The sequence below is a fragment of the Cellulosilyticum sp. I15G10I2 genome (assembly GCF_900095725.1).
Lineage (GTDB): Bacteria > Bacillota > Clostridia > Lachnospirales > Cellulosilyticaceae > FMMP01.
Genome location: NZ_FMMP01000007.1, coordinates 57,672 through 288,357 on the forward strand (window position 1 = coordinate 57,672; position 230,686 = coordinate 288,357).

Genomic DNA, 230,686 nt, shown 5'->3' on the forward strand with positions numbered 1-230,686 from the left:
AAGTAGCATATCAATGCAGCTGATATGATTATTAAAATCATGCAAGATTTTTCTTACTTCACTATTTGTGGCATCTTCATCTAGAGCTGTTTGCATCATCACTTCATTTTGATACTGCATAATGTGGTACTGATTCTCTTTTTCAAAGTAATCCGACATATACTGAAAGATTTGATAAAGTGTAATGGTTAAAACAAGTATCCCTATTGAAATATAAACTAAATCAAATCCCGCACTCCGATTTCCTTGAACAGCCGCTCCGATTCTCATAATGAACAACATTGAAAGTGTCGAAACGCAAAAAACAGCGATTATGATCTTATAAAACGGTCCCGGAATATTATTAAAGCTTCTACGGGTTGTTTTCCCTACTAATCTAATGTAAATATAAGTAACTAATTTTGAAAAAATACAAAAAACAATTCTATACCAGTTCAGAGAAAGCGCAAGCGTGATAACATCTATTTTTGTAATAGCCGAAGAAACATAGATAATCATACTTTCAATAACAACGATTCCAACGATGTACATCGTTGCCCAAAAAAGACGCACAAGAGCTCTTCCCTTAAAAAGGATAAACGCTATTAATATACAAAATAGATAAGAACCTATCATTTGAGCTGCTGAAAACTTAGCCACTCGGCTTAATGCAAAAATTGAAGTGGCCGAACTAAAAATGACAACATATGCCACACGCTCAGAAACTTTTAAGTTTCTATCAAGTATTCCTTTTAGGAATAAATATACAAATGTAAAATCAATTAAAAAAATACTGTATTCAAATATATGCCAAAGTAATCCATTTGCCATGGTGCGACCAACCCTCTTTCTTATAAAATTAAAAAGACTCACAGCGAACTCCAAATTTAATCTATTTCTATAATAACTTTACTTTAGCTATATTCCAATACTATTTTGTCTTTTTTCGACATATTTGTCCTTATTATTTCCTTTAGCTACGAAAATTCATTACTTTAGTCATAGGAATTATGACAAAAAAAATCCTCTGTTAAGAGAATTTTTAAAAATAGTTCATTATTATAGTCCTTTATGTATTGTTTCAAGCTCTATCAGCCGTATAACTTAAATCTTGAGAAGCAACTTGAATAGCCTCATCCATATTTTCAAAGAAACATTCTTCACCAATTAGCATCCCATATATTTCAGCTTTTTTTAGTAAATTGAGTGGTTGCTCATTGACACCGGCAATAAACACACAAATATTTCTTTTTAAACAGGTCTTCATCATGCGCTTAAAAACATGTAATGCCGTGCCATCCATAGCTGGAACGTTTTTCATATCAACTATTAGAATTTTAGTTTTATACCCCAATCCATTTAAAGCCTCAAGAAACTTATCTGTCGCCCCAAAAAAGAATGGTCCATTGATCTCATATACTTGTATGCCTTTTAATGCATTGTCTTTATTTGCTTTATTTTTACGCCTAAATCCATCTTCTTCTTCTGATTTTTCATTTTCCTCTGAAGCATCCAGATCTGAAATCTTAATATTTGAGACATCTGCCATACGTTTCATAAATAGAAATACTGCTAAAACCATGCTGATTTCTATTGCTATTACTAAATCAATCAATACCGTGACAAAAAAAGTAACAAGCAATACACTGATATCACTTTTAGGTGATTTAAACACTTCTAAAAACTCCCGCCACTCACTCATGTTATAGGCAACTACTATTAAGATGGCTGCAAGTGCTGTTAAAGGAATCATTTTAGCGAGAGGCATAAATACAACCATGATCAGTAACAATGTAATGGCATGAACCATACCTGCCACTGGCGTTCTGCCACCATTTTTAATATTAGCAATGGTTCTGGCTATGGCTCCGGTTGCAGGTATTCCCCCAAATAACCCAGAGGCTATATTGGCAATACCCTGAGCAACGAGTTCCATATTAGACCGATGCTTGCTCCCTATCATGCCATCTGCTACTACGGCTGAAAGCAATGATTCAATAGACCCCAAAATCGCTATTGTAAACGCCGGTGCAATAAGTAGTTTTATTTGTTCTATTGTAATCTCAGGTATGCTAATAGAAGGCAGGTCCGATGACAACTCACCAAATTGACTTCCGATAGTAGCTACATCCATATTCAACAATTTTACAAGTACTGACGTAATGATAAGCGCAACTAAAGCACCCGGAATTTTCCGCGTGACTTTTGGCCAGAAAATAATAATCCCAAGAGCTAATAGACCAATAAGGGTTGTTTGAATATTTATAGTAGAAAAAGTCTGTATATACCTCTCCCACTTATCTAGAAATTCTACAGGAACCTCCGCAATGTTTAATCCAAGAAAATCTTTAATCTGAGAAGTAAAAATAACCACAGCAATACCGCTGGTAAACCCGGTTGTTATTGGATACGGGATAAACTTAATAATACTGCCGAGTCTCAGTACGCCCATCAAAATCATGATGATGCCTGCTAATATTGTGGCAATAATAAGACCATTAAAGCCAAACTGAGTAACAATCCCATAAACAATAACCATAAAAGCCCCTGTGGGTCCCCCTATTTGCACCCGGCTTCCGCCCAAAAACGATATTAAAAAACCTGCTATGATTGCCGTGTGCAGTCCTTTTTCCGGTGATACGCCAGATGCGATCGCTAAAGCTATTGATAAAGGCAGTGCAATGATAGCGACAATAATCCCCGCCGTAATATCTTTAAAAAACTGTTCTTTTGAGTAACCCTTTAAGGTCGATAAGAATTTAGGTTTCAGTGTATGTAACATACTATTCGCTTCCTTTTAGTAATTTTTGTATTCTGTATACAATACACTTATTATACGCCTCTAAATTCTTATTATCAATTCTCTCTAAAAAATTATTATGGGTAAACAGCTTACGTATTTTTCCGTTTCAACTACTAGAAATCCGAACATTTTTGTTGACATAAAGAAAAACATTCGGTATATTATAATTGACATTTATCATTCATATACTATATTTCGTATAATTTTGACAATATGGGTCAAAAGTTTCTACCTGCAAACCGTAAAATTGCAGACTACGAGGTTTATAATAAATTTTTAATAAAACTCCTCGTACTTATAGTGTTTTGAAATTAGTATTTTGGAATTAGTATGTCAATCATATTACTTGAGGAGTGAACAAAAATGGAAAAAGGAAGTATTTATGAACTTGATGGAGGAGTACCATTAAAGCAAGCGATCCCTTTAGGATTACAACATGTGCTTGCTATGTTTGTAGGGAATGTATCACCATTAATTATTGTTGCCGGGCTACTCAATATGCCGTCAGAACAAAAGACAATGCTTATTCAAAATGCTATGTTTATAGCGGGCCTTATAACCCTGATTCAACTCTATCCAATTGGGAGAGTGGGATCTAGGCTACCAATAGTTATGGGAACAAGCTCTGGATTTGTACCAACGATAAGGGCCGCAGCTGGTATCTATGGCTATGGCGCAGTTTTAGGAGCTAGTTTAGTAGGTGGACTTTTTGAGAGTATATTAGGGTTCTTTATTAAACCGCTTAGAAAGATTTTTCCACCCATTGTAACAGGAACAGTGGTTATTTCAATTGGACTCTCACTTATACCTATAGGGATAACATATTTTGCTGGGGGCTTTGGAGCTTCTGATTTTGGTTCAGTAAGCAATTTATTCTTAGGCAGCGTTGTTATTGTGGTTATATTGTTTTGCATGCAATTTACAAAAGGTTTTTTTAAGGTTTCAGCTGTATTAACAGGCATCGTTGCAGGCTACATCCTTGCAATATTGATGGGTAAAGTAGACTTCACACCTATTGCCCAAGCTGACTGGTTTAGCTTGCCTAAGGCTTTTATGTATAAAATGGAATTTAAAATCGGCGCGATCATACCGATGTGCATTATGTACATAGCTACTACTGTTGAAACAATTGGAGATATTTCTGCAGTAACTGCAGGTGGATTAAATAGAGAAGCTACAGACCGAGAACTCGCAGGTGGTGTACTTGCAGATGGTGTTGGCAGTATGATTGCCGCATTCTTTGGTGTATTACCCAATACATCATTTAGTCAAAATGTAGGACTCATCGGTATGACCAAAGTAGTTAATAGATTTTCAATTATGACAGGTGCAGTTATCTTGATCTTAGCAGGATTTTTTCCTAAATTAGGGGGTATCATCTCTGCTGTACCTCAATCAGTACTTGGCGGCGCAACAATTATTATGTTTTCAATGATTGCAATAAGTGGTATGCAATTAATATTTAAGCAAAATATGTATGGAAGAAATGCTGTAATTGTTGCAGTCGCTTTAGGCTTAGGTTTAGGCCTTGGTTCTACCCCTGATGCGCTTCAACATTTACCTGAATGGACAAAACTTGTTTTTGCACAAAATGGTATTGTAGTAGCATTTATTGTAGCAGTTATCTTAAACCTCATATTACCGCAAGATAAAAAGGAAAAGGCTGAAGAAGGAATTGCCTTCCATTGAGTTTTAACTCACGGAAGGCAATTTCTTCTCATGCAAACTAAAAGGTAAGGAAGGAGCTTGAATGTGTTTTCATTAAAAGAATACATTACCGCAAAAAGTCTGCAAGAAGCTTATGAACTACTTAATAAAAATAAGAATAATGTTGTATTAGGTGGTCTTCTATGGCTCAAAATGGGAAACAAAAACTATAATATGGGTATAGACTTGTCTCAGCTAGGTCTTGATACTATTATAGAAAATGAATCTCAAATTGAGATTGGTTGTATGACAACCCTCAGACAAATTGAAACAAGCAGTGTACTGAATACGTACTTTGATGGGATAGTCGCTGGATCGGTTAAAGATATTGTTGGGGTGCAGTTTAGAAACTGTGCAACAATGGGCGGCAGCGTCTATTCAAGATTTGGGTTTTCTGATCTATTAACCGCACTGCTGGCGCTTGATACTTATGTTCATATGCACGCGGGAGGTACTATTCCTCTCGAAAAATTTATAAATATGCCTTATCAAAAAGATATTTTAGTAAAAATAGTAATTAAAAAAAATGGATGTCAAGCAAGTTATAACAGTCATAGAATGACTGCAACGGATTTTCCGATATTAGCTGTTGCTATTAGTAGATGTGCCACCAACTGGAAGATAGCTGTTGGTGCAAGGCCTAACAAGGCTGCTTTAGCTACCCGGGCCTCTACGTTACTGCCACAAAATCCAACAAAAGAGGACATAGAATCTGCATGTGAAGCAGTGACCCATGAACTTAATTTTGGAACAAACCTAAGAGGATCAGCTGCGTATAGAAAACAACTCGCAAAGGTCCTTGTTAAGAGAGGGGTAGAAGAGATTTGCAGATAAAATGTTATATCAACAATAGACTATTTAATGAAAATATTGAACCGGACATGCTTCTCATAGATTTTCTACGCCATGTAGGGTTTTTGAGTGTTAAACGTGGCTGTGATACGGCAAACTGTGGTTTATGTACGGTTTGGGTTAATGAAAAACCAGTCCTGTCCTGTTCCGTTTTGGCAGCAAGTGTGAGTGGGAAGCGCATCACCACGCTTGAAGGCGTAGAAGATGAAGCTATAGCGTTTGGTCAGTTTATAGCAAATGAAGGTGCAGAACAATGTGGTTATTGCAGCCCAGGGTTTATCATGAATGTACTTGCTATGAAAAGAGAGCTTAAAGAGCCAACAGAAGAAGCAATCAAACACTATCTTTCTGGTAATTTGTGCCGTTGTACAGGTTATATGGGCCAATTAAGAGCTATTAAGAAATTTTTACAACACGGAAGGGATGGTGCATAAATGAAAGTCGTGAATCAAAGTATTACGAAGTTAGATGCTATGGCCTTAGTTACAGGCAAACCAGTTTATACGAATGATATTGCACCCAAAAACTGTTTGATTGTAAAAGTACTTAGAAGTCCTCATGCCTACGCGAAAATACTCAATATAAAAACAGATACAGCCCTTAAAGTTCCCGGAATAGAATGTATTTTAACTTATAAAGATGTGCCAAATAAGCGCTTTACAATGGCAGGACAATCTTACCCAGAGCCCAGTCCCTATGACAGACTAATACTCGATCAATATGTAAGATATGTGGGTGACCCTGTAGCAATCGTTGCCGGCGACAATGAAAAAGCGGTCAAAAAGGCATTAAGGCTCATTAAAGTCGAATACGAGGTGTTTAAACCAGTATTAGATCCAGAAGAAGCTATAGATAATAGCACTGTCATTCATACAGAAGATGATTATCACGTTAATTATGATATGGGTAATGATGTTAAAAGAAATCTATGTTGTTCTGGTGGTTTTGAAAGCGGCAATGTAGACGCAGAGTTTGAAAAATGTGATGTGATTGTAGATGAAGTCTATCATACTAAGGCTAATAACCAAGCCATGATGGAGACCTTTGCTACCTATACCCATATGGATTATAACGGTAGATTAAATATTATAAGTTCTACTCAAATACCTTTCCATGTAAGAAGAATAGCTGCAAGAGCACTAGATATTCCAAAAACAAAAGTCCGGGTTATTAAGCCAAGAATAGGTGGAGGATTTGGTGCCAAACAGACCGTGGTAAGTGAACTTTTCCCAAGCCTCGTAACACTAAAAACAGGCAAGCCTGCTAAAATGATATTTGATAGGTATGAGACCTTTGCTGCATCAACAAGCCGACACGAAATGAAAATACGGGCTAAAGTGGGTGCAGATAGAGACGGAAATATTAAGGCTATCCATATAACTACTCTCTCAAATACAGGCGCCTACGGCGAACACGGCCCTACTACTGTTGGTCTATCGGGGCATAAAACAATGTCTTTATACAATAAAGCTGCCGCCTTTAAGTTTGAGTTTAATGTGGTTTATACCAATACGATGTCAGCAGGGGCATTTCGTGGTTATGGGGCAACTCAAGGTACATTTGCACTAGAGTCAGCCATTAATGAACTCGCAGCCAAATTAGATATGGATCCAATCGCTCTCCGGCAAAAAAACTTGCTTGAAGAGGGAGAAGTTCTAACGGCATATCACGGAGAAACCTTAAGAAGCTGCACGCTTAATCGTTGTATCAATAAGGGTAAGGAACTTATTAAATGGGATGAAAAATACCCCTATAAAAAAATAAGTGATCATAAAGTAAGGGCCGTTGGCACTGCAATAACTATGCAAGGCTCAGGTATAGCAGGTCTTGATATTGCATCGGTTCAAATAAGATTAAATGATGATGGCTTTTACACATTACTTATTGGTGCCACTGATATGGGTACAGGCTGTGATACAATACTTGGACAAATGGCCGCAGAGTGCCTGGAATGTGATATGGATAAAATCGTTGTAAATGGTGTTGATACCGATCAATCTCCCTACGATACAGGCTCCTATGCTTCAAGTACCACCTATGTAACAGGTATGTCTGTTATTAAGGCCTGCGAAAAGCTCAAGGAACAAATGCTTACTGAGGCCTCAAAGATCTTGAAAGTTGAAAAGGACACCTTAGAGTTTGATGGACAGAAAATATATAATGAAGAGAAAAGCATTACACTAGATAGGTTGGCCCAGGAACTCGTTGTTGGCGATGGTAATTATTTAATGGTAACCGCCTCCCACTCAAGCCCCTATTCACCGCCTCCATTTATGGCAGGTTTTGTTGAAATTGAATTAGACACAGAAACTGGCAAAATAGATATTATAGATTATTTCGGTATTGTAGATTGCGGCACTCCTATTAATCCAAAACTTGCTAGAATACAAGTGGAAGGTGGTATAGTACAAGGTATTGGCATGGCGTTATATGAGGATATTACTTATACTCCCTCAGGTAAAATGAAAAATAATTCATTTATGCAGTATAAAATACCATCAAGACGCGATGTAGGCAACATTCAAGTAGCATTTGAAAGCAGCTTCGAACCTACAGGACCTTTTGGCGCAAAATCTATCGGAGAGGTTGTTATTAATACACCCCCACCAGCAATCGCCCATGCAGTCTCTAATGCCGCCGGTGTAAATATACGAAGTCTGCCTATTACCTCTGAAAAGATATTAAAAGAGATAATGGCCAAATACTAAAAGAGGTACAATATTATGATTAACGCCATCATAATGGCATCGGGTTATTCAAGTCGCATGAAGCAAAATAAACTACTTTTAGAATACAGAGGAAAAACACTTATTCAGCAAACCGTTGATACGATTTTAAAGTGTAATTTTTCTCAGGTTATTTTGGTTGTCAGAAATAACGAACTTCTGCAACTTAAAACTAACAACAGCTTAAAAGTAATTGAAAATAAAAATGCCTATAGAGGCATTAGTGAATCTATTAAGCTCGGACTAAAATATGCTGATGATTGTGATGGCTATATGTTTTTTACTATAGACCAACCACTACTTGACCCCATTATAATTAACAAACTAGTACACTCCTTTGATGAAGATCAACATGCTATTGTAGTCCCCCGTTATAGGGGCAAAAGGGGTAGCCCTGTTATATTCCCTAAAAGATTCAAACAAGAGTTGATGGATTTAGAAGGAGATACAGGGGGAAAAATAATCATAAATAGATACTTAGAGCAAGTACGGTTTGTAGAAATTAATGATGAGAAAAGCTTATTTGATGTGGATACACAGGAAGATTATAAAAAGCTTTTACAATGGGACGATTCCCAATAAGATGCTTTACCGCTTCTTATCACCCGTAATATGTCTTAATATAAGCAGCCCTTGCATCATCTTAGGAAATCCACATGTTGGTGCCACGAGGAGTATAGCGTGTTCTATTTCCTCTTTTGTACAGCCGCTCTTTAGAGCTTTTAGAATATGTGTTCTTAGGGCATATTCATACTGAGAGCTTGTAGATAGAGCTATTTTAATAAGCCAACGTGTTTTTGCGTCTATGGGGCCACCTTTTTCATGAACTAATCCTCCAAATTTTTCATACGCCTCATAGATTTCACCATGATTTTCAGTTAAATATTTAAGATTTTTTTCAATAACATCCAGATTATCGAAATAGTCGTTCATTGTATCTCCACCTTATATTATAATAGTATAGCGTCTATTATAACCAAAAAGATTTCTTGTTAAACTGCGTATATTATAATCAATATTTTAGTATAAATTAAATAGAGGTTAATCATCTAAAGGTCCGCATGCAGGTTTCAGGATTCTCCAGTTGCTCACTTCCATATTTCTAAAAATCTAAGCACTTCTTGCAAATGAACGCCGCAAACTCGCATACGCTCAAACAGTGCGAGCTAACTGCCATTTGCAAAAACTGCTAAGATTTTCTTTACGAAATATTCCAGAGGCACCTTCCGAATCCTGAAACCTGCACGCTACCTATAGGAATACTTTAATACACATGAACTATTGTAGAAACTTCAGTCTGAATAGATTTAATATCTTCACAAGCACCGAATATAAATTATAAGAAATGAGAAAGGAAAACAAGTATGAAAAATAATGTTAAAGGTTTATTAATGAGTATATTGTTCTGGGGAGGGATTTGGGGTTTTGCTGAAGCAACTTTAGGCTACTTACTTAATTTAAGTCCCCTTGGACTTAGCGGGAGCATCATGTTTCCTATTGGATTTTATATTTTACAAAAAGCCTATAAAGAGAGCAATCATTTATCAGTCATCTTTTATTCTGGTTTAGTTGCAGGATCTATCAAACTAATTAACTTATTCTTACCTTTGTCACACCCGGTAAAAGTCATCAATCCGGCTTTTGCAATTGTTCTTGAAGGGTTGAGTGTAATGGCTCTTGTGGCGTGGTCAGTTAAGAAAAATAAAGAAATTAGCTTTACAGGTGCACTTTTAGCCGGATTCTCGTGGAGATTTATTTATTTTATTGATGCTGTTATTTTATATTTTATTGGTATTCCTTCTCGCATGATAGAAAAAGGACCTAATGAGTATTTATGGAACTTTTTAATTCTAAATAGTGTGGTTAACGCAGTTATTATTACAGCTATGGTTAAAGCCGAAAAAAGCGGTAAAACAATAAAGCTTCCAATGTTAAAAATCCAGCCTGTAACCGCGGTGTGTTCATTACTTATAGCGATAGGTACACAACTACTTTTCTCATTAATATAGGCTGAAATTTGGTACATATAGTAACAGGGGATAAGAACTCAGGAAAAACAACTAAAATAAAAAACCTCTATGCAGCTCATGGCGGGGATGGTTTTATATCCAATAAAATTATTCAGAACGGCATTTTTTATGGCTATCAATTAACTAGATTATCTTCTGGTGAAAGTATAGACTTTATTTATGAAAATAAATACGCGCCAGTCCACTGGGAAGACACCCTAAAGAATATCCGTTTTACATTTTATAGGCCTGCATTTGATACTGCATACCATTGGATGCATGCAATCATACGTAATGAAGATTCTCCTATATATATTGATGAAGTGGGTAAACTCGAATTAAATAAACAGGGATTTTATGAAATGATCAAAGATGTTGTAAATAGTAATAAAGAGATCTATATTGCTCTTAGGGAACTATACTTGGTTCAGTTTTTGGAGGCTTTCACTATAACTGAATATGCTATTATTAAGGTTTCTTGAAAACTGAATAGTGATAACCTAAGTCTGATTCTGGAAAAATGGAAACTGACGAAGATTGGAGAGTAGGCACAAGCCTTTCCCTATGTCTATGTTTGATTAAAGTGATGCTAGGCTCATACCAGTCCATCTCTTCTCTTTAATGTATTTTGAATAGCAACTTAATTTCAAATTAAGAAAAGAACGGTCATCTTTTGAGGATGCGCCGTTCTTTTCTTTTGTACTCACATCTACTTCCATGTTAATCAATCTATTTCTCAAGCCTATATTCGTAATAAGTATGACCAAAAAAGATAATTTCTATTTACGAATAACAGCTCCTGCTATTTTCTCATAATATTTAGCAATACCACTGTGATCATCCTGTCCGCAGCCATCTGCACGAAGTGTTTGAAGCATTTCCATAACTGATGCTGTTAATGGTAGTGGCGCACCTACTTGATGGCCTGTTTCAATAGCATTATTTAAGTCTTTGATATGTAAGTCGATTTTAAATCCTGGTTTGAAGTTGCCTTCTGTAATCATTGGAATTTTTGCATTCATAACAGTTGATCCAGCTAGCCCGCCTTTAATAGCATTAAACACCTTTATAGGGTCTACGCCTGCTTTTGTGCTGAGCATAAACGCTTCTGATACAGCTGCAATATTCAGTGCAACAATCACTTGATTAGCAAGCTTAGTCGTATTGCCTGCTCCTATTTCGCCGCAGTGCACTGCACTTGCACCCATTACCATTAAAATATCATATACTTGATCAAAGACTTCCTTATCTCCGCCAACCATGATCGATAAGCTGCCGTCAATAGCTTTAGGTTCTCCTCCGCTTACAGGTGCATCAATCATTTTAACACCTTTTTTGGCGCAGGCCTTATAGATTTCCTGGGAAGCCTGTGGTGCAATAGAGCTCATATCTACAATAATGGTATCAGGCTTTGCACCTTCTAGTATGCCCTTTTCCCCCATAACAACTGTTTTAACATGAGGACTGTTTGGCAGCATTGTAATCATTAAGCTGCATGCTTCGGCAACCGCTTTAGAGGATTCACAAGCTGTTGCACCATCTTTAACGACATCATCTATATTGGACTGAATGACATCAAATACCAGTACTTCATGTCCCGCTTTAATCAGATTTCTGACCATTGGCTTGCCCATAATACCTAATCCAATAAATCCAATTCTCATTTTAGTAACCTCCTAATTAACAACGCTTTTATAATGCTGCGATTTTCTCAGTTGCTTCCATAATGTGCTCTTTAGATAAACCGTGGTATGCGAGTACGTCGGCATAACAGTGTGCACTGCAGCCAAATGTATCATTGACACCCACAAATTCAATAGGCTTGCAAGCTTTGCAAAGCGCCTCTGCAACTGCCCCGCCAAGACCACCGATAATACTATGTTCTTCTGCTGTTACAACACCTTTGCAGCCTTCTGCTAATTTATTAATGGCTTCTGCATTAATAGGCTTGATTGTACTTACATTGACAACCTTAACAGATACTTTGCCTTCTAATTCTTGCGCCGCCTGCATTGCAAGCCCTACCATATAACCTGTTGCAAATACAACAACTTCCTGGCCTTCTTTGAGTACGCTTGGCATACCAATCTCAAACTTCTTGCCTTCTGGTGTTACATTGTCATAGTCGTTACGGTTTAACCTGATATAACAAGGTCCATCGTATTCTACCATGGCTTTGACAGCTTCTACTGTCTCATTGGCATCCGCTGGACAGATCACTGTCATATTAGGAATAGCTCTCATATATGCTATATCTTCTACGGATTGGTGTGTAGAGCCATCACCAAAGTCTGACATACCCGCAGAAGACCCTCCGATTTTCACATTTAACTTGCCAATACATATCGTCTGGCGGATTTGATCAAAGGCTCTCCCTGCTGAAAAAACTGCAAAAGAGTTCGTAAACGGAATTTTGCCTGTCTGAGCAAGACCTGCTGCAACCGACGTCATATTAGCTTCTGCAATACCCATTTCATAATGTCTGTCCGGATAAGCCTCCTCAAACAATTTACCCATTGTAGATGCACAAAGGTCCGCATCCAAAACAACGATATCTTTATTGGTTTTCCCTAACTCTACTAATGTGCTGCCGTAAGCAACTCTCTGATTGATGTAAGTCATATTAGAAACCTCCTGTCCTTTCTATTATTTAGATAATTCTTCTAATGCTTGCTTATATGTTTCCTCTGTCAGCATACCGTTATGATAGCCTACTACATTTTCTGCAAAGCTTACGCCCTTACCTTTGATCGTGTTGGCAATAATCACAGTTGGTTGATCTTTTACTGTATCTGCTCTATCTAAAGCCGTAAGTATCTCCCCCATGTTATGTCCATCAATTTCAATAACATTCCAGCCGAAGCTCTCCCATTTTCCCGGGAGTGGATTGCTATTTAATCTATTGACAACAGGTCCCATTGCCTGCAGTCTGTTCCTATCAATAATAGCGACTAAATTATCTGCTTTATAGGCACTTGCCGCCATGGCCGCTTCCCATATTTGACCTTCTGCAATTTCGCCGTCTCCGCAAAGCACATATACCTTACTGTTAATCTTATCAGCTTTTAGTCCAAGTGCCATACCCAGCCCAATAGAAAGCCCCTGTCCAAGCGAACCTGTGCCAGCTTCAATACCTGGTGTCTTAAGTACATCCGGATGTCCCTGCAGATACGAACCAATTTCTTTGGTAGTTTTCAAATCCTCTACCGGGAAGTATCCTGCTTCTGCCAGCGCTGCATACTGCAAAATGGCCACATGACCTTTACTTAATAAAAATCTATCTCTATCTTCCATCTTTGGATTTTTAGGGTCGTGTTTCATTTTATAGAAATATAATGCTGTTACAATATCTGCTGCCGAACAAGAACCTCCTACGTGTCCTGCAACACCTACACCAATACTAATAATCACGTCTTTTCTAAGCTGCTGTGCTTTTTTGCTCAAGTTTTCCAGTAACTCTTTACTGTATGTCATACTATCCCTTCCTTTCAATTCTTTAAAATATACTAGTCTACATAGCTATTTATAGTTGTTAGAATTCAGTATCATAGGGCCATGGCTGACCTCCTGAAATACAGCCCCCATCGACTCTGTATTCACAGCCAGTTATATAATCTGATGCATCTGATGCCAGCAAAATGCAGACTCCTACAATATCTGCAGGATATCCCGGTCTATTCATTGCAATCCTATCTAATAAATACTTTGATCTTTCAGGATGTTCCCATGTAACTGTTGTTAATGGTGTTTGAATATGGCCTGGACTGATACAGTTAGATTTTATATTATACTTTGCCCACTCCACAGATTGGGCCTTTGTAAAGGCATATAAGCCACTCTTTGTCGCTGCATAAATTGAACAACCACCGAGCACCCAACCGGTATTATGAGATCCTATGTTAATAATTGAACCTTTGTTTTGCTTTTTCATATATGGCGCAACTTCCTGAGTTACTATGAAAGCCCCTTTTAAGTTAATTGCCATAATTCGGTCATAGGTCTCTTCCTTAACATCCATAAACCCTTCTCGTTTATTGATGCCTGCACAGTTAACTAAAACATCTATATGACCATATCGATCGCCTACTTCTTTGACACAGCTTACAACACTGTCTTTATCCAGTACATTGATAACATGGGAAGATGCTTTCCCTTCTTCTTTCTCGATCTCAGCCTGAAGTTTTTCCAGTTGTTCCTTATTGACATCACAGAGTGCCACAGCTGCTCCTGCCCTAGCCAAACCTCTGCATAATTCGCTTCCGATGCCGCCAGCTGCCCCTGTAAACAATACGACCTTTCCTTCTAAAGAAAACATGTGCTTTAGATATTCTGCTATCGCCATTCTATCATCTCCTCCGTTATGCTGCTGAATTAAAAAGATGCTCCTGAGACACTTCTTTCTTAGGAGCATCTAATATGATTAGGTTATAAGTAAATTCGTATCTTTTATTTGAACTTATCCCCTACTGCCTGGAATTGTTTAACAAACTCTTCACCTATTTGAGGAACGAACTCCTTATAAACGGGTTGAACTGCATCAACAAATGCTTGTTTTTCCTCAGCTGTTAATTCAACAACAGTAGCCCCTTCATCTTTTAGATTTTGTATGTAATCCGTACACATCTGGCGGTTTTCACTTCTGTTAACAAGTGCTGATTGATGTGCTGCTTCCATAATAAAAGCTTGTTCTTCTGCCGATAAGTTCTGATAAAACTGCTCTGACATCAACACAATATGAGGGCCATAAACATGTCCGGTAAGTGTAACATGGGGATTTACCTCATAGAATTTGCTTAAATAAATCGTCGAAACTGGATTTTCCTGTCCGTCAATAGCACCTTGCTCTAAACTTGTAAATACCTCTGAGAAAGCCATAGGGGTAGGAACAGCACCTAATGCTTTAAAAGTTGCAAGATGAATGTCATTTTCCATCGTTCTAATTTTTAACCCCGACAAATCTCCAGGTGTTCTTACGTCACGCTTAGAATTAGTAATGTTCCTAAAACCATTTTCGTAATAGGTTAGTAAGCGAAGCCCGTTTGGTAATAAGTCATCTGCCAATTTTTTTCCGATCTCTCCGTCATAGATTGCATCTGCTGCCGCCTCATTAGGAACAATGAAAGGCAGGTCAAAGACTTTAAGAGCAGGACACATCCCTACAAGTGGCGATGCAGAGGTTACGACAAGCTCAAGATTCCCCATCGCAACATCTTGTGTTGCAGAAACATCGTCGCCTAATTGTGCATCTGTATACACCTGTACATCAAATCTATCCGGATATTTTTCTTCTACCAACTTCTCGAATTCATAAAGTCCAATTGCTGCTGGATGCGTTGCTGTCAGCCCAGTTGCTGCCTTAATAACAATTTTGTCGCCTGTTGGTTTGCTTGGAGCTGCCACCTGAGGTACTGTTTTTTGTTGTGTTTCTGTTGTTGTTACTTCGGAACCCATACATCCCGTAAGTATCGTTGAAGCTAGTGCTGCTGTCGTAAGTAGTGCTAAAATCCTCTTTTTCATTTTTACCCTCCTGAAATCAAAAATTATAATGAAATATTGATATCTTATTTATCCCAGTAAATTAGGGATATACATAATAAGCCCTGGGCAATAAGTGATAATAAATAAGACGATAACCATTACAGCAATATAAGGTAATGAAGGTTTTACAACTTCTGCGATAGACAATTTTGAAAGTCCGCATCCTACATAAAGCACAGTTCCCACCGGCGGCGTTATAATTCCGATGCAAAGATTACATACCATGACAACACCGAAATAAATCGGGCTAAGTCCTAAAGATGTAACAATCGGTATAAGAATAGGTGCTAAAATAAGCAGCGCAGGTGTTAAGTCCATTACACATCCTACCAGTAATAATAAAATATTAATAAGCAACATGATCACATATGGATTTGTGGAAATAGACAATAACGAGTGTGTGAGCTGAGCAGGAATTTGAGCTGTTGTTATGTAATACGCTGCCAGTGTTGCAGCCCCTACAACAAACATAACGCTTGCTGTACTTTTAGCTGTTTCTTGTAAAATTGGAATAATATGTTTGAGCTTCAGCTCTTTGTATCCGAAAAAACCTACCAGCACAGCATATACAACAGCTACGACACCAGCCTCTGTTGCTGTAAAAACACCGCTAAGAACGCCGCCAAGAATTACAAAAGGAAGTATGATGGCCCAAATAGCAGATTTTGTAGCTTGAATTCTTTCTTTCCATGTTGCTTTTTTACCTTTCCTATAAATATCTGCTCGCCTTCGTGTCCTTATGGTCCATACAATCATTAGACCAACGCCGACTAAAATGCCGGGGATTATGCCGCCCATAAATAGTTTTGCAACAGAAACGCTGGCAATAACACCGTAGATAATCATTGGCATACTGGGTGGAATAACCGGCCCTATAGTACCAGAGGCTATAATGAGTGCAGTCGCCTCATCTTTTTCATAACCTTCTTCTTCCATGATGGGAAGTAAGATAGATCCTATAGCTGTTGTATCTGCGATGGCAGATCCGGAGATCCCTGCAAACAACATACTGGCCACTGTTGTTACATAACCGAGTCCACCTTTGACGTGACCCAAAAAGGCTTTTGCAAATCTTACAATACGAACAGAGATTCCTCCAACATTCATTAATTCACCAGCTAAGCAGAAAAAAGGAATGGCCATAAGAGGAAAGCTATCCACGCCCCTTACCATATGCTGAGCTACCTGTGCCGGAATAATAGATCCTGTAGTCATCTGCATAAGCACCAGCCCGGCAACCAGCAGGCAAAACGCAACCGGAAGATATGTAAACAAACAAGCAAACAATACACCCAAGAAAATAGTTAACATGATCCTTCCCCCTTGCCTAAGAATTCTTTAACATGATGGTATAATTTTGTAATCGCATATAGTTCCATCATGACGCCGGATATAACAACAGATGCAAACTTCCATGAATAGGCGAGTCCTGAAGCCGGTGCCTTCCATCTGATCATGCTGGCCGTAAGTTCGTACCCCCCTGTCAGCATCAAATACAAACAATATATAACCGCCAAATCGACAATAACTGCTATTATTTGAGCTGTTTTTTTCGGCAGTGCCTTAACAACTATGTCTAGTCCCATATGGGCATCTTCTTTGTAAGCTAGTGCTGCACCTACAAACACGATCCACACCATTAGAAATCTTGAAATTTCTTCTGACCAGGCAATGGCAAAATGAAAAACGTACCTCGTTAATACGTTGGCAAATACCAAACCTGTCATAACCATCAACAACAGTGCCACAAAAACTTCCGTGGTCTTTTGGAGGATATTCATCCCTTTATCCAACATTGTCTGTTTCCCTCCTTCGCTCACATATACTGAAATTTTTATTTGTTTCCCATACATAAGTTACGTTACTTGCAAGTACTTAACTTTAATTACAAGTAAACTATAACAAAAAAAAGACCCCATCTCAATTTAAATAACCGAGGTCTTTTTATACAAAAACGTGCATTTATAATTTTTATTCACATTATTTTTATGGTTATTGCACAGAATATCTCCTTTGCAGCAAAGCATCTCCCTGAATAAATAAGGCTTCCGAGGCTTCTTTTGCTGTTATTTCACCATTATAAATCCGATCTTGCAGCTGATCAATAAGATCATACACTGCTTTTGCATTGGACGGTTTCTTGAATACTATTACAGATGACTCAGGCAATATTACCTTTTCAATATAATTATAAATCTGCCAGGAAACCTCAGAAGCATCTTGTTTAACTAGTTCTGCCATCTCCGCCGATATCGGTATTCCTCTTTCATCCAATAAGATCTGATTGCAGCTATCATCGTTAATAAAATAATTAATAACCTTAATCGCGTCCTCCTTATTTTCAGAATAGGCTGATATACTATAGAATTGTTCAGCCTGTACATAATTAGCTAGTTCCAGAGAATCCGCCGGCCAGGAAGCAATGCCGATTTGATAGCCTCTTCCCATGCTCTCCTTGGCTGCAATAAGCTGATTTGAATAATAGAACCCACACCAGGACATATTACTTGGTCCGGTCCCCATAATAAGGGGATCTTGTTCAACAACTCCGATGGTTCTCTGGGCAAAAATAGAGGGTTCGATGAGCCAGCCTTCTTTTGCACCTCTTTCATAAAGTTCAAAAAAAGGCTGAAAATCCTGTGACGAATACACCCCTAATTGCTCACCTTGAAACAAGCTGAGCCCTCGGCCACGTAGTACATAATTCAAAAAAGCATAGGAATCTCTGTAAGCTAAATTGGTCTTATACCTTGTCTTCTCATAAATCTGCTCGCAAAGATCCCCGAATGCTTTTAAGTCCATGCGATCTTCAACCACAATGTTATAACTATCCAACATCATTTTATTATATAATAAGGCCGGCGCATTAATCCCCGCGCATATACCATAAATCCGACCCTTAACACTTCCCCAATTTAAAACCGTAGGATCAATATCGCCTGTCTCCAGACTGCCATCTTCAATATAGGGTGTTAAATCTAATAATAAATCATTTTCTACAAACTTATCCAAAGAATAACCATCCGTTTGCATTAAGTCCGGTAATTGATGTCCGGCCGCTGCCAAACTCAACAAATTCCAGTAATCTTGCTTTTCCCCAATAGTCTTTTGAAAAGATATTTCTGGATTATTCTTTTCATACATGTCTAATACAGCCTGTGTTCTTTCATTGCGAATCTGACTCCCCCACCAAGCAATACTGATTTCAACTGCTTTATCGGTCTTTTTGGCAGGAATAATATCTCTTTGAATAAACCATAAATTATTAATAATAATGACTGTCGCACCTAATATAGCAATAACTAAAATCCACTCCGGTAATCGCTTTTTTATCACTGGTTATTCCCTCCATTATCCCTTTAACACACCTCTACTCTTGCCACAATGAAAAGTTTCAACTATAATTATACTATTCTACTATATATTTTATCAACAACCATCTTATATTAATGTGTTTTGTCTATATTTGGAGAAGCCTATGAAACATTTGAAGACTTTTTTACTAAACTTACCGCTAAAGCATAAGATCTTTTTAATCATTCTTGTCTTTAATTCATTTTTATTCATCTTAGTAACTTCTCTAACCTTATCTCATATCGTCGAAACGAATAGACAGCTTTTGTATCAGCAAACTGCTGATACCCTCTATTACTCCAGCGATAAGCTTAACAGCAAGTTAGAAGAAGTCATCAACTTTTCAAGTATTCTTTTGTCCAATGACACGATACAACGGGATATGACACTACTGAAAAACTCAACAAGTGCCGCAGCTAAAGCTCAGGCCTATGAATCTCTGTATCTCTCTTTACAGAATCTTTTGGCCCAATACCAAACGGATACCATTTCCTACGTAAGCCTTCACACAGCAGTAATTAGTCTCCATTCCTACGCACCCCCGCGTGGAACCATACCGTTAGATCTTCGTAAAAAAATTTTTCAAGAGGCTCTTTCGGAAGACGGTGCGCCGATTTTTGTAACCAGGTATTTCGATGAGTATGGTTTGATTTTAGCACGATCGATACGACAAACTAAAGATTTTACTTTAGAAAACCTAGGTGTCATGTTTATCGCCATAGATCTGGATAAAATTGTAAAGGAGTCAACCAATTTTGCAAACTCCTATACCAATTGCTCATATATTCTATTTGACGGTACCACACCTCTTTACAGCACTCAAAATATATCTAAAGAAGAGGCTCAGCTATTACAGTCTCAGCTGACTTCAGAGTATGATGTATTGAAACTTAAGGATTCTGAGTACTTTGTTGTGAAAGGGACCCTCTCAAAGTATGGATGGGATTACATATGCCTCATAGACTATCACCACATTTCAAAATCTATCCGTGCCTCTTATCTTTATGCCGCTGCACTCATTGCTCTGTTTATGATTATTTCTATTTTGAGTTCTAAAATATTTATACGTTCAACAACGATTCACGTAGATAATTTGGTCTATAAAATGCAGCATTTCAGAGGTAACGAAGCCTATACCTCTCAATTTGAATATGACTATACCGGCAGACATGATGAAATCGGCATACTGCATCGACAGTTTGATAGCATGGCATCTGAGATTAACGAACTGATTCAGGTACACTACACCAATAAAATACTCCGGCGCGATGCCCAAATAAAAGCTTTAGAGGCTCAAATCAATCCTCATTTCCTATATAATACCCTTGAGTCGATCAACTGGCGTGCTAAAGGTATAGGAGAACAAAAAATTTCTCAAATGGTAGAGTCCCTCGGTAAGGTCTTAAGAATGACTCTGGACAACAAACAGAAATACTATACTTTAGAACAGGAACTCCTTCTGGTTGAATCTTACTTGACCATTCAAAAACTACGTTATGAGGAACGATTCAATTACGAAATAAATATCAGTTCAGACCTGTATGCAATAATTATTCCTAGACTCGTTATACAACCCTTAGTTGAAAATGCAATTAATTATGCTGTTGAAGAGTCCATTGATACGTGCAGCATTATCATTGATTCTATGATACATACATCACATCTATCTATTTATATCAAAAATACAAACTCCCAATTCGAAGATCAATTGCTGGAGAAATTAAGTGAGGAGGAGATAGTATCTCGCGGATTCGGCATAGGTCTTACGAATATTGATAAACGCTTAAAGCTGACTTTGGGCGAAGAGTACGGTTTACTGCTTTACAACGAAGACGATTTTGCTGTTGCCGAAATCCGTATTCCAAAAGATACCTTTCAGTCTTAAATCAAAAGGAGAATAAAGATGCTCAAACTAATTATTGTGGATGATGAAAAAGTCATTCGTGAAACCATTAAAAACTTAATTGATTGGAAAAGCATAGGTATTCATGTTGTTGGAGTATGTAAAGACGGGCTAGAAGCCTATGATATGATTCAAGATGAGAACCCGGACATTGTGATGACCGATATAAAGATGCCGGGAATAATGGGACTCGAATTAATAGAAAAAGCTAAAGCTGTTAATTCGGATATTGAGTTTATCATACTATCTGGATATGGTGAATTTAACTTTGCAGCACAAGCTATGCGAAATGGTGTACAGCACTACTTATTAAAACCTTGTAATGAAAAAGATATTATTAGTGTTATAAGCGAGGTCAAGGACAAATGCTATCAAAAACGCGCCCTTAAGGAGCAGCAGGATTCACTTTTGTATAATTTCAAAAAAAATGTATTACGCAACACTGTAACAGAATGCTTAGCCACACCAGATATGTTAGATTCACTCATTACAGCTTATGAGAAGTTTTTGGATTTTTCCAATACACCATATCATTTATTCCATGTTTTTTACTTAGAAGAAAAAGATCTTTTGGACTTTTTGAAGGATTTGTATGCATTTGAAACGCGCTGCACACCCGGCATCTGCCTTTCCCCCGTTTATGTAAAAAACACACTATCGTTATTTTTTGAAGACTTTCAAAAAAACTATGATGAGTTAAATAACTTTATTTTGTCGTGGCAAAAAAACAATGTAACAGCACTGGTTGCTGAACAAATAACTTATCCTAATTTACGGGCGCTGCTTTCTGACTTACTTCCTAAAATAGCCAGATATGATACTATCTATACACTTAACCGCTTTCAAATGATTCCAACTTACAACTACAATGCCTTGCTTCATTCCGTTAATTCCATAGCCGAAAATCTTACCTCCGGAGATCTACATAAGCATCAGCTAGGCAGTCTTGAAACTGAAAAGCTGCTAAATCCTATTGAAGATATCGAATTCCTAAAAACCATGATTTCAAGCTTTCTGTTTCAAAGCCCTTTAGCTAGCGCCAGTCAGGTGACGGAATTTTTAGTCAAGATGAACAGCTGCACCATCCCATCTAAACTTAAAGATTATTTTTATCAAGAGTTAGATGCCTTTTTCCCAAAAGACATTGCAGTTCATCACTATAAAGATTTCATACAAAAAACTATTCAATGTGTGGAGGAAAACTTGTCCAATCCGGATTTATCCTTAAAATGGATTGTTGATAATTACCTGTTTATGAATGTTGATTATGTCAGCAAGCAATTCGTAAAGGAAACAGGTCTCAAATTTTCCAATTACTTAAATAAAATACGTATAGAACGCGCCAAACAACAATTACTTCAAAAGGGATCCAATAAAATGTACAGTATCGCAAATGAAATAGGCTGTGGAAATAATCCCCAGTACTTTAGCCAGTTTTTTAAGAAACATACCGGAATGACACCTACTGCATATGTAAAAAAAATGAACACTACTCTCCAGGTTTAATCTATAGGCCAATGACCCTTAGCGATTCATCTGCAACTTTTAAATTAGCTTCAATGGCATTATCTAGTGCATCGCCCATTAAAGCTCATAAATCAACTGGATTATATTGTAAAAGCTGCATAAATGATTGAAATCAGTCGTAAAAAGTGTTATGCTATGAGCGGTAAACCTAAAAAGAATAACGTACTAAATATATTAAAGAGCTTATTTTTATGTTGCTTAAAAAGTGACTATAGGCTCTTTTTTAAGTGATTACAGTCTCTTACGAAGAGGCATAAGAAAGGAATAATATGATAAAAGTTGATAACTTGTCCTACTCATTTCCGCAAAAAGATCTATATAATGAGATTTCATTTACATTAGAAGAGGGTCAACATTGTGCTTTTATAGGAACAAGCGGCAGTGGAAAAACTACACTCATAGATATCATTATGGATCCAGAAAGATATATGTTTAATGGTAATATAGAGATGGATCCAAATTGTAGAATTGGGTATGTAAGTCAATTCTCTGGGCTTGATAAAACAAAAGAGACTACCGTCTTTGAATATATAGCGGAAGCATTTATTAAACTGCAAAATGAAATAACTTCTATTTGTACTGAGATGGAAACATCACAAGACATGGAGCCTCTCCTCGCAAAGTACCAACAAGCTTTAGACGCCTTTGAAGCAATAGGCGGGGATGATTTTGAAAGCACTATTAATAAGAAACTGAGTCTAGCAAATCTAAGTAAGCATAAAGACCTCATGATATCAGAACTTAGTGGCGGAGAATTTAAACTCGTTCAAGTCATTAAAGAAATGCTTACTCGGCCAGATCTCTTGATCATGGATGAACCCGATGTATTTTTAGACTTTGAAAATCTTAATGCCCTTAAAGATCTCATTAATGCTCACAAAGAAATGCTGTTAGTTATTACACATAATAGATATCTCTTAAATCATTGTTTTAACAAAATTCTACACCTTGAAAATATGGAGCTCCAAGAGTTTGACGGAAGCTATATTGATTACAACTTTACATTACTTCAAACTAAAATCGAGCTGCAAGAACTCGCGGCTAAAGATACTGCCGAAATTGAGAGAAATGAAATCTTAATCAATAAACTAAGAGCCATTGCAACGAGTAATGCAGAAGCTGCTAATGGAAAATCTCTCAAAGCTAGAGTTAAAATTCAAGAAAGATTAGAAGCCCGTAGAATCAAAGCCCCGTTTGTGGCTATTAAACAACCCGATATCCATTTCACGACCGATAAGGAACTCGAAGAGACCACTATCTTAAAGGTAAATGATTACAGTGCTAAGTTTGATGAAATCCTTCTAGAAAATGTTAATTTTGAAATGAAATCTACCGACAAAGTAGCTCTTATTGGTGCAAACGGCACCGGAAAAACAACAATGCTTCGAGATATCTTTCAAAATGATTGTCCTGCGATTGCAATAAACCCCGATGCCAATGTCGCTTATTTATCTCAGCTCCAAGGCGAGGTTCTTAATGAGTCTCATACAATACTTGAAGAGTTTTTAGAGGCAGGCTTTAAAACTTCTGCGGAGACTAGCGCCTATCTTTTGGATTATGGTTTTGACGAAGAAGCCCTTCATCAAAAAATAGACTCTTTATCTGGCGGAGAAAAAAATATACTCCAACTGGCTAAAGTTGCTGCAAGTGGCGCAAATCTGCTGCTGCTAGATGAACCAACAAGTCATTTAGACACCTATTCACAAATAGCACTTGAAAAGGCCATAGCAACCTATAATGGTGCGATCCTCATGATTTCTCATGATTATTACTCTATCATAAACTGTATGGATTATGTTTTAATCATTGAAAATAAGACGGTTAGAAAAATGAGTATGCGCAAATTTAGAAAGATGACTTATGCCAGCCATTTTGATAAAGACTATTTAGAAGTTGAACAAAAGAAAAAAGCGATTGAAACAAAAATCGCCTTGGCTTTAAAAGATACTGATTTTGAGCTTGCAAAGAAATTAGCCGAAGAGTTAGAAGTGCTTATTAAGTCATAATCGTTAAAACGTTGGTATGAGTAATCACACCAACGTTTTTTTATAATCATATTAAATAAGACATTGTTTTAAATCTTCCTCAGAGGTACTAATAGGTCTAATATTAAACGTATCAACTAAAACTTGTAGTACATTTGGTATAATAATCCTATCTTACTTATAGTTGTTTTACAAATGCCCTGCCATAGTTAACACACTCCGCTAAGGCTTCTGCGTCAGGCACCCATAAAGCACGATGTCCTGAGTTTACCACTTCCAGTCCCGATTTTTGCAAGCCTTCTGTCAGCTGTTTTACAGCCTCACCACTCCAGCCATAACTGCCAAAGGCAGCTGCTTTTTTCTTTTTAAATTTCAATCCTTTTACCATTTCTAACAAACCGCCAAGAGAATGCAAATAACCATTATTAATAGTAGATGAGCCAATCAATATAGCCTTTGAACGGAATATCTCTGTGACCACGTCATTTTTATCTTCTTTAGAAAGATTATAAATTTTAACTGTAATATTTGGATCTTCCAGTCTTATGCCTTCTGCAATATGGTCTGCCATTTTTCTTGTCGCTTGCCACATCGTATCATAAATAATAGTAATTTGATTTTCCTGATAATCATCTGCCCATTTTAAATACTGCTCTACAATCTGGATAGGCTGCTCCTTCCAGATCACACCATGACTCGGACAAATCATATCCACCGGCAGATTCAGCTTAAGCACCTCATCTATCTTTCTTTTTACTAAGCCACTAAAAGGTGTGAGTATATTCGCATAGTATTTTAATGCTTCTTGATAAAGTTCTGCATGATCTACTGTATCATTGTAAAGAGATTCTGTCGCATAATGCTGACCAAAAGCATCATTGCTAAATAGAATATTTTCTCCCGTCATATAGGTAAACATACTGTCCGGCCAGTGCAGCATAGGGGCTTCAACAAAGATAAGTTTATTTTCTCCTATATCCAGTGTATCACCGGTTTTTACCGTTACAAAGTTCCAATCCTCGTGGTAATGCCCTTTTAATATCTGAGCACCTTTAGCTGTACAATAAATAGGCGTATCTGGAATTTCTCTTAATAGCTCGGGCAGTGCCCCACTGTGATCTATCTCTGCATGATTTGCAATAATATAATCAATTTTTTCAAGGTCAACCCCCTGTTTCAATCGTGCCACAAACTCTTTGTCAAAAGGCTGCCATACTGTATCAATAAGTACTGTCTTTTCATCATATATAAGGTAGGAATTATAAGATGAACCTTTAAATGTAGAATATTCATTCCCATGAAAGTTTTTTAATTCCCAATCCACCTTGCCAACCCATGTCACTTTATCCGTTAATTTTTTTGCCATATTAATACCCTCCTATCTTTCTATATATACTTTACCATTTCCCCTTTTTATAAACTATGATTTAAATCACAATTTTAAAAAAGCCTCAGTGCGCTAACACTAAGGCTTTCTTTAGTCTACTCTTTTCTGATCATTACTTGGTTTTTCTCACGCCGTTTCCATCGACCTCGTACTCATTGATTTTGGTGTTCTTGGCAAGGGTACCGTCAGCATTGAAGTAATACCATTTACCGTCAATCTGCAGCCACTTTCCGGCAGCCATGATGCCATCCTTGCTGAAATAATAAGTTTTGTTGTTGCCGGAGTAGAAGCGCCAATTTCCGTCATCCCCCTGAACCCAGCCGGTTTTTAGCGTACCATCGGTGTTAAAGAAATACGTCACACCGCCTATGGTCTGTATACCAGTGAGGCTCTTGCCATCCTTGTAGTAAAATTGCTGTCCGGCATCGCTTAGCACCCAGCCTTGGGCTGTGGCGGGATCCATGGTCATCTTGACATATCGCTCCAGCATGGAAGAAACTTCGGCGCGGGTGGCACTGGCTTTAGGGCTAAACGTATTATCGCTGCCGCCCATCATGATACCCGCCTGTTGCATGGCTCTTACCGCCGTTTTGTAAATGCTGCCGATGCTGGACGCATCTGCGTAAGTGGCAGCACTACGGGTAATCGGCAAGGTGTAGCCGGTGGCTTTGGCATAGTTTGTAAAGATGACCGCAATTTCTTCACGGGTGATAGACCGATCAGGCGCAAACTCCTGGTTTCCCATACCTTGTATGATGCCATTGCTGTACGCCCATTCAATGTAGGGCTGATAAGCACTGCCGATTTTCACATCGGTGAAGCTATTGGCAGTATAGACTTTCGCATCTACCCCAGCCAGTCTGCCAAGAGCCTCTACCAGCATTCCCCGGGTTGTAGCAGCGTTAGGTGAAAATGTGGTTTCCGTGGTGCCAAAAAGCAGCCCACGCCCTACCACATATTCGATGGATTCTCTGCCCCAATGAGAAGAAATATCTGCAAACTTCGCTGATAGTGGGGTGTAGCCGATGCCGTACAGTGAAAAATGTGTGGTAGTGAAAATAATGCTCTTGTTGTTCACATCATAAGCGGAACCAGCTATGCGGGAAGGGTTACCCTTTTCGTCCACATAAACCCCATACAGTCCCCCCACGGCTTCATTTTTGCCCAGGGTGTACGGAATGGAAACCGTAGCCGTACCACTACCGAAGCTGATACCCCTTTTGCCCGAATCATAGCCCACAGTTATGTCATACACCGGCCGTGTGCCGATCATCTTCTTAGCAGAATCGGATAGATTCGTGTTCGGGACAACGGTTATCTTGATATTCCCAGTACTCTGCTTCTGGATTTCCGCCAGCGCCCTTTTGTCAAAGGTAATGGTAATGAGAGAGCCGTTGATGCTAAAATAGGTTACCCCTGCGCTGACAAGGCTTTTCAGAGCATTTTGGCTCAGTATTACTGACAAGGAGGTTGCACCCTTGGGGAGGGTGATATTCAGCTCCACCGAAATACCATTGGCGATTTTGCCTTGCGCTTTTCCATCGGCCTGGGCTTTGGCAATGGCATCGGTAATGATTTGATCCGAAATTGCCGCACTTGCTGCGCCGCTTGTTTCGGCTGTTGCCGTAATAGAAGCCGATACCGTCACAGGCTGGCTCGGTTCCTTTTCAGGTGTTGCGGTGATTACAGCTGGGGCGGAAGGTGTGTATCCACCACTACCGCCACCACCATCATGCGAACTTGCAGTAACCGTTACCTTGCGGCTGACCCAAAGGTCTCCCGGCAAAGTCAGCCACGCCGGAGGAGCCGTATAACTGATGGTGCCTGTAAAGGTTTGTTCATTGCCTACTGCAGTTCTATCCAGCATTTGACCGCCATTCCAGTTGATGGTATAGGCAACGCTTTGCCCCTGAACGGTAACACTGCCGCTCTCGGGCAGGATGCTGCTTCCCAATTTGGCTGCTGTAGCGGAGTTGTCGCTATTTAAGACTGCCAGCGTATCTTCAAAGGTAGGGTTCACCGCCGTAACCGGGGTAACAGTTACGTTTACGCTCATGGTTATGTCGTTTGCATTAACATTGCCATTACCTGTGAGCCTGCCGGTCACTGCATATACAGTACCCTGGGCGTTATAGGCGGTGGCGGTTTCCCATGTGATGGGCAGGGTCGCTGCGCCACTTTCAGCGGTAACGCTCACACTTGACGGAAGATCCGCCGCATCCACAACAGCCTGTGGAACTGTAGCATTCCGCACCTCATAGGCAGTTTTGCTGACATTACTCACAGTGGTGGTAATGCCCTCCACCTTGGCCTGCTCAATGGTGTAGGTGAAGTTTTTGGTACCGGTAAAGCTGCCAATGCCAGTAAGGGTCAGCGTCACCTCTCCGGCATTTGTTCCAGCACTTGTACCAGCTGCATCGGTACTGGTGGTTGCAATGGTATAATCCCTATCCTTGACAAGGATTGTTCTATCAAAAGCGACCGTCAAGTCCGGCATTTGCTGACTGCCGTTATAGATAAAGCTTGCTGTGCTGGGCGTAACGGTGGCATTGGCAAGGTTGCGTTCAAACAGCAGGTGCAGCCCAGGATAGCCGGATTGCCCCGCCATTCCAACAAACAGTATGGGCAGCTTATCACCTACACACATCCAGACCATGCCGTCCCATGCAGCAGTATCCCAGTAAGTTGACATCGTCCAGAAGTTTGCACCAAACAGGGTTTGAGAGGTCACATCCGCACCGTCTATTGCATTTAGACCCTTATTGGCCCATGTACCAGGAATATGGCTAAAGGCGTAGTTGCTTATCAGTGTGCCCATATTATCTCCTGCCACGCGTCCGACCTCACTTGCGCTACAGACTGTAGGGTTCAGCGCCGCACAATTTTTTACAGCACCGTTCCAATCAACGCTTCCCGCTACACCGCCGATAGCACTTGTGCCACTGACATTTCCACTGCTGTAGCAGTTTTGTACTATACTCAAGGCACCTACATATCCCGCCACGCCGCCAATATTGCTTGTGCCGCTGATACTGCTGGTGCTGTAGCAGTTTTGTACCACACCGCTCAAGTCAGCAGTGCCCACCAGACCGCCGACATAGTTTGTGCCACTGATACTGCCGGTACTGTAGCAGCTTTCCACCTTTGTGCCGGTGCCACTCACATAACCCGCCACTGCCCCGATGTTGCTTTTTCCTTTGATATTGACATTTGCCACGCCAAGATTTTTTATGATACCACCTTCTGCAACATACCCAAAAATGCCCTGATAATCTGCATCTCGATTGATAAACAGCCCAGTGATTTGATAGCCACCGCCATCGAAAATACCCTGAAAAGGTCTGGATTCACTCCCGATGGACACCCAACCTCTGCCGCTGTCATAGCTGCTGCCGTAGGCGGAAAGATCAAGGTCGTTTTGCAGCTCGAAATACTTGCTGGAAAAGCTGTCCCCTGCATTTACCAGTTCCCCCAGCTTGGCGAGATCTGCGGCAGTTTTGATACGATAAGGGTCGCTCTCGCTTGTGCCCGCCCCCTCAAAAGGCATTATCCCCGCCACCAGCAGATGTGACGGCATGGAGGCGTCCTGCCCTGCAATGCCCTTAAGGATGGGCAGCTTGCCAGCTTCTATAGACCATACGGTGGTATCCCAATCTGCTGTAAAACCGGTGGCAGTCGTCCAAAAGCCCGTAGCATTAATTTCGGCTGCTGTTTTGAGTACACCGGCGTAGCCTCCAACGCCCTCTACCAGCATGCCGTCAAAGGCGATGCTTCCCAAAACACTGCCGTAATTATGCCCTACCATGCGACCCACAGAGATACCACCATTTACATCTGGGTTCAGCGCGGCACAGTTTTCCACCCTACTCATACTAAGCACGATACTCCCTACCAGACCACCGACACCGTTTGTGCCGCTGGTACTGCCAGTGCTGTAGCAGTTTTGCACCGTACCGTCAACATACCCCGCCAGGCCTCCGACATAGTCTCCTGTGCTGCTGACATTTCCGCTGCTGTAGTAGTTTTGCACCGTACCGTAGACAGTCCCTGCTAGACCTCCGACATAGTTGCCTGTGCTGCTGACATTTCCGCTGCTGTAGCAGTTTTGTACCGTACCGTAGACAATCCCCGCCAGACCTCCGACATAGTTGCCCGTACTGCTGATATTTCCGCTATTGTAGCAATTTTGCACCGTACCTTCGACAACCCCCACCAGACCTCCGACATGGTTGCCTGTGCCGCTGATATTTCCGCTGCTGTAACAGTTTTGCACCGTACCGCCCCAAACAACATACCCTACCACGCCGCCGACCAGGTTCCTGCCGACAATATGACCGTTCTCCACACCGAGGTTTTGCACCGTGCCACCGCTGATATAGCCAAACAGCCCCTGCAAATCCGAGCTGCTACGACTGATGGTCAGATTAGTTATCTTGTGGTTGCCGCCGTCAAAGTTTCCCCTAAACGTATAGGACAAGTTTCCGATAGGCGTCCAGCCATTGCCACTATCCGCACTGGCATAGCCTGCAAGGTCAAGGTTGTTCATTAGCTTGTAATGTGCGGTATTATAGCTTGTATTTCCCGCATTCACCAGTTCCGCCAGCTTGGCAAGGTCTGCGGCAGAAGATATCTGGTAAGGGTTGCCGCTTGTACCTGCCCCTCGGAAGTTCGGGTCGCTGCCGTCCACAATATGAGGGGGCAGAGCAACTGCCACGCCAAAGCCGGGCAGCTTGCCTTCTCCGTATGTCCACGCTGGGTCATTGCCAAATAACGCTTCAAAAAACCCGACAGTCTTAATTTGGGCAGCGGTTTTGGATGGGCCGTCCACCTTATCCTCCCCCATAATAAGTTCTTTTTCCCTGCCCTCCTCAGTTGTCGTCATGCCGCCAAAGGCGATGTTTCCCGAAAGAATGCCTCCAACACTAACACTCCCAGCCACTCGCCCGATATTATCTCTGCCGGTGACAGAGGCATTCAGTGCGGCGCAGTTTTCCACCGCACCCATATTCTCCACCTTGCCTGCCACGCCGCCGATATACGAGCCGCCGCTAACAGCACCGGTGCTGTAGCACTTTTTCACCGCGCCGTTTTCCTCAATAAGACCCACTATGCCGCCAATATAAATGTCTCCACTAGTAATACCGCCGATGCTGTAGCAGTTTTCCACTGCGCCCTCAACCACACCCGCCACGCTACCAACACTGCCTAATCCAGTAATGTTGGCATTCACAACGCCAAGATTCTTTACAATACCACCAGCACCGATACCGCCAAAGAATCCCTGCTTGTTTTTGTCCCGGTTGATATGCAGCCCCGTAATGCTATGGTTGTTGCCGTTAAACTCACCCATGAAGAAACGATCCTGAGACGCAGCTGAATCATACACGCCGATGGGTATCCAGCCTTCACCACTGGAATAGGCTGAAAGATCAATGTCATTCATCAGCTTTAGGCTGACCTTTGCGTCCTCATTGTTGAACAAAAACAGCTCAAGCCCTTTTACGCGCGCATTAACCAGTATGGCGATTTCGGCAAGCTGGGTCGCAGTGGTGATTTCCACCGGGCTGTCCGCTGTGCCCCCTCCCGCTATGAGCGCCATAAGAGTCATTTTTTTGCCGACTGACTGGGGAATATACACTGTCATGCGGGGACACTCCACGCCGTCCGCAACCCCGTAGCCCTCGCCCAAAACAGCGCTGAACACATACAAGCCCCGCTTCGGATATTCTGAATCATAATCGTGGTCGGCCTCCCATGTCACCGGGATTTGAACAACCTTCCCCTCCACGGTACCGCCTACCATTTTCGGAAACTCCGGTACGGTGGTGTTCTGCCAGCGGATAGCGTCAGGCAGCGCATCAAAGGCCGTCACCATACCTGTAATAAGCGCACCTACCCTCACCGTAATCTTGGGTATTTCTATCTTATCACCGAGGGTAAGTCCCTCTGGCAGTTTGGGTGTAAAAATATATGTACCCGCCGCTTCGCCGTCGTATTCAGGTGATGAAGCCCATGTCACAGGCAGAGGAACGGTCATTTCATCCGCGCTGTCCACGGTTCTCTCCGTTGGCTCAGCTTCTTCGGGAGTCTTGGCATCATCTATTTCATCGATGCCAATCACTGACCCAGTTACCGTATCAGCTTCTCCGTAATCAAGCGTCAGTTCTTCCTTTAAAGCTGCAAGCCGTATGGTCACCGTCAGGGCGTCCGGCAGCTCCAAATGCCTTTCGGATGTACCAAGGGGCACGCTCCGCATTGCAATGTCCGCCTCCAACGCCTCAAAAGCGGTAATCTCACCACTTGGGCCAATGGGGAATGTGCCTGTTTCAGCCATCGCCGAGGCAGGAAGCATACCCACAACCATGATGATAGACAGCACCATAGCCCCGAGCCTTTGCTTTGTTTTATTTTTTCTCATACTCGTCCCTCCATCTCATATCATAAAAACTCCTATTGAATCTACAAATTGCACACCATACTTTGTCAGACAGAATTCCAAGAAGTGTAACTCATTCAGCTTGACTACTTGAATTTGAAAGCGACAGGTGTTATACTCCAAATGAGTAATTAAGTTTAGCGAATAAGTTTAGTGAATCAGTTTACTAACTAAGTTTATTATATTTTATTTTTTCAAAAAGTTCAATATAGGAGCGGAAATATGAGAGAGAAAAAACTCGACAAGAGGAAAGCCCAAGGAGCTGAAACTAAAAAGAAGCTGTATGAAATTGCGGAAAGGTTATTTACAGAACGCAATTTCTCCGATGTTAACGTAGAGGACATCACCGATGAGGCCGGTATTACCAAGGGTGCTTTTTATGTACACTTCGAATCTAAGGATGCGCTGATCGCTACTTTGATTGCTGACTATGCATCTCGAGCCGATACGGATTATAAAACCTTTTTGGAAATGCTGCCTGATGATATTCACACTTCAGAGGTACTCCTTAGGCTAACTCAAAAAATAACTGAAACGCTTTTAAATACTATCGGCTATGAAAATATGAAAAAGGTTTACCAAATGCTGCTGGCGAGATCCGTAGATACCGAAGCGGTAAAAGGTTACGGCAGAGAGCTTTATACGTTGTTTCATGGCGTGTTGGAAAAAGGTATTCGGCGTGGAGAGCTTAAATCTTCATTGCCGTCAGAGGAGCTTGCCCGACATTTTGTAATGGCGATACGGGGTGTCAGCTATGAATGGTGTGTTCGCTATCCTGACTTTGATTTAAAAGAGCAGACAATGGCGCATATCCAGTTGCTGATCAAGGGGATTCAAACCTAATAACTTAAAAGAAATCCTCCATCAGGAGGATTTCTAAAAATAAATCATTATAAAATATATCGCGTTGCTTATTAAATGCTACCGATAGTCTGTAAACATGAAGTGCCGTATTGGTTCGTCTTCATCCACTTGCGGCAATCTTTCACCCGCTTCATAGAATCTATTATCTATAAAGTCATCATTGGTTGTCGATACTTCAAAGAGAATGACAGGACCAGTCCCTGGCACACCTTGCCACGAGTGGTATTGGCCTGGCTTTAAGGTAATACTCTCTCCCGGCTTTATAACAAGCGTCGTACCTGCTTTAACAACTACTTTTCTGCCATCCATACTCACCTCAACATCTGTATCTGCAAATTGACCGTCTTCTGCAGCATTATATAATGTAATCAAAAGGTCTCCGCCACCACGATGAATGATATCTTCCATTTTACTCCAGTGGAAATGATAAGGCAGTACCTGACCATCACTGACAAGAAGCAGCTTTTCTGCATAATTTTTGGGGTATTTTTCTTTATTGTGAGTATTTCCATTTCTGAATGTAAACACAGTTAATCCCGTTTTAGAAAAATCACCACTCCCAAAATCAGTAACATCCCAGCCTAACATATTATCCTTGATCTCTTGATACTCATCTCCCGCTTTTTCCCATTCATCCTGAGTCCAATAAGCAAATGGTGGCAAGGGGAATTGTTTTTCCTTCATTAAGGCTATCGCCTCATCTATGGCTTTATTAATTACTGAGCGTTTCATATATGCCTCCTAACCTTTAATAACATCCGCCTGCAACTGAGCCTTTACTGATAGCTCCGCCGCCAGAAGCGCTTGATGTTGCGTCATGGCATTTTCAGTACGGTTGATACAGTCTAGTATGAATTCTCCGAAGAAAGGATACCCTACTTTCCCTTCAACATTCATGTACTTCTCAGTCTCTTTGTTTGCGAGATAAACGTTATTGCCTCTTTGATCCCTCGCCAAATCCGTATATTTTCTAAGTTCAATATAGCCTTCTGTACCGAGAATAATGGTACGTCCGTCACCCCACGTAGACAGACCATCTGGTGTGAACCAGTCTACTCTAAAATACATGGTGCTTCCTTGATCTGATACCAATGTTGCATCGCCAAAATCATCCAGCTCTGGATACTGGGGATTATTGAAATTGCCGATTTGGCTCTTAACTACTTTTGCCTGGTTGACATCTGCAAAAATGAGAAACTGATAAATTTGATGGCTTCCAATATCACATAAAATCCCGCCATACTTTTCTTTTTCAAAAAACCACTGCGGACGACTTGGCGCACTAAGTCTGTGAGGTCCTAGGCCTAAAACTTGAACAACTTCTCCTATTGCCCCTTCTTCAATGAGTTGTTTGGCAAATACCGCACTCTCTACATGAAGATATTCACTATAGTATACCATGTATTTCATCTTGGTCTCTTCAATAAGTTTTTTTGCTGTTTCAATCTGCTCAAGCGTTGTAAAAGGGGCTTTATCTGTAAAATAATCTTTGCCATGCTTCATCACTTGAAAACCTACATCAGCACGTTCCGAAGTGATTGCTGCTGCGGCAACCAGTTTTGTATCCTGATCATTAAGAATTTCTTCAAAACTCACAGCCTGTTTAGCTTGGGGATATTGTTTTAAAAAGTGATCTACAAGCACTTGATCATCATCATAAACGTATTTCAACGTAGCTCCAGCTTCAAGAAGCCCATTAGTCATACCATAAATATGTCCATGTTTTAGAAACGCTGCCGAAAAAGTGAACTCCCCCTCAGCTACAACTGGCCTGGGTTTTCCTTTTGGGGCATAATTCATGCCATCTTTCTTATCCATAGTCTCTCCTTTCTGAGCGTCCATTTTATTTATCATAATTATACTTGGAATAATCATTGCCTGTGGTGATAAATTCCGGGTCGAAATTTTCTACCGAACCTGTTTTTTCATAAAACTTCTCTACATTTGCCTGAATGCCTTCAACAGTATAAAATGGATCATCTTTTTCTAAGGGAAGGCATACCTTTTGACTTGAAAAGCCTGATTTATAAACTGCTGTAATATATTCTAATGTACGACGGCCGTCTTCTGCCTGCACTAAGAAGTTTTTATGCCCATTTTCTATGGACCTTATCACATTGTCAATCTGCCCTGCATGCCCTTCATACTCTAAATCTTCTAATGTCCGATAGTAATCTTCAATTTCTTTTTGTTTTTCTGGGTAAGGTTCCCCAAATCCATTAGGTCTTGATTTAAATGCCGCAACACTCCACGGTGCACAGATTTTAGCCTGTTCACATTGGAAGATAAATTGCTGTTCTTCGCCATGATGTACCAAAGAACTCATCATTGTGGACATAGAGCCATCTTCGTACTTAGAAATAGCTACTGAAAAATCTTCTACCTCCGCATTATCATGATTTAAATTGTTAACGATGGCTGTAATCTCAACCGGCAGGCCTTTCATCCAATTAAGCATATCGATATGATGCACAGCATGATTTAAGGTGCATCCGCCGCCTTCTTTTTCCCAAGTTCCGCGCCACCATAAATCATAATAGGAATGCCCTCTCCACCACACTGAATCTACTTGTGCATGAAGTACCCTGCCGGCAACCTTTTGATCTAGTAAATTCTTTAATTTCATAATAGGGGATCGAAAGCGATTCTGCGAAATAATAGATAAACGCTGCCCCGTCTTATCTCTTGCATCAATCATAGCATCACATTCTGCTAAGGACGCTGCCATTGGTTTTTCACAAAGCACATCCAGTCCATGGTTCATACAATCTATAGAAATCTGCGCATGGGTATAGGGTGGTGTACATATGCTAATCAAATGGATATCATCCCGTTCAAATAGTTTTTCATGGCTGTCATATACATCTGCATCCAAATGATACTTTTCCTTAATAGCCTGTGCCTTCTCTGGATAGATATCAACCAGTGCTGCAATTTTGCATCGGTCTTTGAATGCAGCATACCCTTCGATATGTGATGGTGCAATATTACCGGTTCCGATAATCGCTACATTAATCATATTTCTTCCTCCTGGAATAGCTAAGAATTATTTTCTATTTTGCTGATTTGCTGAAATGCTCATAGCGTTCTTCAATAATTTTAGCAATATCATATTTTTCAAGCTCTGAAATGTATTGTTTATAAAGCGCATCAAATGCTTCTGGTTTTGCTGTTATTAACTTAACTTTGTAGTCTTCATTAACTTTATCAAGATTACCAGATTGTTCTATTTCTGTAGGAGACTTATAAGTTGTAGCTGTTAAACGTGTACCAGTAAGTGCAAGTGTATAAGAATCAGTTAAGTATTGTTCATATTCCGGTAAAGTTTTTGACACCGCTTTGATAAAATCTTCTTCTGTTTTAAAGTACCCTTGGTTTCCTACTAAAAAGGTGTCATGTTTAATCCAATCTAACTCTTGGGCATTTAGCTCTACATCTTTTGGCATTGGCACGCCATCTACAACTTCATAGTGTTTCCCTTCAAAGCCAAACCATAAGGTTTTTCCACCTTCTCCAGCTAAGAAATTCAAATATTTAATACATGCCTCGGGATTCTTTGCTGTTTTAGGTATGAATACAAATGCTCCTGTCGGCGGATACTCATCTACATATTGTTTGCCGTCATACATATTTGCAAGTGCTGGGATTGCTACAAAATCTGCATTGGGTTCAGTAGCTCTTAAGTTTTGAAGAAGTCCTCCACGCAGCGGGTCAACATTAGCACCTACATTTGTGTCCCAATAGCCAACTGTTCCAGCAACAACGCCTTCTTTTTCTTTTTGGTCAAATTGACTTGTAAAGAATTCCGGATCCATCAAACCATTATTGTAAGCCTTATTTAAGAACTCATAGTAGCCTCTAAAAGTCTCTGATGTGTACGCATGACCTGTTTCACTGCCTGATGGCAACGAAATGCTTCGTGATCTATAGGTTGCTTCATCTTCGTATTCAATAAAAGATGTATATAAATTACCTTTTGTATCACCTCTTGAATAAGCTAATGGATAGAGTCTGTCTTGACCAATGTTACTTGGATCTTTTTGTTTAAATGCCATAAGTACGTTAAAGAGTTCATCTATGTTCTTTGGAACACTTAAACCTAATTTGTCTAACCAGTCTTTTCGGATAAACCCACTGAAGGATGCTGTAATAGATCTGCGGGCTGGAATAGCATATTGCCCGCCGTCCGCTCCAATACCATAACTTAATACGTCTTGACCAACATATTCAACAATTTGCTGTCCATGCTCTGCTAATTCTTTCGAAATATCTTTAATACCACCTTCGTTATACCACTTTTCTACAATACTTGAGTTATAGGTCATCATAATGTCAGCTGCCGTACCCGATGCCATCATAACTGGTATTTTTGTATTTTCTTCACTTCTTGGAATAAGCACAAAGTTAACTTTAACCCCTTGCTTTGCCATTTCTTGATTAACATATTGGGTCCACTGGTTGTTATCTACTGTGCCTTGTCCTGCTGGTATATTGCCACGATCAAACAGCATTACAGAGATTTCTGTCAATTCCCCTGGTTTCTTTGCTGGGTCAGTACTTGAAGTTTTTCCGCTGTTAGTATTTGCTGTGTTATTATTCCCACATCCCACAAACATAGTAAGCGTTAATGTTGCAATAATTAACAAACTGATGATCCTCTTTGTTTTTACCATAATAATTCTCCTTTTATTAAGATATTTTTATTATACGATTATCCTTTGACTGAGCCAAGCATAACGCCTTTGACGAAATACTTTTGCAGCCAAGGATAAATCGTTATAATCGGTATGATTGCTATAACTACTGCTGCTGCTTTCATAGATTCAGGCATAACTTGCTGTCCAATACCTTCTGCTGTTGAGATTTGGTTGAGTGCTTCTGTAAATAGTAATTGTCTTAACATCAATTGCAGCGGATACCTCTCAGGACTGGTAATATACATTAAGCTGGAAAAATAATCATTCCAGTACATCACTGCATAAAAAAGTCCTATAGTCGCTATAATGGGTTTAGACAGCGGCAATGCCATCTTAATAAGGTAATAAATATCATTACATCCATCAATTTTGGCCGACTCTTCGATACTTGAAGGTAAGCTTTGAAAAAAAGCTTTCATAATGATGAAGTTAAATGCACTTACCATAACAGGCAGTACCAGTGATGCTAAACTGTCAACTAAGCCAAGTCCTTTAACAACCATAAAGGTGGGAATAATCCCTCCCCCGAAATACAAGGTAAACAAAATGAAAAATGTAAAAAATGCTCTTCCCTTTAAGTGCGGTTTTGATAAAGCATAGGCTGCCATTGTTGTGACAACCAGTGATAAAAGAGTTCCTGCTACTGTTATGAACACCGAATTCTTTAAAGAATTTAAAATCATACTCGTCTGCATGATTTTTTCATAGGCACTCGTCTGAAAGTTGATCGGATAAAAGGTTACCTTTCCAGATAAAATAGCCAAACTGTCACTTAACGAATAAGCAAGTACATTTAAAAACGGATAGAGACACAACAATACAACAAAGCCAATCGTAATATAAACATATACACTAAACAGCACTTCATCTAATTTGAATTTTTTTGATCGAGCTTTTTCTGACCTTCCTCTCATGTCATCCTCCTCCTAAATAACGCCATCTTCGCCTAATAATTTTGCAAATGCGTTGGCCATTAATAACAACGTAATGTTAATGACGGACTGGAATAATCCTACTGCTGTTGCAAAGCTGTATTGAACACGCTGCAGCCCCATTTTATAAACGTAGGTACTTAATACTTCTCCCACTTCAATGACTTTGCTGTTTTGAAGTAATAACGGTGCATCTAATCCAATATGCATCATCTGGCTGATTGAAAGAATAAACATAACTACCATAGTTGACTTGATACTTGGGAGTGCAATGTACCATATACATTTAATACGCCCAGCCCCATCTATTTTAGCGGCTTCATAAAGAGACTCATCGACACCTGATAAAGCTGCCATATAAATGATCGTCCCCCACCCTACGTCTTTCCACGTATTTGCAAAAACATAGACAGTAATCCACCAGCCATGTTCCAGTAAAAACTGAATGGGCTCCCCGCCTGCTCCTTTAATCATGTTATTGACGGCACCATTATTCATTGAAAAGAGATTCGTAACAATACCCGCAATAGTTACCCATGATACGAAATAAGGCAAATATAATATAGATTGTGCTGTCTTCTTAAAAGTCTTGCTTGTTACCTCATTGAGTAATAAGGATAAGAAGATTGATAATGGAAACTTCACAGCCAATACTATCAAATTCAAAAGTACAGTATTTTTAACTGCAAGCCAAAAGAAATCTTCTTGGAAAATCTTTTTAAATACCTCTAAGCCTACCCATTCGCTTCCCCAAATACCTTCAAACATATTATAATTTTTAAATGCAATTACAAGCCCGCCCATTGGCCCATATCTAAAGATCGTAAAATATATAAGAGCTGGAACCAATAGTAAATATAATAAGATGTCTCTTTTTATATAAAACCATATGCTTTTTTTCTTTCTTTCAACAGAACGTGTTGAACGTATGGAAAATATCGTATTTGTCATCCATTCACTCTCCCTTTCTTTTTTTTTGTGACTTTTTTCGTTTATTTCGTTTTTGTGATTTTAATTATGTATCAAATAGCACAATTATTAAAGAGTACAAATGTGTTATTTTATATCATTTTATAATCTCTGATTTTTAAGGCTTTATTCTAAGGACTTATTGACATCGCGCTTTCCCTTTCAAATGTTATGTTTGGCATCTATTGATACGCTGATTCCATCTATGAATAGGTATAAATATAACATAACATATCATTTTATATATATTTCCCTCTTTTTTATTGACTCCGAGCGCTTTTTTAGGTACATTTTAATAACAAAGGAAAAGCATTAAAGGAGGCGCCATGTCATTCTTAAAAAAAACTAAGAAAATGTTTATGCGAACTTATACAACATTGCTATTAACGCTTCTTATTCCAATGATTATTTTTATGACGTCTTTTTTTATCAATTATGCACAAAGCCGAAAAGCTAACTTAGATTCTTATCATCTGCTTAAATCAAAATCTCTTGGTATTTTTACTGCTCAGGTCATGAATAACTTAGAAAGCGATCTTTTGAAGCTAGATAGTTCGCGTATTTTCAAAATATATCCCACTGAAAATATACGACCTGATATAGACTCCGTACTTTTATTACTGGATGAACTTGTTTCTTTTAAATTAAAACATGACTATATTGATTCGATGTATTACTATCATTCAACGACAGATTTCCTGTTCATTGATAAAACGGGAACAAATGATATCCAGCTTTTTTATGATACCGAGTGGATTGAGCAATTAGATCCTTCATTAAAGCTCCAGCGTCTGCCGATTCGAAGGATTGAATCTGATCCAATGTTTAAAAAAGCTATGCCCTTATCGTTTACTCAAAACATCCTTACACTGGCGGTACAATTAGCTCCGAACAGATACATTCTAGCCAACATATCTGTCAACAAGTTGGCTTCTTATATCAATAAGTACACCATGCTTCCCGGTGAAGCTTATGCCATTTCTTCTCATAAAGAAGAAATGCTGTTTGCCATCCCTGCCCTGGATACTTTTATTGATGATCCCGAAAATACCGCTATCAATACCTATCAATATGCCCTTCCATACAACGGGTGGGTGGGTACTTTGTATGTATCTCATGATGCACTTCGTCAAGATATGGCTTATTTAATGTGGTTTATCATTATTAATATCTTTTTATTGCTGGTGATTAGTTTTATATTAGCTATCTTTGCTACCCGCTATATTTATAAACCCATCAAAAGTTTAAACGAAGAGATACAAGAGCATATTACAACCTCTAAAAAGGACTATTCCGATGAGATCGAGTTTTTTAGAGACATGTTTAACCGATTAGAGACCGAAAACCAACGTTTCCAGTCTCAGGCTTATGTTTATCAAGATTCACTTAATCAATATGCTTTCAAAGATTTTATCCATGGCACCCTAACGTTCCAGGCTTTTTCCGAACGTATGCTGTCTTCTCACCTGAATATCAGCGCACCCTATTACCAATTACTTTTAATCAGCAGCGAACTGCAAAATGCCGCCATGCCCATTAATGCAGATACAACCTTTAATATTCTCTCAGTTTTAAATGCTTATATCCAAAACTTAGGCACTGGACTCACTTTGCTGATGGATCAGTATTTTGTTATCTTAATCGGTGCCGAAGAAAAGGCAAACATCGCCTCAATAGCCCAAAGTGTTATCCGCATTTCTCAAGAATCATTTAATATCGGTAAGTATGTCGGGAAAAGTGATGTCTTTAGTCAGCTCACCCAAGTACCCGACACGTATAATAACACTTTAAGCTCTGTTCAATATTACAAATACATTGGTACACCAAAGGAATTTTTGTGTTCTTGCGATAAGGCACAAATATCGTTTCGCTATAGCTCCGCCAGCAAAATACAAGATAAGCTTGTTAATGCGGTGTCCTTAAATGATTTTAAAGAAATAGAACTACATACCCACCAATTTATTGAGCATCTAATGAAACTAGATTCATTAGATTTACTCTTTAAAGTGACCTTTATCCTCATCGCAACGCTTGAAACAAAGTTTACTTTAAACGAGATCTTAGATTTTAATGTTTATCACGCCTTAGAAAATACAGAAAATATCAACGAGCTCGAAAATATTATTATCAAAACCTGCACACAAATTGCTATGCATAACAAACTGGAAAAACTCAACGAAAATATCTATGTGAATCAAGCTAAGCAGTTTATTCATGACCATTACAAAGAAGGTATCAGCGTCTCCCAAGTGGCTGATTCATTAAATATTAGCTATCCTTATTTATCTAAGCTATTTAAAGAAATGGAATCTCAAAATATTGCTGATTATATTAATGAGATTCGCATCGAAGAGGGGAAAAAACTTCTCATTTCATCTAACTTGACCGTCAAAGAGATTGCCGTCGAAGTAGGCTATAGCAATCACCAAAGCTTTGAGCGCTATTTCAAAAAATACAACGACCTTGCCCCTGGTCAGTATCGCAAATTAAATGTACCTACTTAAAGATTCTATTTCTTTATCCCCGGCTTAATCGGACACACTGGTGCTACTGGCTCATGGCTCTTTTATTGTGCTGAACTAGAATTGATTTTCACAGGAACACTCAGCCAAGTAACTGCTGCTCCAGTCCCCTTTAAAGTCATACCTAAATTATTAAAAACATTTAAGTGACGGTAATAAATTTAAAAAAAGTCTTAGTGCGCTAACACTAAGACTCTGATATATTTTTCTTGATTCATTGTTCTCCCCTACAAAGTTCACTTATTTATTCTATATTTTGTGGCTCTGCTTAGTCCTTGTTTTTCAAGAATCTCCTCTTTAACCATATTCTTTAAAATGTCATTAGTTCTGGATTTAGATAATCCGAGCACCTGCATCGCTTGTGAAATACTAATTGTTTTATTTTCCTGTAAATAAGATAATACTTTTTGCACATACAAAGCCTCATTTGATTTTGCGTCCGATTTTGCGTCCGATTTTGCGTCCGATTTTGCGTCCGATTTTGCGTCCGATTTTCTATAGAGGATAAACTTCACAAACATACCTGATTCAATAATATCTGGTTTTTTTAATCCTTTATTTTCGCACAGCTGAATAATCCGCTGCACGCCTCTTCCCCACTGTTCTACTATCTTAGCCTCTCTAAAGATCCTTACAATAACCTTGTTTCTTATTTCTGATCGCCCACCAAGTACATCTTCAATTGTGATTCCTTTTGGCAGACCTCCCGGTGATGTTATTTCAATACGCGAATCAAAAACTGCTACCTTAATATCCGAACCTGTCATGCTATAATCTCTATGAATAATCGCATTTACTATAGCTTCACGAAGTGCTTCCGGTGGAATTTCGTATTCGTCAATACGTGTAACAAAGTCCTCGCCTACCTCTCCATGTAGGTTAATATTAGCCAATAAAAACTTCATAGTATTTTCTAGTTGCACAAAAAGATCTCCGTTAAATTCTTTGCGGTCAATAAAAACATCCATTGTCTCGCCTTTAAAACGCGCACACTTTATCTGAACCTGCTCATAAATACCTAGTAAAATAGGTACCGCATTGGTCAGTCGAACTGATTTCAACTCATTTTTCAATAACTTTAAATTAACTAAATCTTTTTCAGTTACTTCACGGCTTAAATGAACAGATAATATATTGATTATAGAACTAAGATCAAAGTCTTCTTGTTGCTGCATCCAAAAGTCTTCATCATAAGAGATATTTAGTTTTTGTCTTTCTAGTTCCTGAATGTATTCTATGTCTGCTTTTTTATTGGTTGCGCCCACTCTTATATAAGTGCCGTCTCTTTTACCTATGCTCTTTAAAAAATGAGGTTTAAGGGGACTTGGATACACTTCTACAACTAATACTGTTTTATCTTTAATCGCCTGAGCATAAATATCAGGAATGATAATAGGATATATAGAATCATGAAGTATATTAGATATGCGGTCCATTTGCTTTGTAATATCTAAGTCTTCAACGCCTATAACTGCTCCTGTATCCGCCACCCCAATAATCAGCTTTCCCCCAGCCATATTTGCAAAAGCAACTATTGTCTTTATAAGTTTCTCAGCAGAAGGAAATTTTTCTTTAAATTCGATAGTTTTACCTTCTCCTTTTTTTATTTGCTCAAATAGATCCATGTTGATCACCGTCTCCCGCTTATTAGGACTAGCCTTAATTTCCTTATTTTAACATATCTTTGCAAATAGATAAAGTCTTTAGCCTAGATGCCATTTCTTTTATATGCTATATCCCCTCCCCTATAATGCTTATAAACCTTATGATCATCTATGCTATAATGAATTTAGCTTTTAATCGTTTATTTTTATAGTTTGTGTTACAATCAATTTAAAGAAAGCCTTAGTGCGCTAACACTAAGACTCCCTGAATGTTTTATATTTGTGGGCTTTTGTACAATTGATAGGTCTTTCTCTGTTATGCGTTGTTTTTAAACCATGTGATGATGTCCTCAGACTCATAAAGAGGATTGCCATTAATAAATAAACATGGCACTTGTGACTTGCCACCCACCTTAATTAATGTATTATATGCCTCGTCGTCAGTATGAATATTTTTATAGGTGATATCAATAGACTTACCCTCTAAAAACTTTCTCACTTTATAGCAAAAAGGGCACCCATCAAAATAATATAATACTAATTCTTTCATACGAATTCCTCCTAATTAGTTAAGATAGTACTGCTAGTCCTATAAGCAAGCTTGATTGATCAAAAAATAAATACTAGAAGAAATAAGATCTGTCCTCTGTTAGTATAGGCATTAAAACATAAAATAATCATTTACAATTATCTATCTAACTAAAAATTGAGTGATAAAAAGGATTAAATAAAAACCTCAGGGTACATATTCATGCTTGTTTCCATAATGGCCTGAATTCGCCCTAGCCCCTGTTGATGATTTTTCATAAAACCTACTAAACTCTTCCTATCTATCCTCATTCCATTTCCGAGTACCTGCATCTGCTTTTTAAAGTTCTGGCTAAAAGGCTTTGCTTTTACTTGCCTTAACAAGATAGCATTACTTGTGTAAGTAGGATAAGCTGATGTATCTGATAGTAAAGATAGTCCATTATCAAAAATTGGACATATTCTAAATTCGCTCTCATCATTATAAATAACAGCCAGGTTATTTAAATGCCTGTCTTCATTCCAAATAATCTCCTGAAGGTTATTTATAGATCTCCTGATTTGGTAAAGTTCTTTGATAAGCACCCTTCCCAAACCCTATCTTCTTCAATAATAGAACACAAATCATACGTAATATACTCTTCTTGATCTAGGTTTGATAACTTCAGCGTCTCCGATACAAACCATTCCGCCAAATCCTCATAACCAAATGTATTAGCTTTTAACCAATAACCGTCTTTAAACCATTTAATTTGATTGCCTTTACTGGATGAACTGGTTTCGCGCCTATCTTGCTGATTAACCCTAATCTCTGATCTTGATATCATCATAACACAACCTTTCTCCTTTAAACCGTACCCAGTAATAATCTTTCAAACTGTAGACCATGGGTCTTTTTTACAATAGATAAAGGAGAATAGGTCCTAAGTCCTAGATCCTGAAGAAGTTGGTCTTTATTAAATCTTGTTTCTGGAAAACATCTGCTGTGCAGCCATTTTGCTATATCTTGCATCGTCTTTATTAAGTATTTCAAAATCTAAAACCTTATCCATAGTACTTACTTCCTTTCCTTCATTCAGTGTTTTATGCACTAGTCCGATGCTGCATTCATATTTTTCAGCTAGATCTCTTATAGTAGCTCCCGCCTCTTTATCTAATCTCATATAAGCCTTAGTTCTGGTGTTTAACTTCTCCTTACGTCCCCCGGATTTTAATTTCCTCTTCAATTCATGATTTTCTTCCTGTAATTTGTTTATTGTTTCTTCTAAGACTCTGATATATTTTTCTTGATTCATTGTTGTCACCCACAAAGTTCACTTATTCATTTATGAACACAATAACTTAAAAAAAATCCTCCGTCAAGAGGATTTCCAAAAATAGTTAATTTAAGATTTTAGATACTTTGCAAGCGCATATGTTCATCTTTCAGTGTTTTCACAAGCTCTACACTTTTCTATTTTTTTGTATTTATAGTAATGGTATTTTTAGCTGTATCCTGAGTTGTTTCTACATTAAATGCTTTCATTATATCGTCCAGATTAAAATAGGTGGCTCCAGCAATAATATAAGCTGTAAGCTTAACTTCTTTGCCATCTATATTGATTTTATAGGTACTGAGTGTGGCGGTTTTAGCTTTTCCATCACCCTTTGCCAAATCGCCTTTTACAGCTTTATAGGATTTATTACTTTGCATTGTGATTTCTTTTTTTGCACCGTCCAAAGTCACATTAAACTGTTTCTTTGAGCCTTTTAGCAAACAAGCCAGATCTCGGATTTTGAAATAGCTACCGCCGCTTATTGTATACGCCTCAAGGGTCTTTTGTACTCCGTCTACCGATACCTTTGAGGTAAGCGGCTTAGCGGTTATTGGCGTAGAAACTGTTTTGTAAGTAAGACCATTTTCCTTTGCGTATTTTTCTGCATAAGAGCCTGGTTCTACAGTGACCACTAATTTAGGCAATGGTTTTGAACTCATATCGCCAAGCGGGTTAACAGCTTGTTCTGCTGCAAAAGCATCCTCCCCAATGGATTTGACACTGCTTGGTATTTTTATTTCACGTAATGAGGTACAATTTTGGAAGGCAAAATCCCCTATAGAAGTAACACTGTTAGGAATATTGATACTCTTCAAGCCTATAGAATTTCTAAAGGCGGCCATTCCTATAGTTGTTACACTATTGCCGATAGTTACATTTTCAATTTTTGTTCTGTCTGATATTGAACCTTCACCAATTATTTTCACAGTATTTGGTATAACAATCTTACTTTCAGAGCCAAAATAGTTAATGAGTTCACCGTTCTCAATCAGGAAGTTACTTCCGTATAAAGCATCATCAATATTTTCTGGCAATTCTCCCATTTTATTAAAGTCCTCTGGAGAATAGGTCTTGCCATCAATTGTATAGATTGGGCCATTCTCGGTAAATTTAAAACTGGTATTTGCCAAAGCTGGCATTGTTATTGCACTAACTGCCAATAAGGTTACGTACAACATTCGTTTTTTCATCTTTGCATCCTCCTAAATCTCATTTATTTCAAACTTCGCAATACTACCTCTAATGAGTTTTCCTAAATAACAATTCATAAATCTTTCTAGTTCTACTTTTTCATCATAAAAAGAATTGCCCAGTAACAAATCCCCATTCCAAAAGCAGAGCCTTTCGCTGTGTGATCTACACACTTATTATAAATGAAAGATTTTATTATATTTCATCATCTGCATGAAACATCATTTTTACGTCATGAAATATAGCTCACCCTTTTTAAATAATGTATTTTTTTAAATGCTTACCACGCTAAATAGTTCTAAAACTGTTCGCAGCGGTACATAGCTTGTGCCATTTTCCTGATAGGCTGGAACGGGCAGGGTCACTTGATCGTTATTATGTAGTGCTTCTTTTGCATTAAGTGTAAATATGAGCGTCTGATCTGCCTTACTTATTGTCACTGTTTTGGCAATTGCATCATAGCTATAGCTTAAATCCATGATTTTGCTCACATCTCTTACAGGAACCACAGCACTTCCAAATAGTAATTCACCTCTAATACTTTGATCATCTATAGTGGTTTCCCACGGTCGCTTATTTAGCCTTATCACTTCAGCCGCTAGCTGTAATGGAATATTTTTATTTTTTTCCCATATTTCTTGATATTCGCCCCATTTGAGTGGCTTTTGGTTCACTGTCTTGCCAATTTCTAATGTAAAGCTAGCCCTATCAAATTCTTGTATAAACCAATCTGTAAACCCAAGGCCCCCTGTAGATTCGCTAGGCGGTACCAAAGCATAGCCGGTCATCTGAGATAGTATTCCTGCAAGCTCTGCTGATTTAGCATAAGCCTTTCCTGTCTGATGATACCACCAATAAATAACTTGCCCTGCACTATGATAGGCGATTGCCGCCTGAAAATCTTTCTCATAACATAAATCTCTAAGCGCTTGTGTTTCCGTCTCTGAAAAAGGCGCTGTCCCTGGATACCCTTTAGCACCGGGAGCTTTGCTTAGTTTTACAGTTGCATATAAAGTAGGATAGTTTCTATTGAGATCTACCCCTCTTCCATTCGCTTTCCAACTCGGTAATGTACTCATGGCGAGGTCCGCTCCATCTGGATTGAGTAAGGGTACAAACCATATTGAAACCGTATTTAAAAGAGCCCTTACGTTATAACCATTAATCGTCTCATTATTGGTATAAGCTTCTGCAAGATAATCTAGCTGGTCTAAAACTAAAATAGTTGTTAAAGCTTCCCTCCCATGATGCCCACCATTAATAAGTATATTTTTGTCCCCTTTTCCCAGTCTTATGGCTTTGATTTCTGTTCCTTCTTTAGCAGACTTTCCTATTGTAATTAATTCTGTAATATCACTATATGTAGTATTTATCTTTTCTATCGCGCGATTTGTTTTTTCACTTATGCCTGCCGTATAAATCGGTTTTGAATCCAAAACCTTTGCTTGCAATAACCCAGGCGGTACTACTATGGATAGCACTATCATTAATGCATAATATTTCTTTAAATCCATTCCTTGCCTCCCTATTGTTACAACTACTTTATAAATGATTTATTTAAATTCAATAGGATCTTTCTCAAAAAAGGTCCAAGGGTTTAAAAACGTACCATCTTTCCATATAGCAAAATGAAGATGCGGTCCTGTTGAGTAACCCGTTGATCCCATTTTGCCAATAATATCTCCTTTTTTAACGAAATCTTTTTCTTTCACTAAGATTTTACTTAGGTGAAAGTATGAGGTGAAAACACCCAATCCGTGATCAATGACTATGGTATTGCCAGTGATAATAAGTTTTTTGGCTAATACCACCTTGCCATTGTTAGAAGCCATTATTGGCGTTCCAGTATTATTTGCAATATCAATAGCAAGATGTCTGCTAGGCGTAGGATTGTCATTTGTGTAACGTGTTGCGCAATAATCAGTCGTAATTCTCCCCTTAGCAGGTTGAATAAATGCGCCGTTCCATAATTTTTCCTGAATAGGATTAGCTCTTGCAGCATCAAAATGCACTTGATCTTTTGCAGAATTATTAGTTGTGGCAATAGCTGCAGTAGATTTTGATACTTTAAGATATTGAACATCAAAAGTTTTGGGGAAGATTTTAACCTCTAAAGTGGTCAGCCGTTTTGTTCGTACGTCAGAAACCTGAATTTGATATTTGCCTGGGGTAGACCAAGCGTAAACTGGTATCAAACCAACAAATCCATCTTCGTACTTATAGAATTGAATGGGCTTATTGTAAAAGGGTGCACTCACAGAAAAGTTTTCAGCCAAATCCGTATTGGAAACAAAAACAGCAAAGCTATCCCCAGGATAAACACTTGTTTTATTGAGTCTAACATCCAATGCCTTTACAATGCCGCAATTTTCTTTATGATACTGCTCGGCATAATTAACAGCTAGCTCATTTAACTGCCCTTTGAATAGATAATCCTCTTCATTTGCTGTCCTATCCTTTATTACTGCCTGTTCTACTGATCCCACAGGCAAGTCTTTTTTGAACAATAGTCTGCATGCCTCAAAATAGGATATAGCCTCGTTATACGTTGCTTGATCTTTGTAATTAGTAATGTTTATATCTTCCTTAGTAACCCCCATCATTTTTGCATAGTTAACCCATGCTGCATTTGGATATTCCTCTTCTTTTTCAGAATACCCATCTAGATTATCCGTATTGAAAGTTACACTTAATGCGAGTTTTAATACTTCTGCTCTTGTTACAAGTTCATCAGATCTTGCGCTTTGATTATCATACATTTTATCAAAACCGTAAGTTCTCATTTTCTCTTCATACTTTACATATAGATTTTTTGTAATGACATTGTTCGATAAATCAGTATTCATAGCCTTGGCTATATCAACTTCCCTAATATCATAATAGCCAATTTCATTACCATAGGTGATACTAGATAAAGAAAACCCTAAAGTTAGAACAAGTAACACGTTTAACATTTTTTTCATTAAAATTTTAATTTTTGTTTTCACTTTAATCCACCCTACATAACTTTCTTAAGTTTATTAGTCAAACAGATACTTCCTCTGTGTGATCTATGCCCTTATGATAAATGAAAAGTTTTACTATATTTCATTGCCTGCATGAAGCATCATTTTTACGTCATGAAATATAGTTCACAGTTCTTATTGAATGTTTTATATTTTAAGCCTTTTTAAACATTAATCTCTTCTAAGAAAGCCCATAATCATCTTTATTTCCCATATAGCTATAATAGTATTAAAAATTGGTACAAAAAAAATAGTGACAGTCCATAGATAATGAACGGGCTCCCCATGCTTAGTTATTCTGACTTCCACTTCATCCTTTGTTAACCTAGGCATTAAAACATAAAAGAAAAATGAAAAGGCTATGCTCCATATATAAATCCAAATATAGGCCATTTATGTCACCCACTAAGTTCACTTATTCATTTATGAACACAATAACTTAAAAAAAAAATCCTCCGTCAAGAGAATTTCCAAAAATAGTTAATTATTATATCAGTCCGTCCTCAAGAATTACATCGGCAATACTTTCTGGCATGATTTCTCCATTTTAATTGGCTTTTATGCTATACTTTTTTTATCATCTATTGGATGTTTGACTAAATGTGCATTATATAGATTTCACATCTTTAAATTTTAGTTATTCACGATAATATTTGATGTGAAATCATTCTGGGAAACAACATTATAGTGATGAATAACTCAAGTTTATATGTTGTTTCTCTATACCTATAAGCATATTAAAGAGGAGGCTTTAATGATATGAAAAATACACTGTGTACACAACTACTACAGGATACTCTAGAACAATTGATTGCCCTAAAAGGCATTCGTCATGCTATTTTCTCAGTAGAAAGTCTGGACGGATCATTCAAATGGGCTGGTGCTAAAGGCATCGCACAATCTGATGGAACCCCTATGGACGTCGATACCCCATTTTGGATTGCAAGTATAACAAAGTTATTCATTGCTTCAACCATTCTAAAGCTCCACGAATCCCACAAACTCTCTATTGATGACTTCATTATAGCGCATCTGCCAGAGGATATGCTAAGAGGCGTGCATGTAGTTAAAGGTGTGGATTACTACGATCAGTTAACTATCCGGCACCTGCTTAGCCATTCCTCAGGCATTCCAGATTATTTAGAAATTAAGTCAGGCAACAAGAAAACAATTATAGATGAAATACTAGAAGGCGATGACAAGGCTTGGACTACTAACGATGTGCTTCAAATTGTCCGCAAAGCACAAAAACCTTTATTTGAACCCCAGCCGCTGACCAGCTCAAAATATCGCGTGCGTTATTCTGATACAAATTTTCAAATTTTAATCGCTATTATAGAAGCTGTAACGCATCAAAGTATAGAAGAAGCTTTTAAGGATTATTTATTTAAGCCTTTAAACTTAACTAGCACTTTTCATCCTGGAAGTACGCCTCTTTCTCAGTCAAAACCTGCCGCTGCTGTCTGGATCGGAGATATTGCCTTTGACAACAAACCCCTTGGCATCCGGTCTTTTGGTGATCTTAACAGCACTTTAGCGGACTTAACTGCGTTTATGAGAGCGCTTATAGCGGGCCAAGTATTTGAAAATAAGGAAACTTTAGACATGATGTGTGGCATGTGGCAGACCTTCGATTTTGGATTTAGTCTTTTGGCTCCTGGATGGCCCATACAGTATGGACTTGGCATGATGCGCTTTAAAATACCACGTTTTATGACGCCATTTAGCCCTATCCCTGATTTAATTGGACACACTGGCGCTACTGGCTCGTGGCTCTTTTATTGTGCTGAATTAGAATTGATTTTTGCAGGAACACTCAGCCAAGTAACAGCTGCACCAGTCCCCTTTAAAGTTATACCTAAATTATTAAAAGCATTTAAGTGACAGTAATACAATTATTTTATATTTACTATTCATCTACTCCTAGCTCCTGCACTAGTAAATTAAAATCTACAAATTCATGTTCTTCACTTTAAAGCCTTTTTAAACTTGCCTATTAGACAGATAAGTCTTTCTCCTATAAGATCCCTCTAGCTGCCAACCTAGTCAACCGATAGTGCCCATAAGTATAGCGAGGCAACTGAGCCATAAGGCGCATAACGCTTGCGGTAAACTTCGAATTTCTCTTTCGGAAGTTCTTTAAGGTTATATAACCTCATCATGCCTCTGCAAATGGCGAGGTCCTTATAACTTAATACATTGGGCCTTCCAAGTGAAAATATGAGCAGCATCTCTACAGTCCAAACACCCACTCCGTTTAACTTAGTAAGTAGTTTTATAATCTCTTCATCAGTCATTGTATGAAGTGTGGCAAAATCTACTTCCCCAGATAGCGCTGCATCAGCAATGCCTTTTATATAGCCAGCTTTCCTTACAGACATACCACAGCTCCCAATAGCCTCAAGCTCTGTACTTGCAATGCTTACTGGCGTAATCTCTCCAAGCAGCTTATACAGCCTGTTCCAAACTGTTTCAGCTGCTTTATTTGAAATTTGCTGGCTAACAATGCTTGATACAAGTGCTATAAATGGATCTGGTGTAATCTCACGTTCGATCTTTCCTATTCGCTCTATGGCTTTAGCGAGCTTTTTGTCTTTGCGTTTTAGATAATCTACTTCTTTATCTCCGTATTCAAATATTTGCATATATTTTTCTCCATTATATCATTTCTTTTTCAATTTACTTTCTGCCTTTTTAATGTTTTCTGCTGCTCTATATTTAACAATCTTACGTATTAAATCATAAGGCAGTGGTTTATCTATAGGAAATTGAACCGAGCCTTTTGCACCTTTATATCCTGACAGTTCCTGTTTAAATGCCTCAATCCCAGTAGGTGCGGGATAAAATCCTATATGCTTTTTAAAAGCAGCAAAATGCACCAAATTACCATGTAAGGAAAAGGTAGGCATTTGATAACTAATTTTCTCCTGGGCATCTGGTGCTGATTCTTTTATAGCTTTTCTTAATTCTTCAAGTATTATTTGAACTTGCTCCGGAAATTGTGCAATGTACTCATCAATTGATTGATAAGAAATTTTTCTTATATTGGTTGCAATGATATTCAGCCAAAATTCATCCACACGTTCTGGTCTTACATCCTTGGTTATCCACATTTCTTCTAATTTAATCCCCTCACTTGTAAATAACTCTATGGCTTTCTCTTCTGTTAGATCATGAAAGTAACGTCCATTTCTCTCTCCTTCAAAAGTTCCGTGCTTAAAAGTTGCAAATAGAATACCTCCTGGTTTTAAAGCCTTTGTCAACTTGCCGATTACACTTCTCAGTTCTGTACTTGGGACATGCAAGAGAGATGCACATGCCCATATGCCGTCAAAGCATTTTTCAAAGGTTATGTCCTGAAATCTTAGTTGTAATACCTCTTGTCCTATATAATCTTTTGCCATTTTGCAAAGCTCACTTGAAGCATCTATGGCTGTTACTTGGTATCCAAGCTTCTTAAAGTTTAAGCTGTCTCGTCCCGAGCCACATCCAGCATCCAATATGTGTGCGCCTTGCGGGAGTTTCCCCAGAAAAGCTGTGTAATGTTCACTCATATTAGCGTTAACTGTTCCATCAAAGAATTCTTTGGCATTATTGTTATAATAGTTAGCCATGTCACTTTCCCTCGCCATTATTTTTATTATTTTAAAGCATTAAATTAATATTTTTTACCTTAAGCCCGTCTCAATAATAAGTTAAAGTTCTAAAATCCATTACCTCCTTAAGAGTGTAGCTTAAAGCTTTATTCCTTTTTGATATTCTTTAAGTAACTTTCACTAGATTCTTCTGCTACAATATCCACTTCTTGTTCTGAATTTATATTATAGAAGCAGTTCTCACTATTGTTATTTTCGTATTCCTTATACTTCCATATGCCATATCCTTGATTATATGCAATTTGATAAAGTGGTAATATGGTATTAGTAAGAGCCTTTTTAAATTCTTCTTCATCAACATTTTGTAATCCTTTTTTATGAGCAAATTTCAGCGGAATATTAATATGTAAATAATCCTCTAGTAGTGGTTTCATTTGTGTATGACTTCTCATAAAGTTAAAAGCACCGTATTGTATTTGGCAAAAGTCATTAAAATAAGTATCCATATCAGGTAGTCTATTACTTTTCGAACTATTAATATTCTTAAAACTTGGGATTAGGTTCCACATTTCGTCATGCAGCACAAAACTCCATGGAATAAAATGATCAATGCTAAGTTGCCCATAGCGTTCTAGATTATATTCATCAAATCTTTTATTAATGTAAATATCTTTTAATAATACAAATCTATTAAAGGATCGCCACATCTTTTCAGCTTTACTTAAATCCCTTTTATATGGTGGCTTAACCTTTAGTGGAATAGCAGGTACATTAGGATTCTTCTTCTGCAAGAAATAGATGAGCTTGTAATTAATCCACCCATAAATAATATTTTGATTCTCTACTAAATACTTATACCAGTTTTCACCTATTACAATCATCTTTTGTTTAGGATAAATTTTATAGAATGCATTCTCATCCTTTAATGCATATTCTGTAATTTTCCTATTCTTCTCTTTTTCTGGAGTGCCTCTAAGTAACTCTCCATAAAAAGGCGATAGCATCCTGTATGGTACAAGCTTATAAAGTCCCTCTATATATTTGATAACCTCTTTATCTTGAAGTTCATAAAGTGTCTTAAAAAGTACATGTTCCTTTTCATCTGCAGGTATCTCGTGTTGATCTCTTATATACTCTACAATATCTCCAAGTTTATCTGATTGGCCAAAACTAAGCTTATATTGCACAATAGGATACCATGCACTACTTATCATATGACATACAATCTCTTTAAAACCTATCTCTCTTTTCCCATTTATAACTTCCTTAATAATGCCACTTAACCAAAAAGGCTTATAGCTTGCACTTAGTATCTTATACTCTAATAGCGTTCCAAATATCCTAATATCCACTTCACTATTTTTGGGTAAATCAATCAAATTTTCCACCTGCTTACTTATTAATAAAGTTCTTAATAACATCAATTATTCCTTGTCCATAATTTTAACATTATGCATCTCTAGACACTCTTCTTTATACAGATCCTTTTCCAAAATAATCATATCCTTTGAATCTTCTATTTCTAAACTGTACTGCCTTGCTTGAAATACTCTTAGAGAAATTTTATAACCTTGTCATTCTCATGTTGACAGGCCTATTATCTTTCCATGTGAAACCTTTCATTCTTTTCCAACTAGAGCTGAACGTTTACTTCAAAAGATTTTACTCTTATTGCAATTAATCCTTTCTTTAAACTTATCCAAAAACAAAATCTTACTCTTGCTGGTAATAGTGCTTGTATCCACGGTCACACTTCATATAGCAACACCAAAACCTGTAAATGTCGCAAAAATAGTATTTAAGATTTTAAATATGGCCGTAAGATTTTCAAATTGATGCTACTTGAAATTGGAAAATGATGAAAATCATTGTTTCTATGGCTATCCCCTAAAATTCCAAGCTGCTTCTATTAATACTCATTATACTCAAGTCTATTCACCTCAAGTTTGATCTCATTTACATTCCAAGATGCTTCTATTAATACTAACCTTTTAGAAGAGAATCAACATTTTTCACTTGTATTTACATTCCAGAATGCTTCTATTAATACCTGGCAAGGACTACCTCCTATGACTATCTCTGCATCATTTACATTCCAGGATGCTTCTATTAATACTACAATTATTGAACTTGCGAGCCTTATTAGAAATACATTTACATTCCAGGATGCTTCTATTAATACTCTGTCATATCGATGATTTCGCCTCTTGTTTTTCTTCATTTACATTCCAGGATGCTTCTATTAATACCTGAAATTTTAGGAATGGTTGCAGTTGCTTTACCGATATTTACATTCCAGGATGCTTCTATTAATACTAGAGGTTATAGCTGCACAATAGATAAGTTTCAAGAATTTACATTCCAGGATGCTTCTATTAATACTAAAATCTAATAGTTATAAGGAAGTCGAAAAAATGACATTTACATTCCAGGATGCTTCTATTAATACTTCCATTGTTCATAGGATGCACACATTGTACCATTATTTACATTCCAGGATGCTTCTATTAATACGAAGCTAATATGGTGACTACAAGTACTAACAGGGAAATTTACATTCCAGGATGCTTCTATTAATACATATCAACAGGGGCGACAACATTATATACTCTTCCTGATTTACATTCCAGGATGCTTCTATTAATACAGCAAAGAATGCAGAGAATGGGCAGGGTTTAGTCAATTTACATTCCAGGATGCTTCTATTAATACTCGCAATAGTAGCGGTCATTGTTGCAAGACTGATTTATTTACATTCCAGGATGCTTCTATTAATACTCTATAAATCGTGCATTCTCATGCGCTTCTGGATAATTTACATTCCAGGATGCTTCTATTAATACACGATATATGCTACATAGAACAGATCGTGAGGAGAATATTTACATTCCAGGATGCTTCTATTAATACGGTACTATGATACAAGTATGGTTAATAGATGAACAATTTACATTCCAGGATGCTTCTATTAATACTAAGGATGCAACAACTATCACAGCAACCACATCCAAATTTACATTCCAGGATGCTTCTATTAATACCTGATGCTTTCCCAGTTCATGGTCTACATCTTTTTTGATTTACATTCCAGGATGCTTCTATTAATACAAACCACCTACCGCAGCGCCTACTGCCGCGCCTATATTTACATTCCAGGATGCTTCTATTAATACCAAGAGAGATTATGAATATCTATTTAGGCGGTCTAAATTTACATTCCAGGATGCTTCTATTAATACCAGCTTTGGCTTCCGGCAATAAGTACATACTATTTAATTTACATTCCAGGATGCTTCTATTAATACTACCAGACTTCATACTAAGTTGTACATCATAGTAAGAATTTACATTCCAGGATGCTTCTATTAATACGATGTTTGGGTTGTGCTTATAGGTAACATTGTTTTTATTTACATTCCAGGATGCTTCTATTAATACGCAGATGCAGTTGGATTACTTGATAGTGATGTAGATATTTACATTCCAGGATGCTTCTATTAATACTTATCAATTCTGTGAGTATTACTTTTACTTCTAGCTGATTTACATTCCAGGATGCTTCTATTAATACCGCTCAAAATTCACTTGCAATAGACGATAGAAACTTATTTACATTCCAGGATGCTTCTATTAATACGTTCTTCTGCTGCTCTCTTTCTGCCCTTTTACGCTATTTACATTCCAGGATGCTTCTATTAATACAGCAGTAATAATATAACGGTTACAGACTTCAAAAATATTTACATTCCAGGATGCTTCTATTAATACAATCCATCTATTATTGCATTAACACCAACTATTCTAGATTTACATTCCAGGATGCTTCTATTAATACTAATGATGGCTATGTTATTTGCACAAAGAGTAATCTTATTTACATTCCAGGATGCTTCTATTAATACAGTATGTCCTTTAGAACAATAATAGTCCAAACCAAATTTACATTCCAGGATGCTTCTATTAATACGTTGCTCACTATGTTAGACAATATACAGATACAGGGATTTACATTCCAGGATGCTTCTATTAATACCCATAAAACCACTCACTCAAGCATATAGCTCCTATAAAATTTACATTCCAGGATGCTTCTATTAATACATAAAAGACCAATTTGTAATGATCTTATAAGCATAATTTACATTCCAGGATGCTTCTATTAATACTTGGATATACCCTACGAATAATTTCTTCTAAAAAGTATTTACATTCCAGGATGCTTCTATTAATACTTTAACTCTTTGTCCACGTTCTAGGTATACATCTTCATTTACATTCCAGGATGCTTCTATTAATACGCTGCTATAGTAAGCTACTCCGCCCCACTCTCCTAAATTTACATTCCAGGATGCTTCTATTAATACTAGGTGCCTTAGTGCGCTGTCTGCTAAGCTGCTTGATTTACATTCCAGGATGCTTCTATTAATACATGTCAACATCAGTATTGTTTATAGCCAAATTACTTAATTTACATTCCAGGATGCTTCTATTAATACATAACCTATTACTTTGCCGCGACTGCCTTGAAGTAGATTTACATTCCAGGATGATTCTATTAATACAATAATTAAGAGTTAAATGAATAACATTCTAACTATAATTTACATTCCAGGATGCTTCTATTAATACCCTTAAAGCCTTGAACCATATCGAAGTAGTCGATATAATTTACATTCCAGGATGCTTCTATTAATACTAGATACAGATAAGTATATTGGCAAGGTTATAGGACTATTTACATTCCAGGATGCTTCTATTAATACGCTTCATATTTTTACACTAGATGAATTACTTACAGTATTTACATTCCAGGATGCTTCTATTAATACTTTTTTAGAAGATCGCATTATTTCAAGTCCAGGTATCATTTACATTCCAGGATGCTTCTATTAATACTCCAAGAAGCTCTGAAGCTTATACTTAATACAACTTTATTTACATTCCAGGATGCTTCTATTAATACTTTTTAATAGCTCGTTGTGATCATAGAAAGATAGTAATTTACATTCCAGGATGCTTCTATTAATACTCATTTTAATTTCCCTCTATCTAAATTTATTTTTATATTTACATTCCAGGATGCTTCTATTAATACTATATTGCCTTTTTCATCTATGCTTACCCCTTCGATATTTACATTCCAGGATGCTTCTATTAATACTATAAATTAGTCTTAGAGTATAATCCTAATAAGGTATTTACATTCCAGGATGCTTCTATTAATACCAAGTGGCGTGGTTTATATTCATAAAGAGAAATTCAATTTACATTCCAGGATGCTTCTATTAATACTATTCCCGTTGTCCGATGGCAACCATAATCATATAGATTTACATTCCAGGATGCTTCTATTAATACATATAGCGGACTTTAGGCAAAATGATGCACTCATGAATTTACATTCCAGGATGCTTCTATTAATACTATTATCAAACTTCTATGTTTATGCAATAAAAAATAATTTACATTCCAGGATGCTTCTATTAATACCTTGTTGTATGGTTTTTATGGGTTCTTTTTTCTAAGATTTACATTCCAGGATGCTTCTATTAATACTATTATGAAGCAGCATTTACTAGTTATATGAACAAATTTACATTCCAGGATGCTTCTATTAATACTAGTCTTACCGTAAAGAGTAAAAGAAAATTTAGGCTTATTTACATTCCAGGATGCTTCTATTAATACCTGCTACCCATGTTGCAACTGGTTTTACGCTAGAAGTATTTACATTCCAGGATGCTTCTATTAATACCTCTAGACTATATCAACGATCCGCAAGCACGGAGCATATTTACATTCCAGGATGCTTCTATTAATACCCATATATCATGTATCTCTACATCACCTACATATAAATTTACATTCCAGGATGCTTCTATTAATACATGAATATATTATAAAGACTAATATATCTCCTTCTTTATTTACATTCCAGGATGCTTCTATTAATACTAAGATGCTGAAAAAATTAGAATTGGAAATCTAGTAATTTACATTCCAGGATGCTTCTATTAATACTATATACTCTCTATTCCGTATATCTCTTATTTTAAGATTTACATTCCAGGATGCTTCTATTAATACCTCTTTCTTTAGCTGAGACTTAACGGTGTCTTTGTAATTTACATTCCAGGATGCTTCTATTAATACAAGCCCTCACTTTACAGATGAAATGGCTGAAACAGAATTTACATTCCAGGATGCTTCTATTAATACTATGCCAATGGCACGTTTAGAGTTTTACTTAGAGCAATTTACATTCCAGGATGCTTCTATTAATACTTTAACCAAAAACGGTGTTGATATTTCTATAACTTCAATTTACATTCCAGGATGCTTCTATTAATACTAGGTCAAGCTATCACTAATATAGAACTATTACTGATATTTACATTCCAGGATGCTTCTATTAATACGAAAACAGGTTTTGGAGATAATCATTATAAGTTTAAATTTACATTCCAGGATGCTTCTATTAATACCGGATAAGGAGATTGCTAATTTACCTATAGTATTTGTATTTACATTCCAGGATGCTTCTATTAATACTTTGATACCTTGAAAGGGGGAATAGTATGTCTAAATAATTTACATTCCAGGATGCTTCTATTAATACCCTGAAATTGGTATTAATGAATTATTAAATACTGAATTTACATTCCAGGATGCTTCTATTAATACTGTTAGAGCAACTCAAAGTGATTGCGATTTACTTGATTTACATTCCAGGATGCTTCTATTAATACTTCTTCTGCCATTGGTGTAATGTCTGGATCAGGTTCATTTACATTCCAGGATGCTTCTATTAATACTATATAAATAAATATTTTATGACTATTATTAGTGAATTTACATTCCAGGATGCTTCTATTAATACCTGATTCATATGATACTACAGTTCGAGTTATTAGTATTTACATTCCAGGATGCTTCTATTAATACTCTATGGGTGAGTTTTTACATGGTACATCATCTATATTTACATTCCAGGATGCTTCTATTAATACTAGTAGATGTTGAAAGTGCTATGAGGTCTTTTTCTACATTTACATTCCAGGATGCTTCTATTAATACTTACTTCTGAACAGTTTGATTTATTGCTTCGTCATGATTTACATTCCAGGATGCTTCTATTAATACTTATACAAAGACTACTGGTTCAGGATTTATTTATTAATTTACATTCCAGGATGCTTCTATTAATACGAAGTAATTTTCATGTTGAGTTTGCTGATGGAAAGATATTTACATTCCAGGATGCTTCTATTAATACCCTGATATCATGTTCCTTGGTAATCATCAACTTGAATATTTACATTCCAGGATGCTTCTATTAATACTCAAACGCTTAATTCGATTCCTAGCAAAATAGTTAAATTTACATTCCAGGATGCTTCTATTAATACCCCAATCCATAAAAACGTTGATTCTTCAAAGCTTACAACTCCTGTTTCTGTCTACTTATTTTAGATTATGTACATCTTAATAGATAAAACATTTAAGCTTCTGTCCAAATCACCATTTCAATAGGTTTTAACGCTCTGTCGTGCCCCCTGCTTTTTTACATCACCAAAGATCGACAGCCTTTTATATCAATTATTATACACCAAATTTTCTGATAGTACATCTTAGAAAAAATTAGATGTTTTTTTATCTTCTTTACCCCAGAACTCTTTTTTCATCCATCTTTCTTCTCTGCTTTTAAAAATAATAATAGAATCTTTATCTTTTCTAATATATTTGTTTAACTCCAATTTCAATTGTTGTAGTAAAGCAGGTGTTATATCTCCTTCAAAAACAGATTTTTGAACATGTGTCAGATATTTTTTACACGTTTTGAATATATTTCGCGATGCCTTTGCTCCACTACCCTCAACCTCTACATCATAAATAAGAACAACATACATATTACCACCAAATTTTGAACCCTTCATATTTTTTATCACCCATTAGATGCTTAATTAATTTATAGCACTCTAATCGCATGAGATGCCGATAAGATACATCCCTATTAAGTTCTTTATGCTTAATTGTTCTACTAAGACACTCATCATATTCTTTCAATACTTTTTTCCTTCCGCCTTCCTTCAGATAATAATAATTTGAATCTTGTTCAAAATCTTTTTCTGTTATCATATTTTTATTTAGCATTGAAAAAATCAGTCGGTCAGCTACCAGAGGTTTAAATATCTCTGAAACATCTAAAGAAAGTGAGAACCTTCTTTCACCAGGACTATGTAAAAAGCTTATTGTAGGATTAAGCTGTGTTACATAAATTTCTGAAAGACAACTGGTATAGACTAACGAATTGACAAAGGAAATTAAAGTATTAACCATGTTATCTGGCGGTCTTTTTACACGCTTTTCAAAATCTACTTCTTGTTTTATAATACTCGTCCAACAACTATAATATATCTTTCTGATATTACCTTCCACACCCATTAAAGTATGGATATCTTTAGTTCGTTCTATTTCATTACGCAATACTTTTACTTGAGAAGTAGTATCTTCAAAATCTCGACCACGCTCATTATAATATCTTATATTCCTTAAAATATTATAACTGGCTGCTTCAATAAAAGCTTTTGCAATTTCAAGTTGCTGCTCTTTATTCGTATAATGCATAACCTGCTCTATTAGAAGCTTGCCCGAAACATTAGTTTCCTTGGGATAAAAACTGCCTGTATAGAATCCATAATAATTAAAAATATGTATAGGAATTGATAGCTGCCCTGCATAATTCAAGGTTTTGGTATTTAAAGATACTTCTCCAAAAAGATAGATATCCCTTGTTACATTGATTTTTATATCTTTAAAACTACCATCAGGAGCTGTCATCCTTAAAACGTTATCTTTACGCTTTAATTCCCCGTCAGAGAATAGATACATACTTTCAGACATCTTTTCGCCTCCCTTTATATATAGCAAAATTCATAATAGGCACAAGCCTTACATATCTTTGAATGAATGATAGGAGGACTTATTTCCTGACTCGCAATATGCTCAATATCTTTTAAAATATTAGTAATTTGTTCAGTGTCTCCTTTTTCTAAGTAAATTTCCTTTCTTTGTTTAAGCTTTGGATAGTCTAGTACGCCTTTTTCTACCTGAATATCACGTTGATTTAAAAAATACAGGTAATATTTCACCTGCCATATAGAGGCTTCCTCAATACTTTTACTTTTTTTAATTTCATGGAGTACTTTCCAATCTCTAATAAAGTCAATATTAACTGTTTCATCTATTAAAATTTGTTTATCTTCTCTACCATAACTGCTTTCATCTAGTAGTTTACCAAGGAGCACATTGTCATTTTCTTTTTCCAAGGTGATGTTATTTATAAAGTACCAAAGCTTTCGCTTACAAACAAAGTAATAATAGAACATAGTCCCTGTAATTCGCAATATTGCACCTCCCAAAGATTAAAACATTCTATTTTCCACATCTTGATACTCTTTATTTTTTGTTTTTTCAAAGCTTATTCCTTCTTCAGTGCTATACCCTGCATCAACTACAATGATCTCGATGCCTTTTCCCACCATCTTCTCAAAAATGGTATTTATCGCCAAGCTACTATGTACTGGCACCATCAAATCTCTAATAGCTTCTCTTGCTTTATTTCTCTCTTTTTTTGAAATATGGAATGTATCTTTAAGTATTTCTAGATTTTTATTAATATCTGCTTGATGTTCAAGATATACAGGTAGTGGGATGACTGCTGTTTGCTTGATATCGCGAAATCTTGTATTAATATCCCGCTTTGTATACTCATACTCTGTTATGCTTTTTACATACCGAAGAGTCGTTTCTATCTTTGTATAATATGAAGTATCTTTAAGCTTTTTAATCGAGTAGACTTCATCTATCATTTTCACCTTTCTGTCTTCACTTATTTCTCCATTAAATTTAAGCGCTTCTTTTGATAATTCATGTATTTCTGGTTCAATCACTGAATTAGCTCCTATACCACTACACTTCTCACTGCCTCCAGTAAATATAAAGCAGTTATAATCTACATCTAATGTTCTGTGGCGATAGCATCTTCCCATTCTCTGAAACAAACCATTAAGGTCAGATAACTCAGTAAAAAGACAGTCGAAATCGATATCCAGCGAAGCTTCAACAATTTGAGTACTTACCCATATTTCATGTTTTTTACTACCCTTTTTACCAGTTTCCATAATCCTATTTTCTTTTTCGCTTCTATCAGTCCTTATAAAACCACTATGTAATAAATAAATACTTGACTTACCATATTCCTCTAATGCCTTCTTTAACTTTTCATAGACTAACTTAGCTCTTTTAATAGTATTACAAATTACAAGAACTTTCTTGCCATCAAAAGCGTTAACCATTTGTGAAATGCTTTTGTCTTCATCTATAGATGCTTCAATAACCTTAAGACTGTGTCTTATCCATTCGTTTGTAAATATCTCAATTTGGGGAGGTTGAATACCTTCTAATGTCATTAGATCTCTTACTACTCCAGGTAGCGTTGCCGTCAATATGGCGTATTTACCTCCAAGCTTTGTGATATAAGATAAGCCAATAATTAGATACGCCACAAGTTCTGGTGCATACATCTGTATTTCATCAATAATAATTTTGGAATAAGAAAGGGTGGCAAGCTTCGATTCAAATCCTCTGTAGCGGTATACAAAATCAAAAATCTGATCCAATGTACAAATAGTTAGCGGTAAGGACAACTGCTTTGTACTGGTATAATAATTTTCAAATTGATATTCTAAGATCTCATCTTCTTTATTTTTTTCTTTTGACAGCTCTTCTTCCCGTTCTAAATATACTTTAAGTGTATCGGAATGAAGCAGTCCTACTCGATTTTCAATATCTTCTACAACGATACCATTTTTAACCCGAGCATATATTGCATTAATGGCACTCTTCAGAGGGAGGGTGAAGAAGCCTTTATTATCCCCTAGCCACAATAAGCCGGCTTCCGTTTTTCCCATTCCTGTCTGTGCAATAACGATAACATTTTCATTTTGATGTCCTAACATATATTGTTGCAAATCATTCCATTTACTCTCTGGTTTTTCTTCTTTCCATTTCTTTAAAAGCTCTTTCATGGATTTCATAAGAAAATCATCTTTATATTCTACAGATATCTCTGCACTAGCCGCATGATCAATGCGATTCAAAAGACCTTTTAACATAACATATTGAAAGAAATAGGTGTCATCTTTATCCTCATAGAGCCTTTGTCCTGGGTGAAAAAATAATTTATCAAACTTAGGATCAAAAAATCTGGTAGGAAGCTTCGAATACTCAAATACTTCAAAACTATCTTTTAATGTTTTTATCTCATCGCAAATCTCATTTAAACTATAATTGATATCTCTTTCATGGTGATAAGCTACTGCATGAAACAAGATTTTGATATCCTGTTCGCTGTATTCTTTTTCTTCTAAATAATCAACATCAATAAATCCTAGGCTCAATAGGCCATGAGGAATTCCTGTTTTTTTGCCTTTTCCATGAACTGCTGCTTGAAACCTAGCATTCATTTTCCCCAGATCATGGTAGATACAGGCAAACCTTAATAAGTCCCAGTCTACTTTTAAGTTAGGATATATCTCCTTTATGAGTTCCAAATTGCGTAACAGATCATCGGTATGCCCTTGAATATCTTTTCTCGTTGGAATGGTCTTAGCAATGAATCTTTCGTCAATAATCATTTCTTTTTAGTCTCCTTTTCTACGAAATAGGTCATGCTAAAAAAACAAAATGATTTTCTTCATCTTTATAGAAAGATCTTTTACGCTTCATCGTAACCTTATGAGCATAAAATACTTCTACAGTCTTCCATTTCCTAAATATCTTAGGTGCTTTAACAGATCCATAGTTGGTTAACTCATAATTTTTATTCAACTGGTAGCGGCTTCCTGGATAGGCTACTCCTTCAATAGAATCAATTTCTATATCGCTATTTAAATATGAGGCAGGAATATAGGCTCCATAACCATAAGACAATTCTTCGCTTTTCTCAATATGCTCCTCTTTAATCTCAACAACCTTTACTTCCTGAATAACTGCTAAATCTTCTCTTCTTCCTAGCGAAGGGTATTCAAAAGGTGTTTTTAAACAATTGTATATTTCATCAACTAAGCTTTGATCTTCTGGTACAATATGCAACATCAATTCTACATCTACTAAAAGCTCCGTAGTAGCAACCCCTCTCGAAATACCAAAGTTATTTACTTTTAGTTGATGTCTTTTGTCGTCATATGGCATCCCATTTTTGAATTCATATCTTGTAAAAAGATCATTGACCTTAGAGAAATATTTCCCCTGTATACTCACCTGCATGGGATGATAGGCCGTATATCTGCACATACTATGAATCATACCAATAACTGTTGAATAGGGTGGTAAAGGATAAGTTTCCTTTAGCTGAAAGCTAGTAGGCTTCTTATAATTCACCATTTCTTGTGAAATCCTAAGCCTAATTCCCTTCATAGTACATATCCACCTCTTTTTTCAGAGCTGTAAAAAACTCAGGTATTGTTGTGGCTTGCAATACCTCCTTTATTTCATTTGTATTATCAAATCGTCCATCTATAATGCCTGTATGAGTACTTTCTTTTATACCATCATACATCACCCCATTGATTTCATTTACCATAATACAATTATTTTTTACTGAGACTACATTTTGAAATACTGGATTTTTAATATCGTAAACACCACCTATAACAAATAGAGGTTTTAAATCTTCTCTTCTACCCCTAATATCTCTATATAACAATGCAACAGTATCTAATAACTTCTTTACCCGTCTTGCCCGTTCAGATTTTTCAAGCTCTATGCCATACTCCTCATCTGAACCTATCTGATCAAGATCTGCTACAATGGTATATCGGTAATAAGATTTGTGGATTTCTGCTTGAGCAATATTCATGTTGCTCTTCATTTTATCGGCTTGTCCTTTATTGGTCAGAAAATCTAAATCTCCTTTAAAAGTTTCAAGGGAAATGGCATGAGATAATCTTACTTTAGCACTTCTTTTTTTGCCTCCTGTCCCTTTTTCTGTTTTTAAATAACCAAAAAAGTCTACTTCAGGATATTTATCAATAGTCGCTTCCTCACTAAACTGAATGACCGACTTATCTCCACTTCCTTCTGCTGCAACTGGAGCTAATATCTCGCCTAGTTGTTCGGCGATATTATATCTTATGGCCTGTCTTGATATGTAAGTATATTGCTCTCCTTTATTTCTGGATATTTTCTTTAAAGAAGCTACATTCCCTACACTTTCACCATAGTTTGCACTTTCTGCCTGAAATACAATAGTCATTGTTAATCCTTTGCTTTTTAATTCACTCATCTTACTAACCCCTCTCCACCATTTATTATTCTATTTTCATTATTAATATTTTTTTCAATCCCCTTATTACCTTTATCTCCATCAATAAAACATGCTACAAAGGCATAGCCTATGGTACTAAATAGCTCATCATCTTCCCTTAAAACTTCAGTAATAATTGCTGGTACTGCTTGTCCTACATACATATAGCAATTTAACACTAAGTCCATAAACATATTTTTATTCCCTGTTTTAAGTGCATTTAATAAGCGATAGCTAATACCTGGAATTTTCCCTGTACTAGGATCTTTGCCTATATAAGCATTTCTCAGACCAAATCCTGCTCCTTTGGCTTCTTTTAAGTAATCTCGCTCTTTGTCCATCCCTACCATCCCTCCTAAATTTCGAATTAATTGCATATTAATCTTTAACATATCTACAATATGCCCCAAGTGAAAAAAACAATTGCTAGGAAACGAAAGTTTATAGTGCAGTAGTTTATTAATTAGTAAAAATAAATTTTGATTATTAAAGATTTGGTTTAATATTTGTTGATGAAGACCAATAATCTCTTTTCCTTCCTTATAGCTTGCTCCTATCAAACCTTTCCTGTCACCATCTCCTACAAGTTCCTTATTAAAATGACGAATTAGTTCTATTGTTGCTATAGGCAGTAAGTTAAACTTATAATTTTCATTTTCATAACGAACGAGCTGAACATCTGCTAATTCATATTTATCCTTTTTAACTTCTTGTACTTTTAAAGCATTTATCAAGGCCGCATATATCTTTTTAGGTGAGTAGCTATCTATCTCTTGGCTTAAAACTTCTGCTTTTACATGCGTGTTTACTTTAAAGTTATATTTCATATCCACATTAGCATTAATATATAGACCTGTTCCTCCTATATAAACAAAACCGGCTGGAAGACAAGAATAAACTAATCTACATATTGGGCATGTTGCAATATCATTCACAAAATCCCAGACATGCGATGGTTTTCTTGCTGTATCAAATCCCGTTTGATTCATAAAACTTAGATCATTCTTTAAATCTTTTATAGGGGCCCCACAGGTAAAACAATTGTATTTGTTTTTGGTATTTGTATTTTGTATGTACTCACGAGCAACATCTACAAAATAGGTCTTATAGTCTTCATAAATATCTTTAATCTTCGTTTGAGGATTTAAAACACATACACCATTCCACCCATTTTTGATTATATTATAGATAACATTTTTGGCGCCTATATACCTTCTGCCTTTTGTGCTACTACAGTGTTCAATAGCCTCTTCCAGAATCTTAAACTGCCCTCTAACTTCTTCAATTATACTATCTCTTGTTTTAGTAAAAGTAGCTTCGTCCTTAGGCTCTTTTATTTTCTGCAGGCTTTTTTCCAGCTTCTCCACCCCTTCTTTGTTTCCCATGAGTTCAAAGGCTGCTTTAAAGCTATTGCTACTAAGATATTTTTTTGCAACATCCTTGATGAAATTGTTAATAGCTTGCAATTGCTTGAGATTTAAAGTACTGTATCCATTTTCTTTATAAGAAGCAATTATATTTTTATAGCTGACAAGCCTATACCAAGGCAATGTTCTCTCATATGTATTAATAAAATACATAAAGTATTTTTCTTCAAAATTCTCAAAGCAACTTATAGGAACTTCCACAGTATTTCCACTATAAGTAACATTTTCTTCTCTTACGATATTAATAAATCCAGTTACAGCAGCATTCCACATCCAGTCCCCTAATGTAAGCTTTATCTTCTCTTTTTCCATTTTCACCACCTCCATTTCTATATTATTGTCATAACAGTTCTAGATATGAAAAGCCGAGGGAACGTTTGCCTCCTACCCCCCTAAGATAAAGATATTGGAGCAAATAGGATTCCCCTTCCATCTTGAAAGTTCCTAAAGAACAAGGAATTTTTAATTCATAACTTTTTATAACTACCTTTTTCATGTGTAAAAATTCAATTTCTAGCTGTTCAATATCTTGGCTAATATCTCTATCAAACTTTCCAGTCAGCTCTCCTTTAAGATTTCTTTTTAAAACACTTACAGCTTCTTCATCTTCAAAAGTATAAAACCAATCTTTTCCAGTGTCTCTATCATGATCTCTAATAATTATTGGAGATAGTGTATTAAAAACAGCTTGTCTTTGTGTAATTAATTTCTCTCTTTCACTATGTATTTCAACTAGCCTTATAGCATTATCTTTTGAGAAAGGGTACCATGTATGCTTTTTGCTACATAATGCGTTATAAAACTGCACACCTAAATAGGCATCTGGTGTTGATAGATTTAATACTACTTTTTTACTTTTTACAACTATAGAGTTTTTTAAAAAATTAGTTTGTGGAACAAAATAAGCTGCCATTGTAAAGTCTTTATTTATGTTTTTGCCTTTACCATAGAGTTCTTGATAGAATTTTGGGTTGCTTTCTTCTATACAAAATTTCAAGTAAGATATAAACTTTCTACGATAATCAATAGGTATACTTTCATTTTTTAGTTCCATTGTAAAATGTATCCTCACTACTATTTCACCTCCTTTGTCAATTAAATAAAGATAAAATTTTATCACCTCACTTATAAAGGTTTTTCAAAATTCCATGATGGGTATATTAAATTAATTTTCATACCATTTAATACCATTTTTTTACATTCCTTTGAGCCTATATTAACTTTAATAAACATGCAAGTAAACAGCCTTCCCCTATACATAATTGGCCAAACATTTTATTTGTACTAATATAAACTTAGTTCTATAAACTGGTTGCATATAGCTATAGATATTTGCTCAGCTTAATATAATAATATTATCCTAAATGTTATTATATGGTTTTACGATATTTCCTATTTAAATAATAATATCATAATTTTAAATTGTCAATATATTTTATATAATTCAAATAATATACTGCTAGTAGAATTTAAAATATTGAATAGCAATATGGAAATATTGATGTTTGTTTATTATTACTCTATTTTACACTTCCAGATATTCATTTCTTGGACATCTGGAAAGATTGCAAAAAAATAATCCAACTTTTTAGCTGGATAAATACATTTTTGTCATTTTCACTATTTCTTCTTTTATACATTCTCGTAATTGGGACGGCTCGAGAACTTCCATATCTTTACCTTGCTTTAAAACCCATCTTACCAGACCTTTACCTATTCCCACATAGGCATGAAAAATAAATTTATCATGATCTAAATCATCTTTTCTTATGGATACTTCTGATCCAAATTTTTCAATCACTGAATCCATCAATTGCTTTTTTGCTCTTACTTTTATTAAACTGATCTCATCTGCGCTGAACATATCAAAGTGTCTTAAAGCATAGCCTTTTAAATCTATTATTTCTCTATAACAGTGTTCTTGAAGCAGCATAACAGATATCATTCTGTCTACACGATAATGCCGTAGGGCTTCTTCCTTATATGCAATAAGGTAATATCTATCATTATGAAAATAGATGGCTTTCGGAATAACTTGCTTGGAGCTCCTTGTAAATTGAATCTTTTTAGTAATATCGTATCTGCCATATTGAAAACTTACTTCTTTATATTGACTGATCGCCTGATGAAGCTTTTCTAAATTTGTAAGCATATCAATTTCTTTGGGAACAATAGGATCTATTCTCACAAAACTTGTAATGCTAAGACGCTGCCTTTCTGAGATAAGTCTTCCTAATTTATCTGTAAGTATATGTTTTATCTGATCATTTACAAACTTATTAGCTCCCAAAGAATCCAGCAGTATTCTGATTTCAGAAGCCTTAAAAGTTCTTCTCACATAATAGCATGATGTATTATGGGCACAACGTAATTCTTCGATTTTGACCCCCGCTTCTTCTAATACTGCTATATCTCTTTTTAATGTATTTCTATCGCAATAGATATTGTACTCGTTTTGTAATATATTGTTTATCTCATTAATAGTCAGTTGACGAGTACTGTCAGTCTTTCGCCTTAAAATTTCCCAAACTACTAAAACCCTTAATTTTTTCATAAGCTCATCCCTTAATTGTTTTCTGAGTTATTTCTTACTTTCTTCTAGGTTCTCTATTCTATCTTAACTATTTATTTGTATCTTCCCACTATTCCCTTGTCCCCCATTAAGAAATGCCCTAGCTCCTCTATCAAATCCTCTATCTCGTTTTGCCCCTCTTGAACGTTAAAATACCTCTTATCATTATATCGCAAACCTTATTGAATCTCTTTTATCACAATTATATCCCATAATTCTAGTATTTTCTATGTTTTTAAGACACTTCTGATAATTTCATAAGTTTGTAGCAAACTATAAGGCTACTCCCTCATATTATAGGGAAATAGCCTTAGTCCATCTTTAATTCTTATTCAGTTTTTTCATTTACATCTTCAAACACGTAGCAAGGGGAGGGCGGGGGAACTTTTATTTTGACTTGGAACGACAGTGACGGAAAAATTAAAGTTTCACCGCCCTCCCCTTGCGGCCCTTGATTCAAGCAACCTCCTACTCCTTAATAAACGTCCCCTCATCAAGCTCCCTAAAAGCCAGCTGAAGCTCCTCATCCGTATTCATCACAATAGGCCCACCCCATGCGATAGACTCTTTAAGAGGCGCTCCTGCAAGAAGCAAAAACCTTACACCTGCTTCAGCTGCTTTTACCGTAAAGGTATTTCCTTCATTAAATAAAATCAAATGTTTCTCTGATACCAGCTTTTCATCATCAGCCCCAAAGGCCGCTGACCCCTGCATAATATACACAAATAAAGTCCAGCTAGGATCACAATCCACAGACCACGAAACCCCCGGATCAACTTCTACATCCAGATAAAGTGGCTTGACATACTCGCCTTCTACTGCACCTTGATGCCCCTTGTAGCTGCCAGAAATAATATGAACTTTCTGACCTTGTTCCTCTATAACTGGAATATCTTCTTTTAATATACCGCAGTACCGTGGTGCTGACATCTTCTGCGCCGCCGGCATATTCAGCCAAATCTGAACGCCCAGCATCCTATCACTTGGCTGTGGCATCTCCTGGTGGATAATCCCCGAGCCTGATGTCATCCACTGACACTGACCATCTAAAATACTCCCCTTATTGCCAAGACTATCTCCATGCTCAATATCTCCCTTAACCAGATAAGTTATTGTTTCAATCCCCCGATGCGGATGCCAAGGAAAGCCTTTTACATAATCCTTAGGATCAGTTGAGTCAAACGCATCCATCATTAAAAAAGGATCAAACTCTTTTGTTTCATGATAACCAAAAATACGTATTAATTTTACCCCTGCACCGTCTACTGCTTTTTGCCCTGTAATAATCTTTTTGATTGTACGAATATGGTTCTTCATTATGCACCTGCCTTTATAAAATAAGTTAACATTGACACAATACTGGTATGTTGATATCATACCAATATACAGGAGGGATTTCAATGGCAAATGACTTATTATATATGACTTTAAAAAACAATATTATGCGAAAAATATATAAAGGAATTTATAATGATGGAGAAATCCTTCCCTCTGAAAGAGTTTTGGCCCAGCAACATAATATGAGCCGAGACACTGTGCGCAAAGCGCTTAACCTATTAGAAGCAGATGGGATCATTGAGCGCAAACTGGGCAAAGGATCCGTTGTTTCTTTACGTCAGCAAAGCTATAACGGAAATCTTGATATAATTGCTCTTGTAGCCCCTGCTCAACGCAGCTTTTTTGCCACTTTTATTGATCATTTTCAAAAAGTAGCCGATCAACATCATTCTCTTATTGTATTTATTCAGCAGTCTGAACATGAATCCCTGGATGATACATTATTTAAATTACTGCTAAATAACATTCACAATGTGGTGATTTGGCTGGATTATGAGACGATTAGCAGCCATTCTATCAAGCGTCTAAGAGGACTTGGTATGAATATTGTCTTTTTTGATATTACTGTCAATTCCCCCTATGCAGATTGTGTTTGTTTAGATAACCGCGATGCTATCTCTTCTTTATATCAATATGTCTCAGCCAAAAGTAATAAAGGCATTGCCTATATAACCCGCGAAAACACTACTCCTTCAAGCTATCAGGAACGTGAACACGAATTCGAAAGGTTATCCCCTACAGGCAGCATCTGGAGCTTCCCTTGGGACTTTAAAAATTATCGTGCCAATAAAACAGATAAATTTTCTTTTGAATACTTTTACCAAACCTACAAGCCTGACAGCGTTATTTGCAGCGACGGCGACTTAGCCATAGCTCTAAAAAAGACTCTGATAAAAAGCAATATCGACGACATACTTCTGGTAAGCTTAGATGATTTTGAAGAATGCGAAGAACTTGGGATCACTGTCTACAAGCAGCCTTATAATCTATTTGCCCAGAAAATCTTTGCTTGCTTGCAGGAACAAAATTTTAATCACCTGAACTGGAAAGCACATATTTACCGCGTAAAAGGGGCACTTGTTGTCCGATAATCTCTTCACTAATTACTTGCACTTTCAAACACGTAGCAAGGGGAGGGCGGGGGAACTTTTATTTTGACTTGGAACGACAGTGACGGAAAAATTAAAGTTTCACCGCCCTCCCCTTGCGGCCCTATTATATCCATTGACAAAACAACTCTCCCCAAATATAATGTTAGTTAGCTAACAAATATAAAGGGAGGTAGCCTTGTGAAACCCCAAAAAACAATCGGTTTTGAAATTAACGTCCTTGCTAATCTCATCAAAAGACACATTGATAATGCCGCCGCCTCTGTTTATAAAGATATGGCGGATGTCACCAGTATGACAGGTACTAATTGGTGGGTTATGGGGTATTTGTACTGTAATCAGGAGAAAGATCTTTTTCAGAAGGATCTAGAAGAAAAATTTTCTATACGTCGTTCAACAGCCTCAAAGATTTTAACCATTATGGAATCTAAAAACCTGATAAACCGTATTCCTGTAGACTATGATGCAAGGCTCAAAAAATTGGTACTCACCGAAAAAGCTCTTATCCTTCATGATGCCTTACGTACAAAGCTAAAGGAACTGGAACTCCAGGTTACCCAAGGACTTAGTTCAGAAGAATTAGATACCCTTTTTTGTTTACTTGATAAAATTAAAAAAAATATTAAAGAATAGGCCGCCTAGTCTCAGGCGGCTAAAAAATAAGACAAATTGTTAGCCAGCTTACAACTTGTTAAAAATTAACTATAAAGGAGCTCTGATTATGTTTAAAATATTTAAACAGTTCAAAGAAAAGGAATGGCTTTTTATTCTTTTTTGTATTATTTTAATCGTCGTTCAAGTCTGGCTTGATTTAAAGCTGCCAGATTATATGGCTAAGATCACTACTTTAGTCCAGACTAAAGACAGCCAGATAAATGCTATATGGCTTTCTGGAGGCGCTATGCTTTTATGTGCCCTTGGTAGCCTTCTTACCTCATTTGTGATAGGTTTTTTTGCTTCCCAAGTAGCTGCCGGTTTATCTATGCGCCTAAGATCTATGGTTTTTAATAAAACTTTATCTTTTTCTATGGAGGAAATCAATCACTTTTCCACCTCCAGTCTGATTACCCGTTCTACCAATGATATTACCCAGATTCAGACCTTTATTGCTATGGGGCTCCAGGTTATTGTAAAAGCACCTATTCTTGCCGTCTGGGCTATTATAAAAATATCTGGCAAAAATTTTGAGTGGACCCTCGCTACAGGCGTTGCCGTAGTATTTTTGCTGATTATGCTTTCTATTATTGTCATCTTTGCCATTCCAAAATTTAAGATTGTGCAGCAGCTTACAGATAACTTAAACCGTGTAACCCGTGAACACCTTACAGGACTCCGTGTCGTCAAAGCTTATAATGCTGAAAAGTATCAAGCAGCAAAGTTTGAAAAAGCTAATCAAGATGTGACATCCACCAACCTTTTTGTAAGCCGCATAATGGCCCTCTTATTCCCTAGCATAACACTTATTATGTCTGGGCTTACCCTTTCGATCTACTGGATTGGTGCTATCCTCATTAATGCTGCTGAAGCTACGGAAAAGTTAAGGTTGTTTTCTGATATGGTGGTTTTTTCAGCTTACGCTATGCAAGTTATTATGGCGTTTATGCTCTTAAGCATGATATTCATTCTTTATCCCAGAGCCTCTGTATCTGCCAAACGTATCAATGAAGTTTTAGAAACCACATCAAAAATTATTCCTGGAAGTTATACAGGTTCTGACCAAACGCTAAAAGGTGAAATTGAATTTAAAAATGTAAGTTTTAAATACCCTGATTCCTCAGAATATGTCCTGCAAAATATTAATTTCAAGGCTCATGCTGGAGAAACTATTGCTTTTATTGGCTCCACAGGCAGCGGCAAAAGCTCCCTCATTAATCTTATTTGTCGTTTTTATGATGTGACAGAAGGAGAAATATTAGTAGATGGTGTCAATGTCAAAGCCTATACCAAAGAAGCTTTGCAAGACAAACTAGGTTATGTTTCTCAGCGTGCAGTTATGTTTACAGGTACTATAAACTCTAATCTGACCTATGGTAGAAATACTACGAACTCAGAATCTGCTGCTCTTACTCAAAAAGCCCTTAATATCTCCCAGTCCAGTGAATTTGTTGAAAAAATGGAAGGGACTTATGACGCCCCTATTTCCCAAGGCGGAACGAATCTCTCTGGTGGTCAAAAACAACGGCTTAGTATTGCAAGAGCTATCTATAAACAGCCTGAGATTTATATTTTTGATGATTCTTTTTCTGCTCTTGATTATAAGACTGACCGTATACTTCGTTCTAAACTTAAAGAAGATACAGCTGAAGCAACTAAACTCATTGTGGCTCAGCGTATAGGAACCATTAAAGATGCAGATAAAATTATCGTCTTAGATGAAGGGCAGATCGTAGGTATGGGACGCCATGAAGAATTATTAAAATCTTGCCTGATTTACCAAGAAATTGCATACTCACAGCTCTCAAAGGAGGAACTTGAAAATGAGTAAAAATGAATATAATAAAGAAAACAGCAACAGGCGCTCTGCTTCTTCCCTGCGTCCCGCTGGCTCACCTCCCGGTGGCTTTAAAAGTATGGGCCCCGGGGAAAAACCTAAAGATTTTAAAACAAGCATCAAAAAACTTCTAGCTTATTGCAAAAACGATCTGCCAGTTATTCTCCTTGCGCTCTTACTTTCGGCTGCAGCCTCCGTTTTCTCTCTGATAGGTCCTGGCAAACTCAGTGATATTACTGATTTGATCACAGAAGGGCTTTTTTCAACCATTGATCTTGTAGGTGTTATACGTATTTGTTTATTTCTTGCTGTTTTATATGGTCTTGGTTTTTTGTTTAGTTATCTGCAAGGATTTATTATGGCATCTCTCTCTCAGAAAATATCCAAAAATCTAAGGACTGATATCACCCAAAAAATAAATCAGCTTCCCCTCCGTTATTTTGATAAAACAAGTTATGGCAATACCCTAAGCCGTGTGACTAATGACGTAGATGCCATTGGTCAGACTTTAAACCAAAGTCTGCCTACACTTCTTAATGCTATGATTATGTTTTTGGGCTCTTTGGTAATGATGCTTTATACCCAGTGGCTTATGGCACTTGCCGCCCTTCTTGCCACTTCTTTGGGATTTTTCTTAATGACCTTTATTATTTCTAAATCTCAGAAATATTTTATCCAGCAGCAAAGTGAACTGGGTAAAATCAATGGTCATATTGAAGAAATCTACGCAGGACATCAAATCGTTAAAGCTTATAATGGTGAAAAAGAGGCCCATGAAGTTTTTGCTTCTATTAATGAACGTCTTTATAATTCTGCTTGGAAATCACAATTTATGTCTGGTCTTATGATGCCCCTTATGAATTTTATTGGTAATTTGGGCTATGTAGTCGTTTGTATTGTAGGTGCTGCGCTTGCTATAAACGGTTCTATTTCCTTTGGTGTGATCGTTGCCTTTATGATTTATATCCGCCTCTTTACCCAACCCCTTTCTCAGCTGGCACAAGCTGCTACTAACTTGCAGTCCACTGCTGCCGCTGGTGAAAGAGTCTTTGAATTTTTAGAGGAACAGACCCAAGAAGATGAAAGTCATAAACATGCGAAACTGGAAGAAGTTAAAGGAGATGTTACTTTTTCTCATGTACATTTTGGCTATACAAAAGACAAAACGATTATTAATGATTTTTCGGCACATATTAAAGCAGGACAAAAAGTTGCCATAGTTGGTCCTACAGGTGCAGGAAAAACGACTATGGTTAATCTTCTCATGCGTTTTTATGAATTAGACAGTGGAGAAATTAAAATAGATGGTATTCCTATTAGTGCTCTAACCCGTGAAAATGTTCACCAATTATTTTGTATGGTTTTACAGGATACCTGGCTTTTTGAAGGCACCATTAAAGAAAATATTATTTACAGTAAACCAGGTGTTACAGATCAAGAAGTGATTAACGCCTGCAAAGCTGTGGGACTTCACCACTTTATCAAAACCCTCCCCAAAGGTTATGATACAGTTCTTAATGACAAAGCCAGTCTCTCAGCAGGTCAAAAACAGCTTATTACTATCGCCCGTGCCATGATAGATAATGCACCTCTTTTAATCTTAGATGAAGCGACAAGCTCCGTAGATACACGTACTGAAATTTTGATTCAGCAAGCTATGGATAAACTATCTGTCGGTAAAACATCTTTTATTATCGCCCACAGACTCTCTACTATTAAAAATGCTGATATTATTTTAGTCATGAAAGACGGAGATATTATAGAAAGCGGCAATCATGAAACCCTTCTTGCAAAAGGCGGCTTTTATGCGGAGCTTTATAACAGTCAGTTTGAAAAGGTATCCTAAAATTAGAAGGGGCCTTGGCCTGCTCACTATTATTTAGAGTATACCTGTCTTAGAATAGCTTCTTTACTTCCATGCTTTAATCCTATTTCATAATAGTCCTTCTCTGCCTGTCCTACTGATCCTCCACAATTTTGGCAGGTATATCTCGGTATATAAGTATGAATATCTTCATTTTTTATAAAAACATGCTTGGAGCAGTTTTCTAACCTGCTCCTATTTTGCTTAATACTTTCTCTAAGTTGGTCTGGCGTCTTATATTTACCCATAGATACATGCCTCCTATATAGCTGCTGCCAGCTGAAGCTCATTTACCTTCTGGCTGATATACTGGTCTTCTAACTTCTCCAGCTCTTCAAAATCCCAGTTATGAGAATACATATCCAGAAACTTACCTCTAGGCTGATTGGCTGTTTTTTGCGGCTTCTGGATGTAGTTATCATAGGGCACACACGCTGTAGTATGTGTGTCTTTTACTGATGTTAATAATTTGTTGTAATCTACTGATATTGGAGATGCACTTTCTTGATCTATGGAAATCTCTGTCTCTGTGCTCCCTAAATATGCAGGGCCACCTACGTACTCTTGTATTAATGTTTCACGATCTTCTCCTAGCAGCTTCTCTAGCGCTTCATTATTTCTTATATAATAAGTAAGCCCTTTAATTCTGTCATAATAAGAGGCATAGTACTTCCCTTCAAATATATCTTGACTTTCATTAAATGCCCTTTTAGACTTATACGCCTTACCGATCTTGGCAAAAGCTGTTCGAAATTCATTCTTTGTAAAACCTAGCTCCTCGGTCCAGCTATCTCCTTGTCTGTACTTTTCATGCTCACAGCACTCTAAGAACTTATAAAACTTATTGCCCTTACACTTTTCAAACCAATATTCCAGCTGTAATAATACGATTGTTGCATTAACGCTGCCTGTTACCTGGTTAAGTTCTGGATAGTATTTTAAATGTTTAAATGACATTACGATCATCCTCCTGTTTAGCCTTCCGCATATTTACTTCTCTAATATGATATATGTGCTGAGAATGATCTTTCCCTAATAAAAATAGTAAATTAAAAAGGCTATTTCTCTACGCCTGTAGACAAATAGCCTTTTATCTTATACTCTATTTTACTAATATATCTGCAACCGAGATGCCGCCATATTCAGTCGCAATCAGGCGCCTTGGCCACCCATTTGTCCGGGTCAAAACTTCTACCCCGTCTTTTGTTAAAAGTGTTGTTTCTTCGCACTTAGTGCCAGTAATGGTTGGATTCCAAGCATAGGCCTGCCCTGTCTTAATCCTTTTTTCACACGCTGGTGTAACCACATATTCTCGGCACCCGTATCCTGTTGGGCCGCCTTGATGATGAAGCTCCCACTCCGCTTCGTAGTCAGCCTCTTTGTATAACGCTTTTACCTTATCAAAATAGTCTTTATACGTCATATCATCTTTCATCATGGTCTGCATCACTGCAAAGATATATTGTACTTTCCTATACTTAAGTTCAATTGCTTCTGGAATCTCCCCAAAGTATACTATGCGGGTTATGCTTATATTAAGGCCTCGTCTCTGGGCACCGAGTACAACCATCAGGCTTTGTGAGATTTTTTTATTTGTAGGCATTGGATGCCTATAGTTTAAGATACGTTCATCACTTCCCACCAGTACACAATCGGGGCTGATACCCTTTTCTATACATAAAACCTTTAGCTGGCTTGCAATGTCCATTTCCGTCTGCCCAGGGGTTGCATTCCTACAAACCCCTTCAACTAATTCTGCACATAAGTTTCCCAAGTTTTTATAATCATCCACTTCATCTTGTGAGAGTTTCATGCGCAGCTCAATAAGCTGTTCCTGCACATCATCTGTGGCAGCAATGCCTGTATCAGATACTATATCGCTGCTGCCGATATACTGTTTTACAAATGCGCCAAGTGGTTCATACCATGGGTAGGCTACCTTATTAACTTCTAGCCCTGTTTCTTCATCACAGATTCTCTTAGCGTCGATATTGTCTGCAATGAGATCTATACCGTCTGGTTTAATGACCAAAGAGGCAACTCCCAGCTCTGTATTTTGTAAAACGTGGTTGCTCTTGCCCCCAGTGACCCAAGCAAAGTTATCTCTTCTTGATAAAATAACACCGTCATAATGATGGGCCTTTAACCAATCTCTTATCTTAATAATTGCATCCATCATTACGCCATTTCCATATTGACAACAACTTTACCTGTTTTCCCTGTTGCAAATATTTCAAATGCCTCTGGTGTTTGTCTTAACGGAAATCTATGGGTAATAATCATGCTTGGGTGAATTTTCTTTCTATCTAGTAAAGCAACAACTTTAGCCATATTATCAACAGAAGTTACCCATGAACCATGTAATGTCAGGTTTTTATGGAGTAGAAGCGGACTTGGTTCAAAGGTTACAGACCCTTGTTCGCCGAGGTAAACAACCTGTCCCCACATCTTAGTCACTTCTAAACACTGATGGCGTCCTATACTGCTTCCTGAACAGTCTACTGCTACTTCAACACCTTTGCCGCCCGTAAGCTCCAGTATTTTGCTTACTACATTCTCATCACCCATGAGGACTTGATCAGCACCAACCTTCTTTGCCATAGCCATTCTTTCTTCTGAAATATCAACGCCGATGACTTCCGCCCCTAAAGCCTTAGCTAATATAACCGTTGCCTGCCCCACAGGGCCAAGACCCATTACGAGTACTCTGTCATTACCAGAAACATTACCTCTTAAAAGCCCTTGGTAGGCCGTCCCAAATCCACAGGCGATCATGGCGCCATCTTCATAGGTCAAAAAGTCAGGAAGATGAATACACGTATTGGCATCTGCGACCATATACTCCGCTAAGGCGCCATCTCTTTGCCAGCCGTAAGCCCGTCTTTCGGGTGATTGACAGTTAATAAAGAAGCCTTTTTGGCATTCATCACAATACCCGCAGCCTTGGATATGGTATACCACTACACGGTCTCCTTCTTTAAAATTACAAACACCTTCTCCTACTGCTACTATTTGTCCGCTTGGTTCGTGTCCAGCGATGACATCATCATATCTTGCGCCCCCTGTTTTGTCCGTATGTTCATAATAAATGTACTTTAAATCACTTCCGCATAAACTGGCTGCTTTCATCTTTAAGAGTACCTGACCGTGTCCTGGTTTTGGCACATCACATGTTACGTGCTCAACCCTCGCACCGCCTGGCAATTTCATACCTAACATTTTTTCTGGAATTTTTTCACTCATCACCGTTAACCTCCATTATTCATCTTTTTCTATATTATTTATAGGCTTATCTCTATCCCCATCATAGCACTCCTTATCGCCAAATAGAATAAAATATCTAATGAATTGATGGACTATCTAACTCTCTTTTTCACAATTAAAAGAGTTTTAACCCTTGTAATTGATATGCTCTCCCTGCTTATATTCTTTAGGTGATACCCCTATAACTTTCTTGAAAATCCTTGAAAAATAGTACTGGTCTTCATAGCCTAACTGCCGGCTTACTTCATAAACATGCATGTCTTTGAGTTTTAAAAGCTTACAGGCTTCTTGCATCTTTAAACTGATAAAAAAGTCTATGGGGGACTTCTGTGTATATTTCTTAAAAATAGCATTAAGATAGCTTTTAGATAAATCTAACTGCTCGGCGATCATATCCAGTGAAATATTTTGATGGACATTGTTGTACATATACCGAATGACGGTTGTTAGGTATTTATTCTGCTTGCCTGTTTCTGAGACTTTCTCCCTATAATAAATCTCTGAGAGCATCAAAGACAGCACCTGGGATAAATAAATAAAGTTACCTAAGGTATAGTTTCTCTCTAATACCCGAAAGAGTAAGTCAAATAAAAACATCATGCGGTTATTCGCATGGCTGGAGTTCATTTTGATCACTTGCATCTCTTGAATGGGAAAGAAGTTGGTATTTTCCCCTTTAAAATGTACCCATAAAATACTCCATGGGTCTTCTTGACTGGCATAATATTTATGTTGCGAGTGACTTGGTATGCAAAAAACTTCATTCATGCCGATTGCATATCTTTTATCTTTTACCTCAATAACGCCTTTGCCTTCTGTGCAGTAAATAAGAATGTTTTCTCCTGTACCTTCCTTTCTTTCCTTGTAATGATAGGCTGCATTTGGAAAATAGCCAACATCCGTTAAAAACAATCCTCTTATTAGGGGATGCTCTGCATGCTGTGCAAAGGACTCTGTGGGTATGATAATATATTGCTCATTTTTAAAGCCATCCTGTTTAAATAATAATTTATCGCTCATAAAAAAATCATAGCAGTTTTGTAGAATATTGTCCATCTTTACCCACTATACGCCATTCACTATCTCTAGGAGACATGTTACGATTCAAGCAAGAAAGCTAAGCGTAAGGAGTGTTATTTATGCAAATAAAAAGCAACGTAAAAATGTGGGAAGAAACGATCACCATTCCTACCTATGAAGTATCTCCACCTGAGAAGAGTCCTCTGTTTATTGAAAAAAGAGCTTATCAAGGCAGTACTGGCAAAGTCTATCCGCTGCCTGTAACAGAAAAAATAGCTGATGTTAAAAAAGACAAACGCTATCATGCTGTTTTTCTAGAAAATGATTATCTGCAAGTTATGATTTTGCCAGAGCTTGGGGGAAGAATCCAAAGAGCTCTGGATAAGACAAATCAATATGATTTTGTGTATTATAATCATGTGATTAAACCTGCCCTTGTAGGTTTAACAGGCCCATGGATCTCTGGAGGGATTGAATTTAACTGGCCTCAGCATCATAGACCTTCGACTTTTTCGCCTGTTGATTATAAATTGGTTGAAAACCCAGATGGCTCCTGCACGGTTTGGGTCAGCGAAATTGATAAAATGTACGGCACAAAAGGTATGGCTGGTTTCACCCTCTATCCTGATAAAGCCTATATAGAAATTACCGGACAGCTCTACAACCGTACCGATCTCCCCCAAACCTTCTTATGGTGGGCAAATCCCGCGGTTCCTGTTAATGATAAGACCTATTCTGTATTTCCTCCCGATGTCCATGCGGTCATGGACCATGGCAAGAGAGCTGTCTCTACCTTTCCGATTGCTACTGGAGAATATTATAAGTATGACTACTCTGAGGGGATTGATATATCAAGATATGCCAATGTGAAAGTGCCTACTTCCTATATGGCCTATCAATCCAATTTCGATTTTATCGGCAACTATGATGAAGGGGTTCAGGCAGGGCTTCTGCACGTAGCCGATCATCATATTTCTCCAGGTAAAAAGCAATGGACATGGGGTAATAGTGATTTTGGTGTCGCTTGGGATAGAAATCTAACCGACACAGATGGCCCTTATATTGAACTCATGACAGGAGTATTTGCAGATAATCAACCTGATTTTACATGGCTAAAACCCTATGAAGAAAAAACATTTACCCAATATTTCTTCCCCTATAAAGGTGTAGGAAGAGTAAAAAATGCAACGTGTGATGCCCTCGTTAATTTTACTGTAGAAGAAGGTACGGCTGCTATTTGTGTCTATGCAACTTCTACCTATGAAAACGCCCGTATTATCGTAAAAAAAGCGGATGAAGTTATTTTTGAAACTTCCGAAACACTTTCACCGTTTAAGCCTTATCAGACTACTCTAAAAACGCATTTAATATCCGCAGCTGGCTGCTCAGTGATTGTTTATGACATTCATAAAAATATTCTTGTACAATATGATGCTATAGAGAAGGCGCTAAAACCCACGCCTGATCCTGCACAGCCCTTAAACGCACCAGAAGAACTAAGATCTACCGAAGAATTATATCTGGCAGCTACGCATTTAGAGCAATACCGCCATGCCACTTATGAACCGGCTGATTACTATTTAGAAGGGCTAAGACGGGACGGAACAGATATCCGCTTAAATAATGGCTACGGTCTCTTGCTGTATAAACGAGGCAACTTCACTGAAAGCATCTCTTATTTTAAGAAAGCTATTGAAAAACAAACTTGGAAGAACCCAAATCCTTACCAAGGTGAAACTTACTTCAACCTAGGGCTTGCGCTTAACGCCGTTCATTTAGAGGAGGACGCCTTTGACGCTTTTTATAAGGCAACTTGGAGCTACGAAATCCAATGTGCAGGATTTTTCTGGCTCTCTTGTCTGTCCGCTAAGAAAAAGAACTACAAAGAAGCCTTGGAATTTATTGATAAATCGCTCGTCCATAACTGGCATAATATGAAAGCACGCACACTAAAAGCTGCCCTCTTGCGAATCATGCAAAAAGATAACCTTGCATTTATCAATGAAAGTCTGCAAATAGATCCTCTAGATCTAGGCTGTATATATGAACAAGGATTATCAACGAAAAACTTATCCCCATGGAAAGAAATAATGCGCACACCTGTCCACAATTATTTAGAACTTGCTGTTGATTATATGAAATGCGGACTATATGATGATGTCCTTGCTATTTTAGAAGCCTGTGATGATCAGCATCCGCTCGTATACTACTATCAGTCTTATATCTATAGCTTAATAAGCGAAACAGATAAGGCGCTAGAGCTTTGTAAAATGGCTGAAGCTGCGTGCCCTGACTATTGTTTCCCAAATAGACTAGAAGAGATCTTAATCCTCGAAAATGCTGCTAAGCTTTATGACGAGGCCTCTTTTGCCCACTATTATTTAGGGAACTTACTGTATGATAAAAAACAATATGAAAAAGCGATCACCCATTGGGAAATCGCTGCATCCAAAAATGAAATATTCCCGATTACTTTCCGCAACTTAGCCATTGCCTATTTTAATAAACGGGGTGATAGGCTAAAAGCTTTTGACTTTATGAAGAAAGCCTACGCGCTAGAACCAACCTATTCAAGATTTTTACTGGAATATATTCAATTAGCAGGTAAAGTAGGCATGTCTAACGAAGAACGTCTTGCCTTACTTGAAAACAACCTAGAGGCAACCCGGGACCGTGATGTACTCTATCTCGAATACATTACGCTTCTTAATAATACCGGATACTATGATAAAGCCTTAGCTTGTCTGTTGTCTCATACTTTCCACCCTTGGGAAGGCGGCGAAGGTAAAGTAAGCGGACAATACCGCTACGCCCTGACCCAAAAAGCAATTGCAGCTATAAAAACCGGCGCATTTGAAGAGGCTCTTAATCTACTAACAAGGACACTTACCTATCCAGATAACCTTGGCGAAGGTAAACTGCCAAATGCACAAGATAATGCAGCCTATTACTATATGGGTATCGCTTATCGCGCATTAGGTAATCATGATACGTCCACTCAGTACTTCAAAAAAGCATCCGTCGGCTTAAGTGAACCGAGCAGCATGCTCTACTATAATGACCCCTGCTCTGATACAATCTTCTATCAAGGTCTTGCAAGCGAAGCACTAAACAACTTAGCAGATGCTAAGAAGTGTTACCATCAACTCATTGCATACGGTGAAAAGCACTTATTTGACCAAGTGGGTTATGATTACTTTGCCGTGTCACTTCCAGAAATGGAAGTGTTCCAAGATTCTATTTGGGAGCGTAATACACATTATTGCAACTATTTAATCGCTCTTGGGAAATTAGGACTAGGTGATACCCACGAAGCGCAACATATCCTCAAGAAGATCTTAGATAAAAATCCTAGTTATCAAGGCGCCCTACAACATTTAAATGATATAGTAAGTTTATAAAAAATAAGGTTGTTTCTCTATTTTTAACGAGAAGCAGCCTTGTTTTATTTTAGTAAAAATATGTTTTCTATAGATACATTCATCCTTCTTGCTAATGCATTAAGTTCTGGAGTTAATCTCCCAAAAGAACTTGCCATTTATAAGCGCCACAGACTATAATAGTAAATAGCAGAATTTGTAATTTAAAGTCGTATATTGTATACACAAGTTGTTTTAAGGGGAGAATGCTCGTGTCAAAAAAAGAAATTAATAAATGTCTATTTGTAGCTTTTCTTATTATTGTGACTTTACTGCTCTTGACAGGTTGCTCTACATCAAAAGAATATTTTGATATCGAAGGCGCTTTGCCGCCTGAGACAACAAATAGTCTAGGCGCACAAAATCAAAAAATCTTAATTGTTACCGGAGAATATCTTCCTTATGTCACACAAACACAGGATAATAATGGCTTTTTTGCAGAACTTATTAAAGAAGTTCTTGATCATTCTGATATTGAATATGAAATTAAGTTCTACCCTTGGGCAAGATGTGCCGAGATGGTCCAAAGCGGCGAAGCATGGGCATCCTTTCCTTATGGGCGTTCTGAGTCTAATAGGCTAACTTATTTGTTTTCTGATCCCATTTATACAACAAAACATAAATTTTATTACTTAGTTAATAATGAGAAACTAACAGATAAATTTAAAAGCTATTCTAAGATAAGCGATTTCTCTAATTATATATTTGGTGGAACAAACAGCTATTGGTATGGGAACAAAAATGATATTACTGCATTAGGTATAAAGTCAGAGTGGGCAAGTGATACAGATGCTCTACTCAAAATGCTGCACTCTGGAAGAATTGATTTTTTTATTGAAGATGAACTTGTATGCAGTGAAGCCATAAAAAGGCTCTTTGTATCACATGAAAAAGATTTCGCTGCACTCCCCCGTGTGGCTAAGATCCATGATTACTTTCTCATTGCATCTAAAAAGTATCCTAACAGCCAAGAACTTCTTAATACATTTAATCATTCATTACAGACCCTAAAAGAAGATGGCAGACTCGAACAAATATTAAAGGATAATAGTATAGCTATTAAATGAAATCCAGATAAGTGGGAGGATACCTTGTGAAGTATTTTTATTCTAAAAAGTTGAGTACATCTTTTTTATATCCAATCTTATTCACTGTATTTACTATTCTTATACTGACGACTATTTACGATGCATATAATCACAAGCAACGGTTAATGAATGCATTAGCAGAACAGGCAGATAGCTTATTAAATATTTCAGCATCATCTGCCCAAGATGCATTTTGGAGCTATAATGATGAGAGTCTTAAAAAAATTGGTGATGCGTTATTTGATTATAAGGAAGTTATTGAAGTTGTTATTCTTGATGAAAATGCTCGTATCATTTATAAACACAAAAGAAATACAGCTATAACACATCAATCTTATCTGTTTCCCCGTTTTGTTCAGCAAGTTTATAAAGATACTCAAAAAATTGGAGAAATTCAAGTTGTATTTACTACATACTATCTTAATAAAGCGATAAAAAATGAGGTTTTATCAAGATTTATACAAACTATCATCGTTAATTTCATCATTTTCGTCATCATACTCTTATTATCACGTACACTTACAAAATCAATTGATGAAATTGATGAAGGGGTTAAAGCTTTCTCAGAGGGCAATGTCAATAGCCGCATTCATGTAAAAAATAATCATGAAATTGGGGAACTAGCTTATCGTATTAATAGGCTTTTTGACACTATTATAGAAAATAGTAAAAAGTTATCGGATAATTATTTCACATTACAGCATAAAGAAGAACTGCTTCGTGTTGCAGAGGAACGTTATCGTTATGCTGTAGAGGGTTCAAACGACGCTATTTGGGACTGGAACTTACTGACGGGGGACTATTATATTTCAGCAAGAGGCGCCAAGATCTTAGGCCTCTCAGAAAACGAACTTATGGATCTTTCAACTTGGAACTCCTTTTTGTATCCCGAGGATAAAGCCTCCTTTGAACATTTCCACGCAGGATTCCATCATGAGCCTGATAGTTATAGAGAATTTCAGTTTCGTATTATAGGAAAAAGCGGAGAAATACGTTGGTTGTTTTGTAGGGGAAAGGGTATTTTAGATCAATCAAATCGTCTGATTCGGGTTTCGGGTTTTTATACAGATATCACTGAAAGGATTAAAGCTGAAGAGTCGATTAATCAATTGGCCTATTACGATGTACTGACAGGACTCCCTAACAGAGCTATGTTATTTCAGTATTTAGAAAAACTTTTTACGTCCCCAAACAGTGCTGTTACTAATAACATAAGCGGCACATTACTATTTATAGATCTAGATGATTTTAGGACCATTAATGATACCAAAGGCCATGTTGTAGGAGATCAAATGCTTGTCCAAGTCGCCAAAGACTTGAAGGCCGAGATAAAGTGTGACATCATTACCCGAATCGGGGGAGATGAGTTTGTCATTATCCAGAAAGATTGTGATGATGCTCAGGCCATTAAACTTTCTAATGAAATTATAAATGTCATTAGAGCGCCAAAAGTACTTAATGGCTATGAATTTAATCTATCCTGTAGTATTGGTATTTCTCTCTTTCCTAAAGATGGCTCGGATATTGATACATTATTAATGAAAGCCGACACTGCGATGTATAAGGCGAAGGATCATGGAAAAAATCAATTTAAATTTTTTGAACAAAGCATGAATGACCAGATTGTTCATAAAATCTCGATGCATCATGATATACGTCAAGGACTATTAAACAAAGAATTCATTCTGTTTTATCAGCCTCAAGTGGAAGTCGAAACTGGCAAAGTTGTTGGTGTTGAAGCTTTGGTCCGCTGGCAGCATCCAACACTTGGATTATTATCACCTATTCACTTTATTGAGCTTGCAGAAGAAACCGGGCTGATTATACCCCTTGGTGAATATATTTTAAGAACAGCTTGTGCGCAGAGTACAGAGTGGGAAAAGACTGGCTATAAGAATATCTCTATGTCCGTGAATATCTCTGCAAAGCAATTTAATAAAAAGACCTTGGTGGATGATATATTAAAAATAATAGATGAAACTCAGATGAGGACCGATCTACTCAACTTAGAAGTTACTGAGACCGTTGCTATGGAAAATCTTGAGAGCTCAATAGCTATAATGAATAGTCTAAAAGAAAAAGGCATTGTCTTTTCATTAGATGATTTCGGTATAGGTTACTCCTCCCTAACTTATTTAAAAACAATGCCCTTTAATTATCTTAAGATTGATAAGCAATTTGTACAAAGCGTTCAGCATGATAACTATGAAGAGGTAGTCATTAAGGCCATTATTGAAATTGCTCATTCTATGAATCTCACTGTTATCGCAGAGGGTATAGAAACAAAAGATCAGCTTCAGCCTCTTATTAATTATAAGTGTGATCATGTTCAAGGCTATTATTTTAGCCCCCCTCTGCCTAAAAATGAAGTAGAGAAATTACTCATGCGCCATCTCCCCTAAGCTAATAGTACGTCTAAAAAATGCTGTGTCTTTGTGCTTGTAGCGCAACAGCATTTTTTATTTTTTGTCAAAATATATTCATAGCTCTGCACGCCCATGTCTTAGCCCTATCTCATAATAGATCTTCTCTGCCTGCCTGTCCAACTGCTCCTTCGCAGCCTTCTGCATATTTAATTCTTCAATATGATATATGTCTTGGGGATGACAATTCCCGAGTGAAAATCAATAAAAATATTAATCCAGCTATCTCATTAGGTAGTCCTTGGTAATTATCTTTTATGTGTTGCGTTTAGTCTCAAAGTATAATACAATATGTTTGTAACAACTTGTAACATTTTCGTAATAACCAAAACATCTGCGTAACATTTAAAAGGAGGTACCACACTATGAACGTAACTAAAAATTTAGATAGACTTATTGTATCAGTACTTGTTTCATTTGCAGTACTCGCAGGTTCAACGAACCTTTATGCAGCTTCTGCACCAGTACGCAGGACTACTTCGCAACCCACTACGACATCAACAAGTACTTCTGTTGTTGCTTATGAAAATAAAGTATTAGAACTTGTGAATGTAGAACGTAAAAAAGCAGGCCTTAAGCCTTTAGCAATGGATGAATCCATTAGAAAAGTAGCCAGACTGAAATCTCAGGATATGCAGACTAAGAAATACTTTTCTCATACGAGCCCAACTTACGGTTCACCTTTTGATATGATGAAAAAACATGGCATCACTTATAAAACAGCGGGCGAGAACATTGCTATGGGACAGAAAACACCTGAAGCAGTTGTGAAAGCTTGGATGAATAGCCCAGGGCACAGGGCGAATATCTTAAAACCAGCCTTTACGCATATCGGCGTAGGTTATGTTGCTACAGGCAGCTACTGGACGCAAATGTTTGTAGGAAGATAATCAATGTAAAAAATGAAGGTTTTACGGGAGGGCCCTTTTCAGCCATAAGGTATCTCTTGGTAATTTGCCTTTATGTGTTGCATTATGTAAACCAATGTTATATAATAAGTTTGTAACAACTTGTTAACAACTAAGAAATATAATAAACCATTTATATACTAACTCACAGGAGGATACTTAACATGAAAATAAATAAAACTTTATTTAACCTAAACAGAAAAGCTAAGTTATCACTACTGTCTTCTTTCGTAGTCATATTGGCTTCAACAAGTGTATTTGCACAATCTATTCCAGTTCGTGTACAAAATAAACAAATTAACTTAAGCGGCAATGAGCCTTATATTTCTAATGCAAGCCAAACAATGATTCCGATCCGCGCAGTAGGCCAGACCCTTGGCCTCGCTATTGATTGGCAGGCACCTTATGCTACAATGTCTGGTAGAAACGTTAAAACTGGCAGAAATGTTCATGTAAAAGCTAATACTTCTACAAGAGCTATGAATGCGAACGGTAATACCTTAAGAAATTCAATTTCTATCAAAAATGGCAGAAGTTATATTACGCTTCGCGCCTTAGCTGAAGCTTTTGGTTACAATGTAGACTGGAGAAATGGTCAAGTTGATATTTCAGATCCAAAAACACCTGTGACACCAGTGCCAGCTCCAACTACACCTAAAGCACCCGTAACGCCAACACCAGCTCCAACTACACCTAAAGCACCAGAGGCACCAGCACCAGCTCCAACTACGCCAACAGCACCTAGTAATTCTGTAGTTGCTTACGAAAACAAAGTATTAGAGCTTGTAAATGTTGAGCGTCAAAAAGCTGGCCTTAAACCACTTCAAATGGATGAAGCAGTTCGTAATGTAGCACGTAAAAAATCTGAAGATATGCAGGCTAAGAAATACTTCGATCACAATAGTCCAACTTACGGTTCACCATTTGATATGATGAAAAAGTTCGGCATCAGCTACCAAACAGCAGGTGAGAATATCGCCATGGGTCAAAGAACACCTGAAGAAGTTGTAAAAGCTTGGATGAATAGCCCAGGACATAGAGCTAACATCTTAAAACCAGCCTTTACACACATCGGTGTAGGTTATGTAGCAAACGGTCACTACTGGACGCAAATGTTCGTAGGCCGATAAACCGCTTATAAATATCTCTTCTAATATGATTAAAAAGGTATGCTGCACGTGCAGCATACCTTTTTTTACTCACCAAGTTTCTTAAGTTGATTATTGGCTTTAATAGCTTTAATGAATGCATAAATGGCAAGGCCATGAAAAGCAATACTGATCCAATCTTGAATAAATATAAAGACGATGGCATCCAGTGCATAAAGTACAGCCCCTACAATAATCACCCAATTACGCCCGGATCTTGCAGCATAACCAAGCAAGGCAAAAACTCCTGCCAGCATGAAATTGATGCCAATCGCAACTAACCTAAAGCTTCCATACCAAGAATATGTAATAATATCAATGATCTGCGTCACGCCAAGGCCAGCAACAAATCCCCATTCGTGACCTATAAGGTAAAGAACAGAATTAATGATCGAAAGACCCGCAATCCAGTAGAACCAGTTTACCCCGCTTCTAAATTGGTCTTCAAGCTGCATCCGCACCATAAGCTTCTGTTCAATCTCATACTCATTTGTTAAATCCTCTTTTACTTCCATTTCCTCTAACTGCCAAGCTTCACTTTGCATTTGATCTCCACTCACAATACCAACTCCCTTTTTTTATATCCATGATCATTGTAGCAAGATCTAAGGGAGGATTGTATCGTTGATTAATGGTAAATGAGGTATTTTATACCTTATTTGTTGAGATCCTGATAAAATACAAAAGTTTCATAGGGCTCTAAAGTAACATGATTATTATATACGCTTTCTCCATAGTTAGAAATCAAGCAGGTTATATCATCCCCTTTAAAGTCTTCTGGGATTATCATATCCTGTTTTTGATCTGTAAAGTTACATACCACCAGAAGCTTTTCTCCCAGGTACGTTCTGGTATAAGCGAAGATGGCTTCACTCTCTGGCATTACGAGTTCATAATCGCCGTATACAATGACCTTATGTTTCTTTCTTAAAGCAATTAACGTCTTATAGTAATGAAAAATGGAATCTGGCTTTTCAACTTGTTCTTGGGCATTGATCTCTGTATAGTTTGGATTGACCCCTATCCAAGGTGTGCCTGTGGTAAAGCCTGCATTTTCAGATGTATCCCACTGCATAGGCGTTCTGGCATTATCCCGCCCTTTAAAACTGAGGCAGCGCATCATCTCATCATGGCCCACCCGGCCATTTCCTACCCATTCTTTATAAGCATTGATGCTTTCAATATCTTTAAACTCATCTAAGCTTTTAAAGGGATAATTGGTCATGCCAAGTTCTTCTCCTTGATAAATATAAGGAGTCCCCTGCATCATATGAAGGCATGTTGCCAACATCTTAGCTGAGCTTGTGCGGCACTGTGGTCTATCATCTCCAAACTTAGAAACAGATCTTGGCTGATCATGATTACACCAATAGAGACTGTTCCACGCCTCTCCCTTAAGCTCTGTCTGCCACTTAGACAAGACCTTTTTGAGGTCCTTCATCGGCACCTTAGCATCTGTCCATTTCCCATATTTTTCGCCTAGATTTACATGTTCAAAATGAAAGACCATATTGAGCTCATTTGTATTTTCACCAGCATATAATTTAGCTTGTTCTACAGTGACACCAGCCGTTTCACCTACGGTCATCAGGTCATATTGAGATAGAACCTTTTCATTCATTTCTTTTAAGTACTTGTGCACATTGGGGCCATGTACACAATAAGGACTAAAATCCCCATAAGGACCTGAGATATTTTCATCATCTGGAAGCCCTGGTACTTTTGAAATCAGGCTGATAACATCCATACGAAATCCATCAATGCCTTTTTCACACCACCAAGTCATCATATCATAGACTTCTTTGCGTACTGCCGCGTTATCCCAGTTGAGATCTGGTTGTTTTGGCGAAAACAAATGCAGAAAATACATATCTGTAGCTGCATCATACTGCCATGCTGGACCACTAAAACAAGATCCCCAGTTATTAGGCGGGCTGCCGTCTGGTTTGCCTTTTCTCCAAATATAATAATCACGGTAAGGATTATCTATATCTTTCTTGCTTTCTATAAACCATGCATGCTCATCTGATGTATGATTAACCACTAGATCCATCATGATTTTGATGCCTCTCTTATGTGCTTCTTCTAGCATCTCATCAAAATCTTCCATGGTACCAAATTCCGCCATGATATTCTGATAGTCACTGATATCATACCCATTATCATCATTGGGAGAAGCGTAAACCGGTGATAACCAGATCACGTCAATCCCTAATAGTTTTAAATAATCGAGCTTACTTGTAATGCCTTTAAGATCTCCTATGCCATCACCATTACTATCCATAAAGCTTCGTGGATAAATTTGGTACACAACCGCCTCTTTCCACCATGTTTCTTTCATCATCATACTTCGCCTGCCTTTCTATTATGATTGCTGCTAATTTTTAATAAAATTTATCAATGTCTAGCAAGTGATTTTAGTATTTGGAAGGTGCCTATGTAGTAATTCGTTAAGAAAATCTTAGCAGTTTATTTAAATGGCACTTAGCCGCACTGTTTGAGCGCACGCGAGTTTGCGGCGTTCATTTAAAGAAAGTGCTTAGATTTTTAGAATTACGGAATCGAGCACCTGAAAAATACTAAAATCATCTTGCGGCCCTATTCAATTCTTAAAATATATCTATATATTTCATGGCATGGTATCTCATTTTATACCTCTAAGACCACAACCTGATAGGGCTCAAGCATGATCTTGCCCTCATTTATTATGAAGCTGTCATAATTATTTATGAGTACCTGATGGATATTCTCAGAAAGCATGAGTTCATAATCTTCATTCTGATAATTCGCAAGTACTAATAATGTTTTATCCTTGCCCTTTCTATAGAAAGCAAATAGATTATCATGTTCATTAAAAGCTGGAGAAAATCCGCCATAGACAAGCACTTCTTTATAGGCTTCACTTTTTCGGAGTTTGATTAATGCTTTATAGAATGAAAACAATGATTTATCATCTTCTAACTGGCTTTTAGCATTGATCGTCTTATAATTTTTATTTACCACTAGCCATGGCTTTGCAGTCGTAAATCCCGCATTTTCGCTATCATCCCAATGAAATGGCGTTCTGGCATTGTCTCGGCTATGTTTATTAACGATGCTTAATGCTTCCTCATGGGTATATCCTGCACTTAATGCGACTTGATATTCATCCTTAGTACTAATATCATCAATCATATCCATACTTTCAAAGTCATTATTGGTCATCCCTAGTTCCTGGCCTTGATAAATAAAAGGAAGCCCTCTTAGCATAAGTGTGATAGCCGCAAGCATCTTCTTACTCTTATCATGACACTCCCCTTCTGGAATATAACGACTTACGCCTCTTGGTTCATCGTGGTTTTCTATGATATTGGCCATAAAGCCCGCGTGCTGCGCATCCAACTGACTTTCAAACAGTGCCTCTCTATATTGCTTAGGTGTAACAGGTGTTCTGTCAAACCATCCTTTTTCACTGGCGCCTATCATCGCAGTGCTAAAATCAAAGATCGAAGAAAAGCACCCCGCATCGCCAATATAATGTTCAAGCTCTTCTTTTTTATAGTTAAACAATTCGGCGATCGCAAAAGCATCATATCTGCCATATGTCTGATCGCGCATCTCATTTAAGAAATCCTCAACACCCTCTGCGTTTTCAAGCATTTTATAACCGCTGCAAAGACCATCTTCCCGGTCTGGCTCCATATCTTCAAACCTAAGATCCTTTTTAATATTGATAATGGCATCAATCCGAAATCCCGCCAGACCTTTATCAAGCCACCAATTCATCATCTTATAGATTTCCTGCCTTACCTTGGGATTTTCCCAGTTCAGATCCGGCTGCTCTTTGGCAAACATATGTAAATAATATTTATTGGTACCAGGGATCTTCTCCCACACACTGCCTCCAAAATACGACCGCCAGTTGCAAGGCGGCTGATCCCCTTTTCCTTCTCGGATATAGAAATACTCTCCGTATTCCCCCTCTGGATCTTCTAGTGCCTTCTTAAACCACTCATGTTGATCGGAGCAGTGGTTCACCACGAGATCCATCACGATATACATCTCTCTTTTTTTGGCCTCTGCCAGTAGTTCATCCATATCCTGCATCGTGCCAAACATCGGGTCTATATTATAATAATCTGAGATATCATAGCCTTGATCTATACAAGGCGAACAATAAATGGGAGAGATCCAGATAATATCTATCCCGAGTTCTTTAAGATAATCTAACTTATTAATAATACCTCTAAGATCCCCTATCCCATCTCCATTTGTATCACAAAAACTCTTTGGATAAATCTGATAAGCCGTTTTGTCATGCCACCATTTTGCTTGCATTTTAAAAACCTCCTACAACTATTTTGTTTTGATTACAGTCTGTCATATTATTTGATTGCGCCTTCTACAATACCCTGAATAATCTGTTTCTGTGCAAATAAAAACAAGATAATAATTGGGAGCATTGCAAGCAATGTCGCTGTTAGAATTAAATCCCATTGTTTAACATAAGAGCCTACAAAACTGGTTACTGCTATAGGCAGTGTCTTGATTCTTCCATTTAAGCCAAGCATTAAGGACGGTAATAGGAAGTCATTCCAAATCCAGATGCCATTTAAGATTAAAACAGTCATCTGAATAGGCTTTAACAGCGGAAAAATAATTTTAAAGAAAGTCCCCTCCGGCGTGCAGCCATCGATGAGTGCTGCTTCTTCTAATTCATAAGGGATGTTTTTAATAAATCCATGAAGAATAAAAACAGATAAGGAGCCGCCAAACCCTAGATATGCAAATACAATACCCTTATAGCTGCTTAACATTGCAATACCCGTAAACTGTGAAATCCCTCTAAAGGTAGATAATAGCGGAAGCATAACGACCTGAAAAGGCACAACCATCGCTGCTACAAAGAGCATAAAAATAAAATTGGACCACTTTGTCTTATTACGTACCAAAACCCATGCTGCCATACTTGAAAATAATGACAATAAGGCTAATGTAATAACCGTGATATAAAAAGAACTAAAGAAAGATTTCCAGTAGCTAAAATTTTGATTGTTAATAACATTTTTCATATTAATAAATATCTGCCCCCATTCTTTTGGAAGCATGATCGGGCTAATAACAATATCACTGCTCTGTTTTGCTGCATTAATCACCACCAAAACAAAAGGAAATAAGAAAAATAACACAAGGACAATGGCTAATAGCTCCAGTAGGACTGTTCTAGTATTTTGTACTTTCATTACATCTCTACCTCCTTCTTTTTACTAATAGCAACCTGTGTGAGTGACACAATGGCTAAAATAATAAAAAACACAACTGCTTTTGTCTGCCCAAGGGCATATTGGTTTTTTGAAATAGCTGTTTTATAAATATTAAGAGCCAAAAACTCAGTTGATAAAATGGCTGTTCCATTTAAAATACGACTAGGGCCCCCATTGGTTATCGCAAGGTTTAGATCAAATTGTTTAAATGAATTCACAAGGGTCAGGAAAATACATACCGTAAAGGTATTGGCAATGATGGGCATTTTTATTTTTAAGAGTGTCGTTAACCCGCTTGCCCCATCTACCCCAGAAGCTTCAAGTACATCTTTAGGTACGCTTTGTAATCCTGTCACATAAATCATCATAATATATCCTGCATACTGCCAAGTGCTTACAATAATGATTGCTAAAATAGCTAGATTAGGACTGGTAAGCATAGATAAGCTCCCTGCAAAGATAGTCGTTAATACTCTATTAAAAATAAACTGCCACACATAGCCAAGTACGATTCCACCAATGAGATTAGGAACGAAAAATGCAGTGCGGTAGAAATTACGCCCCCTAACACCAGAGGTACAAAGCAGCGCCAAAGAAAATGCACCGACATTAACCATAATGATATTAATGATCGAAAATACTAATGTAATACCTAGTGAATACATATAATCCCGAGATTTAAACATGGTAATATAGTTTTGAAAACCAATAAAATTTTCAAACTTAATCCCATTCCAATCCGTTAAAGAATAAAAAATCCCAAAAATAAATGGCATAATAACAGTAATAGAAAATGCAAATAGGAGCGGAAACAAAAATAATATATTAATCACTTTTCTATGATTTTTAACAGGCATAAAATAAAACCCTAAAATCTCCAAAACTGCACCTAGAATCAGCAGGGTGCCACGTATGGTATTCTGGCTTTTTGTAAAGCTCATGATTAAAGCTGCACCTATAGCTGCAATACCACAAATAATCACTGTAATACATAGTATCTTTTTCAATTTTATATTCATAAAGACCTCCCTCCTCCGCCTAAACCTAAGGAAAATTTCAGGTAACTTTTATAGCTACCTGAAAAACTCACAAAGGTTAACTTTAATGAATCCATTACTTTACTTTAACGTAGCTATTGCATTGTCCATCAGATCAACAAAGCCGTCCACGTCTACCTCACCTCTTGCAAGAAGCTCATAGGCAGGCCCTAAGTTATTGAGGCAAAAACCATCTGGCATTTTAGTCCATTGCCATGCATAGGTCTTCTCTGCCTGCACCCATTTCATAAGATTTGATGCAAGTGGAGTTGTTGGCTCTATTGTAGTCGATGCAAAAGGTGAGATCATCCCCGCTTCTGTTACAAGACACTTCGCGCCGTCTTCTGTAGATGCAAGGCTATTTAAGAAATCTTTACATGCTGGAATATTTTTGCCTTCGTTATATACCGCCCACCACGATGGTGCATCTGCAAGGATACCATCTGTATCTTCCTCCATAAATGCCAGTGGTGCAATACCCATACCAAATGTAACATTATAACTTGGAAGAGATGGATCAATCCAGTTGCCCTGATGCACAAATACCGTTTTACCTTGTGCCCATAATGCAAGCTGATCATCATAAGTACCACTTACTAATGTATTTTTATCTGAGTAATCAAATAACAGTTTTACAAAAGTACCATATTGCGTCATACGTTCTCTGTCAATCTCTCCGCTTTTTAACTTATCAATATAAGTCGTATCATCCCTGGCAATCCCTGTCGCAAGGTAAGTTCCAAAGTTATGGTTGCCTGTAGACCAGTACATCTGCCCTGCTTCTGCAGCCATGGAAACTACAGCTGTGATGCCAAGTTCATCTTTCATACTGTCTAATTTTACAAGGGCTTCTTTGTAAGCATTGATATTCGTAAGTCCTGCTGGATCTATCCCGGCCTTATCTAGTAAATCTTTGTTATATGTAAGTCCATATCCTTCTACCGCATAAGGAAATCCTATTGTTTTGCCATCTTCTCCAACATAAGCAACTGCCGTATCAGAAGCCCAAGGCTCATTGCTTAAATCTGCTACATAGTCTTTCCAAGTCTGATACTCTCCTTCTCCGCCAAATACAAACATATCTGGCATGTTGCCTGCTGCAAGATAAGCTTTAATTTGTGATGCAATATCTGCCCCTCCGCCTATAGATTCTATAACAACTTCAACACCTGTTTTTTCTTTGTAGGCTTTTGCATAAGCCTTTAACTGCTCATCAATTTCAATCTTGCCATTTATCAAACGAATAGTTGTGCTTGATCCACTGTTTTTTTCTTCCACACTTGTGTCTGTAGATGAGCCTCCGCCACATCCAACTAATAAGGTTACCGTCATCACTGCAGTTAATACAGTTGATATGAGTTTCTTCAAATTCATAGTAATGCCTCCCTATTTATTATTTGTATAAACATTACTTTTGCGCATAAGTAACATTTATAAAAGTAATAATATCACTTTTATAGTAAATATGCAATAATTATTTAGCGTATTTTATAAACGAAAGGTCGCCATAAGATAGACATTCAAAAAACGGCAATTAAAACCTTAACTTCAGATTTTAATTGCCGCTTTAAGTCGCGAAAATATATTTTACATCTTAATAACCATCTTTGTAATATCAGCTTTATGCGCTACATTATACTCTACCGCTTTAGCTATCTCATTAAAATCATAAATATCAGACACAATTTTTCCAATAGGTATCGCTCCGGATGCTACTGCATTAATTGCTGAAGGATATATATTCTTATATCTAAATACAGACTTAATCGTTACTTCCTTATCCAGAATAGATCCAAAATCATAACTAATCTCTGGGTTTTCGCACATTCCAACTAAAGTAATGGTCCCTCCTCTTTTGACTAAATGCGGTGTAAGCTTTGTTGTGATATCACTGCCTGCTGTTTCAAATACTAAATCTACACCCTCCCCATTGGTCAATTTCATAATTTCTTCTAGGACATCTTCTTTACCATCAATTACACAAGCAGCACCTAGCTCTCTCGCTTTTTCAAGTCTCTTTGGAATAATATCAACAATATATACTGAAGAAATACCTATACTTTTTAAAGTAAGCATCGTTACAAGCCCAATACAGCCTGCTCCTAGCACAACCGCTGTTTGCCCCACTGTGCCTCCGGATTGACTGACTGCATGAAACCCAACAGCTAAGGGTTCAATAAGTGCGCCTTCCATTGTGCCCATACCTTCAGGCAGTTTAAAAGTTAGATTCTCCGGATGGGTAACATATTCAACAAATGCCCCATCATAAGGTGGTGTTGCCATAAACCTTACATCTGAACACAAATGATACCTCCCGGTCATACAAAATGTACATTTTCCGCAAGGCACGCCAGGCTCTAATGCTACCAGATCCCCTTGATGTAGATTCTTTACATTTTTTCCTACACCTACTATCCTTCCAGCGCATTCATGGCCTAAGACAATTGGATCTTTAACAACAAAATTACCAATCCTTCCATGTTGGTAGTAATGCATATCAGAACCACATACCCCTACATATTCTATTTTAACTAAAACTTCATTTTCATCCGGCACAGGCATTTCTCTTTCCTGAAGCTTAATTTCTCCTATTTTTTCCATAACCGCCGCACGCATTCTATTCATACGATCACTTCTTTCCCTATATGTATTTAAATTAATCTGCTATGCTACTCCTTAAATTCTGTCGGGGATTTTCCAGTGTGTTTTTTAAAAGCAAGAGAAAAATAATTGACATCGTTATAACCTACCATCGCTGCAATTCTGGCAATTTTATAGTCTTTTGAAATAAGCAGCATCTTGGCTCTTTCTATACGTTTAGAAACAATGTACTCATTACACCCTTTACCAGTCTCTCGTTTAAATAATCTAGAGAAATAATTAGGTGATACATAAAACTTCTCCGCTAGTTTTGTAACCGAAAGATCTTCATTTAATTGTTGATCAATATACTTACAAGCTTCTTCTATAATCTCATGAAGCTTTTGTCTGTCCTGCTGAATAAGCTGTACAATAAACTTCTCAACATAACTAATAACATCTTTTATATCACATGAAATCAGCGTGACCATCAATTCATCAAGAATTTCTTTATGAAAATGATTGGTCTGCTCATAATAGACCCAATAAATGTCGCACCCAATTTCAAAGCAGCTGCGACGCATCAATCGATCTGATACCCCATGCCGCTTAAAAGCTCCGGCAAGTTGCTGCAATAACCCATTTACCTCTGCATAATCGTCGAGTTGATCTATAAGAAGCTTTTTAATGTCTCCTACTACCTCCTGAATGGGCTGATTTTTTTTAGGTATATCTTGCTGCCGCGCAGACTTTTGCGCTGCATTTTTATCTGACTCTAAAACAGATAGTGCTTGTTCGTAAGACTTCGGTAGTTCATTAATATCCTGTATCTGAGCACCAAAATAAATTTTATATTGAATTGAATATTCATTAAAAATAATATCATTAACCTTTTCTGCTACTTCTATTGCTTCGTTAATATTGTTCTCGTCCGTCAGCAAAACAACAATTCTTCCCAAATCATCTTCAAAGGTAATACCATATGTATTGGCATCAATCATCTCAATACATAAGCTTTTAATAGACCAATGCAGAAGTGCTTTATGCTCTTCCCATGCATTTTGATCTGCCTTGTTCGGGATAAAAACCACAACCTGCATATTAGTCGATTCAGCGAGGTGAATATATTCGTTGATATAAGCAGCACTGCTCGCATTGCCGCGGCAATGAATACAGTCTTTTAGCGCTTCTTCAAGTTTGATCTGTTGGCTAAATCCTTCAATGCGATTCTTTTTTCTCCTATCGGTATACTCCTGCCGTTCTTTTTGAATTTCTTCAATCTGCTTTAGAAGAATATCCCACAGCCTTTCTTCATCAATAGGTTTTAATACAAAATCTTTTACCCCTAATGTGCATGCTTTTTGCGCATACTGAAAGTTATCATAACCTGTAAGGATAATAACTTTTACATTCTTATTAATCTTCTGCATTTCTTCTGTAAGCTTAAGTCCGTCCATTTCTAACATACAGATATCGGTCAGCAGAATATCCGGTGCTTGAGTACTAGCCAAAATAAGGGCTTCATCTGCCGAAGCAGCTGTGCTGACTTGAATCTGACCCGCTTTGTCCCAAGGCATCATCGTTGCAATCCCTCTTCTAATAATTGCTTCATCATCAACTATCATCACATTTAACATATTTTTGCACCCCTCTTCTACTTTTGTGTATAGACTGTTAAAGGGACCTCAATACAAACAATAACTCCCGCTTGTTCATTTGCATAATATTTTAAGCCATAGCCTTCCCCAAAAGACAACTGAATACGTTTATGAACATTTCTAATGCCATAACCAAAGTCTTTATCTTCTGCCATAATACATTGATTGATACTATTTATCGTCTCTTCGCTCATTACCTTACCATTATCTTTAACCTCTATAACTAACCTTGTATCGTGTGCATAAGCTGAAATTGTAATTATCCCATCGCCGTCTTTTTTGTTTTTAAGTCCATGGTAAATACTATTTTCTATAAGCGGCTGAAGTGTAATTTTAGGAAGCAGTGTCTCTAAAAAAATATCTGGGACATCAACTATAACTTTTAAAATATTACTATATCTGAAATTTTGAATAATGCTATAGTTATTAATGTGCTCTAATTCATCTTTTAAAGGTACAAGATCTTCCCCCCGGTTAAGTGATTTGCGATAGAAGGTAGCTAAAGCTTTTACAGTATTTGAAATATCCTTTTGTCCATTCATTAATGCCTGCCAATGGATACAATCTAATGTATTGTATAAAAAGTGTGGATTAATTTGCTCTCTTAATACCTTCAGCTCAATCTCATTAATCTGTTTTTGTTCCTTATAAACTTCTTGGATTAACTCATTAATTTTTTTTACCATCGTATTAAAGCCCAGTGATACCTTTTTAAAATCTTCTCCGCTTGTATCTAGATTCAGTCTTACTTTGAAATCTCCTTCAGATACAATAGACATAGATTCTATGAGACATTTAAAAGGCTTGAGCAGCATCTCGCTGATACTGAATGAAATAATAATAGAAATAGTAATCATCATCATGAGCAACAACCCAATCGTAATAACTAACGCCTGCCTGTCTTTGTAAAATAAATCCTGTGGGATTGTCCCTACTACATACCAATCCCAACCTTTAATATAGCTGGATAAAACGATTTGATCATCTATTACTCGAAGCTCTGAGGTATCCTTAGTATCCTTTATAAAGTTGCTGATTGTAGCAATCTTTTCTTTGTTGGGGTGTGATATAATCTCTCCTTTTTCATTGACGATAAATATTTCAAGTGGGTATTTTGAACTGTCCGAAGAATAGTATTGACACAGTGTTTCTTCCAGAATAGAAATATACATAAATCCCCGATACTTATTAATGTGATAAACATCGTAAATAGGCTGATGAATACTCATTAAATATTCCCGCGGTACTTGTGGAGGTGCCTTAAAATCCGAGATTAGCGGCTTATAAGCCACCTTCTCATTTGGACTTTGGAACATCCCTTCTCTTTCTAAATTCATACGAATAAGTTCTGGCCCTACAGAAATTGAAGATTGATCTAATTCCTTTTTGATATAAATATAAAAAAGATGACTTTTCGAATTAACAACATTATGCAGTGCCTTATAGGCTTCATCTACAACAGCTGAATAATTAGAGTGATTTTGCTTTTCTGCTGTTAAGTAAGTCTGGATCTTGTCACCATAGACTGTATATACAGAAGAATTAGTAATATCATCTAAAAAACGCTGCAAATTATTCGAAACCTGATCAAGCTGCTGTGTAATCAATTGTTGTGAAAGATACACGACTGACCGGCTGGTGAGCACGTAGATAAGCATGCCTAGCACTATTGCTGATACACATACAATCAGTGACATGTAATATGACAGCTTATAACGCAGAGGTAATGCTTTAATCTTATTTTTCGAATATTTTAAGAAACGAATAATCATAGCTCTTACCTACCTAATAAAATTTCGTCATTATCTAAGTAATATCTTCTTACAGCATGTTCCATTTTTCTTGCTATTATTTCCGGCTCTTCCCCATCAAACAATTCTTTCATCAACATATTATGTACTTCGCCTAAACGTGGCGGAAGATACTGATCATACCAAAACTGAACATACGGTGCATTTTGAATCATCGTATAGATCTTCTGAAAAAGGGGCTCTTTATAAGATGTATTTTTAATAGGAGGTATTCTGCCTGCCTCGATTCTCTTTTGAACAGCTGTATCGTCAATTAAGAACTGTATGAGTTTGAAAGCCTCATCCGGGTACGCACAAGAAGATGCAATACTGTAAAAATTATCTCCTACACTGCCCACATAATGATCCTTACTCCCTCTGCCTTCTTCAATAACCGGAAACGGAAAAACATCCAGCTTTTCTAATAATTCTGGTTTAGCACCATTTAACTTACTTAAAAACCAAGTACCTGTTAAAATCATTGCTGCCTCTTCATTATAGATTAAGCTTCTTGCATCTCCATTATCCTCATCAAGCCAATTAAAGCCTTCAGGAAATGCATTTTTTGCTATAAGTTCCTGTATCTTATAGCCTGCTTCAACAAATGCAGCATCCTCAAACGTATAATGATTCGCTCGCTCTATAGCATTTTTAAAAACCTCAGATCCTCCAATACGATCTACAAAATACATATAGTACATCGAGCCTGGCCATCCAGTTCTATTCGCCAGAGCTAAAGGAATAATATGCTGTGAACGGAGCACCTTTATGACTTCCAGAAACTCTTCATAAGTCTCAGGTGGGGACAGCTGAAGCTTTGAAAAAATATCTTTATTATAGATTACAAGTGACAGCGTCACATTCTCAACAGGAACTGCCCAAATACCGTCTTCGTAGTCAACCATCTCTATTGCTTTATCCATGAAACGGTCTAAATACTGATCTTGCATCATATAGTCTCGCAAATTAACAATAAACTGCGTATTAACCAGCTCTTTTAAGCTTCCTCCCGCCCATGTTGAAAAAACATCGGGCATTTCTTTTGTGGCGCTTCGAATTTTTAGATAATGCTTATAGGCATCATTGGACATAACTGTCACATCAACTTGAAATTCTGGATACTGGTCTTCAAATCTTTTGATCGAGTCCATAATAATTTCCTGAATAGGGGCTTCCTCTTGAATATGATAGAGTGTAATAATTTTTTTTTGCTTTGACTGGTCATTGTGTTCCACTTTTTTTGGGGTTTTTATACAGCTTGTTAGACTCAAAAAACTAAGTATGCATAAAATAGCAATCATTTTCCGTCTTCTCATCTTGAATTCCTTTCATTTCTATGTACATTACTGAGTTTAATCATTTCCCCAAAAACTTATTTTACTATCCTTTTACAGCGCCAGCCATCATACCTTTTATAAGTTTATCCTGGCCAATAATAAATGCTATGATCATCGGAACAGCACTTAAAAATAATACCGTCATAATCATAGGAACATTAGAGGAGTATTGCCCTTGATATTCCCACACTGCCAGCGGTAAAGTTCTTTTAGTGACTGACTGCGTCAGCACGAGTGCAAAGCTAAATTCATTCCACATATTTACACCATTGTAGATTGCTAAAGTCGCAAGCCCTGGCTTTGTTAAAGGGAGAATGACCTGAAAAAAGGTTTTAATCTTTCCGCAGCCATCAATCTCCGCGGCTTCTTCCAATTCTTTGGGGATTTGTGCCATAAAACTTGTTAAAATAAAAATAGAAATAGGTAAATTAAAGGCTACATAAGGCCCTACCAATGCCCATATTGTATCATACAAACGAAGTTTTTGGGTTAATATAAAGATCGGAATTAATGTAACATGAACCGGAACAGCCATTGCCGCAACAACTATTGCATAAATAGGCCGGTTTAACTTAAATGTGAACCTTGAAAACGGATACGCGGCAAAGGCACTGATCATGAGGGTAAGAAACAAACCAACCCCTGCTACTGTCAAACTATTGGCTAAATATCTAAAAAACCCTGGCCCAATAATAGCTTGAAAATTATTAAGATAAAGTCCCTTGGGAAATGTAAAGACACCACTAGTCATCATCTCAAATTGCTGTTTAAAAGTAGAAATAACCATAAAATAAAAAGGTGCTGCTGCTATAATAAACCACACTGCTGCAAAAAAAATGATAAGAAGCATCAGAGGATTTATCTTTTTAAGTTTTGTCATACTTCAGTCTCCTTTCTATTCATAAGTGTCATGGTTAAGAGGGAAATTGTTGTAATAATAAGAAACATGCCCGCTGCAATTGCAGAGCCATATCCCATATTCATAGAAACAAAGGCACTTTTATACATATAGGTAGCCATTAACTCTGTTGCCCCATTAGGACCGCCCTCAGTCATAACATAAATTAAGTCAAAATATTTAAGTGACCCTACCATCGAAAGAATACAGGCAGTCTTTATGGAACCTCTCATCATCGGTAAAGCAATACGCCAAAAGTACTGATTTCTTGTAGCTCCATCAATAATTGCCGCCTCATAGATCTCTTCCGAAATCGAAGTAAGTCCAGCTAAGAAATACACCATGTAGAAAGGCACAAACTGCCAGCAGATTACCAAAATGACTGCAAATAATGCAATTTTGGGATTACCTAAAATATCAACCATAGCTTTTCCGCCAAATAATCTAGAAACAACTGAAATAAGGCCAAATTGAGGATCGTATGTATACTTAAACAAAAAACCTATAGCAATAGAGGACATTAACATGGGCAGAAAATAGGTCACCTTCAAGAAATTAAGCTTTCTTCCCCCCATATCAAGCAGGACTGCTAAGACCATTCCGATAGGAAGCTGGATACTTATTGATAAGATCATTACCAAAATATTATTACGAAAAGCTCCAATAAACTTTAGATCTCCAAGGAGCTTCTTCCAATTTTCAAAGCCTACAAATGCTTTTTGTGGATCGATACCATTCCACTTATAAGTACTTAGTACAAAAGTATCTGTAATAGGATAGGCTATAAAAAGAAACAAAAATATAAAGGCAGGTATTAGAAATAAAATGGCCGTAAGCAGTGTCTGAGCTCTTCTTCTTTTAGCTAAATCATTTTTTGTCTGGACCATACTAGTTTTTATCTGGATCATATTAGTCTGTTGCGTCAGCGATGTATTTCTAAACGCAACTACCTCCTTTTCATGTTTTATGGTACTTTATAGCACTATAAAGTACCATAAAATGATAAACCTACTTATCTATTTATTGGATGCAGCCTTTTTAATAGCTTCTTCCATATGCTTGTTCACTTCTTCTGGTGTCATTGCGAGTGCAAATATTGCCTGGCTTGTATCTTTATGTAATTCTGCCACCTCTGGTGTAAGATATTGATCATACCATAGCTGTACTGTAGGTGCTTTTTCTACTGCTTGTTTAACAGCTGCTAAGTTTTCATCATCTACTTTAAGCCCTTTAACTGGAACAAGTCTGCCATCTGCAACACGTTTTTCAATAGCAACATCATCAATTAAATACTGCATCGCTTTAAAGGCACCTTCTACATCCTTACAACTAGCTGCTATAGAATAGAAGTTATCTCCGAGTGTCCCAATGACTGAATCTGGATGGCCAACTCCTCCATCTACTGCTGGGAAGGACATAAATCCTACTTTTTTCATAAATTCTGGGTTTTCTCCTTGAGCTGTAGAGAGGAACCAAGAGCCCATAAGATGCATAGCTGCGCTATCATTATATAAAAGCGTTCTCGATTGTCCAGAGTCTTCATCCAGCCCATTGAATCCTTCATTAAAATAACCTTTTTTAACCCATTCTTGAATTTTATCACCTGCATATTTGAATGCTTCATGTTCAAAAGTTCCGCCAGCATCTCTATTGGCTGCAGCAGCAAATACAGATGTCCCTCCGAACCTTTCAACTAAATACATATAATACATAGACCCAGTCCACTTGGTTTTATTGGCTAAAGAAAAGGGTATAATGCCATTTTCAAGCAAGGTATCACAAACTTTTTCAAGCTCCGAAATAGTTTTAGGCACACTTAACCCCAATCTTTGAAAAATCTCTTTGTTATAAAATATACCTGCCACTGATGTATTCTCTACCGGCATGCCCCATATTTTATCCTCATAGGTCGCTTGCGCAATGCCTCCATCCAAAAACTTATCTTTATAATTATCCTTATTCATATATTGTGTAATATCAGCAACTCTTCCAGCTTTAATATACTCAACCATTGGACCGCCCGACCAATGTGGGAATATATCTGGCATTGAGTCCGTTCCCATTGCAATTCTTATTTTTTGTTTGTAAGCATCATTCTGCATGACAACTACCTCAACTTCATATTGCGGATTATCTGCCACAAATCGATCCATGCTGTCTTGAATATAATTGGGTGCATCACCGTTTGTCTGGATATGCCATAAAGTAAGTTTAGTTTTTTGAGCATTTGCTGCACTTTTTTGTACTGTCCCTCCATTTGAACTTGCAGATTCACTCGTTGTTGTATCTGCTTGCCTGCCACACCCACTCAGAGTTGTTAAACCCATGGTTAATCCTATTGCTAACGCCAGTCCCCTTTTAAGTTTACATTTTCTCATTTTCCCTCTCCTCTACTCATTTTTCAAGAAAAACCTAGAACGTACAATAGGCTCTTCTTTGTGTTCTAATAGTAACATAACATTATGTGTATATTGAATATAAATACGTGTTGTTTATCTATAATTTTATGCCTTTTGTATATTTGCAGTTTGCTAATTAACTAATTATTTTGTAACTTTTTTCTTTTTGATAGTGCTACTGCCTTATTAAGCTTACAAAAAAGCTCTGGCAATGCCGATACCCGACATTGCCAGAGCTTTTAGATTAGTACGATAAATGATTACGAAATTAACCCCAAACTTTAATACGATTGTGCCCCACTGAAATGGTTTCAATAGGACCCACTGTAGGCATATCTTTTCGCTGCTTATTCAAATAATCTTTATCTAATGTAATAGGACTTCCACTCGGATCATCAAAGATGGCATCAACAATACGTACTGTTCCAAGGGTTTCTGTCCCGTATAGAGCTGTTGCCACATCCAGCATTTCTTGATCTACATCCATCTCTAAATAAACTTCATCGTTATCTTCGATAATTTTTACATTAGGGTTAAAAGAGGGATTGCAGTACTTATGATTTTCTGCCCTAAAAGCCTCGGAGCCATTTAGATAAACATTGCCATCAATATAAACTGGTTGTTCAATGTTAATAAACTTCTCATGATCTCCAATCCCAGCATCAACGACCTGTTTATGATACTCCTCATAAGAAGAGGTGCAATCATCATACCCTGCAGTTCCACTATAGGATTCCTCCTCCGGTATTTCTATCCCCCCAACAAAAATATTGTTATATAAACGGTCATCTCCACTATATACAACAGCTGTTCCAGCTACCTGTGTAGAATGTGGAAAATGGTAAGGCGTGGAGCGGTCCAACGTTTTGATTCTGCGCATAGATCCGCAGCATAAATTATTTATGTACGCGCCGCCTTGGGCAACATTATCAAAGCTATAATGAGAACCAAAAATATTATTATCTACTAAATACGGCCCATGGGTAACTTCAATAAAGAAATCACGGTCATTGTTATAATACAAGTTCTGGCTTATACGTACCCCTTGAGCCTGCCAATCCAGCCATGTGCCCAAGGTACAGTTATGGATACGATTATTATGAATTTTAACATCTATCGCCGCATGCAATTTGATGCCCGCAATTTCATAACCAAAGAATTCATGTTTGACAGCAATGTTGTAGATATGATTATTGTATATTTCACTAAATACACACCCCATATGCCCAACAATAGCATTTTGGCCGCAATTATAGATGGTATTATTACGAATAATATGAGAACCAATTTTTTCTTTGCTCCAACCTATCTGAAGAGCACGGAACACAGCTTCCATCTGATATTGATAGCCTGGTTTCTGCTGGCGTCTTGTGCACAAATTGTGTCCAGTAGAAGCTTCTTTGCCAATGCTGATGGCACTGCATTTTGCATCATGAATAATATTATTTTCGATAATCCAGCCTTTACTCCAGTTTACCCCAAGGAGCCCTGGCTGATCAGCTGTAGGTGGTGTCCAAGGCGATGCTGCCTGTGCCATTTCAAAACCACGGACAGTAATATAGTTCATGCCTGTCTTTTCAGGATAAAAGCAGCATTTACGCACGTTGATTTCCGTTAATTCTTTATTTGGGTCAGCCCCATGGAAGTTGGCATATAGTGTTGTTGTCTTGTCATCAACCTCAGCATACCACCCATAGATTGAACCCTCTGGATCCAGCAGCTTTTCTGTACGTTTTGTCCATGGTGGATTAAACCCTGTTTCGCGTTTTATAGAATGTCTGATCTCATCTAAAGATCGTGCCTCATAGAAAGATTTCCCGTTTAGGTAGACATCTCCTGGATGCAGCGATCTGTCTTCAGGGTGAATAAGCCAGTCTCCAGATAAAGTCTCTTTGTACGGATTGTAATCACCAAACATAGTATTTGGCAATACCACTTTCCATACGGTCCCTTCTAAGCATTCCCAAGTTGTTATTCTTTCAGACCCTTTAATAACAACCCGCTCCCCCTTAGCAGCCTCATAAGTAATTCTGTTGATATTGCTATAACCACTATGGGCAGGTTTTACCCACTCACGGTATTCACCTTCATGGACAATAATCGTATCCCCTGTTTCTGCAACTTGAGCAGCTTTTGAAATTGTTTTAAATGGATTCTCTTTTGTCCCCGCTGCATTATCGCACCCAGTAACTGCTACATGAAATATTTTATTCATTTCAAAATACCTCCTATCACTTTTACTTTACAATAATACAAATCATTAATAAGCACTACTTACTTATTGCGGATTTTTGCCCACAAATTGTGATTTCACCTAATAAAGTATTGAAATATTAGAGAAAATCCCATAGAATAATGAAAAATCAACAATTTATAGGTAGTTGTAAATACATAAAAAGTGAGTGAGTAATACATCAATTCATCTATTAATGTGAAGGAGTATGCAGAGTTGAAAGACTGGTCTATTTTTGAAAACAATCAATTTTTTCATGGCTATTCGTATAGTATTTTTTATCTGAATGAGTTAGAAACCTTTCCGCTGCATTGGCATCATTATGTGGAAATCATCTATACCATGCAGAATGGTTTGATCTATGAAGTAAATGGTGAAAAAATATATATGGAAAAAGGAGATATATTATTGATATGGCCGGGGGAGCTGCATGCTATTATTTATCAGCCTCAACCTAATAATACGCTTTTATTACAATTTGATTCACAACTTCTGACTAATCGTGTAGATTTTCAAAAATTAGCTTATTTATTTTATTCCACGCGTCTGCTAAGAGAAAAAGAAAATGCCAGGGTAGTTCCCCGATTACAAAAATTACTCTTAGAAATCTTAGATACATCTCTATATGAAGAGCATTTTCCAGAAATAAAATCCTGTATATTTATTTATGAATTGGTGATATGTTTAGGCGGGCATTTAAGAGAAGTAACTCTGGAGAATGAAAAACGAACATCTTCTCATAAATTAAAGGTTGAGCAGCAAATGTTTTTAGTATGCAATTATATTACAGCGCATTGCACTGAGAACATTACATTGGAAGCCGCGGCTGCTATCGCCGGCTTTTCGAAATATCATTTTTCAAAGTTATTTAAAACATACACAGGACATAGTCTTCCTGAGTTTCAGGCAAAAGAACGTCTGCGTATTGCAGAAACACTGCTTCTCGATCCTAATCTTTCAATTACAGAGATTTCTCAAGAAGCAGGATTCAATAGTATTTCAACGTTTAATAGGGTTTTTATGCAGTTTAAAAAAGTAAGCCCGACCCAGTTTCGTAAAATGTATCAACTATTAGATCTATTGCACTAAGTTTATATTTTTGACTGAGTCTCTGATGCGAAGTTCAACTGGCATGACGATATTTTCTGCCTTTTCATCAGGATTTTCGATGAGTTTCAAAAGTTTATCAATAGCTGCATAAGCTTTGTGTGTTGTATTTTGACGTACCGTAGTAAGCTTTGGTCGAATAATAGAGGCTACAGTTGCATCATCATAGCCCGCAACTGAAACATCCTCTGGGATACGTATCCCATGATCCATCAGATAGTTCATAGCCGTGACTGCATAATAGTCTGCACAAAAAAACATCGCACTAATCTTAGAATGTCCTTCCACGAAATGCTGCATGCAAGGCTCTAATCCTGCCGTTCCATTTTCAAGAACGAACTTTTCACCTGCTTCGGGTGCCAGCCCTGCATCTCTAATGGCATTTACAAAACCTCGGTAACGCTCATAGTCTCCCCCAATATAGTTGTCTGAAAAAAAGCCTATCCGTTTATGTCCATTTGCAATAAGATGACTTGTCATTTCATAGGCTCCACGGTAGTCTTCTATCCCTACATTCGTATAAGCGTTGCCGTCATCACCAAAATAGCCATCTATAAAAATGAGAGGTTTTTTATACACTTCTCTTAAAACTTGAGCATTCTCATAACTAAAGCCAAGTGCAACTAGTCCATCTACATTCCAAGAGGATACGAATTTAGTAACTTCTTCAACATGCTTTGAAATATAAATCATGATATAATAGCCGCGCCCATGAATTCTCTTTTCTAAGCCTCCTAATAATTCTCCCGTAAAAAAATCCTGTATGGCATTGTCATAAATATTTTCATTTGAATTCATAACAAAACCTATAATATTCGAATTATTTTTAGCAAGATTAACCGCTGTCATATTCGGTATATAATTGAACTCTTTTAATGCTTTTTGAATCTTCTCTACGGTCTGTGGTGAAACTTCCTTTGTTTTGCCGCGGATGACGTTAGAAACAGTCGTTGGACTGACCCCAATAATCCCAGCCATTTCTTTAATCGTGATCAAGGATTCACTCCCTTTCCTTAATACTTTCCAAGCTTATTATATACTATAGTTCTGCATTATTAAACAAGCTAAAAAAGCTACCTCTCTAAAATTTAGAGGGATAGCTTTTTCTTCCATAATATTTATAAGAAAACCCCTATCTTTTAGCCCTACGAAAGGCGCTGGGACTCATCTGATAGGTGCGATTAAACATATTGGTAAAATTAGCACAACGCGCGTAACCAATATGATGGGCGATCTCCTCAATACTTCTATCCGTCGTAGATAATAGGTTGGCAGCGATAGACATGCGAATACTATTAGCATACTCCCATATGGTGCTGTGGTACATCGCTGCAAATCCTCCCTTTAGCTTCTGAGGATTAAGATTGACGAGTTCACTTAAGTGCTCAATAGTTGGCGGATCACAAGCACGTTCGGTCATGATTTCATAAGCTTTTCTTATGGCCCGTACATCATCGTGGGATAAATTAATTTTACGATTTTTCCCTAAACTGATAGCCCCTAGAGCATATTGATTGGTAAAAGCATTTTGTGAAGCATCACGAAACTCTGCTGTTATGACTGCAAGGCATTCTAATATTTTGCTGTCAATATAGAGGGCATTTAAAGCTGGTGATGAAGCTAATCGTTCTATCTGATGAAGTACCTTAACAAGTTCTAGAGGAAGGTAGCGATGGGTAATGTTAAAAGGGAATTCATAGGGTGTAATTGCCTTCTCCCCATATTCAGGCTGTATCATTTCTTTAAAATAAGGCGCATAGATGGTGACTTCAGTACCATGAAAATGCTGACCTTTATACCAGACCTGTCTGCCTTTTGGATGATTTTCTACTACGAAAAACGAGGAAGGTTTAAAAGAAGAAACAGCTTCATTAGCGAGGCGAAACTTAGTCTCTCCCAAATATACCGTACCAAAGCGCATGTGGGTGGATGGAATATTAAATGTAATCCCAAAATCTTCGGGAATCGTATAGTTACCAAGGAAGATATCATAATGCCGTGCTTTAGTATAACGCACAATATAACCTAGCTCTGGCCTTTTGTCATTATGATAGAGGATAAAGTTATCCCTAAAAATGGGTGTAAAAGATAGTGCATTAAAAAAAGCCTCATAAAATGCTTCACTTGATGTAACAACCATATTGTCCCTCCTCACACTAGTCTGGTGCTTTTAATTATAAAATTCTATAACCTAAAAAGCAATGCATAATTTATCTTATTCGGTGCACAAATAATCATATTAGATGATTTCATTGCAATGAGATTGACTATCATTTACAATTTAGTTGTAAATAAATGTCGAAAGGAAATCCTTATGAAAAAAATTAAACACTATTTAAATACACTTGCTCTTGGAGGCGTTTTAATGCTTTCTTTAGCAGGCTGCGTAGGAAATACCAAAGATAAAGTGGCTACACCATCACCTGACACTGCGGCGATACAGCCAGCAACCGAAACAAATAGTACTACCCGCATTATAACAGATGCCAGAGGCGAAGTAGAAATCCCTCTAACTCCACAACGCATTGTGGATATCAGCGGCACGAGCGATACCCTCTCTATTCTTGGCTATAGCGTAATTGGGACAGCTAACTCAGATGCTTATGACTATACAAAGCTTCCGGCTTATCTCGAAGATACTTTAAAAGACGCCGCTATTTTAGGTTACAGCTTCCAAGACACCATGGACCTTGAAGGGGTTATTGCCTTAGAGCCTGATCTTATTATCATCTCTAATTACCAAGAAAAAATGTATGATCAATTGTCTCAGATTGCTCCAACCGTGATGCTTCAAATGGCACAGATTGACTGGACTGAGGATCTCAAGAATGTGGCTGCTGTGATGGATCAATCAGATAAAGCAGATGCATGGCTAAGTACTTATAAGGCAAAAGCTGCAGAAACTGGCGATCGTATGAAAGCCGCTCACGGCGAAGATACAACTTACCTTGCCTTTTTAGCTAGCGGCGGTCAAATCTATATTTTTGACGGTGCCGGTATGGGAAGCATACTTTATACCGATATGGGACTTAAAAAACCTGAAGGTATGCCAGCTCAGGAAAATGTAAGTCTGCCAGTAGTCAGCTATGAAGGTCTTGCAGCAATAGATGCTGATTATATCTTTGCAGTGGGTACCGAAGAAGACCTAGCACAACTTGAAGCAAACAAAATGTGGCAGAATATGAGAGCAGTTAAAAGTGACAGCTATGTAACACTTCCGGCCAGTCCTTATTTTAACCAAGGCTACAGCCCTATTGGCCGCTTATTGTTTTTAGATGAAATAGAAGGGTTGATGAAATAACCTATGTTTAAAAAAGCAACTGCCACTGCGATACTCTGCTGCCTTCTAGGAGGTATTGGCCTTATTATTGCTATCTCCTTTGGTGCAAAGCTTATTCCTTTAAAAACTGTATGGGACAGTATTTTTCATTATGAAGAAGTATTAGAGATGCAGCTTGTTCGTGATGGCAGACTGCCAAGAGCATTATGCACCGCCTTAATAGGCGGTTTTCTTGGTATCTCTGGTGCTATGATGCAGGGTGTTACAAGAAACCCAGTTGCGGAGCCTTCTATGATGGGCATCACTCAAGGTGCCACCCTAGCCGTTGCCATCACCTCTGTTACTCCAGGCTTATACGGCCTTTTTGGCAATACCTTCGCTGCCCTTATCGGTGCGACAGTAAGTGGTGTTTTAGTACTCATCTTCAGTATGCAGAATGCTCGTAATATGAACTTATCCCGCCTGCTTCTGGCTGGAACCGCCCTAAGTACATTCTTTTTATCGATGGCATCTATTGTTGCCTTGTTGTTTAATAAAGCTCAGGAGCTTGCCTTTTGGGTAGGGGGTGGGTTTAGAACCGCCTCCTGGCAGAGTGTCTGGCTGCTTCTGGGGGTAGGCGGGATCTGTACCCTCATGGCGCTGTGCTTATCGCAGCGTATTAATATCGTAAGCTTAGGAGAGGATGTAGCGGTCGGCCTTGGAGAAAATCCTCATAAAGTACGTTTTTATGCCCTGCTGCTTTTAATCCCCCTCTGCGGGGTCAGCGTAGCGGTAGCAGGCAATATTGCATTTGTCGGCTTAATCGTTCCCCATATCATACGCCGGCTTCTAGGCTATGACTACCGTTATATACTGCCGTTTTCTTTTGCTGCAGGTTCTGTACTTCTTATCTGGGCAGATGTTGCGGCCAGATTAGTGAGTCAGCCTTATGAAACCCCTGTGGGCCTCTTTACATCGTTAATTGGCGTGCCCTTTTTTCTATGGCTTGTAAGAAGGGGGAATAGTTGATGAGGGTTAAAAATAAGACACTTATATTCGTTTTTGGTGCTTTTTTACTGTTACTAGGTGCTTTTTTAATAAGCCTTATGACGGGTACTTATAAACTGAGCTTGAGTGAAATGCTCCAAACCTTTTTAGGACAAGGCACAAAGATGCAGCATATGGTCATTTTTGGCTTAAGGCTACCGCGCATTCTTACGGCTGCCTTTGTAGGTGCTGCCCTGTCCACTTCCGGATGCATCCTACAAAGCATCACCAAAAATCAGCTGGCCGAGCCTGGGATTATTGGTATGAATGCAGGCTCTGCCTTAGGGGTTGTCCTGCTTATTGCTTCTAAAAGCAGTAATTATTACGATACGTTAGGTCTTGGCACCGTACTTTTGATGCCCTTTGCTGCTATTGTAGGTGCGCTTTTTGCTACCCTTCTCATTTATGGCCTAAGCTATAAAAAAGGGATCAACCCCACCCGCCTGATTTTAATAGGGATCGGCGTAAACGCCGGGATTAATGCCCTTATTACAATGTATCAACTAAATATGTCTAAAGGAGACTTTAACAAAGCACTGACTTGGATCAGTGGCAGCTTATGGGGCAGCAGCTGGCAGTTTTTTATGATCAGTGCCCCTATTGTGGTTCTCTTTATGGGACTTACCCTTTACAAGTCTAAAGTACTGGATGCTATGGACCTCGGTGATGAGCTGGCCGTCGGTCTGGGAGTACGTGTGGAACAGGAACGGCGTATTCTGCTCTTTTTGGCAGTAGGCCTTGCAGCTGCGGCCACAGCTGTTGCCGGTAACATTGCCTTTTTAGGCCTATTAGGTCCCCACATCGCCAAACGTCTCATAGGCCCTGTGCACTGCAGACAGATTCCTCTTGCCGCACTCATAAATGGTATTATTATTATTTTGGCAGACACCGTCTCAAGAAATCTCTTTGCACCCCTTGAGATCCCTGTGGGTATTACGATCGCGGCCATTGGCGTACCTTATTTTATTTATTTAATGATAAAAGAAAAATAGCCTCTAGAAAGAAAGGTGATAGCATGCAGAATCCGAGCATTGAAGTAAGTAATCTACAGGTCGCTTATGAAGATCTGCTCATTATTAATAATATGAATTTAAAAATACCAAAAGGCAAAGTCACTATGATTATTGGGGGCAATGGTTGCGGCAAATCGACTCTTTTAAAGTCTATTGCGCGCATCTTAACGCCAAAGCACGGCGAGGTCCGCATCAATGGTGCCGCCATTAAAAAGCACGCCTCCAAAGAAATCGCCAAGATGATGGCTGTGCTTCCCCAAAGCCCTGTTGTACCCGAAGGCCTTTTGGTAAAGGAACTTGTGTCCTATGGACGCTTCCCCTACCAAAGCCCTATGGGTGGCCTAAAGGCCCACGATATCGAAATGGTCAACTGGGCCATGCAGGCGACAGGTATCTATGAGTTTTGCGACCGTCCTGTACAGGCGCTTTCTGGCGGACAAAGACAAAGAGCGTGGATTGCCATGGCGCTTGCTCAAGAAACTGAGATACTTGTGCTCGATGAACCCACTACTTATCTGGATATCTCTCACCAGCTGGAGATTCTTGAACTTTTAAAGGAGCTCAACCGCACACAGAACCGAACCATTGTGATGGTGCTTCATGAACTTAATAATGCCACCAAGTTTGCAGACCATTTGATTGGGATGAAAAAGGGTGAAGTAGTCTTTGAAGGTGCCCCAATAGACGTAATTAACAAGGAAAACTTAAAAATTTTATATGGCATTGAAGCCAAGCTGCAGTTAGATGCAACCGGTACCTATCCAATATGTACCGATTGTGCATTAGCGCGCTAAGCCTTCTGCCATTCTAGCTTAGGATGAGAATATATTATGAAAAATAAAAATTATATTATATTGGTAATTGGACAGATTATCTCGTTATTCGGCAGCTCTATTCAACGTTTCAGCCTGTCACTTTACTTATTGGACGTTACAGGATCAGCCCGTATTTTTTCTGGTATTTTAGCACTGTCGATGCTGCCTTATATCGTCTGCGCCCCTATTGCTGGTGTGCTTGCAGACCGTATAAGCCGCAAACACATTATGGTGGTACTGGACTTTTTAAGCAGTGCGCTTTTATGCGTTTATGCCGTTATCTTGTTTAGCGGGCGTGACCATTACAATATAGTCGCCGGCGTCATGCTGCTCTTGTCTGTCTTTTATACACTCTATGCCCCTGCTGTTACAGCAAGTATCCCTCAGATTGTGCCAGAAAGCAGCTTGCTGCAGGCTAACGGCATTGTCCAGCAGGTAGCCTCTTTGTCTAACTTCCTAGGTCCTATCCTAGCTGGCATATGCTATAGCCTATGGGGCATCAAGGCCGTTATTATTATAAATGCCTTAAGCTTCTTCCTTTCGGCCATCTTGGAGCTGTTTCTTGATATCCCCCATACTCCGCTAGCACCCAAGGCCGAGAAGGTTTCAGTACCTCGTATGATTTACGAAGAAATGAAAGCCGGCTATTGTTATCTTAAAGAGGATAACCCCATTGTCTTTAGAATGATTATAACCTCTGGTTTATACAATTTGTTTTTAGTACCTATCTTTTCTATAGGCTCCCCATATATTATTAAGGTCATTTTAAACATGCCGGCCCAGACTTATGGTATGGCAGAAGGCGTCATTGCCCTGGGGATGATCCTCGGCGGACTCATTATCAGCCTGCGCCCAAGGCTGGTGGGGATCGAGCGGATTTATTACATACTTTTTCCTGCGTGTTTATCTCTAGTAGTGATGTCACTTTCTGTGATGCTCCCGCTAGATCAAGAGGTCTTTAGATGGGCCAGCCTCGGTCTTTTTACCTTTGGCGGTATGTCTATTATGCTGGCGCTGGGGATGGCCAATGTCATTAGTATGACCTATATCCAGCAGGCCTCCCCTTCTCATATGCTGGGCAAGATCAGTGCTTTCGCCACAGCCTTTGCGACCTGTTGCATCCCTCTTGGGCAAGCTATCTTTGGCCAACTGCTGGAGGCTTTTGGGTCCCACCTCTGGACTGTAATACTCGCCGCCGCCCTCCTAAGCTTCGGCGCCACACTGCTGGTAAGATGGAATGTAAGACAAATTAAGCCTGCTTGATTTTAAACAAGTAGGCTTAATTTAGTATTTTATAAATATATTTATGCTTATCACATCTTCTATTCATAGTGGTCCTTACTTTCCTTGAACTCATCCTTTTTAAATCTGTAGATTAAGGGCCCGCCTATTACGCACCCTGAAAAAGCTATATAACAAATACCTACAATTTTAGGCTGTAAATCCTAGTATTCCCTTAACCCAGTACCTTAGTTCTGCTCTAATAGTCTTCTTATTATACTTTAATATTAATGATTTATACTGTCTTAGCATCCGAGCCTAATGGCAATTTTACAATGAAAACACTCCCTTTCCCAAGCTCGCTTTGTACTTCAATTGTTCCTTCACATAGTTGTGTAATTTTCTTGACTAAAGTCAAACCCAATCCATTTCCAGTTAATGAGTGGGATGTGTCTCCTTGAAAGAATTTATCAAATATATGACGTATGGTTTCATCATTCATTCCGCATCCGCTATCTTCAAGCCGAAAGATTGCCTTTTGTCCGCTCCGCCATAGGCCTACTTTTATCACTCCACCCGTGTTCGTGTACTTAATGGCATTGTCAAGAAGATTAACCCAAATCTGATGGATTAGATTTTTTTCACCAAGTATTTCAATTCCATCTTCAAGTCTAATGTCAACGTGAAGATTTTTATCGCTCCACTTTGGTTCTAACATTACAATCGCAAGTCTAATTTGTTCATCTAAACAATAGATCGTTTTTTCGCTAATAATCTCTGTACTTTCTATTTTCGAAAGGTTAAGAATGTTCGTGGAAAGATGAACAAGCCGCTCTGATTCCTGCACGATTATATTCAGATATTCCTGCTTTTCCTCGTCGCTAATATCACCCACCTGCAATAGTTTGGCGAATCCACTTATCGATGTAATGGGGGTTTTGAACTCATGGGAGAAGTTTCTCACAAAGTCGCTGCGCAGGGTTTCGATACCTTTTAACTCCTTCACCATCTTATTAAAGCTCCCGGCAAGGGCATCCAATTCAAAGACAAAACTGCCGTTTACCCTAACCGAGAAATTACCCTGAGATACCTTTTCGGTGGCTTTTATCATGTCTCGGATTGGCTTAACAGAGCGCTGACTTAATAATGTTGCTATCACCACTCCCAAAAAAATACTGATATATACCATTATGGAGATTGCTCGGATTGGACTTGAGGTACCTTCTAAGTCCATGATTCCTAATTTGATTAGCAAATAAGCAATCAAGCCCGCTGATAAAATGGCCAAGAGCATAACGATAAAAACCAGGGTCACCAAGGAAACCGCAAGACTAATTTTCGGTGGGAGTCTCTTTTTTATTTGCTTCATACGCACCTCACAATTTTATACCCCAAGCCACGCACAGTAACAATTTCAAAATCGGGGTTATCTCTCAATTTATCCCGCAATCTGTTTATATGAACATTCAAGGTATGCTCGTCTGTCTCAGTCTCCAATCCCCAAAATTCATCCATTAGTTGATTGCGGGTGAAAATCATATTGGGATAACTCATAAGCTTAAAAAGAAGTTGAAATTCTTTCTTTGGCAAAGCATGTTGTTCACTTTTCCATGAAACAGTAAGAGTTTTGTAATCCGCTGTGGTTTCACCCATGACAACTCTGTGTTCGCTGGCAATTTGTGCTCGACGTAAAAGCGCCTTTACTCGAAATAGCATTTCTTGTTCATCAAAAGGTTTCGTCATATAATCATCAGTTCCTGCGAGAAAACCCTTATGCTTATCTTTCGTCTCCTGATTGGCTGTTACCATCAGTATTGGAATGTTTTCTCCCACACCACGTAATTGCTCACAAAATTTATAACCATCCATACGAGGCATCATCAAATCCAATACAATCAAATCAAATCGCCGTTTTTCCATCCTGTCAAGTGCCTCAAGGCCATCTTTTGCAGTATATGGGCTATATCCACCGCGCTTTAGAACAGCGCACATTAGTTTTTGTGTATTTATATCATCTTCGACAATTAAAATATCAAACACTGTAGGTCACCTCCATTATACGTATTATATCACCTACAAAGTAAACTGAACATCAACTGAATTTTAAGTAAAAATTGATGCTCAGTTGATGTTTTAAAATTAAAGTTCACTATAGCGTTAATTTCAATAAAAACGTAAAAAAATTCACAAAAGGAGTGTATGAAATGGAAAAATTAAATAGTGACTGCTGCGCTGCAATACAGCTAGATAGTCTCACAAAAAATTTTGGTGATTATCATGCCGTTAGCGACCTTTCACTTGAGGTAAATAGTGGCGAAATATTCGGATTTCTTGGTCTGAATGGTGCAGGCAAATCAACCACAATTAAAATGATGCTGTCCTTACTAACCCCCTCGTCCGGTAGTATCTATATGCTGGGAAATAAAGTTGGCTCAGCAAGTCACAAGCTGTGGGAGCAAGTTGGATATTTGGAGGAAGTCACTTATTATCCAGGACTTACTGTAATAGAAAATTTAGACATTGCTCGCAGAATGCAAATGATATCTGACCGCCAATCCATTACCAAAGTGATACAAAAACTCGGTTTAGAGGCTCATAAAAATAAAAAAAGCAAAAAATCTTTCTTTGGGAAACAAACAACGGCTAGGGTTAGCTAAAGCAATGATTCATAGTCCGAAAATTTTAATTTTGGATGAACCTATCAACGGCCTCGATCCCGCTGGTGTCGTGGAAATTCGGGAAATGCTTTTTGATTTATCCAAAAATTTTGGAGTTACTGTTTTTATATCCAGTCATCAACTAGAAGAACTTTCCAAACTGGTTGATCGGATTGGCATCATCCATGAAGGACGGTTAATTCAGGAAATCAAAATGACACATCTAGAGCAGTCTTTACAAAAACACATGGTTTTGGATGGCCGCAATAAAAATGCAATGAAACATATACTCGCAGAACAGGGATATAGCTTTAAGGAAAACATAGATGGTCGCTTGTTGCTTTCAGCAGGCTCCACAATTGAAAAACCTGAAAGATTAGCTGAATTGCTGGTTCGCTTTGGACAGCCCCCAACACAACTAAATATCGTTACCGAAGATTTGGAAAGTTATTTCTTGCGGATCATTCAAAGTACAAGGAGGATACAGGAATGAAAATATTATCATTTATACATTGTGAAGTTCTTAAGGTCTTGCGTTCAAGTGTTTTTTGGATTGTTATTGTCGCATTTGCCACTATGCCAATTATGCTCGGTTTAGTCACATATATCAATGCTGTAGATGCCGGATGGGAGCCTTATTTAACAGATTTACTTGGTACAAACACTGCTCTTTTGGTGATTGGATTCTCTTTTACCGCATGTTGGGTTTTCGGACGGGAGTATACAGATAAAACGATCAGTGAATTGCTAGTGAAACCAGTATCTAAACTTTATGTGGCACTTTCAAAGTTCATCGTAATTTTTCTTTGGGATGTATTGTTGGTCTTTTTCATGTTCGCTGTTGTATGCATTATGGGCATTTTGATTGGACTTAATGGTGGGACATGGTTGCTTATAACGAATAGCTTTCTTACTTTTATGGCAGCATCACTGCTAACGATGGTTGTTAGTACAATAAGTGCTCTACTAGCAAATGTCAGCAAGGGATATTTAGCTCCTATTGGACTTGCATTCCTTATTGTGGTCATTTCCAATGTCGTGGCACAGGCTGGCCTTGCCGCTTACTTTCCTTGGACAATTCCGGCATTATTTATTTCAAATGTTCATCTTGGTATCGTTAGCATCGTCATACTTGCTATTACGGGAATAGTAGGGTTTATTGGAACAATCGCATGGTGGAGCTTTACCGAACAGCAATAGGCTAGAATATAACTGTAGACACAGATTGTTGATTTATAGGGTACTGGGAATTATTCAATCTTATAATTGGAGCAGCCCAGCGCCTCCTATCAACTTTTGCTAATAAGCTTATCGATTTACATCACAAGAAGCATTTTTAACTAATCTTGAGTGATTTTATTACTTCACTATTTCACAACCCCAACCGTCATATTCTATTTTGTATCTGTTAGCTATTTCTTCCATTCTATAAGTTTCGTCAAAAATAACCTGATCTTCTATCGCATCTTCAGCTTTAGCTTCTGCTTCGTAGAAGAAAAAATGAACTCGGCTAAGTGTCAAGTTCATTTTTACTGATTAGTAATGGTATTGTAATTATTCGATACTGGGGTAGTCCCCCACAAAGAAAAGCGATGGCAATATTGTTTTTCAACGATTTCTTGGAATGAGTATTAATTAAATCGATATTAAATTCATCTGTTAACTCATCGCCACCATCTATCATAACTAAAATTGAGTGAACAGCTCCTTTTATTGCTTCATCCAAAATATTTTATTTTTCATAATACTCTAAAGAACCCATGATTTCTTCAAGAGAAGATTTTGCATAGCAGATGGAAGTATCTGCTGCGCCATAATAAATATGAATATCTTCTTCATCAGGAATAACTCCGCAAGTAAATACTACCCCTCCAAGAAATCCTTCTGTTTCATAAATTTCCTTAGGCTCTAGAATAGGTTCTTTACTTCGTGCAATGATTTCCCACGGACGTGTTTCATGATGCAAGAGTGCACCAAGACAATATCTGTCGTCTTTAGTTGCCCCATGATAAATCTCTAACCAGCCACCATCCACTTTAAATGGCGTTGCGCTTGCCCCAACTCTGCCATTATCCCAATAACCCTCTCGTGTTCCCATCAAATGACGATGGTTCCCCCAACATAAAAGATCTGGTGACTCAGCAATCCAAATATCCGGTTTTCCAAATACAGATGTTGAAGGCCTATGAAGTGCATAATATTTGCCCTCTATTTTTTCTGGGAAAATAACTACATCTTTATTATCTGGATGAAAAACAAGGCCTAATCTTTGAAATGTTTTAAAATCTTCTGTTACAGCCAAGCAGTCTGTGATGCCAATATCCGATATAGCACTATATGTAATATAGTATCTTCCATCAATCCTAACAGTTCTTGGATCTTCAATACCATAAGTTTCATATTGATTAGCAGCTGCCATGGCTGGTGTTTCCTCAATCTCAAAGTTGAGTCCATCCTTGCTCCTTGCCACTCTTAAATGTGAAATGGAGGTAATATAGGACTTCTCTTTTGTTCTAATCCATCTGGAATCTGAGAAATCACAATCTTCGTCATTCTTATCGAACTCTAAAAAAGTTATGTGTTCTCTCTTCACATCAAATAGAGGTACTCGGTATTTATCTTGGTCAGGTACTGGGCGTTCCGCCACTCTTATAAGCAGAATGATTTCCTCATTCATCTTAATGGCACTGGCATTAAATGCACCGATAACTTCAAAATCTGGTCTAGACGGCTTTACCTGTGCAGGAGTAATAATTGGATTTTTATTATATCTTAGCATGTATTTTCTCCTATATTAAAGAGCAGCTGTGATATCTATAGCTGCTCTTATACAAAATTTTAAACTTTATTGAGCAAGAAATGTGTCAATTTGTGCTTGATACTCAGTTTGGATAGTTTTTACAACGTCAGAAGCTTCTGCTTTAAATTTATCCCATTCTTGCTGTGGATCAGTAATACCATTAATAATGAGTGGATAGTACTTAGCTTCAATAGAATTAAACTGTGCAATTTCATTTGTAACCTTTTCAGCATTAAAAGTAAAACCAAGTAACTTACTAGGTATAAAATTGCTAGCATCACTAAAGTATTGGTAAGTTGCCTTATCTTTTTCATTTAGATCAGACGAAACTCTATCTTGAGTAGGATTCCAAATCCAAGCATATGGGAACCATGTATAATCTGTGCCTATAAATGAATAGGAGTCTTCATCAGGTGCATCGAAAGTTTCGCCTTTAAAACCATAGGCAAGTAAATCATAGTTTGCTTGATCTGCACGAACCCAATCTAAAAACATCATAGCACGTTCCTTATTTTTACTAACTTTAGGAATACAAACAAAGTTCCATTGCTTGAAGTCTGAAGTGTATGCGCCTAGACCTGTACTATAAAAATCAACTGTTTCAAACTCATAATTGGCATTAACTGACTTAAGTGCAGTTTGAGTCGCTGCATCAACCCCTATATCACCTTTAACACTGATAGCTACGTTGCCTTTTTTAGCTTCAGTTGCAATATCTGTAACGGCTAACATATCTCTGTAAATAATCCCATCATTATAGAGCTTACGTGCATTTTCAATGTAGCTCCAGATGTCTGAATCCATTTCCTCAAAAAGGTTATATACCTTTCCATCGTTATTTTTGAAATAAAGTACATGGCTTGTTCCAAATGCTTCTGTACGTTCGATTTGATTAGGATTTTCAAAATATAGCCTCATCATAGCCGCACTTCGGTCATTTCCTGCTGCATTCTGTGGGAGAAATGGAATCATATTTGGATATTTTTCTTTTACAGCATACATCATTTTTTCTAAGTCTTGGTAACTCTTAATTTCAGGAATGCCAAGAGCTTCACGAATATCTTTACGAACTAAATAGGCTCCTGCTGGTTTTTGCAGAACTCCAAGTGGTATCCCATAAATTTTACCTGCAAATTTATTGGCTTCAAACATCTCATTTGGAGTTGTCTTTAAAATATTTTGGCCATATTTTGCAAGAAGATCTTCCATGGGTTCATAGTAACCTGTACTTACATTTGTATTCATACCGTTCCAAGGGGCATCAAAAATGATGTCACATTTTTCGCCTGAGTTTAATGTTTGTGTTACTTTTGTCTGAAGATCTGACCAAGGCACAAACACAACATCTAACTTAACATTTACTGTATCTTTCATTCTAGCTTCAGCTTCAGCTATTACTTTATCAAAAGCAGCTGGACGATCTCCTGGTATAAATATTTTCAGTATCTCTTCTTTGCTGATATCTACGCTGTTTCCAGCAGCCTCAGTCATTTCCTTTGTTTTGGCTAGAGTTGAAGCATCCTCAGTTTTTTTTCCTGCACAACCAGTTAGCATGCTCGTTGACATTACTGTTACCATTGCTGCTGCCATTAATTTTTTAATTAATCTTTTCATACATTGCCTCCTAATATTATTTTTAGTTTTAGTCTACGTTTATCCTTTAACTGATCCAATCATTATGCCCTTTACAAAATATTTCTGGACAAATGGATAGAGCAGAATAATAGGTCCTATTGTGATACATACAATAGCTAATTGAATTCCCATAGTTGGGATTATAGAACCATAATTTGTTGCCCCGCCTACATACTGGGCCATGTTTACATTGGCCATAAGTTTACGAATCATCATCTGTAATGGATGCTTTTTATAATCGTCCATAAATAATAAAGCAAGCCACCAGTCATTCCAGTAGACTAATGCATAAAATAGTGATACTGTTGCAATAACTGGTTTTGAAACTGGAAGTGCAATTTTAAAAAAGGTAATCATATCATTAGCTCCATCAATCATAGCTGATTCTGAAAGTTCTTGTGGTAAGTCTCTAAAAAAGCTGACTAAAATAAAAACATAAAACGGGTTAACAACATACGGTAAAATCATGGCTAAAATATTATCTTTTAGGTTAAGCCATGATGCAATCATAATATAAAAGCCTACAAGGCCAGAGCCAAAAATCATTGTGAAATAGGTCATAAATCCAATCACATTTCGATATTTTACTTTTGGACTGGCAATAAGATACGCAAGCATAGTAGAAACCATCACTGCAAGAGCAGTGCCAACTACCGTTACAAAAATTGTAATGCCATAGCTTCTCCATACCTGAGCCCCTCTTAGAATAAACTTATAGGCGTCTAAACTAAATTTAGATGGGATAAGTGTAAAACCATTTTGCATAATAGCGCCCTCGGACGCAAAAGAATTAATAAATACAATCCAAAAAGGAATAAAACAAAGCAACGCCACAATAATAATTGATATGTAGATAAAAGCTTTTAATATCATATCTGAGGAAGATGTCCTTATTTTAGTTCTTTGGTTTAATGTTAGATTTGACATTCTCGTCCCTCCTAAAATAAACTGTAATCTTTATTTATTTTCTTAACTATAAAGTTAAACAAACAAATCGTAACAAGGCCCATCATAGACTGATATAAGACAATTGCAGATGACATACTAAAGTTACCTAATTGTCTTAATGAACGATAAGCAAAAGTATCAATGACATCAGTTGTGCTATAGAGTGCTGGATTATCTCCAATAATTCCATAAAACATCCCAAAATCTCCGAAAAATATGCGTCCAATACCTAGCAATACTAATGTAATAACCGTTGGTGCAAGCATAGGAAGTGTAATTCCTGTAATCATCTGAAACCTAGTCGCTCCATCGACCTTTGCACTCTCATAAACCTCTTGTGGAATACCCGTGATCGCTGCAAGGTAAATAATTGAATTATATCCAGCAAACTTCCACACATAAACAATTGACATGATGGCTGGCCACTTACTTGCATCTTGGTACCATTCAACTTTATCCATTCCAAGTGAAACAAGTGTACGATTAATAATACCTGCATCAAAATTAAGCAAGGCAAAAACCATTAAACTAATAACCATCCATGAAATAAAATAAGGCAAAAAAATAACCGATTGTGCTAGTTTCTTGAAAACCTCTGATCGGATTTCATTTAAGAATACTGCAATGAGTATAGCTATAACAGTGGTCATAAATAAAAAAAGTGTATTCAATAAAAGTGTATTTCGGGTGACATTAATCCAATCATGCCCTGAGAAGAAAAACTTGAAATTATCAAGGCCTACCCACTCACTTCCCCATATCCCATCACTCAATCTGTACTTCTTAAAGGCAAGTACATGACCAAACATGGGCAAATAGGAAAAGAAAGCAAAAAACAAAAAACCCGGTATCCCTAGGGCATATAAATAAGGATTCTTTTTAATATCCATTTTTATGCCTGAAAAAAAACCTATAATACCTCGAAAATTTACCACTCTCTTCCCTCCTATCGCTGTTATTTACAAATTCGATTATAGGGTTCTATGAGCTTTAGTGTAAAGTTCTCGATTTAAATATAGGTTCTCACATGTAATAATAAGCTGTTTTCATTTTAAACATGAGTTCTTTTTGAAATTCTATAATCATTCGGAGTGGTCCCCGTATGCTTTTTAAAAACAGTAAAAAAGTGACTTTTTGTTTGAAAACCTGTACGTTCTGCTATCTCCATTACAGTCCAATCCGTTTGTTCCAGCAGTTTCTTAACAGAGTCAAGTCTTTGTTTTAATATGTAATCAGATATAGAACCGCCGCTATACTCTTTAAACCACTTACGAAGATAACCTGTTGAAAATGAAACTTGCTCTGCTATCTCATCAGTGGAAAGCATAGGATCTGAAAGGTGACTATTGATGTATTCTGTAATTTGGAGAAATGTTTCTTCACGTCGACCCTCGTTATGACGGTTGTTGTTTTTTGCACTAATTTCTATAATCAAATCATTAAGCCATTTTTCTATTTCAGTTAAAGAATTAAACTGTCCAATAAAACTTCCAATATCTCCAAACCCATTAACAATAGCTAAGGTATGAAATGTCTTCGAAATAGTATAGATGAGCCTAGTAATCTGAAAACGACATTCATTATAAGGCATGTTCTTCATCTGAATAAAAATCTTTTTGAGTAGTTTATTAGCTTGTTCTGTTCTCCCTAAACGGATAGTTTGAATAAGCTCAGTCATAATATCCTCGTCATATGATTCTTCATGTAGAATTTGATATGTTGCATATTCCTTTTGAACATAAACCTTATTCAGTCCTAAAACAAATTTAAGATTTGTAAGTTCTAGTGTATCTTCATAAATCTCACGCAGTGAATCTTCTATATTACATTCATTACTTAGTCCTATAACAACTTGGCAATTTAATAATTGTCCAATCACTTCACGCACTTCATCCAGCGTATCAATTAAATTTTGTATTATTTGATTATCGCTGCCTAATATTCCAATAATATGATTAACCCCTAAGTCTGTAGCAATAATATCATAGCCCTTTTTACGCAAAATTTCTTCTATTATATTTTGAACAGCAAATTTATAAAGCTTCTGTGTTTTAAAAATCGGCTCATCTTCTATTAAAGGATAATTCTCAATACGTATTACAGTGAAATAGATCTGAGCTTTATTTAATATTTCTGATTCTTCTTCTAAATATTTTTGCATATAGGAATTAATGTGCCCTGTCAAAATCCATTGCCGAAGATTTTCTGTCCTAATCACATCATGGTGCTCCCATACAAACTTATCCAGTTTATGAATGTCCGCAATTAACTTTTCAACTCCTTCGTTTAAAGTCTCTAACTCACTTTTATTTGTCGCTTTCACATCGCCTTTAACAACGAGCGATATCTTTTGGGCAAGATTTGAAAATGGAAGATAGGTACGCCTTGAACTTATAAACGTTACTATAATAAGAATAATTAAAAACAAAATTAAGACAGCAATAATCCATAGCTGAATATAGAGTACTTCCGTTTGCATTTCTTGTATACTTATCTGGCAAACAGTCCAATCGAATGCATCTATTCTAGAATAATTCAGTGATACGCTTTCGCTATTTAACTTAACTTGTACTGTTTCACTTTTCACTGGAATATGCTTATAAACAGCTTCTAAAATCAAAGGATTATTTTCCCCCAGCAAAACTTCATTATTTTGATCTAATATGACGATTCTAGTTCGTTCATCTTCAATAAAGCGTTTTTTAATGGTTTCAGCATCAATTATCAGAACGGTATATCCAAAAAAATTACTGGAAATAGTTCTTGATGGCGTAATAATAGCTAATTTTAACTCGCTGTTAATCTTTGAAATAAAAAAACCAGTTTTAACCCGCTCCTTATTTCGAAGATCTACTAAGATTTCTTGGTTATAAAATTCATTAAAATCATATATTCTTGAACTACTGTCCATTACAGTTTCTGTTGCCATATTGATTAAAAAGACTCTTTCAATGCTAGGTTCCAAAGATACATAGGATCTTAGCGCTTGCCATGTATGAAATGTATTCCTTAAATCATCTTGATTTTTTTTATACAGCCAATCATTTATGTTTCGATCATCATATATTTTATAGCCATACCTAGTGATAGTCTGAAGAAGTTCTTTTGTGTTCTCAGATTGCTTTTCAAGGATACTAATAGTGTTCTTACTAATGGTTGTTTTGGCATATGAAGAAAAGATACTCGATATGATTATAGAAAAAGGGATAAATACAATAATTAACATAAACATTGTGACTACAAATGCAAATTGGTAGGTTTTCTGTGGCATTAAACGTCTGAATATCTCTTGTAGCCTTGTTCTCATTATGTCACTCCTTCATGTTCTATTTTGAAACATTGGTTTCATAGCACATATTCACTTTATTTTAGCATAAATAAAATCAATATATAGTTCTAATTTGGCATATAAAGTATTGTGCTAAAATGAGAACTCTACATAAGATACTTTTACTCCTTGGGTCTTTGGCAGTTAACCAATGAAAAATGGCTACAACCATTAGAGAAAAAATCTTTAAAGATACGAAAAAAATAAAAGTCTGGATTGCCCTATTTATAAGGCTTACCAGACTTTTTTTCTCTTCTAACTGTTAACGGTGAGTTTATTAAATATCTGTGAGTGAAAAACTCATTCAGGCCTATTTTAGCCATTCATAAATTGAATAGATCCTATATCTACACGATTTAAAATGATAACAACGGACTAACATCTCCTGCGCTGAATAAATTGAGTCTGTGCAGTGCCCTTGTGCATGCAATGTATAAAAGTTTTTTATCGTCTTGACTGTTATACTGATCGCTATCCCCATCACATACTAAAACAGCATCAAACTCAAGTCCTTTGGACATATAGACAGGTATAATAAATACCCCTTGCAGTGTGGCTTTGCTCTCTTCTGTTATGAGCTGAATAGGGATTCTGTCTTTTAAACGCTCAAAAAGAGAACAGGCATTCTTTTCAGTTTTGCAGATAAGTCCGATTGAATGATAGCCCTTTTCTAAACATAGCTTAATTTCAGAAAGAATATTATCATCAAGTGCTGTTTGATTAGCAACCACATAGACTTGTGGTTCATCACCTTTTCGGCTGAAGTTTTTTATTTCTAAGCCTTGTTCAATAAACTTTGAGCCAAATTCTAAAATTTCATGGGTACATCGAAAGCTTTTATTCATTGTAATAAGAGATGACTTTTTCTTATTTAAGATACTCTTAATTTGTTCGTACAGAGATAAGTCTTCTTGTTTTTCAAGCGTTTGATTGATATCTCCCAAGATCGTATACTTGGCATTTGGAAACAATAAATTGAATATTTCATAATGTAGCGGGTAATAATCCTGAGCTTCATCAATAACAACTTGTTTGATGCTTTTATAGTCATTAGTTCCATTTAACTTCAATGTTAAAAAAGAGATAGCCACAGCATCGTCATAGTATAGCAAATCTGTAGATAGATTTTCCTGAGTGAAAGTTAAAATAGCGTCCATATTATCGGGAAGCTCTAAATCTTCAGCTAAACTATAAAAGTAAAATTTATCACTTACTAACTTTCTATAAAGCTGGTAGACGTTAATTTCAGTAAATTTCTGGATGTCCTTTTTTATCATCAATTCTTCTGATTTATTAAGCCGTTCGTTGTGTGACTCACGTATTAACTCTAAGATAAAATCCTCTAATTGCTTTAATTTAAAACCTAAAAGCGTATTGGCTCTTCCTGATAATATTTTATCTTTTAATATTTCTTTACTTATAATATGCTCCCCATCATAATAAACATCTTCAAACTCTATCCACCTGTGGGGTAAATCATCCACAAAACGCCTCACAACTTCTAAAAACTGATGTGAGGTTTTAAATTCTATGCTACTTTTTATAAGCTCTCGGTAGCCATGACTTGTAATTAAGTGTTCTAAAAATTGATTTCTAGTTTGTATATGCTCATTTTGCAGTATTTGGGCTAGTATTTCTTCAAACACCATAGAAACAACATTTTCTTCTCCAAGTTCCGGTAATACGTGAGAGATATACTGTTCAAATAAAGCATTCGGCGAGATAATGATTATATTATTAGCCGCTAGCCTAGAGGACAACCCTTGATACATAAGGTAGGCAGCTCTATGAAGGGCAATAGAAGTTTTTCCGCTTCCTGCTACGCCCTGCACCATCATTAACTCATTTTCCATATCTCTTATGACAATGTCTTGTTCTTTCTGTATTGTTTCTACGATGGTTTTCATCGTTGGAGAAGTATTTTGAGACAGCAATTTTCTTAAAAACTCATCTACAATTTGAACGTCTGCATCAAAAAAGTACTCCAATACGCCTTTTTTGATTTCATATTGGCGTTTTAGACTCATCTCACCTGCTATTTTTCCGTTAGGCGCTTCATAAAATGCTGGTCCCAATACAAAACGGTAAAAGGCACTTGCTATAGGTGATCTCCAGTCATAAACATATATGTCGTAGGAATCTTCATCCATTAGTGAAGAACGTCCGATATATATGTTCTCCGGTACATCTTCACCCTCAAATTTAAAATCGATGCGCGCAAAATAAGGAGACTGTGTAAGTTGCTCTAGAAGCGAAATTCTGCTTTCTGCAGCTTCAAAGTCTGCGATCTTATTTATAACCGGATTCACATATTGGCTTAATGCAGCAAGCGCTTCAAATCCTTCGCTGCTCCAGAGGCCTGATATAGTGTGTGACGTATTTTCACGCATCTCCTTTTTAGCAGCAATAATCTCTGCCTTATTTTCTTCATTCCACGCTCTTGCCTTATCAAGCTGGCTTTTCGCTAAAGATATAGTTTGCTCTAACCTTTGATTTTCAAATTCTAGTTCATACTGATTATTTTCCATTACGAAAATCACCCCTCCCGTTACTTCAATAAGTTTAGCACTGCCAAAATCAAAAAAACAGTCTTTTTATTGCAAATTCTCTATGCTATAATTAAACTGGGAAGGACGGTCTATGCCGTTCATTTTTATTTTTGCAAATTATGAAGTTAGAGATTATTTTAGCTATGCTCTTACTTTACAGATTATAAATATAGAAATATACTATGCTGCAAGGGTTTTTGATGCCTGCAGTATCTTTTTGTATGTCATTAAGAATACCGCCGCTCTGACTTAGCATAAACTTAAAAAGAAGACTTATAAAAGCGGGCTTCATCAAACTGCCTTTTATATTCATGCCGTCACCCCCTTTTTAATATAGGGGACTTCCAAGCTGTATGGACGCTTAGGAAGTCCTCTTTTTTTATGCACTCATTCCCGGGGTCAGGTTTTATATGGTAATTTTATTTTAGGTATTGCATTATATAGGGGAGTAGCGTATAATAACTTCGTAATAACTTTTAACATTTACGTAACAAATTAAATATTTACGTAACAATTACAAGGAGGATACTCACCATGAAAATAAATAAAAAATTATCTAAACTTAACTTATCATTACTTGCATCATTTGTTGTGCTCGTTGGCTCATCCAGTGTGTTTGCCAGTGCCACACCAAACTGTGCACCAACTACAAGGTTAAACGGTGCAAACTTTAGAACAGCTCAAACAAGTTGCAGTGTGCCAGGTCTTTGTAAAACACAGCGTGCATGTCAGACACAGGCTTCATGCAAAACATCAAATGCATGTAAAACCTCAGCTTCATGTAAAACTTCAGCAAACTGCAAGGTACAAGCTGCTGCTAAAGCACCAGCGGCTGTAAATACGCCTGCACCTGCACCAACTACAGTTAAGCCACCAACTCAAACACCACCAAAAGCTCCAGCAACACCTCAGACCCCCACAGCACCAACAAATTCCGTAGCTGCATATGAAAACAAAGTATTAGAGCTTGTTAATATTGAGCGTCAAAAGAGTGGTCTTAAGCCGCTTCAAATGGATGAAGCAGTTCGTAATGTAGCACGTAAGAAATCTGAAGATATGCAGGCTAAAAAGTACTTCTCTCATACAAGTCCAACTTATGGTTCACCATTTGATATGATGAAACAATTTGGTATCAGTTATAGAACCGCCGGCGAAAATATCGCCATGGGTCAAAGAACACCTGAGGAAGTTGTTAAAGCTTGGATGAATAGTCCAGGTCATAGAGCAAATATCTTAAAAGCTGAATTTACACATATCGGCGTAGGCTATGTTGCAAACGGCAGCTACTGGACACAAATGTTCATTGGAAAATAATGCGTCTAAAAAGCGGTTTCTCTTATGGAGAAACCGCTTTTTAGACGCATTATTTATTTTAAAATAGCCCTTTAGCATTAAATAATATCTTCTAATGCTTCATCTATACAAGGTATGATAATAGTAAATGTCGTTCCTTGTCCTAACTCACTTTCAACTTCTATTCTTCCTTTATGCTCCTTTATGATCTGATAACAAACGTTAAGCCCTAGACCTGTCCCTGTTTTCTTTGTTGTAAAAAATGGTGTTCCAATCTTTTCAAGTATTTTATTATCAATACCAACGCCATTGTCTGATATTTTGATAAACACTTCATCTAAATGATCATCTAGACCTGTGCTAATATGTAAGATCGGCTCCGGTACTTCTGCCATCGCATCTACGGCATTTTTACACATATTAAGGATTACCTGTCTAATTTGTGTTTCATCGCAAAGTATATATCTTTCATGATAATCCAGTTTTAAAAGTACCTGTACCTTATTCATGAGTGAGGAGGTTTCTATTGTACTCTGCATAGAAGCAACCAAGTCGTTAAATGCAACTTCTTCTAATTGAGCTTCCCTAGGTTTTGATAAATTTAAGAATACACTAATAATGTCATTAATCTCATTAGTCGCTGCATCGATTTTTCTTGTATATTGTCTTATTTTTCCATCGTCTATATACAGTTCTAAGAGCTGACAATTTCCTTTTATAGTCGCAAGAAAATTGCGGGTTTCATGGATAATAGTCGCCCCCATCTGCCCTACTAGTGCTAACTTCTCTTGATTGATAAGCCTTGACTGCGCTTCTCTCATTTTTGATATATCTGTCGCAACAATCACTCCTCCAATTTTCTCATTATAGCTATTGGTAATTAAGGATGTTGTTAGCTTAATCTGTTTTTTATTACCTTTAGTTGTCTCAACGTTGCAGTTAATACTATCATCTTGAAATTGTTTTATGTCGAATGCATCAATAAGTTCTTTATCACTAAAGTTTATAATATTCCCTAATTCATATATATTCATACTGATTATATCTTTATACGCCACCTCCACTAGATCAGCAAACGCATCATTACATGCAGCTATATTTCCGATATAATCTATTATTATTGTAGGTACTGCTATAGCATTTAATATCACTTGAGCTTGTAGATTTAAGTTCTTAATTTCCTGCTCTTGTTTTACATCATTTGCTAGTACAATTACACCGTCTTTAATCTTATGAGGTTTAATCAAAACCTTGATCTCCTTATTATCAGCATCTAAATATGTTCTAATAATATTTTTAGTGTCATCTTCATTTATATTTAGACTATCAAGTGAGGGACCTGTTTTTTTATTGCCAGATTTATTTAACATCATTGATAACTCTATGGTATTGAGTCCAACAACTTTTTCTTTTGGGTACTTAAATACTTCTTCAAATTTATCATTTACAAATTCTATTCTATTATCCTTATTATATGTATGTATAGAGATGGGAATGGCGTTAAGTATTTCTGACAACCGCTGATTACTATCCCTTAATTTATCATATGGATAATGAATTAAACTTTGAAAGACTGCCTTATAAAGATAAACATAGCTAAACACCTTTAATACATGCCCCCAGGCCACCCACAATGAATCTGAATTCTTAAAAAGCGTAAAACAGATCTCAGAAGGTATGATTAAAAGAATGCATATATAAAGGTATTCAAATCTTATAAGCGGTTCACTTTGTAAGTTGTTTTTCAATTTATATAATGCTAAAACAGCTATTATAATCACTAAATATTCTAATACAACCTTTATTTGAGTGATTCCATTCTCGTCATAAAAGCTAGGAATCCATCCTAGGTGTGCCTCAAAAACATAAAATAAACAGCCAGCAATAATTATTGTTTTAATCATATTGATATATTTGTTGCTATTTCTTACATAAGGGGCATAAGCAAATATGCATAAAGTTATGACTTGAATCAACTTGGCTGCTAAGCCGTATTTAATTGAACTATCTCCTCTAACAATGTCATTTAGAAGAAGATATTTATAGTAATATGTATGCATTATATCAAGTAGCGCAACTATCAAAAACCCAAACCCCAGTACAGTATTGATGCTGTTATCGTCTTCTTCTTTACTCCATATTATTAAGAAGGTCGCAACCCCAATAAAAATACTTAATAACTCGAGCATCATATGTACTATTTCAATATTTTTGCGCCATAATACCTCTAATACTAATAAAGAAATAACAAATGTAATGCTTAATATAGATAAAAATGTACTAATGATATTACTATAAATCCCTTTATTGATTTTCCTATGTTTTATATCTAGCATACTTATAAGTCCTCTCAGTAAACTACATCAATATTATTATATCAGCTCTTGCATTTAGTAGTCTAGTTCCATGACCCATTTTAATGCTTCGAGATATGCCCTCATAAAGCGCTCCCTCGTTATACCCAAGAAAGATTCTTCTCCTTCTGTCTCACTCCAATTAAACATTTCATAATCGATGACGCCATCAAGGATTTCTCTTAACTTATTGCGATCTCCTACCAATGCTTCTGCTACCTCAGTAGTTAGTGGTAGAGCCTTTACTATTTCCTCCATATCCTGATTTACAAGCACATCAACAGACGAAAATACGCCTGTCATGAAGAACTCTAAGTGTCTATGCTTCATATCTAGTTCAAAAGCTAAATACTCCATTAGTTTTCCTCTGACCAAGCTTGTTCTTATTAATTCTTTATTTTCTACCGTTTGTATTTCTTTAAGCATCATTAAATAGATCCATTTCATTATTTCTATTGTTCCCAAGCGAACCAGTGCTTGCTTTATAGAATAAACTTTATGCATTGAACCTAATAAGACTGAATTAGCTACCCGCAAAAGTTTATAAGAAAGACCTAAATCTCTTTCGATAATTTCAGTTATCTTTTGATAGTCTGGTTCATTTTGATTTAACTGCTTAATAATTCTTATGAGATTTATATTTAAACTTACTATTTCCTTCCCTTTTATAATAACGGGTTTACTAAAAAAATAACCTTGGAAATAATCATATCCCATCTTTCGGGCTATTTCATACTCAGCTCGTGTTTCTATTTTTTCAGCTAAAAACTTAACTTTATCTTTATACTTATTAATCAGTCGATGTTGTTCCAATTGATTTACAACAGAAAATTCCACTTTAATAATGTCTGCCATTTCAATAAGTGGTATATACTCCTCACTAAAAACAAAATCATCTAATGCTAACATATAGCCTTGACTCTTAAACTTTCTACATAAGTTAATAATTTTTTCTGTAATCTTTATGTTTTCTAAAATTTCTATAACAATTATTTCTTTAGGCAATAAACAAGGAATTTCCATTTCAAGGAGTTCCTCTGAGAAATTTATGAAAGCCCTTGTCCCACTAGTTAATTCATCAAAGTGCATTACAAAAAATGCATTATTAATTGTTTCAGCTGTTGCTTGACTACCATCTGCTCCCTCATAAAAGTTATTCATACTTCTGCGATAGAGCAGCTCATATCCATATACATTCATTCTACGATCAAATATTGGTTGGCGCGCTACATAAACATCCACTCTATCGCCTCCTAGCTTAGCTTTATATAAGATTTTTGGAGTCTCTTAACTCTATTTTAACCTATTTCTCTGCTGAAATCATGATAAATCAGAAATTGCTTAATATTATTTCTTTCTCTAAGAGGGTGCCTCGTAATTAGCCACTAGCTAACAATGAGACACCCTTTTGTTGTGATTCATCCTTTTTTAGCAAATACTCGATATTATCAATAACAAAATCTATTATAGCAATATTATGATCTAGCTAGACTACTCTTTTCTTGTATCTAAGAAAAATTCATAAGCTTCTTTATCCGTTGCCCTCTTATGAACAATCATTCTAACTGCCTGAACCATAGCAATCGGATCCGTACTTTGGAAAATATTACGCCCCATATCGACTCCAGCTGCGCCTTCTGAAATCGCCTGATAGCACATTGTCAGGGCTTCATTTTCTGGTAATTTCTTGCCCCCTGCAACCACAATAGGTACTGGACATGCACAAGTAATTTCTTCAAAATCCTCACAGTAATACGTCTTAACAATATGTGCACCGAGCTCTGGCAAAATACGTGTCGCCAGTTTGAAGAAACGGGATGTTCTTTCCATCTGTTTGCCTACTGCAACAACGCCCATTGTTGGTATACCATATTTTAGCCCTGCATCTACGGTTTTACATAGGTTATCTAAGCTTGTTTTTTCGCCATCAGCACCAATAAAGGTCTGAACAGCCATACAGCTTGCATTCATACGCACAGCATCTTCGATACCAACACCAATGATCTCATGACTGAGATCCTCATCCAGAATAGAAGATCCGCAGCTCACACGCAGGGCAACCGCTTTACCAGTACTTGCTGGTATGCAGGTACGAATACCGCCACGGGTTCCCATTAAAACATCTATATGTTCTGCCAGTTCAGGTATTACAATATCCAATCTCTCAAGCCCTGCGGTAGATCCCATAAAATAACCATGATCAAATGCCAGCATTACTGTATGACCGCTCTCAGGCTGAAAAATATTTGCTAGACGTGCTTTCATCCCCCAATCTACATCGGACATCCCCTTTACATAAAAGCCACCTTGCTTTGCAAATGGCTTATCTATATGATAATCCTTCGCTATTTTCATTCCATCCTTATCTGCCACTTTATTACCCTCCTTTAAACGCGTTAGGACTTAGAAATTATAGTTATCCATATTATTGATATCAAATACAGTTCTTTCTGGAAGTAATACAACGCCTGAATCCTCTGCTGTGTAAGCTTTTGGATCTAATACTGTATTAGGCATTACTTCTACTGTGCCAATATCCGGAATATCAATTTTATCGCCCACTTTAAATGTATTACCTGCGGCTAGCCAATACGCTAAATAACATCCCATAGCGCCTTGGATTTTACAGTCCCAAAGCCCCCATCTTTCAAGGATACCTGCACGGCAATAGTCTTTCATAGAGTTAGGTGCTGCAAAGCCTGTGATAACAACGTCCTTAGATGTAAGTCCAAGATTCTGTGCAGCCTGTGCCTGACCTGGAAGCGCTGTAGAGTCATTACAAATAATAGCTGTAATATCTGGATGTGCTGTTAAGATAGATTCTCCGACTGAAATAGCTTTTTCAGCATCTTGTTCGCTATAATAATTGTTTGGTGCAACATTGGTCCAGTTTGGATATTTTTCAGCAATATAGGCTTCACCAGCTACCTGCCATGAGTTTTGGTCGGCAACAGTTGCTTGTGAGTAATGCCAGCAATAAGTAATACCTTCAGCCATTGGATCCTCCATGCCTTCTGCTGCCATATCAACTAACATTTTGCCAAGTTGTTCTGGGGTTCCCTGAGATACCATAAGCGAGCGGGCATCATTTCCTACATCAGAGTCCCAAGTCACAACCGCAAGACCTGCTGCTTTTGCTTTTTTCATCGCTTCATCTAGACCTGTAGCATCTACCGAAGACACACAGACAGCGTCAGCGCCTTGAGAAATAGCATTATTGATAATAGCTACTTGATTTGCAACAGATGCTTCTGGATTGCCGTCATATTTAACTGAATACTTACCAACTTTTGCTGCGTATTCTTGCGCCCCTACATTGGCTGATTCAAAAAATGCATTACCTGATAATTTTGGAACAAAAGTAACCGTGATATCACTGCCTGAGGATTTTGCATTAGTATCTGCCGCTTTATCTGTACTTGCTTGTGTAGCAGGTTTAGCATTTGTTGTATCAGCCGCCCCCTCTGGGGCTCCTTTTGAACTACAGCCCGCTAACATAGTCACTGCCAATGCTGAACATAATAATGCACTAAAAAATTTCTTTTTCATATTCCTATCCCCCTTAAGATATTTAAGATATTGATTGAGATGACCTAAGCTCTTTTTATCTTACGGAATATTTCATGAACGCTTTTCATTAGTTTTGCATTACTTGTAATAGTCCTGCCTGCAACTGCAATAATTAATAGTAATCCGATTGGAATATCTAGATACTGAGTAGATAACCCTACCATAACCAGCCCAAATCGCATAAATCCAATCACGACAGCTGCGAATGCCGTTCCAATAACGCCCCCCTTGCCCCCTAAATTTGAAGTCCCCCCAAGAACAACTGCAGTAATAATAGGAAGAGTAAGTTCCTTTCCAAGATCTGCCCTGGCTGAACCAAGATAACTTGTTAAAACAATACCTGCAACAGATGCACTCATCCCCGAAAGAACATATGTACTCATAATGACCCATTTTGTCCTGATCCCTGAATATTCTGCTGCCTCCTGATTAATGCCACAAAGAAAGATGTATCTTCCGTACTTTGTCTTATGTAAAATGATATATCCTACTAAAGCGAGTACAATAAAAATAACAACTTGATTTGGAATACCAAATATATTGCCTGTCGCAAGCGCTATAAATGATTTAGGATAGCCGCTGATTCCTTCAAATGCACTGGATGAAGATAAATTGACGACCAAAAGGGCAATTCCCGAATAAAGAAACTGTCCGCCCAAAGTGACAACCATGGCCTGAACCCTGGTAAAAGCAACAAAAAAGCCACTAATCGCACCACAAACAGCCCCAATACAAATAGCTGCAACCACCGCCATCCAAATATTAAATCCTGCATCCTGCCACAATACCCCTAAAGAAATGGAACTGAGTCCTACAATAGAACCAGCCTGAATATCCATCCCCCCTGTTATAAGTACAAACGTTACAAATAAGGATATAATGCAAATGCAGATAAAGTCATTAATACTTCCAAGCAGTACCCTTGCCTGTAAAAACTTAGGATTTAAAAGACCAAAGATAATAATCTCTAAGATCAGCGTTACAACAAGAAAGTTTTCCCACCGCAAACATTTACTTTTCAAGGTCTCTTTATTCATTGTGCGCACCTCCTTGTGTTGAGGTCCTTGCCAAAAGCCTCTTTCTTCTGGCTTTTTCAGCTACACGTCTTTGAATCAATGCGTCTGCAACAACAATAATAATAAGTAAAATCCCCGTAATCGTATTGTCATAATCAGAAGAAAATTTTAAGAATACCAATACTCTGCTAATAGATGACATAATCGTTGCGCCAACGGTTGCACCTACTACAGTACCAACACCACCGCTTAGGCTGATGCCTCCTAGTACACATGCTGCGATAGCTTTCATTTCATAACCATTTCCCGCAGTCGGGGTTACAAATCCAACGCGGCTTACATAAACCACTCCAGCAATGGCTGCAAAAATGCCGCATACAACAAATGCTATAATCTTAGTCTTATTTACAGGAATACCAATTAAGTTTGCTCCTGATTCATTATCCCCAACGGCTGCAAAGTACCTGCCGCGATTAGTCTTTGTAAGGCAGATATGCACCACGGCCATTAACAGCAGTGCACCAAAAAAGAAATAGGTTAAGGTATTCATGATCGTTGCTTGAGAAATAGCCTTAAAAGGATAAGGTATATTCTCAACCCACTTCCCATTTGTATAGACATAAATAGAACCTCTTACTACCCCATTAACCCCTAAGGTCATTATAATGGAAGGTATTTTTAATACGGTAACACCTATGCCATTGATAAAACCAACTGCTGCCCCTACCATAAGTGCAGCTATAACCGCTATACTCCAAGAGCTTCCGTCTCTTAGCAGTGTTGCCGAAACGGCCGCCGCAAGCCCGAGGGTCGCTCCAATAGATACATCTATCTCCCCGCTGATAATAACAAAAGCTATCCCAACAGCTAAAAGCACATAAACAATACTTCCATTAAAAATGAGCAGCAGATTTTTGAACCGTAGAAATGAAGGATTTACCGCACCTACAATTAAAAAAATTGCAGTTAAAAAGATTAAAGAAGATATTTCTCTGGCTTTAAAAATACGCTTTAAAGTTTTCATGCGTGATCATCCCCCTCATAAACACCAAATGAGGCTGCAATCAATCTATCCAGATCAATTTGATGTTTTGAAAATCTATGATTAATGTGGCCTTGATACATCGTAACAGCCCTATCACATAATTCTACAATCTCTTCAAAATCAGAGGAGATAAGTAGAACAGCTACCCCCTGTTTCTTGAGTCCATCAATAATTGAATAAACGTCCCCCCGTGCTCCGGCATCTATCCCACGGGTTGGTTCATCCAGTATAACTACTTGTGGTGCTGTAGAAAGTGCTCTTGCGATAACAACCTTTTGCTGATTCCCCCCCGAAAGAGACCCCATCATCTGATTTTGACCTGTTACCTTAATTCTAAAATGCTGAATATATTTCTCTCCTAACATTTTCTCTGCTTTTCCATTTAAGAAAAACTTACTCATTTTTCTAAGATTTGCAGAAGAAATATTTGAGCCTACATCCGTAATCTTAAAAATACCATTTAAATATCTGTCTTCCGGCACATAATTCAACCCTTTATCAAGTACCACCCTTGTTGGAGCCCCTGTAATAGCCTCCCCGTTTAAAAGTACTTCTCCTGATATAACTTGATCCATTCCAAAGATAGTTTTTGCAAAATCTGTGCGCCCAGCACCCACTACGCCAGCTACGCCAAGGACCTCCCCTGGGAAAACCTCCAAATTGATATCTTTAAACCCATAACCGGTAAAATGCTTTAATTCTAATGCAGGCTTTAAATGGGTATAGTCAAGCTCTTTTGATTTCTCAGAAGTCTTAAGTTTGATGTCAATCGGCAGCAGGCCTTTTACTAGATCTTCCTTTGTAAACGCATTAACTGTTCCCTTTAAAGTAATCAAACCATCTCTCATAATGGCTACCTGTGTTGCGATCTTAAAAACCTCTGTTAGGCGGTGTGTGATATAGAAAATACTGATGCCCTTACGCTTTAAATCTTCAACTAACTTAAACAGTGATTCTACTTCATTAAATGTCAATGATGAGGTCGGTTCATCTAGAATTAAAATTTTTGCATTTCGAAGTAACCCTCTTAAGATTTCTACTAGCTGTTGCTCTGCGATAGTTAAGGTGTCTGCTTTACGGTCTAATTTAAGCTGCCATCCTAGCTGATCCATAATATTTATCATCTGCATATGTAATTCGCTTTTTTTATCAGGAAAACCAATAGCAATATTCTCTTCAACGGTCATATTCGGAAATAACATGGGCTCCTGTGGTACTAGATAAATACCATGTGCAAGTGCAGCAGCAGGTTTTGATAGTTTGACCTTTTCTCCCCTAAGAAAAATATCTCCTTTATCCGGTTCATAGATTCCCATAATGATTTTCATAAGTGTACTCTTTCCCGCACCATTACCACCAATTAAGGCTAATACCTCGCCACACTTTACATCAAGATCTATTCCTTTAAGTACAGCATTAGATGCGAAGGATTTACAAATACCTCGTATGGCTATCATTGTCTCTTTAATATCAATAGGCACCTTATCGGCAACTTGCATTCTTCTCCCCCCCTTTCTCAATTTTTATACATATGTTCAGCTCTCTATATTTTGTTTTAACTTTAGCCTGATTCATAATTTGTCTTTAATCTTTGTTTTATGTTTTTTGAAGCAGTAAAAGTGCAGTCCTTTGATATGTTTATATTATATGTAGCACCCTAGGCTCGTAGTACTCTACATGTTTTTTTATAAAAAATAATATTTAGAGTCATAGGTTTTTAACATACTGACATACTCCATAAAAACGAAACATATGATATAACAAAAAACAATTGTTAGCTAAATCTTAGGTCATATCATTAAAGGAGTGCCAAAATATGATGTTAAAAATAGAAAAGGAATTTGAAGAAAGCTTAATGGTAAAAACAGCCTGGTATTACTACTTAGAAAATATGACACAGCAAGAAATCTCTGATCATTTAGGACTTTCGCGCATGAGAGTCATCAAACTCTTAGAGCGGGCAAGGCAGACTGGTATTGTACAGTTTCAAATACGCTCTAGTTTAAGTAAGCGGATGGAACTCGAGCAAACTTTAGTCCAGAAATACAATTTAAAAGACACTTATATTGTCCCAACAAATCCTAACAGCGAGGAAGTTAATGAAACCATTGCAAAAGCAGCTGCTATGTACGTTGGCAGCCGCATTTCAGACAACTGTTTTATTAACCTCGGTTATGGAGATACACTCTCACGTACGCTCAACCATCTTGCAACCAATGTGGACTCAGCCGTATCTTATGTCTCTTTAACAGGTGGTGTAAGCTACTACTTACCAAATATACAATCTAATGTCTTTAATGGGAAACTCTATTTAATGCCCGCACCCTTAATAGCTTCATCACAAGAGATGGCAGAAGCTATTAAAAATGAGACTTCAATTAAGGAAATCGAGAGCATGAGCAAACTGGCAAGTATGACTATTGTGGGCATCGGTGCCATGAATAATGATGCTACAATCCTTAAATCATCTACGCTTAGTCAAAATGATTTTATATTGTTAAGTATGCAGGGTGCTGTTGGTGATGTTTTATCTCACTTCATAGACCAAGATGGTGCACTGTTAGATACAGAAATAGATTCTAGACTCATCAGTACACCGCTTTCTACACTCAAGGAGCTTAATAATGTCATAGCTGTATCTGCTGGTGATAAAAAAGTAACGGCTATAAGAGCAGCACTAAAGGGGGATTACATTGATGTTTTGATTACAGATGAAAATACCGCTCAGAAACTGATTGAATATAAATAACACCTTATGTAAAACACTCATTTTCTAATATATCTCGGGGGAGGAATAGTATGAGTAAGCAAAAATATCTAATGGCTATTGACGCTGGTACAGGCAGCGTAAGAGCAGTCATTTTTAACACAGACGGTAATCAGATCGGTGTTTCTCAGCAAGAATGGGAACATAAAGAAGACCCCAGGTTTCCAGGTTCTATGGATTTTGATTGGTCTTACAACTGGATGCTCGCCGCTTCTTGTATCAGGCAGGTTTTAAAAGAAACCAAGATAGACGCTAAAGACATTGCCGGTATTTCAACGACCTGTATGAGAGAAGGCATTGTCTTATATAATGCTGAAGGTGAAGAGATATGGGCTTGTGCAAATGTAGATGCTCGTTCAAGCGGCGAAGTAGCCGAACTTATTCAACGGTCAGCTACACTAGAGAAAGAAATTTATAACGTCTCTGGGCAGACTTATGCCCTTGGTGCACTGCCCCGTCTGCTTTGGGTAAAAAATAAAATGCCTGATATCTATGAAAAAACAGCAAGCATCAGCATGTTTAATGATTGGCTTATTTACAAACTAACTGGCATTATGTCCACAGAGCCAAGTAATGGCTGTACAACTGGTATTTTTGATATAAAAAAGCGTATTTGGGATACATCAATAGCTGAAAAATGTGATATTAAAACGAATATTTTTCCTCCTGTTTTTGAAAGCGGAAGCTTTATAGCTAATGTAAATCCTAAAGCAGCTGAAATAACAGGTCTTTTTGAAGGGACGCCTGTTATCGCCGGCGGCGGTGATGCACAGCTTGGCTGCATCGGCGTCGGAGTAGTCTCTCCGGCACAGGCTGCTGTTTTTGGCGGAAGCTTTTGGCAATATGAATTTAATACAGATGAAGTAAGAACTGACCCTGACTGCCGTGTTCGTGTTAACGCTCACGCGGTCCCTCATATATGGCAGTATGAAGCAATAGCTTTTTTTCCAGGGCTTGTCATGCGCTGGTATCGAGATGGATTTTGCCAACTTGAGATGCAAAAAGCCAAAGAAGACGGCAAAGATCCTTATTACTATATGAATAGGGAAGCCGAAAAAATCCCCGCTGGAAGTCATGGCATGATGTGTACTTTTTCTAATATCATGGATTATATTTGTTGGAAACATGCGTCTCCTACCTTTACTAACTTTGCTCTAGATGCTGAAAAGTTTAACCGCTATACCTTTTATAGAGCTATTATGGAAAATGCAGCAATGGTTACAAAAGGTAATATGGAGCGCGTCGCCTCCCTCACTGGAAATACGCCAAGTGAAATTATATTTGCATCTGGAGCTTCTAAGAGCCCACTCTGGTGTCAGATCCTAGCAGATGTTTTAGGCGTGCCTGTTCGTGTACCAAAAGTAAAAGAGGCCACATCCCTTGGAGCTGCTATCCTTGCAGGCATTGGCACAGGGTTGTTTGACACTATTGATAATGCAGTTGCTAAAATAGTTCATATGGAAAAAACCTATTATCCGGATAGTAAAAATCATCTGCTTTATAATAATTTGTATCAAGACTGGAAAGAAATATATAGTGCGCAACTTAAGCTTTGTGATAGAAAACTAACTAAAAACATGTGGATTGCACCCGGCATTTAACTTTAAACTTTTATAATATAAGGAGGAATGTTTATGTTTATTGTTGATGAAAAAGATAGAGACTACCGTTTTGGCGACAGTGGGCCCAAATATTTAATGCGTGGACCACGAATGAATTTTGCAATTGTTCAATTTCAGCCCGGTCAAGATTTTCAGGCACATTATCATAACGTTATGGAGGAAAACTTCTATATACTTGAAGGTGAAGTGGATATCTTTGTTGATAACGTAAAGTATACTTTAAGACAAGGTCAGATCATACATATTGAACCTAAAGAGATACATTATATCATTAACAATTCAGATGCCGCTGTAAAAATGATTTCAACTCTTGCACCATTTATGGATGTAGATAAAGTAGATGTAGATTAATATAACGTACCCTATGAGGCAGATTAACTAAATTCGCTCTCATAGGGTATTTTAAATACAGATTTTATATTTATGCTTTAGTAATCTAATCTTCTAATTCTTACCCCTCTCATATAGCCTATTACTAGCATTTGATCATACGAGTCCACTTTATGGTTCACCATTTGAGTATACCCCTTAATAATTTTTACAAATAAATTCTGTAAGCATATAAGTCTTCTAACTTGGAGATAATAAGTTTTAAATGTATAAAATGAGCAAGACTCCGCAAAAATAAATTATCCAGTTTATGAAAGGGGGCGTAAAATCTGAAAAAGTCATTTGTGTTAAACCTATTTTTAACATGTATATTATGGATTAATATAGTAGGTATACAAAAAGCAGCCCCGCCTCAAGTGCCAATACGCCCCCCCTCAATATATATACCGGTTATTGCAAAAGGCCAAGCGCCATTTTGGGAGGCTGTTAGATCTGGTGTAGAAAAAGCAGCTGTTGATTATGGGGTTCGTGCTGTATTTGGAGCACCCGCAACCGAGCAGCCTCCCGATATCATTACACAGCTTAATTTATTACAGAATGCATTAGCTAATAATCCAGATGCCATTGTCCTTGCAGCACTTGATTCACACATTGTTACGCCCTATTTAGAAAGAGCAAGAGACGCGGGCATTCCAGTAATCGGATTTGACTCAGGGGTTGATAGTCCTATTGTTAGTACTACAGTCGCAACGGATAATTATGAAACTGGTGAACTGGCAGCTGATAAAATGGCACAGCTTATAGGCGGTACAGGTAAAGTAGCCATTATCGCTCAGGATCAAACAAGCAAGTCATCTATAGATAGACGGGATGGATTTTTAAATACACTTATACAAGAATATCGTGACATTGAAGTTATTCCCACTCAATACAGTCTAGGTGATACCGAAAGAGCAACTGAAGTTGCAAAAGAGCTGCTAATGGCTCATCCAGATGTTAAAGGTGTCTTCGCTATAACTGAAGGCACAACTCAAGGTCTTATCAATGCAGTTAAAGATCTTAACAAAGTGGGTGAAATTACACTTATTGGTTTTGATGCAGGCCAGCCGCTAATTAATGCTATTAGAGAAGGGATTGTAGCAGGAGCCATTACACAAGATCCAATGAATATAGGGTATCAAGCTGTAACGACTGCTATCCGAGCAGCTAGAGGTGAAAATCTCCCAGCATTCATTGATACTGGTTTTGCATGGTATGATAAATTCAATATAGATAATCCAGAAATCCAGCCGCTTCTTTACGAATAAAGAAGCGGTTTAATTCTAAAAAGACTATTCACTGTTTCTGTACAGTAATAGTCTTTTTTTGTGCCATTGTTTTACTTTTAGTCTCTCCCCTTACTTTACTCAGATCAACTATTCGCAGTAATTATTCTCTTCAATATTAGGTATCTCTTGGTAATTACCCTTTATAGGTTGTTTTATAGTTTGTAATATTATATAATAAATTTGTAACAAATAGTTAACATTTACGCAATATATCAACTTTTTATATAACCATTACAAGGAGGATACTTACCATGAAAATAAATAAAAAATTATCTAAACTTAATTTATCATTACTAGCTTCCTTTGTTGTACTCGTAGGTTCATCTAGTGTATTTGCAAGTTCAGCATCAGCTTGCACACCAAGTACCAAATTAAATGTTACAAATTTTAGAGCAAATACAGGTAATTGTACTACCCCAGCAGCTTGTAAAACACAAGCTTCATGTCAAACATCAGCTTCATGTAAAACACAGACTTCATGCAACACCTCAACTTCATGTAAAACATCAGGCGGATGCAAAACATCAAATAATATAAAAGCACCAGCTGCAGCCGTGACACCTACTGAAGTTAAAATACCTGCTAAAACAACTCCTGCAGCACCAGCTGTTACAACAGATAACTCTGCTCTTGCATACGAAAATAAAGTACTAGAACTTGTTAATGTTGAACGTCAAAAAGCAGGGCTTAAGCCTCTGCAAATGGATGAAGCTGTACGTAATGTCGCTCGTATGAAATCTCAGGACATGCAGGCTAAAAAATACTTTGACCACAACAGCCCAACTTATGGTTCACCATTTGATATGATGAAACAATTTGGGATCAGCTACAAAACCGCCGGTGAAAATATTGCTATGGGTCAAAAAACACCTGAAGAAGTCGTTAACGCTTGGATGAATAGCCCAGGTCATAGAGCGAATATCTTAAAACCAGCCTTTACACACATTGGTGTAGGCTATGTTGCAAACGGCAGCTACTGGACACAAATGTTTATTGGTAAATAATCTATTTAAAAACGCTGAGCGCTCTTTTGTTAAGCAAAAGAGCGCTCAGCGTTTTTTATCTTATAACTCTAACTCATTATTTCGGATTAGTTCAAGTAAAGCCTCCACAATATGTGCATCTAATTGTTTACCCTTACTATTTATGAGTTCTTTCACAATTTCCTGATCTGTCAAGACATCCGATCTATAAATACGGAAGCTGGACATGGCATCATAAGCATCTGCTACAGCAAGTATCTTCGCCTCAATACGGATTTGATGATCAGTCAAATGATAGGGATATCCCTTTCCATCAATACGCTCATGATGCTGCAATAAAATTTCAGAAGATTCCTTTAAAAACTCAACTTCCTTAATCATGTCATAGCCGATCACAGGGTGCTTTTTAATAAGATCATATTCCTCTTGGGTCAATTTCTCAACTTTATTTAAAACAGATTCAGGAATACCAATCTTACCAATATCATGCAGTATACAGGCAAACTCCAACTGTGCTCTTTGCCTTTCTGGTAAATTTAGCTTCTTCATTAACTTTTTTGAGATTATGCCCACACGATCACAATGTCCTCTTGTATATTCATCAGAGGCTTCAATGGCATTTGCAAGTGCCTTTACTGTTTTGATATAATTTTGATCCCGCTCAGCCATTAGCTCATTAATCTGCTCTAACATATTGTTAAAGCTCTTAGACAAAGCCCCAAACTCATCATTAGACCTTACCACTGAACGAATATTTAAATTCCCCCGTCCAACTTCTTTAGTGATAATAATCAACCTATTGAGTGGCCTAAGCAAGTTTTTAGAGCCAAAAAAGGCAAATAATACACTCAATAAACTTGTCCCTAAAACAATCAAAAAAACTCTAATTTTCATTTCACGTAAATCTGCTTCAAAACCTGTTTTTGTAATAGCTATAAGCTTCCAATTATTGATACTAAGCGGTGTCCATGAAATAATGTATTTATCTCTATTAATTTCTTGAATCTCAGTGACTGAACTTTGACTTATCTTTTCAATAAAATTCTTGGTAAAAAATTGAATATCAGAAGAATTATGAGCGATAACTTCATTACTCTGATTAACTAAAAAGATATTAGCATTTTTTGCAAAGCTTAGATTATTGATAATTTCTGTAAATTTTTCAAGTTCAATGTCTACTCCAATAACGCCTTTTAATACTCCGCTCTCATAAACAGCCTTAGAAACGGTTTGCAGAATTTTTCCGGAGTCTCCTGCATCAAGATAGGGCTCAGTCCAAAAAATTTCACCCGCCTGCTGAACCGTTCCTTGATACCAGTCTCTCGTCCTTGCATCATAATCCAGCGGCATACTTGCATCAACAGGTGCTACATAAATAGATCCGTCTGATTCCAAGGCATAGTAAAGCCATGTAATGTCATGCATGGAGCGTGTTAGTCCCACCCACTGTTCATAAATGGCTTCAAAATCCTCTGGTATATAACTCACTACTTTAGAAGTGGAAGAAGGCTTATTGTACCCGATAATATCTGGTGACTCAGACCAGTAATTAACAACATACTCCATATCGAATATTAGCTTATTAAAGTAATATTCACTGATGTTCATAAGCTCTTCTTCATTTTTTTCCTTGATGATATCAATGGCGAGGCTTTCAGAATCTCTATAGTTTAAATACCCTAAAAAAATATTTGAGGTAAATATGGTAAAGACAATTAAGCAAATAATTTTAGTTTTAACACTTATTTTAATCATTGCATACGTCCTTAAATTAATGTTTTCTACATTGTACCATTTTATACTACAACCTTTCCATATATTTAAAGAATAATTTGACGAATTATAAAATTTTAATATATTTTACGCGTTAATACAAACTCTATCACGCGCCGTCTCTATTTAATGTAATAATATCACTGACAAGTTTTAACTGTTAATATAAAATAGCTTTAGGCGATACACTAAGTCTAATGACTAGAATAAATAAAGGATGTGATTCAATTGAAAAAAAACAACAAACTCTTAATTCTATTTATGTCTACTCTTCTTGTTGGCTGTGGAACAAATAGCATTTCAAATAGTAATCTTCCGGAAAATACAGACTCACAAGTTCAACTAAAATCTGCTTATCAAAAGCTCGATCAAAGTACTGCTAAGCAAAACCTAGACACTAATGACGCTATTATACTCGTTGATGTACGAACGCCAGAAGAATTTGAAGAAGTACGTATTCCAAACAGTATTCTTCTTCCAGACTATGATATCACAAAACGCGCACCTGAACTATTACCCGATCAGGATTCCCTTATCTATCTATACTGCCGTAGCGGCAGACGCAGCCAAGAAGCTGCTGAGCGGCTACTTGATATGGGCTATACCAATGTCTATGATATTGGGGGTATTATAGACTGGAGATATGAAACAGTAACGGGTGGCGAGTAATCAATCTCCTTGCCGTTTGATTAGGCATGAATAATCTGTTATAATAAAGCATCACTCATTTATCTGCTCCCATTATGATTATTTACTTTGCGACTTAGTTATAATAAGAGATAGCATAAATGTTTTTTATTTAACTTGTCCATTTATAGCACATAAGATAAATTCATGGTATTAAGAGGAGAAATTTAAGATGATAGAACTAGGAAAAATTCAAAACCTAAAAGTTGTAAGAAAAACTGAGATTGGCGTTTATCTTAACTCAGAAGCTAGCAATGGAGAAGCTGATATTCTTCTGCCTAAAAGTCAGGTTCCACCTGAAACTGAAATAGGCGATATAATAGAAGTCTTCGTCTACAAAGATTCAGAAGACAGAATGATTGCTACAGTTAAAAACCCAAAGGTAACCCTTGGTAATCTAGCTGTATTAAGTGTCGTACAGATCACCAGAATTGGGGCTTTTTTAGATTGGGGCCTTGAAAAAGACTTATTTTTACCTTTTAAACAACAAGTAGGTGAGGTTGTAAGAGGAAAAAGTTATTTAGTTGGTATTTATATAGATAAAAGCGATAGACTGTGTGCAACTATGAAAGTATATGACCTGCTTAGCTGTGAGTCTCCCTATAGTGAAAACAGCAAGGCTCAAGGCATTATTTATAGAATCACAGAAGAATACGGCGCATTTGTAGCTGTAGACAATAAATATCATGGGCTCATTCCTCACAAGGAAATCTATGGCAGTTATAACATAGGGGACACCGTAGATGTAAGAGTAAAAAAAATCAGACCAGATGGCAAACTCGAACTCAGCTTAAGAAAACAAGCCTTTTATCAAATGGAAGATGATGCCCAAAAAATCATGAATAAATTAAAGTTAAACGGTGGCAGTCTTCATTTAAGCGATAAAAGTTCTCCAGAAAGCATTAAAACTGAACTCAATATGAGTAAAGCGTCTTTCAAAAGAGCGGTAGGCAGACTCCTAAAAGAAGGCGCTATCAAGATAACAGATGATGGTATCCAAATAACTTGGGAAATGGATTAGCATAAAATTGCTAACTATTTTTTGATATTCTTTATATTATTATGATTTTTTGGACATAATTAAACTATTCATTTTAAATACTGTGGAGGTTAGTATGTCTGGTCAATTATATTATGAAGAATTATCAAAGCCATTTATATTTAATAATGATCTTTTGTGCGGCACAATTAAAGCTATGGCACCTACTTTTTCTGGTGGTGAATGTATTTTATCTGTCTTACCGTCATCTTTTAAATGTAACATTAAATCCGGCAATTTTTCTCCTAGCATTCTTTATATGCTGGCTACTTCTATGACCTGCTGTATTCTTATAGACGGGACGACACTTACAGATGCATATGATACGCCTTCAGAATATCTTCAAGAACTTCTGACACACTTTGGGACTAACCTAGTGGCTAAACAAGTTAAACCACAAACTATTTTAGTCGATACACCCTATATCTATCATCTTTTAAACAATTTCTGCGAGAAGTGTGGCATTGACCTTTCAGTTGTAAAAGAGCTTAAATATGCGCCTTATTTTATCTCTGTTGCACTTTTTGAAGAAGGGGCAAGTGAGGCAGTAGTAGAGGCTTTAGGCGGTGATTTAATAGAAGATGAGGATTATTTTGAAACCCCAGAAGAATTTTCATCCCTTTATTACCCTAAGTTTATGGAAAGTACATTTGCAAAAGACTTTTCCAGAAGCCAGCTTCTAAAAATCAAACCTTATATCGAGCTTTTTTCTAAAATGATGTGGGAAGATGCAGATGAAATACCTTATGATTGGTCTGAAGACAGTCTCAAACAAATAGGTGCACTGATCCTGCATGGCGACTTAAACCTGCGTCCCGATGAAGCTCACGATTTTTTACAGGTACTAACCAGCTTTCTAAAGTTCTTAGATACTGTCCTTGGCTTTGATATTTCTACGGATCTTTTGCCTGTAGTTAATGAACTCAGCGCCGAATAGGCGTACTCACGCCTTTTCAACTAAAAATGCCAGAGGCCTATTCATTTAATAGGCTCTCTGGCATTTTTAATATATCTGCTTATTATACTGCAATGCCTGCCATCAGCAGGCCTAGTTTCTCTCTTGTTGCCTCTTTTTGATCCATAGTTCCCATGATTTTTCCTTCATACATGACAACAATACGATCAGATAGCTCTAGTATTTCATCTAGTTCGGTAGAAACCAACACCACCGCCGCGCCCCGGTCCCGTTCCTCTACAATACGCGCCTGAATATACTTGGTTGCCCCAATATCTAAGCCCCGATCTGGGTGCATAGCTATGAGTAAATCTGGTTTTCTGTCTAATTCACGGCCAACAACAAACTTTTGCTGATTGCCGCCTGAGAGGTTGCCCGCTTTCTCCATGATGTCTGGTGTCTTAACATTATAAGCCTTACAGAGCTTTTGACTATGTTTGTTGATCCATTTCCAGTTAAGAATGCCGCCTTTAGAGTAGGGCCCTTTGTCATAACTCATCAATATAAGGTTTTCTTTAATAGACATCTCTTTGATCATGCCCATTTTATGACGGTCTTCTGGAATATGCGCTACATTGTGTGCGAGTATTTGTTTGGGGGTATAAGCCGTGCAGTCTGTCCCGTTAATCATAACTTTTCCCTTTTTGGGTTTAAATAAACCTGTTATGCATTTAATAAGCTCCGATTGTCCATTGCCATCAACCCCGCAGATGCCAAGTATTTCTCCTTGTCTGGCTTCGATACTTACACTGTCTAAAACCTGTACTTTCTGTGCATTTTCATAACAAATAGCTTCTGCTAAGAGTACTGTTTTTCCTGGATTTGATATTTCTTTGTGCGTTACAAGCTCCACATTTTTACCTACCATAAGTGTCGCAAGATGCTGTTTATCCACAACTTCTTCGATTTTTACACTGGCAACCACCCGCCCTTGGCGCAGTACAGTACATCTGTCGCAAATCTCCATAATTTCTGTAAGTTTATGACTAATAAAAATGACCGTATGTCCTTCTTGTGTAAGCTGTCTGATCATCTCAAAGAGTGATGTGACTTCTGTTGGTGTAAGTACTGCCGTAGGTTCATCTAAAATGAGAAGCTGTGCTTTTCTATAAAGCGCCTTCAAGATTTCTAAACGTTGCTGCTGTCCGATAGACAACCTGCTGACCTTTTCCCACGGGTCAATGTGCATATTATATTTTTCGGCCATTTGGATAAAGCTTTTGGCTGCTGTATGTAAGTCTAGTACACCCTTATTCTCCTTCATGCCAAGTACAACATTTTCTATAACCGTTAGGGCTGGAATAAGCATAAAATGCTGATGCACCATCCCGATACCCCGCGTAATAGCATCCTTAGGGTCTTTAATGCGTATTCTTTCTCCTTTTAAGTAAATCTCGCCTTCTGATTGTGCATACATACCATATAGGATATTCATGAGAGTAGATTTACCCGCTCCATTCTCACCTAAGAGGGCATGCACCTCTCCTTTTTGAACCTGAAGATTTACGTCCTCATTGGCAATAACAGATTGAAATCTCTTGGTAATATGTTTCATTTCAAGCAAAACCATCTTTACCCCTCCTACTCTTTTACATAAGGCACACCACTGGATGCTGGCTGATTTGTTTTGCCAATCAACCCACAAAGTGCCACAATCGTAATAATATAAGGTAGCATAATTAAAAACTGATAAGGAATGCCTGTATTAACCGCTTGAAGACGGTACTGCAAAGCATCTCCAGCACCAAATAAAAGTGCTGCAAACATTACCCCAAGAGGCGTATAATTACCAAAAACAACAGCTGCAAGTGCCATAAAGCCACGGCCTGCAACCATACCTTCGGTAAAGAAACTGAGCTGTCCCATCGAAATAAAAGCTCCGGCAATCCCAGCCATAAGTCCACTATACAAAACTGCCCCATATCTCATACGTTCTACATGAATACCTACAGTATCACAAGCTCGTGGATTTTCACCAACTGCTCGTATTTTTAGACCAATATCCGTCTTTTGCATCACAAACCATGCTACAGGTACAGCCAGAAAGGCAAAATAAACCGGTATAGACTGATTAAAAAAAGCTTGCCCTATAACTGGCAGTTTACTTAAATAAGGAATTTCTACCCGATTAAATACTGCAACACTAGGTACAGAAGTATTGACCCCAAATATGATACGATTAAGGGTGATGGTAAATCCCCCTGCAAAAATATTAATTGCCATTCCTACAACGGTCTGATCCGCTTTAATCGTAATCGTAAAGAAAGCAAAAATAGCACTAAATACCATTGAAGAAGCGATTGCAAACAGTACGCCTACTACAACTGACCCGCTAAGCCATGAGCCAATAACGCCAACAAGTGAAGCGATCAGCATAAGCCCTTCTATCCCTATATTAACGATACCCGCCCGTTGACTAAAAACAATACCAAGGCCTGCAATCAAGATGGGTGTTGCTGTTCTAATATCAGATGCTAAAAAACTTGTCATAAACTCTATCATGCGATCGCCTCCTCTTTAACGGCTTGAGCTTTTGCCTTTTTTACATTACGTTTTTTATTGAGATTAAACAGTTCCCTGCCTACTACAAAGATAATAATCATCCCTTGAATCATATAAATAACTGCTGTTGGAACATTTGTCAGCATCTGCATCTTATTGGCACCGCTGCGAAGCACCCCAAACAATACACTTGATACACCTATCCCTATAGGATTATTCCCTCCTAAAAGTGCAACTGCTATACCATCAAAACCATAATTTGCTGAAAAGTTCTGTATGAGTCGAAGCTGAACAGCTATAATTTCAATACATCCTCCAAGACCTGCAAAGCCGCCTGCAAGAAACATAGAAAGCATGCTGTTCTTTTTAAGATTCATCCCCGCATATTGTCCAGCACTGGGATTAAGCCCTACAACTCTCATCTCATACCCTTTTGCAGTATGCCAAAGAAATAGATAGTAAAGTAAAATACCTATGAGTGCTATAAACAATCCGGCATGCAGTCTTGTACCTTCTAAAATTCTTGGGAGCTGCGCACTTTTTAGTACTTGCACGGACTGCGGATAACTGCTATTTTCCATATCCTTTATAGGTCCTGTTACACAAAAGCTTATAATATTAACAGCAACGTAATTTAACATGATCGTCGTAATGAGCTCACTTGCCCCAAAACGGATTTTAATCGCCCCTACAATAAAACCATAAAGCGCCCCTCCAAGAAATCCAGCTACAAGTGTCAATATAATATGCAGTGGTGACGGAAGTCCTGAAAAGTTAGTACCCACAATGGTTGCAAACAAAGCTCCGATATAGAGCTGCCCCTCAGCTCCAAGGTTAATGAGTCCACACCGCTTTGCTATAGCATAGCTTAAAGCTGTAAAAACCAGGGGAATAGCTTTAATGAGGGTTTCACTAACGGCATTTAAACTTCCAAGTGATCCGCTCAGCAAACCACGATAGGCCGCTAAGGCATCAAATCCCAATATATTAATAATGATTCCTCCAATAAATAGTGCCATTAAAATGGCTATTATCGGATAATACATTTGCTTTGTAAAGCTTACTACTTTTTGTTTAAATAAAGTTAGTGGTGCCATTTCGATCCTCCTTATTGCTATTTCTAGGCTGGTTTATTGTAGTTAAGTGATAAATTTGACGGTCTTTCTTTTCTTAATCTCCTATATAAAGTCCGCTTGGCAGTCAGGGGATATCTTTTGCCTCTCCCGCCTCCCCACTGCCAAACCCGAGCCTGGTCAAAAGACATCCCCTGACTACCTCTCTAGTCTTCTTCAATTGTAGATCTATTAGATAAAATAAGACAAAATTTATAGTTCTAGTTGCAGAATTAGATTAAATATCGTCTATCTACATTACTTTAAATCTTCGTATTTCAATAGTACTTAATCTCTTAATTTCTATGCCCTAATTTCTTTTTTAAAAGCTAGTAATATTTTTATCACCTTAAAGTTTAAGATGAATAGCGAGACTGGCTGGGTTGTTTTCAATTCTACCTTGATTTGGTTGTGACAGACTGTCTGAAGTCTAACTTCTACCTAGGTGTTCGAAAATGTAGCAGAGGGAGATTTTAGGGTTCGGAAGTTGCCTCTGGAGTATTTCGTGAAGAAAATCTTAGCAGTTTATTCAAATGGTACTTAGCTCGCACTGTTTGAGCGTATGCGAGTTTGCGGCGTTCATTTGAAGAAAGTGCTTAGATTTTTAGAAATACGCAAGTGAGCAACTGGAGAACCCTAAAATTCCCCTGCGGACCCTTTTAAAGTTTTACTTCAACGCAATGCTGATATTACCAGCTGCAAGCTCCTTATAAACATCCTCTATTTTAGCACGATCTTCATCTAAAAGACCTTCAGCTCCTGGTAACCATCCAGCAAGATAGATTACACCTTGAGCTGCCCCCATTTTTATAACCTCTGTACCAAACTTACCATCTAGGTATGCTTGATAGGCACTTTCATACGCTATAGATGTATCTTTAACAACTTCTACAATAAGGGCTCCTGGTGCCATTTCTGCCTGACCAAGACCTGATGCGATTGCTTTTACTTTACCCTCTTCTGCTGCTTCTAAAACACCAAGACCAGATTGATTTGCCATAGGTGCAATAGCATCAACACCTGCTTCAATCATAGCTTTTGCTGTTTCTTTAGCCTTATTAACATCATCCATACTGCCAGTTACTGCAATATTAACTTTAACTGAAGGATCAACATAACCTGCACCTTGTTCAAATCCTTTACTGCCGTTAATGATTGGTGTAATTTCAAGTCCACCTACAAAACCAACTTGTTTGCTCTTAGTCGCTACCGCTGCGATTGCTCCCATCATAAAGCCTTGTTCTTCATCAGCGATTTGGATGCTTATTACATTATCAACTGCAACACCGCCATTGATGATAACAAACTGTGTCTCAGGAAAATCCTTAGAAACTTCTAGGGTTACATCTTTATAGCTGTTAGTGGCAAGAAAAATAACATCATAACCTTCTGTCGCATATGTACGAATACTATCAGCCAGCGAAGATACTGGTACATTTTCTTGATAAGAAATTTCTGCACCCATTTCTTCAATCTTTTTAATACCTTTATAAGCTGTTGCATTCCAGCTCATATCACTAATAGGACCTTCCATAATTAAAGCGACACGTTTAGGTGACGTACTTTCTTCTGCTGGTGTTTCGACTGCTGGTGCTGCAGCTTCTGCTACCTTTGGAGCCTCTTCTTTTACAGGCGTACTTGCACATCCCGCTAATGCTCCCATCATCATAACCATAGATAATAATAATCCTGCTTTTTTAACTAAACCTTTTTTCATAACATTTCCTCCTTATATTTTGGTTTTTTATATTTGCCCTAATTTTTTAGTTTAGAGAAATTTTCAGTTATACTGGCTTAAAAAATAAAAAGCACCTACTAAAATAGGTGCTGTTAAACAGCCCGTATTTTAGCAGATGCAACTTCGTTGTCGCTAATATTATTTTTAAAAGCTAATTATTTTCAACAAACCAATTATTTCCTCACACTAAAATTGTTTAGTGAAATTAAAATTTATTATAGGAGATACTTGTAATAAAGTCAAGTTAAATTTTCTTTTTTATAATTTAAACCTGCTAATTATAGTCTGCATGTTTTGTGCAAGATCTGCAAGTCCTTCACTGGCACTAGCTATCTCCTCCATAGAAGCTGTCTGTTCTTCAACAGACGCTGATACTTCTTGGGTTGAAACAGAATTTTCTTCTGCTATAGCGGATAAATTTTGTATGGTACTTAGTATTTCATCCTTCATTTTATCCATCTGTTTACTAGAATTATTAAGTTTTTTTACTAATTGTTCTGATGCTTGTATGGCCTCAGATATACTCATATATTTATTTTTACTATTCTCCACACGATCTTGTTGTTCATTTAAAATAACTGATACATTTTCCATAATTTCTACAGAAGCCTTTGAATTATTTTGAAGTTCACGCACCACTTCATCAATTGCTTTAGTTGATATAGTAGACTGTTCTGCAAGCTTTCTGATTTCTTCTGCAACTACTGCAAATCCTCTTCCTGCTTCTCCAGCTCTTGCAGCTTCAATAGCGGCATTTAGGGCTAGTAAATTGGTTTGATCAGCTATAAAACCAATAACTGTACTTGCTTCTCCAATTTTATTTACGCTGTCATTTGTTTTAATAATACCCTGCTGTACCTTGTGAGTTGCTTCTCTGCTTTCACCTGAAATCTTGGCTAGTTTTTCAATCTCTCCTAGCCCCTCATCAATAGCCTCACCCACTTTTTGAGAGGCACTACTAAGATTCTGTATATAAGTTAGATCTGTTTCTATTGCCTCACCAAGTTTCATAGCCTTTGAAGCACCTTCTTCTGTATTTTGAGCTTGCTCGGAAGCGCCTCTTGCAATCTCTTCTACTGCTTTTGATACTTGCTCTGCAGCATGGGCTGATTGCTCGGAAGTAGCTGTCATTTGTTCTGATGAGGACGCCATTTGTTCTGATGAACGACTAATCTCATTTATAATGTTTCTAAGATTATCGGTGATACTTTGCAGTGCCTTTGATAGTCCTCCAATCTCATCTTTTTTATTAAGTAGATCGGTTGGAACGTTCTGTGTAATATCTAAATCAGCTATTTTTTTAGAGTGTTTTGTAATTGCAATAATGGGTTTTGCAATAGCGTTACCTACCAGATAGGCAGAAGCTATACTTATCAGCAGAATAATAAGTGTGATGACCAAAGTATCTCTGCGAAGATTTGAAAGTGCTCCTAGTACCTCTTGTCTATCAGCTGTAATCACTAAAGACCAGTTTGTATTTGCAATAGGTGCATAGCCCGCATATAAATGATCGCCATTATAAAAATACTCTCCAATACCAGTTTTTTCCTCAAGGACTTTAGTTACTAAGGCTGCCAGCGACTTAACTGTCTCATCTTCCTTAACTTGTTCAATCGCATTAAATCGTTCAGATACTAAATCTCTATTAGAATGTCCTACAACTGTCCCAGTGCTATCAAGAATATACCCATATCCCTCTTCACCAAAACCTATCGTATCAGAAATAATACTCAGTGCATTACCATCTCTGCGGCCTATTAAAGCTGCCACTACCTTTCCTTGTTTTTGAATAGGTGCCGCATACATTAATACCAGTTCATTTGTAACGCCGCTAATTATTAACTCGGATGTATTTACCTCACCCGCAAGTGCCTTTTTAACATATTCTCGATCCCCTAAATCTTTGGTTGACCCATCATTGTAATAAGCCATCCCATCAGGATGAACAACCGCAAGCGCTAAGAAATCCGTTCGCTCTACCTGTTTTTCTAGTTCAGCGCGTTGGATCTCCCAATTCATGCTTTCAATCGCATCAGTACTTGCAAGCATCTGCAACACATGCTTTTGCGTTTCAACCCTACTTTCAACAAATCGTGCCCCTTCATAAGCTAGTGCTTGTAGTCCTTTTTCTGCTTCATTACGAACACCCTGACTAGCATTTTGTAATGTGGAGATTCCAAGGGCTATACATACCATACCGACCAAAGTTGAAAAGCCAACAATTAATTTTGTTTTAATGCTCTTTGTTCTATCATTTTTCACCTTAATATTCTTTGTTTTAATCTTTTTCATTTTTATCCTCCTTTTTATTTATACTCTATTTATCCGCAATTAAAACAGTTAATTATGCTATTAATTTGAACACCAAATAAGCCCTCTTAACCCTGATATATGAATAAATTATCTATGGATAAAGAATAGCTTGGTTTAATTATATCGTTAAAAATGTATCATAGCAACAAATACTTAGGTATATTTTATCATTTTCGTGTATATTGTGTAATATTTTGACAATTATTGCAAAACTATTAGTTTAAATTTAGTCTCTTATTTATTTATAATGTAAAAAGCTACTTCTCCTTATCTAAAGAGAAATAGCTTTTGCATCATTTATTGTATTGATTCACCGTTACCTTTTCATTTTTATAATTTAAATCTGCCAATTATAGTCTGCATGTTTTGTGCAAGATCTGCAAGTCCTTCGCTGGCACTAGCTATCTCTTCCATAGAAGCTGTCTGTTCTTCTATCGATGCAGATACTTCTTGAGTTGACACAGAATTCTCTTCGGCAATAGCCGATAGGCTCTGGAGTGTATTTAGAATTTCATCTTTCATTTTCTCCATCTCCTGTCCGGAAACATTAAGCTTTTCTACTGCTTGTTCTGCAACTTGTATCGCATTAGCTATTGTAATATATTTGTCTTTACTGCTAGCTGCTCGGCTTTGCTGATCCTTTAAAATAACCGCAACCTTCTCCATAATTTCAACAGATGCATTGGAATTGCCTTGAAGCTCTCGTACAACTGCATCGATTGTTTTTGTAGAGGCTGTAGACTGCTCTGCTAACTTTCTAATCTCTTCTGCAACTACTGCGAAGCCTCTGCCGGCTTCCCCCGCTCTGGCTGCTTCAATCGCAGCATTTAAAGCTAGTAAGTTTGTCTGATCTGCAATAAAGCCAATCACAGTACTTGCTTCTCCAATTCGACTTACACTCTCATTGGTTTTAAGAATACCCTGCTGTACTTTAGTCGTTGCCTCTTGGCTCTCATCAGAAATTTCAGCTAGTTTTTCAATCTCCTTAAGTCCCTCACTAACAGCTTCTCCAACCTTTTGGGAAGCCTTGTTGAGCGCCTGCATGTACGTAATATCTGCTTCTATTACCTTTCCAAGTGCCACACCTTGCTCGGCACCTGACTCTGTGCTGTTTGATTGTTCTAATGCACCTTTTGCAATCTCTTCCACTGTTTTTGAGACTTGTTCTGCTGCTTGAGCTGACTGCTGAGAAATGGCAGTCATTTGCTCAGATGAGGATGCAATCTGATCTGATGCACTGCTGATCTCTGTAATAATACTTCTCAGACTTTCTGTGATCTTTTGTAGCGCACTACCCAAAGCACCAATCTCATCTTGTCTATTAAGAAGTTCTTCCGGCACCTGGTCTGCAAGTACCAAATCAGCTATTTTCCCCGAGTGCAGTGTAATAGCTGCAATAGGCTTTGCTATAGAATTGCCTACTAAATACGTTGCTATAATGCTTATGATGAAAATAATAAATGTAATAATAAGGGTATTCATGCGAAGGCTTGAGAGTGCCCCCAGTACTTCTTGCTTATCGGCAGTAACAACTAAAGTCCAGTCGCTATTTTGAATTGATGCGTAACCCGCATATAAATGGTTACCATTATAGAAATATTCTCCTACACCTTCTTGTTCTTCAAGCGCTCTAGTAAACATTGCGGCAAGAGTTTTTAAAGTCTCCTTCTCTTCGGCCTCTTTTATCGGATTAAACTGTCCAAAAACAAGATCTCTGTTAGGATGTCCCACGACAGTTCCGTTACTGTCAATAATATACCCATATCCTTTTTCTCCAAAACCTATCATATCAGAAATAATACTTAAGGCGCTGCCATTTCTACGTCCTATTAAAACACCAACTACTTGTCCTTGTTTATAAATCGGTGCAGCATACATTAAGACTAACTCATTAGTCACCCCACTGATAATTAATTCTGATGTATTCGTCTCACCTTTAAAAGCCCTTATTACATAATCTCTATCGCCCAGTTCTTTAGTCGTCCCGTCGTTATAATAAGCCATACCGCCTGGACGTACAATAGCCATAGCTAAGAAGTCTGTTTTTTCTACCTGTCGATTCATCTCTGCACGCTGAAGTTCCCAATCCATACTTTCAATATCCGCTGTCCCTGCTAACATCTCCAGCACTTGCTTTTGGGTATCAATTCTGCTTTCTACAACCCGTGCACCCTCTTTGGCCAATGCTTTTAATCCTTTTTCTGCTTCTTTTCTCAGACCATTGCTTGCATTTTGCAGCGATGCCATACCCAGTCCTATAGATACCATGCACATTAATGCAGAAAAACCCAGGATTAGCTTTGTCTTAATGCTTTTTGACTTAACAATGCCACCCTTAATCACCTTTGTTTTAATACGTTTCATTTTTATTCTTTTCATCTTAAACCCCTCTTTGGTTATAATATATCTACCCGCCTTAAAAATCTTGATTATTCTATTAATTTTCACAACAAAAAAAGCCTCCTTAACCCTCATACATAAATGAATTATCTGGTTAAAGAAAAGCTTGTAGAATCAAACTGCAGCCAATTGCCTGCTTGTCATTACCCTGGCCATTGGATTTTTATCGCTACCTTTTGATAACTTCGCTCTTAATAAAGTTATAAGATTATTTTAATGCGTCTTAATATCCTAATTATAACTACAAGAATATGGTATTGCAATAAGTATTTGCGTATATTATGTCATTTTTATAACTATTGTGTTGTATTTTGTAAATTCCCGTCCCATTTCCTTTGTTTTTCTTCATTATACGACAAAAAGCTACTTCTCTCACTTATAGAGAAATAGCTTTTGCCTCATCCATTGCCTTATTAGCTAGCTGATCAGCCTTATTATTACCCGCATTATCTGCATGACCTTTAACCTGTATAAATGTTATATCTGTAAATTCTTTTCTAAGTTCATAAAGCGTCATCCATAACTCTTTATTCTCAACAGGCTTTTTTTGTGAGTTGATCCAGCCTTTTTTTACCCAGCCATACACCCACTCTGTGATACCCTTTACTACATATACACTGTCCATAACTACTTCTACCGGCATATCCTTTTTTGTGATTGCTTTTAAACCTTCTATACAAGAAGTAAGCTCCATTATATTATTAGTCGTATTACGAGCGGCACCATATAATTCTTTTGTCTTCCCCTTATAAGTGAGGTAGACTCCCCATCCGCCTATATTATTTTCTTTACCATTACCCCTACATCCGCCGTCACAGTATATATACACTTTATCCAATAGACCTGCTCCTTCTGATAAGCATCCGCTTATCTTTAAATTTATAGTTTTATATTATCATATTTTTAGATACTTTTTAAGGGTTTCTACTACCAAATAAAGGATCGCTTATTAGTCTGGTTGTTCCATCAAGCATTGTATAATATAATAAATAGATCGAGTTAACTCCAATACTACACAGAAGGTGATTGCTATAAAACTCTTATTTATATGCAGCAGAAATAAATGGCGCAGTCTCACTGCTGAAAAAATATTTAGCAGCTTAAATGGATATGATGTAAGATCTGCCGGAACCGAAGCTAATGCCCGCATTAAAGTAACAGAGGGTCATATTGGCTGGGCAGATATCATATTTACTATGGAGAAGAAGCACTTAAGACGAATTAAGGATAAGTTTGGGTATCTTCTCTATGACAAGCGAGTGATCTGCCTTAATATCCCTGATGACTATGCATTTATGGATGAGGAATTAATACAGCTCTTGAAATGCCGAGTATCAGAATATATTGATATAGAAAATAATTAAACGATATAACTACTCAGCTTCACTCTAATTACAAAAAAACTACTTCCAGGTTATGACTTGAAAGTAGTTTTTTATAAGTTAGGATATGTTTTATAAATCTTTTATAGCATCGGCCTTACTCTAAGCTTAATTTGCATTTCATCAGCTATCTTTTCACAAGCACTTCGCTGTTCTCTATTTAAGAGGTCTACAACTGTAAAAGTAACATCACCTATGTACTTTTTACACTCTGCACCAAACTTAAGAAGACTAGGAAAGGCTTCCTCACCAAAACAAGGTCTTACAAGGTTCATATAGTCTTGTTGATTGGGGGCATTAAGGCTGATGGATACTTCGTCGATCTTGCCCGCAAGAAGCGGTGCTGTTTCTTTGCCATGAATAAGATCTGCCAAGCCATTTGTGTTAAGTCTTATTTTAACTTTACTTTTTGCCCTAATATATTCACAGACCTGAATAACCACATCCAGCCTTTCAAGAGGCTCGCCATAACCGCAAAAAACAACGGATTCGTAGCTGTCTAAATCATGCTTTTCAAATGCCTCTAACACTTCTTTTAGAGAAGGCTCATGGTTTAGCCAGAGGTTATCAGCACCATGTACCCCATCACTTTCTTGTCTGACACAAAAGGTACAGGCACAAGGACACTTATTCGTTAAATTGACATATAAACTATCGTGTATTGTATATAAAATTGTCATTACGCACTTCCTTTCAGCTGCCTTGTAAGGTGAGCTTTAAGTTTCATTGTATCAAATGTATAGGCGATAATTACAAAAAGTATGGCGCTGCCTATCGGTTGAAGAGACGCTACGGGTATCCCGACAATAGGTGCAATAAAGTTTCCAAAAATAATACCTTCCGCTATAGCATAGCCTACAAGTCCCGTGATACCAGCTAAAATGGGTGCTATGAGATTGCGTTTTCCTATAAACTTTCCATTCTTTGCTGTAAAAAAGGGTACTAGTAAAGGTTTAATAATCATTGTAGGAATAATCCATAATGCTGCACCTGGTGTCATAAAATCTGCAAGTCCTGCACCTATTGCACCGCTGATCATCGCATAGGGCATAGGTAAAATACATGCTGCAAGGTAAATGGCTGCATCGCCTACATGAATAATACGATTATTGATGCCTGTTGGAATATTAATTCGTGTTGCTACAAAGATGAGTGCTGCAAATAATGCTGTCATCACCATAAGTCTTGTTTTTTCAGATTGTTTCATTATATATTCAGCTCCTTTAAAAATATTTCATACATAATACCTTCATTGGTATCTAAGTTATACTTTGATGTATAATCAATCGCCTTCGCAATAAATTCCGCAGCGATCTTAACACTTTCTTCTAATGTATATCCGTCAGTCAGATAACCACACACTATAGATGCAAAAATATCTCCTGTACCACTGTAAGAGATGTTGTTGTATGATGTGCCGACTTCAAAACAAACATCTTTTGCAAAATCCATTCCTAAGTTATATAAATGGTCCGGCTGCTCTGCGCTGCAGATCCCTGTGACTATAATTTGCTGTGGTCCATTTTCTGCAAGTTCTCTTCCGCAGGCTATCAGCTTCTGCTTATTAATACCCTCTTCTTGAGCGTCATATCCTGTTAAAAGTGTGAACTCTGTAAAATTAGGTGTTATTACATCTGCATGGCGAATGAGTTCTCTCATATGCTTTGGATAATCTTCAGGATAAACAGCATACAACTTGCCATTATCCCCCATAACAGGATCAATCATCACTAATGTCTTATCTGTTTTAAACTGCTTGATGAAGTCAGTAAGTAATTCTATTTGTTCTATAGATCCTAAAAATCCTGAATAAATGGTATCAAAATGATAACCTATCTTTTTCCAGTGGGAGTAATATTCCTTAATATACTGCGTAAAGTCTAAAAATGAAAAACTTTTAAATCCTGTTTGATTAGATAGTATAGCCGTAGGCAAAGGACATGGCTGCTTTTTTAAAACGGCTAAAATAGAAATAGCTGCATTAAGCGAGCATCTTCCTATTCCTGATAAATCATGAATGACGGCTACTTTTTTCATATTTTCTCCTCTTAATACAACGATAACCCTCAAAACTGTATCGATACAATTTCTTTTTATAATATATTTTATGGTCTTATTTTTACATAATAAATATTTATAGTCAATATTTAAAGGAATTTAAAATAAAAAACTCTATATTGTATCGTAACAATATCAAATCACATACTAAGATTTTAATTTTATAGAATTATTTAAATATTATTTATTTTTATTGTAGTTTTAATGTATAATTAGTTTGTACTATGCTATAAAATTTAGGAGGTGTTACATGTTTAAGAAAAAATCATTTGTTTCATTCATCGCACTACTTTTAATGACCGTACTTTTACTTCCTGCACACTTGATGGCTGCCGAGACGACGCCAAAAACTATCACCATTGTTTATACTAATGATACACACTCACGGGTTGAAGCCAATCCTGGTATAGGTTTTGCTAAAATTGCCGCTAAAATTAATGAGCTTAGAGATACAAACGGCAAAGAAAATGTCCTTGTTTTAGATGCCGGCGATACACTTCACGGTCTTCCTATTGCTACAGTAACTAAAGGTGAAGGTATTGTACAAATTCTAAATGCTATAGGCTATGATGCCATGACTCCTGGTAATCATGACTTTAACTATGGCCAAGAGCATCTTCTAACACTTAGCCGCAAAATGAACTTCCCTCTTATTTCTGCTAATATTAAAAAGACAGATGGCACAACACCTTTTGTGCCTTATATCATTAAAGAAGTGAATGGCATTAAACTAGGTATTTTTGGTCTATCTACACCTGAGACTACCTATAAAACGCATCCTAAAAATGTAGCGGAACTTACCTTTGAAGATCCAAGTAAAGTCGCACAAACTATGGTTGCTGAGCTTCAAGGTAAAACTGATATTATTATTGCCTTATCCCACTTAGGCGTTGATGAATCTAGTACATATACGAGTGAGAAAGTCGCTCAAGAAGTAACAGGCATTGATCTTATTGTCGATGGTCATAGTCATACAACGCTTCCCGAAGGAAGACAAATAAAAGATACGCTTATCGTACAAGCAGGAGAATACGGCAACGCAATAGGTATTGTAACAGCAGCTGTTGGTGCAGATAAAAAAGTAAGTTTTTCTCCAAGTCTTTATACAAAAGAAGACGCTGTGGACGCTGCTCCTGATGAAAAACTTACTGCTCTTATTAGTGAATTAAAAATGGCATTTGATGCTTTAACAGGTGAAAAAATAGGTTCTACCCCTGTTAAGCTAGAAGGTGCCAGAGACTTTGTTAGAACCGGCGAAACCAATATGGGTAACCTTATTGTAAATGCTATGTTAGAGGCAACGGGCGCAGATGTTGCGCTTACTAATGGTGGTGGAATCCGTGCTTCTATTGAAGCAGGTGATATTACAAAGAAAGATATAATTACCGTTCTTCCATTTGGTAACTATATTGCTACGCTCGATGTTACAGGACAAGAAATTCTTGATGCACTTGAAGTAGGTGTTGCTGGGTATCCAGATGCTGCTGGTTGCTTCCCTCATATCGGTGGTATGACCTTTAACCTCGATGCATCTAAAGCATCTGGCAGTCGCGTATCAGGTGTTAAAATTGCTAATAAAGCTCTCGACTTATCTGCTACTTACTCTTTAGCAACTAATGACTTCATTGCTGCTGGCGGAGATGGTTACATTATGTTTAGTGATAATCAGATTACAGGAGAATATCCCGGTCTTGATGAAGCTGTTATAAGTTATATTAGTGCCTTTAGTGTGAAAAATATTGATGTGCAAAATAAAATAACTGTTATTAATAACTCTCCTAAAGTAGCAATCGAAGAAGTTACTCCTATTATTGATACCAAGCAAACGACTATCAGCGATATTGCTATAGAAGCTAAACCCAATTTTACTGAATACATTATTCAATACGGGGATACACTTGCTAAGCTGGCCAAAAGCGCAGGTACTACTTATCAAGAACTTGCCAAACTAAATAATATTTCTAACCCGAATACAATCTTTGTTGGCAACACGCTTTTAATTCCAATCAACTAAGAAGGGAAAAAAGGGGACGGTTCTCCAATACTACTGTTTTTCAAACAGTGATATTGGAGAACCGTCCCCTTTTGTTTTGTTGTTTTCTTTTGTTTTGCTTTTTCTTAATAACTATTGTCTTGTTAATATATATTTTTCTGCTTGATAGACACTAACAGCGCCATCTGAAGCTGCAGTAACAATCTGCCTAAGTTCTTTTTGCCTTATATCTCCGGCTGCAAATACACCTTCTACATTTGTCTCACAGTTTTCTCCTGCTATAATATAACCTTGTTCATTAAGTGACACATGGCCGCTTACTAAACTTGTCGCTGGTACACTTCCAACAGCAATAAAAAGTCCCTGAATATCTATATCTTTTACTTGGTTTGTCTTTATATTGGTAACTTCTATCCCCGTTAAAGCTTGCTCTGAATAAAGTTTAGTCACCTTACTATCCCATATGATTTCTACGTTAGAAGCCAGTATCCTTTGTTGAAGTATTTGAGTAGCTCGCAGTTCATCTCTTCTATGGATGAGATAAACCTTTTTAGCAAGTCTCGAGAGATACAGTGCATCTTCTACTGCTGTATCTCCCCCTCCAACAACTGCAACTTCTTTATCCCTAAAGAATCCTCCGTCACAAATCGCACAATAAGACACGCCTCTGCCCCATAGATCTTGTTCTTTTTCTACGCCCAGTTGTCTTGGCTTTGCTCCCATTGCTAAAATAATCGTTTTGGTTTCATAAGTTTCAGTCGTTGTAATGACTTTTTTTATAGATTCACTGACTTCTATACCCACTACTTCTTCATAAGCCATCTGCGTGCCAAATTGGCTGGCATGTTCATACATAACACTTGAAAGCTCTGGGCCAGTCGTTTGTAAAATGCCTGGATAGTTTTCCACTTCATTGGTATTCATCATTTGTCCGCCCTGAAATTGTTTTTCAAGAACAAGTGTATCGAGTTGTGCTCTTCCTGCGTACATAGCGGCTGTCAACCCAGCAGGGCCTCCGCCTATTATAATAATATCTTTCATATGGCCTCCCTCAACTATTTATATATTAAGCGCTTGTAATACCTTATCATAATCAGGTTCCTTGGTAACTTCTTCACAGTATTCTATATGGGTAATCTTATTATTCTCATCTATTACAAATACAGCTCTTGTTAAGAGCCCCAATTCTTTAATATAAGTTCCATAACTTTGCCCAAAACTTCTGTCTTTATAATCAGATACTGTCTTTACTGCTTCTATCCCTGCATTGCCACACCATCTTGTTTGGGCAAAGGGTAAATCCATAGATATAAGATAAATACTTACATCTTTCATTTTAGTTGCTTCTTCATTAAATCTTCTGACCTCCATATCACATACGGATGTATCTATAGATGGCACACTTACAAATACGCGCTTTCCGCTTGTATCCTTTAAGCCCATAGGCGCTAAACTGTTATCTGATACTAAAAAGTCAGGTGCGCTATCCCCTACTTCTAGTATATTGCCTTCTAGTGTAATTGGATTCCCTTTAAATGTAATTTTCATAATTCTCATCTCCTATGCTAATAATTTATACACTCTATGTTATTTTTTGCTTTTTGTCTATTTTTTATGCTTATCTTAGCTAGTTATTAGAATGAGCCCAAAAAGGTTTTGCACAATTATATTTTATCAGATATAAAATAAATATTCAAGGCATAAATATTTTCTTCCTTCTATTATAAACAATATTAATAAAAGCTCTATAATAAATGTTGCATTATAAGAAAGTATTCAAATAAAGGCATCAACAGTTTAATCTGCCAATGCCTTTATTTTGTCTTTTAAATAGTGGTGTTATTTATTTTCAGAAATATCTTGTTTAACCTTTTGTGATAAAAAATGGGCGTATTGTTTTCTAGCAATAACTGCAGCTAGTCTCTGAAAAGGACGCATCGTTTTTGGATCTCCCGATACCCCTATACAGGCTATTCTTTCTCCTTTAAATAGTACAACGCCATTATAACCTGGCATTACCCCATTGAGTCGTTTTGCATCTTCTACTTCAATCGCCAGCTCGTCAACTTCTCCACTCATAATTTTCTGGGCACCTTCATGAACTTTCTTTAACCGCTCTGGTTGTGTTGTTGCAACAATAATTCCGTCTTGGTTCATGAAATCGATATGCTCTCCGGTCACTTTATGAAACATCTGTACTATTTTTTCAGCAAATTCTATCGGAAATTCAATTCTATTTTGCATATCATTCCCCCTTATAAAATTAATATTTATGTAAATTAAAATATCTTTTTAGGTACCTATCATTGGAAGAAAGCCTGCAACATCTCCTATATTTTTTAGTAGCCCTCAGTGTGGGGTAAATAGTGAAATCCCGGTCGCAATTTATATTTTATAACTTTATTATATAAAACTATTCCAACTACTTTCAATTGACAAACATAATAAATCTCTGTTTCTTTTTTAATCGTTTTTACATTCTTTCATGTTTTGAAATAGGTGTTTCATTTTTAATTTCTATGCTATCCTTCTATTATATTCTATGATTTTCTATGATCTAATAATACCAGTAATCATTTGTAATCTTATAGTATTTTCACTAAAATAAGCAAAAAGAAATATCAGGCATCCATTATTTATTTAATAGATGCCTGATATTTAAGTTTTGCTCACTTTTAAATCTATTATTTTAATAAATCTTCTCTATAGCTCATGAAATCATCACGGGTTGTCTTTAATAATGCTATAGCGTCATCTTTTAATAAATAATCAACCGGCTGCTTATAGCCTTCTAATAAATCCTTTTTGTAATCTTCATCTGCTGCAATTTGTTCTGTAAGTGCATTCATCTTTTCAATAATAGCAGGGTCTGTTCCTTTAGGGAAAGAAATAATATACGGTTTTTCCATGGCAACATTAAGGTTAGATTCTTTGAAGGTTGGTACATCCCCTAAGTTTTCATTTCTTTCATTGTTGTATTGTCCCAAAATAACTAAATCCCCAGTCTCGGCATAGTCTTTAACCGCACCATAAGAGATAGCTGCAAGATCCACACGCCCTCCTAGCAAGTTTGTGATTTTCTCAGAAGAAGACCCAATGTCTAATATCTTTAACTCTATATCAGCTTGTTTCATTAAAATAAGTGCTTGCAAATGTGAATAACCACCAAGCTCAGACGCATAACTAATTTTACCTGGTTGTGTTTTTGCTTTTGCTACCAGATCATCTATAGAAGTTATCCCTGACTGGGCACTGGCAACCAGTACTGTCCCTTTATCAATAGCAGGAATACCTGCAATATCAAAATCATCCATATTATAATCAATGAGCCCGGCGACTTCATTAACGATCATTTGGCCTGTATGACAGAATAATATTTTATAACCGTCATTTTTAGCATTCTTAACCTCTGAGGTAGCAACACTTCCGCCGCCTCCTGGGGTATTTGTAATAACCATTGATTTACCCGTATATTTTTCAAAATAAGTCGCAAAAGTACGTGCATTAAAGTCTGTATCGCCTCCTGCACTTGCCGTAACTACAACCTGTACTGTTTTAGTAGGCCAGTCTGTTGTACTATCAGTTTGAGCCTCTTCTGCTGATGTCTGTGCCGACATTGATGCTTCTTTTGGTGCTGGGGCTTGTGATGATTGAGCCGCATTCCCACTGCATCCAGATAATACCCCCGCCATTACTGTAAATCCCATCATTATCGCTGTTAATTTTTTAATCATTATTCCCTCTCCTTTTTTTGATATTTATTTTATTTTATTATTTATCTTACTAAAGCCGGCTTTTTAGAATCAAACTTCCAGCCTGGAATCAAGTATTGCATAGCCATCGCATCATCTCTATCGTGGTTATCCATTGTGTTATATAATTCATTAGCTTTCATTACCCTGTCCATATCAATATCTATACCAAGGCCAGGTCTATTAGGTATTTTAATTTTTCCATCCTCAATCTTCATTGCATTCTTACACAAGTCTTGCCCATCCTGCCAAATCCAATGGGTATCCATCGGTGTAATATTCCCAGGGGCAGCAGCCGCACAGTGTGCAAAAATAGCTAAAGAAATATCAAAATGATTGTTTGAATGTGATCCCCACGTTAAACCCCAGTCATTTAAAACCTGTGCCATTCTTACACTGCCATTCATCGTCCAAAAATGAGGATCTGCAAGAACGATATCAACAGCTTTCAGAGCAGATGCATGATAGAACTGCCTCCAGTCTGTAGCAATCATATTCGTTGCTACTTGAAACTGTGTAGCGTTTTTAAATTCACACATAATCTCTCTGCTTGAATAACCATTTTCTGGTCCACAAGGATCTTCCGCATAGGTAAGAATACCATGCATATCCTTGCAAAGTTGGGTAGCTTCTTTGAGCGACCAAGCCCCATTAGGATCAATATTAATTCTTGCATCAGGCATAGCTTTCTTAAGTGCCTTGATAGCTTCCATTTCTTCTTTGCCTGGCAGAACACCTGCTTTTAACTTGAAGTCTTTAAAGCCGTATTTCTCTTTAGCTGCTTTTGCCTGTGATACAATCTGTTCAGGTGTAAGCGACACTTTTCGCCTAATAGAAAACCAAGGATCTTTACTACCACTTTCATCTAAGTACGGCAAGTCTACTTTATCTTTATCACATATGTAAAACAAGTAACCTAAAATAGCAATCTCATCTCGCTGCTGACCATCTCCAAGCAAGGCACATACAGGCAGGTTCATATACTTACCTAATAAGTCAAGCATCGCACATTCTACCGCTGTTTCAGCATGTACAACGAACTTAAGGTTCTTTAAATCTAAGCTTTGAAGCCCTTCGCCATTATTATTCGCATTCATCCAGCCTCGTTTTTTTATATTATCAACTACATATTTATAATTTCCTATTTCCTGCCCTATCACAAAGGGTTTGTAACTCTCTAAAGTTTTAGCAATATCATCCCCTCCATGAATCTCTCCTATACCCGTATTGCCACTGTTGTCTGTTAAAACGACTATATTTCTCGTAAAATAAGGGGCATGTGCACCACTTAAAGTCATCAGCATGCTGTCATATCCCGCTACCGGATAAATTTTCATATCTGTAATTACAGGTGTTCCCGCTTTAATCATTATATACGCTCCTTCTTATGCAATGTTTTTTTTAGCATTTTTTGTTGTCTCTTTGATAATTGTATAAATTAGAAAAATAAAAGTAATTCCTAAAAATGTCCCTGAAATAGGATTAGTGAAAAATCCCATAAAGTTATCATCACTCATCATAAGGCCTCTTCTTAAATTCGTTTCTGCCATAGGCCCCAATATAAAACCTATAACAAAAGGCGCTTGAGGAATTTTGAATTTTACAAAAAAGTATCCAATAGCTCCAAATATTATAACCGCCCATACATCAAAGATTCTGCTTGATAAACCAAAGGCACCTACAACACACAACACCAATACGATAGGCAGCAAGATATGTTTAGGAACTTTTAATATCCTTGCAAATAACCTCATACCATAAAACTCACAAACAAGCATTAAAACAGAAGAAATGATACAGGCTGCAAAGATAGTATATACAAGAGGTCCATAATTTTTGAACAACAATGGTCCAGGCGCAATACCATGTACCATAAAAGCACCTAATAACAAAGCTGTAACCCCGTCTCCTGGAATACCAAGCGTCATAAGGGGAATGAGCGCACCACCGACCGAAGCATTATTAGCCGTTTCTGAGGCTACTATCCCGCCTATATAGCCTTTACCAAACTCATCTTTTTTCTTGCTTGCATTTTTTGCAACAGTATAGGCCACCAGATTGGAAGTTCCTGCTCCAATTCCTGGCAGTATCCCTATTCCCAAGCCTACTAGTGCAGATCTGATAAGATTAGGTCCTTGCTCAAAAAATTCTTTCCATGAGAATCCAAATCCCTTTACCTTCATATCTACCTTGGCTACTTCTGTTTTGCCTTCTTTTCTGCAGGTCTCGGCTATCTTAATCACCTCAGAAACAGCAAATAATCCAATCATGACCGTCAACACATCAAATCCATCAGATAAAGCTACCGTACCAAATGTGAATCGCCTGATGGCATCTACAGGGGCAATACCTACTGTAGAAAAAGCAAAGCCTAATACGCCTGAAAAGATACCTTTAATCATAGAACCTGCTGATAAGGTAGCAATAAGCATCAGTGAAAAAACTGCAATAGAAAAATATTCGTGAGGTCCAAATTTAATAGCTACTTTTGCAACCGAAGGTGCTATAAACATAAGTGCTAAAATACTAATCAGTGTACCGATAAAAGAAAAAACCACTCCAGCACCTAACGCTTTAGCCCCTTCTCCTTTATCCAACATCGGATGCCCATCAAAACAAGTTGCAATAGATGCTGGTGTCCCAGGAATTTTTAAAAGAATGGCTGAAATAAGCCCTCCTGATACAGACCCGATGTAAAGTGCAATTAAAACAGATAAACCTTGTCCCGGATCCATACCATAGGTCAGAGGCAAAAATAACGCAATAGCCATTACAGATGACAGGCCAGGAACCGCTCCAAATATAATGCCTACAATCGTGCCAATAAGCATCAAAAACAAACAAAAGGGAGAAAGCACATTGGTAAAACCTTGTGCAAATAAATCTAACATTCAAAATACCTCCTATTCTAGAAAAATGTTATGATACCTTGAGGCAGCATAATATCTAAACCATAGCGAAATGATGTATAGATAAAAAAGGAAAATACGCCTGCAATCAATAAATACACTATTAGATTAGCTTTCTTGCCTGCCGGAGAAAGAATTATAAATTGGAGAAATAAGTAAATAAAAGTTGTTATTAGGAAGCCTATTATATCAAATAAAGCTATATAACATACTATTAAAAAGGCTGTTTTTAGTACTGTTTTGATGTCTATAGTCTCTTTGCTGTCTACATCCTCATTATTCTTGGACTTTAAACTTAGTCCTATTTGTACCCCCCCTAGAATAATCATCATTCCACCTAAAATATAGGGTATCGTCCTTCCATCTACCAGCCCGCCTTTACTTGGAAGTTGTGCTGTCATAATAAAATAGAACGCCCCCACCACCAAAGTTATAATGGCAAATAGGATATCTTGTCTTTTTTGTGTACTCACCTTAAACACCTCCTTTTATTGTATCTCGTTTTACTAACAGCTCTAAGAGTCCATATATGTTCAACTTGAATACATTTGATAAATTGAGTATACTATATGTTGTACAATTAGACCAATTAGTAATAGTGATTGTCACCATTACTTTAACTAATAGCATAGTATAGGGGGATTAATATGGATGTAAGATATCTAGATTATATAATTGAGATTGCTGAGCAAAAAAATATGACCAAGGCTGCGGAAAAGCTCTTTGTTTCACAGTCACTTCTAAGTCAGCATCTCTCTAAACTGGAAGCTGAACTAGGAACCCCTCTTTTTACGCGTACAAAAAGCGAACTTATCCCTACCCCTGCTGGCAATATGTATCTTCAGGCTGCTCATTCTATTGTTCAGATTCAAAAAAAGCTTTATCAAAACATATCAAGGCTTTCTGAAACAGGGCATATCAGCTTAGGTATTACCTCCAACTGGGGACTTGAAATGATTACAGATATTATTCCTAAATTCAAAGAGCTTTTCCCCAATGTCGTTATTGAAGTTATTGAGGATAATATTCTACCCATGACAAAAATGATTCTTTCCGAGAAACTGGATATTGCTCTTATGTCAGTCAATCACCTTAACGGTTTCACTGATCAATATGAACTGCTTAGAAAGGAAGAAGTGATTTTTGCTGTGCCTGAATCGCATAGCTATTGCACGCTTCACAATAATGCTATTAAAGAGATTTCTTCTTCTCAGCTCGAAAAGGTATTTAAAAATGACAGCTTTATCTTATCCAAAAAAGGTTCTACCATACGTAATATCGTTGATGATGTTTTAAAGATTACTCAATTTTCTCCTGATACAATATGTGAAATGAACAGTATGCTTACTGTACGCAAAATGGTTTCAAAAGGAGTGGGTGTTGCTTTTATGCCCGTGTCCTGTGCTGATTCTGACTGCGGCATCTTTTATTTTTCTCTTTCACCTAAAGTATACCGTTATAACATAGCCGCCTATAGAAAACACCTTGTCTTTAATCCTGCCGAAACATACCTTATGTCTCTTATTAAAGAACATAAATTCTATCAGGGCTCGTTTTAAAACTATAGAGCTATTCCATATATAATAAATATACAAATTAGAGATCTTCTTAAGTCACAATTAAAAGTACAAATGGGGGATATCAATGGATAGAACAGAACTAGATGCTTTTTTAAGAAAACATACTGAAAAAGAGAGAATGGCTTTAGAAGGCAAGTATAATGATGAAGACGTCGTTTATAAAAAGTATGAAGAATATGCCGAAGGAGAAGGTACTTTCTTAAAAGCCTATTTATTTGAAGATAAGTATTTTTTATCTTCCTATGAAAATATAGGCACTAATAAGCAGGATCGCTTTATGGAAGTCTATCCACATAAACATAATTATATTGAACTCAATTATGTTTGGTCTGGAAAGTGTACTCAGATTATTAATGGTAAAAATATTGTCTGCCAGCAGGGAGATATTTGCATTTTAGATACTAAAACAATACATTCTGTTGAGAAAGCAGAAGAAAATGATATCATTGTTAATATCTTAATGAGAAAAGAGTTTTTTGCCTCCACTTTTTTTAATCGAATGACCAAACAAGGTCTTTTAGCAGAGTTTTTAATGGATGCAGTCATGAAAGTTCATGATGTGAAACAATACTTACTATTTAAAACCCATGGCAATCTGAAAATCCATCGTCTTATGGAAGATTTGCTTTGTGAGTATTACAGCGACGCGCTAGGTAAAAGAGAAGTGATGGAAAGCTATATGATTATCCTCTTCACGGAATTATTAAGAACCTATCGCGGCAATGCCTCAAAGCATACCAAACACAATGAAGCTACCATCAAAATTTTTGATATTTTAGAGTACATAGAAAAAAATTATGAGTATTGTCCATTACACTCTGTAGCCCAGCATTTTTCCTTAAATGAAAAGTATTTAACGATGCTCTTAAAAAAAAGGACCGGAAAAAGTTTTATTGCGCATCTTCAAGAGCAAAAACTGAATAAAGCAAAAATGCTGCTTATCAATACGGAACTTTCAATAACAGAGATCATTACCCTTTGCGGGTATAGTAATACGCATTTTTTCTATAAAAAGTTTTATGAATCAGAAGAACGTACCCCCGCGGAGTATCGTACAGATATAAAGAAATTCAAATCTCTCCGATAAAAAAGCTGACATTTGGTCAATAGAATAACGAATAACCGTTATTGTTATAGAACTTTATTTGCTATATCTTAAGTCTATAAAGATATCATATCTTTAAATTTTAGTTGTTCATTTATTCTAGACTTTGATATAGGAGGGGTAAAAGATGTTAAAAATATCTGAAATACGTATGGATTATTTAAAACAACCGATGGGGGTAATAACATGCCCGCAATTTAGCTGGATTTTGGACAGTGACAAACGAAGTGTACACCAGACATCTTACCAATTACAGATGGCTGATGACAGCGATTTTACTAATATTTTGTATGACAGCGGCATCATTACAAGTGATGAGTCTGCACATGTTTTTATAGAGGATATAAATCTTAAATCTGCCCATAAATACTTTGTTAGGGTAAGGGCTGCTAATAACTATGATGAAACGAGCCCATGGAGCCAAAGTGCAAACTTTGTATCAGCACTGCTTTCTAACAATGAATGGCAAGCTTGTTTTATTTCCGCGGAAACAAAAGAAGATGCCAAAAACTCCAAAGGGACATATGTTAGAAAAGCCTTTCAGGTTAAAGGTAAAGTAAAAGAAGCTTATGCATTTACCACTGCACTGGGCCTGTACAAACTTTATTTAAACGGCAAAAAAATAGGCATAGATGAGCTGACTCCAGGATGGACATCTTATAACAAACGCTTATTGTATCAAACATATGATATTACTGACAGCCTCCAAGAAGGTGAAAATGCGATTGGCGCCGAGGTGGGTGCCGGTTGGTATAAAGGTGTTATGGGATTTGAATTACAAAGAAACCATTATGGTGAACGAACAGCATTTCTTGGTCAATTTCATATCCACTATGAAGATGGCACCACTGAGATCATTGTGACAGATACTACGTGGAAAGGATCCGACAGCCCTATACGCTTCTCTGAAATTTATGACGGTGAAATCTATGACGCTGCTTTAGAACAAACAGGATGGCATACCCCCGGTTTCTGTGATCAAACTTGGAAAGCAGTTGAAATTGCTGCTTATGATAAAAATAACTTAGTGCCACAGTCTGGAGGTACGGTAAAGGAAATAGAAGAAGTTACGGCAAAACGGATTTTTGTAACACCTAAAGGGGATACGGTCATTGACTTCGGCCAAAATATGACAGGATGGATTCACTTTAAAGTAAAGGGTCAAAAAGGGGACAAAGTAGAAATCAACTGCTTTGAAATATTAGACGCCGACGGCAATGTGTACCTTGATAATTTAAGGGCTGCAAAAGAAACCCTCGTTTATCTGTGTAAAGGCCAAGGGGAAGAAACCTATCATCCAAGCTTTACCTTCCAAGGCTTTCAATATGCAAAAATAAGCACTTATCCTGGTGAACCTCTCCTCGAAAACTTTACAGCCTATGCAGTGCATTCTGATATGGAACAGACAGGTGCCTTTGAGTGTTCTAACAAAGACCTCAATCAGCTTCAGCATAATATCCTCTGGGGCCTAAAGGGCAACTTTTTAGACGTGCCAACGGATTGTCCTCAAAGGGATGAACGCCTTGGCTGGACAGGAGACGCTCAGATCTTCTGCAGAACCGCTAGTTTCCTGATGAACACTTATACTTTTTTTAATAAGTGGCTTAAGGATGTCGCCGCAGATCAAACACCAGAAGGTGGTGTGCCTCATGTGGTGCCAGATATTCTTTCTGGAAGATGTGAAAACAATTGGCTCTTAAATAAAGGCACCCACTCAGCAGCAGCTTGGGCTGATGCAGCTGTCATTAATCCATGGACACTGTATTTAACTTTTGGCGACAAAAAGATTATAGAAGAACAATATGACAGTATGAAAGCTTGGATTGACTTTATGAGGAACCATTCAGTGGATGGTATATGGAATTATAAGCTACAATTTGGAGATTGGGTGGCACTGGATGCAGAAGAAGGAAGCTATTTTGGTGCAACACCTAATGATTTAACCTGTACGGCCTACTATGCCTACTCTACCGGCCTATTTGCTAAAATGGCGAAATACATCGGCAATATGGCTGATTATAAAACATATTGGAGCTTATATGAAGAGGTTGTAGAAGGATTCAGAAGGCACTTTTTTGATAAAGACGGCAATATGACTGCTAGTACTCAGACAGCTCATGTTGTTGCCCTTTATTTCAATTTAGTACCCCAAATGTATCGTCAAAAAACAGCCGACACCTTAGTTAAGTTAATTGAAAAAGAAAATGGACATCTCGTTACAGGTTTTGTAGGCACCCCCTATATCTGCCATGCATTAAGTCAAAACGGTCATACCAAAGAAGCCTACGACCTGTTGCTTAAGGATGATTTTCCATCGTGGTTATATCAAGTTAAAATGGGTGCCACAACAATTTGGGAACACTGGGACGGGATTAAACCAGATGGCACGATGTGGAGCCCTGATATGAACTCTTTTAACCACTATGCCTATGGCGCCATCGGCGAATGGCTCTACAGGGTAATCGCAGGCTTTGAAATCGATGAAGAAAACCCTGGCTATAAACACGCCATTTTATATCCTCGTATAGGGGGCGATCTATCTTATGTGAAGGCTAGTTATCAAACCATCTATGGCAAACTTGCGCTTGACTGGACATTAGAAGCAGATACAGTAACCCTGAAAGCCTGTGTGCCTCATAATACTACAGCTACTTTATACCTAGATGAAGCTCAGGAGGTATTAGAAAGTGATGGTCTACATTTTGCAGATCATATCAGCGGCAAAGAAGCACTAGTCGGCTCTGGTGTGTATACTATCAAATTCAGAAGATAGTTTGGTAGAGTATGGGCAAGCATGCTCTTGAATTAACTAACTTAAAGATGGCTAATCTTAGGATACATATTCATGTAGTCAAAGGGGTAGCATTATGCTAATATTTAAATACGACTAGTTGTTGAGAATGTGCTGGTTTCTGAGATGAAAGGAGAAAAATATATATGAGAATCGTTAGCATATCTCACTTAAAAGGATATGAAATCCTTGGAAAGCATATTTACGATGAATTAGATAGGGTTCTACTTAATAAGGGCGTAAAATTGACCCCTTCTTATATCGAAAAGATTAAAGAAATGGGCATTAATTCAGTATATATTGATGATGAACTATCAAAAGATGTAATCATTGAAGAAAACATTTCTGAAAAGACAAGGCAAATGAGTAGACGTGCTTTGAAGGAAATGATTGAAAGCTATTGCCGTGAAGGAAAAACATATGATAGCAGTGTTAAAAATTCAGTGGAGTTTATACTTGAGGATGTACTGTCCAATAAAGATGTTTTGATAAATGTTGAACAAATAAGTGCAAGTGATAGCAATGTATATGCTCATTCGATAAATGTCAGTGTACTCTCTACCATAATAGGAACGCATATGGGATACAATATGTCAAAGCTTAAAGATTTGGCCACTGGGGCATTGCTCCATGACATTGGTAAAATAAGAATACTGAATGATAAGAAGCTTATAGGAGAGTTTAAGACTCAGACTGAAAAGGATAAATATATTAAGCTTATGCACCCAAAGGCCGGCTATGATTTATTAGGAGAACAACGGGTTTGGAACGCACATGTAAAGGTAGCAGTACTCATGCATCATGAAAGAAGTGATGGTAGTGGGTATCCTATGGGATTAAAAGGTGATGAAATAAATCAAATGGCCAAAATAGTATCCATATGTGATGTGTTTGATAATTTAATATCAAATAGAAATAAAGAGGGACTTAAAACAGTATCTGAAGTTATTGAATACCTCATAGGTATGAGTAATATTTATTTTGACGTGGAAATGGTAAGGAAATTTACAATGAACATAGCAGCCTTTCCTACTGGAAGCGGTGTCCTTTTAAGTTCAAATGAAAAAGGCTTAGTCATAAGCCAAAATAATTCAATGCCAACCAGACCTATAGTTAAAATTATATATGATAAAGCGGGCAACCTGCTTTCGCAGCCTTATGAGATTGATTTATTAAAAGAATTAACGCTTTTTATTGCTAAACCTTGTGAACTTTAAAATTTGGAGGCAACTTTATGGATGGAAAAGATAACTTTACAGATTTTACAAGCGACAGTGCTGGTCTTAAACTAATTCATAATGTTTTTCTAAGATTGTTAAATGTAGATAGTCTTAACTATCAGGCTGAATCAAAAAAAATATTAGAAGAAATCGGAATATTTTTTGATTTAGATAGAATTTTCATCTATTATTTTTCTACAGATCCTACTTTTATGGAAATAGAATCTCAATGGAGCAAGGAAAGGCTACGACCCAAAAGAGAAACGCAGGAAAAAGAAATAGTTTATGCGCTTCCATGGTTAATGCGTAGTATTAATAATAATGATTTTATTGCAATAAATAGTAAAGAAGGTCTTCCAGATGAAGCAGTGTTTGAAGCAGAGGTTTTTGAGACAGAGGGAATAAAAGCTTCACTTACCATTCCATTAAAAGATCAAAATAAATTAATTGGGTTTATAGGTTATGAAAGTTTGTCGAAGTCTATCATCTGGGATAAGAAACAAGTCGAAATATTAAGGGAAGTTTCAATACTTCTTTCATCTATAAGAACCCGAATTATAAAGGAAAAAGCCTATCAATCAATCATTAATGGACAAGCACTTTTACTGAATAACTCTCAATCACAGATTTGGGCTTTAAGTAATGCTAATTCCTATGAAAGTGTGAATGAAGCCCATGCAGCGTTTTTTGGAAAGCGCAAAGAGGAGTTAGAATATCAGGATTTATATGATATATTTGACATAGACACTGCAAATAAGTTGTCGCAAGTTAATTGGGAGCTGTTTGAAAAAAATGAGCCTGCCGAAAGAGAACTTGAGATTAAAAACTTCCAAGGTGAAAATAGGCTACTTCGGGTTAAAAGCAAACCTCAGAAGGAGATAACTGGCAATATTAGATACCTTATTTGTACTGCTGAGGACATCACCGAACAAAGAAAAGCAGAAACTGAGCTGCACAAAGCAAAAGAGCAGGCAGAAGCCGCGAATATTGCAAAAAGTCAGTTCCTCGCTAACATGTCTCACGAAATAAGGACTCCGATAAATGGCATATTTGGATTTCTCGAACTATTACAGTTAACTCCTCTGTCTTTAAAACAAGAAGAATTTATCCGTGAAGCCAAATCTGCTTCAGAAATATTATTATATCTTATCAGCGATATATTGGATTTTTCGAAGATAGAAGCCAAAAGGTTGAGGATGGAAGAGATTAGGTTTAACTTAAGAATGATTATTGAAGATGCCGCTTCACTACTGGCTCCTAAAGCAGCAGAAAAAGGTCTTGAAATTTACACCATAATTAAATCGGGAGTTCCTGAAGAGGTTATTGGCGACCCATCAAGACTTAGGCAAGTACTAAACAATCTCATAAGTAATGCAATAAAATTTACTAAAGAGGGTGAGATTTCTGTTACAGTGGATTGTTTGGGAGAAAAAAAGGGGATAGCCTGTCTTAGCTTTGAAGTAAGGGATACTGGGATCGGCATTCGCGAGGAGCATATTCATACTATCTTTCAATCCTTTAGTCAGGCAGATGCTTCTACAACTAGGGAGTATGGTGGCACTGGGCTAGGACTTGCCATTTCTAACGAACTCGTGAAAATCATGGGGGGTAAAATTTCAGTTCATAGTATATATGGAGAAGGTTCTACCTTTAAATTTAATGTGAAATTAAAACTAACAAAAGAAATATCTGAACACCATTTAATGTTTAAAAAGCTTGAGGGCATTAACATTTTGATTGTAGCTAATAATGAGAATAATAGGAAAAGTATGAGTGCCTGTTTAGAGGGAATCGATCTCAAGGTTTTTGAAGCCAAGGATGGAGCTAGTGCTATTACAACCATTTTTTCAACTACAAATACCAAAGACAAAATAAGTATTGCCATCATAGATTATCAACTGCCGGACATGAGTGCATATGAGCTTGCAGAAACAATAAAAACAATAACTTCTGCCAAAGATATTAAACTCATTCTTCTAACCTCTGTAACTCAAAAGGGAGACGCTCATATGACAAAAGAATATGGCTTTTCATCTTATTTAGCTAAACCAGTGAGAAAGCATGACTTATTTGGCTGCATTTCTCTCGTATTAGGGCTCACAAAACAAGATGAAGAACAAAAAGTCGTAACTACGCATAGCGTTAAAGAAGTTAAGAATCCATTAAAGCCGAGAATTCTATTGGTTGAAGATAATGAGATGAATCGTAAAATACTTATAAGTATACTTAAAACTCGTGATATGACTTGTGATGTGGCGGTAAATGGCAGTGAAGCCTTAAAAGCAGTGTCAGAAAAAGATTATGATGTTGTCTTTATGGATTGTCAGATGCCAGTAATGGATGGGTATGAATGCACATCTAAAATAAGGGGCCTTGAAGGCAATAAAAAGCATACCACAATTATTGCAATCACTGCTAATGCTATGGAAGGTGATTACGCAAAGTGTATTGAAGCTGGTATGGATGATTATATTAGCAAACCTATTCATTCTGATATCCTATTTAATATGATAGCGGCGAACACTAAAGAAAGAGCAGATCAGAACACTTATAACGGCATAATAAATGATAATATTGATAACTTAGTTAAAGACACTGGACTTAATAAAGAAGATGCAAGAGAAATACTTGAAGACTATATAAAATGTCTCCCTGATTTACTCTTAGGTGTTAGGGATGCTATTTATAATAAGGATTTTCATAAATTGGCTGCGCTTACTCATGAGTTAAAAGGTTCTTCTGGAAATCTAAGAATTAGCTCTCTTTATGAATTAGCAATAGAGTTTGAGACAGCTGCTAAAAAAGAAGAAATAGATGAATGTATTAGACTATTTACGCAAATCAAAGTTCTGTGTAAATAGGGAGATATTTAAAAGCAATCATTAAATTTAAAACCTAATATATACAAAGGAGCTTTTACACATGAAAAAAGTATTAATAGTAGATAATTCATCTTATATGAGAATGTTTGTGAAAAAAATCATTGAAAAAGAAGGTCTGTATACTATTTTTGAGGCACCAGGCAAGGATGCGGCAATGAAGCTATTCAAAAGTGAGAGGCCAAGTATTGTTATTTTGGATTTAAATATGGCTGAGAATACCATGGAGGGTATGGAGGTACTAGCCGATGTGATCAAAATTGACCCAGAAGCAGTTGTAATCATTATATCCGCCGTAGGAGACGAAAATGTGAAAAATGAATGTATAGCACTCGGAGCCAAGTGTTATATTAAGAAACCTATTGATACGGATATTTTATTAAAGACACTAGAAGAATATAAATAAGTTCTATTATCGCACATAAATTAAGGACCGACACAACATATGGTGTCAGTCCTTATCTTTTTTATCATGTAATAGGTGCAGGGTTGAAAATACATAAGTCATTATAGATCTTCCACTCTTCTGCCCAGCTTTTTTTGCGTCCGCTTGCTACATCAACTATGAAGTTAAAAAGTTCAGTCCCTACTTCTTCAATCGTTGCGTCCCCTGTAGCAATTGTTCCTGCATTAATATCGATGAGGTCATTCCAACTCTCTTTGAGATTGCTTCTAGAAGATACCTTAACTACAGGTGCTGCTGCTAAGCCATAAGGCGTACCCCGGCCTGTCATAAATACTTGTAAAGTAATACCTGATGCCAGCTGCATAGGCCCGCACACAATATCACTGGCTGGTGTTGCTGCATAAATGAGTCCCTTTTTAGTTGGACGTTCTCCGGGTGAAAGTACTTCTACTATTGGTGAAGTCCCTGACTTTGCAATTGATCCCATTGCCTTTTCAACAATATTAGATAATCCGCCTTTTTTATTACCCGGTGTCGGATTGGCGCTACGGTCTACTTCACCTTTTTCTAAGTAGTTATCATACCACTTCATTTCTTTGGCGAGCTTTTTGCCCACTTCTTCATCAACAGCTCTCTCAGCTAAAAGGTATACGCCATCTCTTACTTCTGTCACTTCCGAAAACATAACTGTTGCGCCAGCCTTTACCAGCATATCTGCAGCATACCCTGCTGATGGATTGGCTGTAACACCTGAGAAAGCATCACTGCCCCCACACTGCATACCAATCACGAGGTCTGATAACGGCAGCGTTTCTCTTTTTCTTGCATTTAACTTCTGTAGCTTCTTTTCTGCCATTTCCATAATAGCCTGCACTTGTTTTACAAATCCTTCAATATCTTGTAAAACGAGCACATTTTCTGGATTAATATCTTCTTCAGCTACAATCATCTCCGGTGTCAGCTTTTCACATCCTAGGGCAACCAACATGAGTTCCCCGCCAAAGTTCGGATGTTTGGTAAGATTGGCTAAAGCGCGAATAGGAATCACTGCCTCCGGCGCATTAATGGCCACACCACACCCATAAGCGTGATTAATCGGTACGACATCATCTACATTAGGGTATTTAGGCAGAAGATCTCTTTTGATACGTTCTACCGCCACATTCAGCACACCCGTTACGCACTGAACTGTAGTGCTTATCCCTAAAATATTTCTAGTCCCCGCATAGCCGCCATCTGGATTTTTGTAGCCTTCAAAGGTCAAAACAGGAGGCGTAGGCAAATCTGTTATAATATTCGTACCAAACACCATATCATCTACTTCCGGTGGAACAGGAAGATGCAGCATGTTTTCATTAATCCAGTCTCCTTTAGAGATCGCATTTATGGCATACCCTAGCACTACGCCATAACGTATAATTTTCCCATCTTTAGGAATATCTTTGATTGCAATTTTATGCCCCTCTGGGATCTCCTCGGAAGCAACCACATCATCTACTACCACTACACCTTGCGCTACCACATCTACAGTAATAGCCACATTATCTTTTTCATGAACCTTTATATAAAGGGGTCTTTTTTTATCTGCCACTCTAAATGCCTCCTTATTATGTTTTTATCCCGATATTTAAAGCCACCCATCCTTTAATAAAGAATGGATGGCCAGAAGTTTAATTTTTATACTAAGCTATATTAACTGCTTTTTTTGCTTTTCTATCATCTAAAATAGCATATCCAATGGAGATAAAGATTAAGATCCATATCGCCCATCCGATAGGTCTTGAGAAGAATACGCCTAAGTTACCACCTGCGCCTTTAAGTGAATCTATGAAATATTTTTCTAGGTCTCTTCCAAGAATAAAGCCGATCAGATAAGGCGCTATTGGCAGCTTAACTTTCATAAAGATATAGCCAAGAAGGCCAAATAGTAATAAAGACCATACATCAAACATATTTCCGTTTCTTATAGAATACGCCCCTACTAAACACATAATGATAATAACAGGGTAAAGTCTGCACTGTGGAATGTTAATAATCTTAGAAATAAATTTGATAGGATAAAACATCACAACAAACATCAATATATTACATATGAGCAGTGCGAGCAGAATAACATGCCATATATCTGGATTCTGTGTAATAAACAGCGGCCCTACCTGAATTCCCTGAAGCATGAAAGCGCCAACAAGCACAGCTGTTGTTGAGTCTCCCGGAATCCCCAGTGAAAGCAGTGGAATAAGTGCTCCACCTGTTAGTCCATTATTAGCAGACTCACTAGAAACAAGTCCTTCTACCGCTCCTTTTCCAAGCTCATCAGGCTTTTTAGAAAAGTTCTTTGTCTGTGAATAAGCAAGAAGCGAAGCTGCACTTCCTCCAACCCCTGGTAAAATGCCCATAAAAGTACCTATCCCACTAGACCGAAGCACATTGACAAACTGACCTTTAAAATCTTTGAACGAGAACTTGAGCGTGGACTTGCCTATTTCACCACTGATGGCTTCTCGGCGCATCCCTTTTTCTGCCTCTTCAAAAATCTGAGAGATGGCAAAAAGGCCTATAAGTACCGGCAGAAGTTCAAATCCACCCATTAATTGCATTTTAAACATATCAGGCACCATACGAAGCTGATTATTGTCTCCAAATACACCAATCAGTGCTGTAAAAACGCCTAAGAACCCTGCAAAAATTCCTCTTATCATATTGCCTTTTGAAAGCGCTGCAATAACAGTCATAGCAAATAGAATAATTAAGAATTTTTCAACAGCTGAGAACTTAATAGCCAGCCGCGCAAGAGGTGGTGTAAACAACCAAAGACAAACCAAACTGATGATACCACCCATAAGTGATGCTGTAATCCCTATTCTTAAAGCACGCTCTGCCTCGCCGCGTTTTGCCATAGGATAGCCGTCAAACCCCGTAGTTATTGAAGAAGGCGTTCCAGGAATATTAATAAGTATAGCTGGAATAAGCCCTCCGCTTATCCCTCCTACATAAAGCCCCAAGAGCAAATAAAGGGATGTTGTAAGATCATATGCATAGGTTAATGGCAGAAAAATAGCGATTGCCATCGTTGCTGTCATACCTGGAATAGCGCCAAAAATAATACCGCCGATTACACCTAATAGCGCCACCACGAATTGTGTAATTCCGAAAATTTCCATAATTTTCACCTTTCTTTCTGATTAGGGTAATGTAATATTGAACAAAAATCCAAAAATATACCAAATACTCACACTAGAAATAATTGAAATTGCAGCTGAAACAGCAATAGATTTTATATTTTTAATACCTGCAAATAAAATATTAAATAAGAAAATAAATATAAGACTTGCAATTAAAAATCCAACGAGTTCTAATGCTAGGATATAAAGAACAAATAAAATTAAGGTTCCCCAGAACTTTAACTTATCATAGTTTTCCTCAAAAAACTTTTTGCCTTTAAAGCTGAATGATCTGCCTTCTTTTCTTCTTTTTATAATCTCTTGCGCTACCATAATGAGTGCCAAAATAATAAGTATCATCCCAACAATTTTAGGTCCAATAAGGTGAGATGTTGAATACACAATCTTAAGTTTAAATAAATCTGCCATGGGCTAGCCTCCTTATCTCTTAATCTTTACATATAGATTCCACATCATTAAATTTTAGTTATTCACCATTATATGTGATGTGAAATCATTCTGAGAAACAACCTTATAGCAATGAATAACTCAAGCTTATGAGTAGTTTCTCTATATTTACTACTAAAAAGTCGGAAAATCTCAACTTTCAAGAAAGATTTCCGACTTTTTAGTAGTAAGCTTTATTCTATATTATTGAACAGTAAGATCATCAAGTGGTGGTGCTTCATTAATTAACTGAGTAAGAGAATCTCTTTTTTTCATGATATACGCTGAGGCTTCTCCTGAAGGTAGATACCCTGCAGCATATGTAAGTTTTTTCATTTCTTCAATAAACTCAGGATCTGCACTTACTTTCGCCATTGCTGCGTCAAGTTCATCTACTATAGCCTGTGGCGTATCTTTTGGTAAATACATTAAGAAGTCTTTTGAGAATGCGAATGGTTCACCGTATAACTTAATGCCTTGCTCTGCATATGTCGGGATATCTACGCCTTCAATTTCATCAAGAAGTGCCGTAAACTTCATTTTAAGCTGAGCATCTACACCATCTTCTGTATATTGTTTAAGTGAAGAATAATCTGCAAAGATGACATCTGCATTACCATCCCAAAGCATTTGGCATTTATCTGCAGTTGACCCACCTACAATTACAACAACACGACTAGCTACATCTTCACCATATTCTTCTTTAACCCACTCATAGTATGAGATAAATGAAATGTGTGATACACCGCCTGCTTCAACAGCAACACGTACCTTTTGATCAGGATTTGCTTTAAGATATTCTGCTATTTCTTTCATATCATTGTAGGGTGCTTTCTCTGCTGCTGCAAATGCTGCACCTGGGTTGATCCCAACACGTGGCCCAATCACCATATTTTCTAATGCATAAGCCTCATCATATGCGCCAAATGCAACCCCAAGATAGGTCATGTCATGGAAGATCATAATCGTTGAGCCATCACCTTTTCCACCTTTGATCGCGTCTAGGGCCGCTCCTGCACCGACTGCATCAACCTTGCCGTTAAAGTTAAGCTCTTTTGATAAAAAGCGTGTTACTGTATCAGCAACCATATAAGAGTCCCCTGAAGTCGAAGTAGAACCTATTACAACACGTACTCTTTGCTTATCAAAAGCTGAAGATGTATTTTCGCTGGCTTTTTCGGCCTGTGCATCTTTTGACTGGGCAGCCGGTGCTGGTGCTGAAGTTTGAGGTTTAGCAGCACAGCCCATGAGTGCACTTGTACTTAAAACCATAGCCATACCGAGGGATAATAATTTTTTCATTGTCATCGTAAATTCCCCTTTTCATTTTTTATTGAATATTATTTTGTGCATGTTGCATATATTATCTGTACCTTATTAACATTATATATTATAAATACCCATAAGTAAAATTAGTAATGTTTAGATTTCTATTAAAAAAATTAAGAGTCCTGTTTTAGCGTACCATACAAGGTTTCTTAGGATCAAACTTCCAATCTGGAATCAAATACTGCATGCCCATCGCATCATCTCTGCCACCTAGGCAATTTGCTTTGTACACTTCGTGAGCTTTTAAAAGCTGATCCATGTCAATATCAATACCGAGCCCTGGCTTTTTAGGAACTTCTACAAAGCCGTTTTTAATCTGCAACGGTTCCTTAGTTAACCTTTCAATCCCTTCTTGCCAGATCCAATGTGTATCAATCGCATTAATAGCGCCTGGAACAGCTGCCGCAACATGTGTAAACATAGCAAGGGAAATATCAAAGTGATTATTGGAATGAGAGCCCCATGTTAAGCCAAATTCATTACACATCTGTCCTACTCTTACCGAGCCTGACATGGTCCAAAAATGAGGGTCTGCCAGCGGAATATCAACTGACTGAAGTATCATAGAATGGCTCATTTCCCGCCAATCTGTAGCAATCATATTGGTCGCTGTAGGAAGTCCCGTAGCTCTTCTGAACTCAGCAAGGATTTCTCTGCCCGAATAGCCATTTTCTGCACCACATGGATCTTCGCAGTATGTTAAAATGCCATGCATATCTTTGCAAAGTTCAATAGCATCTTTTAGTAGCCAGCCACCATTTGGATCTAGTGTAATTCTAGCCTCCGGAAAAGCTTCTTTCAAGGCTTTAATCGCTTTAATCTCTTCTTTGCCTTCTAATACGCCACCTTTTAGTTTAAAATCATCAAAACCATACTTTTCTTTAGATGCTTTGGCGAGGGCTACTATACTTTCTGGTGTCAGAGCTTCTTCATGGCGAAGGCGGTACCAGTCACAATCACCCTCTGGCGCTTCATCATAGGGCAGATCTGTCTTCTTTCTGTCTGCTACATAAAATAAGTAGCCCAGCATTCTGACCTTATCTCTTTGCATCCCCTCACCAAGCAAGGCAGCAACGGGTACATTAAGGTGCTTCCCAAGTAAATCTAAAAGAGGTGCCTCAATAGCTGTTAAAACATGTACTCCTATTCGAAGATCAAAGGTTTGATTGCCTCTTTTATCTTCTTCTCCTTTTTTATCTAACTCTCTTTTTATATTAAGTAGTGTGTTTTTATACTCTCCAATACTAGTTCCCAGCACTAGGCTTTTGCATGCTTCCAGTGCATCAGTGATTTTAATACCACCCGGCACCTCGCCTACACCTACTGCGCCTGTACTATCTTTTAGAACAACGACATTTCTTGTAAAATAGGGTGCATGGGCTCCGCTTAAATTAAGCAGCATACAATCCTTGCCTGCAACCGGATAAACTTCCATACTTGTAATAGTTGGTGTCATCATCAATCTCCTTCTCAAGCCATATTTATAAATTATCTTTATTAACTTGTTAATTTATTAATTTGTTAACTTATCATGTTTTGTCCGGCACAATAACATTTTTCTACATAAGACGACTTCTAGTTAAACTAAACTCAATCTTTTTATCGCTTATGTATATTTTTATTAAGCTATGTCCTTATTATATATGAAAATTATCTATAAGTAAAATTCATAATGATTAGATTTCTATTAGAAAAATTAAGAGTTGGCTATTCAAAGACCTTTTACTTATGTATTTTAGTTAATTTCCCTCTATTAAATTCTTGCACCAAAAAGTATTTTGTTATATAAATAAGTTAAGATAATTATTAATTAATCTTTTATTTTCTAGATATTCAATTAATAATTTTTAGAGTAAAGGAGACTACCTATGGAGTCAAAGCAATTAGAATATATTATTAAAATTGCCGAAGAATGTAATATTACCCATGCTGCCGAAAAACTTTTTCTTACTCAGTCAGCGCTTAATCAACAGCTACTTAAATTAGAAAAAGATTTAGGCACGCCGCTTTTTCATCGATCAAGGACCAATTGGCGTCCCACCAAAGCAGGTGAGGTGTATATCAAAAACGCACGTGAAATCTTAAGAATTAAAAGAGAGGCTTACCGCATTATCAACGATATCGCGGATACCAAAAAAGGTCACCTATCGGTAGGTCTCACCCCTGGACGAGGGATTATTATGTTTACCTCTGTCTATCCCACCTTTCATCGCTTATACCCTCATATCGTAGTTGAACCCATAGAAATGAGTGTCAAAAAGCAGCAGCAGCTTGTAGCGCAAGGAGATCTGGATATTGCTTTTATGACACTATGCGACTGCCATAAAACAAATGATGCTTATATTACAATCCTGACAGAGGAATTTCTCTTAGCACTTCCTAAACAGCATCCCCTAAGCCACCTGGCAAGTCCGCCCGGGGAGCCCTTGGCAACCCTTGATATTTCCAAACTCAAAGATGACCCTTTTGTTTTGATGTATAAAGAGTCTACCAGCCGAGATGTAGTGGATTCTATTTTTGAAAAATCCAATTTTACGCCAAAGGTATTATTTGAGACCTCCAGTACCAGTACGATTATTACAATGGTTGAATCTAATCTCTGCTGTGGCCTGATTCCTCGCTACTATACCCTTGGTCGGGATGATATGGTGTGTTTTTCTCTTCCCCAAAAAACAACTTGGGATGTGGTAGCCAGTTATAAAAAGGACAGCTATTTAAGCTGTATTGCCCGTGATTTTATTGATCTTGCAAAGAACCACTGGGCCGAGCAGGTAAGAACCCCGTTATAAATAGTTCAAGTCACTTATCTTAGATATGTTCCAAAGATAAGTGACTTGAATTTTAAGTATAAAACTGGGGGTAAGCTTTTATTTTTTAATCGTCGTGCCCGCAAGTTTCTCATAGTATTTTGCAATACCGCTATGATCATCTTGCCCACATCCATCTGCACGAAGCATTTGAAGCATTTCCATCACAGTAGCTGTCATAGGCAGTGGTGCACCTACGTCATGACCTGTGTCTAGTGCATTGTTTAAATCTTTTATGTGTAAGTCAATTTTAAAGCCTGGTTTGAAGTTGCCTTCCATCATCATAGGTGCTTTGGCATTCATAACCGTACTTCCTGCAAGTCCACCTTTTATAGCGTCAAATACCAGCTGTGGATCCACACCAGCTTTAACAGCCAGCATAAAAGCTTCCGATACTGCCGCAATATTAAGGGCTACTATTACTTGGTTTGCAAGTTTTGTTGTATTACCAGCTCCGATTCCACCACAGTGTACAGCTGATGCACCCATTGCCATTAATAAATCATATACTTTTTCAAAAACTTCTTTATCGCCACCAACCATAATAGAAAGTGTTCCATCAATCGCTTTAGGTTCTCCGCCACTTACTGGTGCATCTAACATCTTTACGCCTTTTTGGGCACAAGCTTTTTCTATCTCCTGAGAAGCAAGTGGTGCTATAGAGCTCATATCAACGAGAATGAGTCCTTCTTTTGCCCCTTCAAGTACGCCGCCTTCTCCGCAAACAACTTCTTTAACGTGAGGTGAATTAGGTAACATGGTAATTACAATATCAGATTGGGCTGCAACTTCAGCTGAGCTATTTGCTTCCTTAGCTCCCGCTACAACTACTTCTGCAACAGCCTCTTTATTAAAGTCTCTAACAACTAGTTCATAACCTGCTTTTAATAAGTTTTTGCTCATGGGTTTTCCCATAATGCCTAAACCGATAAACCCAATTTTCATGGTTATAATCTCCTTTAAAATCATATTTGCGATTGTATCTCGCAATCTTATTATACAAAAGTGGCTCTTTTGCTTTCAATTGACAAACACAATGAACTTCTATCATTTTTTTAAATCAATCATACATTCTTTCATTTTATGAAGTGGATGTTTCCATTTTCATTTCAATTGTTCCGCTTCTAAGCTTTGCATATATTCATCCATTGCATCAGCTACCACTTTAGAGTGGGCTACAGCTTCAACTACCGTTCTTGCTCCCTGAACTACATCTCCAGAGGCAAAAATCCCTTCCCTTGTAGTCTGTCCCTTTTCGTTTGCAACTAATAAACCTCTGCTGTTTACCTCAAGCCCTGTAGTGGTAGAGACAATTTTATTTTTAGGTCCTTGGCTGATTGCAACAATTGTAGAGTCTGCAGGATAATGTGTTGTTGTATCTGATATAGCTGCAATATCACCGTTTTCATCATATTCAATCGCCTTAAAGACAGGGCCCGTTTCTGTTAATTCTACGATTTCCTTACAGTACTCAAACTCAACGCCGTCTACTTTCGCGTACTCGATTTCTCTCGGTGATGCTGCAGCTTTAAATGATCTTTCGTAAACAGTAACATGTTTAACACCCTTTCTTAAAGCTGTTCTTGCAACATCCATCGCCGCATTGCCCGCACCAATAACAGCTACCCGTTCTCCTAACTGATAAGAGTCTGGATTGCATAAATAATCAATTGCAAAATGCACATTGCCAAAACTTTCTCCTTTTACCCCTAGCTTTCTTGGGCGCCATACCCCTGTTCCAACAAAAATAGCACGATAACCGTCTCTAAACAAATCATCTATTTCTAGTGCACCACCAATAGATGTATTAGGTCTGATTTTAATACCAAATTCCATTAATTTTTTATGGTATCTATCTAAAATAGTCTTTGGCAATCTAAATTCTGGAATACCATATCTAAGAACGCCTCCAATTTTTTCTTTTGAATCAAATATAGTAATATCATACCCTCTTTTAGCTAAAATAATAGCAATTGTAATACCAGCAGGCCCCGATCCTATTACAGCCGCTTTTTTTCCCTTAGCAGGATTACGTCTTGCCTTTCTTTTATCAAAATAAGTATCTGAAATATAGTGTTCAATACTACTGATGTGTACAGGTACTCCCTTTTTTCCTAGAATGCAGTGTCCTTCACATTGTTTATCATGGTCACAAATGAGCGAACAAACAATGGATAGTGGATTATTATCAAAAATCATCTCACCAGCCCCATCCAGCTCAGCGTTCAAAAAGGTTTGTATCATCTCAGGAATGGGCGTACTGATAGGGCATCCTTCTTTACATAAAGGTCTCTTACAATTTAAACAACGCTTAGCTTCATTAACTACATGTATTGACATAATTGATTAAATCCTTTCTTATATATCGTATTTATTAGATACACCATACTTTTTCATATGACGCCATAAAGTAGTTTTACTTATATTAAGTTCCTGGGCAACAAGTTCACGATTACCCTTGTGTTTTTCCAATAATTCCGCAATAATTGCTCCTTCTGGCGCTTTATAAACGACCACTTTTTCCTCATCATTCACCTGGCGTATTATAGGATATAACTGACCTAATAAATACCTCACAAAGTTTTCATCTACTGTTCTTCTAGGTGCAGTAAGCACCATCCTCTCACAAAAGCTTTCTAGTTGAATCAAGTTACCTTCCCATTGATATTCATAGATCATCTTTTTAGCACCCGTAGTTAAAACGATATAGCGTTCATACTGCGCCGCATATGCTTTTGTATACTCATTTAATAAGATCTCAATGTCCTCTTGTGTTTTTCTTAAAGGAGGAATCTCGAAGGATAATGCATTTAAAGCATAGTATAAGTCTTCTCTAAAAAGTCCTTTTTTAACAAGCACAGATAAATTTCTTCTGCTGGTTGCTACTACTTTTACATCTAAAGTCATTGTTTTTTCAATATCATTTTGAATCAATGTTTTGTATTTAATGGCTTTAAATAAGCGGTATTGACAATGCATTGTGAGCTGTTCGATCTCATGAATTAAAACTGTCCCATAATTACCAATCTCCAATGCACCCTTTTGTTTTTCTATCCCATTATCTGCATAATTATTTCCAAACAATACCGTAGTCTGCATTTCTTCACTCATTCCATTACAGTTAATAGATATAAAGGGTGCATTTTTCCTAACACTATTATTATGGATACTTTGCGCAAATAGCTCTTTTTCTGTTCCTACCTCACCATAAATCAGAACTGGATTTTTTGTCTGTGCAAAAAGCTTAGCAAGTTCAATAATCTCTTTCATCTCTTTGGATTTTCTTAGAATCTGGGTGAAGTTACTCTGAGCGACATACCCATGAAGATACATTTCGCGAAGGGCCTGTGATTCCATTTGTTCTAACTTTTGCACCTTATGACAGGATATAATAGCCCCTTCAACTTCATCATCTACTTGAATAGGTACTGCCATAATAATCAGTGCCATATTATTGATTCTTAAAAAAGAAGAATAACTTTCCTTCTTAGCGCTTAAAACACTTTCTATACTCTCAAAATCAATTTCATCTAAAACATCCCCTATATGTTTGCCTATAATATCTTCGCATCTTTTACCTAATATCTCCTGCATCATATGGTTGGCTACTATAATCACGCCGCTTTGATTAAGTTTTAATATGCCGCTGAAAGAGTAACCTACCAGCGCTTCCATATGTGCATTATGCTTCTTTTCAATTTCTCTGGCATAATTCATATTCTTAGCAATCTGTGTCGCTTGTCTGATAGAATCTTTAGTAGACTCTAAAAAAAGTGCTGGGATGCCTACAATATTGGCTGTGACAACAGTCATCTCCCCACCAATTAATAGCTCTACTTTATCTGCTAATGCTTTATTTACAGCTTCTTGTGTTTCATCACTCTCTTTAATTAAATACCGATGCAGCTCTATATCAAAAATATCATTAAAATAAGTCATGTCACAAAACATATTTGGAAAGCCAATAATACCAATCCGTGGTTTTGCTTTTTGCAAAATCTTTTTAGCCCTAACTATAAGTCTGCCGATTTCTTGACTTGTTAAACAAATTTCTACTACCGGCACATTGGTATAGCTTTTAATTAAAGATGCCTGCATCCCTCTTGCTACAATCAGATCAACACCATCTGCTATAACCTTTCTCGCCTCACTCACTACATCTGCTGTTTTAACTACCTTTAAAGTATGAACCTCGAGGCCTTCCTCTTTAATGACTTCTGCTGCCTGTAAGAGCATTTCATCTCTTGGCACAATAAATGCAATATTTTTCATCTCATTACTCCTTCCTTCATAAATCGTCTTTATCTCATATTGTAGACTCGTTTTAATTAATTGTATATGCTATTCTTTGTCTATTTATAAAAGAGGCTGCCTTGAAATCTCAAAGCAGCCCCAAAATCATATCCTATTATAAATCCATTACATTAAGTCCAATCTTTTCATCAAACACTCTTTCTACTTTACCCTCTAGGATACGAATAAAAATTTCAGCAGTTGCACTAACTATCGCCTCATTTAAGTGGCCGCCATAAACCGTTTCCTTCACTGAATTTGTAATCGTAATATGCAAATGGGAATATACGCCTCCATTTTGTGTAGTAATATTGCCTACAAGCGCTGAGATTTCAAAATCGCCCTCATACGTCTTGGTATAATACTTCTTTTCCTCTGTCGCAAAGAGTCCCATAGCCACATGATTAACAGCACCAATCCCTGTCACATAACCTAAAGTTACATTCTCTTTTTTGCAGATTGCTTCAACTGACCGAACGACATCTTCACCTTTTTCAAGCCTTATAACAATCGTATCGCCGCATACTTTATAGAACATAATTTACCTCCAACGTTGTATAAGAACACTTAAAGATTATCAATGACTAGCAAGTTATTTTAGTATTCGGAAGTTGCCTATGAAATGTTTCGTAAAGAAAATCTTAGTGGTTTATTCAAATGGTTTTTAGGGAGACTGTCTGAGCGCAGCGAGTTTCGACCGTTCATAACCTAAAATGAGAAATACACTCACTTTAGGCTGAAGAAAGCGCTTAGATTTTTAGAAACATGCAATCGAGTAACTGGAGAATACTAAAATCACCTTGCGCCCCTATTCGATAACTTAGTTTTACCTCTACGTAATGGCTATACAAGTCCCATTTCTTTTAAAACACGATTCAACTTCGCCTTTTGATCCGCTGAAAGTTCTGCAATAGGTTCTAGGCATTTGCCAACTTCAAAACCTTGTTGAATAAGCCCTTCTTTAATAACCGCAGGGAAAGTACCCATATTACAAGCTATACGAAGCGGCGCAAATATAAATTGTGCCTCTAACGAACCTTTCAGGTCACCCTCTACATACTTGTTATAAATATCTACTGCAACCTTTGGCGCAACATTGGCACAAGATGCAATTGCCCCTGTTGCACCATAGCATAATCCCGCATGAATAAGCGTATCTCTTCCCATCAGTACATGGAAGTTGTCATTATGACGTGTCAGTCTAATGTATTCCGCTGCGTTAGTCATATCTCCAGTACTATCTTTGATCCCAACAATATTGTCAATCTCAGCAAGCCTCGCTGCAGTCTCAGGCTCAATCGTTACGTTAGTTTTTGGCTTGTTATTATACATAATAATAGGGAGTGTCGTACTCTTCGCAATCGTTTCAAAAAAAGCATACAGCTCATCTTGAGTTTGTGATACAAACATAGGTGTTAAAACAGAAACTGCATCAACGCCTACTTCTTCACATATTTTTACAAGTTCAATAGTCCCTCTCGTCGTAATATGATTAGCTCCGCCATATATAGGTACACGTCCTTTTGTCTCCTCTACAGTAATTTCAAGAATTCTCCTATATTCTTCATTATTAAATGCATAGAATTCTCCTGTCGTACCTAGAGGAAATAAGCCATGTACCCCCGAGTCTATAAAATGATTAATTAATTGCCTAAATACCTTCTCGTTTAATTGTCCATCATCAGTTAGTGGTGTAATAATCGGTGGAATAACGCCTTTTGGAATAAAACTCATATAAGTCACCTTACCTTCTATTTTTTATGATACGTCATTTATTAGATTTACTTAAGATCGAAAAATTTATGAATCTAGTTGAATTATATGAAATTCCATGTCTAAAAACTATTGGCAAAGACTATAAGATTTTTCTTTTTTTCTATTCGCTTTATTAACTATTCAAAAATTGAATGCATTATTTAATTTTACATTTCATCTGTTTCAATACTATAGAGAAACAACATGTAAACTTGAGTTATTCATCACTATAGCAAAAAGTGTCAGCAGCTTTATTATGCCGCTAACACTTTGTTTTTTATGTAGTTACTTGATTTTATAGTATGTATTTTAAGTAATGCCTTTATAAAAATATAGTAAGTATAGGCACTGTAATCATAGATAATACAGTGGATACAAAAACACATTTTGAACCAAATGTATAGTCTGCACCGTATTTTTGTGCGAGCAGCGCAGTTGTAGTCCCTACAGGCATAGCAGTAAGTACTACGGCTACTTTAATTGCAGTTGGATCCATCTGCAACAGTTTCATGGATACCATGACAACTACAGGAATTAGAATAAGACGTATAAAAGTAAGATTGAAAACACCTTTTTCAAATACATTTTTTATGCTAATCTCCGCCAGAATGGTTCCTACTATAATCATCGAAAGCGGCCCCGTACAATCCCCTATATTTTTAATAACCGAGACAACACTCGGATGCAGCTGTATACCAAGCAGCATTTTGATAAGACCTAACCCAACTGCAATCATTCCTGGATTTAATAACGCACTTTTGATTTTTGTTTTCCTGTCAGCCTCTGTAAACAACGAGATACCGGCAGACCATAGAAAAATACGGTTGGGAATGACAAAAACAGATGCATAAAAGAGTGCCAGTTCACCATACGCCGCTGCAACTAAAGGCAGTCCCGCAAATCCCGCATTACTAATAATTGCCCCATATTGCAAAATACTTCTCTTTTCAAACGGGTATTTGCGATAAAGTACTTTTCCAAGAAGCATAGAAAATAGACAAATCAGAAATGATACGACTAGAATAATAGAAGCATATTTTAACTGCTCTATTGAAATATCCTGATTAAATGAATTAAAAATCATACACGGCAGTGCAATCTGAATGATGAAGTCAATATAACTTTGACGGGTCTTACTATTTATAATTTTTCTCTTATTTGCATAAACACCTACTAGAAGATAAATAAATAAGATAGCCTGTATATTAACCATAGAATAAAAATTTTGCATAACAAACTCCTTTTAGTCAGCATGATTAGCCCCATAGTTTAATTAAACCTCATTATAATCTAATTATTTATAATCAGCAACTGACAAAAAAAGTCTTACTGGTTATAATAAAATTATCATATACCCTTTAGACTATGGTGAGATATACTTTCTTAGAAGAAATTTATAAAATCTATACTCATGAGAAGGAGCACTTATGTTATTGCAAAAAGGAACTTGTCAAAAGATTGTTGATAGATTTATCAACATTTTAGATACTAACATTAATATTATGGATTTGAATGGAAATATTATTGCTTCTACCAATAAGGCACGTGTAAACACTTTTCATCCCGGTGCACACTCATGTATTCTAAATAGCAGCGAACTCATTATTACCGAAGCTAATCAGCATCTTTATACAGGTTGCGCACTAGGTATTAATCTGCCTATTTACTATGAAGATGAAGTCATAGGCGCTGTAGGTATTACAGGCGATCCCCAATTTATAAAAGGCTACACTCTTATCGTTAAAGAATTAGTTGAACTGATCGTAGCAGAAGATGAACATCGCAAATATATACAACTGAAAGAAGAAACAAAACGTTCTTTTTTTACTCAGCTTTTTAATGAGCTTCCCTCCGTGCAAGAAGAGGTATTAGAAAGCCGAGCACATATTGCGGATTTCAATTTTTCTGCCAGTAAGCGTATCGTTCTTTTAGAAATCAATACAGCTGATCAAGCTGATAAAAGCAGCAAAACAAACTTTGAAAAACAAAAGATAAAAACTAAAATACGCACTTATATTAAAACAACGCTTCAAATACACGAAGATATCATAGATTTATACGAGGACGAAATCATTCTGATCTTGCATGATCATTTACACCTCGAGGCCTTCCTAAGTAAAACTGCCAAATCACTAATTGACTATTACCAGGTACTACCTAGATTTTATATCAGTGATTTATGCAATCAGCTTAAAGATTACGCCCCAAACTATAAAAAAACTAAAACCCTCGCCACACTTTACAAAGGCAAGGCTGTTTATACCTCTTTTTTATGGGTAAACAACTATCACCTAGAGCTTATGTTAAATACTTTAAGTGAAGGCGAAAAGCTCTTTTACTTAAACACATTTCATAATCTATTTAGCTGCCCCAAAAAAGATCAAGCATACTACGACCTCTTAGAGACGGTGAAATCTTACTTTGAGTGTAATATGAGTAGTTCAGATACAGCAGTTCACATGAACCTTCACCGCAACACCGTACGCTACCGGCTCAATAAATTCAATGACTTATATCAAATAGATATCACGAAACCTTATGAGTGTATGAAAATCTACTTAGCTATTAAGCTCTTTCTAGACTAACATCTTCTGATTGTGCCTCATGAACAAAAAACCATAATTTTATCCTGCCTCTATTGTCCGTTGCACACATTGTAAAACACATAACCTGAAACTATAATAAATATATTAGAAAAAGTCGTTAAACAAATATCTCAAAATATTATAAGTAGAGGTGATGTTATGCAAATTATTGTTGCACCGGATTCTTTCAAGGGAAGTATGAGCGCCATCGAAGCTGCAAACAGTATCGAAAAAGGCATCAAAAAAGTTTTTAAAGACGCTGCTATAGTTAAAATCCCTATCGCTGATGGCGGAGAAGGGACAGTAGATGCTATCATCATGGGGTCAAATGGGACTTATAAAGAAATCAATGTAACAGGTCCGCTTGGCGAAAAGCTTCCTGCGAAATATGGTATTTTGCCAGATGGCAGCGCTGTCATAGAGATGGCCGCAGCATCCGGCATTACATTAGTGCCAAGAGAAAAGCTCAATCCTATGGAGACCACAACTTATGGTACTGGAGAGCTTGTAAAGGCTGCTCTTGACGCAGGTGCTCGTAAAATTGTTATGGGTATTGGTGGAAGCGCCACCAATGACGGCGGTATGGGACTCGCCCAGGCCTTAGGTGTGGTATTCAAAGACCAAGCTGGCAATGTATTAGGCTTAGGCGCTAAATATCTTAAGTCTATCCACACAATAGATGCGTCAGCACTAGATAAAAGATTGCAGGAAGTAGAGTTTATTGTGGCCTGTGATGTTACTAATACGCTTTGCGGTGATCAAGGTGCCTCTGCTGTATTTGGCCCTCAAAAAGGCGCTACCCCCGAGATGGTACAAGAACTTGATACCGCACTCAAACATTATGCTGGTGTCATTAAGGAGCAATTAAAAAAAGATATTTTAGAAGTACCTGGCACTGGCGCCGCTGGTGGTTTAGGTGTTCCTCTTCTAGTATTTTGCAAAGCCACTTTAAAGTCCGGCATCAAAACAGTATTGGAAGCTGTTAATATTGATGAATATCTCAAAGATACAAATCTCATCATTACTGGCGAAGGCAAAATAGATGGCCAATCTGTTTATGGTAAAGTTCCCGTAGGGGTTGCCGAGGCAGCAAAACCTTATAATATACCTGTTATTGCAATAGTAGGTAGTATAGGCGTGGACGCTTCTAAAGTTTATGACTATGGCATAGCTTCGATCATGAGTATCATGGATCACCCAATGTCCTTAGATCAAGCTATCCAATCAGGCAAGGAGCTCCTAGAAGACAGCGCCGAAAGAATGATGCTCATGTTAAAGGCTGGTATGTCTATTACTAACACTTTAAAATAGAGTAACGTAAAAAAGAGTTCGTTCCCTAATTCAATTTATTCCATATTAATATCCATTTGAACTTACTTGTGATACGGTTCTCCGCACCAGACTGTCCGCAAACTACTATTCATAATTTTCTATAGGTCCACAGGGAATTTTAGGGTTCTCCAGTTACTCGCTTGCGTGTTTCTAAAAATCTAAGCACTTTCTTCAAATGAACGGTCGAAACTCGCGAATTATAAACTTTATATACAAAGTTTATAATTGCTGCTCAAACAGTCTCCCTAAAAACCATTTGAATAAACTGCTAAGATTTTCTATACGAAACACTCCAGAGGCAACTTCCGAACCCTAAAATCTCCCTCTACTATGCTTTGCTTTATCCCAAGATAAAATTATTTCTACTATTTTATCTTGCCGTTCTACCTTTGGAACTGCTACCTTTATATTCAAGAAGTTTTCCTTAGTGATATTAGGCATATTTTTACTTGTTCCAGTTGCTAACTTGCTAATATGCTTCTTGTAATAATAAGTGTTAAGAAAATAGTATATCCACTTAGTATTAATGTTTATATTTTTCTTAAATGATGTCTGCCATAATAAATCCGGTAACAAGCATACCCAGAGAGCATCATATCGTCCACTTCTCTTGCTGAACCTGATCCGAGTTCAACCATTTTGCCGATGTCGGCAAAATGGTCCAATATATTGATATTACTATTTTCACAGGCTATCTTTGCTTTTTCGATAACCTTCTTAAAATTAGCCCATTTTGTAGACTTTAAAATCTCTGCTAATTCTCTTCCATACTATCAGCCTTTTAACTATATTCTTCATTTTAATACACTTCACTTATTGGATATATCTATAAAAGAATATAACCTTTCTTCAAACCTCCCTATTAATAATACGGTTCACCGTATCATTGTAACTGCGGTTTTTACCACGCATCCATCAGCAATATTCCTAATTTATCACAACATCTATCTTTTAGCTAATCACTCTGTATATATTGTAAATACTTGGTTACAATGAAAATCACAGTCATTTATGAGCTACGCCTTTAATCAGACTGTGGACTCATTAAATCGAATTTACAACTCTATTACATTAGTTAATTACCATATGTGCTAAAATAAGAACGGAGGTGGTTTTATGGCACACATTCTCATCGTCGAGGATGAGCAATCTATAAATGACCTTATTGCTATGAATCTTGAGCTGGTAGGCCATACCAGCACACAGGTATATGAAGGCAATGAGGCGCTTGAATGCTTAAAACAGAATACTTATTCTCTGATTATCCTAGACATCATGCTTCCAGGTCTAGACGGTTTTTCCCTCATGGAATATGTTCCCAAGAACATACCTGTAATTTTCCTCACTGCCATGGGTAATCTATCTGATAGAGTCAAAGGATTAAAACTAGGTGCAGATGATTATATTGCAAAGCCCTTTGAAACCATTGAATTGCTGGCCCGTATCGAAGCCGTACTCCGTCGTACCCAGCGATCATTAAATATTTTTTCTCTTGATAGTACTGTCGTAAATCTCGAAAGCAGAGTAGTTACGGTGAACGGAGATAAAATCGAACTTACCCTTCGCGAATATGAATTACTGGAAATACTCATCAAAAATAAAAATATCGCACTATCTCGTGAAAAACTTCTAAAATTGGCTTGGGAGTATGACTATTTCGGAGAGACCAGAACAGTAGATGTACACATTCAGAAACTTCGCAAAAAGTTAAACTGGGAAAACAGAATAAAAACTGTATATAAGATGGGGTATCGATTGGAGGTGGACCAGTGAAGTTTTGGCAAAAAGCATTTATTGGCATTCTAATCATTTTCATTGTATCCATCAATATCAGCTCATACCTGACTTCTAAACACAGCTTTTCCCTTAATATGCAACGGGATAAGAATCGGGCACTGGGTGAATATCACTTCATCAGGAATGGTATTCTTGAAGCAATGAACAGTAATTACTACCGCGAAGAAGCTGAGATACCGCCCGTCTCTATGGAAAGTGTGATGCGGTCCTATGCTAATTACTATAGAAAACAAGATGTATTCCTAGAACTGAACCACTCCAATGAGCTTCTTTTCACAAATATCCCTTTTTCTGTCCCATACAGCACAGGTAATGAAGAATTAGATTCTAATGCTGTTAAATTACAGATTCTGTCAAATAGCGGAAAAAGATACTTATATATCTCCGGGAGGGTCCAAGGGCAACTCCAAGATTATACCCTTACTTATGTTCGGGATCTATCTGAACTCTATCATACCCACTCACAACTTATTCGCTATCTCATTACGGTCAGTGTCTCAGTTGAGATAGTTCTGACATTGGTATTGCTGCTTTTTTTAAGACAACTCACTCAACCTATAAGAATTCTGCAAACAGCTACTCGTAAAATCTCTAGCGGCGTATACGACGACCGAATCAGCATCCCAGGCAAAGATGAGTTCCATGACTTAGCAGAAAACTTCAATCAGATGGCTTCTAGCATACAAGAAAAGATTACTGAGCTTGATAAAAACGCTCAAGATAAACAGCGCCTCGTGGACAACCTAGCCCATGAGCTGAGGACACCCCTTACAGCGATTCGTGGCTATGGGGAATATTTGCAAAACGCTAATGCAAGTGAGCAAAATCGCATAAAAGCAGCTGCTTATATTATTAGTGAAACTGATAGAATGCAAAACTTGGCATTTAAACTACTCGATTTGGCTCTTATAAGAAATAGTAAACCAGATGTTCAGAGAATAATACCTTCTGAGTTGTTTCATCAGGTAAGCTTAGTATTAGCACCGAAGTTAAAAGAAAAATCTATCAAGCTTGATATTCATTCCTCATTGAATGAATTAGCGGGAGATTCCATCCTTCTTCAATCACTACTAGTAAACCTTGTAGACAATGCAGTGAAAGCATCTGCCGAGAATTCTTCCATACAGCTATCTGCTTATTTGGATACCGTCCCAATCCTTGAAGTAAAGGACTTTGGATGTGGTATGAACGCGGAGCAGACTGCTTTGGTATGCGAACCTTTTTATCGCGTGGACAAAGCACGCTCGCGTAGTTCAGGTGGGATAGGTTTGGGTTTGTCCCTTTGCAGGGAGATTGCTCATCTGCATGGTGCCCAGTTAAAGATCTCCTCTTGTTTAGAAAAAGGAACCAGCGTTCAAATTGTTTTTACAACTTCTTTACAACCTGCTGAAAACTCCGTAATCTATAACGATGTATGATGTATTTGTAGTACTACATTACATTTATTTAAAAGGAGATTATAAAAATGGCAAAACTTAAAATAATGGTTAAAAAGACATGGGTATTTGTTGCAGCTGCTTCTATGATAGTGGGAAGCAACTCCTTAATGGTTTATGCTCTTAACAATAATATACCGAAAAGTACCTCGGCGAATATAGTGCTCGATGCGAATCATGATACAGCGTATAGTAAAAATCAATCTGCAATAACTGAAGATACTGTGGCATACTCCGTTGTTGACCTATCTAAGAAAGCTCATGATCGCCCCCTCGAAGATGCAATCAAAGATAAATTAAGCTATATAAAAGATATTACACCTGAGCAGATCGAAGAAAAATACAATGCTACTATAGCCAATATGATTCCAGGTGAAAAAGATATTTCAGCTAAGCAGGCTGCCTCCTATGCTGCCGCCGTACTTAAAAAGGCCTATGGAGTAGATTTAACAGGTTACACCGCTGAAGCAAGTTTCTCAAGAAGCCCTGTTCCAAACTCCGATATTTGGGGAATATCATTTAGTTCTCCTAATAAAGCCGAGAGTTCAAAGAGTTATCATGTCTCCGTAGATTCTGTGAATGGTACAATACTTCGTGCAGGTTTTTACCACCTCCATTTTAGGGATGAGAATAATAAAGATCTAGAAAGCCCAGAATGGAAAAATAAAGCAGTTCAGGAAATTTCAAAGTTAATCCCAGAAAGTGTTACAATAACCAGCAGCAAGGTAGCATTCTCAGACCCACAAACTGGGGTAACCGTAGTATCCGAGTTATCTGACGGCTCCGCATACGTAGTCCGCTTAGTCGGTGAAAATAGAATGGCAGCAGTTATTATATACTTCCCAGATGGTTACGACGGAAGTTTTGATTCCAAACCACTGACAGATAATGCAGTAGGCTAATAGATCAATAGGACAGTTTATTTGATGTTATCTTATCAAATAGACCGTCCTATACTTATATATCGTTTCACTCGCCAGCTTTACTAGCTAAATAGGCTAGTCCAGGTATTATTATTGTTTTAATGGCGTCTCATTTATAAAACTTATCTTATAACCCATTATATTTGTATTTACAAAGCGCAAACTTGATAGCTGTATAGCTCACTTCTTCTGGGAGTGCTTCTTTAATGGGTTTTAAAAGCTCTGTACCACACTTTTCTATAGCTGCTGCAATCTGCTCTTCATAAGGCGCTGGGATAAATTCACCATAATCTAGGTCAAGGCCTTCCTCAAAACACTTTAATAAGTGATTTTCTACCGTCATAGGTGTTAGGTTTCTTTCTTTAGCTATTTCACTTATATTCATACCTTCTTTATAGAGGGTATACGTCTGCTTATGACTATCTTTTGATCCGGTTTTTGTGGTTTGTTTAGAAGCTTTACTTATCTCTTGCTCCAATGACTCTATATCTTGCTCTAGGATATTGTTTTCGCTCATATAACTTACAATAGCTTCTATAAAAAGATCACCATACTTTTCTAATTTGTGCTCCCCAACCCCTGTTACCTGGAGCATTTTTTCTTTGTTACTCGGATACTTTTTGCACATATCTTTAAGCGTAGTATCTGGAAAGATCATAAAAGGCTGTACTTGGTGCTCTTTTGCAATCTGTGCTCTTACCTGTCTTAAACGATTAAATAAATCTTGTTTAATGCTTGTTTCAGCATGCACAACTGGCTGCTCAGGAGTCAAAATTCTCCTTATGGCTACTTTTTGCTGCCCTTTTAGGACTTCATAGCTTTTAAGTGTCAGTCTTAAAATAGGGTATTGGTCCCCAACCAGTGCCAAGTAGCCTCCAGCAATCAAAAAAGAGATAATCTCCTTAATGGTTTCCTTACTGTAATCTTTCATAATCCCATAGGTGGGGAGCAGATTAAATCTCATATCCCTAATTTTCTGGGTATTTGCACCTTTTAAAACATCTGTAACAAGCGTACTTCCAAACTGCTCATTCATTCTTTTAGTACAGCTCATAATCTTTTGAGCTTCTATTGTAATATCTGTTTGCTCAGTCTCATTATTACAGCTTCCGCAGTTATCACAGCCTCCATCTATAGCTTCTTGTCCAAAGTATGTGAGAATAGCACTTCTAAGGCAGCCTTCTGTGTTACAGTAATCTACCATCCCGTTAAGTTTTTGGTACTCTGCACTATGATCTATACCAAATCCTCCGTTTTCTATAAGAAACCTATTGGTCATAATATCTTGAGTACTAAAGAGTAAAATACATTTAGCCTCTTCCCCATCCCGGCCTGCTCTTCCCGCCTCCTGGTAGTAGCTCTCCATGTTTTTAGGCATATTATAGTGCACGACAAATCTTACATTAGGTTTATCTATACCCATGCCAAAGGCATTGGTCGCTACCATAATAGGCGCTCTATCATACAAGAATTCTTCTTGATTTTCTGAACGTTCTCCTTCTCCAAGTCCTGCATGATACTTTGTGGCTGGTACCCCTGCAGCATTTAATTTACCACATACTTCATCGACTGTTTTTCGGGTAGCGCAGTAAATAATACCACTTTGCCCCGCGCTTTCAGTGATATAAGTTTTTAAATCTTCAAACTTACTTTTTGGTTTTCTTACTTCAAAGTATAAATTAGGCCTGTCAAAACTGCCTATAAACTCAAAAGGCTTTTTAAGATTAAGCAGATTGATAATATCTTCTTTAACCATTTCAGTAGCCGTCGCCGTAAACGCTGCCACAATAGGCCTTTTAGGCAGAAGCTGTATCATCTTTGCAATACGTCTGTAACTCGGTCTAAAGTCATGTCCCCACTGAGAAACGCAATGTGCTTCATCTACTGCCACAAGACTTACAGGCAAAAGCTCCATAAGTTCTATAAAACTATCTGTTTCTAGACGTTCAGGTGCTATATAAAGCAGCTTATAAGCCCCTTGTTTTGCATTTTGAATAACTTCTCTAAACTCCGTATGACTAAGGCTGCTGTTTATAAGCTCTGCTTGTATGCCATATTCTTTAAGTGTATCTACTTGATCTTTCATCAGAGAAATAAGCGGAGAAATAACAAGGGTGATGCCTTCTAAGAGTAAGGCTGGTATCTGATAACACAAGGATTTCCCTCCGCCAGTGGGCAAAATCCCAATGGTGTCAGTTCCTTGTAAAATATGATCTATAAGTTCTTGCTGGCCCGTTCTAAAAGAACGATAGCCATAGTATTTTTGTAAAATAGTTAATGCATTCATCACTTTACCTCATTTATCCATTTTATACTCTTTTAATATTAACATAAATGAAGGTGTTTAAACACTATTTACTACAACCTATAAAATAGGGACGACACTTAAGAGAAAGCCGCATGCCAGATAATATGATACATCATAGCATAGACATCCTCATTTAATAGATATGACTTATGACGCAGGTGCTTAAACGTTTTTTCATCAATGATCTTTGCATTGTATAAGTCAGAGAGTGTTTTATAATGAGTACCCAGCAGATCATTTGCAACATTAACCATTTTACAAGGTGTGAGTACAGCCATAGGTTCCTTTGGTGGACGTATCCTACGGATCTTGATATGAGAATGTGAACTTACCAGTGTCAGTATACGTGATACCGTTCCAAAGGTTGCTAGCCGGTTACATCTATAGTTATTTTTACACTTATATTCCATAGATAAAAAGGCTTTTTTTCTAAGCCCTACCATATATGGATAGGCCCAGCTGCCCTTTTCTGGCTGAGAAGATTTAATCACTGTATCCAACTTAACGCCATCTGCTATCAGCATGGATTGGATATTGTTTACGTGGTTATGATCTAGACTACAGGCCCTTACAAGAAGAGAATGCTGGATACTATAAGCTGCTAAAGTGCCTGCAGCTTGGCCAAGGGCCATACCTGCAGGCACAGTACGTGCACTGCCATGAACAACGGGGTCGAAACTCGCTGAGCGGCCTACTACAAGGAGATTATCTATGATTTTAGGAACCATAACTGTAATAGGAATTGAATAGATATTCATTGCAGCTAAAGTACATCCTCCAAAGGAGTCTTTATGTGTAGCCTGCAAATCTATAGGGTAGCTCGCATAAGCAATCTTGTTTTCAAAGTCAACATTATTAAAAGCATCTTCCCCTGTTAAAGTATACTCTCCAATAATTCTTACACCTTCACGAATATATAACTCATCTGCATAGCGATACAATCTAGCCTCTTCAAACCCAACTGCATGAGCTCGCAATAGTCTAACAATACGTGGCAGCTGTTTGATAGCCTTTTTATAATTCTGTTGAATGCTATCATGGTCCAAGGAGTCGGTATGAAACACTTGAAGCGCATTAATAACTACAGATCCGTCATCCTGTAGTGAAAGATTAAGCCCTCTTAATTGAAATTGTTTAGGTAAGGCGCGATACTTAAGCATATTGGAATAGCCCCAAGCTGCTTTTCTATTGGCTCCTGTATAAATAGAGTCGTCGCTGTTTAAATGCTCTCTAACCTTATCCCAATCTACTCCTTTTACAGAAAACACAAGAGTTGCTGCTGCATAGTCATTATGCACCCCCAACTCTTGTCGTCCTACTCTGTAGGATACGCCAGCATTCCTTGCAAACTCGGCATCTCTGCTTGCATCTATAAAAACCTTGGCACGAATCGTTTTACATAGACCATCTTTCACATAAGTTGCTCCAATGATTGCATTACTTTGATTCTTTATGGGGGAAATACACGAAGCATTAAGCTCCGTTGTTACACTTTCGCCTTCTAGTAAGTCTGCAAAATATGCCTTGGTGGTTTCAATATCTATATTGGCATCTCTGGCAACATCATCATAAAACTCCTTGAAAAAGCCTTCATTGACTGTTTGATAAGTATCTGAAGCCTTATAGTTCATATCCAGCATACTGAGCATACCCGAAGTATAGAGCCCTCCAACATAAGCTCTTGTATCAAGTAAAATAACCTTAGCCCCTCTTCGGCTGGCACTTACAGCGGCACTTATCCCTTCGGGCTCACCCCCGATTACCAAAACATCATAAATTAAAGGCTCTTTCGAATAAACAGGATAGATTAAAACAAAAGTAAATAAAAAGATTAAAAGGTACAGCTTCAAATTGAATTTACGCATCATCTACTCTCCAAAATTATAAGCATTTACTTTCTATCATGTGCTATATAGAGAGATAGTATGTCTTAGAAGCTAAATTTGATCTATTATTTTTTTAACGCTTCAAGAAGCTGAAATAATCTTGTTCCCAGAAGGGGATGTATGACCATAGGCGCAAGCTCACATAGGGGCTCAAGCACAAAGGCCCTTTCTTCTATTCTAGGATGCGGTACAGTAACGTAGTCCTCATGTGTCACAAGATCATCATATAATAAGAGGTCTAAATCAATTGTACGCGGCCCCCATTTAATGGTACGTTCACGCTTTAATAATTGCTCAATCCTTAGAAGCTCTCCCATCAGCTCTTTGGGTGTTAGTAAGGTACGTAGCTCTGTGGCAGCATTTAAAAATTTCTCCTGATTAAGATAGCCCCAAGGCTCTGTTTCTATAAAAGAGGAACATCTTACCCCTCTGATACTTGGATGATGCGCAAGGTGTTTGAGTGCTTCCTTTAAATTCGCTTCCTTATCCCCTATATTAGAACCTAATCCAATATAGGCGGTGTGCCACCCTCTAGTGATTTCTACTGCCACGTAGTCTACGCTCTTTAAAATAGGTGCCCAAGGCTTTTTAATAGTGAGCTTGATACTCTGCAAACCAGGATATTTCTGCAAAACAAATTCAGCTGTTTTTTCAGCTGCAGTTTCAATAAGATCATAGCTCGTTTCTTTAAAAAACGCCTCTACGCCTTCACATAATTCTCCATAATGAACACTTTGCTTTAAATCTCCGCTCAGGGCTGCTGACCTTAAATCAAGTGTAAGAACCATTGAAATAAGAAACTTTTGTCCAAGTCTTTTCTCCTCTTCGAATACGCCATGATGCGCAAATACTTCTAAGTTTTGTATATAAATTTTATCCATTACTCTTAACCCCTCTTATCATAGCATCAGTCATTACTGCCGCTCTTTTATTAGCCTCCACATCATGGACTCTTATAAACTTACATCCCTTCATGATACCCATAACCGTCGTTGCAATTGTACCTTCTAACCTCTCCCCAACTGGCAGATCAAGGGTTAAACCAATCATAGATTTTCTCGAAGTCCCCAAAAGCACCGGAAATCCCATATTGCAGATCTGTTCTAATTCTTTCATGGCCTGTAAGTTTTGCTCATAGGTTTTTGCAAAGCCAATACCTGGATCTAAAATAATATTTTCCTTTTTAACACCTGCCTTATAGGCTATCTCAATAGATTCCATAAGGTCAGCCTTCATATCTTCTATAAAAGTTTTATAGTTTGCTTCTTGTCTATTATGCATCAAAATACAGGGCACATTAAACTGAGCCGCCACTCTTGCCAGATCGTTATCCTTTTTAAATCCCCACACATCATTGATAATATCAGCCCCTGCCAGTAGTGCCTTTTCGGCCACCTTTGCTTTATATGTATCAATAGATATGGGGCAGTCAAATTTTTCTCTAATCCTTTTGATAATGGGTACAACTCTTTGTATTTCCTCATTTTCCTCTACAGGTGTATGATTGGGTCTTGTAGATTCTCCGCCAATGTCTATAATATCAGCACCTTCTTGCAGCAACGCATCCACGCGACTTGCAGCAGTATCTAAAGTATTAAACCTTCCTCCATCTGAGAAAGAATCAGGGGTAACATTTAAAATCCCCATAATATAGGTCCTTCTATCTAAATCAAATTCTTTATTCCCAATAAGCATTGTTCGATCTCCTTCTCTTATTAATAAATAATCGTCATATTTCTATTTTGGATAGGCCAATGACACTGACTATGGGCTTTGCAGTCATAACATCTGCGTGAAAGCTTGTCACTGTGATACATAAGTTCTCCTAAAATATCTTCAGATCCTTTGCGGTGGCCTAAAATACCTTGTGAGATTTCTTGCTGTTCTTCTGTGCTAAAATGATATTTCTCTAGAAGCGGACGTGCCAGCTCCCACGAGGCCTGTTCATGAGGGATTCCCAAAGTATACTCCTGCCACCTGCCAATATCGTGTAAGAAAGCACAAGTATAAATAATTTCTTTTGAAACCTTTGGATACCTATTTTCTAAAACCAACATATAAGCAATTCTTGCCACATCCCAAAAATGCTCATAATCATGTTTGCAAAATATCCGCGTTTTTTCACACTCACTATTTTTATTTAAATAAGATAAGTATCCCTCATCTTTTATCAACTGATTAAAGCGTTCCATCTATTCCTCCTAATAAGGTTAACTTTCAAAAACATCTTATTTTATAATACCACTTATTTTTTACTTTTTGATATGCTTTATTATTTTTTTACAAATTCTTAGATTTATCATTATAACTTTACAGATTATTCTCTATGTAATTTATACAAAAAAGAGGGGTATACGCTTACCCCTCTCATCCCTTGCAACTTTATTTCTTCTTGTTAGATGATGAATTCCCAACTGAATCTGTAGCTGCTGCTATTGTGCTAGTCTCACTAACTGATATTTTTTTCTTTTTTGGTGGTTTGTTAGGATTTTTATCTCCCATATTAATTCATCCCTTTCTTCTTGTTATCATTTCATAATTTTATATATAAAAAAGCCACTTTCTCCAATTAAAAAAGTGACTTTCTTATGTCCTTACCATGGGTTGCCGCTACACTTTTTGCTATCTTATATTTTATTGGCCAGTGTATGCCACTCTGCCAATTAAGCACCGAGATATCTCTTTACAAAGAAGTATAACTCTTTTATACTCATTGTATCCTAATAATTCTATATGGATTATAGCCAACAATTCGACTTTTAATTCACTTAATGAATATTTTTTATTAATAAATACCTTATCACCCTTTATATAGCAGTCCCTATATCCAACAAGGAGAAAACTCATATGAAAATTGAACCTCTGAACTTTGATCATACAAGCACAGAACCCCTATATGCCCAGCTTTTTCATCACCTTAAAGAACTTATTATTACAAATGAGCTCTCTTTTGGTGAGAAGCTTCCACCTATTCGAACTTTTGCAAAGGCACTCGGAGTAAATAGTGTTACAGTCATTAATGCCTATAAGCAGTTAGAAATGTCTGGCTATATAACTTCTAAAGTCGGAAGCGGTTTTTATATTTCTAAACAATCAACTGTCAAAGCCCCCATTACAGCAACCAGTCTTCCTCTATCTTCTGAGTCTTTTATAGACTTTTCAAGCGCTTCTCCTCACCCTAGCATTTTTCCCACTGAGACCTTTAAACAGTACTTAGTAGAAGTCATAGACCGGGATAAGGGCTTTGCTTTTGGCTATCAGGAGAGTAATGGCTTTTTACCTCTTCGTGAGGTACTTACTGAGTTTTTAAAAAATACTTATAACCTGAAGACCTCTCCTTTATGCATTCAAATTGTATCTGGTGCACAGCAAGGTATTGATATTATTGCTAAGAGTTTATTGTACGCTGGCGATACTGTCATTACAGAAAACCCAACTTATAATGGTGCTCTTGAGGTCTTTAAATCCAGAGGCTGTCGCACTGTCCCTGTTACTCTCGGCAAAGAAGGTATTAACCTTATTGAACTTGAAAAGAAGATTAAAATCTGCAAGCCAAAAATAGTTTATGTCATGCCTAAATATCAAAATCCTACAACTATTTGTTATAGCAAGGAAACACTTTTAGGCCTTCTTAGTCTTTCTATTAAATATAACTTCTTTATCCTAGAAGAAGATTCTATGTACGAGCTCTGCTATGGCAGTCAAAACACCCCAAGTCTCAAAGCATTAGATCAGGATGATAGAGTGATCTATCTTAAGAGTTTTTCTAAACTCTTAATGCCAGGACTTCGTATGGGATTTTTAATTATTCCTGAGAAACTTTTAGAAGATTTTACTAAGACTAAAGCAACAACTGATATTTCTTCTTCGGGTCTTATGCAAAGAGCTTTAGAACTCTATTTTTCAAAGGGCAAATGGCATGAACATATTCATTATATGCAAGAAATCTATAGAGGTAAGTATGAATACATGCTGAGTAAACTTGAGTCCCTTAAGGCCTATGGTATTCAGTTTGAAAAACCAGATGGCGGACTATGTTTTTGGCTTCGTCTGCCGCCTTCTTTATCTGCTGAGATTTTATACGAAACATGTTATAAGGCTGGGGTTCTTATTATGCCGTCTCCCATTTTCTTTTCTCACCTTGATCACTTAAAAGACAGATATATCCGACTTAGTTTTGCCGCTTGTAATATTGATGCTATACAACAAGGTATAGAAATCTTAGAAAATTGTATAAAAAAACTATCTGACTCTTCTATTTAAAGAGTTCAGATAGTTTTTTTGTTGTTAAAATTTTAGATATTTTCAACCTTTTCATTTATTAATGTTTGTTTTGCCTTTGCAGCTTTATACATAAAGAATACAAATGCTGCAACCGCTGTTATAATACCTACTGGATAACCAATACCTTCAGATAACTTTAACCCTTCTGGTGCAACGATGATATAAGTCGTAGTAACCGCTGTCATAAAAGCTGCTGGTACTGAACAAATATAATGAAAACGTTTATTTTGTACTAAATAACTTGCAGCTGCCCATAACATAACCATTGCGAGTGTCTGGTTAGCCCAAGCAAAGTATCTCCAAATTATCGCAAAATCGATAAAGCATAAGGCAACACCTATTACAAAAAGTGGTATAGCAATAACGAAACGGCTGCTAACTTTTGCTTGTTTAAATTTGAGTGCATCTGCAATTGCAAGACGTGCACTTCTAAATGCTGTATCACCAGATGTTATAGGACAGGCAACAACGCCAAGCAGTGCTAAGATGCCCCCAAACCCACCTAGAAGTGATACTGAAATCGTATTAACTACAACCGCTGGTGCTCCAGCTTCCGATAACGCTTTAGTCGTACCAAAGAATGCCATAGCTGCTGCTGCCCATATTAAGGCAATAACGCCTTCTGTAATCATAGCACCATAGAATACTTTACGCCCTTGACTTTCTTTAGAAATACAACGCGCCATTATAGGTGATTGTGTTGCATGAAACCCACTAATAGCTCCGCAAGCAATGGTGATAAAAAGATATGGGAAAATCCCCTTACCTGATGGATGTAAATTAGTAAACTGAATTTCAGGAATCGTATAACCTTTAAAGAATATCCCTAAAATAATCCCCACTGCCATAATAAGTAAAGAAGCTCCAAATATCGGATAAACCTTCGTAATAAGTTTATCTATAGGTAATACTGTAGCTAATAAATAATATGCTATAATGATTGCTACCCAACCCATTTTTGGTATGCCTGTCATATTTTGCAGTAAATCTGCCGGTCCGTTGACAAAAACAACCCCTACTAGGATAAGTAACACAACAGAGAATAAACGCATAACATTTTTCGCTGATGTACCAAGATAATGTCCTACAATTTCTCCAACCGTTTCACCACTGTGGCGCACTGATAGCATACCCGCAAAGTAATCATGGGTTGCCCCAGCAAATATTGAGCCTAGTACAATCCACAAGAAAGCCGATGGCCCCCAATAAGCTCCAGCTACAGCTCCAAAAATAGGCCCAAGTCCCGCTATATTAAGGAACTGAATGAGAAACGCATTTCCAGTTTTAACTGGCACAAAATCTACCCCATCTGCCATTGAAGTAGCCGGTGTCGCTCTGCCATCATCCATGCCAAATATTTTTTCTACTACCTTACCATAAAACACATAACCTAAGATGAGAGCAATAATCGAAAGTATAAAAGAAATCATAATACCCCTCCTTGAATGTTTGGATTGTTAATATGTCTCTATCATATAACACGTCTAAACATTTTGGTGATTTTAACACCAAAGTGCGAAAATCGCCAGGCTAAAGGTAGTCATTTATCACTAAACGGTTACGCCCTACACCTAATCATTTGTTACTATTTAATACACATTAATGTTTTGAAGAGTTTAGTATTGCGCCTACTGATAGGTACTTCCTCTTTACACCCTTGAAATTTAACAGCATATGTATTGTTAAACCAAGGTATAATTTCTGAGACAGCCTCTAATCTAATGATATAACTCCTATGACAACGGAAGAAAACCTTGTCATCTAATTGGTTTTCAAGATCTGCCAAGGTATCTGATGTTATAAAACGCTCTTTTAGGGTGACTATAGCTGTTTCACTCTCATTTGTTGTGCAAAATAAAATATCATGCTTATCAATCAGGTAAATCCGATCATTTTTCCATACTGGTAATTTATTATATCTTTTAGGATTTTGTGTAGTATTAAGCATATCCCGAATAGGTGCCATATCAGATTTTTTTTGCTGAAGCTGCTTGGTTATACGGTTTATCGTTTTTAACAAACGACCTTCTGTAAGAGGTTTTAGCACATAGTCAATGGCGTGAATTTCAAAAGCTTGTACAGCATACTCATCATATGCTGTAGCAAATACAATAAGCGGCGGAGAAGTTAATTTTATAAGCACCTCCGCCAACATGAACCCATCTATCTCCGGCATGGAAATATCCAAAAAAACAACATCTACAGATGTTTTTCTAATAAAATCCAATGCCTCAGCAGGATCTGTAAAAGCACCGGCTATCTCTACCTCCTCATAGGCTTTAAGCATATACACCAGTTCATCTACTGCAGGTTTTTCATCATCTACCACTATGACTTTGATCATCTATTTGCCCCCCTTGAGGAAAGATTATAGTAATACAGGTCCCAAAACTTGGTTGACTTTCAATCACAAGAGATGTCCCATAAATACTTTTAAGACGATTATTCACATTCCTAATACCAATACCCGAGTCTAGATCATTACCTTTTAATATTGCTTGTATTTGCTCCTCACTCATACCAATACCATTATCTTTAATTTTCACATACACAGTTTCCTCTTTTTTGTAAGCATGTATTTCCAGCCTTCCGCCTTTTTTAGTTGCCATCAGCCCATGTTTAAGTGCATTTTCAACTATCGGCTGCAAGATAAGCGGCGGTACTTGACACTCAATATCCGCCTCAACATCTAATACCACTTCCAGCCTTTCGGAAAACCTCGCCTGTTCGATGCTCAAGTAACTTTCAATGTGCTTAAATTCTTGTGCCAGAGGGATAAACTCTCCTGTTGTTTTAAAGCTTGTCCTTAAATAATAACTAAGCTGCATTAATAATTCTCTTGCTTTAAGCGCATCTGTTCTGCAGAAAGAAACAATTGTATTAAGTGCATTAAAGAGAAAATGAGGTTGAATTTGTGCTTGAAGCGCTCTAAGTTCAGCTTTATTTAATAATTCTTTTTGATAAAATATTTGACTAAGCTCCAGCTGTGTAGAAAAGAGGTGCCCAAGCCCTTTTGCAAGTTCTATGTCCGAAGAAGTAATGCTGTTTTCTAAACATTTATAAAGTTTTAAAGTGCCTATAATATTATCTTTCATAAGCAGCGGCACCACAATGGCAGCTTTTAATTTACAGGATGGATTCTCACATTCAATGCTCACTTTATCCTGCGCAATCATATACTGCTTCTGGTCTATGGCCTTCTGAGTAATGCTTGTCCGGATAGCGCTGCCACTTTTATGATGGTCATCTCCAACACCAATATGTGCAAGTATAATTTCCGTATTTGTAAAAGCCACAGCATCTACGCCCGTAGCGTCACAAATAATTTTTGCTGCCGTTTTGCAAGATTTTTTATTTAAACCATTTCTTAAGATGGGTAATGTATTAGTTGCAATACTAAGAGCTAATTGTGCTTTAACTGCACCAGCCCTTTCATTTTCTTCATAGATCTGTTGGATAAGCAGAATAAATGCCGCTGTTCCTAAAGCATTAATGAACGTCATCGGCAAAAAAATGAGCTGCACTAAATTAAGCGCCTGCTCAAAAGGCCTTGAAATAAGCAAGATAACCAGCATCTGTATCGTCTCAATCCATGCGGCTATAATAAATCCCCACAACCATTTATTGGGTTTTGCATCCACATATCTTTTAAAATAGCCAGCTATGACTCCCCCCAATATAGTTGAAATGCCACATGCTATCGCCGTAAATCTCCCTGCCGGTATAACCATACGATGAATCCCAGCAATAAGTCCCGCGCCAATCCCTATAGCTGGTCCGCCAAAAAGTCCAGCTACAACAACCCCTATAGAGCGCGAGTTAGCAATAGCATCATTAACCGGAACACCCCAGTAAGTCCCTATAATCCCAACAAGCCCAAAAATTAACGAAAAAAGCAATTTATCTCTTAAAGCCAATTTTTCTTTTAAAAGATAATGTTTAAAAAAATCAGATTTTGAAAGCATAAAAGCCGCTAGAACGATAATACCTAACTTATTAAATAAATTCTGAGATAATTCTATAAGCACGCCGTTCTACCTCCCCTTTAAGCATCTCACAGCTTTAGTATATGAATTTTCTTTTAGGTTCATTCAGCCGCATCCCCTATCACCTTCACCTATTAATAGGCCGCTTCGACCTTATGTTCATCATAAAACGAATTATTTTCTCCATGTGTTTTTTTAGCAACGTACATAGCTTTATCAGCCTTTACTATTAATGTGTCAATTGTATCTCCATCAGTTGGATAAAAGCTTGCCCCTATACTTAATGAGATATTGATCGCTTCTCCATTATTCTCGACTATATGATTTTTAGTATGAATAATTCTTGAAACGATCCGATTATAATTCTCATAACTTTTTATATTAGGCAGTAAAATCAAAAACTCATCTCCGCCATATCTGGCAACTATGTCACTCTTTCTTGTTGCTTCTTTAAGCATATTGGCAACTTGCATGAGTACTCGGTCTCCTACTTCATGACCATGAGTATCATTAATATATTTAAACTTATTAACATCTATAAACATGATTCCAAGTAATTCATTATTTCTTTTTGCATGATCCAACATTTTTTCACTAAATTCATAGAATAACGTTCTATTAGCAACGCCTGTGAGCTTATCATAATATGCTAATTTCTTAATTACTTTTTCTTTTTCTTTTAACTCGTTATTAAGCGTATGAAGCTGCTCAACATAATCTTTTAACTGCTTAATACGAAATATTTGATTCGTTACATCAATAAATTCAAGAAGAATAACACTTTTCCCTGCTTTTTCTACTTTGCTTATCTTTAAATTAAGCTTATAGTTCGCATTAATAACATTCTTATGAAGTGCTGCCGAAAAAAATAATTTACAGCCATTTTCTATAACCCCTTGTATAGACCGCCTAAAAAAATCTTTATTCAGTTTTGGTAAAACTTCGTAAAGATTCTTATTTAACATTTCATCCGCACTTTTATGTGTTAAAAACAACATATAATTGTTTAAATACAAAACCTCTAAATCTTCATTGAGTATGACTATGCCCTCGTTAATACAATTGAGTGCATCTTCTAATATGCTATCCATTTAAATCATCTTCTTTCATACAGATCTTTTTAAATATTTGATCTAGGGTACTGAGCGCCAAGTTAATAATAATAGCCCCTTCAAGTTCTGAATCTTCTATATTGAAAGTTATGTACAGGATTAAAACATAAGCATATTCTTCATTTATAATCATTTTATCTATATGTTTATTACTAAGAATATTAATTTCAGGAAGTGTATAACTAAATTTCATATTAACATAATTACCAATTTCCCCAATAATGGCATTTAAAATAATATTGCCTACTTCTTTTATAATATCAAAGTCTATATCTGTAAACTTTATGCCGCAGGATGTATTTGTATTTTCCTCATGTAAACAAAGATTGATAAAACGCCTCATTTTATCTGCGGGAAAAATCAAACTCGCTTTGCCTGCTAATTCTTCTTCAAAAGAAATAGAAGATACCATGAGTGCCCCTTCAAACGCATTATTAATATAATCATATAATGCTTCTGCATCTTCTTCAATACCTATTATTTTAAGATCAGGTACGTTAAGCAATATTTTTTTATCAATTATTTCTGAAAGCATCGCTGCTGATTTGCCCACACCTATGTTAAATAACTCTTTGAGTATGTCTGCTCTTACTATTTTTTCGTTCATTTGAAATCTTCCCTTATTATATCACATACCATTTTTGCTTTTTCTTCATTAAAAGGCTTATTAATAAACGCCATAATATTATACTGTGCTATTTCTTCCTTTACGTATTTTTGAACATCTGCAGAGATAACAAATATTTTAGCACTACTATTATATTCTTTTATAAGTTTGATCATGTCTTGGCCATTTATATTGGGCATAAGTAAATCTACAAACGTATAATGAGGTTTTATTCTTTTATATACTTCAAATCCATCCTGCCCGTCATTTGCAAAAAAAATATCTGCCTCACCTAAAAACTCTTTAATTAAATTACCTGATGTTGCACGTGAAAAAGCTGAGTCATCTACAATCAAAACTTTCATTAAAAATTTCCTCCTTAGCCTCATTCATTTATTAAAGTTATGATCTTTTTGAATCCACATAAAAAAGCCAACAATTAAATGATTAATTGCTGGCAGGTTGCACCATTAACTCCCAAGTCCCAAGGTGCCCAATATAAGAAACTTGTTCATAGTATCCAACTCTTTTCAACGAGGTAAAAATGTCGCTATATATTAAAACTATATTGAACAATGTAAAATTTTCAAACTATTATTTTGTAATAATAATACCATCTGACTATTAAAAAATCAACTTTAAATTCTAAAAATATTCTATTAATTATTTAGAACTATTTCTTATGATCAAACTTGGTTCTAGCTCAATTTTAATAGGCGTTTCTTCTATTTCTCCCTTAATACGCTTTTGCAAAATGCTAAATGCCATTTGCATCATATCTCGAATGGGCTGATGTACACTAGAAATAGAAAGAGACTTGGATAAAATAGTATCATCAAACCCAACAACTGCTATATCTTCCGGTACTTTAATCTGGCGTTCATTCATTAATTTCATAAATTCAAATGCGCCTACATCATTAAAACCAAATACTGCTGTAAAATCTAGTTTTTCATGAGTGTCTAAATATTTAATTATATCTTGACGAATGCTGTATTGAGAATTTGAATCACTTCCAAGCTCAATAATATTTTCATCTCTAAGGCATAACCCATTATTAAAAATGGCTTCTTTAAAAAATAGCAGCCTTTCATCATGCATAGGACCTATATACCCTAACTTATGATGTCCCTGGCTAATTAAGTGCTCAGCTACTAGCTTTACGCCTTGTTTATGAGAAACGGCTACACTATCGAACTCATCTTTTATTTGAGTAATAATCACCGTTGGTACTTCGAGCTTTTTTAAAGCAGATAAGTTATGTGAAGTAGTGGGTACTAAAAGAATCCCATCTACCTGTCTCGCCATAAAATTTTGTATATTATCCCATTCTGTAAGTACATTATGATTACTGTTATGGATAATAATATTATAGCCATGCTGTCTACTTTCATATTCTAATGCCTCAATAAGATCCATAAAATATGGATTTGAAATATCAATTACACTTACCCCAGTAAGGAAAGATGCATTATTCTTAAGAGTCTGCGCCGTCCTATTAGGTTTAAATCCTACCTCTTCTATTATCTTAAAAACGCGTTTAGCTGCTTCTTTATTCACGTTTGGATTGCCATTAATTACCCTAGATACAGTAGCTTGTGAAACATTAGCGAGTTTCGCGATATCCTTCATTGTCATTTTCATTTCTTCACCCATTTCTGAATACGAATTCATATAAGATTTCATAATTATTCTCATATGCTTTTAATTCAATTATAAATGATTACAACTTATTTGTGAATAGAATCGTATTTTTTTGTTATTATTGCACATTATATTTTTATAAATTTATTTATGATTGTTTATTTTTTTATTGACAATTAACCTTTTGTAAATTACAATTTATTTATGAATACGTATTCACAGTTTTTATTCTTAAGATATAAACAGTAATACTGTATTTATCAGAACTTCATTTCAAACCTAATATGTAATTATAAAAGGAGGATATCTTAGATGAAAAAGGGAATTGCATTATTATTAAGCTTAGCTATTAGTATGATAGCTGTAGGATGTGGTAGTACGGAAGCCAAAAAAGATGATAAAATTGTGGTGTGGACACAGGCTGCGCCAGACCACCCAGAAGGAAAAATGTTTGCCGATAGAATAGCATCTTATAACGCTTCTAATCCTGACAAACTGCCTGTAGAAATTCAAAACTTTACCCGTGCAGGTTCCGGCTCTGGCTACATAGACAAGTTAAATGCAGCTATTACCTCTGATCAAGTCCCTGATATTTTTACTTTAGATGGACCAGATGTTGCCTCATACGTTGAAGCAGGTGTTGTAGGAGAATTAGATGGCCTTTTAAGCGATGATTTTAAGAATGGTTTTACAGACGCAATGCTTGAACAAGGTACAGTAGATGGCAAACTATATGCTCTTGGCTATCAAGACTCTGGCGTTGTGGTTATGTACAACGAAGATGTCATAAGTGAGTTGCCTGATGATGTAAAGGCATTAATCCCAACCGCTGATGAAGATTGGACATGGGAAGACTTCTATAAAGTAACTGAAGCTGTTAATGCACTTCGAACAAATCCCGAAACCAAAGATAAAGAGGCTATCAAAAAACTCGAATTAGTTGTAGACTTCCTGACAAGTGATATTCCAAAAGGTGCTTATGAAATAGCTATGTACTATCTCTTACCAATGATTTGGTCAAATGGTGGTCAGGTTGTAGCTGAAGATGGTCTTAGCGTTGAAGGTTATTTAAATAGTCCCGAAACACTAGATGCTTTAACTCAATTTGCCGCGTTTTTTGCTAATGATTACTCTATTGCAATAGAACCCGAAAAAAGCTTTCATAATGGAAAATCTGCAATGGCTGTTGCAGGCTTTTGGTATATAACAGACTTAACCAGCAATTACCCAAGCTTAAAATTCCGTTCTGTAAGATATCCAAAAATGGATCTTAACAATACTTCTAATTACACACCTTCTGGTAGCTGGGCTTTTGTAAGATCTGGAAGTATCGATAAAAATTCTGAAAAAGCTAAACAAGTTGCCGATGTAATGGCATGGCTGACAGATGATGAAGCTGCTGCAGCATACTACAAAGCGAACGGCGCCATTCCAGGCCGCAAAAATTCAGTAGCTGTTATTGATACGAATACTGACAATCCATATCACAATGAAGCATGGTCTGTTCTTAAATACCAAGTAGAAAATACAAATAAAGCACGTCCTATTTCTGTAGGTTATCCTTACTTATCCGAAACATTTGCAAGAGATATTATTCTTAAAGCAGCACAAAACAAAGTAAGTGACCAAGCAACATTAAAACAATATGCTGATGAAGCAATCAAAAAACTCAACTATGAATTTGAAAAGTATAAAAAATAATCTATTTAGATAATAAGAAATAGAGTGCAATCATCTTTTAGAGTATTTGCACTCTATTTTTAAAACTAACTAGCAAAACTAAGAGGAGTGTCTATATGGAAAGTTCATTCAAAAAAAGTAAATATTCCTTAAGCGAGACCCTAACTGCCTATGCATTTCTTTTACCGGCATTATTTTTAGTCTTTATTTTTGTCATACAGCCCATTATCCTGGCCTTTATCTATGGCTTTACTGATTACTATTTGCTAAAGCCTAATGAAAAAGCTTTTATTGGTATTAATAATTTTATACGTATGTTAAATGATCAGCTTCTGCATAAGACATTTATAAATACCCTTTATTTCGTTGTACTTGTTGTGCCTATTCAGCTTGGAATGGCATTAGGCCTTGCGCTTATAGTTAATAAAAAGTTGAAGATTAACAGTTATTTCAGAATGGCATTTTTTTCACCTGCAGTTTTGTCTTTAGTTGTTATTTCAATACTTTGGTCTGTTATGCTCAATCCTTCTTCAGGAATCATTAATCAGATTCTTGCTAACTTCGGTATCCCTAAACAATTATTTTTAACAAGCAAAACCCAGGCCATGCCTACCATCGTTCTCATCTCTGCTTGGTCAGGCTGTGGGTATCAGATGCTCATTTTTCTTGCAGGTTTAAAAAACATCGATTCAGCTTTATATGAAGCGGCATCGATCGATGGCGCCAATACTTTTAAGAAATTTACGCATATTACGGTTCCAAACTTAAGACCTATAAGTATGTTTTTAATTATTACAACAACCATACAAGCTTTTAAGCTTATTGTACAGCCGATGGTTATGACAGGCGGAGGCCCTGACTACTCTACAATGACTATTTTGCAATATATTTATGAGTATGGTTTTAGACATCGTAATACCGGCTATGCAAGTGCTGTTACACTTGTTTTTACAATATTTTTAGTATTAGTTTCTATTATTATCAAGAAAGTCCTCAAGGAGGAATAACATGAAAAGGTCAAACTTACTCAAAATACCGTTTTATTTAATGATCATCTTGATTTCTTTAGTTTTTATTTTTCCGCTGATCTGGATGATTGTATCCTCATTCAAAATCGATGAACATATTTATAGAGATATTGGATCTATCTATGCCTTTATCCCAAGAACTAACGACCTGACACTTAAACCTTATCAGGAACTACTTAGTATGTATAACGTTTTTAGAAATATGCTCAATAGTTTATTTTATGCATCTGCAACTGTTTTACTAGGGCTTTTAATTAATTCACTCGCAGGCTACGCCTTGGCAAAATTTAATTTTCCGTTTAAAAATGCAATCTTAATCTTGATTATTGCTTTAATGATTGTACCCATTGAAGCAACGATCCTGCCACTTTATCTTGTGGTATTTAGATTAAAACTTGTGAATACAATAGCAGGCTATCTGCTTCCTTTTGTAACCAATGTTATGAATATCTTTTTATTTAGACAATACTTTTTATCATTTCCCGAGGAATTATCTGAAGCAGCCAGGATTGATGGGTTAGGCCATTTCGGTTTATTTTTCAAAATTGTTTTCCCGGTTAGCAAACCTATTTATATAACGATCGGCATTATAACTTTTTTAGCTTCTTGGAACGACTTCTTATGGCCTGTTATGGCGCTTTCAAAATCTCAGCTTATGCCAATACAAGTCGCCTTAAATGCTATTTTTAGTGATACTTACAATATTTTTACAAGCCATATTATGGCAGCATTAACTCTAGTAACTATTCCAGTTATTCTGATTTATTTATTCTTCCAACAGCAAATTGTTGAGGGCGCTGCAAGAAGCGGTATTAAATAATATAAAAATCTGAAAGGACTTTCAAATGAATAAACTTAATCTCGCGAACGACTACGTTAATATGCACCAATCACAAATACAAATACGTCCAGCTTTTCATTTTACAGCGCCTATTGGCTGGCTTAATGACCCAAATGGTTTTTCCTTTTTTAAAAATGCTTACCATTTGTTTTATCAGTACCATCCCTATAATACAAATTGGGGCCCTATGCATTGGGGACATGCCAAATCCAATGATCTCATCAAGTGGGAGCATCTTCCCGTTGCCCTTGCTCCCGATGAAGCCTATGACTGCGACGGATGCTTTTCTGGCAGTGCTATGGTTGTTAATGATGAGTTATGTCTCATGTATACCGGTAACGTTGGTTCTGTATATGAAAAAACGGATGACTTAGAACCAGTCAGACAAAATCAAAATATCGCTTTTAGCAAAGATGGCATTCACTTTACAAAGTATGCTAATAATCCTGTCCTTGATGAAAATGATTTACCTTCTGGTTCTATCCCTCAGGATTTTCGAGATCCTAAAGTATTTTATATGAATGGTATGTATTATGCCATTATAGTCGCTAAAGATAAAGAAAACGGGGGGCAAGCACAACTTTATCGTTCTGAAGACTTTTTAAACTGGACGTTTCGTTCGGTACTTGCTTCTAGTCAGAATCAGTTTGGGGAGATGTGGGAATGTCCTGATTTATTCTCTTTAAATAGCGAAAGCTTCAGTGACGTTCTTATGCTTTCAATTATTAATGAAAACACTATCGGTCCTAAGCATACAACGCAATATTTTATTGGAGATATGAACTATAACTCAGGCACTTATGATTGGAAACACACCGATGAGCTAGACTGTGGTTTTAGCTTTTACGCCCCTCAAACAACCGTGGATCCATCTGGTCGTCGTATTATGATTGCTTGGCTTAATATGTGGGGGGCTGCTATGCCTACATCTGTATATGGCTGGAATGGTATGATGAGCGTGCCTCGGGTTTTAACCCTTCACAATAACAAGCTCTATCAATACCCGATTGATGAGATTAAAAGTTACCGAAAGAATGCCATTACTTATGAAAATCTAGTTTTTGAAAATAACCTTCAATTAGAACAAGTTGCAGGCAAACAATTAGATCTAGAACTAAGTTTAGACTTATCAAAGACAGAAGCTTTTAGCATTAAACTACGCAAAGGACAAGACTGTGAAACTACTTTAATGTATGAGTGCCGTAACTCTCAGCTGATACTAGATCGCAGCAAAAACGGCGAGCCTATTTCTGAGGCTATTACCTCAGAAAACGAACACAGTTATATTCGACGCAAGCCACTAGTACTTAAAGATAATTTATTAAAAATTCGTGCTTTAGTTGATCATTATTCTATTGAACTTTTTATTAATGATGGTGAAATGGCTCTTTCTTCAACTATTTTCCCTCATGAAGATGGACAGCAAATTGAATTTTATTCAGAAGGCTTAACTAAGATCTTACGCCTTGAGAAATATGATATTATCGTTTAGCTTTTTATAATGGTATTAAACTTTTAACTCAAAAACATCTTAAATGAGCTCATCGACTCAATTTAAGATGTTTTTATTATCACTTTATTCGTTTTAATTTAAATTCTTATTGCTACGATTAGCCCTTCTTATTTAATAGCACTATCAACCATTCCTTTAATAAAGTATTTTTGCAGCGCTAGAAAAAGTATAATAACAGGCAGGATGCCCATAAGAGCTGCCGCTGCCGCTGCATTCACATTATTGGAACTTTGTGAGAAGAAGCTTGATATCGCCAGTGTTATTGTTTTAATCTTTGGTGATTGCAGCATATAAAGTGAAAACTGATAGTCATTCCAACAGTTGATCCCTGTAAGGATAACAACTGATGCTGTAATAGGCTTAAGTTGTGGCAAAATCACAAGAAAAAACGTTCTAAATGGTCCGCAGCCATCGATCGATGCAGCTTCATCTAGTGCTGTAGGGATAGCCGCTATAAAGTTTGTATAAAGGAATATACTCATCGGAAGCTGAAAAGTTGTAATAATAAGAATGATGCCCCAATACGTAGAAGTCCCTTTAAGTCCTGCCATAACGGTATATAGCGGTACAAGTATACTAAGGGGAGGTACCATCATAATGCCTAGTATAAAGGCTTTGATCCCCCCATTAAACCTCGTTCGGTTTCTTGCTAAGGGATAAGATGCCAAGGCACCAAAGACTGTAATGAGGGCTATGCAGCAGATTGTAATAATCGCAGAATTATAAAGTCCGCCTAGCATATTGCCTTTATTAATCGCAATATCAAAATTTTGTTTATAGATATACCCCGGCAATATCCATCTTGAGGTTACATCCCTCGGAGATTTAAAAGCTACCCCAATCAGTATATAAATCGGTGTAAAATGAATGATTGCCAGAAAAACGGCAAGTGGTATTTTCCAAAAAACTGCTGCTTTATTATTTTGTACCATTACATCTCAACCTCCTTTTTATCAAAATAGTGTACAATCACATTGCTTACTATCATAATAAATATAAAGGTAAAGATTCCTATTGTAGCAGAATACCCTGCATGCTGTCCTCTAAAATACATATTGGTGACCATTGTTGAGAGGGAGTGCGTGGAGTATCCAGGCCCTCCTGCGGTGAGCGCCATAATAATATCAAATAACTTTAAGCCTCCAATAAGGTTAAGGACAACTGCAGAGGATATCGCAGGCAGCAAAAGCGGCAATGTGATATATTTAAACTGTCCCCAGGCATTAACGCCATCAATAGAAGCTGCTTCATAGTACATCTCAGAAATATTTTGAAGTCCTGCAAGGTAAATAACCATGGAAATTCCAACGAACTGAAGAATATTAATAAAAGTCATAATCAGTACAGCACGCGGTCCCTGTGCCATCCAGTCAACTGCTCCTTTTCCAAAGAAGATCATAATATCGTTAAGTGATCCGCCATCATACTGTACAATAAAATACATCATATATCCCATAATAAGCGGCGCAATCATAACAGGCATATAGATGATTGTTCTTACAACTGAGCGGCCTCTAAACTTAGAATTCAGAAAAAGTGCATACGCGAGCCCTAAAACATTTTGGAACAGTGTACTGCCAAACCCATAGATAATAGTGTTAACAAAGGCCTGTAAAATATTTTTATCTTTAAAAAATCTTATATAATTATCAAGTCCAATATATTTATAGGCTTGAGAATATCCATTCCAGTTTGTGAAGGATATTCTTATCCCTTGTGTAAAAGGGAATACCACAAAAGCTACAAACAAAATGATTGCGGGCAAATAAAATAGATTCATTATGTTTTTTGTTTTTACTTTCACACTTATAGTCTCCTTCACCTAGTTAGTTTAAAAAGAGACAGGCGTTTAAGTCCTGCCTCTAAAGTTTTTATTTTTGTGAAAATTTGTCATTGAAGCTCTGTTCCATTTGCTTAACTGCATCAGCTATAGTCCCTGGTTGTTTTGAAAGAATATTTGCACCTGTAATACAAAGGTCATCCCACATACCACTTGGTAAATATTCTCTATCAAAGTATGGGAAAGTTTTTACATCTGCATATTTTTCATAGTAAGCTTTAAGCAGTCCTGTATCACTTTCAACGCCTTTAAGTCCTGCTGGCATACCATTTGCTGTTGCAAGTTTTGCACAGACATCTGGTCTTGCAAGATAATTAAGGAGTTGCAATGCTTCTTCCATGTGTGGCGTGTCTTTCCATACACCTGTTGCAAGACGCTCTCCACCAATAAGTGTAGGTTCATCTGATGCATCTTTTGCTGGAATAGGCATCATCCCAAGGTTAGCATTTGGAAAAGCACCTAATGCTTCCGTAATCGCATAGTTACCATAAAATTCAAATCCAACTTTTCCTTCTCCGAGAGCTTTTGCTCCTGTAATATAATCAGAAGTAAGAGAATCTACATTTAAATACCCTGACTGATTCCATTTATCAAGCATTTCACAGATTTCTTCCCAGTTCTTCCAATCAAAAGTGCCATCTTTAAAGTCCTGTCTAAAGTTTTTACTTTCATTTGTTATGTAGAATGAAGGTGCTACCCAGTCAAAATATTGACCTATTGTCCAGTTATCTTTTCCGCCGATATGAACAGGTGTAAGACCAACTGA

184 protein-coding genes, 2 pseudogenes, 1 CRISPR repeat array and 2 riboswitches (2 of these 189 only partly in view) are annotated in these 230,686 nt (G+C 37.1%); of the genes and pseudogenes, 59 read left to right on the top strand and 127 right to left on the bottom strand.

The features are described from left to right. Together BN3326_RS07195 and BN3326_RS07200 are read right to left on the bottom strand one after the other, a co-directional pair. Positions 1-810 carry the 5' portion of a sensor histidine kinase gene (locus BN3326_RS07195; RefSeq protein WP_069998521.1) on the bottom strand. 510 nt of this gene lie to the left of the window's left edge, so 810 of the gene's 1,320 nt are visible here — the first part of the coding sequence; its start codon is at positions 808-810; the stop codon falls past the left edge of the window. Between the two features lie 250 nt (positions 811-1,060). Beyond that, positions 1,061-2,761 carry a SulP family inorganic anion transporter gene (locus tag BN3326_RS07200; RefSeq protein ID WP_069998522.1) on the bottom strand — a complete coding sequence of 567 codons (1,701 nt, stop codon included), beginning with the start codon at positions 2,759-2,761 and terminating at the stop codon, positions 1,061-1,063. A gap of 196 nt (positions 2,762-2,957) precedes the next feature. Continuing rightward, positions 2,958-3,059, top strand: a riboswitch (purine riboswitch). Between the two features lie 86 nt (positions 3,060-3,145). Here BN3326_RS07200 and BN3326_RS07205 point away from each other — a divergent pair. The 5 genes from BN3326_RS07205 to mocA all read left to right on the top strand — a co-directional run bounded on the left by BN3326_RS07205 (position 3,146) and on the right by mocA (position 8,649). Further along, complete coding sequence (locus BN3326_RS07205) at positions 3,146-4,471, top strand: uracil-xanthine permease family protein (protein ID WP_069998523.1); 1,326 nt, start codon at positions 3,146-3,148, stop codon at positions 4,469-4,471. A 63-nt stretch (positions 4,472-4,534) separates the two neighbouring features. After that, positions 4,535-5,323, top strand: coding sequence for an FAD binding domain-containing protein (locus BN3326_RS07210; RefSeq protein ID WP_069998524.1), 789 nt, complete (start codon positions 4,535-4,537; stop codon positions 5,321-5,323). After that, positions 5,314-5,775 (top strand): (2Fe-2S)-binding protein, encoded by a 462-nt coding sequence (locus tag BN3326_RS07215; RefSeq protein WP_069998525.1) that lies wholly within the window; start codon positions 5,314-5,316, stop codon positions 5,773-5,775. The genes BN3326_RS07210 and BN3326_RS07215 overlap by 10 nt, the downstream gene beginning before the upstream one ends. After that, positions 5,776-8,049 carry a xanthine dehydrogenase family protein molybdopterin-binding subunit gene (locus BN3326_RS07220; RefSeq protein WP_069998526.1) on the top strand — a complete coding sequence of 758 codons (2,274 nt, stop codon included), beginning with the start codon at positions 5,776-5,778 and terminating at the stop codon, positions 8,047-8,049. A 15-nt stretch (positions 8,050-8,064) separates the two neighbouring features. Further along, the gene (mocA, locus tag BN3326_RS07225) at positions 8,065-8,649 is read left to right on the top strand and encodes a molybdenum cofactor cytidylyltransferase (protein WP_069998527.1); all 585 of its coding nucleotides are present in this window, start codon (positions 8,065-8,067) and stop codon (positions 8,647-8,649) included. A 6-nt stretch (positions 8,650-8,655) separates the two neighbouring features. Here the strand turns inward: mocA and BN3326_RS07230 are convergent, their stop codons facing one another. Continuing rightward, positions 8,656-9,000, bottom strand: a complete 345-nt coding sequence (locus tag BN3326_RS07230; protein WP_069998528.1) for a carboxymuconolactone decarboxylase family protein — start codon at positions 8,998-9,000, stop codon at positions 8,656-8,658. Between the two features lie 431 nt (positions 9,001-9,431). Between BN3326_RS07230 and BN3326_RS07235 the strand changes: the two genes are divergently transcribed. Both BN3326_RS07235 and BN3326_RS07240 read left to right on the top strand, forming a co-directional pair. After that, complete coding sequence (locus BN3326_RS07235) at positions 9,432-10,076, top strand: hypothetical protein (RefSeq protein WP_069998529.1); 645 nt, start codon at positions 9,432-9,434, stop codon at positions 10,074-10,076. An 8-nt stretch (positions 10,077-10,084) separates the two neighbouring features. Continuing rightward, the gene (locus BN3326_RS07240; RefSeq protein WP_069998530.1) at positions 10,085-10,558 is read left to right on the top strand and encodes a nucleoside-triphosphatase; all 474 of its coding nucleotides are present in this window, start codon (positions 10,085-10,087) and stop codon (positions 10,556-10,558) included. Between the two features lie 96 nt (positions 10,559-10,654). On the opposite strand, the gene BN3326_RS22210 is transcribed toward BN3326_RS07240, so the two are convergent. The 9 genes from BN3326_RS22210 to BN3326_RS07280 form a co-directional block, all read right to left on the bottom strand. Beyond that, entirely contained in the window at positions 10,655-10,843 is a 189-nt protein-coding gene (locus tag BN3326_RS22210; RefSeq protein WP_141722877.1) for a hypothetical protein, read from the bottom strand. A gap of 12 nt (positions 10,844-10,855) precedes the next feature. Continuing rightward, positions 10,856-11,740: a 2-hydroxy-3-oxopropionate reductase gene (garR, locus tag BN3326_RS07245; RefSeq protein ID WP_069998531.1), complete on the bottom strand. Its 885-nt coding sequence runs from the start codon at positions 11,738-11,740 to the stop codon at positions 10,856-10,858. Positions 11,741-11,768: 28 nt separating this feature from the next. After that, on the bottom strand, positions 11,769-12,698 hold the full coding sequence (locus tag BN3326_RS07250; protein WP_069998532.1) for a transketolase family protein: 930 nt from the start codon (positions 12,696-12,698) through the stop codon (positions 11,769-11,771). A gap of 24 nt (positions 12,699-12,722) precedes the next feature. Next, entirely contained in the window at positions 12,723-13,550 is an 828-nt protein-coding gene (locus BN3326_RS07255) for a transketolase (protein ID WP_069998533.1), read from the bottom strand. 58 nt (positions 13,551-13,608) lie between these two features. Beyond that, positions 13,609-14,418 carry an SDR family NAD(P)-dependent oxidoreductase gene (locus BN3326_RS07260; protein ID WP_069998534.1) on the bottom strand — a complete coding sequence of 270 codons (810 nt, stop codon included), beginning with the start codon at positions 14,416-14,418 and terminating at the stop codon, positions 13,609-13,611. 104 nt (positions 14,419-14,522) lie between these two features. Further along, positions 14,523-15,593, bottom strand: coding sequence for a TRAP transporter substrate-binding protein (locus BN3326_RS07265; RefSeq protein WP_069998535.1), 1,071 nt, complete (start codon positions 15,591-15,593; stop codon positions 14,523-14,525). 48 nt (positions 15,594-15,641) lie between these two features. Further along, complete coding sequence (locus BN3326_RS07270; protein ID WP_141722878.1) at positions 15,642-16,925, bottom strand: TRAP transporter large permease; 1,284 nt, start codon at positions 16,923-16,925, stop codon at positions 15,642-15,644. Beyond that, positions 16,919-17,410 carry a TRAP transporter small permease gene (locus tag BN3326_RS07275; RefSeq protein WP_069998537.1) on the bottom strand — a complete coding sequence of 164 codons (492 nt, stop codon included), beginning with the start codon at positions 17,408-17,410 and terminating at the stop codon, positions 16,919-16,921. Before BN3326_RS07275 ends, BN3326_RS07270 begins: the two co-directional genes overlap by 7 nt. A 196-nt stretch (positions 17,411-17,606) precedes the next feature. Then, positions 17,607-18,950, bottom strand: coding sequence for an ABC transporter substrate-binding protein (locus BN3326_RS07280; RefSeq protein WP_069998538.1), 1,344 nt, complete (start codon positions 18,948-18,950; stop codon positions 17,607-17,609). A gap of 142 nt (positions 18,951-19,092) precedes the next feature. Between BN3326_RS07280 and BN3326_RS07285 the strand changes: the two genes are divergently transcribed. From BN3326_RS07285 to BN3326_RS07295, 3 genes are all read left to right on the top strand, one after another. Next, a complete protein-coding gene (locus tag BN3326_RS07285; RefSeq protein ID WP_069998539.1) occupies positions 19,093-20,853 on the top strand; it encodes a sensor histidine kinase in 1,761 nt (586 codons plus the stop codon). 18 nt (positions 20,854-20,871) lie between these two features. Next, positions 20,872-22,377: a response regulator transcription factor gene (locus BN3326_RS07290; protein ID WP_069998540.1), complete on the top strand. Its 1,506-nt coding sequence runs from the start codon at positions 20,872-20,874 to the stop codon at positions 22,375-22,377. 290 nt (positions 22,378-22,667) lie between these two features. After that, positions 22,668-24,404 carry an ABC-F family ATP-binding cassette domain-containing protein gene (locus BN3326_RS07295; RefSeq protein WP_069998541.1) on the top strand — a complete coding sequence of 579 codons (1,737 nt, stop codon included), beginning with the start codon at positions 22,668-22,670 and terminating at the stop codon, positions 24,402-24,404. Between the two features lie 157 nt (positions 24,405-24,561). Here the strand turns inward: BN3326_RS07295 and BN3326_RS07300 are convergent, their stop codons facing one another. Further along, positions 24,562-25,749, bottom strand: coding sequence for an anaerobic nitric oxide reductase flavorubredoxin (locus BN3326_RS07300; protein WP_069998542.1), 1,188 nt, complete (start codon positions 25,747-25,749; stop codon positions 24,562-24,564). Positions 25,750-25,882: 133 nt separating this feature from the next. Further along, entirely contained in the window at positions 25,883-32,188 is a 6,306-nt protein-coding gene (locus BN3326_RS07305; RefSeq protein WP_069998543.1) for an S-layer homology domain-containing protein, read from the bottom strand. A gap of 240 nt (positions 32,189-32,428) precedes the next feature. Between BN3326_RS07305 and BN3326_RS07310 the strand changes: the two genes are divergently transcribed. After that, on the top strand, positions 32,429-33,049 hold the full coding sequence (locus BN3326_RS07310; protein ID WP_069998544.1) for a TetR/AcrR family transcriptional regulator: 621 nt from the start codon (positions 32,429-32,431) through the stop codon (positions 33,047-33,049). A 78-nt stretch (positions 33,050-33,127) separates the two neighbouring features. On the opposite strand, the gene BN3326_RS07315 is transcribed toward BN3326_RS07310, so the two are convergent. From BN3326_RS07315 to BN3326_RS07340, 6 genes are read right to left on the bottom strand one after another with little or no spacing between them, the layout of a single operon-like run. Further along, entirely contained in the window at positions 33,128-33,802 is a 675-nt protein-coding gene (locus tag BN3326_RS07315) for a D-lyxose/D-mannose family sugar isomerase (protein ID WP_069998545.1), read from the bottom strand. A 9-nt stretch (positions 33,803-33,811) separates the two neighbouring features. Then, the gene (locus tag BN3326_RS07320) at positions 33,812-34,888 is read right to left on the bottom strand and encodes a Gfo/Idh/MocA family protein (RefSeq protein ID WP_069998546.1); all 1,077 of its coding nucleotides are present in this window, start codon (positions 34,886-34,888) and stop codon (positions 33,812-33,814) included. A gap of 25 nt (positions 34,889-34,913) precedes the next feature. Then, positions 34,914-36,089 carry a Gfo/Idh/MocA family protein gene (locus BN3326_RS07325; protein WP_069998547.1) on the bottom strand — a complete coding sequence of 392 codons (1,176 nt, stop codon included), beginning with the start codon at positions 36,087-36,089 and terminating at the stop codon, positions 34,914-34,916. 34 nt (positions 36,090-36,123) lie between these two features. Continuing rightward, entirely contained in the window at positions 36,124-37,743 is a 1,620-nt protein-coding gene (locus tag BN3326_RS07330; protein ID WP_069998548.1) for an extracellular solute-binding protein, read from the bottom strand. A 38-nt stretch (positions 37,744-37,781) separates the two neighbouring features. Continuing rightward, positions 37,782-38,681, bottom strand: a complete 900-nt coding sequence (locus BN3326_RS07335) for a carbohydrate ABC transporter permease (RefSeq protein WP_069998549.1) — start codon at positions 38,679-38,681, stop codon at positions 37,782-37,784. A 12-nt stretch (positions 38,682-38,693) separates the two neighbouring features. Continuing rightward, positions 38,694-39,650: an ABC transporter permease gene (locus BN3326_RS07340; protein WP_069998550.1), complete on the bottom strand. Its 957-nt coding sequence runs from the start codon at positions 39,648-39,650 to the stop codon at positions 38,694-38,696. A 344-nt stretch (positions 39,651-39,994) separates the two neighbouring features. Between BN3326_RS07340 and BN3326_RS07345 the strand changes: the two genes are divergently transcribed. Continuing rightward, complete coding sequence (locus BN3326_RS07345; RefSeq protein ID WP_069998551.1) at positions 39,995-42,172, top strand: helix-turn-helix domain-containing protein; 2,178 nt, start codon at positions 39,995-39,997, stop codon at positions 42,170-42,172. Between the two features lie 254 nt (positions 42,173-42,426). Here BN3326_RS07345 and BN3326_RS07350 read toward each other — a convergent pair whose 3' ends face one another. From BN3326_RS07350 to BN3326_RS22530, 8 genes are all read right to left on the bottom strand, one after another. Beyond that, on the bottom strand, positions 42,427-43,815 hold the full coding sequence (locus tag BN3326_RS07350) for an ATP-binding protein (RefSeq protein ID WP_083258582.1): 1,389 nt from the start codon (positions 43,813-43,815) through the stop codon (positions 42,427-42,429). A gap of 295 nt (positions 43,816-44,110) precedes the next feature. Next, positions 44,111-44,344, bottom strand: a complete 234-nt coding sequence (locus tag BN3326_RS07355) for a glutaredoxin family protein (RefSeq protein WP_069998552.1) — start codon at positions 44,342-44,344, stop codon at positions 44,111-44,113. A gap of 173 nt (positions 44,345-44,517) precedes the next feature. Beyond that, entirely contained in the window at positions 44,518-44,916 is a 399-nt protein-coding gene (locus tag BN3326_RS07360; protein ID WP_171903794.1) for a hypothetical protein, read from the bottom strand. Then, positions 44,868-45,152: a hypothetical protein gene (locus BN3326_RS07365; protein ID WP_069998554.1), complete on the bottom strand. Its 285-nt coding sequence runs from the start codon at positions 45,150-45,152 to the stop codon at positions 44,868-44,870. The genes BN3326_RS07360 and BN3326_RS07365 overlap by 49 nt, the downstream gene beginning before the upstream one ends. Positions 45,153-45,278: 126 nt before the next feature. Further along, on the bottom strand, positions 45,279-45,617 hold the full coding sequence (locus tag BN3326_RS07370) for a hypothetical protein (RefSeq protein ID WP_069998555.1): 339 nt from the start codon (positions 45,615-45,617) through the stop codon (positions 45,279-45,281). Between the two features lie 158 nt (positions 45,618-45,775). Continuing rightward, positions 45,776-46,828: a leucine-rich repeat domain-containing protein gene (locus BN3326_RS07375; RefSeq protein WP_069998556.1), complete on the bottom strand. Its 1,053-nt coding sequence runs from the start codon at positions 46,826-46,828 to the stop codon at positions 45,776-45,778. Positions 46,829-47,101: 273 nt separating this feature from the next. Beyond that, complete coding sequence (locus BN3326_RS07380) at positions 47,102-48,343, bottom strand: M14 family zinc carboxypeptidase (protein ID WP_069998557.1); 1,242 nt, start codon at positions 48,341-48,343, stop codon at positions 47,102-47,104. Between the two features lie 39 nt (positions 48,344-48,382). Then, positions 48,383-49,816 carry a M23 family metallopeptidase gene (locus tag BN3326_RS22530; RefSeq protein ID WP_069998558.1) on the bottom strand — a complete coding sequence of 478 codons (1,434 nt, stop codon included), beginning with the start codon at positions 49,814-49,816 and terminating at the stop codon, positions 48,383-48,385. Positions 49,817-50,593: 777 nt separating this feature from the next. Here BN3326_RS22530 and BN3326_RS07395 point away from each other — a divergent pair. Further along, positions 50,594-51,718 carry a serine hydrolase domain-containing protein gene (locus tag BN3326_RS07395; RefSeq protein ID WP_069998560.1) on the top strand — a complete coding sequence of 375 codons (1,125 nt, stop codon included), beginning with the start codon at positions 50,594-50,596 and terminating at the stop codon, positions 51,716-51,718. A gap of 158 nt (positions 51,719-51,876) precedes the next feature. Here BN3326_RS07395 and BN3326_RS07400 read toward each other — a convergent pair whose 3' ends face one another. The 13 genes from BN3326_RS07400 to BN3326_RS07460 all read right to left on the bottom strand — a co-directional run bounded on the left by BN3326_RS07400 (position 51,877) and on the right by BN3326_RS07460 (position 72,115). Continuing rightward, positions 51,877-52,479 (bottom strand): DNA-3-methyladenine glycosylase family protein, encoded by a 603-nt coding sequence (locus BN3326_RS07400; protein ID WP_069998561.1) that lies wholly within the window; start codon positions 52,477-52,479, stop codon positions 51,877-51,879. An 18-nt stretch (positions 52,480-52,497) separates the two neighbouring features. After that, the gene (locus BN3326_RS22655) at positions 52,498-53,448 is read right to left on the bottom strand and encodes a DUF1801 domain-containing protein (RefSeq protein WP_083258583.1); all 951 of its coding nucleotides are present in this window, start codon (positions 53,446-53,448) and stop codon (positions 52,498-52,500) included. A 128-nt stretch (positions 53,449-53,576) separates the two neighbouring features. Beyond that, on the bottom strand, positions 53,577-54,809 hold the full coding sequence (locus tag BN3326_RS07410; RefSeq protein ID WP_069998562.1) for an HNH endonuclease domain-containing protein: 1,233 nt from the start codon (positions 54,807-54,809) through the stop codon (positions 53,577-53,579). A gap of 507 nt (positions 54,810-55,316) precedes the next feature. Next, positions 55,317-60,839: direct repeats of the CRISPR family, unit length 30 nt; unit sequence ATTTACATTCCAGGATGCTTCTATTAATAC. 222 nt (positions 60,840-61,061) lie between these two features. Beyond that, the gene (cas2, locus tag BN3326_RS07415) at positions 61,062-61,367 is read right to left on the bottom strand and encodes a CRISPR-associated endonuclease Cas2 (RefSeq protein ID WP_330389655.1); all 306 of its coding nucleotides are present in this window, start codon (positions 61,365-61,367) and stop codon (positions 61,062-61,064) included. Next, positions 61,342-62,334 carry a type I-B CRISPR-associated endonuclease Cas1b gene (gene cas1b / locus BN3326_RS07420; protein ID WP_069998563.1) on the bottom strand — a complete coding sequence of 331 codons (993 nt, stop codon included), beginning with the start codon at positions 62,332-62,334 and terminating at the stop codon, positions 61,342-61,344. The genes cas2 and cas1b overlap by 26 nt, the downstream gene beginning before the upstream one ends. A 14-nt stretch (positions 62,335-62,348) precedes the next feature. Further along, the gene (gene cas4 / locus BN3326_RS07425) at positions 62,349-62,837 is read right to left on the bottom strand and encodes a CRISPR-associated protein Cas4 (RefSeq protein WP_069998564.1); all 489 of its coding nucleotides are present in this window, start codon (positions 62,835-62,837) and stop codon (positions 62,349-62,351) included. A gap of 18 nt (positions 62,838-62,855) precedes the next feature. Beyond that, a complete protein-coding gene (locus tag BN3326_RS07430) occupies positions 62,856-65,129 on the bottom strand; it encodes a CRISPR-associated helicase/endonuclease Cas3 (protein WP_069998565.1) in 2,274 nt (757 codons plus the stop codon). A gap of 31 nt (positions 65,130-65,160) precedes the next feature. Then, the gene (cas5b, locus tag BN3326_RS07435) at positions 65,161-65,910 is read right to left on the bottom strand and encodes a type I-B CRISPR-associated protein Cas5b (RefSeq protein ID WP_069998566.1); all 750 of its coding nucleotides are present in this window, start codon (positions 65,908-65,910) and stop codon (positions 65,161-65,163) included. After that, positions 65,897-66,778: a type I-B CRISPR-associated protein Cas7/Cst2/DevR gene (gene cas7i / locus BN3326_RS07440; RefSeq protein ID WP_069998567.1), complete on the bottom strand. Its 882-nt coding sequence runs from the start codon at positions 66,776-66,778 to the stop codon at positions 65,897-65,899. The genes cas5b and cas7i overlap by 14 nt, the downstream gene beginning before the upstream one ends. Next, a complete protein-coding gene (cas8a1, locus tag BN3326_RS07445; RefSeq protein ID WP_069998568.1) occupies positions 66,775-68,538 on the bottom strand; it encodes a type I-B CRISPR-associated protein Cas8b1/Cst1 in 1,764 nt (587 codons plus the stop codon). The genes cas7i and cas8a1 overlap by 4 nt, the downstream gene beginning before the upstream one ends. 28 nt (positions 68,539-68,566) lie before the next feature. After that, the gene (gene cas6, locus BN3326_RS07450) at positions 68,567-69,298 is read right to left on the bottom strand and encodes a CRISPR-associated endoribonuclease Cas6 (protein ID WP_069998569.1); all 732 of its coding nucleotides are present in this window, start codon (positions 69,296-69,298) and stop codon (positions 68,567-68,569) included. Positions 69,299-69,814: 516 nt separating this feature from the next. Beyond that, positions 69,815-70,780, bottom strand: coding sequence for a helix-turn-helix transcriptional regulator (locus tag BN3326_RS07455; protein WP_069998570.1), 966 nt, complete (start codon positions 70,778-70,780; stop codon positions 69,815-69,817). A 486-nt stretch (positions 70,781-71,266) separates the two neighbouring features. Next, complete coding sequence (locus tag BN3326_RS07460) at positions 71,267-72,115, bottom strand: pirin family protein (protein ID WP_069998571.1); 849 nt, start codon at positions 72,113-72,115, stop codon at positions 71,267-71,269. A gap of 83 nt (positions 72,116-72,198) precedes the next feature. On the opposite strand from BN3326_RS07460, the gene BN3326_RS07465 reads away from it, so the two are divergent. The 4 genes from BN3326_RS07465 to BN3326_RS07480 all read left to right on the top strand — a co-directional run bounded on the left by BN3326_RS07465 (position 72,199) and on the right by BN3326_RS07480 (position 77,582). After that, positions 72,199-73,227, top strand: coding sequence for a GntR family transcriptional regulator (locus tag BN3326_RS07465; protein WP_069998572.1), 1,029 nt, complete (start codon positions 72,199-72,201; stop codon positions 73,225-73,227). A 198-nt stretch (positions 73,228-73,425) separates the two neighbouring features. Further along, a complete protein-coding gene (locus tag BN3326_RS07470; protein WP_069998573.1) occupies positions 73,426-73,878 on the top strand; it encodes a MarR family winged helix-turn-helix transcriptional regulator in 453 nt (150 codons plus the stop codon). Positions 73,879-73,966: 88 nt separating this feature from the next. Further along, positions 73,967-75,730: an ABC transporter ATP-binding protein gene (locus tag BN3326_RS07475; protein ID WP_069998574.1), complete on the top strand. Its 1,764-nt coding sequence runs from the start codon at positions 73,967-73,969 to the stop codon at positions 75,728-75,730. Beyond that, positions 75,723-77,582: an ABC transporter ATP-binding protein gene (locus BN3326_RS07480; protein ID WP_069998575.1), complete on the top strand. Its 1,860-nt coding sequence runs from the start codon at positions 75,723-75,725 to the stop codon at positions 77,580-77,582. The genes BN3326_RS07475 and BN3326_RS07480 overlap by 8 nt, the downstream gene beginning before the upstream one ends. Positions 77,583-77,611: 29 nt before the next feature. On the opposite strand, the gene BN3326_RS07485 is transcribed toward BN3326_RS07480, so the two are convergent. The 5 genes from BN3326_RS07485 to BN3326_RS07505 form a co-directional block, all read right to left on the bottom strand. Next, positions 77,612-77,848: a hypothetical protein gene (locus BN3326_RS07485; protein ID WP_069998576.1), complete on the bottom strand. Its 237-nt coding sequence runs from the start codon at positions 77,846-77,848 to the stop codon at positions 77,612-77,614. A gap of 13 nt (positions 77,849-77,861) precedes the next feature. Continuing rightward, entirely contained in the window at positions 77,862-78,557 is a 696-nt protein-coding gene (locus tag BN3326_RS07490; protein ID WP_069998577.1) for a hypothetical protein, read from the bottom strand. A gap of 145 nt (positions 78,558-78,702) precedes the next feature. After that, positions 78,703-79,779, bottom strand: a complete 1,077-nt coding sequence (locus BN3326_RS07495; RefSeq protein WP_242875964.1) for a M24 family metallopeptidase — start codon at positions 79,777-79,779, stop codon at positions 78,703-78,705. Beyond that, complete coding sequence (locus tag BN3326_RS07500; RefSeq protein WP_069998578.1) at positions 79,779-80,843, bottom strand: zinc-dependent alcohol dehydrogenase family protein; 1,065 nt, start codon at positions 80,841-80,843, stop codon at positions 79,779-79,781. Before BN3326_RS07500 ends, BN3326_RS07495 begins: the two co-directional genes overlap by 1 nt. A gap of 147 nt (positions 80,844-80,990) precedes the next feature. Next, positions 80,991-81,884, bottom strand: a complete 894-nt coding sequence (locus tag BN3326_RS07505; protein WP_069998757.1) for an AraC family transcriptional regulator — start codon at positions 81,882-81,884, stop codon at positions 80,991-80,993. Between the two features lie 119 nt (positions 81,885-82,003). On the opposite strand from BN3326_RS07505, the gene BN3326_RS07510 reads away from it, so the two are divergent. The 5 genes from BN3326_RS07510 (at position 82,004) to BN3326_RS21430 (ending at position 90,852) form a co-directional block, all read left to right on the top strand. After that, complete coding sequence (locus BN3326_RS07510) at positions 82,004-85,285, top strand: DUF5107 domain-containing protein (RefSeq protein ID WP_069998579.1); 3,282 nt, start codon at positions 82,004-82,006, stop codon at positions 85,283-85,285. A gap of 230 nt (positions 85,286-85,515) precedes the next feature. Beyond that, the gene (locus tag BN3326_RS07515; protein ID WP_069998580.1) at positions 85,516-86,370 is read left to right on the top strand and encodes a substrate-binding periplasmic protein; all 855 of its coding nucleotides are present in this window, start codon (positions 85,516-85,518) and stop codon (positions 86,368-86,370) included. A gap of 26 nt (positions 86,371-86,396) precedes the next feature. Then, positions 86,397-88,793: a bifunctional diguanylate cyclase/phosphodiesterase gene (locus BN3326_RS07520; RefSeq protein WP_069998581.1), complete on the top strand. Its 2,397-nt coding sequence runs from the start codon at positions 86,397-86,399 to the stop codon at positions 88,791-88,793. Positions 88,794-89,179: 386 nt separating this feature from the next. Next, positions 89,180-89,704, top strand: coding sequence for a CAP domain-containing protein (locus BN3326_RS07525; protein WP_083258587.1), 525 nt, complete (start codon positions 89,180-89,182; stop codon positions 89,702-89,704). A gap of 182 nt (positions 89,705-89,886) precedes the next feature. Continuing rightward, positions 89,887-90,852, top strand: coding sequence for a CAP domain-containing protein (locus BN3326_RS21430; RefSeq protein WP_083258588.1), 966 nt, complete (start codon positions 89,887-89,889; stop codon positions 90,850-90,852). Between the two features lie 65 nt (positions 90,853-90,917). Here BN3326_RS21430 and BN3326_RS07535 read toward each other — a convergent pair whose 3' ends face one another. The 14 genes from BN3326_RS07535 to BN3326_RS07600 form a co-directional block, all read right to left on the bottom strand. Further along, positions 90,918-91,430: a hypothetical protein gene (locus tag BN3326_RS07535; protein WP_069998582.1), complete on the bottom strand. Its 513-nt coding sequence runs from the start codon at positions 91,428-91,430 to the stop codon at positions 90,918-90,920. Between the two features lie 95 nt (positions 91,431-91,525). Further along, the gene (locus BN3326_RS07540; RefSeq protein ID WP_069998758.1) at positions 91,526-93,211 is read right to left on the bottom strand and encodes a glycoside hydrolase family 13 protein; all 1,686 of its coding nucleotides are present in this window, start codon (positions 93,209-93,211) and stop codon (positions 91,526-91,528) included. 308 nt (positions 93,212-93,519) lie between these two features. Next, positions 93,520-95,187, bottom strand: a complete 1,668-nt coding sequence (locus tag BN3326_RS07545) for an alpha-glucosidase (RefSeq protein WP_069998583.1) — start codon at positions 95,185-95,187, stop codon at positions 93,520-93,522. Positions 95,188-95,234: 47 nt separating this feature from the next. Further along, positions 95,235-96,092: a carbohydrate ABC transporter permease gene (locus tag BN3326_RS07550; protein WP_069998584.1), complete on the bottom strand. Its 858-nt coding sequence runs from the start codon at positions 96,090-96,092 to the stop codon at positions 95,235-95,237. Next, entirely contained in the window at positions 96,092-97,132 is a 1,041-nt protein-coding gene (locus BN3326_RS07555) for a carbohydrate ABC transporter permease (protein ID WP_069998585.1), read from the bottom strand. Before BN3326_RS07555 ends, BN3326_RS07550 begins: the two co-directional genes overlap by 1 nt. 99 nt (positions 97,133-97,231) lie before the next feature. Further along, complete coding sequence (locus tag BN3326_RS07560) at positions 97,232-98,524, bottom strand: ABC transporter substrate-binding protein (RefSeq protein WP_141722879.1); 1,293 nt, start codon at positions 98,522-98,524, stop codon at positions 97,232-97,234. A gap of 213 nt (positions 98,525-98,737) precedes the next feature. Then, the gene (locus tag BN3326_RS07565; RefSeq protein WP_069998586.1) at positions 98,738-99,775 is read right to left on the bottom strand and encodes an NAD(P)-dependent alcohol dehydrogenase; all 1,038 of its coding nucleotides are present in this window, start codon (positions 99,773-99,775) and stop codon (positions 98,738-98,740) included. A gap of 44 nt (positions 99,776-99,819) precedes the next feature. Continuing rightward, entirely contained in the window at positions 99,820-101,367 is a 1,548-nt protein-coding gene (locus tag BN3326_RS07570) for a response regulator transcription factor (RefSeq protein WP_069998587.1), read from the bottom strand. Between the two features lie 17 nt (positions 101,368-101,384). Next, on the bottom strand, positions 101,385-103,160 hold the full coding sequence (locus BN3326_RS07575) for a cache domain-containing sensor histidine kinase (RefSeq protein ID WP_069998588.1): 1,776 nt from the start codon (positions 103,158-103,160) through the stop codon (positions 101,385-101,387). A 5-nt stretch (positions 103,161-103,165) separates the two neighbouring features. Continuing rightward, positions 103,166-104,413, bottom strand: coding sequence for an extracellular solute-binding protein (locus tag BN3326_RS07580; RefSeq protein WP_207646322.1), 1,248 nt, complete (start codon positions 104,411-104,413; stop codon positions 103,166-103,168). A gap of 145 nt (positions 104,414-104,558) precedes the next feature. After that, complete coding sequence (locus BN3326_RS07585) at positions 104,559-105,395, bottom strand: carbohydrate ABC transporter permease (RefSeq protein ID WP_069998590.1); 837 nt, start codon at positions 105,393-105,395, stop codon at positions 104,559-104,561. Next, the gene (locus tag BN3326_RS07590) at positions 105,392-106,300 is read right to left on the bottom strand and encodes a carbohydrate ABC transporter permease (protein ID WP_069998760.1); all 909 of its coding nucleotides are present in this window, start codon (positions 106,298-106,300) and stop codon (positions 105,392-105,394) included. Before BN3326_RS07590 ends, BN3326_RS07585 begins: the two co-directional genes overlap by 4 nt. A gap of 129 nt (positions 106,301-106,429) precedes the next feature. After that, positions 106,430-107,791: an extracellular solute-binding protein gene (locus tag BN3326_RS07595; RefSeq protein ID WP_069998591.1), complete on the bottom strand. Its 1,362-nt coding sequence runs from the start codon at positions 107,789-107,791 to the stop codon at positions 106,430-106,432. Positions 107,792-108,080: 289 nt separating this feature from the next. Beyond that, entirely contained in the window at positions 108,081-110,027 is a 1,947-nt protein-coding gene (locus tag BN3326_RS07600; protein ID WP_069998592.1) for a right-handed parallel beta-helix repeat-containing protein, read from the bottom strand. A 216-nt stretch (positions 110,028-110,243) separates the two neighbouring features. On the opposite strand from BN3326_RS07600, the gene BN3326_RS07605 reads away from it, so the two are divergent. Further along, positions 110,244-111,134: an AraC family transcriptional regulator gene (locus BN3326_RS07605; protein WP_083258589.1), complete on the top strand. Its 891-nt coding sequence runs from the start codon at positions 110,244-110,246 to the stop codon at positions 111,132-111,134. Here BN3326_RS07605 and BN3326_RS07610 read toward each other — a convergent pair. The 3 genes and pseudogenes from BN3326_RS07610 to BN3326_RS07615 form a co-directional block, all read right to left on the bottom strand. After that, positions 111,123-112,001 (bottom strand): LacI family DNA-binding transcriptional regulator, encoded by an 879-nt coding sequence (locus BN3326_RS07610; protein ID WP_330389667.1) that lies wholly within the window; start codon positions 111,999-112,001, stop codon positions 111,123-111,125. The genes BN3326_RS07605 and BN3326_RS07610 overlap by 12 nt on opposite strands. A 12-nt stretch (positions 112,002-112,013) precedes the next feature. Continuing rightward, positions 112,014-112,151 (bottom strand): annotated as a pseudogene (locus BN3326_RS22535) (LacI family DNA-binding transcriptional regulator); the annotation flags it as partial. A gap of 133 nt (positions 112,152-112,284) precedes the next feature. Next, positions 112,285-113,292, bottom strand: coding sequence for a helix-turn-helix domain-containing protein (locus BN3326_RS07615; RefSeq protein ID WP_069998595.1), 1,008 nt, complete (start codon positions 113,290-113,292; stop codon positions 112,285-112,287). 174 nt (positions 113,293-113,466) lie between these two features. Between BN3326_RS07615 and BN3326_RS07620 the strand changes: the two genes are divergently transcribed. The 5 genes from BN3326_RS07620 to BN3326_RS07640 are packed head-to-tail and all read left to right on the top strand — an operon-like array spanning position 113,467 to position 118,549. Next, a complete protein-coding gene (locus BN3326_RS07620; RefSeq protein WP_069998596.1) occupies positions 113,467-114,453 on the top strand; it encodes an ABC transporter substrate-binding protein in 987 nt (328 codons plus the stop codon). A 3-nt stretch (positions 114,454-114,456) separates the two neighbouring features. Further along, positions 114,457-115,440, top strand: a complete 984-nt coding sequence (locus BN3326_RS07625) for a FecCD family ABC transporter permease (protein WP_069998597.1) — start codon at positions 114,457-114,459, stop codon at positions 115,438-115,440. Continuing rightward, positions 115,440-116,450 (top strand): FecCD family ABC transporter permease, encoded by a 1,011-nt coding sequence (locus BN3326_RS07630; protein WP_069998598.1) that lies wholly within the window; start codon positions 115,440-115,442, stop codon positions 116,448-116,450. Before BN3326_RS07625 ends, BN3326_RS07630 begins: the two co-directional genes overlap by 1 nt. 23 nt (positions 116,451-116,473) lie before the next feature. Beyond that, a complete protein-coding gene (locus tag BN3326_RS07635) occupies positions 116,474-117,265 on the top strand; it encodes an ABC transporter ATP-binding protein (protein WP_069998599.1) in 792 nt (263 codons plus the stop codon). A gap of 36 nt (positions 117,266-117,301) precedes the next feature. Then, positions 117,302-118,549, top strand: a complete 1,248-nt coding sequence (locus BN3326_RS07640) for an MFS transporter (protein ID WP_069998600.1) — start codon at positions 117,302-117,304, stop codon at positions 118,547-118,549. Positions 118,550-118,802: 253 nt separating this feature from the next. On the opposite strand, the gene BN3326_RS07645 is transcribed toward BN3326_RS07640, so the two are convergent. Further along, entirely contained in the window at positions 118,803-119,876 is a 1,074-nt protein-coding gene (locus tag BN3326_RS07645) for a sensor histidine kinase (RefSeq protein WP_069998601.1), read from the bottom strand. Further along, entirely contained in the window at positions 119,873-120,547 is a 675-nt protein-coding gene (locus tag BN3326_RS07650) for a response regulator transcription factor (protein ID WP_069998602.1), read from the bottom strand. The genes BN3326_RS07645 and BN3326_RS07650 overlap by 4 nt, the downstream gene beginning before the upstream one ends. Positions 120,548-120,711: 164 nt before the next feature. On the opposite strand from BN3326_RS07650, the pseudogene BN3326_RS22870 reads away from it, so the two are divergent. From BN3326_RS22870 to BN3326_RS07660, 3 genes and pseudogenes are all read left to right on the top strand, one after another. Further along, positions 120,712-121,153 (top strand): annotated as a pseudogene (locus BN3326_RS22870) (ATP-binding cassette domain-containing protein); the annotation flags it as partial. A 15-nt stretch (positions 121,154-121,168) separates the two neighbouring features. Beyond that, a complete protein-coding gene (locus BN3326_RS22875; protein WP_442857203.1) occupies positions 121,169-121,657 on the top strand; it encodes a hypothetical protein in 489 nt (162 codons plus the stop codon). Beyond that, positions 121,654-122,364, top strand: a complete 711-nt coding sequence (locus tag BN3326_RS07660) for an ABC transporter permease (RefSeq protein WP_069998603.1) — start codon at positions 121,654-121,656, stop codon at positions 122,362-122,364. The genes BN3326_RS22875 and BN3326_RS07660 overlap by 4 nt, the downstream gene beginning before the upstream one ends. Before the next feature lie 159 nt (positions 122,365-122,523). Here the strand turns inward: BN3326_RS07660 and BN3326_RS21185 are convergent, their stop codons facing one another. From BN3326_RS21185 to BN3326_RS21965, 9 genes are all read right to left on the bottom strand, one after another. Next, positions 122,524-122,691, bottom strand: coding sequence for a ribonuclease E inhibitor RraB (locus tag BN3326_RS21185; protein WP_083258590.1), 168 nt, complete (start codon positions 122,689-122,691; stop codon positions 122,524-122,526). Continuing rightward, complete coding sequence (locus BN3326_RS22215) at positions 122,675-122,890, bottom strand: hypothetical protein (protein ID WP_141722880.1); 216 nt, start codon at positions 122,888-122,890, stop codon at positions 122,675-122,677. The genes BN3326_RS21185 and BN3326_RS22215 overlap by 17 nt, the downstream gene beginning before the upstream one ends. A 6-nt stretch (positions 122,891-122,896) precedes the next feature. Continuing rightward, positions 122,897-123,943 (bottom strand): glycoside hydrolase family 130 protein, encoded by a 1,047-nt coding sequence (locus BN3326_RS07665; RefSeq protein ID WP_069998604.1) that lies wholly within the window; start codon positions 123,941-123,943, stop codon positions 122,897-122,899. A gap of 66 nt (positions 123,944-124,009) precedes the next feature. Then, on the bottom strand, positions 124,010-125,578 hold the full coding sequence (locus BN3326_RS07670) for an extracellular solute-binding protein (protein WP_069998605.1): 1,569 nt from the start codon (positions 125,576-125,578) through the stop codon (positions 124,010-124,012). Positions 125,579-125,617: 39 nt separating this feature from the next. Beyond that, positions 125,618-126,526 (bottom strand): carbohydrate ABC transporter permease, encoded by a 909-nt coding sequence (locus tag BN3326_RS07675; RefSeq protein WP_207646323.1) that lies wholly within the window; start codon positions 126,524-126,526, stop codon positions 125,618-125,620. Positions 126,527-126,537: 11 nt separating this feature from the next. Then, positions 126,538-127,482 carry an ABC transporter permease gene (locus tag BN3326_RS07680; RefSeq protein WP_242875965.1) on the bottom strand — a complete coding sequence of 315 codons (945 nt, stop codon included), beginning with the start codon at positions 127,480-127,482 and terminating at the stop codon, positions 126,538-126,540. 116 nt (positions 127,483-127,598) lie between these two features. Further along, a complete protein-coding gene (locus BN3326_RS07685) occupies positions 127,599-129,854 on the bottom strand; it encodes a helix-turn-helix transcriptional regulator (RefSeq protein ID WP_069998606.1) in 2,256 nt (751 codons plus the stop codon). Between the two features lie 377 nt (positions 129,855-130,231). Continuing rightward, on the bottom strand, positions 130,232-132,403 hold the full coding sequence (locus tag BN3326_RS07690; protein WP_069998607.1) for a HelD family protein: 2,172 nt from the start codon (positions 132,401-132,403) through the stop codon (positions 130,232-130,234). Positions 132,404-132,578: 175 nt separating this feature from the next. Beyond that, positions 132,579-132,737 (bottom strand): hypothetical protein, encoded by a 159-nt coding sequence (locus tag BN3326_RS21965; RefSeq protein ID WP_171903795.1) that lies wholly within the window; start codon positions 132,735-132,737, stop codon positions 132,579-132,581. A gap of 221 nt (positions 132,738-132,958) precedes the next feature. On the opposite strand from BN3326_RS21965, the gene BN3326_RS21435 reads away from it, so the two are divergent. Further along, on the top strand, positions 132,959-133,738 hold the full coding sequence (locus tag BN3326_RS21435) for a CAP domain-containing protein (RefSeq protein ID WP_083258591.1): 780 nt from the start codon (positions 132,959-132,961) through the stop codon (positions 133,736-133,738). Positions 133,739-133,815: 77 nt separating this feature from the next. On the opposite strand, the gene BN3326_RS07700 is transcribed toward BN3326_RS21435, so the two are convergent. The 7 genes from BN3326_RS07700 to BN3326_RS07730 all read right to left on the bottom strand — a co-directional run bounded on the left by BN3326_RS07700 (position 133,816) and on the right by BN3326_RS07730 (position 143,201). Next, complete coding sequence (locus BN3326_RS07700) at positions 133,816-136,053, bottom strand: MASE3 domain-containing protein (RefSeq protein ID WP_069998608.1); 2,238 nt, start codon at positions 136,051-136,053, stop codon at positions 133,816-133,818. A 54-nt stretch (positions 136,054-136,107) separates the two neighbouring features. Continuing rightward, positions 136,108-137,313: an EAL and HDOD domain-containing protein gene (locus BN3326_RS07705; RefSeq protein ID WP_069998609.1), complete on the bottom strand. Its 1,206-nt coding sequence runs from the start codon at positions 137,311-137,313 to the stop codon at positions 136,108-136,110. Positions 137,314-137,562: 249 nt separating this feature from the next. After that, a complete protein-coding gene (gene lsrF / locus BN3326_RS07710; protein WP_069998610.1) occupies positions 137,563-138,444 on the bottom strand; it encodes a 3-hydroxy-5-phosphonooxypentane-2,4-dione thiolase in 882 nt (293 codons plus the stop codon). Positions 138,445-138,474: 30 nt separating this feature from the next. Beyond that, positions 138,475-139,620 carry a substrate-binding domain-containing protein gene (locus tag BN3326_RS07715; RefSeq protein ID WP_069998611.1) on the bottom strand — a complete coding sequence of 382 codons (1,146 nt, stop codon included), beginning with the start codon at positions 139,618-139,620 and terminating at the stop codon, positions 138,475-138,477. A 44-nt stretch (positions 139,621-139,664) separates the two neighbouring features. Beyond that, positions 139,665-140,678: an ABC transporter permease gene (locus tag BN3326_RS07720; RefSeq protein WP_069998612.1), complete on the bottom strand. Its 1,014-nt coding sequence runs from the start codon at positions 140,676-140,678 to the stop codon at positions 139,665-139,667. Continuing rightward, positions 140,671-141,681, bottom strand: a complete 1,011-nt coding sequence (locus BN3326_RS07725) for an ABC transporter permease (protein ID WP_069998613.1) — start codon at positions 141,679-141,681, stop codon at positions 140,671-140,673. Before BN3326_RS07725 ends, BN3326_RS07720 begins: the two co-directional genes overlap by 8 nt. After that, positions 141,678-143,201 carry a sugar ABC transporter ATP-binding protein gene (locus BN3326_RS07730; protein WP_069998614.1) on the bottom strand — a complete coding sequence of 508 codons (1,524 nt, stop codon included), beginning with the start codon at positions 143,199-143,201 and terminating at the stop codon, positions 141,678-141,680. Before BN3326_RS07730 ends, BN3326_RS07725 begins: the two co-directional genes overlap by 4 nt. A gap of 317 nt (positions 143,202-143,518) precedes the next feature. Here BN3326_RS07730 and BN3326_RS07735 point away from each other — a divergent pair, with 317 nt between their 5' ends. The 5 genes from BN3326_RS07735 to BN3326_RS07755 all read left to right on the top strand — a co-directional run bounded on the left by BN3326_RS07735 (position 143,519) and on the right by BN3326_RS07755 (position 148,753). Then, positions 143,519-144,451, top strand: a complete 933-nt coding sequence (locus BN3326_RS07735) for a sugar-binding transcriptional regulator (protein WP_242875966.1) — start codon at positions 143,519-143,521, stop codon at positions 144,449-144,451. A 50-nt stretch (positions 144,452-144,501) separates the two neighbouring features. Continuing rightward, the gene (gene lsrK, locus BN3326_RS07740; protein WP_069998615.1) at positions 144,502-146,070 is read left to right on the top strand and encodes an autoinducer-2 kinase; all 1,569 of its coding nucleotides are present in this window, start codon (positions 144,502-144,504) and stop codon (positions 146,068-146,070) included. 33 nt (positions 146,071-146,103) lie between these two features. Further along, the gene (locus BN3326_RS07745; RefSeq protein ID WP_069998616.1) at positions 146,104-146,442 is read left to right on the top strand and encodes a cupin domain-containing protein; all 339 of its coding nucleotides are present in this window, start codon (positions 146,104-146,106) and stop codon (positions 146,440-146,442) included. Between the two features lie 323 nt (positions 146,443-146,765). Beyond that, complete coding sequence (locus BN3326_RS07750; protein ID WP_069998617.1) at positions 146,766-147,728, top strand: ABC transporter substrate-binding protein; 963 nt, start codon at positions 146,766-146,768, stop codon at positions 147,726-147,728. A gap of 272 nt (positions 147,729-148,000) precedes the next feature. Then, positions 148,001-148,753: a CAP domain-containing protein gene (locus tag BN3326_RS07755; RefSeq protein WP_069998618.1), complete on the top strand. Its 753-nt coding sequence runs from the start codon at positions 148,001-148,003 to the stop codon at positions 148,751-148,753. Positions 148,754-148,813: 60 nt separating this feature from the next. On the opposite strand, the gene BN3326_RS07760 is transcribed toward BN3326_RS07755, so the two are convergent. Then, on the bottom strand, positions 148,814-150,487 hold the full coding sequence (locus BN3326_RS07760; protein ID WP_069998619.1) for an HD domain-containing phosphohydrolase: 1,674 nt from the start codon (positions 150,485-150,487) through the stop codon (positions 148,814-148,816). A gap of 246 nt (positions 150,488-150,733) precedes the next feature. On the opposite strand from BN3326_RS07760, the gene BN3326_RS07765 reads away from it, so the two are divergent. The 3 genes from BN3326_RS07765 (at position 150,734) to BN3326_RS07775 (ending at position 153,168) form a co-directional block, all read left to right on the top strand. Then, on the top strand, positions 150,734-151,174 hold the full coding sequence (locus tag BN3326_RS07765; RefSeq protein WP_083258592.1) for a rhodanese-like domain-containing protein: 441 nt from the start codon (positions 150,734-150,736) through the stop codon (positions 151,172-151,174). 190 nt (positions 151,175-151,364) lie between these two features. Beyond that, the gene (locus BN3326_RS07770) at positions 151,365-152,213 is read left to right on the top strand and encodes a CvfB family protein (RefSeq protein WP_069998620.1); all 849 of its coding nucleotides are present in this window, start codon (positions 151,365-151,367) and stop codon (positions 152,211-152,213) included. A 94-nt stretch (positions 152,214-152,307) separates the two neighbouring features. Next, positions 152,308-153,168, top strand: coding sequence for a DUF6930 domain-containing protein (locus BN3326_RS07775; RefSeq protein WP_069998621.1), 861 nt, complete (start codon positions 152,308-152,310; stop codon positions 153,166-153,168). 82 nt (positions 153,169-153,250) lie between these two features. Here the strand turns inward: BN3326_RS07775 and BN3326_RS07780 are convergent, their stop codons facing one another. From BN3326_RS07780 to rnhA, 7 genes are all read right to left on the bottom strand, one after another. After that, complete coding sequence (locus BN3326_RS07780) at positions 153,251-154,756, bottom strand: ABC transporter ATP-binding protein (protein ID WP_069998622.1); 1,506 nt, start codon at positions 154,754-154,756, stop codon at positions 153,251-153,253. Positions 154,757-154,767: 11 nt separating this feature from the next. Beyond that, positions 154,768-155,688 (bottom strand): ABC transporter permease, encoded by a 921-nt coding sequence (locus BN3326_RS07785; RefSeq protein ID WP_069998623.1) that lies wholly within the window; start codon positions 155,686-155,688, stop codon positions 154,768-154,770. Beyond that, positions 155,685-156,785, bottom strand: coding sequence for an ABC transporter permease (locus BN3326_RS07790; protein WP_069998624.1), 1,101 nt, complete (start codon positions 156,783-156,785; stop codon positions 155,685-155,687). Before BN3326_RS07790 ends, BN3326_RS07785 begins: the two co-directional genes overlap by 4 nt. 682 nt (positions 156,786-157,467) lie before the next feature. Then, on the bottom strand, positions 157,468-158,517 hold the full coding sequence (locus BN3326_RS07795; RefSeq protein WP_074463597.1) for a BMP family protein: 1,050 nt from the start codon (positions 158,515-158,517) through the stop codon (positions 157,468-157,470). Between the two features lie 279 nt (positions 158,518-158,796). Next, the gene (locus BN3326_RS07800; RefSeq protein ID WP_069998625.1) at positions 158,797-160,830 is read right to left on the bottom strand and encodes a methyl-accepting chemotaxis protein; all 2,034 of its coding nucleotides are present in this window, start codon (positions 160,828-160,830) and stop codon (positions 158,797-158,799) included. 351 nt (positions 160,831-161,181) lie between these two features. Beyond that, on the bottom strand, positions 161,182-163,230 hold the full coding sequence (locus BN3326_RS07805; protein ID WP_330389663.1) for a methyl-accepting chemotaxis protein: 2,049 nt from the start codon (positions 163,228-163,230) through the stop codon (positions 161,182-161,184). A 397-nt stretch (positions 163,231-163,627) separates the two neighbouring features. After that, positions 163,628-164,080, bottom strand: a complete 453-nt coding sequence (rnhA, locus tag BN3326_RS07810; RefSeq protein WP_242875973.1) for a ribonuclease HI — start codon at positions 164,078-164,080, stop codon at positions 163,628-163,630. 193 nt (positions 164,081-164,273) lie between these two features. Between rnhA and BN3326_RS07815 the strand changes: the two genes are divergently transcribed. Next, positions 164,274-164,615 carry a low molecular weight protein tyrosine phosphatase family protein gene (locus BN3326_RS07815; protein WP_069998627.1) on the top strand — a complete coding sequence of 114 codons (342 nt, stop codon included), beginning with the start codon at positions 164,274-164,276 and terminating at the stop codon, positions 164,613-164,615. A 101-nt stretch (positions 164,616-164,716) separates the two neighbouring features. Here the strand turns inward: BN3326_RS07815 and BN3326_RS07820 are convergent, their stop codons facing one another. Genes BN3326_RS07820 through BN3326_RS07830 form a run of 3 tightly spaced genes read right to left on the bottom strand, consistent with a single transcriptional unit; the run spans position 164,717 to position 166,670 of the window. Further along, positions 164,717-165,313: a TIGR04100 family radical SAM protein gene (locus tag BN3326_RS07820; RefSeq protein WP_069998628.1), complete on the bottom strand. Its 597-nt coding sequence runs from the start codon at positions 165,311-165,313 to the stop codon at positions 164,717-164,719. After that, positions 165,313-165,840 (bottom strand): TIGR04002 family protein, encoded by a 528-nt coding sequence (locus BN3326_RS07825; RefSeq protein WP_069998629.1) that lies wholly within the window; start codon positions 165,838-165,840, stop codon positions 165,313-165,315. Before BN3326_RS07825 ends, BN3326_RS07820 begins: the two co-directional genes overlap by 1 nt. Further along, positions 165,840-166,670: a pyridoxamine kinase gene (locus BN3326_RS07830; protein ID WP_069998630.1), complete on the bottom strand. Its 831-nt coding sequence runs from the start codon at positions 166,668-166,670 to the stop codon at positions 165,840-165,842. The genes BN3326_RS07825 and BN3326_RS07830 overlap by 1 nt, the downstream gene beginning before the upstream one ends. Before the next feature lie 271 nt (positions 166,671-166,941). On the opposite strand from BN3326_RS07830, the gene BN3326_RS07835 reads away from it, so the two are divergent. After that, positions 166,942-168,705, top strand: a complete 1,764-nt coding sequence (locus BN3326_RS07835; RefSeq protein WP_069998631.1) for a 5'-nucleotidase C-terminal domain-containing protein — start codon at positions 166,942-166,944, stop codon at positions 168,703-168,705. Positions 168,706-168,816: 111 nt separating this feature from the next. Here BN3326_RS07835 and trxB read toward each other — a convergent pair whose 3' ends face one another. The 7 genes from trxB to BN3326_RS07870 form a co-directional block, all read right to left on the bottom strand. After that, positions 168,817-169,725, bottom strand: coding sequence for a thioredoxin-disulfide reductase (trxB, locus tag BN3326_RS07840; protein WP_069998632.1), 909 nt, complete (start codon positions 169,723-169,725; stop codon positions 168,817-168,819). An 18-nt stretch (positions 169,726-169,743) separates the two neighbouring features. Next, positions 169,744-170,232, bottom strand: a complete 489-nt coding sequence (tpx, locus tag BN3326_RS07845; RefSeq protein ID WP_069998633.1) for a thiol peroxidase — start codon at positions 170,230-170,232, stop codon at positions 169,744-169,746. Positions 170,233-170,523: 291 nt separating this feature from the next. Next, the gene (locus BN3326_RS07850) at positions 170,524-170,928 is read right to left on the bottom strand and encodes a sugar diacid recognition domain-containing protein (protein WP_069998634.1); all 405 of its coding nucleotides are present in this window, start codon (positions 170,926-170,928) and stop codon (positions 170,524-170,526) included. Positions 170,929-171,368: 440 nt separating this feature from the next. After that, positions 171,369-172,418 carry a tripartite tricarboxylate transporter substrate binding protein gene (locus BN3326_RS07855; RefSeq protein WP_141722881.1) on the bottom strand — a complete coding sequence of 350 codons (1,050 nt, stop codon included), beginning with the start codon at positions 172,416-172,418 and terminating at the stop codon, positions 171,369-171,371. Positions 172,419-172,459: 41 nt separating this feature from the next. After that, positions 172,460-173,806 (bottom strand): enolase C-terminal domain-like protein, encoded by a 1,347-nt coding sequence (locus BN3326_RS07860; protein WP_069998635.1) that lies wholly within the window; start codon positions 173,804-173,806, stop codon positions 172,460-172,462. A gap of 15 nt (positions 173,807-173,821) precedes the next feature. Beyond that, positions 173,822-175,327, bottom strand: a complete 1,506-nt coding sequence (locus tag BN3326_RS07865) for a tripartite tricarboxylate transporter permease (RefSeq protein ID WP_069998636.1) — start codon at positions 175,325-175,327, stop codon at positions 173,822-173,824. 17 nt (positions 175,328-175,344) lie between these two features. Next, complete coding sequence (locus BN3326_RS07870) at positions 175,345-175,818, bottom strand: tripartite tricarboxylate transporter TctB family protein (RefSeq protein ID WP_069998637.1); 474 nt, start codon at positions 175,816-175,818, stop codon at positions 175,345-175,347. Between the two features lie 174 nt (positions 175,819-175,992). Between BN3326_RS07870 and BN3326_RS07875 the strand changes: the two genes are divergently transcribed. The 6 genes from BN3326_RS07875 to BN3326_RS07900 all read left to right on the top strand — a co-directional run bounded on the left by BN3326_RS07875 (position 175,993) and on the right by BN3326_RS07900 (position 185,326). After that, the gene (locus BN3326_RS07875; protein ID WP_069998638.1) at positions 175,993-176,904 is read left to right on the top strand and encodes a LysR family transcriptional regulator; all 912 of its coding nucleotides are present in this window, start codon (positions 175,993-175,995) and stop codon (positions 176,902-176,904) included. A gap of 85 nt (positions 176,905-176,989) precedes the next feature. After that, positions 176,990-178,012, top strand: a complete 1,023-nt coding sequence (locus BN3326_RS07880; RefSeq protein ID WP_069998639.1) for an AraC family transcriptional regulator — start codon at positions 176,990-176,992, stop codon at positions 178,010-178,012. Positions 178,013-178,157: 145 nt separating this feature from the next. Next, on the top strand, positions 178,158-180,803 hold the full coding sequence (locus tag BN3326_RS07885) for an alpha-L-rhamnosidase (RefSeq protein WP_069998640.1): 2,646 nt from the start codon (positions 178,158-178,160) through the stop codon (positions 180,801-180,803). Between the two features lie 164 nt (positions 180,804-180,967). After that, a complete protein-coding gene (locus BN3326_RS07890; RefSeq protein ID WP_069998641.1) occupies positions 180,968-182,038 on the top strand; it encodes an HD-GYP domain-containing protein in 1,071 nt (356 codons plus the stop codon). A gap of 17 nt (positions 182,039-182,055) precedes the next feature. Next, complete coding sequence (locus tag BN3326_RS07895; RefSeq protein WP_069998642.1) at positions 182,056-184,902, top strand: response regulator; 2,847 nt, start codon at positions 182,056-182,058, stop codon at positions 184,900-184,902. Between the two features lie 61 nt (positions 184,903-184,963). After that, positions 184,964-185,326, top strand: a complete 363-nt coding sequence (locus BN3326_RS07900) for a response regulator (RefSeq protein WP_069998643.1) — start codon at positions 184,964-184,966, stop codon at positions 185,324-185,326. Between the two features lie 64 nt (positions 185,327-185,390). On the opposite strand, the gene garD is transcribed toward BN3326_RS07900, so the two are convergent. The 5 genes from garD to BN3326_RS07925 all read right to left on the bottom strand — a co-directional run bounded on the left by garD (position 185,391) and on the right by BN3326_RS07925 (position 191,722). After that, positions 185,391-186,917, bottom strand: coding sequence for a galactarate dehydratase (gene garD, locus BN3326_RS07905; protein WP_069998644.1), 1,527 nt, complete (start codon positions 186,915-186,917; stop codon positions 185,391-185,393). A gap of 91 nt (positions 186,918-187,008) precedes the next feature. Next, positions 187,009-188,487: a tripartite tricarboxylate transporter permease gene (locus BN3326_RS07910; RefSeq protein WP_069998645.1), complete on the bottom strand. Its 1,479-nt coding sequence runs from the start codon at positions 188,485-188,487 to the stop codon at positions 187,009-187,011. A gap of 21 nt (positions 188,488-188,508) precedes the next feature. Continuing rightward, positions 188,509-188,916, bottom strand: a complete 408-nt coding sequence (locus tag BN3326_RS07915) for a tripartite tricarboxylate transporter TctB family protein (RefSeq protein ID WP_069998646.1) — start codon at positions 188,914-188,916, stop codon at positions 188,509-188,511. A gap of 222 nt (positions 188,917-189,138) precedes the next feature. Further along, entirely contained in the window at positions 189,139-190,242 is a 1,104-nt protein-coding gene (locus BN3326_RS07920; protein ID WP_069998647.1) for a tripartite tricarboxylate transporter substrate-binding protein, read from the bottom strand. 148 nt (positions 190,243-190,390) lie between these two features. Beyond that, positions 190,391-191,722 carry an enolase C-terminal domain-like protein gene (locus BN3326_RS07925; RefSeq protein ID WP_171903796.1) on the bottom strand — a complete coding sequence of 444 codons (1,332 nt, stop codon included), beginning with the start codon at positions 191,720-191,722 and terminating at the stop codon, positions 190,391-190,393. 409 nt (positions 191,723-192,131) lie between these two features. On the opposite strand from BN3326_RS07925, the gene BN3326_RS07930 reads away from it, so the two are divergent. Next, complete coding sequence (locus tag BN3326_RS07930) at positions 192,132-193,052, top strand: LysR substrate-binding domain-containing protein (protein ID WP_069998649.1); 921 nt, start codon at positions 192,132-192,134, stop codon at positions 193,050-193,052. A 78-nt stretch (positions 193,053-193,130) separates the two neighbouring features. Here BN3326_RS07930 and garR (BN3326_RS07935) read toward each other — a convergent pair whose 3' ends face one another. The 6 genes from garR (BN3326_RS07935) to BN3326_RS07960 form a co-directional block, all read right to left on the bottom strand. Then, on the bottom strand, positions 193,131-194,039 hold the full coding sequence (gene garR, locus BN3326_RS07935; protein WP_074463598.1) for a 2-hydroxy-3-oxopropionate reductase: 909 nt from the start codon (positions 194,037-194,039) through the stop codon (positions 193,131-193,133). Between the two features lie 135 nt (positions 194,040-194,174). Continuing rightward, positions 194,175-195,410: an NAD(P)-dependent oxidoreductase gene (locus tag BN3326_RS07940; protein WP_069998650.1), complete on the bottom strand. Its 1,236-nt coding sequence runs from the start codon at positions 195,408-195,410 to the stop codon at positions 194,175-194,177. Positions 195,411-195,428: 18 nt separating this feature from the next. Beyond that, positions 195,429-197,342, bottom strand: a complete 1,914-nt coding sequence (locus BN3326_RS07945) for a sigma 54-interacting transcriptional regulator (RefSeq protein WP_069998651.1) — start codon at positions 197,340-197,342, stop codon at positions 195,429-195,431. Between the two features lie 136 nt (positions 197,343-197,478). Next, on the bottom strand, positions 197,479-197,901 hold the full coding sequence (locus BN3326_RS07950; RefSeq protein WP_069998652.1) for a PPC domain-containing DNA-binding protein: 423 nt from the start codon (positions 197,899-197,901) through the stop codon (positions 197,479-197,481). 305 nt (positions 197,902-198,206) lie between these two features. Further along, on the bottom strand, positions 198,207-199,097 hold the full coding sequence (dapA, locus tag BN3326_RS07955) for a 4-hydroxy-tetrahydrodipicolinate synthase (RefSeq protein WP_069998653.1): 891 nt from the start codon (positions 199,095-199,097) through the stop codon (positions 198,207-198,209). Positions 199,098-199,440: 343 nt separating this feature from the next. Next, complete coding sequence (locus tag BN3326_RS07960; protein ID WP_069998654.1) at positions 199,441-200,349, bottom strand: AEC family transporter; 909 nt, start codon at positions 200,347-200,349, stop codon at positions 199,441-199,443. 196 nt (positions 200,350-200,545) lie between these two features. Between BN3326_RS07960 and BN3326_RS07965 the strand changes: the two genes are divergently transcribed. Next, positions 200,546-201,703 (top strand): CdaR family transcriptional regulator, encoded by a 1,158-nt coding sequence (locus tag BN3326_RS07965; RefSeq protein ID WP_069998655.1) that lies wholly within the window; start codon positions 200,546-200,548, stop codon positions 201,701-201,703. A 159-nt stretch (positions 201,704-201,862) separates the two neighbouring features. Then, the gene (locus BN3326_RS07970) at positions 201,863-203,014 is read left to right on the top strand and encodes a glycerate kinase (RefSeq protein WP_069998656.1); all 1,152 of its coding nucleotides are present in this window, start codon (positions 201,863-201,865) and stop codon (positions 203,012-203,014) included. A 333-nt stretch (positions 203,015-203,347) separates the two neighbouring features. On the opposite strand, the gene BN3326_RS22880 is transcribed toward BN3326_RS07970, so the two are convergent. Both BN3326_RS22880 and BN3326_RS22540 read right to left on the bottom strand, forming a co-directional pair. Continuing rightward, positions 203,348-203,611: a restriction endonuclease subunit S gene (locus BN3326_RS22880; protein ID WP_069998657.1), complete on the bottom strand. Its 264-nt coding sequence runs from the start codon at positions 203,609-203,611 to the stop codon at positions 203,348-203,350. Further along, positions 203,566-203,700: a hypothetical protein gene (locus BN3326_RS22540; RefSeq protein WP_255363184.1), complete on the bottom strand. Its 135-nt coding sequence runs from the start codon at positions 203,698-203,700 to the stop codon at positions 203,566-203,568. Before BN3326_RS22540 ends, BN3326_RS22880 begins: the two co-directional genes overlap by 46 nt. A gap of 451 nt (positions 203,701-204,151) precedes the next feature. Between BN3326_RS22540 and BN3326_RS07980 the strand changes: the two genes are divergently transcribed. From BN3326_RS07980 to BN3326_RS07990, 3 genes are read left to right on the top strand one after another with little or no spacing between them, the layout of a single operon-like run. Further along, positions 204,152-204,808, top strand: a complete 657-nt coding sequence (locus tag BN3326_RS07980) for a response regulator transcription factor (protein ID WP_069998658.1) — start codon at positions 204,152-204,154, stop codon at positions 204,806-204,808. Then, on the top strand, positions 204,805-206,250 hold the full coding sequence (locus tag BN3326_RS07985) for a sensor histidine kinase (protein ID WP_069998659.1): 1,446 nt from the start codon (positions 204,805-204,807) through the stop codon (positions 206,248-206,250). The genes BN3326_RS07980 and BN3326_RS07985 overlap by 4 nt, the downstream gene beginning before the upstream one ends. 47 nt (positions 206,251-206,297) lie before the next feature. Beyond that, the gene (locus BN3326_RS07990) at positions 206,298-207,170 is read left to right on the top strand and encodes a hypothetical protein (protein WP_069998660.1); all 873 of its coding nucleotides are present in this window, start codon (positions 206,298-206,300) and stop codon (positions 207,168-207,170) included. A gap of 148 nt (positions 207,171-207,318) precedes the next feature. On the opposite strand, the gene recQ is transcribed toward BN3326_RS07990, so the two are convergent. The 5 genes from recQ to BN3326_RS08015 form a co-directional block, all read right to left on the bottom strand. Beyond that, positions 207,319-209,478 (bottom strand): DNA helicase RecQ, encoded by a 2,160-nt coding sequence (gene recQ / locus BN3326_RS07995; RefSeq protein ID WP_069998661.1) that lies wholly within the window; start codon positions 209,476-209,478, stop codon positions 207,319-207,321. Between the two features lie 98 nt (positions 209,479-209,576). Further along, positions 209,577-211,364 (bottom strand): FAD-dependent oxidoreductase, encoded by a 1,788-nt coding sequence (locus tag BN3326_RS08000; RefSeq protein ID WP_069998662.1) that lies wholly within the window; start codon positions 211,362-211,364, stop codon positions 209,577-209,579. Positions 211,365-211,450: 86 nt separating this feature from the next. Beyond that, entirely contained in the window at positions 211,451-212,266 is an 816-nt protein-coding gene (gene folK, locus BN3326_RS08005) for a 2-amino-4-hydroxy-6-hydroxymethyldihydropteridine diphosphokinase (RefSeq protein WP_069998663.1), read from the bottom strand. Beyond that, positions 212,259-213,080 (bottom strand): dihydropteroate synthase, encoded by an 822-nt coding sequence (gene folP / locus BN3326_RS08010; protein WP_069998664.1) that lies wholly within the window; start codon positions 213,078-213,080, stop codon positions 212,259-212,261. The genes folK and folP overlap by 8 nt, the downstream gene beginning before the upstream one ends. A gap of 20 nt (positions 213,081-213,100) precedes the next feature. Next, positions 213,101-213,577, bottom strand: coding sequence for an HD domain-containing protein (locus BN3326_RS08015; protein WP_069998665.1), 477 nt, complete (start codon positions 213,575-213,577; stop codon positions 213,101-213,103). Between the two features lie 655 nt (positions 213,578-214,232). Here BN3326_RS08015 and pdxR point away from each other — a divergent pair. Further along, positions 214,233-215,648: a MocR-like pyridoxine biosynthesis transcription factor PdxR gene (pdxR, locus tag BN3326_RS08025; RefSeq protein ID WP_069998667.1), complete on the top strand. Its 1,416-nt coding sequence runs from the start codon at positions 214,233-214,235 to the stop codon at positions 215,646-215,648. A gap of 32 nt (positions 215,649-215,680) precedes the next feature. On the opposite strand, the gene BN3326_RS08030 is transcribed toward pdxR, so the two are convergent. From BN3326_RS08030 to BN3326_RS08060, 7 genes are all read right to left on the bottom strand, one after another. Continuing rightward, positions 215,681-217,099: a carbon starvation CstA family protein gene (locus tag BN3326_RS08030; protein ID WP_069998668.1), complete on the bottom strand. Its 1,419-nt coding sequence runs from the start codon at positions 217,097-217,099 to the stop codon at positions 215,681-215,683. A 155-nt stretch (positions 217,100-217,254) separates the two neighbouring features. Beyond that, positions 217,255-218,013 carry a LytR/AlgR family response regulator transcription factor gene (locus BN3326_RS08035; RefSeq protein WP_069998669.1) on the bottom strand — a complete coding sequence of 253 codons (759 nt, stop codon included), beginning with the start codon at positions 218,011-218,013 and terminating at the stop codon, positions 217,255-217,257. Beyond that, positions 217,988-219,697: a sensor histidine kinase gene (locus BN3326_RS08040; RefSeq protein ID WP_083258595.1), complete on the bottom strand. Its 1,710-nt coding sequence runs from the start codon at positions 219,695-219,697 to the stop codon at positions 217,988-217,990. Before BN3326_RS08040 ends, BN3326_RS08035 begins: the two co-directional genes overlap by 26 nt. 92 nt (positions 219,698-219,789) lie before the next feature. Continuing rightward, positions 219,790-220,746, bottom strand: a complete 957-nt coding sequence (locus tag BN3326_RS08045) for a diguanylate cyclase domain-containing protein (protein WP_069998670.1) — start codon at positions 220,744-220,746, stop codon at positions 219,790-219,792. After that, positions 220,739-221,374, bottom strand: a complete 636-nt coding sequence (locus BN3326_RS08050) for a chemotaxis protein CheC (RefSeq protein WP_069998671.1) — start codon at positions 221,372-221,374, stop codon at positions 220,739-220,741. The genes BN3326_RS08045 and BN3326_RS08050 overlap by 8 nt, the downstream gene beginning before the upstream one ends. Next, a complete protein-coding gene (locus BN3326_RS08055; RefSeq protein ID WP_069998672.1) occupies positions 221,371-221,739 on the bottom strand; it encodes a response regulator transcription factor in 369 nt (122 codons plus the stop codon). The genes BN3326_RS08050 and BN3326_RS08055 overlap by 4 nt, the downstream gene beginning before the upstream one ends. Positions 221,740-221,821: 82 nt before the next feature. Beyond that, positions 221,822-221,905: riboswitch (cyclic di-GMP riboswitch) on the bottom strand. Between the two features lie 132 nt (positions 221,906-222,037). Next, positions 222,038-223,048 (bottom strand): LacI family DNA-binding transcriptional regulator, encoded by a 1,011-nt coding sequence (locus tag BN3326_RS08060; protein ID WP_207646324.1) that lies wholly within the window; start codon positions 223,046-223,048, stop codon positions 222,038-222,040. 375 nt (positions 223,049-223,423) lie between these two features. Here BN3326_RS08060 and BN3326_RS08065 point away from each other — a divergent pair, with 375 nt between their 5' ends. The 4 genes from BN3326_RS08065 to BN3326_RS08080 all read left to right on the top strand — a co-directional run bounded on the left by BN3326_RS08065 (position 223,424) and on the right by BN3326_RS08080 (position 228,059). Beyond that, positions 223,424-224,719 (top strand): extracellular solute-binding protein, encoded by a 1,296-nt coding sequence (locus tag BN3326_RS08065; RefSeq protein ID WP_171903797.1) that lies wholly within the window; start codon positions 223,424-223,426, stop codon positions 224,717-224,719. A gap of 95 nt (positions 224,720-224,814) precedes the next feature. After that, on the top strand, positions 224,815-225,705 hold the full coding sequence (locus BN3326_RS08070; RefSeq protein WP_069998675.1) for a carbohydrate ABC transporter permease: 891 nt from the start codon (positions 224,815-224,817) through the stop codon (positions 225,703-225,705). Position 225,706: 1 nt separating this feature from the next. After that, positions 225,707-226,546 (top strand): carbohydrate ABC transporter permease, encoded by an 840-nt coding sequence (locus BN3326_RS08075; RefSeq protein WP_069998676.1) that lies wholly within the window; start codon positions 225,707-225,709, stop codon positions 226,544-226,546. A 25-nt stretch (positions 226,547-226,571) separates the two neighbouring features. Beyond that, a complete protein-coding gene (locus tag BN3326_RS08080; protein ID WP_069998677.1) occupies positions 226,572-228,059 on the top strand; it encodes a glycoside hydrolase family 32 protein in 1,488 nt (495 codons plus the stop codon). A 128-nt stretch (positions 228,060-228,187) separates the two neighbouring features. Here the strand turns inward: BN3326_RS08080 and BN3326_RS08085 are convergent, their stop codons facing one another. The 3 genes from BN3326_RS08085 to BN3326_RS08095 form a co-directional block, all read right to left on the bottom strand. Continuing rightward, on the bottom strand, positions 228,188-229,012 hold the full coding sequence (locus BN3326_RS08085; protein ID WP_069998678.1) for a carbohydrate ABC transporter permease: 825 nt from the start codon (positions 229,010-229,012) through the stop codon (positions 228,188-228,190). Then, entirely contained in the window at positions 229,012-229,884 is an 873-nt protein-coding gene (locus BN3326_RS08090; RefSeq protein WP_069998679.1) for a carbohydrate ABC transporter permease, read from the bottom strand. Before BN3326_RS08090 ends, BN3326_RS08085 begins: the two co-directional genes overlap by 1 nt. Before the next feature lie 67 nt (positions 229,885-229,951). Then, positions 229,952-230,686, bottom strand: the 3' portion of a protein-coding gene (locus BN3326_RS08095) for an ABC transporter substrate-binding protein (RefSeq protein WP_069998680.1). It continues 582 nt past the right edge of the window; only the last 735 of its 1,317 coding nucleotides appear in the window; the start codon falls outside the window, past its right edge — the gene reads right to left on this strand; its stop codon occupies positions 229,952-229,954.

Excerpts from the sequence above, each read along its gene's own strand:
- BN3326_RS07200 (WP_069998522.1), bottom strand. The coding sequence starts at position 2,761 with ATGTTACATACACTGAAACCTAAATTCTTATCGACCTTAAAGGGTTAC.
- BN3326_RS07205 (WP_069998523.1), top strand. The coding sequence starts at position 3,146 with ATGGAAAAAGGAAGTATTTATGAACTTGATGGAGGAGTACCATTAAAG.
- BN3326_RS07220 (WP_069998526.1), top strand. The coding sequence starts at position 5,776 with ATGAAAGTCGTGAATCAAAGTATTACGAAGTTAGATGCTATGGCCTTA.
- mocA (WP_069998527.1), top strand. The coding sequence starts at position 8,065 with ATGATTAACGCCATCATAATGGCATCGGGTTATTCAAGTCGCATGAAG.
- BN3326_RS07230 (WP_069998528.1), bottom strand. The coding sequence starts at position 9,000 with ATGAACGACTATTTCGATAATCTGGATGTTATTGAAAAAAATCTTAAA.
- BN3326_RS07235 (WP_069998529.1), top strand. The coding sequence starts at position 9,432 with ATGAAAAATAATGTTAAAGGTTTATTAATGAGTATATTGTTCTGGGGA.
- garR (WP_069998531.1), bottom strand. The coding sequence starts at position 11,740 with ATGAGAATTGGATTTATTGGATTAGGTATTATGGGCAAGCCAATGGTC.
- BN3326_RS07250 (WP_069998532.1), bottom strand. The coding sequence starts at position 12,698 with ATGACTTACATCAATCAGAGAGTTGCTTACGGCAGCACATTAGTAGAG.
- BN3326_RS07255 (WP_069998533.1), bottom strand. The coding sequence starts at position 13,550 with ATGACATACAGTAAAGAGTTACTGGAAAACTTGAGCAAAAAAGCACAG.
- BN3326_RS07260 (WP_069998534.1), bottom strand. The coding sequence starts at position 14,418 with ATGGCGATAGCAGAATATCTAAAGCACATGTTTTCTTTAGAAGGAAAG.
- BN3326_RS07265 (WP_069998535.1), bottom strand. The coding sequence starts at position 15,593 with ATGAAAAAGAGGATTTTAGCACTACTTACGACAGCAGCACTAGCTTCA.
- BN3326_RS07270 (WP_141722878.1), bottom strand. The coding sequence starts at position 16,925 with ATGTTAACTATTTTCTTGGGTGTATTGTTTGCTTGTTTGTTTACATAT.
- BN3326_RS07275 (WP_069998537.1), bottom strand. The coding sequence starts at position 17,410 with ATGTTGGATAAAGGGATGAATATCCTCCAAAAGACCACGGAAGTTTTT.
- BN3326_RS07285 (WP_069998539.1), top strand. The coding sequence starts at position 19,093 with ATGAAACATTTGAAGACTTTTTTACTAAACTTACCGCTAAAGCATAAG.
- BN3326_RS07290 (WP_069998540.1), top strand. The coding sequence starts at position 20,872 with ATGCTCAAACTAATTATTGTGGATGATGAAAAAGTCATTCGTGAAACC.
- BN3326_RS07295 (WP_069998541.1), top strand. The coding sequence starts at position 22,668 with ATGATAAAAGTTGATAACTTGTCCTACTCATTTCCGCAAAAAGATCTA.
- BN3326_RS07300 (WP_069998542.1), bottom strand. The coding sequence starts at position 25,749 with ATGGCAAAAAAATTAACGGATAAAGTGACATGGGTTGGCAAGGTGGAT.
- BN3326_RS07305 (WP_069998543.1), bottom strand. The coding sequence starts at position 32,188 with ATGAGAAAAAATAAAACAAAGCAAAGGCTCGGGGCTATGGTGCTGTCT.
- BN3326_RS07310 (WP_069998544.1), top strand. The coding sequence starts at position 32,429 with ATGAGAGAGAAAAAACTCGACAAGAGGAAAGCCCAAGGAGCTGAAACT.
- BN3326_RS07315 (WP_069998545.1), bottom strand. The coding sequence starts at position 33,802 with ATGAAACGCTCAGTAATTAATAAAGCCATAGATGAGGCGATAGCCTTA.
- BN3326_RS07320 (WP_069998546.1), bottom strand. The coding sequence starts at position 34,888 with ATGGATAAGAAAGATGGCATGAATTATGCCCCAAAAGGAAAACCCAGG.
- BN3326_RS07325 (WP_069998547.1), bottom strand. The coding sequence starts at position 36,089 with ATGATTAATGTAGCGATTATCGGAACCGGTAATATTGCACCATCACAT.
- BN3326_RS07330 (WP_069998548.1), bottom strand. The coding sequence starts at position 37,743 with ATGGTAAAAACAAAGAGGATCATCAGTTTGTTAATTATTGCAACATTA.
- BN3326_RS07335 (WP_069998549.1), bottom strand. The coding sequence starts at position 38,681 with ATGAGAGGAAGGTCAGAAAAAGCTCGATCAAAAAAATTCAAATTAGAT.
- BN3326_RS07340 (WP_069998550.1), bottom strand. The coding sequence starts at position 39,650 with ATGACAAATACGATATTTTCCATACGTTCAACACGTTCTGTTGAAAGA.
- BN3326_RS07345 (WP_069998551.1), top strand. The coding sequence starts at position 39,995 with ATGTCATTCTTAAAAAAAACTAAGAAAATGTTTATGCGAACTTATACA.
- BN3326_RS07350 (WP_083258582.1), bottom strand. The coding sequence starts at position 43,815 with ATGGATCTATTTGAGCAAATAAAAAAAGGAGAAGGTAAAACTATCGAA.
- BN3326_RS07355 (WP_069998552.1), bottom strand. The coding sequence starts at position 44,344 with ATGAAAGAATTAGTATTATATTATTTTGATGGGTGCCCTTTTTGCTAT.
- BN3326_RS07365 (WP_069998554.1), bottom strand. The coding sequence starts at position 45,152 with ATGATGATATCAAGATCAGAGATTAGGGTTAATCAGCAAGATAGGCGC.
- BN3326_RS07370 (WP_069998555.1), bottom strand. The coding sequence starts at position 45,617 with ATGAATCAAGAAAAATATATCAGAGTCTTAGAAGAAACAATAAACAAA.
- BN3326_RS07375 (WP_069998556.1), bottom strand. The coding sequence starts at position 46,828 with ATGAAAAAACGAATGTTGTACGTAACCTTATTGGCAGTTAGTGCAATA.
- BN3326_RS07380 (WP_069998557.1), bottom strand. The coding sequence starts at position 48,343 with ATGGATTTAAAGAAATATTATGCATTAATGATAGTGCTATCCATAGTA.
- BN3326_RS07395 (WP_069998560.1), top strand. The coding sequence starts at position 50,594 with ATGAAAAATACACTGTGTACACAACTACTACAGGATACTCTAGAACAA.
- BN3326_RS07400 (WP_069998561.1), bottom strand. The coding sequence starts at position 52,479 with ATGCAAATATTTGAATACGGAGATAAAGAAGTAGATTATCTAAAACGC.
- BN3326_RS22655 (WP_083258583.1), bottom strand. The coding sequence starts at position 53,448 with ATGGCTAACTATTATAACAATAATGCCAAAGAATTCTTTGATGGAACA.
- cas2 (WP_330389655.1), bottom strand. The coding sequence starts at position 61,367 with ATGAAGGGTTCAAAATTTGGTGGTAATATGTATGTTGTTCTTATTTAT.
- cas1b (WP_069998563.1), bottom strand. The coding sequence starts at position 62,334 with ATGTCTGAAAGTATGTATCTATTCTCTGACGGGGAATTAAAGCGTAAA.
- BN3326_RS07430 (WP_069998565.1), bottom strand. The coding sequence starts at position 65,129 with ATGATTATTGACGAAAGATTCATTGCTAAGACCATTCCAACGAGAAAA.
- cas5b (WP_069998566.1), bottom strand. The coding sequence starts at position 65,910 with ATGAAGGGAATTAGGCTTAGGATTTCACAAGAAATGGTGAATTATAAG.
- cas7i (WP_069998567.1), bottom strand. The coding sequence starts at position 66,778 with ATGAGTGAATTAAAAAGCAAAGGATTAACAATGACTATTGTATTTCAG.
- cas8a1 (WP_069998568.1), bottom strand. The coding sequence starts at position 68,538 with ATGGAAAAAGAGAAGATAAAGCTTACATTAGGGGACTGGATGTGGAAT.
- BN3326_RS07455 (WP_069998570.1), bottom strand. The coding sequence starts at position 70,780 with ATGAAAAAATTAAGGGTTTTAGTAGTTTGGGAAATTTTAAGGCGAAAG.
- BN3326_RS07460 (WP_069998571.1), bottom strand. The coding sequence starts at position 72,115 with ATGAAGAACCATATTCGTACAATCAAAAAGATTATTACAGGGCAAAAA.
- BN3326_RS07465 (WP_069998572.1), top strand. The coding sequence starts at position 72,199 with ATGGCAAATGACTTATTATATATGACTTTAAAAAACAATATTATGCGA.
- BN3326_RS07475 (WP_069998574.1), top strand. The coding sequence starts at position 73,967 with ATGTTTAAAATATTTAAACAGTTCAAAGAAAAGGAATGGCTTTTTATT.
- BN3326_RS07480 (WP_069998575.1), top strand. The coding sequence starts at position 75,723 with ATGAGTAAAAATGAATATAATAAAGAAAACAGCAACAGGCGCTCTGCT.
- BN3326_RS07485 (WP_069998576.1), bottom strand. The coding sequence starts at position 77,848 with ATGGGTAAATATAAGACGCCAGACCAACTTAGAGAAAGTATTAAGCAA.
- BN3326_RS07490 (WP_069998577.1), bottom strand. The coding sequence starts at position 78,557 with ATGTCATTTAAACATTTAAAATACTATCCAGAACTTAACCAGGTAACA.
- BN3326_RS07495 (WP_242875964.1), bottom strand. The coding sequence starts at position 79,779 with ATGATGGATGCAATTATTAAGATAAGAGATTGGTTAAAGGCCCATCAT.
- BN3326_RS07500 (WP_069998578.1), bottom strand. The coding sequence starts at position 80,843 with ATGAGTGAAAAAATTCCAGAAAAAATGTTAGGTATGAAATTGCCAGGC.
- BN3326_RS07505 (WP_069998757.1), bottom strand. The coding sequence starts at position 81,884 with ATGAGCGATAAATTATTATTTAAACAGGATGGCTTTAAAAATGAGCAA.
- BN3326_RS07510 (WP_069998579.1), top strand. The coding sequence starts at position 82,004 with ATGCAAATAAAAAGCAACGTAAAAATGTGGGAAGAAACGATCACCATT.
- BN3326_RS07525 (WP_083258587.1), top strand. The coding sequence starts at position 89,180 with ATGAACGTAACTAAAAATTTAGATAGACTTATTGTATCAGTACTTGTT.
- BN3326_RS21430 (WP_083258588.1), top strand. The coding sequence starts at position 89,887 with ATGAAAATAAATAAAACTTTATTTAACCTAAACAGAAAAGCTAAGTTA.
- BN3326_RS07540 (WP_069998758.1), bottom strand. The coding sequence starts at position 93,211 with ATGAAAGAAACATGGTGGAAAGAGGCGGTTGTGTACCAAATTTATCCA.
- BN3326_RS07545 (WP_069998583.1), bottom strand. The coding sequence starts at position 95,187 with ATGCAAGCAAAATGGTGGCATGACAAAACGGCTTATCAGATTTATCCA.
- BN3326_RS07550 (WP_069998584.1), bottom strand. The coding sequence starts at position 96,092 with ATGAAAGTACAAAATACTAGAACAGTCCTACTGGAGCTATTAGCCATT.
- BN3326_RS07555 (WP_069998585.1), bottom strand. The coding sequence starts at position 97,132 with ATGAATATAAAATTGAAAAAGATACTATGTATTACAGTGATTATTTGT.
- BN3326_RS07560 (WP_141722879.1), bottom strand. The coding sequence starts at position 98,524 with ATGAATTTGAAGAAACTCATATCAACTGTATTAACTGCAGTGATGACG.
- BN3326_RS07565 (WP_069998586.1), bottom strand. The coding sequence starts at position 99,775 with ATGAATAGAATGCGTGCGGCGGTTATGGAAAAAATAGGAGAAATTAAG.
- BN3326_RS07570 (WP_069998587.1), bottom strand. The coding sequence starts at position 101,367 with ATGTTAAATGTGATGATAGTTGATGATGAAGCAATTATTAGAAGAGGG.
- BN3326_RS07575 (WP_069998588.1), bottom strand. The coding sequence starts at position 103,160 with ATGATTATTCGTTTCTTAAAATATTCGAAAAATAAGATTAAAGCATTA.
- BN3326_RS07585 (WP_069998590.1), bottom strand. The coding sequence starts at position 105,395 with ATGACAAAACTTAAAAAGATAAATCCTCTGATGCTTCTTATCATTTTT.
- BN3326_RS07590 (WP_069998760.1), bottom strand. The coding sequence starts at position 106,300 with ATGGTCCAGACAAAAAATGATTTAGCTAAAAGAAGAAGAGCTCAGACA.
- BN3326_RS07595 (WP_069998591.1), bottom strand. The coding sequence starts at position 107,791 with ATGAGAAAATGTAAACTTAAAAGGGGACTGGCGTTAGCAATAGGATTA.
- BN3326_RS07600 (WP_069998592.1), bottom strand. The coding sequence starts at position 110,027 with ATGAATAAAATATTTCATGTAGCAGTTACTGGGTGCGATAATGCAGCG.
- BN3326_RS07610 (WP_330389667.1), bottom strand. The coding sequence starts at position 112,001 with ATGACAGCGGTTAATCTTGCTAAAAATAATTCGAATATTATAGGTTTT.
- BN3326_RS07615 (WP_069998595.1), bottom strand. The coding sequence starts at position 113,292 with ATGGTTGTTACATCAAGTGAAGCATTTTATGAGGCTTTTTTTAATGCA.
- BN3326_RS07620 (WP_069998596.1), top strand. The coding sequence starts at position 113,467 with ATGAAAAAAATTAAACACTATTTAAATACACTTGCTCTTGGAGGCGTT.
- BN3326_RS07625 (WP_069998597.1), top strand. The coding sequence starts at position 114,457 with ATGTTTAAAAAAGCAACTGCCACTGCGATACTCTGCTGCCTTCTAGGA.
- BN3326_RS07630 (WP_069998598.1), top strand. The coding sequence starts at position 115,440 with ATGAGGGTTAAAAATAAGACACTTATATTCGTTTTTGGTGCTTTTTTA.
- BN3326_RS07635 (WP_069998599.1), top strand. The coding sequence starts at position 116,474 with ATGCAGAATCCGAGCATTGAAGTAAGTAATCTACAGGTCGCTTATGAA.
- BN3326_RS07640 (WP_069998600.1), top strand. The coding sequence starts at position 117,302 with ATGAAAAATAAAAATTATATTATATTGGTAATTGGACAGATTATCTCG.
- BN3326_RS07645 (WP_069998601.1), bottom strand. The coding sequence starts at position 119,876 with ATGAAGCAAATAAAAAAGAGACTCCCACCGAAAATTAGTCTTGCGGTT.
- BN3326_RS22875 (WP_442857203.1), top strand. The coding sequence starts at position 121,169 with ATGATTCATAGTCCGAAAATTTTAATTTTGGATGAACCTATCAACGGC.
- BN3326_RS07660 (WP_069998603.1), top strand. The coding sequence starts at position 121,654 with ATGAAAATATTATCATTTATACATTGTGAAGTTCTTAAGGTCTTGCGT.
- BN3326_RS21185 (WP_083258590.1), bottom strand. The coding sequence starts at position 122,691 with ATGAACTTGACACTTAGCCGAGTTCATTTTTTCTTCTACGAAGCAGAA.
- BN3326_RS07665 (WP_069998604.1), bottom strand. The coding sequence starts at position 123,943 with ATGCTAAGATATAATAAAAATCCAATTATTACTCCTGCACAGGTAAAG.
- BN3326_RS07670 (WP_069998605.1), bottom strand. The coding sequence starts at position 125,578 with ATGAAAAGATTAATTAAAAAATTAATGGCAGCAGCAATGGTAACAGTA.
- BN3326_RS07675 (WP_207646323.1), bottom strand. The coding sequence starts at position 126,526 with ATGTCAAATCTAACATTAAACCAAAGAACTAAAATAAGGACATCTTCC.
- BN3326_RS07685 (WP_069998606.1), bottom strand. The coding sequence starts at position 129,854 with ATGAGAACAAGGCTACAAGAGATATTCAGACGTTTAATGCCACAGAAA.
- BN3326_RS07690 (WP_069998607.1), bottom strand. The coding sequence starts at position 132,403 with ATGGAAAATAATCAGTATGAACTAGAATTTGAAAATCAAAGGTTAGAG.
- BN3326_RS21965 (WP_171903795.1), bottom strand. The coding sequence starts at position 132,737 with ATGAATATAAAAGGCAGTTTGATGAAGCCCGCTTTTATAAGTCTTCTT.
- BN3326_RS21435 (WP_083258591.1), top strand. The coding sequence starts at position 132,959 with ATGAAAATAAATAAAAAATTATCTAAACTTAACTTATCATTACTTGCA.
- BN3326_RS07700 (WP_069998608.1), bottom strand. The coding sequence starts at position 136,053 with ATGCTAGATATAAAACATAGGAAAATCAATAAAGGGATTTATAGTAAT.
- BN3326_RS07715 (WP_069998611.1), bottom strand. The coding sequence starts at position 139,620 with ATGAAAAAGAAATTTTTTAGTGCATTATTATGTTCAGCATTGGCAGTG.
- BN3326_RS07720 (WP_069998612.1), bottom strand. The coding sequence starts at position 140,678 with ATGAATAAAGAGACCTTGAAAAGTAAATGTTTGCGGTGGGAAAACTTT.
- BN3326_RS07725 (WP_069998613.1), bottom strand. The coding sequence starts at position 141,681 with ATGAAAACTTTAAAGCGTATTTTTAAAGCCAGAGAAATATCTTCTTTA.
- BN3326_RS07730 (WP_069998614.1), bottom strand. The coding sequence starts at position 143,201 with ATGCAAGTTGCCGATAAGGTGCCTATTGATATTAAAGAGACAATGATA.
- BN3326_RS07735 (WP_242875966.1), top strand. The coding sequence starts at position 143,519 with ATGATGTTAAAAATAGAAAAGGAATTTGAAGAAAGCTTAATGGTAAAA.
- lsrK (WP_069998615.1), top strand. The coding sequence starts at position 144,502 with ATGAGTAAGCAAAAATATCTAATGGCTATTGACGCTGGTACAGGCAGC.
- BN3326_RS07745 (WP_069998616.1), top strand. The coding sequence starts at position 146,104 with ATGTTTATTGTTGATGAAAAAGATAGAGACTACCGTTTTGGCGACAGT.
- BN3326_RS07755 (WP_069998618.1), top strand. The coding sequence starts at position 148,001 with ATGAAAATAAATAAAAAATTATCTAAACTTAATTTATCATTACTAGCT.
- BN3326_RS07760 (WP_069998619.1), bottom strand. The coding sequence starts at position 150,487 with ATGATTAAAATAAGTGTTAAAACTAAAATTATTTGCTTAATTGTCTTT.
- BN3326_RS07770 (WP_069998620.1), top strand. The coding sequence starts at position 151,365 with ATGATAGAACTAGGAAAAATTCAAAACCTAAAAGTTGTAAGAAAAACT.
- BN3326_RS07775 (WP_069998621.1), top strand. The coding sequence starts at position 152,308 with ATGTCTGGTCAATTATATTATGAAGAATTATCAAAGCCATTTATATTT.
- BN3326_RS07780 (WP_069998622.1), bottom strand. The coding sequence starts at position 154,756 with ATGGTTTTGCTTGAAATGAAACATATTACCAAGAGATTTCAATCTGTT.
- BN3326_RS07785 (WP_069998623.1), bottom strand. The coding sequence starts at position 155,688 with ATGATAGAGTTTATGACAAGTTTTTTAGCATCTGATATTAGAACAGCA.
- BN3326_RS07790 (WP_069998624.1), bottom strand. The coding sequence starts at position 156,785 with ATGGCACCACTAACTTTATTTAAACAAAAAGTAGTAAGCTTTACAAAG.
- BN3326_RS07795 (WP_074463597.1), bottom strand. The coding sequence starts at position 158,517 with ATGAAAAAAGGTTTAGTTAAAAAAGCAGGATTATTATTATCTATGGTT.
- BN3326_RS07800 (WP_069998625.1), bottom strand. The coding sequence starts at position 160,830 with ATGAAAAAGATTAAAACAAAGAATATTAAGGTGAAAAATGATAGAACA.
- BN3326_RS07805 (WP_330389663.1), bottom strand. The coding sequence starts at position 163,230 with ATGAAAAGAATAAAAATGAAACGTATTAAAACAAAGGTGATTAAGGGT.
- BN3326_RS07820 (WP_069998628.1), bottom strand. The coding sequence starts at position 165,313 with ATGACAATTTTATATACAATACACGATAGTTTATATGTCAATTTAACG.
- BN3326_RS07825 (WP_069998629.1), bottom strand. The coding sequence starts at position 165,840 with ATGAAACAATCTGAAAAAACAAGACTTATGGTGATGACAGCATTATTT.
- BN3326_RS07830 (WP_069998630.1), bottom strand. The coding sequence starts at position 166,670 with ATGAAAAAAGTAGCCGTCATTCATGATTTATCAGGAATAGGAAGATGC.
- BN3326_RS07835 (WP_069998631.1), top strand. The coding sequence starts at position 166,942 with ATGTTTAAGAAAAAATCATTTGTTTCATTCATCGCACTACTTTTAATG.
- trxB (WP_069998632.1), bottom strand. The coding sequence starts at position 169,725 with ATGAAAGATATTATTATAATAGGCGGAGGCCCTGCTGGGTTGACAGCC.
- tpx (WP_069998633.1), bottom strand. The coding sequence starts at position 170,232 with ATGAAAATTACATTTAAAGGGAATCCAATTACACTAGAAGGCAATATA.
- BN3326_RS07850 (WP_069998634.1), bottom strand. The coding sequence starts at position 170,928 with ATGCAAAATAGAATTGAATTTCCGATAGAATTTGCTGAAAAAATAGTA.
- BN3326_RS07855 (WP_141722881.1), bottom strand. The coding sequence starts at position 172,418 with ATGATTAAAAAATTAACAGCGATAATGATGGGATTTACAGTAATGGCG.
- BN3326_RS07860 (WP_069998635.1), bottom strand. The coding sequence starts at position 173,806 with ATGATTAAAGCGGGAACACCTGTAATTACAGATATGAAAATTTATCCG.
- BN3326_RS07865 (WP_069998636.1), bottom strand. The coding sequence starts at position 175,327 with ATGTTAGATTTATTTGCACAAGGTTTTACCAATGTGCTTTCTCCCTTT.
- BN3326_RS07875 (WP_069998638.1), top strand. The coding sequence starts at position 175,993 with ATGGATGTAAGATATCTAGATTATATAATTGAGATTGCTGAGCAAAAA.
- BN3326_RS07880 (WP_069998639.1), top strand. The coding sequence starts at position 176,990 with ATGGATAGAACAGAACTAGATGCTTTTTTAAGAAAACATACTGAAAAA.
- BN3326_RS07885 (WP_069998640.1), top strand. The coding sequence starts at position 178,158 with ATGTTAAAAATATCTGAAATACGTATGGATTATTTAAAACAACCGATG.
- BN3326_RS07890 (WP_069998641.1), top strand. The coding sequence starts at position 180,968 with ATGAGAATCGTTAGCATATCTCACTTAAAAGGATATGAAATCCTTGGA.
- BN3326_RS07895 (WP_069998642.1), top strand. The coding sequence starts at position 182,056 with ATGGATGGAAAAGATAACTTTACAGATTTTACAAGCGACAGTGCTGGT.
- BN3326_RS07900 (WP_069998643.1), top strand. The coding sequence starts at position 184,964 with ATGAAAAAAGTATTAATAGTAGATAATTCATCTTATATGAGAATGTTT.
- BN3326_RS07910 (WP_069998645.1), bottom strand. The coding sequence starts at position 188,487 with ATGGAAATTTTCGGAATTACACAATTCGTGGTGGCGCTATTAGGTGTA.
- BN3326_RS07915 (WP_069998646.1), bottom strand. The coding sequence starts at position 188,916 with ATGGCAGATTTATTTAAACTTAAGATTGTGTATTCAACATCTCACCTT.
- BN3326_RS07920 (WP_069998647.1), bottom strand. The coding sequence starts at position 190,242 with ATGACAATGAAAAAATTATTATCCCTCGGTATGGCTATGGTTTTAAGT.
- BN3326_RS07925 (WP_171903796.1), bottom strand. The coding sequence starts at position 191,722 with ATGATGACACCAACTATTACAAGTATGGAAGTTTATCCGGTTGCAGGC.
- BN3326_RS07930 (WP_069998649.1), top strand. The coding sequence starts at position 192,132 with ATGGAGTCAAAGCAATTAGAATATATTATTAAAATTGCCGAAGAATGT.
- garR (WP_074463598.1), bottom strand. The coding sequence starts at position 194,039 with ATGATTTTAAAGGAGATTATAACCATGAAAATTGGGTTTATCGGTTTA.
- BN3326_RS07940 (WP_069998650.1), bottom strand. The coding sequence starts at position 195,410 with ATGTCAATACATGTAGTTAATGAAGCTAAGCGTTGTTTAAATTGTAAG.
- BN3326_RS07945 (WP_069998651.1), bottom strand. The coding sequence starts at position 197,342 with ATGAAAAATATTGCATTTATTGTGCCAAGAGATGAAATGCTCTTACAG.
- BN3326_RS07950 (WP_069998652.1), bottom strand. The coding sequence starts at position 197,901 with ATGTTCTATAAAGTATGCGGCGATACGATTGTTATAAGGCTTGAAAAA.
- dapA (WP_069998653.1), bottom strand. The coding sequence starts at position 199,097 with ATGAGTTTTATTCCAAAAGGCGTTATTCCACCGATTATTACACCACTA.
- BN3326_RS07960 (WP_069998654.1), bottom strand. The coding sequence starts at position 200,349 with ATGCAAAATTTTTATTCTATGGTTAATATACAGGCTATCTTATTTATT.
- BN3326_RS07965 (WP_069998655.1), top strand. The coding sequence starts at position 200,546 with ATGTTATTGCAAAAAGGAACTTGTCAAAAGATTGTTGATAGATTTATC.
- BN3326_RS07970 (WP_069998656.1), top strand. The coding sequence starts at position 201,863 with ATGCAAATTATTGTTGCACCGGATTCTTTCAAGGGAAGTATGAGCGCC.
- BN3326_RS07980 (WP_069998658.1), top strand. The coding sequence starts at position 204,152 with ATGGCACACATTCTCATCGTCGAGGATGAGCAATCTATAAATGACCTT.
- BN3326_RS07990 (WP_069998660.1), top strand. The coding sequence starts at position 206,298 with ATGGCAAAACTTAAAATAATGGTTAAAAAGACATGGGTATTTGTTGCA.
- recQ (WP_069998661.1), bottom strand. The coding sequence starts at position 209,478 with ATGAATGCATTAACTATTTTACAAAAATACTATGGCTATCGTTCTTTT.
- BN3326_RS08000 (WP_069998662.1), bottom strand. The coding sequence starts at position 211,364 with ATGCGTAAATTCAATTTGAAGCTGTACCTTTTAATCTTTTTATTTACT.
- folK (WP_069998663.1), bottom strand. The coding sequence starts at position 212,266 with ATGGATAAAATTTATATACAAAACTTAGAAGTATTTGCGCATCATGGC.
- folP (WP_069998664.1), bottom strand. The coding sequence starts at position 213,080 with ATGCTTATTGGGAATAAAGAATTTGATTTAGATAGAAGGACCTATATT.
- BN3326_RS08015 (WP_069998665.1), bottom strand. The coding sequence starts at position 213,577 with ATGGAACGCTTTAATCAGTTGATAAAAGATGAGGGATACTTATCTTAT.
- pdxR (WP_069998667.1), top strand. The coding sequence starts at position 214,233 with ATGAAAATTGAACCTCTGAACTTTGATCATACAAGCACAGAACCCCTA.
- BN3326_RS08030 (WP_069998668.1), bottom strand. The coding sequence starts at position 217,099 with ATGATTTCTTTTATACTTTCGATTATTGCTCTCATCTTAGGTTATGTG.
- BN3326_RS08035 (WP_069998669.1), bottom strand. The coding sequence starts at position 218,013 with ATGATCAAAGTCATAGTGGTAGATGATGAAAAACCTGCAGTAGATGAA.
- BN3326_RS08045 (WP_069998670.1), bottom strand. The coding sequence starts at position 220,746 with ATGGATAGCATATTAGAAGATGCACTCAATTGTATTAACGAGGGCATA.
- BN3326_RS08050 (WP_069998671.1), bottom strand. The coding sequence starts at position 221,374 with ATGAACGAAAAAATAGTAAGAGCAGACATACTCAAAGAGTTATTTAAC.
- BN3326_RS08055 (WP_069998672.1), bottom strand. The coding sequence starts at position 221,739 with ATGAAAGTTTTGATTGTAGATGACTCAGCTTTTTCACGTGCAACATCA.
- BN3326_RS08060 (WP_207646324.1), bottom strand. The coding sequence starts at position 223,048 with ATGAATTCGTATTCAGAAATGGGTGAAGAAATGAAAATGACAATGAAG.
- BN3326_RS08070 (WP_069998675.1), top strand. The coding sequence starts at position 224,815 with ATGGAAAGTTCATTCAAAAAAAGTAAATATTCCTTAAGCGAGACCCTA.
- BN3326_RS08075 (WP_069998676.1), top strand. The coding sequence starts at position 225,707 with ATGAAAAGGTCAAACTTACTCAAAATACCGTTTTATTTAATGATCATC.
- BN3326_RS08080 (WP_069998677.1), top strand. The coding sequence starts at position 226,572 with ATGAATAAACTTAATCTCGCGAACGACTACGTTAATATGCACCAATCA.
- BN3326_RS08085 (WP_069998678.1), bottom strand. The coding sequence starts at position 229,012 with ATGGTACAAAATAATAAAGCAGCAGTTTTTTGGAAAATACCACTTGCC.